This window comes from uncultured Maribacter sp. (assembly GCF_963977385.1).
Classification (GTDB): domain Bacteria; phylum Bacteroidota; class Bacteroidia; order Flavobacteriales; family Flavobacteriaceae; genus Maribacter.
The window spans coordinates 1-230,686 of sequence record NZ_CAXBOU010000003.1; the positions used below are offsets into that span (position 1 = coordinate 1).

Below are 230,686 nucleotides of genomic sequence, written 5' to 3' on the forward strand. Positions count from 1 at the left end.
CTTTACAGAATACAAAACTAGTACATCCCTTTGAGATTCTTTATTCAATTTTCATACTTCGGCAAAGCTTATCATGGTTGGCAAAATCAGCCGAATGCTATAACAGTTCAAGAAGTATTAGAAAATGCTTTGTCGAAACTTTTGAACCTTCCTATTTCTTTAATGGGAGCTGGTCGTACGGATACAGGAGTGCATGCTAAAGAAATGTTTGCTCATTTTGATGTTCATCAATTGGCAAAAATTCCGGAGTTGATTTTTAGACTAAATTCCTTTCTACCCAATGATATAGCTGTTCAGCAAATTTTTGAAGTGAAAGACGATGCACATGCACGTTTTAATGCCACGGCACGCACCTATGAGTATCGCATATCAAAAACTAAGGATCCATTTATAATGGATATGGTTCATTTTATATGGAAAGATTTAGACATAGTCCAAATGAACATTGCTACAAAATTTTTAATTGGTAAAAAGGATTTTGAGTGTTTTTCAAAATCAAATACCGATGTATATACTAATATTTGCGATTTACGAGAGGCTAAATGGATTCAAGAAAATGATACCTTAATTTTTACAATTACAGCAGATAGATTTCTAAGAAATATGGTGAGAGCAATTGTTGGAACGCTATTAAATGTGGGTGTTGGTAAATATTCAGCAGACTATGTTAATACCATATTAAAAAGTAAGGATAGGGCTTTGGCAGGAGCATCTGTTCCTGCAAAAGGATTATATTTGACCTCTATTGTTTACCCCAATACTATTTTAAAAAATGGATAAGGATTCTGGCAAAGCATTTGACACTCGTCTTTTTAAACGCTTAATGGCCTACACCAAACCGTATAAACTTACTTTTTATGTGGTAGCGCTTGCGGCTATTTTATTATCCGGTTTTGCTGTTCTAACTCCGCTTATCGTTAAGGAAATCATTGATGTCGCTATTAAGCAGAGCAATGAAGAAATGTTGTTATATCTAACGATTGCCATGTTAGTGGTTTTAATTGGGCAAGTGGTTAGTCAATTAGCATTTAATTATTATGCTAATTGGTTGGGTGAATCTGTGATAAAGGATATACGGATAGATTTATTTGAAAAGATGCTTTCTTTTAAAATGAAGTATTTTGATAATTCTTCTTTGGGTGTTTTAGTTACAAGAGCAGTTGCCGATATGCAACGTATCGGAGAAATATTCAGTCAGGGCTTTTTTGTGATAGTAGCAGATTTGTTGAAAATGGTGGTTGCTGCTATAGTAATGTTATTTATCAACTGGAAACTTTCATTAATTGTCTTTTCGCTACTACCTATAATCATTTACGCTACTAGGTTATTTCAGAAGGCTATGAAAATTGCCTTTACCGAGGTTAGGGCAGAAGTGTCTAATTTAAATTCCTTTGTGCAAGAACGTATTACGGGTATGAAAATAGTTCAGCTATTTACGCGTGAAAAAATTGAAAGTGACAAGTTTAGGGAAATTAATGAAAAGCATAAAAAAGCTTGGTTAAAAACGGTATGGTACAATTCAATTTTCTTTCCTATTGCTGAAATTGTTTCATCGATAACCGTAGGTTTAATTGTATGGTATGGAGGATTACAAAATGTTGCTAATATTACAACTGATATTGCAGGTACCATATTTGCGTTTATAATGTTAATCGATTTATTATTTAGACCTCTACGTCAAATTGCTGATAAATTTAACACCCTACAAATGGGTATGGTAGCGGCAAATAGAGTTTTTAAAATATTAGATACAGATAGTCATATACAAAATGTTGGCTCTTATGAAAATGACGCTATGCAGGGTGTCATTAAATTTGAGAATGTTCGTTTTGGGTATTTAGAAGATGAAGAAGTTTTACATGGTATTTCTTTTGAAGTTAAAGCTGGTGAAACGGTCGCTATAGTTGGGTCAACAGGCGCGGGTAAGAGTACTATAATAAATCTTTTGAATCGCTTTTACGAGATTAACTCCGGGCAAATAACCATTGATGGTGTTGATATTAAGGAATACAAATTAGCTTCGCTACGTTCGCATATTGCTGTTGTGCTACAAGATGTGTTTTTATTTGCAGATACTATTGCGAATAATATTTCATTAAAAAATTCATCCATTAGTGTTGATGATATAGAAAAGGCAGCTAAGGCTATTGGTGTTGATGCATTCATATCTAGTCTTCCTGGTGGTTATGAATATAATGTAAAAGAAAGAGGTACCATGCTATCAAGTGGTCAGCGACAGTTGATAGCCTTTCTTAGAGCTTATGTAAGTAATCCTAGTATATTGATTTTAGATGAGGCTACATCATCCGTAGATACCTATTCAGAACAATTAATACAATTGGCAACTGATAAAATAACGCAAGGAAGAACCTCTATTGTAATTGCCCATCGTTTGGCAACCATTAAAAAAGCAGATAAGATTATTGTGATGGATGCTGGAAAAATTGTTGAATCTGGGACGCATAAACAACTACTTAAAAAGGGAGGGTACTACAACAATCTTTATAATGCCCAATTCTTAGCCGAAGAGGTCGCTTAAGTTTTTAAATTAAATCTTGTTTCAACATACTGCCTAATTGTGTGATGGAATCATACAGAACAAATTCTCCATTTTTTATATAAGAGATTAAACCTGTTTCTTCACTAACCACAAGACTTAAAGCATCAGTTTTTTCGCTAATACCAACTGCAGCCCTATGTCGTAGCCCGAACCTTAGAGGAATATTACGCTCGTTCGATACAGGAAGTATAACTCTAGTTGCTACAATATAATTTCCAACGATAACTGCAGCACCATCATGAAGGGGACTGTTTTTGTAAAATATACTTTCTAGAATGGGTTGGTTGATTTCAATGTTCATGCGGTCACCTGTAGATTTTATGAAATCTAAAGAGTTGTTACGCTCAATAACCATAATAGCTCCTGTTTTGGTACTAGCCATTTTTTCACAAGCCTTAAGAATGGAATCTACATCCGTATCCGTAGAAATACCTTCCTGTTTTAAGAATTTAAAATGCTTTATAAAGTTTCTTTTATTGGCGAAATTGGTAGAACCAATCATCAATAAAAATTTACGGATTTCTTGTTGAAACACAATGATAAGAGCAATTAGTCCCACTTGCATAAATGCACCTACCATACTGCTAATCATCTGCATGTCTAGCAATTCGGTTAGTTTCCAAAATGCCCAAACGATTACTATTCCGATAAAAATATTGATAGCTACCGACCCACGAACCAACTTGTAGATATAGTATAGGAGCACGGCAACAAAAATGATGTCTAAAACATCTGTAATTCTAAAGTCAATAAAATTTAAAAAATCCAATCAATAATGTTTTAGTGAGATTAAGAAAATAGATAACAAGAAATAAGTATAAAATTAGGCATTTAATTGTTCATAAAGTTTCACACATTCCATGGCTTCTTTTACATCATGAGCCCTTAAAATTTTAGCACCTTTTTGTAGGCAGACCATGTGTAATGCGGTTGTGCCATTTAAAGCGTAGTCTGGGGTTGTTTCTATTACTTTATAAATCATAGACTTTCGGCTAATGCCCGCTAATAATGGATGCTCAATGAAGCTCATCATTTCTAATTGTCTTAAGAGTTCATAGTTCTGTTTTAGGTTTTTGGCAAAACCAAAACCAGGATCAATAATAATATCTTTGATTCCTAATGATTTGGCTGTTGAAAGTCTTTCAGAAAAGAAGGAAAGCAGCTCTTTAAAAACATCATTATAGTCTGTTTGCTGTTGCATATTTTGAGGAGTTCCTTTCATATGCATCATAATATAAGGCACATTCAATTTAGCAACGGTGTTCAACATTTCTTTGTCCTGCAGTCCAGCTGAAATATCATTTATAATTGAAGCACCACGACTTACACATTCTTTGGCTACATTACTTCTAAAAGTATCAATAGAGAGTAGTGCTTCAGGAAATTCTTTTAAAATTAGGGTAGCAATAGGCACTATTCGTTCTAATTCAGTGTGTTCGTTTACTTCTAGTGCACCTGGCCTAGTGCTATAAGCCCCTATGTCAATAAAAGTTGCTCCATTACTAAGCATTTTTTCAACTTGCTGTAAAATACTAGCATTGTCTTTGTATTTTCCGCCATCAAAAAATGAATCTGGCGTTACATTTAAAATACCCATTACCTTGGGTTTGATAAGTGAAATAAGTTTACCGTTACAATTTATGGTCATTATCAATAATTAAAAGGAATTTGTGGCATTTTCCAACTTTAAACCATCAATCTTGATGGTTACAATTTTTTAAGCGAAATTTACACAAAATAGATAGAATTACATGCTAGATACGGCACAGGAATACGATGAGGTGATTCAGGTTTGTTTGAATCTGTACCAAAAAAAAATGTCAGATTATGGTAGTGCATGGCGAATTTTAAGATTACCGTCACTGACCGACCAAATATTCATTAAAGCACAGCGAATTAGAAGTCTTCAAGAAAATGATGTTCGAAAAGTTGATGAAGATGAACGCTCAGAGTTTATAGGTATTATTAACTACTCTGTTATAGCACTAATTCAATTGGAACTTGGTGTTGTTGATCAACCGGACTTAAATACTGAAAAAGCCGTACAATTATATTCCAAACATATTAAGATAACTAAAGAACTCATGCTAAATAAAAACCATGATTATGGTGAAGCATGGCGTGAAATGCGGGTTAGTTCACTTACAGATTTAATATTGCAAAAATTACTTCGAGTTAAACAAATAGAGGATAACAAAGGCAAAACTTTAGTGAGTGAAGGAATTGATGCAAATTATCAAGATATGATTAATTATGCAGTTTTTGCATTGATACATTTAGGTACTGAATCAGAAAAATAAACTTAAAAATGAAGTATTTAGTAGGAGTCGTAAGAATATTTGTTGGAGTACTTTTTATAATAAGTGGTTTTATAAAACTGAATGACCCTGTTGGTTTTTCGTTTAAGTTAGAAGAATATTTTAGTCAAGGTGTTTTAGACCTTCCTTTTCTAACGCCTTATGCGTTGGCAATTTCAATTTTAGTTGTCGTGGTAGAAGTAATGGTTGGGGTAATGCTTATTCTTGGGTATAAGCGTAAGATTACCGTTTGGACTTTATTGGCCATGATTATTTTCTTTACGTTTCTTACTTTTTACTCAGCATATTTCAATAAGGTTACCGATTGTGGTTGTTTTGGAGATGCTATTAAATTGACACCTTGGGAATCATTTACTAAAGATGTAGTGCTTTTGGTGCTGATTTTAATCATATATGTTGGTAGAAAATATATTACACCGTTAGTTAATACTAAAGCTTTGATGCCAATTTTGTTAGCATCGTTGCTAGCTTGTATTGGTTATGTATATTATGTACTAAATCACTTGCCAGTAATTGATTTTAGGCCGTATGAGATTGGAAAAAACATTGAAGAGGGTATGAGTGTGCCTGAAGATGCCCCAAAGGCCATATTTGAATATAAATGGAAGTTCAACGTAAACGGAAATGAAGAAATTCATATTTCTAATGGAGATTACCCTACCGTAGATGGTGAATTTATAGATGTAGAAACTAGCGAAATACAAGAAGGCTATGAACCACCAGTACATGACTTTACAATTGAGCAAGATGGGGAAGATTTTGCTAGTTCATTACTGCAAGAGCCAAAGTTGGTAATGATAATTGCTTATGATTTAAGAAAGTCTAATCTAGAAGTATTTAAAGAAATTAAAACTGTTGCAGAAAAAGCATTGAAAGCAGGGTATAAAGTAATTGGTATGTCTGCTTCTGGTCCAGACCAAACCAAATTATTAAAAGAAGAAAATGGATTGCCGTTTGAATTTTATTTTACAGACGAAACGACTTTGAAAACCATTGTTCGTTCTAATCCAGGAGTATTGGTTTTAGAAAAAGGAACGATTAAACAAAAAGTGCATTATAACGATTTGAAGAATTTAAAATTCGAATAAGAGATTACATTGAAATAAGAATAATTAGAAATACAGATTACATGAGAGCAAAAATAGTAGCAGGAAATTGGAAGATGAACAAGAATTTGGCAGAAACAGAAACACTTCTAGCAGAGTTGTCGGCAAAATTGCCTGATACCAATGCAGAGGTAATGGTAGCGCCAACATATGTAAATTTAGCTAGCGCAGTTCGTACATTAGATAGTTCTAAGATAGAGGTAATTGCACAGAATATGCATTATGCCGAAAGTGGAGCTTTTACAGGTGAAATTTCTGCGGATATGCTTTTAAATATTGGTGTCGATACAGTTATTATTGGACATTCTGAGAGAAGAGCATATTTCGGTGAAGGTGATGAAATTCTTTCTAAGAAAGTAACTACTGCTTTGCAAAAAAATATGCGAGTAATGTTCTGTTTCGGAGAAGAATTAGAAGACCGTAAATCGGGTAATCATTTTAAATTAGTTGAAAGCCAGTTGAAGAATGTTCTTTTCAATTTAGAACCATCAGCTTGGTCAAAAATAGTACTAGCATACGAACCTGTATGGGCAATTGGAACTGGAGAGACTGCTTCACCGGAACAAGCGCAAGAAATGCATGCTTTTATACGTAAAACTATTTCAGATGCTTTTGACGCGACAATAGCGAACAATGTTACCATTTTGTATGGTGGTAGTGTTAAGCCAGGTAATGCTGTAGAAATTTTCTCTAAACCAGATGTTGATGGTGGTTTAATCGGAGGGGCTGCACTGGTTGCAGACGATTTTATTGCAATCGTTAAAGCTATATAGTCTAGATACAAACTCAGCATATAAAAATGAGTAATAATATTTATATAGAGTACCGTTTTACGGTAAAACCTAAAGAACCGGCTTCCGATATTCTAATCGCGGAATTGGGAGAAGCTGGTTTTGAAAGTTTTGTTGAAGAAGATGATGCCGTTTTAGCATATATTCAAAAAAATGATTGGTCTAAAAATATCTTAACTGATATTCAAATTCTTTCAAATACCAATTTTGAAATCGAATTTGACTATAAAGAGATTGAGCAAGAAAATTGGAATGCGACTTGGGAACAGAATTTTCAACCTATAATTGTAGATGATGTTTGTATGATAAGGGCTCCTTTTCATAATCCAATAGCGGTGGAATATGATATTGTTATAGAACCTAAAATGAGTTTTGGTACTGGACATCATGAAACTACACATATGATGTTGCAACATATTTTGAAATTAGATGTGAAGAATAAAACAGTGCTAGATATGGGCAGCGGCACAGGGGTTTTGGCTATTTTAACGGCTATGCGAGGTGCTACAAATATTGATGCTATTGATATTGATAATTGGTGCTATTTGAATGCAAAAGAGAATGTAGAGCGTAACAAAATGGATTTTATTTCGGTATACGAGGGTGATGTTGCGTTATTAAAAAATAAAAAGTACGACTTAATAATAGCGAATATTAATAGAAATATACTGTTAGCAGATATTCCTGCTTATGTTCAATCTTTGAATAAAGATGGAGTTTTATTGTTAAGTGGTTTTTATACTGAAGACTTAGAAATGATTACTCAGAAATGTGTTGAGTTAGAGTTAAAGTTTGAAAAAAATCTTGAACGGAATAATTGGGTTGCTGCAAAATATGTAAATTAGTTAGTATTAATTGGAAGAGAATGAGCACAAGAGAAGAAATTTCCGAAGAACTACTGTTAGAAGAAGAAACGATTCAACAAAACGAAATCGTTCTTTTTAATGATGAGGTTAACACATTCGATCATGTGATAAATACATTAATGTCTGTATGTGAACATTCGCCAGAACAGGCAGAACAATGTTCTTTAATTGTTCATTATAAAGGTAAGTGTACGGTTAAAACAGGGGAGTTTGAAGAGTTGAAACCACAATGTTCTAAATTATTGCAAGCAGGCCTCAGTGCTGAAATTGTTTAAATACGCTAAATTATTTTGTCTGATTGTGAGTATATAATAGAGATGAAATAAAAAAATCCCTTGAATATTCAAGGGATTTTTTTATTTCAATTAAACTCTTAATAGAATTTTCAATAAGTCTTTAAATATATCAATCTATACTAAAGGCACACCATTTAATCTTTTTTCGATCTTCTTCTTTTTTACTGTAACATCTTTCATTACATCCATTAAGTTAGGATCTTTGGTTTCCTTATATATTTCATTAATGCTTAAAATAAGAGCTTTCGCCTCTCTTGACGCTTCTACTCGGTCACTAGTAGACATATTACTCATTTTTCGACCTATAAATTCTTGAGCTTTTTCAAGTAACTCCATGTGCTTCTTTTTTTTCAAAGTTAACATAATATTCAAATTACGCAATTCTTTGTCAATTGTATATGCCTATAGGGCAATTAGATAATAGTATTTGTGAACAATTTAACTAAAAATACTTAAAACAAGGTAATAAATGAAATAATTAAGTAAGAATTTAACTACGCAAAATAATTTTGAGAGTATGAGTTTTAATTATTACTTAATTATTTCATCTTAATGTAGGTTGTTTTGAATCAATTTTATAATAAACTTAAAAAGAATAGTATAAAATAACTTTTGCCTTATTTTAAGGTATGTTTGCTTGTGGATTCTGTAATTTATTTTATATTCGTGTAATCGATTACATAATATTGTACTGTTACAAATTGAGAGTTTAGGTCCGCTGTTTTTCCAGTAGATAGTAGAACTTTCTGTACAGAAGATATCATAAAAGAGATTTTAACACAAAATCTCTTCGTTGAAAATAGTGTGCAACTCACCTAATCAATGTATGATCGCTATATTGTTGACGGTGATATGCAGTTAAGTAGTCTGTATAATTAGAAACAGTACCTAATTTGAATCAGATAATTTTCTTGATGAAAAAGAACTAGATATGGAAATCCTGAAAATTTGGCAGGTGCTGCAATTTTTCTTGCTTCAAAGGCAAGTGATTATATAAATGTTCAAGTTGTGTATCTAGATGGCTGAATTTTGGCTATTATTGGAGAACCAGCAAACGAAATTTAATGAGTAATTCTTTAACAATGAATACGTTTATAAAAAAGAACTTTTTATTGGAGAATAAGTTCTCGGAAAGACTTTTTCATGATTATGCATCTCAGATGCCCATCATAGATTATCATTGCCATTTACCTCCAAAAGAAATAGCAAGTAATCACACTTTCGAAAACTTAACGAAAATATGGATTGATGGCGACCATTATAAATGGCGAGCTATGCGGACTTTTGGTATTGACGAAAGATTTATAACTGGTGATGCACCAGATAAGGATAAGTTTATTCAATGGGCTAAAACAGTACCTTATACATTAAGAAATCCTTTGTATCATTGGACACATTTAGAGTTGCAAAGATATTTTGATATCGATATTCTATTGAATCAAGATTCAGCAAGTCAAATTTATGAAGATGCAACTGCTAAGCTTCAAACCGCAAACTTTAGTTGCCAAAATCTTATAAAGAATATGAATGTTGAGGTCGTTTGTACGACCGAAGATCCGATTGATAGCCTAAATTATCATGTTGAAATTAAGAATAGCGACTTTGGTGTAAAAGTAAGTACTGCATTTAGGCCAGATAAGGCTATTTTAATTACTAGTGATACCTACCTAGATTATCTAGGGAAATTATCTCAGGTAAGTAACGTTACAATCGATTCTTATAAGGCCTTGTGTGATGCTTTAAGTTTAAGATTAGATTATTTTGAGGAAAATGGATGTACACTTTCTGATCACGGATTAAGCTATGTTCCTTTTAGAACATTTACAGATGCTGAAATTGAAGCTATTTTTCAAAAAAGAAGAGTTAAAAAACGTTTGTCATTAGAGGAAGACGAGAAATTTCAAACTTCTCTATTATTGTTTCTATGTGAACAATACCATAGTCGTAACTGGATACAACAGTTTCATTTAGGGGCTTTACGTAACAATAATGCGAGAATGAATAGTATTCTGGGGCCAGATACAGGTTGGGATTCTATTGGAGATTATTCTCAAGCTACGACATTGTCTAGTTTTTTGAACGCATTAGATTCTAGAGATAAATTAACCAAAACTATATTATATAACCTTAACCCCGCAGACAATGAGGTTCTGGCGACTATGATTGGTAATTACAATGACGGAAAAGTAAAAGGAAAAATGCAATTTGGTTCTGGTTGGTGGTTTTTAGATCAAAAAGATGGTATGAACAAACAGATGAATGCACTGTCTAATATGGGGCTCATAAGTTGCTTTATCGGAATGCTGACAGATTCAAGAAGCTTTCTTTCATACCCTAGGCATGAGTATTTCAGAAGAATATTATGTAACCTTTTTGGTCAAGAAATGCAGCGGGGCGAATTGCCAGAAGACTTTGATTTAGTCGGTAAAATAATACAAGATATTTGTTATAATAATGCTAAAGAATATTTTAGATTTTAAGGAATTTACAGTGTTATTAAACATAATGATGCAACTAGGATTACAAAGCTATTCATGAAGTTTTAGCTGGATTATAATTGAATAAAGAAGATCAAACCAAGAGTATGAAAAGTAAGAACATTCTATTTTTATTCATTTTAGCTATAACTCTTTTTAGTTGTGGTGTAGAAAACGATACTAAGACAATCAGGTTGGGGCATGGGTTAGATATTAGTCATTCTGTACATAAGGCTATGGTTAAAATGGGAGAAGATTTACTTGAGCGTTCAGGTGGAAAACTTAAATTAGAAATATACCCTAGTCAGCAATTAGGAACGGAGCGTGAATGTCTAGAACTTCTTCAAATTGGGAGTTTAGATATGACGAAAGTTTCTGTTGGGGTTTTGGAAAATTTCGCACCAAAAATGAAAGTACTTGGTTTACCATTTTTATTTAGGGATAGGCAACATTCGTTCGATGTTTTAGATGGTCCTATTGGACAAATGTTATTGAACGATGGTGAAAAATATTGGTTGAAGGGACTCGGTTATTACGATGCTGGTAGCCGTAGTTTTTATACGATGAACAAACCCATAAACAAGCCTTCAGATCTTGAAGGTGAGAAAATACGGGTTATGGAAAGTGTTACAGCCGTGAATATGGTAAGGGCATTAGGTGGCTCGCCAACACCAATTTCATGGGGAGAATTATATACATCTTTGCAGCAAGGTGTGGTAGATGGTGCTGAGAATAACCCACCTAGTTTTTATCTTTCTAGGCATTATGAAGTTTGTAAATTCTATTCCTTGGATGAGCATACCGTTCTACCTGATGTACTTTTAATTGGTACTTATGTTTGGAATAAACTTAGTGAACAGGAGCAAAAATGGTTGAGCGATTCGGTAAAGGAGTCTGTTAAATATCAGCGAGTTCTGTGGGCAGAGGCTGAGGAAGAAGCATTACGTGAGGTTCAAAAAGCTGGTGTTGTCATATCTAGACCAGACAAAACACTTTTTGCAGAAAAAGTAAAGGGTATTTATGAAGGTTATAAGGATGATGCGGATATATATCCATTAATCAAACAAATACAAGAAACTAATTAATTACTATGCGAGATAAAATAGATGGGGTTTTAAGCAAAACGTTGGTGGTTATTATGTCTATCATGGTAATCAATGTGCTGTGGCAGGTATTTACGAGATACGTCACTGGAGATCCTAGTTCTTTTACAGACGAATTAGCTCGATACCTAATGATTTGGATCGGTGTTTTGGGAGCTGCATATGTCTCTGGACGTAATTTGCATGTAGCCATTGATATATTGCCCCAAAGACAAAACAAACGAATTCAGAAAAAACTAAAGGTTATTGTAACCCTATTAATTATCCTTTTTGTTTTTTTCGCTTTTGTAATCGGTGGTTCTAGATTGGTTTATATATCCTATGTTTTAGGCCAGCAATCACCAGCTTTAAGATTACCATTGGCAGTAGTGTACGTCATTATCCCAATAAGCGGATTATTAATTATGTATTATAAAATATCAGACCTAAATACTAAAGAATCATGATGGAACATATACCAATTCTGGTTTTAGTCATAAGTTTTGTTTGTTTATTGGCAATTGGTACGCCGGTAGCTTGGAGTATTGCAATATCCTCGCTACTGACTATGTTGGTTAGTATCCCTGCGATACCTGCTTTTACAACAATATCACAACGTATGGCTACAGGTCTTGATAGTTTTGCGCTACTCGCCATACCTTTTTTCATTTTATCGGGAGAACTCATGAACAAGGGCGGTATAGCCCATAGACTTATTGCTTTTGCAAAAACAATGGTGGGCTCATTGCCTGGCGGCTTAGCTTTAATTAATGTAATTGCTGCTATGTTAATGGGCGCTATAGCAGGTTCAGCAATGGCATCTGCTTCAGCCATGGGAAGTATTTTAGGGCCAGAGATGGAGAAAGAGGGCTATTCAAAAGAGTTTGGTGCTGCAGTGAATATTACTTCAGCGACAACAGGACTAATTATACCTCCTAGTAATGTATTGATCGTATATTCTTTAGCGAGTGGTGGAGCGTCTATCGCTGCACTTTTTCTAGCTGGCTATATTCCTGGTATTATGACAGGATTGTTTTTAATGATTGTAGCTTCTTTCTGGGCAAAGAAGAAAAAATATAAGGTTGGTAAAAGAAGTACTTTAAGTCAAGTAATGAAAACTTTTGTAGATGCTTTGCCAAGCTTATTCATGCTGGTAGTGGTAATAGGCGGTATTGTTACGGGGGTTTTTACAGCGACAGAGGCATCGGCGATAGCAGTATTATATAGTCTAATTCTTGGTTTCATATATAAGGAAATAACACTTCCTAAGCTTCCACAAATATTGTTAGATTCATCAGCTACCACAGCAATAGTTATGTTATTGATAGGTTCTTCTATGTGTATGTCATGGGCATTATCTTATGAGAATATTCCACAAGATATTAGTACAGGTCTATTGAGTTTAAGCGATAATAAAATTGTCATCCTTTTAATTATTAATTTGCTTTTATTGTTCGTAGGTATATTTATGGATATGACCCCTGCGGTGCTTATTTTTACACCTATATTTCTACCGGTAGTGACCAAATTAGGTCTTGACCCAGTACATTTTGGTATTATCATGGTGCTTAACCTTTGCATAGGTCTATGTACTCCGCCAGTTGGGTCAGTGTTATTTGTAGGAGTGGGAGTAGCCAAAACTACTATTGAGAAGGTCTTTAAACCTTTACTCCCTTTGTTTATTGCAATGATTATTGCTCTTTTCCTAGTTACTTATATTCCACAATTAAGTTTGTGGCTTCCTAGTTTATTCGATTTATAAAATTTTATTATTATTGAAAATAACCATGCAAAAATTAAACAGAAAAAATATTGCGGTTTCTAGTACATTACCTATTAAAGTTGTCCAATTTGGAGAGGGTAATTTTTTACGAGCTTTTGTAGAGTATGCATTTCAAACCTTGAATAATGAAGTTGGTTTCAATGCTGGTATAGCTGTTGTACAGCCTATTTCCAACGGCATGGTGTCTATGTTGAATGATCAAGATGGTTTATATACGTTGTTTACAAAAGGTATTAAGAATGGTGAAGAGGTTGAGGAGAAAGAACTGATAACTAATATTGTGAAAAGTATTGATCCTTATCTAAACTTTGATGCATATTTAGATTTGGCCAAGGAGGAAAAGTTAGAGTTTATTATATCAAATACAACCGAAGCCGGAATTTCTTATGTTGCTTCTGATATTTTCGATATGGCTCCGCCAAGCTCATTTCCAGCCAAATTGACAAGGCTATTATTTGAACGATTCGCGCATTTTAATGGTGCTGTGGATAAAGGTTTAACTATAATTCCCTGTGAACTAATTAATCATAATTCAGACACGTTAAAACAAATTATCATGGATTATGTTTCACTATGGAACTTATCCGAAGACTTTAAAAATTGGGTGTTGAATACATGTACGTTTCATAACACCTTAGTTGATAGAATTGTACCAGGTTATCCTCGTGATCAAATTGAAGAATACAATAAGCAATTGAATTATAAGGATAATCTTATTGTTAGTGCAGAAACCTTTTTTTTATGGGTAATTGAAGGTGGTGAAATGCTGAAGAAAAAACTACCATTCCATAAGACGAAGTTAGATGTCAAGATTGTTGCTGATATGCAACCTTTTCGAACTAGAAAGGTTAGAATTTTAAACGGAGCTCATACAGCAATGGTTCCATTTTCTATACTATATGGTAATGAAACAGTGAAACAGACCGTAGACGAAAGTTTTACAGGTCCATTTATACGATCACTTGTTTTTGAAGAAATTATTCCGACCATGGATATGGATAAGGCAGAATTGGAAGACTTTGCAGATGCAGTCTTTGACCGATTTAGAAATCCATTTATAAAACATCAATTAGCAAGTATAGCATTAAATTCTATTTCTAAATTCAAGGTAAGAGTGTTACCAAGTCTATTAGATTTTGTAAAAAGAAAAGATAGTCTACCTTCTCGTACGGTATTCGCTTTTGCTTGCTTAATTCGCTTTTATAAAGGGAGTTACAAACTTCAAGAATTGCCTATTAATGATGATAAGGAGATAGTTTCTGAAATGGCAGAAATATGGAAATCTGATTCAATGTATGACATAGCCACACAGGTTTTAGGTAAAGTTGAGTATTGGGGTCAAAATTTAAATGATGTTGAGGGATTAACGAATGCTATTACAACATCATTACAATTAATCGAAGAAAAGGGTATTGAAGTCGGTTTTTCTGAATTAAGTTAGTTTTAAATACAAGTCATGCAGAAAAAATTAATCAAAGTACAAGATGGGGATAATGTAGCCATTGCTTTAGTAGATTTGGTACAAGGTGATCGAATACAATATGAAGGCGAAGAAGTTATCATATTATCCAATACGAAAGCAAAACATAAAATTGCATTTGTTGATTTGGATAAAGAAGACCAAATTTTCATGTATGGTGTTTTGGTCGGCAAGGCAATGTTCCCAATTAAAAGAGGAGACGTATTAACTACTGAAAACATAAAGCACCAAAGTGATTTGGTGAAAGGGAGAACGAAGACGGTAATATGGATACCACCAGATGTTTCTAAATGGAAGAATAGAACATTTATGGGGTATCACAGGCCAGATGGTCAAGTAGGTACGCAAAATGTTTGGTTATTCTTTCCTTTAGTCTTCTGTGAAAATAGAAATATTGAAGTACTTAAAGAGGTTTTTGAAAAAGAATTTTCTATGGGTAAAGAACGAAATCAAAGACAATTGTTACGTAATCTTATCAACGGTAATGATGTTGATTTTAAAGATGGAAAACAAGAAACCAATAATCAGACCTTTAGTAATATAGATGTTAAATTTATAACTCATCAAGGTGGTTGCGGTGGTATACGCCAAGATTCTCAGACCTTAGCAAAATTATTAGCGGGGTATGTTAAAAACCCAAATGTTGCAGGTGCTACTGTGTTAAGTTTAGGATGTCAGAATTTACAGATCAACTTGTTTAAAGATGCTCTGAATGCTATAGATTCAAATCTTAATAAACCTGTATTAATTTATGAGCAGCAACAAATGGGTACGGTTGATGAAATGCTGAACACCATTATTAAAGATTCTTTTGAAGGAATAAAGGCTGCAAACTCGATAGAACGTAAACCAGCTTCCATATCTAAATTAAAAATGGGATTAGAGTGTGGTGGTTCTGATGGTTTTTCTGGAATATCGGCAAACCCGGCTTTGGGCTACGCTTCAGATATTCTTGCCGCAGTTGGTGGATCACCTATACTTTCTGAATTTCCAGAATTATGTGGCGTAGAGCAAGAGCTTGTAAATAGATGTACAAATGATGAAGATGCCGCTAGATTTATGAAATTAATGAAGGCATATGAGGCTTCGGCCGAGGCTGCGGGCTCTGGCTTTGATATGAATCCTTCACCTGGTAATATAAAAGATGGGTTAATAACTGATGCAATGAAATCTGCAGGTGCTGCAAAAAAAGGAGGTACTTCACCCATCGAAGCTATTTTAGACTATGGCGAATATGTAACTAAACCAGGTTTAAACTTACTATGTACTCCTGGTAATGATGTTGAAAGTACCACTGGTATGGTTGGTTCTGGAGCGAATATTGTTGTGTTTACGACAGGTTTGGGAACACCAACAGGTAATCCTATAGCTCCTGTTCTAAAGGTTTCTTCTAATACGATACTTGCTGAACGTATGCCGGATATTATTGATATTGACACTGGTGCGGTAATACGAGGCGAAAAATCAATTCAACAAATGGGTGAGGAAATTTTGGAATATGTGGTTCGCGTTGCCAGTGGTGAAATTGAGGCAAAAGCAGATCAATTGGGCCAAGATGATTTTATTCCGTGGAAAAGAGGTGTTTCACTCTAAGTATTTGACATGAAAGTTAAAACTATTTTATTTTACTAGATGATTTTCTAATAATCAGTTTAGATGGTAAAATCAACTGTTTATGAATTTTTACCGATTGTTCACTATCCATTTGTTCTAAGAATACTTTTGCAGCCATTTTTCCCATTTCTACGGGTGATTGATCAACAGAACTTATAGAAGGTTCTAAAAACTGTGTGAAGGGCTCATTACTAAAACCAACAACACAAAAATCTTCTGGGATTTTAATAGATAATTGTTGCAAGTATTTAACAGCACCTAATAATCCGTTGTCTGTAGATGAGAAAATAGCATCTGGAGGAAGAGGCAGCTTCATTAGTCTTTCTGCAGCTTCCATACCTGCTTCCATATCATTTTTTAAAGGCACCATATATTCAGGGATAATTTCAAATCCGTTCTGTGTCAAGGCATCCTTGTAACCAAGTAACCGGTTTTTATAAAGTTCAATTTCATGGTTTACATAAAAGTGAGCTATTCTTTTACAGCCTTGATCAATTAAATGTTTTGTAGCATCGAACCCTCCTTGATAATCATCTACGGTTACTGAACTTATATCTGGGAAATCTAATTTTCTATCAAAGAAGATAAAGGGAGTAGTTTTTTTTAGAATATGCTCAAATTTATCTTTCTCCTCATTTGAATGTGATGTAGATATTAATATTCCATCAACTTGGGCATTTAATAAGTTTTGGACAATTTTAAGTTCTCGATCTTTCTCTTCATGTGTTTGAGAAATAATTACATGATAACCTTTTGGATATAATTCATCTTCTATACCTCTAATTACGGAGGAGAAAAAATTTCTATTTATGAATGGTATAACTACACCAACACTTTTGCTTTTTCCGCTTTTTAAGGCCAAAGCTAATCTGTTCTGCTTGTAGTTCATTTTAACTGCTGTGGCAAGTACAAGTTCTCTTGTATTCTTGCTTATTCTAGGATTTTCATTTAGGGCTCTTGAAACAGTAGCAGCCGTAATATCTAACTCCTTGGCAATATCATAAATTGTAGTTTTTTTGCTCATGGGAAATACATCGCTAAATATACGATAAACCCATTAAATCAAAATACTTTAAGCATTCTATAAAATAAGCAAATCTATATTTTAAAACTAAATCCTTCCTCTAATTTTTTATGATATTTTTCTTGATCAAACTGAAATAGGTACGCGCCTTTTTTGGAACAGCTCATATCTTTTTCATCTAATCTTTTTAAGATATCCTGAGAATTGAATTTGTTGATGAAATTTCTTTTATCAAGTTTTGTGTCTAAAATAGCTTCATGTAATTTTTGCAGCTGACGCATTGTAAATTTATCTGGTAGAAGTTCAAAACCAATGGGTTTGGTCATTGCCCTTCTTCTTAAGATTAACAAGGCTTTTTCTACCATTGCATTATGGTCAAAAATTAATTGAGGAGCATCTTTTAAATCAAACCATTTAATAGGGTTTTGTTTTAAGAGATCTTTACAGTGGTGGGCAATATCGATAAGAGCGAAATAGGCTACTGATATGGTTCTTTCTGTTGGGTCACGGTCTACCTTTGAAAAGGTGGACACTTGTTCCATATAAATATTGTTTAGACCAGTTAGGTGATTTAGAACTCTAGTGGCCGCCATGTCTAAATCTTCTTTCTTTTTAAGGAATCCACCTATGAGTGACCATTTGTCTTTTTCTGGTTCAAAGTCTCTTTTAGCTAGAAGTATTTTTAATTCCTCTTGATAGAATCCGAATATAATACAATCGACTGCTACTAGAACTTTATCCTCTTTGAGGTAATTACTTAAAACCATGTTAAATTCTTTGCGGCGTAATTTAATAAGAATCAATGGATTTGAAATAATAATGGGAAAAATTGTCAAAAACTATTTTAATGGAATATGGTAATTTAAGATTTAGAATATTATAAATATTGTCAATTTAAAGTAAATTACTAAATCGTTTTCGAAGTATTTCTCCTTAAAAATTTATAACTAAAAATTAAGATAGTTATTACATCAAATTTTTAACTAAATTACTATTTCCCCAAGTATTTAAAGGTGTTGTTAGAATTTGATGATATTTTTCGGCATTCTTGATTAAGCGCATAATTATTTACTAATTACAAATTTGAGGAATGATATAAAATGAATATAATTAAAATGATTTGCCAGCTAATTTTAATTTTTACTATTTTGACATTGAATTTTAGTTGTAAGATAATTAGCAAAAATTCTGAAAAAATAGCTATTCAAAAAATGAACAAATCAGTGAGCATTATAGAAAGTGATTTTGGTACAACTGTCGGTGATGAAGTAGTAAAGAAGTATATTTTAAAAAATGAAGGGGGTATTGAAGTTGGTATAATTACTTTTGGTGGTAGAATTATAACAGTAAATACTGCTGATAAAAAGGGGAAAATTCAAAATGTAGTTCTAGGTTTTGATAACTTAAAACAATATGAGATTAAAAATCCATTTTTTGGTGCATTGGTCGGTCGTTATGGCAACAGAATTGCAAAAGGTAAATTTAATTTAAATGATACTGAATACACCTTAGCGAAAAATAATGGCGAAAACAATTTGCATGGTGGTGAAAAAGGATTTGATAAGGTTGTTTGGAAGGTTGAGGGTATAGAAGAAACTGATTCTAAAGCATCTCTAAAACTTAGCTATTTAAGTAAGGATATGGAAGAAGGTTTTCCGGGTAATCTGGCTACTACTGTTACCTACACCTTAAACCAAGATAATAGTTTAGACGTATTGTATGAAGCAACAACCGACAAAACTACGGTTGTAAATCTTACCCAGCATTCTTACTTTAATTTGTCAGGTGATTTTTCACAACCAATAGTAGATCATGAAGTGGAAATAGATGCAGATGAATTTGTACCTGTTGATGGCTCTTTAATCCCGACAGGAGAATTAGCTAACGTAGAGGGTACACCTTTTGATTTTAGAAAAGCAAAACTAGTTGGTGCAGAAATTAATGCAGAAAATAAGCAAATTGAATTAGGCGGTGGTTACGATCATTGTTGGGTACTTAATGACCAAAAAGCCGGGTACCGTTCAGTCGCAAAGGCCTATCATTCACGAACAGGTAGAACTTTAGAAGTACTAACCGATCAACCAGGGATGCAATTTTATACGGGTAATTTTTTAGATGCAACACTACCTACACGAAATGGTGGTTTTTATGCTAAAAGAAGTGGATTTTGTTTTGAGACTCAACATTATCCAGATTCACCCAACCAATCAGAATTTCCTTCTGTACGTCTAGAACCTGGTGAAAAATATTCAACCAAAACAACTTTTAAATTTTCGACTAAATAAACCAAACTTGTGCAACAATTAGACAATTTAGATTGGATCAGTATTTCGTTATATTTCTTATTGCTTGTAGGTATAGCAGTTTGGGTTATTCGAAAAAAAGAGGATAATACCGAAGATTACTTTTTGGCAGGTAGAAATGTCGGTTGGTTCGTAGTAGGTGCCTCTATATTTGCATCGAATATAGGTTCTGAACATGTGGTAGGTTTAGCGGGCACAGGTGCTAGCAATAAACTACCCTTACTTATATATGAAATACATGCTTGGGTAGTATTAATGTTAGGATGGGTCTTTTTACCATTTTATGCCCGTAGTGGAGTATTTACAATGCCAGAGTTTTTAGAGAAACGTTTTGACGCAAGGTCGAGATGGGTATTGTCTATCTTCTCAATTGTTGCCTATGTATTGACCAAAATTTCGGTAACCATTTATGCCGGTGGTGTAGTGGTTTCAGCATTATTAGGAATAGATTTTTGGACAGGAGCAATTGCAACGGTAGTTTTAACTGGTATATACACGGTTTTAGGGGGAATGCGTGCCGTAGTTTATACAGAAACTCTTCAAGCTATTTTATTGGTTATTGGGGCAGCCGTATTAACTTTTATGGGCTTAGATAAAGTAGGTGGATGGGGTAGTATGGTCGATACCTTAGGTCCAGAATATTTTAATATGTGGCGTCCGGCAACGGATCCTGACTTTCCTTGGCCATCGCTTTTTATAACAAGTACAATAGTAGGTATTTGGTATTGGTGTACGGATCAATATATTGTACAAAGAACACTAACAGCCAGAAATATTAAAGAGGGTAGACGAGGTACTATTTTTGGAGCGTTATTAAAACTTTTACCAGTTTTTTTGTTTTTAATACCAGGGGTGATTGCGTTGACATTAAAAATGCGAGGCGAATTAGAGTGGGAAAGCGCAGATCAAGCATTTCCTGTATTAATGAGTAATTTATTGCCATCTGGTTTAAGAGGCCTTGTAGCTGCAGGCTTATTGGCAGCTTTAATGAGCTCATTAGCTTCTGTGTTTAATTCATGTTCAACTCTTTTTACCGTTGATGTTTATAAAAAACTAAGACCAAATACGCCAGAAAAGAAATTGGTGCGTACAGGTCAGATTGCAACTGTATTCGTGGTAATTATTGGGATTATTTGGATTCCGATTATGGCCAATATTTCAGGGGTATTGTATGAATATTTACAGAGCGTACAATCATATATCGCGCCTCCTATAACAGCGGTATTTTTATTAGGTATATTTTATAAACGTATTAATGCTACGGGTGCCTTTGCAACATTGGTAATGGGTATTGTAGTGGCATTTTTAAGAATAACATTAGAACTTATAAAAGACAACCTGAATCCTGATGGTGTTTTGTTTTATTTGGGTGATATGAATTTCTTGAGCTTTGGAGCATGGTTCTTCTTATTCTGCTTAATTTTTATGGTCACAGTAAGCTTATTAACGAAAGCACCGGATCAAGAGCAAATTGTAAATCTTACTTTTGGCACCATAACAGAAGAAGAAAAGAATAAAAATAAGAGTAGTTATACTTGGGTTGATGTTACGGTATCAATCATAATTGTTCTTATTGTAATAGGTATTATGGTATTCTTCAATGGGAAGTAAAATGTTTAAGCAGCTTTGCTTTTAGCGATTACATGTTACAAATTTTAGTTATTGCATTAATCAATCTTAGTAATGTGAATTAATTTTATTAACTAAAAAAATAAGCATGCAAAAACCTAATAAAAGATTAGAAGGACAGACGTGTATCGTTACTGGTTCTAGTGATGGTATCGGTGAAGCCGTTGCTAAGGCAATGGGGATGGAAGGCGCAAATATTGTTGTTAATTACCATAGTAGTAAAGAAGAAGCAGAAGAAGTTGCACATTGGATAAGTGAAATTTCAGACTCAGGTAATGCCATTGTGGTTAAGTGTGATGTAAGTAAAGAAGATGATGTAAAAACATTGTTCAAAAAAAGTATTGCTGAATTTGGAACAGTAGATGTTTGTGTTGCTAATGCTGGTCTGCAGTTAGATTACCCATTACATGAAATGCCATTGAAAGATTGGCAACGAGTTATAGATGTAAATTTAACTGGTCAATTTCTTTGTGCCAAAGAAGCAATTATAGAATTCAAAAGAAGAGGAATGCGACCAGAGATTTCTAAATCTTTGGGTAAGATTATACATATGAGCTCTGTTCATGAAGTAATTCCTTGGGCAGGCCATGCTAATTATGCAGCATCTAAAGGAGGTCTGGTTATGCTAATGCAAACAATTTGCCAAGAATATGGGCCAGAAAAAATAAGGTGTAATTCTATCGCACCGGGTGCCATTAAAACAGATATTAACAAAGATGTATGGAGCACAAAAGAGGGTAGAGAAGATATGTTGAAATTGATTCCCTATAAACAAATTGGTGTTCCAGATGATATAGGAAGTGTTGCTAGTTGGCTGGCTTCAGATGAATCTGAATATATTAATGGTACAACGATTTTTGTTGATGGTGGCATGACTTGCTATCCTGGTTTTACAGCTAATGGGTAATACTAAAAATAAAGAAAGCCGCCTTAATGGGCGGCTTTCTTACTTCAATGCGATATGAATTATTTGATTATCGGCTTATAATCGAACTTTTGACCACCAACCGATGCATCGGCCATTAATCCTGCTTTTGGTAATGCGAATACAGCGACACCATCTCTATATTTAGCATTTACCGAAACACCAGATTTTAATGCTACTGCTGAAGCTTCTGCCGAAAATTCAAAATCTCCTTCCTTAAACTTTGCTAAATCAGCTTCAGTTTCAAAGAAAATAACTTCAGTAATTGCTTGGCCACCTGCCTGTAAGCCTACGCTTAATTTTTTTAAATCAGCCATACCTACCATGGTTCCATTTTCATATACTACTCCGTTCCCTGATGCTCCACCAATAATGAATCCACCTTTTCCGACGTTAGGAAAGACAACATAACCTGCTGAATTTGTAAAAAAATGGTCAAGACCTATATCCATTTTCATTATTTTGTCTTTTGCTTTTGTAGCATCTTTAATAATTTTTTGATCTTTGTTGTTCTGAGCATTAAGACCAATTGCTAAGAATAGCAGTGTAGTGAAAGTGAATGATTTTAAGATTTTCATATGTTCTATTTTTGAATTATTACTTAATTAAAGTGTTACCACAAAATTAGAGTTTACCTAGTACCTTAATTATCTTATATGCTATAAAATTTAATTCAATTAAATTTTAAATAACTGTTAATCAGTTAACTATAAGTTAAAATTTAATTTGTTATTTAATAATTCTGCATTTTTTTAAGATTTAATCAATTTATTTTTTCTTAAAAATTTGTTAATTTAAATTATTGTCTTTATATTTCTACTGTTAACCAGTCACTTAGTAATATGAGAAACACAGATAAATTTTTCGATTCTAAGATGATTGTGAATTTGGTGCTGGCATTATCATTAATGCTATCTGCTATATATTATCTAAACTATTCTGATGAAATTGAAGATGAGGTTACAACGGTTATTGTAAACTCAGTGAAAGATGCTAACAATAGTTTAGCCGAGCAGGAATCTGTTCGAAAATGATTGAAATTTCTGACCATAACTATATACTACCGATGCTTTGTAATCGGTAGTATTTTTTTTGACCAATAGTCTGTAAAAATTAAAATTATCGCCTGCCTACAATTACATTGGCTGCCAAGGCAGCAATAATCATTAAAATTCCCATTAGGCTCCAAAGAGAGTATACATCTCCAAACCAGCTTACACCGATTAATATTGTAAAGATAACTTCGATATATTTTAAGGGTGCTACCAAATTAGTTTTGGCTATTTGAAAAGCTTTAGTCATGAACACTTGTCCGAAGAATCCAAATATTCCTAGACTTAGTAGTTGTATCCAATCAATTCCTTTTGGCGGTATCCATCCATTAATACTTAGAATACCACCAATTATGGTTCCAATGAACATGAAATAATTGACTATGACCAAGGGATGATCACTATTTCCTATTTTACGAATGAGAACATAAACTAATCCACTAAAAACTGAAGCGGCTAAAACTAAAAGTAATCCCGTAGTATTTAATTCTTGGTCAAAGCCTTTTAACACTAAGACTCCACCAAAGGCCAATAAAAAGAGAAACCATTGAATAGTTTTTAATTTTTCTTTAAGTAAGAATACAGCAAAAATGGCAGCATATATAGGTGCTAAATATCTTAGAGAAACTGCTGTGCCTACTGGCAAGTATTGTAAGGACATAAAAAAAAGACTCATCGCGGTTAAGCCCGCAAGAGCTCTAAAAATCATTAATCTTCTACTGTTACCTAAGATAGGTATGCCTTTAACTAAAATATAAGTCGTTCCTAGAAGTAATGAGCCAGCCGTTCTGAAAAAAACTATTTCAAAGGTTGGGAAATGACTAAGGTATTTTACGAATGAATTCATTAAACTAAATGAAAACGTACTAATAATCATGTAAAGAATTGCTTTCTTCAATTGGTAGCTTAAGATGGAAGATATTTCTTAGATGGAAACAAAGCTATGTTTAAAACTACAAACAGGTGAAACTATTTTGTGTTGTTTTAAACTTTAGCGGCATAAACTCCATATTAATAGAAACTATTATATGAAGTTTATAAAATGAGATTAAATATTTATTTAACACCATACTTCTGCAAAAGAATCAGGTTTTTAAGATATCTGCTTCGAACTTTGGGGCCGAAAAATAAAAGCATGTACCTTCATTCAATGTACTATCGCACCAAATAGCACCGTCATTATTTTCTACCATTTCTTTACAGAGAACAAGACCTAAGCCTGTTCCTTTTTCATTGTTGGTACCATAAGTGGTGAATGTCTCGTTTTTACTGAAAATCTTTTCTCGTGCATCTTTAGATAGACCTATTCCAGTATCCTTAACCCATATTTCCCAAAATTTTTCCTTTTCACTTGCGCCTATAGTTATTGAACCATTCTCTGGGGTAAATTTTAAGGCATTACTAATCAAATTCCTAATTACAATACCTATTTGATTTTTGTCAGACCAAGTATTAATATTATTGTCAACTTCAGAAACTATAAGAATTGATTTTTGTGTTCCAGTTTTTGAGAGTAAAGCAATGTTTTCATTTACTAACGAGTGTATGTTGGTAACTTCTAATTTCGTAACCATACCATCCATTTGTGTTTGTCCCCAAGAGAGAAGATTATTGAGTGTAAAAGATATGCTATCTATGTCTTCTCCCATTTCAGGAGTAAAATTCATAAAGTCTTTTGTACTAATTTCCCCCGAGTTTACTAAGTTGAACAACGATTTAAATGAATTTATAGGTCCTTTCAAATCATGTGCTATAATAGAAAATAATTTACTTTTAGTATTATCTGAATTTATAAGGTGTTTCTCTTTTTTCTTTAATTCAGTAGTTTTTATAGTTAGTTTTTGGTATAGTTCTTCTTGTATTTTACTATTTCTTTTGAGTATAAAAATGATAACTAGAAAAGCCAAAATGATTAAAAGCGCACCATAGAAATAATACTTCTGTTGGGTAATTTTTTTATCATTTTCAATTAAATAAAGTTCTTTTTCTTGGTCAAATTCAAGGTTGGATTTTAATATTCTTAATTCTAGCTCATTCTTATTTTTATAAATGGAGTCAGACACATTTTTAAACGCTTCTAAATAGGTTAGTGCTTCTATTGGGTTATTTGTAATCTTTTTTAATGTATAAAGAAGTTTTAAATTTTCTTCCTGACCATCAAGAATATTCAAGTCTTTACCTAATTCTAATGATTTTAGCCCATACTTTTCTGCTAGCACATTATTTTTAAGACCCATATATGCTTTGGAGATACCGGTATATAAAGGTATTTTGTATCGCGTTTGTTCTATTTCATCATGAATTCTTTTACTTTTTAGAAACCAAGAAAGGGCTTTGGTATATTGTTCTTCTTTAAGGTAAATTGAACCTTTTAATTCGTAGGAAAACTTTTTCCATTCAGGTAGATCAAGATTTTCTAAAATAGAAATGCACTGTTCTATATTGATTGAGGCATTTTTTAAGTCACCAGTTTCTATGTAGGTAGAAGTTAAATAGGCTAGGGTTACGGCGGTTGTCCTATCATCTACTCCTTTTTTACTTAATTCTTTGGCTTTTGTTAAATAAAGGATGGCAGGTTTATATTCTTGTTGAATTTTATATAGATTGGAAGTGTTTACATAAAAGGTAGATAACCAATTATACTCTTTATTTTTTTTTGCAAGTTCAATTCCTTTCAAGTTTTCATTCAGGGCTTTAGCATAGTCTTGCTTATATTCGTACTCCATGGCCAGCAAGTTTTTTGCAATTAGAATTAACTCTAAATCTTCTATTTGCAATGCTTTTTCATGAGCATTTAAAAAACTCTCTAATGCTTGATCTTGTTTTCCAGTTTCTAAATAGAAACTACCTTGATTAATAAGACCTTTTATTTCACCATGGGGATAATTAATTGCTTTGCTTAAGCTTATAGTTTTGTTTGAAATCAATAAAAGACTATCGAGATTATAAAACCTAATTTCTCTTCCCAACTCATATAATAAATCTATGTAATCCTTATTTTTTTCAAAATTTGAAGTTGATTTTATTAGTTTTATTTGTTGGGTCAAACTATCCTTTTTTATAGTTTGTGCACCAGCAATATTTGAAGACAGCATACTGATGGTACATAATAGTACTAATGAATTAGAATAGAATGTTATTCTTACTTTTAAATATTTGAACATGTACTAGTGTTAGATTGATAATCTTTCACAAATTAGTTCAGGATAAAAGAATAAAGTAATTAATGTTGTTGGATGAACATATTTGTAGGTAAAAACCTACAAATATGTAGAAAGAAAGAATTGTACAAATAGAAAATGCTTAAATTTTCAACAATATTCTACAAGTCTTAAGAAAAAAACAATAATCTAATTCATAAAATTTAAGTTGAAAATTATTTTTCTATTACTTTTTTCATTTTACTCTTTACAGATTAAAAATTACTAGCTAGATTTAAAATGTAATATTCATTTAGACATTTAGACATTTAGACATTTTTTATTCAATAATTATGTATCGAAATTTAATATAGAATTGAAATGCGGAATATGTTTTTAGAAATCTATTAACTTCACCAAATCAAAAAGTGATAGTTAATATGCTTCAATTTTTATTGTTTCCTGATATTCAGTATTTCATTAAATAAAAGAGTAATAAGCCAAAGCCAAGTAAAAATTAAATAGAGTTAAATGAACGAGTTACTATCTTTAAAAAATAAGAATTACGCGCTATCGGGAGGTACTGGTACCTTAGGTGGGTCAATCGCTGAATATCTAGTAAGAAATGGGGCAAATGTTCTATTACTTGGTAGATCAGAAGATAAGCTAAAGGCTAAGCAAGATGAATTGAATACTATCGTTGCAAATAGCACATATATTTTCAAGGTAGATGTTATGAACGAAGATGAGCTAATCGCTCTAAAGAATAAGATAAAAAAGAATTTTAAACATTTAGACGGACTTGTAAATCTTGCTGGGGGTAATATACCTGGGGCTACTTTGAAACCGGAACAGACAATTCAGGATATTGCCATGGGTGATACTCAAAAAGTGGTAGATATTAATTTATTCGGTACCGTAACACCAACAGTTATATTGAGTGAATTAATGATAGAACAGGGTTATGGTTCCATAATTAATATTTCATCAATGGCCGCCAAACAAAGCATTTCTAGAGTGTTGGGCTATTCAATGGCTAAAGGGGCAATAGATATATTTACAAAATGGATGGCAAATGAATTGGCATCTAAACATGGCGATAAAATAAGGGTAAATGCAATTGCACCTGGCTTTTTTATTGGTAATCAAAACAGACGATTATTGACAAATGAAGATGGTTCTTTTACTGAAAGAGGTAATAGTATCATTAAAAATACACCAATGGGGCGATTTGGTGACGCTTCTGAACTTAATGGTATGGTGCACTATCTATTAAGTGATGCTTCTAGTTTTGTTACGGGTAGTATTTTCGATGTTGATGGAGGTTTTAGTTCATTTTCTGGGGTGTAATCAATTATTTTCTGAATAAATAATATGCAATATTAAAGGTTGAAATTTCGCTCTTAGTCTTAATATTGTAATCGATTACCCTATGTTAATATAATCAGAATACATCATAGAAAAATTTATTTATGAATTAAGAAAATGGATTATTTAAAGAAAACTTTTCGCTGGTTTGGCCCTGATTTTGGTGTTACACTATCAGATATAAAACAATTGGGTGTTGAAGGTATTGTAGCCGCATGTCAAGAAGTGGCTATTGGACAGGTTTGGCCGATTGAAACCATTGCTTCCTTAAAAGCAGAAATTGAGAGGCATGGTATGGAATGGTCAGTGGTGGAAAGCGTAAATATTCATGCGGCCATAAAATATGGCTATCCTGAAAGAGACCTATATATAACAAACTATATTCAAACACTGAAAAATTTAGCTGAAAATGGTATATATGATGTTTGCTATAATTTCATGCAGCTAATTGATTGGACACGAACCGATTTAGATTTTATTCTCCCTTCAGGTGTATCTGCATTAAAATACAATCCAATTTCAGCAGCGGCTTTCGATTTATTCATCTTAAATCGCGATAATGCAAAAATCTCATATTCCAATGAGCAATATAAAGAAGCAAAAGTATATTTTAAGGGGTTGAACAGTGAACAAAAAAAGGAGCTAGAACGGGCTATACTGGCGGGTATGCCTGGTTCGCGAAAATTGATAGCGTTAGATGATTTTAAAGCCAACCATGCTACCGTATTAAAAATTAGTAAACAACAATTACAGGAAAATCTATCCTATTTTTTAAATGCCGTGATACCCGAAGCTGAAAAAATTGGTATTCGAATGGCTATTCATCCAGATGACCCACCATTTTCAGTCTTTGGTGTGCCAAGAATTGTATCGAATTATAAAGAGATTAAATTCTTGTTAGATTGTTGTCCTTCTCCAAGTAATGGATTAACATTTTGCTCAGGCTCATTGGGAGCATCCGAAAGCAATGATCTAGTTAAAATCATAGAAGATTTTGGAGACAAAATTCATTTTATCCATTTACGAAATGTAGCCCGATCAAAAGACGGTAGTTTTTATGAGGCTGACCATTTGAATGGCTCAGTACCCATGGAAAAAGTGATGAAAGCCATTGTAAAGCAACAACAAGAAAGACATATGAAGAAAAATGGAGCAGTTAATATACCTATGAGGCCAGACCATGGTCATGTTTTATTAAATGACAAACAGCGTCAAAATGATTTTTATTCTGGATACTCATTAATTGGTAGAGCCATTGGCCTTGCGCAATTATCCGGTTTAGAAAAAGGTATAAGGGAAGGTCTTGAACTTTGAATTTAAATTAGCTTTTTATAAGAACAGCATCTTATCTTTTTATCTTTTACTCATTATTATTTCGAAAATTAATATTACTTCATGCCAAAAAAGATTATTCTACTTTTTATCGTTATTTGTATTTTATCTTCCTGTCAACCTACTACTAAGGAAAGTCATGTTTCACTAGATTCTTATAAAATTGAGGAGGGTTTTGAATTAGCAGTTATTGCGTCAGAACCACTTTTAAAAGCACCAGTTGCTATTGATTTTGATGCAAAAGGTAGAATTTGGGTCGCCCAAATGCCTGGGTACATGAATGATTTACAAGGTTCGGGTGAAGAGAATCCTACTGGTAGTATCCTCATTCTTGAGGATCTGGACCAAGATGGAGTGGCAGAACATGCTAAAGTCTTTTTGGATAGTTTAATAATGCCACGTGCATTGGCACACGTTTACGGAGGATTACTCTATGCTGAACCACCGAATTTATGGTTTGTTGAAATTGAAGATGATAAACCTGTAAATAGAGTTTTAGTAGATTCAATTTATGCAGTAGAAGGTAATCCTGAACATCAACCGAACGGGTTAGAATTAAATATTGATAATTGGATTTACAACGCAAAATCGAACTTTAGATACAGACGTAACAAAGGTGTTTGGCAAAAAGAACCAACAACCTTTAGAGGGCAATGGGGTATTTCTCACGATAATTTTGGACGTTTATATTACAATAATAATTCAAGAATATTATTGGGCGATTATGTTTTGCCAAATACCTTAATAAATAACAAATACTTCACACCTAAATCTAGTTTAGATAAGCTTTTAACTGCAGATCAACGGGTTTATCCTTTGCATTCTGCTTCTGTAAACAGGGGTTACGCCAAAGGAGTGTTAAATGCTGATAGCATATTGGTAAATGCAACGGCAGCCTGTAGTCCTTTAGTATATAGGGGAGGTACGTTTACAGAATCTTATGATCAAAATGTTTTTGTATGCATACCAGAAGGTAATTTAGTAAAAAGAGCGCTTTTGACTTTTACGGGTGATTCTGTAATTGCAGAACAAGCTTGGCAGAATAAGGAATTTTTAACATCTACCGATGAAGGTTTCCGTCCGGTAAGTTTAAAGAACGGTCCAAGTGGCAGTATGTATATAGTGGATATGCATCGTGGTATGATAGGTCATCATGCTTATATGAGTCCTTATCTACGGGAAAAAGCCAAAACTTTCCGGTTAGATACAATTGTCAATTTTGGAAGAATATTAAAAGTAAGTCATGAGGATGTTGTAGCCGATGTCATTCCTGATTTAGATACTTTGGACGGACTTGAACTGGTTTCTTTATTATCCCACAAAAATGGATGGATACGTGACCGAGCGCAGCATTATCTTATTTTCAAGAAGCTAACAGAAGTTGTTGATGAAGTAAAAGAATTAACGCTCACATCTAAGAATCCTTGGAGTCAGATTCATGCTTTATATGTTTTGGTAGGTTGGGATGCCTTGTCATTTGATTTCTTAGTTGAGGTTATGAAGTTGGATAATCCAGAAGTTATTGCGCATGCCCTTGTACTTTCAAAACATTTCGCATCCGAAGAAAATATAGAGAAAGCAAAGAGTGTGTTCAATAAAATTTTGGAACGTAATCAACTTGGATTAGATCTTTATCTAGGAAATTCATTGGGTAGTTGGATTTCTCTTAATGAAGAGAATTTTACACCTATTATGATGGAAATTTTAAAAAGGAGAAAGAACAACGCTTCAGTTACGGAAGCTATACTCAGTGGTTTAGCTGATATTGATTCACTAATTTTCGGGAATGTAACAATAATAGATACATTAAAGCATACCGAATTTGTAAGTAAACTTGAGAGAAGTATTTCAGATAAGAAGCAGGGTAAGATGAATTCTATTTACACTAGAAAAATAATTAATGAAGATAATAGAACTAGTGGCTCTAAAATGTTCTTCCAGATTTGTGCATCTTGTCACGGTGCTGATGGAAAAGGAATTGACGGACTTGCGCCTCCTTTAATGAATTCTGAGCATGTGAAAAATACTGAACGTTTAGCGCTTATTATACTTCATGGTTTAGAAGGTCCCGTTCATGTTAACGGTGAAGAGTACAACTTCAATTTAGCGATGCCAGGGCTCATTAGAAATGAATCTATTTCAGATAAGGATATAGCCGACATTATATCATACATTACAAATGCCTTTTCTGATGTGCCGAAGAGTTTAAGTAAAAAGCGAATTAAAGAGCTTAGAAGCATAAAATCTATGTCAGGTATGGAATTTACAGAAGAGGAGCTAAAAGCGCTTGATTAGCGAGTTGCTGTGTTTGAATTATAAACTACTTCAAACCTTTTCTAATCCCCATTTCTAATCCTCTTAATTCCGCTAAACCTCTAAGCCTACCTATACCTGAATACCCAGGATTTGTTTTCTTTCTTAAGTCATCTAACATTTTATGGCCATGATCAGGTCGCATAGGCATTCTAGTATCTAGTCTACCTGCTGCTTTTCTTTTTTCTTGTTCATTCACTAATGCCTTCATAACAGCGTACATATCAACATCACCTTCTAAGTGATTAGCCTCATGAAAATTACCATGAGTATCTCTTTGTGTACTTCTTAAATGAATAAAATGAATGCGGTCACCCAAACGTTCTACCATACTAGCTAAATCGTTATCGGGCCGAACGCCAAAAGAACCAGTACAAAAGGTTAAACCGTTGTTTGGGCTATCAACAGCTTTGTAAAGGTCAATAATATCTTGCTCGGTACTTACAACTCGTGGTAGACCTAAGATTGGAAAAGGTGGATCATCAGGATGTATACACATTCGTATTCCGGCTTCTTCTGCCACAGGAACTATTTCTGAAAGAAATTCGAATAAGTGTTTCTTTAGTTCTTTGGGGCCAATAGTATCATATGATGCTAAAATTGTATTGAATTCTTTCAATGAATAACCTTCCTCTGCACCAGGTAAACCAGCAATAATATTACTTATTAATTTCTTTTTCTCGTTTTCTGATAGTTTGTCGAAAAAGTCTTTGGCAACAGATTTCTGTTCTTGGGTGTACGATTCTTCGGAACCTGGTCTTTTTAATAAATACAATTCAAATGCCGCAAAAGCAGCTGCCTCAAAACGAAGTGCAGTAGAGCCGTCTTCCATTTCGTAATCTAAATTAGTTCTTGTCCAATCTAAAACAGGCATAAAGTTATAACAGACAGTGTCTATACCACATGCACCTAAATTAGAAAGGGTCTGTTTATAATTATCATAATAGATTTTATAATTTCCTTTTTGAGTTTTTATCTGTTCATGAATAGGAACACTTTCTACTACTGACCAAGTTAAGCCCGCTGCCTCGATTATTTTTTTGCGCTCAATAATTTCATCAACCGGCCATATAACACCATTAGAAATATGGTGTAACGCACTCACTACACCTGTTGCACCTGCCTGTCTTATATCTTGCAATGAAACTGGGTCGTTTGGCCCATACCATCTCCATGTGTTTTCTAAATTCAAATCTTAATTTTTTAAAATTAACTCTAAACAAAACTCCTTACTATCAGTAAAAACTGCATTAACGAGAGTAGTGGTATCTATATTTTTTGAAGGATACAAATACCATTGTAAATTGGGTGTTCAAGATACTATATCATTTTGTACCTACCATGTCTTTTTGATAGACTTATTCAGGTAAAATGTTTGAAAAAAGGGATTATGATGGAAAGTGTTTTTAAATGGTGCTTGGTCGTATAAAGTGAAAGTAGTTATTAGTATTACTATTTTTTAATAATAAAATTTTTACTAAACAATAGCATCATAGCATTGAAATAAGTTTTAGATGCATTTCCAAAAGCATTCAGTTAGAAATCTATCCTTATCTTGTTGAGGCTTAATTTGAAATTATAGTAAACAATTATTTTATGAAAAGAATAGCCATTTTTATTGCCTCGGTTTTTATTTCTGCGTCCTTTTCTTGTAAGGGTAAAAGTGAAAAAGTTGAGGGAACCCAAACCGTGTCAACCGATTCACTTTTAAATATTCGTTTTCAAAAATTGTCTGATTATCCTGTTGATTCATTATCATTTCCAAGAAGCTACAATGAAAAGTCCGATGAGTTATTAAAAGTATCATCAAAAGATTGGACAAGTGGATTTTTCCCTGGTAACCTATGGCAAATATATAAGTTGACAGGAAAAGAAGTATTTAAAACCAAGGCTATTGAATGGACGAAATTGATGGAGAAAGAAAAATATAATGCAGGCACTCATGATATGGGTTTTAAGATGTATTCTAGTTTTGGTGAAGGTTATGAAGTAACAAATGACCCCTATTATAAAGATGTTATCATTGAAAGTGCTACAACTTTAATTACTCGTTTTAATAGTAAAGTTGGGAGTCTTCGTTCTTGGGATTTTAACAACGATATATGGGAATTTCCCGTAATTATAGATAATATGATGAATCTTGAGCTTTTGTTTGAGGCTACAAGAATTTCTGGGGATAGTGTATATCATAAAATTGCCGTTTGTCATGCTAATACAACTCTAAAGAATCATTTTAGAGATGATGATAGTAGTTATCATGTAGTTGTCTATGACACTTTAAACGGCAAGGTAAAAGATAAGGTGACCCATCAAGGGTATAATGCAGAATCTGCATGGGCTAGGGGTCAAGCTTGGGGTATTTATGGCTTTACTATGTGCTATCGATATACCAAGAACCCTCTTTATTTAGAACGCGCAGAAAAGTCTGCTACATTCTATTTGAATCACCCAAAATTACCGAAAGACGGTATCCCTTACTGGGATTTCAATGATCCTAAAATTCCAAACTCGGTTAAAGACGTTTCGGCGGCTACAGTAGTTGCCTCGGCATTGGTAGAATTAGCATCGTATTCCGACAATGCTAAGTATATTGAATATTCCAATAAGGTGATGAATACCTTGAAAAGTGATGAATACTTGATTCCTCCAGAAATCAATGTTCCATTTATTTTAAATCATAGTACGGGTAATTGGCCGAAAAATGATGAAATGGATGTGCCAATCGTCTATGGTGATTATTATTTCCTAGAATTGATGCTTAGAAATAAAAAGTGAAGTGAAAACCTTTTGATACTACAAAACCCATAATATATAGGTTTTGTAGTAGTGGCCTCTATTGTATTCAAATCTTTTATAAGAAATGCCTGAATACAATGGCTTTTGCGAAAATTTATATTTTCTGTTGTCGATTTGTTGTCGACAAAATTTTAAAAGAGGATGAACAACTAATCTCTTAAATCAACTAAAGAGAATAAAAAGTAGGACGTAGACAAGATTCAATTTGTCTTAAAAGCTGTCTTAATTAAGGTTGACATAATACTTTGCCTCAAAATTTATTTCTACAGTTCATTTAGAGTCAACCCCTTGCTGAAATTTGTTCGAATTGTAGATGATTTGTGAGCTTAATATTTTAATAAATATGGTCAGAGTAGCTTTCTTATAAAAAATATATACCTTTTCAAATCTCAATAGTTTTAGATGTAAATTAATGTTGATTTAACGAACTTGATTAATGGAGTTTTAGTAGCAATATATTTATTTGTAATAAGGCATCTATTTATTTTTTAATGAATGAAACAAATTAGTTTGCTATGGAGTTTCTGGTCACCTTTTTATTTTTTATCAAATTGTAAAGTAGTAATGTAGGTACAGTAGTTTTTGTAGATTAATCGATCTAATTGAAAATAGTTGTAAGTCTTTATTTTTATGGCTCCTGTCGTAGTCGATTGTTATAGTATTTGATATCAATGATATAATTTAGTTATAAATCTTACTCTATGAAATACTATCTATAACGGGCTCTTCATGATATTTTTTGCTAAGCTTAATATGCATTATTTCTTCAGCCGATTTAATTTTGTAAGGGTCGATATCATTATATATATATATTACATTCTTGCAGAACATTATTTTTTCAAATGACTTTTGGAATGTTAATTGGGTTTGTTGGTAAGTGACAGTGGTCATAATAGTTCTTATATGTTACCTCATTACATGAAGTATTCACATTTGATCAGACAAGAAGAAAAAGCAAAGCAATACCCAAGGATAACAATGCCAATATATTGATTCTTCTTATTTGGTAAAGTTTTCTTTTTTGGGTCATATCATTAAAATTTGATTTCTGGATAATCTTTTATTAATACTATTTTTTTAGTTGAATATGATTTCCTAAAAAAAAGCTTACAACCTCTTTATGCATTAATTCAAAATAGACTCAACTTATTTTAACATTCGATAGATATATTTAACAATTTAATTTCAATATTAAATATTGGAAATTCACCTTTTCAAATTTTTATTCATAATAAAAAAGCCTTTGATATCATAGTTAGGGAATTTAAAATTGTCTGTACAAAATCATATATAATTTTTAATATTCTATAATCTGAAAATAAACTAGAATAATACAATCATTTTAAAATAGTCGCAAACCGTTGTCTATTTAAAGTGGAATTATTTTCTAATCTCAGAAAAATATTGGTAAAAAATTGAGTTAAAACATTGATATTCTGATTTTTTTAGGTTTACATGCAAAAAAAGTATCATTTTTCGCCAAAAAACTATTCAACATGTATTCTCTCATTGTGTAGATTTACCAACAGGCAACGGTTGAAAATAATATAATCCTATTTTTTTAACTTTAAATTGAGATGTTGACAACAGCTATCTAGCCTTAAATCATACTTAATAACCTTTATAAACCAAACTAAAAATCTAAAAATTATGGAGAAAAACAAAAAACTCTTTTTGCTGAGAAAAGTTTTCTTTAGCCTAGAGGCTAAAAAAAAGATTCTATTTCTACCATTTGTTTTTGTGGTTATCTGTATTAACACATATAGTGTCCACTCAAAAGACAAAGATGAACCTAAGATTAATAACGGGTTATTGGACGAACTCGTCTCAAAATATGAAATGTCCAATTTGTCTTATTTTCAAACTTCGATTTCTGGTCAGGTTTTAGATCAGAATAAGCAACCGCTTCCTGGGGCCAGTGTTGTTGTGAAGGGTACTGTAAACGGAACACAAACTGATTTTGATGGTAACTTTTTGTTAGATGTTGCTAGCGGAGAAGTTTTGTTAGTTTCATATATTGGGTATGCATCGCAAGAAATCACTATAGGAACACAGACCAATTTCAATATTGTTATGGAAGAAAGTGCCTCTGGCTTGGATGAAGTAGTGGTCATTGGTTATGGTAGCCAAAAGGAAGCTTTGCTGACTGGTTCGGTTGGTCTCGTAAAAAAAGAGGAGATTACTAAAGTAACCTATGCGAACAGTGCCTCAGTACTTCAGGGTAGAGTTCCTGGTGTTCGAGTAGAGTCAAATGGAGGTGCTCCTGGCGCTGGTGTTAATGTTGTCATTCGAGGAACGGGTTCATTTGGAAATGACCAACCACTATATGTGGTCGACGGTAATATCGTTGGATCTATGTCGTTTCTAAATCCAAATGATATTGAATCGGTAAGTGTATTAAAAGACGCATCTTCGGCTGCCATTTATGGAAGTAGGGCATCTAACGGCGTTGTTTTGATTACTACTAAAAAGGGTAGTGTAGGTGATGTGATAATTAATTTCGAATCAAAAATAGGGTTTCAATCCCCTACTAATGAATTGGATTTACTCAACGCTAGGGAATTTGCCGATTGGCATAATATGGCTAGGGATAATGATGGTGATGCGAGAGCAGTACCCAATGACACAGGTTTTAATCCTAGTATAGATACGGACTGGCAAGATGTACAGGTAAGCCCAGCTTTGTATAAAGAATACAGCGTTAATGTTTCTGGGGGGTCTGATCAGGCAAAATTTTATGTATCTAGTCAACTTCTCGATCAAAAGGGTGTTGTTGTAGACTCCGATTTTAAGCGGTATAATTTTACGGTAAATACAAGTTTAAAGAAAGGTATTTTTTCTATGGACCAGAGTCTATTGCTTTCTCGCGAAGAAAATAATCCTAATAATTTTTTCTCAAGAGAAGGCGAGGTACCGTCAACCATACCCATATATGATGAGAATAATGAAGGGGGTTTTGCTGGTTTAGATCCTAATTTATATGGCATGGCCAGAGGAATCAATTGGTATGGAAGGGCAATTTTACATGATAATCTATATACGACAGACCGTGTAGTAGGTTCTATTCAGCCAAAACTTCAATTGAGTAAAAACCTTACCTATAAATTAAACTTGGGTATCGATTATAGTATTCAACATAACTATGCATTTCAACCCACCTTTTTTCAAAGTACCTCGCAAGAGGCCTCGGAGGTTATCGCTTCATTGAATGAGAATTTTGTAAGGTCATTAAGTTCATTAATGGAGAATACGTTACAATATTCGAATACATTTGGTAAGCATGGTTTGACCCTTTTGGCAGGGTTTACTACACAGGCTATTAAGGCTCGCTCTGCTGGGGGTGTTGGTACTAATTTTATTTTTAATGACTTTAGAGTTCTTGATGCCGCTGATGATAATACTGATAATACTACAGGATATTTACAGGAGAATGCGTTGACCTCTTATTTGGGGCGTATTGACTATGATTACGATGGTAAATATATTTTAAGTGGAACTATTCGTCGTGATGGATCTTCAAGGTTTAAGGAAGAAAATCGATTTGGAGTTTTTCCTTCGGGATCTTTGGGCTGGCGGATTAGTAAAGAAGGTTTTTTCCCTCAAGAGGGCTTTGTTAGTAATTTGAAGCTCCGCGGTAGTTATGGTTTGTTGGGTTCACAGAACGTAGGGAATTATGTAACCTCAAGTGTTTTAAATGTTAGTAATTTCTATAATTTGGGCGGTATTGTTCAAGGAGGGTCTACGGTAGCACAATTGGCTAACCCTAATCTAAAATGGGAAACGACGACTATTCAAAATTATGGATTGGACGCAGAATTTTTGGGCGGGAAAATTAGTTTTTCTGCGGAATATTACAAAAAAAGATCGGAAGATATATTAGTCAATGTTCCCATTCCGCTTAGTGGTGGATTTGGAGGTACATTGTCTAACAATGCCGCTACAATTGACAACTCAGGTTTTGAGTTTGGAGGGTCATATCGACATTTATCGCTGAATGATGGTCTAAATTTTGATGTAACTGCAAATTTTAACACTGTTAATAACGAAGTTATCGCCCTAGGTGAGGGTGTTAATCCTATAGTAGGAGGTGGTTACACACAAGGGGGGTATAATGCTACAAGAACGGATGTCGGCCAGCCAGTGGCTAGTTTTTATGGCATGAAGACCGAGGGTGTTTACCAGACCCAAGCAGAAATTGATGCTGATGGGAGAACTAATGCGGTATTGGGCGATATGAACTTTGTCGATCTAAATGGTGACGGACTTATTAATGACGATGACCAAACCTATTTAGGGAGTGCTATTCCTGATTTTGAATATAGTCTTGCGATTAATATGGATTATAGAAATTTCGACCTTTCAATTTTCATACAGGGGGTAGAAGGGAATGAGTTGTGGAACGGTAAAAGATACCATCAAGTATTGGATGGTACTAGAGGATTGAAAAGAAAGGAAGCCCTTGATGCATGGACACCACAAAATACCAATACAATTGTGCCAAGAGCTACGATTCGAGATTTGGCCTTAAACAAAAGACCCTCTGACTATTTGGTTGAAGATGGTTCTTATTTAAGATTGAAGGCAGTTCAGCTTGGTTATACCCTGCCTAGCGATATTGTCAAAAAGTTCTATATGTCAAAATTAAGAATCTATATTGCAGGTCAAAATTTGTTAACATTTACAGATTATCAGGGGTATGATCCAGAATTAGGTAGACCCTTAGATGGTAGTGGAAGTCTTTTTGACAGCGGGGTTAACCGAAGAGCATACCCGAATAACAAAAATTTGCTGTTAGGAGTCCAAGTTGGTTTTTAAAAGAAAATTTAAAAAATTATAAAAATGAAAAGTAAAATAAAGATTTTCATCGTTTTAGCTTTCAGTACCTTTTTTACGTTTATTAATTGTACTGATGAATTGGAATTAACGAATCCAAATAGTCCTACGCCCGAAAGTTTTTGGCAAACTGAAGAGCATGCAGAAGGCGGATTAACTGCAGTTTATGCACCACTTCCTACCATTCCTATGTTTGGAAGAATATTGGTGGGTATACATTTGATCCATAGATCTGATATTGCAAACCCTTTTCCGCAATCTAATGTTAACGATGCAGGTGCTTTGCAAGTTAGACCTGAAAACCCAAGAGTTAGCGAAATATATCAAGAGTGGTATAAAATGGTAGCGCGTGCGAATCAAGTCATTAGTAGAGTACCCGCTATTGACATGGATGCTACAAGAAAACAAGAAATTTTAGGGGAAGCTCATTTTTTAAGAGGCTTTGCCTATTTCTATATAGTAAATTTATGGGGTACTTCACCTTTGAGCTTAGAAGAAGCAGTGAGTCTGGAAGAACTTTTTCTGCCAAATTCTACTATTGAGCAAACATACGCTGCTATAATCAATGATTTTACAATTGCCCAAGCCAGCTTACCACAAGACGGTAGGCCACCAAAAGGTGAAGTTGGGCGAGCCACTTGGGGTGCTGCCACTGCCTTTCTTGGACGTTCATATCTATATACGGGAGATTTTTCAAAAGCCGCGATAGAGCTCAAGAAAGTTAAGGACTCAGGAATATATGATTTGAACGCAAACTACAATGACAATTTTATAGAAGAGATTTCCAATACTCCGGAGTCGATTTTTGAAATCCAATACGATGGCAACGAGACCGGAGGTTGGGGCGGAGCAGGTGGCAACGTATATAGGGCGCAAGCTTGGGAGGCCGATGTTGCACCACGTAACTATAGTAGTCAACAGAGTATGAGCGTCAATCAATGGGTGTTGGATTTGTTTCTAAGCGAACAAACAACAGAAGGAACAGAGGACCCTAGAGCCAAAGCTACTTTATTATGGAATTATCCTGGGGCAATGATTTATCAAGATGCATTTGAAGAAACTATGCTTGGAGATGATTTGAATAGGGTCTGGGTTCGAAAATACCTCAATTTTAGAAAAGAAAATGCACTTACGCCTGGTTCTTGGCAAGGCGCAACCAATAATTGGAAAATATTCAGGTATTCGGATTTACTGTTGATGTACGCCGAAGCGGAAAATGAAGTCAATGGAGGGTCACAAAACGCAATTGATGCCTTGAACGAAGTTCGAGATCGTGTAAGTATGCCGAATGCTTCAGGTTTGAATCAATCACAATTAAGACAGGCTATAAGAGATGAACGTGTTAAAGAGCTTGCCATCGAGGGTAACCGATTCTTTGATTTGAATAGATGGGGCATTGCTGCTGAACGGTTTGGGCAAAATCCTGATTTTAGGTCGAATAGCCAAGGAGTATTTGTTGAAGGTCGAGATGAATATCTTCCTATTCCTGCTCAAGATGTACAGTCGAACTCCAATTTGAATCAAAATCCAGGATATTAGATAATAATTTTTGTTGAGTTAGTTTAAATTGAAAGATAGTCCCTAGTTTTTACTGGGGATTATCTTATTCTATAAAATATTGAATGGTTGAATTTGTTCAAATATTTGTAAAATAGATAATATTATTTAATGACAATTGTTCATGATATGAGAATTATACTTAGAACTTTACTATTCTTTTTTTTAATAATGGTTATCGGCTGCATTGCGGAAAACAATGATGATAATTCCACAAATCAAGGGTTTAGTGCAATAATTGCCAAAAAGTCTTCAATATCGTTTAGTAATACAATTACTGTTTCTGATACTTTTAACTACAATACATTCCCATATATCTATATGGGCGGTGGGGTAGCTCTAGGCGACATAAACAACGATAATCTTACCGATGTATTTCTTACGGGTAATATGGTTTCTAATAAACTTTATCTGAACAAAGGGAATATGGAATTTGAAGATATAAGCATTGACGCCAATATTACAGGTGATTCAAGATGGTATACCGGGGTTACCATGGTCGATATCAATACTGATGGATGGTTAGATATTTACGTCAGTGTTTCCGGTCTTGGGGATAATACCCAAAACCAATTGTTTATCAATAATGGTCCTTCGACCAATAGTGGGCAAGTTACTTTTACAGAAATGGCAGAGGAATATGGCTTAGCCGACAAAAGTAATTCCATACAATCTACTTTTTTTGATGCAGACAACGATGGTGATTTGGATCTATATATCGGTAATTATTCTATCATACCATTGACCATGCCCAACACATTTTATTTTGATAAAATGCAGCAAAGAAATCTTGTTGATTCTGGTCATCTCTTCAGAAATGAAGGAAATGGAAAGTTCACAGATGTTACTGAACAATCCGGAGTATTAAATTTTGGACTTTCTTTAGGTGTAGTCGCTAGTGATTTTAACAATGATGGATGGAAGGATCTATATGTATCCAACGATTTCAATGTGCCTGATTACTTATACATAAACAACGGTGATGGCACGTTTAGTGAAAGAATAAAGGAAACTAGTAGACAAACTTCGATGTTCGGAATGGGGGTTGATGCTGCTGATTTTAACAATGATGGCTTAATGGATCTTATGCAGGTTGATATGACGCCTAATGACTACTACCGATCGAAAACGAATATGGCTAGTATGAATCCCCAATCGTTTTACGGTATGGTCTCCATGGGCTTTCATTATCAGTACATGCAGAATAGCCTTCAGGTAAATAACGGTATAACTTATGACGGTAGACCTATTTTTAGTAATGTGGCTAGACTAACGGGAATCGCAACTACTGATTGGAGTTGGGCCCCTCTTTTCGCAGACTTTGATAATGATGGTTTGAAAGATATTATTATTACCAATGGTATGCGACTTGATGTAAACAATAATGATTTGTTGACTAGAGAAAAAAGCACCAGTATAGTTCCTGAAAAAATAGATATGAATCGGGCCCCTTCTACGCCTATTGAAAATTTTGTATTCAGGAATAAAGGGAATTATGAATTTGAGGATGTTTCGAAAAAATGGAATGTCAACACTAAAGGTTTTTCAAACGGTATTGCTTATGGAGATTTGGATAATGACGGTGATTTAGATATCGTTATCAATAATATTGACGAAGAAGCAAGTCTTCTCCAAAACAATAATCTTGGGGCAAACTTTCTTAGACTTAAGTTGTACGGGAATGAACAAAACCCCATGGGTCTTGGAAGTAAAATTAAACTTGTTTCAGGTACTAATGTACAGTGGATCGAACATACGTTATCCCGCGGTTTTCAATCAAGTATAGAACCTATAGTTCACTTCGGAGTGGGAAAAGAAAATATTGTAGACCGTATTGAAGTTTTTTGGCCAGATGGTAAGACAGAGGTTTTAAATAATATAAAAGTAAATCAAACTTTGGACCTTCATTATTTGAATGCCGAAGATAAAAAGGCTGAACAAGATAAAGGAACATTGGCATTTACAGATATTACAAAAAGATCAGGATTACTTTTTGCCCATACGGAAGACCTGTATAATGATTTTTTGATAGAGCCCCTTCTTCCACACAAAAATTCAGAACTAGGTCCGGCCTTAGCGGTTAAGGATATCAACAAAGATGGCCTTGATGATTTTTTTGTTGGTAATGCCAAAAATGGAAAAGGAAGGCTATTCCTTCAGGATAAATCGGGAAGATTCAAAGAGATGGATGGCCCTTGGACTGAAGACCAGACTTTTGAGGATACAGGTGCCGTATTCTTTGACGCCGATGCTGATGGAGACCAAGATTTATATGTGATAAGTGGTGGCAATGATGTCATGTCCAAGGATGGTTTTTATCAAGATCGACTTTATGTAAATACCCAATCCGGTTTCATAAAATCAAAGGAATCTCTGCCTGAAATAAATGCAAGTGGACTCAAAGTCGCACCTGTAGATTATGATGGCGATGGTGATATGGATATTTTTATTGGAGGAAGAATTCAACCCGGGCGCTATCTTCAACCTCCTAGAAGTTATCTTTTGGAAAATAAAGGAGGTTCTGATACATCTTTGCGCTTTGCCGATGTTACGTCAAAAGTAGCTCCGGAACTTCAAAATATTGGGCTAGTAACCGATGCCTTATGGCAAGATTTTAATGCTGATGGAAAACAAGATTTAATTATGACTGGTGAATGGATGCCAATTACATTTTTTGAAAATGACGGTATTCATTTAAATGACGTTACCGAAAAAATGGATTTCCAGAATACGGTAGGGTGGTGGTACAGCCTTGAAACGGTAGATTTAGACAACGATGGTGATATGGATATTGTTGCAGGTAACCTTGGATTAAATAGTAAGCATAAAAGTACTGAAGAATCTCCTTTTGAGATTTACGTTAATGATTTTGATGAAAATAATAGACAGGATATCGTGTTAAGCGTAACAAAAAAAGGCGTCAAACTTCCCGTTAGGGGAAGGCAATGTTCTTCAGAACAGATTCCAATGATAAAAAGAAATTTCGAAACATATGCTTCATTTGCATCAGCAAATTTAACAGATATTTATGGAGAAAAAATGCTCGAAACTTCTATACATAAAAAAGTAGACACTTTTGCCCATTATTGGTTTGAAAATAATGGTGATGGCACATATGAAAAACATCAACTACCTATAGAAGCACAGTTTTCATCAATTAATGACATTGTCATTTTTGATTATAATAATGATGATTTCCCTGATTTACTGGTCGCTGGTAACTTGTATGATACCGAAGTCGAAACTCCGAGAGTCGACGCGGGTTTAGGCCTTGTGCTTCAAAATGACGGTAAAAAGGGTTTTGATGCCGTTTTAATGAATGAAAGCGGACTTCTAATAGATAATGAAGTAAAGGCTATGGCCGCCATCAAGATCGGGGAGTTGCAGAAACCAGGCTTTGTTTTTGCTATTAATAATGATACACTTAAATTAATTTCTTTTGAAAAAAATATTTTAAAGAATTAGTTAATTCACTTAAAAAAGGTCAATAGAAGTTAAAAACAGAATCTATGCAAAAAACAATAAAATTGGCTGCTTTAATTTTCTTGATTGATTGTCTTGGACTAAATGCCCAAGACAAAAAAGAAAAGGGGATGGATGAAATGTGGGGAGATCAAACCAAAATTGACCGATCTTATATTGGAGATCGAGCATCACTATTTGATGATGGTAATTATTCGATGTTTATACACTGGGGTTTGTATTCGAACATCGCCAATAAATGGAAAGACACTACCTATTATGGTATAAGTGAATGGATTATGAACCCCAGAAGGGCTGGGATTCCTGTGACGGATTATATAGCGGAGGCCAAAAATTTTAACCCAGTCAATTTTAATGCAAGAGCAATAGCTAAATTAGCGAAGGCTGCCGGTATGAAATACATTGTGATAACAAGTAAACATCATGATGGTTTTGCGATGTACAATTCTAAAAGTAATGATTTCAATATTGTAAAAGGAACTCCATTTTCTCGAGATCCAATGAAAGAATTAGCGCAAGCCTGTAAAGAAGAAGGACTTGGTTTTGGCTTCTATTACTCACATAATCAAGACTGGACCTTCCCGGGTGGTAATGGAGGACCAAAGACTAATGAAAAAGGTAAGGAAGTAGGATTTGATTATTACTTTAAAGAAAAGTGCCTACCTCAGGTAAAGGAGATTACGACACAATATGGAGATATTGCCATGGTATGGTTTGACACTCCTGGGGATATGGAAAAAAAATATGTAGAAGAGTTAGTCGCCATCGTTAGAAAGAACCAACCAAATGCCATGATTTCTGGGCGTGCGGGGCATGGTCTAGGTGATTACCTTTCGTTAGGAGACATGAATATTCCTATCAAAAATGTGGAAGGGTTATGGGAAACTGTTGACGTAACTAATGATTCTTGGGGCTACGCATGGTATGACGAAAATTGGAAAAGTCCAAAAGTTATTTTGAAAAATATAATTTCAACTGTAGCTAGAGGCGGTACTTATATGCTCAACGTAGGGCCGAAACCAGATGGAACCATTCCCTATCAGGCTGAAACTTTTCTAAGAACCGCAGGTAGTTGGATCAAGGAGTATCCGCAGGTCATATATAAGGCTAAATCTTCACCTTGGGGACATGTACTGCCTTGGGGCGATATCACTGTCTCAGACAATACATTGAATTTATGTATATACAATTGGCCGCTAGATGGTGAAATTTCCCTGCCAGGTCTAAACAACGAAATTGAGTCTGCTAACTTATGGGTTGATGGTGAAAAACTAAAAATAGCTACAAACAAAAAAAATGGATGGGTGTCTTTCAAGCTCCCATCTGTAAGGCCTGAAAAGCTTATTTCGGTTATTGAGGTAACGCTAAAAGGTGAGCCTGTAGTAAATCAAACTATGGGGATAGATCCAGTTTTTCCTACAATAATTCCTGTCGATATTGCTGTTGCAAAAGGGTGTAGTATTCAACAAAAAAAATGGATGGAAAAGTTTGGTGAGTGGAAACATATTGAACAGGCACAAGATTGGACACCATCGGCTAGAGTGACTTGGGAAGTTGATATTATGGAAGCTGGTTATTATCAGATAGACCTCAATTATGCCGGACAAGACCGAATGGTGTGGCGTGTGGAATCAGATGAAGGTTATTTGGTGCAGAACCAGCAGAATTCTTCTCATATCTACAGCTTTTTTCAAATGGGTCTTTTGAAGTTCGACAAGCCAGGAAAACATAAAATTGATGTCTCATTTGTAGAAGGAGAATTCGAAAAGGCAAGCCTAAAACAAATCAGGTTTACACCTGTCGGAAGTTTGAATTGAACCTAATCAATAAATCATTATAATGAGTTGGATAAAACATAGCATCTCTTTTTTATTGTTAATCATTATGAGTGCTTGTGGTAATCTTAAAGAGAAGGGAAAGGTACTTCAAGAACGTCGCCCCAATATCCTTTTTATTTTTGCAGATGATTTGGGCTATGGTGATTTAGGCTGCTATGGAAGTACTGAGGTGGCAACTCCCAATATTGACAAATTGGCCAGCCAAGGAACCATGTACACACAATTTCATACCACTAGTGGCGTATGTTCTCCAAGCAGGACTTCAGTAATTACTGGGCACTTTCCCGCAAGGCACAGCGTGCATGGTCATTTTGCAGGTAATGAAGTCAATTCAAGACGTAACATGCCAAACTGGCTCAATGATTCGCTACCCGTCTATATGCCACGAATAATGCAGGAGGCGGGTTATACTACGGCCCATTTTGGTAAATGGCATTTGGGAGGTGGTGGCTTACCGAATGGCGATCTGTCCGCTCCAGAACCTAAAGTTTATGGATATGATGAAACGCGTGTTTGGAACGGGAATGGACCGACTTGGAAAGGAGATAAGCTTTGGCCTACAACGCGGTATATGGATAGCGACACACTTTGGGTACAGAGCTCTAGTCGTATAGTTGTGGATGAAACCATTGATTTTTTAAAAAGAAATCAAGGTAAAAAACCTGTCTTCATTAATCTATGGTTGAAAGATCCGCACACGCCTTTATGGCCAAATGAACAGCAAAAATTACCTTATAAGGGACTCGAGCCTGATAAGGAAACTTATTTTGCAGTATTGACTGATGTTGATCGGCATATTGGACGTTTAATGAAAGCCTTGAATGAAATGGGTCTAGACAAGAATACTCTTGTTATTTTTAGTAGTGATAATGGCCCGGCACATGTTCCTCCTGCATTGAATGTTGGCTCAACTGGGGGGTTAAAAGGACGTAAAGTGGATGTTTTTCAGGGAGGTGTAAATGTACCTTTCATTGTGCGCTGGCCAGGGAAGGTCGAGGCAAATAAAATTGATACTACAAGTGTACTATCTGCAGTTGATTTATTGCCCACTTTTGCTGAATTGGCACAAAAAGAACTTCCCATAGAGTACAGACCAGATGGGGAAAGTTTTGCCGCTATTTTTGATAATGTTCCGTTTATACGAAACAAACCTCTCTATTGGGATTGGCGCTTTGAAACACAAGACCCGAATCGACCTAATGGTTGGGTCTCGGGCGCGGTGCGCTATGGTGATTGGAAACTGCTGACTGACAGTAAACTAGAACGTGTTGAGCTTTACAATATTTCTGCTGATCCGTTTGAAAGTAAAGATCTTTCAGACGAAAATATGGCTAAAACCTCGGAGATGTTGGTACAATTAGAACAATGGCAGAGAGAGTTACCCCCTCGACTTGAAAAAAAGTAAAATAAAGATAGGGTTCAACATAATGTTAGTTTTTTAGTATTGAGTTTCTTTGCTTGCCAAAAACAAACTATTGAAATTTATGTTGCCAAAAATGGTGATGATATGGTCTCTGGGACTAAAAATTCACCAGTGAGATCAATGCAAAAAGCCAGAAATCTTTCAATTGCATTGAAGAAAAAGGGTTCGGTCGATATTATTTTTGAAGATGGTACTTATTATCTATCAGGGCTGGTAATTTTTGAGGAAAAACAATCTGGCTCTAAAGAAAATCACATTAGATATCGGGCTGCCAATGAAGGGAAGGCAGAAATCAGTGGCGGAACCCTTTTAGATTTGAACTGGGAACTTTACAAAGCCAAAATCCCAGAAAGCTTATCGAACATAGATCAGCGCTATGTAAATAGTCTTAATCAACGAATGGCCAGATTCTAAAATGCTGTAGAAGGAAAAAACGTGTTTGATACTTGGGATTTAATCCACACCAAGGAACCTGATCTCGAGAATGACCCTTTAAGTAAGCAACGTATCGCATCTTATGATAACCCGGAAGGGGCTTATGTTCATGCTATGCATGCTGCACTTTAGTGCGATATGCATTGGTTGGTGAAAGGTAAGACTGAAAATGATAGTCTTATTCTTGAAGGAGGTTGGCAGAATAACAGACCATCAGAAATGCATCCCCGATATCGATTCATTGAAAATGTTTATGAAGAATTAGATACTCCGCAAGAATGGTATTTCAATAAGGCGGAAAGAATCTTATACTACTATCCCGAAGGAAATATTGATATTAAAAAAGCAAAGATTAAAGTCGTTCGTCTAAAAAAATCTTGTTGAATTTAAGGGGTCAAAGAGAAACCCTGTGCAGTACATAACTTTTGAAGGTTTAGTTTTTCGTCATGCATCATGTAGTTTCATGGAAAACAAAGAACCCTTGTTACGTAGTGATTGCACTACCTATCGAGGGGGTGCCATAAAATTCACGGGAGCCGAAGATTGTGCTATAACCAATTGCGAATTTGACCCATTAATGGGCAACAGTATTTTTGTAAATAACTATAATAGAAGACTTGCGTTCAAGGGTTGCTGCATTCATCATTCCGGCGCCAGTGGTATCGCTTTTGTGGGAGATCCAAAAATGATACGGAACCCTATTTTCAGGTACGGACCTCAAGATTATGAAGCAATGGATAGAGTTCCCGGTCCAAAAGGGGATAACTATCCTCTAGATTGATTAGTAGAAGATTGCTTAATTACGATGACGGGGCGTTTTGAAAAACAGACTGCTCTTGTTCAAATACCAATGTCATCGCATATAACTGTAAATCATTGTTTTATATATGATGTGCCACGTGCCGGGATCAATATAAGTGAAGGCACTTTCAGCGGGCATACTATTGAAAATTGTGACCTATTCAATACGGTTTTGGAAACGGGAGATAATGGTAGTTTCAACTCGTGGGGACGTGATTGTTTTTGGACTCCTGATATCAAGGAAACTGTTAAACAGGTTGCAAAGGATACCCTCTTGCCCTATCTCGATATAATAGAACCTTATATCATCCGAAATAGTAGATGGCGCTGTGACCACGGTTGGGATATCGATTTTGATGATGGCTCTTCGCAGTATCTTATCTACAACAATGTACTCTTAAATGGAGGTTTAAAAATGAGGGAAGGTTATAATAGAAAAGCATATAATAATGTTATTTTAAACAATAGTCTTCACCCTCATGTTTGGTACCCGAAAAGTGGTGATGTTTTTAAGAAAAATATTGTATCTGGAGCATATCGACCGGCCATAATGAATAGGGGTATGCCGAAAAATGGTCAATGGGGCAAGCAATTAGATTCAAATCTGTTTATCACGAATGAGGTGGATAGGGCAAAATTCTCACGTAATCATGCCGATACAAATTCATTGGTAGGAGACCCCCTATTTTTAGATCGAAAAAATGGGGACTTCAGGGTTACAAGTGAATCACCTGCGCTCAAAATCGGTTTCAAAAACTTTCCTATGGATCAATTCGGGGTCGTCTCCAAGAAATTAAGAGGTATGGTGAAGAAACCCAAAACTCCTAGAATCGATGCTTTATCTTTGGAAAAAGAGGGCAAAACATATGAATGGGACACTGCCAAGGTAAAAGATGTAGAGACCATGGATGAACGTTCCGTAGCTGGTCTATCTGCCACAGAGGGAGTCATGCTAATAAATGTACCGAGATATTCCGCCCTGGGACGATCAGGTTTTCAAACAGGAGATGTTATCATTTCATATGAAGATATGCCTGTTCGTGATTTTGAGCATTTACAGTATATCATCAAAGATAATCCAACATTGAAAGAGTTCATTTTTGGTGTGATGCACAATCAAGAGCAAATAAATATTAGGTTTGAATTATAAATTTTATAAATAAAGCATCTATAGTTTTGTATTTCTATCTGCTAATTCTAGTCCATGGGTTTAGTCAGGGTTTGGAATTTACGGAAGCGCCGGAAAACTATCGGAATATGCTCGTTATTAAGTTGATAGTGCGTTTGTTTCTATTTCTGGAAATTTAAAAAAAATTTTGATTTTGATGCACTTTCCTTCAAGGTTTACAAAGATGGATAGCTGTATGACAATCTATTTTTAAAAAACCTTATACTGTTCGCTTTCCTCCAATGAGGATCGCTATTGTAGGCTTTCCACGGTCAATTGTTTATTTAGCCAATATTCATCTGTCTTAAAACCATAGGCAGAAGGGTCAAATTTCCCTATTAAATCAACATTAGCTTTTTCAGGAACAGTCTCTTCCATTGCCCAAAAAACACCGTTGACCAATAATCTTCGAACACCTTCATTTAACATATCGGAGGCTGCACCAATCGTTGAAGTAAAGGCCTTTCCTTTTTTACCTCCCGGTATTTGATAACTTTTTGTCCAAGCAATGGGCATTAGCACATCGTTTACTATCAAATTTTCATTGTTCTTGGTAGCGAGTTCATCATCTGATGGTTTCATGCCGAAGAACAAATCATTTTTATCAAAATCACCTTTTCTATTGATAACTTGGCCTAATATGATAGGTTCACTATCTCCAGGTAGAGGTAACCGAACCCCATAAACATCAGTAGGGCCCCAAACTTCTCCACTAATTATCCCATTGGTAATTGAATGTGATGTAGCACTGTTAGCAATGATTCCCCTAGTGCTTTGATTTTTGTGATGACCATGGTGGGTATGCCATTTTTCTCCAAGCACTAATCGACCAAAGCCATCAATCCATTCGGTTTGGTCACCTTTATATCCATTGCTATAACGAGCAAAATTAGTGATGTCATCTTTACTGAAATTAAAAGCGTGGGTCGAAGTTCGCATACCCATCAGAGGCTTGCCTGCCATCAAGTAATCCTCGAAATGTTGCATTTGCTCATCTGGTAAAGCCCTAAAACGTGTAAAAAGAATCAACATGTCAGCAGAATCTAGAGCTTCAAGACCTGGGATATTTTTTACATAATTTGGATTTACTATTCCCGGTTTATCAGGATTTTGGGCAAAGAGGACAGTACACTTGAATCCGTGTAGCTTCGATAATATTTTGGCGAGCTGCGGCAGCGCCTCTTCCGAGCGATATTCTTCATCCCCTGAAACTAAGACAATATGTTTGGCACTATCTTCAGAACCTTCATAAACAAGCCACTGTTTCTGGGTTTCCACCACTGGAACTTCAGCACTTTTATCAGATTTATTTTCCTTACAGGCAACTACTATTAATAGTATGAACAGACAGTATATATTTTTCATAAATTATGTGATATTTTTATTTTTAAAAGGTTAAGCCTCCATTCCTTCCTTAATAAATTGTAATCCTTTGGTGTAAATTTCTTTTGGGGGAGAATAATCGCGCCACACGTTAATTGCATTTGCGAATTCGGGAATTATAGTGCTGAACGCTTCAATAGTTAGCCAGCCATCATAACCAATTTCTTTAAGCGTCGAAAAAACTTGACTCCATGCCACCTGTCCGCTTCCAGGCGTACCGCGATCGTTCTCACTAATATGAACATGCTTTAAATAGGGGGCTATGGTTTTAAGTGCTTGAGATTGACTTTTTTCTTCAATATTGCTGTGGTGGGTATCATACATGGCACCCAAATTAGGATGGTCAACCGCTTCAACTAAAGTTTTTAAATCAGCCATGGTATTGTATAGGTAACATTCGAAACGATTTAGGGCCTCAGGACATAACATGATATTGGCTTCAGCTGCATACTCCGCTGCTTTTCGCAGCATTTCTGCACTTCGTTTTCTTTCGTCTTGTGTTGGTGGTTGTCTGCTGAAAAACGCAAATGGAGAATGTATTGGACCACAAATAATATCAGCTTTTAAAGCTTGGGCATTGTCAATGGCCCATTTTAAACGGTCAAGACCTACTTGACGAATGTTGGGGTCTTTACTTGATATATTCTCATCGGGAGAAAGACCAGTAACAACGTTAACGCCCATTTCAAGTTCAGATAAATGTTTGCCAAGCTTTTTGTAATGTGTTAAATTACCATCTCCCATATATAGTTCAATACCATCATATCCGGTTTCCTTAAGTGTGTCTATTATGGGATAGTGTTCCTCGGTAACGTGATTCGTCCAAAGGAGCATGTTCATTCCTATTTTCATAAATTATACTATTTATATTTATTTCCTCAAAAGCAGGAATCTTGTCGTTAACTTTAATTTATGCCTTTCTGGTATTCAAATAATCATCATTTCAAATGTTTGAATAACATTTGGTATATATGCAATAATCCCTCGGCTCAGTAAATAATTTTAAATCTCTCAGGCACGTGTTGCCCCGAAATATATTAATGAACCGGTTGTTATTAGTATTATCTTATAAGTTTAATTTCATTATTTTTTTTATTGTAAATTGAAACTAAATAAACAAAAGCGATTTGGAATTGTTAAAACCACTGTATTGGCTATTCTAAATAAACGCATTCCATAAAATAAGGTATGATACCCCAATTAATAATCTAAAAAAACACTACCATCAATATAATGTGAGACATCTTCGGAAAAAACGATTTTAGCATTTGAAATCTCCATATCCATTATTTGCGGATGCAAACACAACATATTAATGAACTAACAAAAAAGTAACTTTAAGAATAGTATTGAAATTAACTGTTTAAAGTTATTGCTAATTAGAAAAATAAAATTCCTATATTTTAGTAAATAGTAGTACTTTTTTATCTCAAAATTTCACAAGTATTCTATTTCTTAATAGGATCTAGCAAATTTTAGTCACTTGTACATTAAATCAAACTTATGTTATTGAAGTTTTAATCTTCAAAAACAACTTACGATATTCGTAAGGTGGCATATCAGCTATGGATTTAAATTGTTTATTAAAGTTGGATAAAGTACTAAATCCACATTCATAGGCTATCTCCGAAATATTTAAATTGTCTTGAAGAAGTAATTTTCGGGCATGTCCGATACGAATTTCATTTACAAACCGAGTAAATGTTTTGTTTGCCCGGGGTTTAAAGTATTTACAAAAAGAAGTTGTAGTCATATTCAACATATCTGAAATATCTTCAAGAGCTATCTTACTTTTGAAATTAGTCATGACATATTCATAAACTAGACTCATTTTTTTTGTATCATCAGCTTTTAATACATTGGTATACGCCGGGCTGGCCAATAATTTATAATTTTTACTATTGGCGAGCACATTAATGATTTCCAATAAAAGAATAATTCTTTTAAATCCTTTTGCCTTTTCCATTTTTAACAACAGCGCTTTAATTTCTTTTTTTGTTTCGCCATAGAACTCTATACCCCTAGCCGAATTTTTAATAAGCTTGTTGATATGATAGAAGTCATTTTTTTGTAAAAGACCATCATTTATAAGTTCTTGATTAAAATATATTACCAAACCTCTGGTAGATAAGTTACTGTCCTGATTAAAATAGGCTTCGTCACTTCTCCAAAGATGAGGAACGTTCGTGCCAGTTAAGACTAAATCTTCTTCTTCAAAAGTTTCTACATGATCAGCAATAAATCGTGTTCCCTTGCCGCTTACAATAAACGAGATTTGAAGATCAGGATGAAAATGCCAGTTAGGATTAAAATGAGGGCTAATTAAATCTTTAAACAAAAAAAGTTCATTTGGGTTTAGTGTTTTTTCTATATTCGGAACAGCCATTACTTCTCTTTAATATTTTGAATATTAACTAAATATTTCTATAAATTTTGAATATTTACTAAATTAAGGCAAAAAAGTACTACTATTTAATAAAATACAGGAAAATCAAAATCCCTCCAAAGCTTATATTTGTTAGTATACGAATTTGTTTCATGAGACTTTTCCGATGTTATCGGATTACCTGTAATAAAACAAATTGATAAAATTTTAGTTATGAAAAAAAATAACTTTCCAAAATTACATAATGCCTCGTGGCCTGGAGTGGTAGGAAAAGGTCCTGATTCTGAACCACCGATAGATATCGATACGATGATTGAGCTTACTGCCAATGCAGAGGTAGGCGGCATTAAATTTGATGGATTTGATCTTTTTGTTGCTGATCCCCATTTAGATATCGATGCCAGTGATGACGGAATCAAAGCGATTGCCGATAAGGCTCGCGCTAAAAACTTAGAAATAGGGAGCTTGGTCGCGCCTATTTGGACAGGTACAGGCGGTGGTTCTGCCATGGGTTCTATTGAAGAGCGAAAACAATTTGTTTCACAAGTTCGCAAGGCCTGTGAAATTGGAAAAAAATTGCGTGATTTGGGAATTAGGCCCAACGGCGTTATACGAATAGACTCTTCCGTCGACCCTGAAAGTTGGGCGAAGGACGAGGTTGGAAATACAAAATTAATTGCTCAAACCTTTCGTGAAGCCTGTGATGTCGCTGCTGATTATGGGGAGTCACTAGCTGCTGAAGGCGAAATCTGTTGGGGCGGTATGCATGGTTGGAAAACAATGCTTAGAACATTAGAGGCTGTTGATAGACCAAATATCGGATTTCAGGCAGATATGGCACATACCTTATTATATCTTCTTGGATATAATAAAGAAGATGAACGGATTCTTCCTCAAGATTTTGATTGGAACGATAGGGCCACCTTAATAGAAGGGCTTAAAACCTTAACAGCTGCACTGCGACCTTGGACATTAGATTTCCACGTTGCGCAAAATGACGGTACTGTCTTTGGAGCAGGTTCTCATGATAAAACCGGTAGACATTGTCAAGCATCTGACCCTAACGGTAAATTGGATATTGCGGTCGATGCAGGTCATTGGCTTAGAGATGAAAACGGATTATTAACTAAGAAGTTGAAACACATCTGTTGGGATGGTTGTATGTTCCCTAATGAAGTAATGATGAAACCCAAGACATGGAATGACATACTGGCTGCCATGATAAAAGTACGTGAGTTACACGGATGGTACGAAGCAGAATGAAACTGTAAGTATTTTATGAGTAGTTAAGTCAAAAATTTGATTGTAAAATAAAATGAGCAATAAAAAGGAAATTAGAGTAGGATTGGTTGGTTATGGACTTATGGCGCGCGCGCATTCTAACGCTTATAAAAGAGTTGGAGATTTTTTTCCAGAACTAAAATTTAAACCAGTTTTAAAAGCGGTTTGCGCACGTAATAAGGAACGGGTCACAGCTTTTGCGGAACAATGGGGTTACGAATCTGTTGAAACTGATTGGCGTAAATTGATTAAACGAGATGATATCGATGCTATTGATATATGTACGCCAAATAATATGCATGCCGAGATTGCCATTGCAGCCGCCGAAGCGGGGAAGATGGTACTTTGTGAAAAGCCATTGGCGAGAACAGTAGCCGAGGCTCAACCTATGGTCGATGCCATTGAAAAAGCGGGTGTTCCAAACACTGTTTATTTTAATTATAGGCGAATTCCGGCGGTTACCCTAGCAAAACAATTAATTGATTCTGGTAAACTGGGCAAGATATTTCATTTTAGGTCTAATTTTTTACAAGATTGGACTATTAGTCCTGAACTTCCTCAAGGAGGGGAGGGGCTTTGGCGTTTAGATAATAAAGTGGCGGGTTCAGGAGTAACAGGCGATTTATTAGCACATTGTATAGATACTGCCATGTGGTTGAACGGGGGTATCAAAGACGTTTCCGCGATGACAGAAACCTTTATCAAGGAAAGGGTTCATACCGGCACGGGAGAAATACAAAAAGTAGATATCGATGATGCCTGCATTTTCCATTGCCATTTTGATAATGGATCATTAGGCCTTTTCGAATCCACTCGATATGCAAGAGGTCACAAGGCATTTTTTACTTTTGAAATCAATGGGGAGCATGCATCCATAAAATGGAATTTACACGATTTATCGCGTTTGGAATATTTTGACCATAGAGATGAATCTATCGAACGGGGTTGGCGTTCTATACATGTAACGGATGGTGATCATCCTTATATGGACAAGTGGTGGGTGCCAGGATTATCCATCGGATATGAACATAGTTTTGTGCATCAAGTAGCCGATTTCTTGAAGAGTCTAGAGGAAGGAAAGCCTTGTTCACCAACTTTCAGTGAAGCACAGGAAACCCAAAAAGTCTGCGAAGCTGTACTAGAATCAGCAAAGTCTAAAAGTTGGAAAGATACAGGGGTTCATTGGCGTTAAAGAATTGGCCGTAGCCAAAAACATTTTTTGAACTTGGACTTATGGTCCTATTACCTTCTACTAATAACGAACAAATAAATGATGAGTGAAACAATAAAGGGCTTCTGTTTAGAAGGAAGAGAAAAAATTTATCCTAATGCCGAGAACGTTACTGCCAATACTGCTATAGTAGATATGGATATTCCTAAATTGAAGGAAGGTGAGATTCTTGCCAAGACATTATATACGGGAATATGTGGTTCTGATAATAGTGCCTCCATTGGGAAGGCAAATTTTGACTGGGTAGAACGTCCGCGTATCATCGGGCATGAATTTAGTGCAGAGGTTATCGAACTTGGGCCTGGAAATCATGGAGATGTTAAAGTAGGAGATGTATTTACGCCACTTGCAATGTTAGGCTGCCAAGATGAAAATTGTCCTGCATGCAGTGTGTCAAAATGGAATCTATGTCCCCAAAAACAAATTATTGGTTTTCATAGAAATGGGGGGTTTGGTCAACGTGTTATTTTAGAATCTGACCGTGTAGTTCCGTTGATGAAGGGGTTAACCCCTGTACAAGGTGCTTTGGTAGAACCCCTATCGATTATCACAAATGCGCTTTATAACAAATGTGATATAAAACCAGGGCAAGATGTTGTGGTTACAGGTTGTGGAATCATAGGATTGATGTCAGCTGAAGTGGCACGTGCTGCGGGAGCAAGAGTTGCTGTGACCGGTATAGCACATGACCGAGATATTCGTTTGAAAAAAGCGAAAGAAAGAGGCTTCATTACTTTGGAAGTTTCGCCGGAAAATTCCTTGACTAACCAATTGCAAAATGGAATTACTGATGAAAAAGGCATTCCTTTTGGGACCAATGGAAAAATAGATTTATTGATTGAATGTTCGGGAGTTCCTGCCGTACTATCTGAAGCAATTGACGTGGTTCGTCCCGAAGGTGATATTTGTGTGATTGCCACTTACGGGAAAGATGTACCTATAAATGCTACGCATTTGACAAGAACATCGTTAAACATTAAGGGTTCTATGGGGTCGTGCCGAGCGGATTATATGTCAGCAATGAAATTAATGGTCACAGGTGTTTTTCCTACTGAACATTACACAGACCTATATGATTTTGAAAATGTGACCCAAGCTTTTGAAGATTCTATCAAGGCTAAAAATATGAAAGCAGTGATTAAAATGAATTAAATGGGAGGTTTCCCAGTAATAAAAAATAATGCATAAAATTTTCATAACAGGCGGAACAGGATGTATAGGTTCCGTTACAATTTTTAAACTATTACAGTCGCAGGAAGTAGGTAAAATAGTTATAGCTACTCGTTCTAACAATGCAGACCCATTAAAATTATGGTTAGGTGAAGACTTAGATCCTAGGTTAGAGTTTGTAACTCTAGATGTTTCTAACTATGCTGAGATTGAGCGTGTTTTGCTAGAGGTCAATCCAACACATATAATTCACTTGGGTGCCTATCAGAGTCCCGATTGTTCTCGTGACCATATCGGTGGTATGGAAATCAATACTGGTGGAACGATGGCGCTTTTTGATGCTGCTGAAAAACTTACTGATTTGCAACGTTTCGTTTTTGCGAGTTCTGCTGCGGTATATGGTATGCGGTCATTGTATTCGCAAGATATCATTCCAGAAGATGTCCCACTAGCTCCACCTAACCACTATGGAATCTGGAAATTGGCTGGTGAACATTTGGCACGCTTGTTTTATGGCAATACCAAGGTACCCACAATTTGCCTTCGAATCAATACAACCTATGGTAAAGGAAGGGATAAAGGAAAAACGTCGGCACCGACCAATGCTTTGAAAGCAATCGCCATGGGGGCTGTTAAAGGTGAGTTAATGACTTTCGAAATGCCTTATCAAGGCAAGGAAAACTACCATTTTGTTGAAGACGTTGGTGCGCAATTCGCAGCCGTTACCTTACAACCTTATAAAGGTTTTGGGGCGTTTAATATTCAGGGCGAAACTATTCCAATAAGGTCATTTCTAGAATTGGTAAAACAAGAGGCAATAGCCTTGGATATGGGTGATTATGTCGATTTTTCTATTGTTGAAAATGCACCGCCCAATCTTTTTATTTGCGATTTAGACCATAAAAAAATAGCGAGCACCTTCAAAAATCTTCCGCTTACCGATATTTCTGAAGGAATTCGAAAGTCAATTTTAGAATTCAAAAAGATGGCCGAAAATGGAACACTTGAATATTCAACACCAGCATCATGAATACCATCGGAATCGGATTTATTGGTGCAGGCGATATCGCCAATCTGCATGCAGAAGCGATTAATGATTTAACAGGAGCCAAGTTGATTGGACTATGGAATCGCACTCCTGAAAAGGCAAAAGCTAAGGCTGAACAATTCGGTTGTAAGACCTATGATTCTGTTGAAGAATTACTCGCTGATGCTGAAATAGATGCTGTTTTCATTTTAACAAATATGGAAACCCATTGTGAGTATACAATACAGGCTGCGCAAGCGGGAAAACATGTTTTAGTAGAAAAGCCAGCCGCCTCGAACTGTACAGAATTGAAGGAAATGCAAGCAGCTATTCAAAAAGCGGGAGTGCAATGTATGCCTGTACACAATTATATCTATGAACCAGGAATTGAGCGTGCAAAATCTATGATAGAAGATGGCAAGCTGGGTGATATTGTACAGTTTTATATGATGTATAACATTCATCATACCGATGAAATACGTGCACGTTATCCAGGAGTTATTCGCCAAATATTGACCCATCACAGCTATACGATGCTGTATCTAGCCGGAGAACCGAAAACGGTCAGTTGTTTTAAAAACACGGTAGATGATAGGATCGCCCCACAGGAAAATGTGGCCATGGCAAATATTCAAATGCAAAATGGCACGCTAAGTCATCTTTGTGCAAGTTTTGCGAACGATGACCATGCAGGTGATCCCTGGACCTGTATTATAAAGGTGATAGGTACCAAAGGTAGTACGCGATACAGTTATCGTGATTTTGTGATTAACGACAGAAACGGAGCGCATTCTCAAACGTATCAGAATTATTCTGAATCTATTAAAAATACGGCTAAACATTTTATAGATCGTGTGGTACGGTTAGGTGAAAAGCCACTTTCTAGCTTACAAGATGCAATTACCTGTCAAAAAATAATAGAAGCTTGTGAACTATCAGTAGAAAAGGGGATTCACGTTACTTTAAAGAAATAACAATCATGGATAAAATTGATAAAGAAATGAAAGTAGTTATCGGAGCATTACTATTGTTGACCATACTGTTTACAGGATGTAGCGAAAAGAAAAAGGGTGTAATTGAACTGAATAAAAATGACCATATCGTTCTCATAGGGAATAATTTAGCATCTCGAATGTTAAATTTTGGGCATTTTGAGACCGAAATGCATTTGCGTTATCCTGACAGTTCTTTGTTCATTAGAAATATGGCCGACCCGGGTAATACGCCTGGGTTTAGACCACATTCCTCAAGAAAGTTACCTTGGGCCTTTCCAGGTGCGGAAAAATTCCATCAAGATGAGTTAGGAAATGAATCGGGAAGTATCGGTTTTTTTCCAACGGAAGATGAATGGTTGTCTAATTTGGATGCGGATGTCATTCTCGCGTTCTTCGGATATAATGAATCTTTTGAAGGTGAAAAGGGATTGCAAAATTTTAAGGAAGAACTTGAGGCATTTATAATACATTCTCAGAAACAAAAGTATAATGGAACTGGATCTGCTGAATTAGTTTTAGTGTCGCCCATAGCTTTTGAAGATCTCTCCGCGAAAATGGATTTGCCGAACGGTATCGAAGAAAATAAAAATCTGAAATTGTATGCAGAAGCTATGCGAGAGGTTGCGGGTCGAAATAAAGTTCCATTTATAGATGCTTTTACCCCAAGTAAAACATGGATGAATTCTGAAAGCGCAATTACCGCAGATGGGTTTCAATTAAATGATTCGGGGTATCGGAAATTCGCCAACTTACTGGCTGATGAGGTTTTCGGAAAAGTAGCTGTTTCGAACGAAGTGTCCCGCGAATTAGTTCACGAAGCCGTTATGGAAAAAAACTGGTTTTGGCACAATGAAATTAAACTTCCCAACGGGGTTCATGCTTGGGGTCGTCGTTACGATCCTTTTGGTCCTGACAACTATCCTTTTGAAAAAGAGAAAATCAACCAAATGATAGCTATTCGAGATACGGCTATATGGGAAACAGCTCAAGGTAGAAGCTTTGATTTGGCCGCTGCAGATGCGAAAACAAGAACGCTTCCTCCTGTAAAATCAAATTATGACGATGGTATGGGTAATGTTGAAGATGGATATAAATATGGACAAGATGCTTTAGATAGAATTAAGGTTGCTCCCGGATATAAAATAGAACTTTTCGCTTCGGAAGAAGATTTTCCAGATTTAGCGAATCCGGTTCAGCTATCCTTTGATAATAAAGGTAGGCTTTGGGTGGGAGTTATGCCATCTTATCCCCATTATAAACCTGGAGATAGCAAACCCCAAGACAAACTGATTATATTGGAGGATACGGACAACGATGGTAAGGCAGACAAGCAAACTACTTTTGTTGACGATTTAAATTTAACGATTGGATTTGAATTTGCACCTGAGGGGGTCTATGTTTCTCAAGGAACCAATCTTGTTTTGTTAAAGGATACCGATGGTGACGACAAAGCTGATGAGAAGGAAATTATCTTAAGTGGATTCGATGACCACGATACCCATCATACTGCGGGGGCTTTTGCTTCCGATCCTTCCGGGGCAATTTACATGGGTGAAGGGGTGTTTTTACACACTAATATAGAGACCGCTTATGGGCCCGTTCGTGCAACCAACGGAGGCTTTTACCGCTATAGTCCGCAACGTCATTATTTAGAACGTACAGCGCAACTTCCTATTCCCAATCCATGGGGTATTGCCTTCGATGATTGGGGGCAACCATTTTTCGCTCATACGTCTGGGCCTGACATGACTTGGATGACACCAGGTACGATTAAACCGCGTTATGGGCAAGCTAGCCCGTTACCTGAAAATTTGATACAGGACGAACATCGTGTAAGACCTACTTCGGGACTTGAGTTTATTTCAAGCCGTCATTTTCCCGATGAAGTTCAAGGAGATTTAATTATAAATAATACAATTGGTTTCTTGGGTACCAAACAACATACAATGGTCGATGACCCGAATAGTTCTGGCTATGTGAGTAAGCATCGGCAAGATTTGGTTACTTCTACAGATACCAACTTTAGACCTGTGGATATGGAATTTGCTCCTGACGGTTCGTTGTATTTAATTGATTGGCATAATGTTTTGGTTGGCCATATGCAGCACAATGCCAGAGATCCGTTACGAGACCATGTTCATGGGCGAATTTATAGGATCACGTATCCATCACGACCTTTGGTTGAGCCAGCTAAAGTAGCTGATGCAAATATCGAAGAATTGCTGGATAATTTAAAACTTCCTGAATTTAGAACACGGTATCGAACTAAAAGGGAATTACGAGCTAGAGATTTTGAAACTGTATTATCTAAGCTTGGGGAATGGGTCGATACTTTGGATAAAAAGGACCCACAATATGAGCACCACCTATTGGAAGCCTTATGGGTTACTTGGGGGTTAGACCGAGTCGATGCTGATTTGTTGAATCAAGTTTTAAAAGCTATGGACTTTAGGGCACGTGCCGCTGCAGTCAAAGTATTACGGTATTCTGGTCATCAAATCGATAACCAAGTAGATTTGTTAATGGCTGCCGCAAAGGATGAAAATCCGCGTGTGCGTTTAGAAGCGCTTGTGGCCGCGTCGTGGCTAGATAAAGAAAAGGGCTTAAGCATCTTAGAAGTGGCAGGAAAAATGCCACTAGATAGTTGGATGGAAAAACCATTTGAAGCCGCACTAGCCCATATTCAAGGTGTAAATGTTGGGCAAGATCCTGAGGGTGGTACAAAAACCGATTTAGAAGGTGCATCGAAAAAATTGTTCGTTAAAGGTGAACAAATCTATAACCGTGAAGGCTTCTGTGTAACCTGCCATCAACCTGACGGTAAGGGATTAAGTGCTTCTCAATTTCCTCCTTTGGCAAAATCACCATGGGTAACAGGTAGTGAAGAAAGACTTATTAAACTAACCTTACATGGCCTTTTAGGTCCTTTAGAAATGTTAGGTAAAACTTATCCTGGTCAAGTACCCATGACACCCTTTGGCGGCATGCTAAACGATGATGAGGTCGCATCGGTCTTAACTTATGTACGTAATACTTTTGGCAATAAGGCTACCGTAATAACTCCGCAAATGGTCAAAAAAGTTAGAGAGAGTACAAAAGATAAAGAAGGGTTTTATAAGCCGGCTGAATTATTGCTCCAACATCCTATGGAATAAGGCTGACGATGTTAAAATTGTGCATTTTTCATACGAAAGGGTAAGTTGCCAACATTGTAGAAGATAAATAAGTAACCCTTATTCAACCAGAATATATGAAAGACCTATGGATTCGTTGTGGGATGTTTATGACTATATGATCAAGAAGGTTTTAAACTAAATATAATAAAATTTAAAAAAAAGACCAATGAAAAGGCATTGCTTAACACTCGATTTAAAAGACGATCCCGCTTTAATTGCTAAATATGAGGTGTACCACAAAAATGTTTGGCCCGAAGTTTTAAAGAGCCTTAGGGATTCTGGAATTATGAATATGGAAATATACCGGATTGAAAATAGACTATTTATGATCATCGAAGTAAATGAAGATTTCTCCTTTGAAAAGAAAAGTGAAATGGACGTGAATAATTCTCGGGTTCAAGATTGGGAGGTGTTAATGTGGAATTATCAAAAAGCGCTACCATTTGCTAAACCAGGAGAAAAATGGATGCTAATGGATAAAATTTTTAATTTCAGCGCTTAAATTGATTTTGTAAAGAATTAATATGCTGTTTGAATATTATTGTTTAAACGGAGCTTTCTAAATCTAGAGCGATGTATCTTGAAGATAAGCTTAAAGTAAACGATATAATTTATAAATGTCCAGTCCCTTATATCTAATTTGATATAGAAGACAGTTGTTAATTTTGTTCAGTTGTACGTGAAAATCGATTTTGCTTTTCTGTCATGTTTTTGACCTTTCTTGAACATCCATAATACAAGAGCTAATTGCGAGAATAGAATCAAATAGCTTAAAGACTAGATGTTTAAAAAGTAATTATCGCAGATTAATAAAAATATGTAGGAAATGATTTTAATGCTATTGATAAGAAAAAAATTTGATTTAAAAATTGGGATTGATTACCTCTTATATACTCGAAATTCTCTAATATATGGTTTGGGGTATTGGCTACTCTTTGTATCTCCAATGGTTTTAAATGCGCAAAGTACGTCAAAGAATAAACCAAATGTGATAATCGTAATTACAGATGATCAAGGAATGGGTGATTTAGGCTGCTATAGTAATCCTTATATTAAAACACCCAATATCGATGCATTTTATAAGGAGTCCGTCCGATTTAACAATTTTCATGTGTCTACTACATGTGCTCCTACACGTGGAGCTATTATGACGGGGAGGCATACCAATAGAATAAATGTTTTTCACACGATAGCGGGTCGGTCTTTACTTTTTGAAGATGAGGTGATTTTACCACAAATAATGGCTCAAAACGGATACACTAATGGGATGTTCGGAAAATGGCATTTAGGAGATAATTATCCATACCGACCTTCAGATAGGGGATTTCATGAAGTTGTTCGCCATGGTGGTGGTGGAATAACACAAAGCCCTGATTATTGGGGTAACGATTATTTTGATGATACTTATTGGCACAATGAACAAACTCAAAAATACAAAGGTTACTGTACCGACGTCTTCTTTACCGAAGCAATGGACTTTATAGAAGAAAATAAAAACGAACCCTTTTTCTGTTATATCGCCACAAATGCGCCTCATGGTCCTTTAAATCTGCCAAAGGAATATTTGGATATGTATAAGGATGTTAAAGGCATTCCTGAGCAGCAACAACGTTTTTACGGCATGATAACCAATATCGACGATAATTTTAAATTGTTACAAAATAAATTGGATGAATTAAAGATAGCAGACAATACGATTCTGATTTTTATGACGGACAATGGTACTGCTGGAGGAAATAAGGTTTATGATGCTGGACTACGGGGGCAGAAAGGAAGTGAGTACGAAGGTGGACACCGGGTACCTCTTTTTATTCGATGGCCCAATGGACAACTTACCGGAGGAAAGGATATTAATAAGTTGACAGCGGCTTACGATCTTTTACCAACATTTGTAGATCTTTTAGGCCTCGATTTTAATCCGGTGAAACCTTTAGATGGTAAAAGTTTGAAGCCTTTGCTTTATGACCAGGTAGCGGATTGGCCCAATCGTATTCTGTACATAGATACCCAAAGACTCCAAAACTTGGTGAAATACAGGAAATATTCCGTTATGGATGATAATTGGCGTTTTGTGAACGGGACTGAACTTTACAATATGAACAGTGATCGAAGTCAGGTTAAAAATGTTTTTGACCAGCACCCCGAGGTGGTTGAAAAACTGGCCGAGGGATATGAAAAATGGTGGCAGTCATTTATGGATGAAGGTGTCAACGAACGTTATGCTTATATTAAAGTAGGGACGACCCAGGAAAACCCTAGCCGAATTTCCACTCATGATATGTTGACTGGTAAATTTGAGAGTATGTGGCATCAATATGGAGCTGTAAGCGCTACTCAAGTTTCCGGAAAGTGGAAAATAGAATTTGTGGAGAACGGAGAATATAAAATTAGTCTACGCCGATTTCCAAGGGAAAGTGGACTGGCCATAAATGAAACTTTTCCAGCACATGAAGAAATTGTGGAGTTGGAGAGTTCTATGCCTGCTAGTGTAAAGTCTGATTTTGAAAAGGCCTATTTATATGTTGCGGATGTGGAAAAAGAGGACAAAATTGAAATTGGACAAAAGGAAGTGTCCTTTACTGCCAAGATTTCCGCCGGTAAATATGATATGGAGGCTCAACTTATAGATAAAGATGGTAGAGTGTACCCTGCGTATTATGTTTATGTAGAGAAATTATAAAAGTCATCTTTTATCAAATGTTCGGTGTGTTATTAAATAAGGTAAATCACTCTTGAAGAGTTTGAAAACCTGGGGAGTCTAATTCAATAAACATCCTTTTGATGGTGTGTTTATGCACTAAAATATAATTGGCGAGGTAGAGAAAATAAAAGAACCTTGGACGTTGATTTTCAGGGAGAAGCCCCCCATTAATAGATTAATATGTATGAGTAATACATTGATGAATAGAACAACATTTTGGGTATTCCAAAACCTAGAACGATGTTGATGAAAATATTGAAAGGAAGAATTAAATTTTTATAACAAATCTAAATTCATATTTATGAGAATACTTCAATTTATGCCACTTCTTGCAATCCTATTGCTTGGGTCATGTAAATCTAAGGGACCGGAAAAGGACGATAAGGTTTTAGATAAGCCCAATTTTGTTTTCTTGTTTGCAGATGATCAGACTTTTGAAAGTGTTAGGGCTTTAGGATTTGATGAAGTTTATACTCCTAATTTAGATCGCTTGGTAAATGAAGGCACTTCTTTTACCCATGCGTACAATATGGGCGGATGGAACGGGGCCATATGCGTGGCATCCCGAGCCATGATCATTTCGGGTTCCTATATTTGGAATGCCCAGGATAAAAGCGAATTATGGTCTAAGGGAGATTCAACTGCATTGAATCAAACTTGGAGTAGATTACTCCAAAAGAAGGGATATGACACCTATATGACAGGTAAATGGCATGTACAGGCACCAGCCGAAACTATTTTTAATGTGGCAAAGCACATACGTCCGGGTATGCCCGGGGATCACGCAAACGAATTAGATGCTGCTATAAAAAAATGGAAAGAGGAATCTGGAAATATGAAAAACTGGAACGATTATATGCCTTTGGGCTATGGTCGCCCCACTGGTCCGGATGATACTGAGTGGTCTCCTACGGATACATTACAAGGTGGGTTTTGGGAAGGAGGAAAACATTGGAGCGAAGTGGTGCGTGACGATGCCTTGTCATTTTTAAAAAATGCAAATAATAAAGAAACTCCATTCTTTATGTACCTGGCCTTTAACGCCACCCATGACCCTAGACAGGCACCACAAAGGTTTTTGGATATGTATCCACTGGAAAAGATAAAGGTTCCCGATAATTTTTTGTCAGAATATCCATGGAAGGACGATATGGGTAATCCTCCAAGTCTTAGGGACGAGGCACTTGCCCCATTTCCTAGAACGGAATATGCTGTAAAAGTACACCGTCAAGAATATTATGCCCTTTTGAGCCATATGGATGAGCAGATCGGTATTGTTCTGGACTCTTTAGAAGCTTCAGGGAAAATGGATAATACTTATATCTTTTTTGGAGCGGATCATGGACTTTCTGTTGGTCATCACGGATTGATTGGAAAACAAAGTATGTTCGACCATAGCGTTCGAATACCAATGATGGTAGTAGGTCCAGGTATACCAAAAGGCAAACTTTTACATCAAGATGTATACTTACAGGATATTATGGCAACTACCCTAGAGTTGGCATCGGTTGAGAAACCTGATTATGTTCAGTTTAACAGTTTTATGGATATCATTAAGGGAGTAAGGAAGGTAAGTCATTATAATGGGGTGTACGGTGCCTATATGGATGTACAGCGTATGTTGCGTAAAGATGGGTTTAAACTTTTAATTTATCCAAAAATTGATAAAGTGCTTCTCTTCGATATGGAGAGGGATCCCAAGGAAATGAATGATCTGGCCAATAATCCTGAATATTCAAAAAAAGTTGAAACGCTATTTGCAGACTTACTGGAACTTCAAAAAACAATGGACGATAAGTTGGAACTTGAAAATCTATATAATAAAATGTTCAAATAATTGAAAAGTTTTATTTAAGTCATAAAGGCAAAACACTAATTCTTTAGGACTCGAATGAGGTTGTAAAATTAAATTATATAATGGGTCTGTAATTATGCAATATTATTATTATTTTAATCGATTGCTAATCGATAACTAAATTCAAATATTTTCTCTTTAGGGAAGAACTTTCTGATAACACCTATCTTGTATTTCATGGTACTTTTTTTCTGAGATGTATATTGTCATGCAAGTAAATCTTTCCTTTTCATTCGAGGCGAAGTAGATTAGATTAAAACGATGCAAACGTGCAAGAATTGAAAAATCTGATATAGAATTATCAATATGCTTTACCAGTTTCAAAGCCTGTTGAAATATTATCATTGTTGTAGTGGATTTTTAAAAAGGATTAAAGAACTTTTTAGGTTGAACTCAAAAAGAAAATAAAAATAAATAAGAAAAAATCATCGGACTACGAATAAAGGCGAAAAGGCGAAAAGAAGAAAAGGAAACTACCACGTTTTTCTTTTGAGTATTTTGAGGGCTGTTGTAAGGAGAGTGTCAACCTAAATACTAGGAAAACATAATTTTATAATTTACGAACCTACAGCTATTATCTTCTCAGAATAGGCCATCTTTAAACTTTCCAATATTTCGGTATTGATGTGTGTATTGCAACGGTTCATTTATTCTTTTTTACACCATTAAATTTTGGGAACTATGATAATACGGTAGTGCTACCCAAAACGATTAAAAGGTAAGATGCTGTATAGGTATAAACCATTGAAAATCAGGTATATTTTTAATGGTTTAAACCATTAGTTAAATGATTAAAGGTGCGGGTTTTTGTTCGATTTTTTTGGCAGCTATCAACGCTAAGAAAGTCAGTATTATTGCCTCCTGAATTCTGTTAAGGCGGCTAAAACATTTTCTTTAGTGTGTATTTGTAAAAACTGTTTTGAAATAAAACCATATCACTTAATTGATATTCTACTAACTTCATACCATTGTCTGTGAAATTTAGGTATATGTCTATTTTTCTATACCCGCAATGTAATTTTTCACAAGCACAAAACCTTTTTTAGAAGAAGTAGTGTAATTTAAAAATCTACAGTGGCCTTGATGACTCTGTTTGCTGGGTCTAACCATTTATCAAAATTTGCTATCATTTGTTGATACCCAACATTATGGGTAATAAAGGAATCGATAGGGAATTTCCCTTTTTCCAATACAGAGATAACATGCTCAAAATCTTCTAAAGTGGCATTTCGACTGCACATGATGGTTGTTTCTTTTGCATGAATTTTTGGATGGATAAAAACTAATTCTCCTTTTGAGAGTCCGACCAAAATATACCTTCCTCCATGAGACATATAATCAGGACCAGTTTCTAAGGCTCCTTTATGCCCTGTTGCATCAAATACAGCGGTGGCCATATCACCATTGGTAATTGTCGTTATTTTTTTAGCGGCGTTAGCATCACCCAAAACAATATGATTTACACCTATTTTTTCCTTTGCATATTCTAAGCGTTGTTGGTTTACATCTATTGCAATTACCCTAGCGCCTGCTAATTGTGCCAATTTCATAATTCCAATTCCTATTGGACCACAACCGATAACCACAATAAATTCCCCTTGAACTAATTGAGCCCTTCTAATGGCATGTGCACCAATAGCAAGAGGTTCAACAACAGCCATTTGATTATCGCTCAATTCGATTGCAGGAATCAAGAGATCTATAGGAACGCTGATTTGTTCTTGCATTCCGCCATCGGTATGAACGCCTAAGACCTTAATGTCAGTGCAGCAATTTGTTTTTCCATTTCTACAGGCAATACACTTGCCGCAGCTTATATATGGCATAACCACCACATTGTCTCTAGGCTTCAGATTCCGATTGTTTTCTTCGATTTCTAAAATTTCTGTCGCTAATTCATGACCCAGTATTCTAGGGTATGTGAAAAAGGCTTGATTTCCAGCATATGCATGTAGGTCAGTCCCGCAGATTCCTACTTTTTTGACTTTTAATATTGCTTCTCCGGCCTTTATTTTTAGGTTTTCCTTTTCTTTGAGAATAAACTCTCCTGGCTTTTCACATACTATATACTTCATTATTTCCTTTGTGTTTAAGATTTAAAAATGTTTACCAAAAGCATGAGCCTCTCAATTATATAAAACTAACTTGATTTTAGAATCACAAAAGGGTATGAGCAAACGAATAAAAGTATTTATATTTTAAACTTATTCAAAAATATTATTTTTCTCAAAGCAAAGTAGTTAAAAATTAAGTTGTAAAAGAGCCTATAGTTTTTTGTTTTGAATTTTATTTATTTGGAGATAAGAAAATGAATTAAAGGCAAATAGTTTGTTACTGTCGGCTCTCAATAAAATTAAAAGATTGAAATAAAAATTTATAAAATGGTTTTGGTGAAAAGGTGATGAAACAAATTTTTTAGACCTATTTTTTACAGGTGGTAGTAAATATTTCTTTCACTTCTCTTCCATGAAATTATGAATGTTCTGATGTATATGTTTTTCGTTCCTAACTGTATCGGCTAAAACGTTCTTAAATAAAACATTCTCAACGGGTAATTCTTCTTGACCTAAAACTCTTGAAATAAACTTAACATCCGTTGATTTAATATTATCTAGATAAATATCCTTTATAGGGGTTAATTTTTTTTCATATGTTGGTACCAAATCTCGCCATTGATATAATACATCTGTCTCAACGCCAAGAATACCTTCATCTATTTTACCTGCTTTAATATTATTTACGTAAATATTCTTAACATATCCCCCTCTACGTTCATTAGTTTTAATATAAACTAGATGGTTTAGTTTTGCATCATCCGCTACTTCACAATTAGTCATAAAAACATTCTCTACTCCACCAGATAGTTCGCTTCCGATGGCTAATAACTGGTGTCCATTTTTTACCATACAGTTTTTGATCACCAAGTTTTTGGTCGGAGTATTTAAACGCTATGTATCTTGATTACGTCCTGATTTTATTGCAATGGCATCGTCACCTTGGTCAAAAATACAGTCTTCAATTAGCATATTCTGACTCATTTCAGGGTCTACACCATCATTATTATGTCCATGTGCCCTAACTTTTACATTCCTTATAACAACATCTTTAGATAAACAAGGATGAATGACCCAAAATGGGCTATTGGTAATAGTTATCCCCTCTAATAATATATTTTCACTTCTGTTGAATTGAATAAATTGAGGTCTCATATGCGAACTACCATTTACCATTTGTCTTTCTTCCACAGGAACACCTTTAGAAGCCAAATGATATAAACGTTTTAGGTTGTTCATATGACCCGGGGGACGTAAAAACCAGGTCTCCCAAACATCCATTTTAGCCTTTATTTCTCCCTTTCCGGTTATTGCAATATTTTTGCATTTGTAGGCATAAATTAATGGAGAATAATTGTAGCACTCCATTCCTTCCCATGTTGTATGAACAGGAGGTAAATAATCGGCAGGATCCTCTGAGAAAACAAGAATAGCTCCTTTATTTAAGTGGAGATTAACATTACTCTTCAGGTGAACTTTTCCTGTAATCCATTCTCCTTCCGGTATGATAACCACTCCACCACCAATACTGTTAGCATTATTAATTGCCAGTTCTATAGCTTTAGATGTTTTTTCTTTATCTCCTTGTTTTGCACCAAAATCTAAAATTGACATTCTCTTAGAAGTACTAAAGTCTGGTATTTTAATATTTGGCATATCAAAAGGTGCCTCCATACTTATTTCATGGACACTAATTGAGGGATTTTCTGTTCTGCAAGAGTTTAAGAATGTAAAACAAATTACGATTAAAATTATACTTGTTTTATTCATTATTATTTAGATTTTAGCTTGATAATTGATTTGATAACCATTAAACCAGCTAAGGTTGATATGACTTTTAGGGAGACTCTACTTTTGCTGCACATAGGTTAGCTCGAATTTTTAAGTAGGTTAATAATTCAAGACGGTTAATTAGTCTCAATAGCTTAACGTTATTTTTTTACAAGAAATGTCTTGTATAGTTAGCTTCTTTTACTTTTTTATTTATGGTGAGTTATAAATAAATTGCTATTCGCGCCATCGTTTTTGACAATACAAAAGAAAACTTAATATTTGGTGAAATAGGGTAAACGACTCAGTGAAACTTCAATCTCGATGGTGCGGCCTCCTTTAAAATTTTCACCGTCCTCCGCTTTCCATTTCCCTTTTGGTAATACTACACTTCGTTTGCGTACCCCCTGTTTAACTACTGGAGCAACTAATATGTTATCTCCTAAAATGAATTGATCTTTAATAGTTTCATATCCACTATTTGGATATGCTAAGGCCATAGGTTTTACTATAGGTTCTCCGGTTAGGGAAGCTTCCTCGGCTAAATTTAAAAACAGGTTACCCATTTTAGCATGTAATAAGGCAGCTTCAAGACATAACTGATTATTTTTTTCGGAAAGAACCCGCCAAGGTGCTACGGAGAATTGCATCATTGGCATTAAAGCGTGAACCTGAGCCGAACGTACCACCAACTCCTCATCAATTGTTGTTGAATTTTCAAAAGACTGGTGTTCTCCACCACCGATCATATCAGGACAGGTATATGCATACCCCATTATACTTTGAGACATCAAATCTGGAATAAGTTTTTCAAGATCATCCCAATTGTGGTTTTTGTCTCGCAGTCGCTGTGCCAAAGGTAAACCGGCCATTTTCCACGATGCTCGATATTCATTCAGAGGAAACTTCAATCCAAGTTTTGCAAAGTAAGTGGTGTGGTCATTTGGCGTGATGTCGGGTACAAAAGAAACAATATCACCAGTATAAAAATCAGCGTCGCCAGCATCAAATTTAAAACCATCCACCCCATATTCATCCATCAAAAATTTAAGTCTTGTTTCAAACCATTCTTGGGTTTTCGGATTGCTCAAATCTAGGCAAGCACTGGCACCGTTCCACCATCTAATTATTGCAGCCTTATTTTTCGTATTGGCCCATAGTACATCTTGTGTTTTATCAGCATCTAGTAACAACATTCCTTCCTTGGCTAAATGTCTGAAAATTTCTGTGTCTGCACTTACAAAAGGGCACACCCACAGCATAACCTTGAAACCTAGGTTATGTAATTTTTTTATCATTCCTTTTGGATCTTTAAATCTACGTGGCGAAAACTCCCAAGTGCCATAATTTTCCTGCCAATTATCATCTATCATTAACACCCCTGGTGGATATCCTTTATCAATTATTGATTGCGCATATTTTAAAATATCGTCTTCGTTTTGATTATAAGTCAGCTCTATCCAAGTATTGTATTGCGGTTTTGTAAACAATAGTTTCTCTGGAATTTTTCCATTTGGAGGAAAGAAATTTGTGACGGCATAATCATAGGAATCACGCAAATTTTTACCTGCAGTTCCAAATTCAATTTTACCATCTCTTGTGGTAACTGTAATATGGCCATTTTCAAAAGAATACTCTATTGGAGATTCACTCCAAACGTATCTGCCTTTGCTAGATAATAACAATGGTTGCGCTTGATTACCTTTGTTGTCACCCCAAAGGTCATGCTTTTCAATTGTTTTTGAATCGTAAGGGGTATTATGACCAATAGCACTTAGTCCGCCCCACCAATATTCGTTTTCCAATATTGTTATCTCTACCTGGTCTTTGTTTTGAGAATAAACGTTAAAAACAGTTGTTAATATGAATGAAATTAATAGTGATATTTTCATTTTTTTAATGGATTTATGTAAAAGTGGACAATGAAAATTCTGTCTTAAAATCTGAAATTATATATTTAAAAATACCCTTAATACGTAAGTTACGTTCACCTCTATAAATGGATGTTCCAATTAAGCCTACGAACTCACATCAATTAAACGAGTTTAACATTTTATTAATATTTTAAAATTGAAATTACTGGCTTTATTCCGTCTGGGGAAAATCAAATAGTTATCTAAATTTTAGAAGTAAGACCAAATTATTGGTTTAATAATGAACAAATATTAATAAGCTTAATTAAATAAACGTAGGTTCAAGCTTTTCTTGAATATTAAGTTATTGTCAAATTTACTTTCATCTCTATCGATTATATGGATTGAATTTTAATACTGAAGTTGAAATAATTTAAACCTGTTGTTAATTTATTTTGTTATTGTTTTTTGTTTTACAATGTCTTGTGAAACATCAATTTAGCATTGTCCTATATAAATATTATTGCTAATAATGGTAATGTAACATTACAGTTTTACGATATTTTTAGTACATTTTTTTACTTTTATTTAGCTCAATTCATTGTTGATTGTTGGGTTTTACAACCTTTTTATTTTCATATTCAAAATTTTCAAAAGGCTGTTTAATGTATTTTTTTATACATTTATAATCTATCATGGCTCATAATTGAATTGTCGATTACAATGTCTAAAGAAAAAGCTTACACTAACGAATTGCTTCTTTCTCAGTTTAGAAACGGTAACCAAAAAGCGTTTCATAAATTGTTTGAGCTGTATTGGGAATCCATGTTTTTGAAAGCTCAAAGCATACTTGGAGATGGAGATCTTGCTAAAGATATTGTGCAAGACATTTGGGTAGAACTTTGGAAAACTAGGGAAAGTAGAGTGATTGTAAATTTTGAAGCTTATATATTTAAGTCGGTCAGTTATGGTTGTTTTAAATACTTTAGAGATAACAAATTCAATACAGTTCAGCTCAATATTATCGATTCATTACGGTTCTCTAGCCCCGAAGTCGAAAATCAGTATGATTTAGAGGAAACTAATATTGTTATAACCAATTCTTTAAAGGATCTTTCTCCAAGATGTCAACAAGTTTTTCAATTAAGTAGAATTGAAAATAATAGTAATGAAGAAATTGCTTCACAATTAGGTATATCTAAACGGTCAGTTGAAAATCAGGTATCCTTGGCACTTAAGTTAATCAGACAAAACTTGGGGGTCCTACATAAATTACCATTAATTATTTTCTTCTTTTTTAATTAACTTTTTAAGAAAAGTTTCCAATTTGTACGCATTATATTTTGAAAATAAATGAGACTTGTCTTATTGTTAAATATTAAAAAAATGTTAAACTCATTTAATTAATGTGAGTTCGTAGGCTTAATTGGTTCATATATTTATAGAGATATAAATATGCGTGAACACGAATTCCGTGAATTATTGGAAAAACATTTAAATGGCTCAATTTCTGAGGAAGAGAAGAGTATTCTCGAAGAATTCAGTAATAAGGTTTCTTCAGTGAATAAAGATTTGCCTTTTAAGAATGAATCCGACAAGAAAGATGTTCAGGATTCTTTATGGGAAGAAATCAAAGTTCAGAGTAACTTGAAAAAAGGTAAAACTAGTACATGGAGATTAATAGCTGCGAGTGCTGCTATATTTATTGGAATGGCCCTAGGGTATAATTATATTAATACTACACCAGCGCCTTCATATATAATACCGGATAACGCAATTACTTTAGAGCTTGAGGATGGAAGCTTACAAATCATTGAAGAAAATGGTACTGTTAAAGTAACAGATAAGACAGGTGCCATACTAGGTCGGCAAAATGGAAATCAATTGGTTTATTCAGAAAATAGCGGTGTTGAGAAAATTGTATTTAATACCCTAACTGTGCCTTTCGGTAGAAAATTTGAATTAAAACTATCTGATGGTACCATGGCCACTCTCAATTCAGGCTCGTCACTAAAGTATCCAGTTAAGTTTTTAGAGGGTCAGGATAGGACTGTTTTTATTTCAGGTGAAGCTTATTTAAACGTAGCAAAAGATTCAGCACACCCATTTATAGTAAATGCTGGTAAATTAAATGTTCAAGTATTGGGAACACAATTTAATATTTCTTCTTATCCAGAAGATGCAACAACAGAAGTAGTACTTGTTGAGGGGTCTGTCAGTATGTCAAGTAGTTTAAGCGATAATGACGGCCAAAATAAAATTTTATTAGAACCGGGGTTTAAGGGTAGCTTTGATAGGATTGACGGAGAAATGGACAAAAATCAAGTCGTTACTGATATGTACACTTCTTGGATGAACGGTGAACTAATATTTCGTGACATGACTTTTGAAAACATAATCAAAAGGCTTGAAAGGCATTATAATGTTTCTATTGTCAACAAAAACAAAGTTCTGTCTTTAAAGAAATTCAATGCTAATTTTGGGAATCAACCAATTGAAAAAGTACTTGAAGAATTAAAATTTAACTACGGTCTTGATTTTGAAATCATTGATGATAATCAGATTGTAATTGAGTGATAAATAAAAGTTGTAAACTATCAAAAATAGATGCTAATGAAGTGAAATTAAAATCTAAAAAGAATACCAAAAAAAAAGATTACTGACTGCAACTTGTTGTAATAGACAAAAAAAATCGGAAAATGCTCGAACATCTCCCGATTTAGTACTAGTGATTATAATATTAATAACCACATTTTAACACCTTAAAAGTATGAAAAAACTTCTTAACTACTCAAGAAGCCGATATCCTTTATCTTCTTATAATTTAAAAATGAAATTAAGTACGCTGCTTATATTGGTTACTTTTTTTAGTCTACAAGCCAATGATAGCTATGCACAACGCACGAAAATTACTTTAGAATTAAACAATATTTCTATTGGTCAACTCTTAGATGAGATTGAAGGCACCACTGAATTTCAATTTGTCTATAAAATTGAAGACGTAGATTTAAATAGGACTGTTTCGGTCAATGTAAAAAATGAAGGAATCGATACTATTTTAAATAACATATTTAAGGATACTAAGTCAACCTTTAATATAAATAAACGTCGTATTTATTTGGTTAGAAGAATTCCAAAATCATCAGCTAAAAGTTTGAAGCTAAGCACTGTTATTTCTATTCAACAAACTTTAGTTGAAGGTGTAATTCTAGATTCTAAAGGACAACCTTTGCCTGGCGCAAGTATTGTAGAAAAAGGGACTACCAATGGAACACAAACTGATTTTGATGGTAATTTTTCTTTAGAAGTCGAGGATGGTAATGGAGTTTTAGTAATTTCTTATTTAGGTTTTGCTACCCGTGAATTATCTCTTAATGGACAAACAAATATTTCCATAAATTTAGAGGAGGATGCTGCTGGATTAGATGAAGTTGTTGTTGTAGGATATGGAAGTGTTAAAAAAAGTGACTTGACTGGCTCTGTTTCTTCCGTTAGTGCTGAAGATTTAGTTGCTTTTCCAGTTGTGGATGCAACTCAAGCATTACAGGGTAGGGCAGCCGGAGTTACTGTTCAATCTACAAATGGAGCACCTGGTTCAGGGTATAGTATCCAAATTCGTGGTAATACTTCTATTAATGCTGGTAATGATCCTTTAATTGTTGTTGATGGGTTTATTGGCGGGACTATGCCTCCATCTGAGGATATTAAGTCTATGGAGATTCTTAAAGATGCTTCTTCTACTGCAATTTATGGAGCTAGAGGGGCTAATGGGGTTGTGATTGTAACCACAAAAAGAGGTACTGAAGGTAAAGCACAATTTAGTTTTTCATCATCATATTCTTCTCAAAAAGAGATAAATACGCTAGATCTACTTGATGCAGATCAATTTACAGGTTATATTCAAGAACTTTATCCTGATTTTGTTCCAGAATTAACAGGAAAAGGAACAGATTGGCAAGATAAAATATACAGACCTGGAGGGGTTCAAAATTATCAGCTTTCAGTTGCTGGTGGTTCAGATAAATTAACTTATTATTTATCCGGAGCAATTTTTGATCAGAAGGGTGTTATTCAAGATTCGGATTATAAAAGGTATTCTATTACTTCCAATTTAGATTTAAAGGTGTCAGAGTCTGTGAATATTGGGTCAAGTATTTTTGCACGACGAACCAATCGAAATGGGGTAAGAACACAAGAAGGCGGTGATGCTTCGCAAACTGGTGTAGTATCAGGAGCTTATAAATTTTCGCCTACCCAGGGGGTTAAAGATGAAAATGGCGATAATTCATTAAGTGTTGTAGGTTATCCTATTGATAACCCTTATGCTATGGCAACCGAATACCAAAACGAAGTTGAAAGTGATTTATTTCAAGGAAATGTATATGCGGAAATCGGTATTGCCGAAGGTTTAAAGTTTAAGTCTACATTAGGTGTAAAGGTGAGTGGTTCCAGAACTGGTCAGTACTATCCAACAACCTTAGAGCGCGGTAGTAGTGCTGGGGGTGAGGCTACTCTTACAAATGTTAAGTATACTAGTTTAATCAATGAAAATTATTTAAATTATTCCAAAATATTTGGTGATATTCATGATGTATCATTGATGGCCGGTTATTCTTATCAAAAAGATAGAACGGAGTTTTCTACAACGATAGCTTCCGGTTTTATTTCTGATTCTTTTTCATATTGGAACTTAGGTGCGGGTACAAACACACCTTCTGTTGATTCGCAATTGACAAATTCAACATTTGAAGCTTTCTTCGGAAGGTTGAACTATACATTGAACGATAAGTATTTATTTACGTTCACTGGTCGTTACGAAGGGGCTTCTGTATTTGCAGAGAATAATAAGTATGGCTTTTTTCCTTCTGCCGCTTTTGGTTGGAAAATTTCTGATGAGAATTTTCTAGTCGATTCAAATACTATTAGTTTACTAAAACTTCGTACTAGTTACGGTCAAGTAGGTAATCAGGCGATAAGCCCTTACCAATCTTTGGCTACATTCTCTGATGTTTTCACAACGGTTCAGGGTAACGCAGTTACAGCGTTAAGACCTTCAACCATTTCTAATAATGATTTAACATGGGAAACGACTACACAGACTAATATTGGTTTGGACTTTGGAGTTTTGGGGAATAGATTCGGCTTTACTGCAGATTATTATATAATGAAAACAAATGATCTTTTGTTTAACGTTCCTACGCCAAATTATACTGGGTTCGAAACTCAGCTGCAAAATATTGGGACTGTAGAAAATAAAGGATTTGAGTTTGCACTAAATGCAACTATTTTTCAGAGTGAATTTAAATGGAAAACTTTTGCGAATATTTCATTTAATAAAAATGAGATTATCAAACTTGTTGATAACGATACAGAAGGCAATGATATTTACTATTCTTCGGCACCGTTAGCTGGAGCAGGGAATACACAAATATTAAGAGAAGGCCTGTCTGTAGGTCAATTCTGGGGTTATGTTTATGATGGAGTTGTACAATCTGCCGATGAGGTACTTGTAGGTGGTGAAGACGTTGGTGGTGAAAAATTCAAGGACCTGAATGGGGATGGTGAACTAACAGATGACGATCGTAGTGTTATGGGGAACCCTCATCCTGATTTTACGTGGGGTTGGAATAATGATTTTAGTTATAAGAACTTAAGTCTTAATATTTTTATTCAAGGATCAGAAGGTGGTGAAATGCTAAATTACTCCCTTATGGAGTTAGGAGCCTTAAACGGAAGAACTAATGTAACTACTGAAGCGCTTAATCGATGGACTCCTACAAATACGGATACGGATATACCTGAGGCTAGAATCAGCAGAAGTTTTGTGACTTCGGATCGATGGGTAGATGATGCTAGTTATGTTAGGTTGAAAAATGTTTCTTTAGGTTTCAATTTTCCACAATCACTACTATCTAAAATCAATATGTCGTCGGCCCGTCTTTATATAAGTGGTCAAAATTTATTGACATTAACCGATTATAAAGGTGTTGATCCTGAGGTTGGATATAGTAGTTCTAGTAGTAATCTTGGACTTGACTATGGTAGTTATCCAAATGTAAAATCATACACATTGGGTCTAAATATTGGATTCTAGTATATAACAATAAATAAAGATATAATTATGAAGAATATAATAAAATTTTCTGCACTAGCTATTTTGACATTTGTTGTTGGCTGCGCAGAATTAGATGAAGAACCGGTAGGTACATTGAGTCCAGAAGGTTTTTTTAATACTATAGATGATGTCAATGCAATGACAGATGGTACATACGGCTTAATGGCATCCGGAAATTTTTACGGAAGTGGACTTACCACGCCTTTGCAACTGTCAAGTGATATGGTTGATAATGGACTTGAATTTAGCGATTATACCGAGTTTAGCCCATTCTTGGTTACCCCAACAAATTCTTTTGTAAGTGGTTTTTGGGCTTCGGCATATCAAGCTATTGCCACTGCGAACACTGCTATTGATGGTATAGGTCTTTTAGGTGATGATATTGATGAGGAAGACAAAAATTTGGCAGAAGGCGAGGCAAGGTTTGTTAGAGGGTTTTTGTATTACCATTTAGTTAGAATATATGGTAATGTACCTTATATCGATAGTCCTGATATATCTGACCCATTAAGCATAGAACAATCTTCATCAGAAGAAGTGTATGCGAAAATTATAGAAGATATGACCTTTGCTTTCGAAAATTTAGAGATGGATTCACGGGGTAGTGTTCGATCTAGACCTTCAAAAGGGACAGCGGCTTCATATTTAGCTTCTATATATATGACTAGAGAAGATTGGCAAAATTCGTATGATAATGCAAAATGGGTGATAGATAATGCAGGGGCATTAAACTACGGATTGGCAGATGATTTTCAAGATGTTTTTAGAGAAAGTGAACAATGGGCTTCCCAAGAGTATATTTTTTCTATAGATTTTACGGGTAATCAAACAGGGCAAAGCCCAAACCCAATTACCTATGAAAATGATAATAAAATTGGTCCATTTAACGGAGTTGAAGGTGGCGTAAAACCTATTAGGGGATGGAGTATGCTGGTTCCCCATATTAATGTGTATAATAATTGGGATTCCAATGATTATCGACTTAAAGTGAGTATGGCCGATTCGTTGATATTGGCTGATGATACAGATATTGTCAGACCATTTTCTGAATTCGAGGTAGCTAGACCTCATATAGCAAAGTTTAATAGATTTGTTGGTGAAGGAAGGACCACTGCTGGATGGAGATCTGATTTTGATCATGCAGCTTTTAGATATGCCGAGGTATTGCTTATTGCCGCGGAATCTGCTAATGAATTAGCTCTTACGGCTGAAGCTATAGGTTATGTAAATCAAATTAGAGGTCGTGCTAGAAATTCGGGAACGATTGATTTTTATGGAAGTGGTTATGATAGTTACGCTCCTTCCATTTATCCTGAAGATGTTATGGCAACCGGTAAAGATGATTTACGAACTATAATTTTGGAAGAAAGACGTATAGAATTAGCTTTTGAATTTAAAAGATGGTACGATATAGTCCGTAAGGATTTAGGAAGTGAAGTCTTTGGACCTGCTGGACTGGAGCCTCAATCAAATTTTAGCGAGTTTAGATACTTGTGGCCTATACCACAAGGTGAAATTGACAAGAATCAGAATTTTGTCCAGAATCCAGGATATTAAGAATTTGTTGTTTGAGTTTTTTAAAGGCATTCACTCTTAGGAAGAATGCCTTTATTTTAATAAAAAAATAATGAATTAGAGACACTGATTTTGTAACATAAAATAAAGCTAAAATGAAGAAATATAGCCTGTTATATCTATCGATTTTATTTGTGCTTTTCTCTTGTAAAGAAGATTTGCAAGAACAAGGTTCTACTCAGAAAATTGAATTTCACCCTGTAGAGGTAAACCATGACGAGATTCCTATTGGGGTCAACGTAATTGCTATTGTTGGAGTGTCACTTTTTGATGGATTAGGAGTGTCCTCAATTGATAATTCTACAGTTATAGTTCGTAATGGGCTAATTGATGAAGTGGGTCTCATAGATGACATCGAAATTCCTGAGAATGCTGAAATTATTGAAGGTGATGGTTTTACTCTAATGCCTGGTTTGGTAGATGCGCATTTTCATTATGATCATGTTAAACACTTCCCTACAAAATTTGTTCGTAACGGTGTAACATCGGTAAGAGACCCTGGGCAATGGATAGAAGCTTTTGATTTTGAACGTCAAACAGGAGACCCTCTCCCTAGATTATTTTTGACTGGGCCACATATAGATATGCCACCACCATCATGGCCTAAAGATTCTTATATGGTTAGAGATAAAGCTGAAGTTAAGGAAGCAATGGATTATCTAATCAGTCAGAATGTTTCAGCTATTAAAATTTATCAAAATCTGCCTCTTGGTTTAATTAAAGAGGTGAGTGATATAGCTCATGCTAAGGGGCTACCAGTAACCGCTCATTTAGAAATTACAGATGTAAGGCAAGCAGTTTTGGCTGGCTTAGACGGGGTAGAACATGTAACATCTCTTGGTACTGCACTAGTCTCAAAAAGAAAAGCTGAAGAGTTTCGACAAAAAATGATGGCGAACAATAAAGCAAGGTTGTCTGGTCGATTAGAAATGTGGAAAGACATTGATGTAAATGGTAAGAGGGCTGATTCCTTAATAAAATTTTTAGAAGTAAATCAGACTTTTTTAACTCCAACTTTAGGGCCTTACGAGTATATAATTGAAGGTGAAAAGAATGATAGTACCGCATTGATTGCATTTCAACACATGAGTGAGTTTATTGGAAGATGTGCTAAGGCAAATGTCAGAATTGCAGTTGGTTCTCATGGTCCATGGGTACCTTATGCGAAAATGGGCTGGTCATATCAACATGAAATGGATTTACTGGCAAAGACGGGAATGGGTAATGGTGCAATTATGAAGGCATCTACCAGTGAAAATGCTAAGTTTTTAAAGATAGACGATCGCCTTGGAAGTATCGAAATTGGAAAACAAGCAGACCTTCTTTTAATTAAAGGTGACCCGGTGACCGATATCAAAGATATGTACAACATTGAAAAAGTAATGCTAAACGGTATCTGGCTAGAATAACCTTACTACAAAATTAATTTTGTTAGGATTGATTATTAAGATTGAAATAATTATCCATAAAAACTGCTTACATGATTTTTAAAAAAGAATCGATTTTTACATCACTATTTTCTTTTTATATACTTCTTGGTTCGGCATTATTGCTGTTTACTTCTTGTACAAAAAATGAGGCCGTTGGCGATTTACAAATTACAGAACCTGTTGGTATTTCTCGTGATTTGGAGTATGTAGAGGTCAATATTACAATAGATCCGCGACGACTTGTGAACAAGGCTCTTTTCTTAAGAAATAGAAATGATGGAGACTTAATTATAGGTCAGATCTTAGACCGCTCAAAAATTTTGTTAGATTCTAATGTTGTTCAATGCTTGTTTCCAATTAGCATTAAAGCTCATGAGACTAACGAATATGAAATTGTTATTGGAGATAATAAGAAGACAATTACAGATCTTGAATTGAAAGGGGAAAGGTTGGATCTTTTTATTGAAAATGAATATTTTAAGGCAGACTTAACGTCTAAAAAGACTTCAGACAATAAAGAACTCAGTGCTGGACAACTTAGTTCAATTTCACTAAAACAACACAATGACATTAACCTAGAGCGTAATAATATTAAAATGCATTGGGCGCCTAGTTTTCAAAAGAAGAATGTAGACTATAAAACAATGGCGCATATTCAAGAATTTGATTCAATTCATATTGAAAAAGGTCCATATGTAATTTCGGTTTATCGTTCAGGAAAAGTTAATGACTATGAAGAAATTCAATTAGAAGGTGAATATAAGTTTTATGCAGGTAAACCCTATTTCAGTTTTTCTTCGGAAATGAAAATGGTTGATAGCTTAACGGTTACTATGTTGAGGAACGATGAAATGACCATGAATAGATTTTTTACTCATGCAATATTTCCAATAGCAAATGGAAAAATAAAGACTATACCCTTATATGATAAAGCTCCTTTAATTTCACATCACTCCATTAAAGAACTTAGAAAGCATCCTGTTGATGCAAATGCTAGATGGTTTGCTTTTTATAATGATAGTACTAAATATGGATTCGGAAGTTTAAGGCTCCATTTTGATTATAAAAATCTTAGCGGTGGCCTATCTCCTATGATTGATGCACAAACGAAAATTACGTATGCACATCATGAAGGTCGATACTGGGACAGAAGATTTGTAGATAGTGGTGAGTTAAGAGTACCCAAAGGAAGTAAATATTTTGAGGAAAATGTGTATGCCATATTTGATGTAGATAATGAACACCCATCTAAAGAAATAGAGAAGCTTTATGAACAATTATCAAATCCTGTTATTATGAAATACACCCCAATACAATGAATTTTAAAATTAAGAATTTTTTCAAGTCATTAGGGCCTGGTTTTATCATAGCGGCTGTGGTTTTAGGACCCGGCAGTATAACAGTTTCTTCTAAGATAGGCTCTACATATGGTTATTCTTTTCTATGGGTAATATTGGTTGGCGCAATCTCCATGAGTGTTTACACCACAATGAGCGTTCGTTTTGGTGTGTTGCATGAAAAATCATTACTAAAGGTAATAGCCGAAAAGTATGGGAAGTGGTTTTCCATTGCTATTGGGGTATGTTCATTTTTAGCAGCCCTAAGCTTTCAATTTGGAAATAATCTAGGGGTAGGTATGGGTATGAAGACCTTAACCGGAATTAATGAAACTATTTGGCCTTTTATATTTACACCGTTAGCTATGGTATTAGTTTTTTTTTCGAAAAACTTATACAAAGCACTCGAGCAACTAATGATGATAATGGTTGTAATCTTAATTCTTGCATTTATTTTAAACTTGGTTTTTATAAAACCAGATTTAGAAGCTGTAGCTATGGGGTTTATTCCACGTGCTGTTTCAGGTGATGATTTTAATGAAATAGCAGCACTTGTGGGGACTACTTTCGTATTACATAATGCATTTTACCAATCCTACCTTGTACAGGGAAAAGGATGGAAACTAGCCGATTTGCCGAGAAGTATACGGGATACTAAAATAGGAGTATCTCTACTCGCCTTAATATCAATTTTGGTTATTGTTACAGCAGCGGCAACTTTAAAACCAAGGGGAATATCTGTAAACTCAGCAGCTGATATGGCAATTCAATTGGAAATGTTATTAGGCAGTTTTGCTAAATACATATTTGGTTTTGGTTTTATGGCAGCTGCATTTTCGTCTCTTTTGGTTAATTCTGTTACAGGCGGCGGATTATTGGCCGATAGTATGGGAATGGGGAGTTCTATGAATGAGAAAATGCCCAAAGTATTCACGGCTGTAATTTTACTTGCCGGTATGGTGATTGCCGTATTTTTCAAAGTCAATGTAATATATGCCCTAATAATGGCTCAGGCATCTTCCATACTTAGTGTACCACTTATTGCCATCGGACTGTTTTTAGTTCTTAATAACAAATCTATAATGGGTAATTATAGAAATAATATTGTGCAGAATTTCATGGCCATCGTAGGTTTTGTTCTCATATGTGTTTTGGTCTATTTTATGTACGGAAAACTTATTGGGTATTTAGCAGTATAATTTTTTTGAAGTTTTGATAGAATAATTAATAATTAAGAATAATGATAAAGACATATCCTGAATTTTTTAAGAATGAAGAAGAACTAGAAGAAGCGATATCAAGACCAACATCGGAATTGGTTAAGATGATGGAGAAACTTAAAGGAGATATTATTTTTTTAGGTGTTTCCGGGAAAATGGGTATTTCAATGGCCCATATGGCTAAAAGAGCCTGCGATCTAGCGGGTGTAACAAAACGAATTATAGGAGTTTCTAGATTTAGTCAACCAAAGAATAAAGACTATTTAGAGTCGCTCGGTATAGAAACAATATCTGGTGATCTTATTGATCAAGAATTTATAAAAAGCCTGCCCAACGTTGAAAATGTAATTTACTTAGCGGGTACTAAATTTGGAACACAAGGTAATGAACCTTACACCTGGATTATGAATTCCTTTATTCCTGGTTTGGTCGTTGAACAATACAAAAAGTCACGTATTGTAGCTCTTTCTACGGGTTGTGTTTATCCTTTAGTGAATGTTGATTCAGGTGGTTCGTTAGAATCGGATCCAGCAATGCCAGTCGGAGAATATGCACAATCATGCTTAGGCAGAGAACGTCTTTTTCAATATGGAAGTATGGAAAACAAAACACCGGTTTCATTAATCAGGCTTAATTATGCGGTTGAAATGCGATATGGCGTTTTAGTTGATATAGCATTGAAAGTTAAGAACAATGAACCAGTAGATGTTACTATGGGTTATGCCAACGTAATTTGGCAAGGGGATGCCAACGCCTTCATATTACGTTCATTAATGACGTGTGAAAATCCAGCTCGAATACTGAACATTACAGGATTGGAAAGAATTTCAATAAAAGAGGTCGCCCTGAAATTCGGAGAATTAATGGGGAAGAAAGTAGTAATTACAGGGAAAGAAGATAATGTAGCCCTACTTTCAAATTCTGCACAAATAGTTAAAGAAATGGGTAACCCCGATGAATCTGTTGATAATGTGATAAAATGGACTGCGAACTGGGTTAATTCGGAGCAACAAGTTCATGGGAAGCCAACACATTTTGAAGTTAAAGACGGAAAGTATTAATCAATGTTGATTGACTTTGATTATTGCTCAAAACAATAATGAATTAAATTTTTAAAAGAATACCTCAATGGCTCATATACGTAAGCCAAAAATCAGGGTAATTAATCTTAATCAGTATATATGAACAATAATAAATTATCCCCAAAAGCAAAGCAATTGCTTCAAGAGGGTACGGTTATTCCAGCACATCCTTTGGCTTTAAATAAAGATAGAAAGTTAGATGAAAAAAGACAAAGGGCATTGTCAAGATATTATCTGGATGCTGGAGTCGGTGGTTTAGCGGTAGGAGTTCATACAACCCAATTCGAAATTAGAAAGCCAGATGTAAACTTATTTAAGCCTGTATTAGAACTGGCTAAAGAGGAAATTGACAATTATACATTAAAATCGGACAGAACTATCCTTCGAATTGCAGGAGTCATAGGAAATACAAATCAAGCGTTAAAAGAAGCTCAAATGACTGCTGATCTTGGTTACCAAGCAGTTCTATTAAGTCTTGCCTCGTTGCCCGATGCCTCTAATAAAGAATTATTGGATCACTGTAGAGAAGTGTCTCAAGTAATGCCTTTAATTGGCTTCTATATGCAGACTGCTGTTGGTGGTCGCTATTTAGATTTTGATTTTTGGTTAGAGTTTGCTCAGATTGAAAATGTAGTAGCAATTAAAATGGCTCCTTTTAATAGGTATCAAACTTTCGACGTTGTACGTGCTGTTGTAGAATCAGGTCGTGCAGAACAAATAGCTTTATATACAGGAAATGATGATAACATATTAGTTGATCTAATGACAGAATTTCAGATTCAGTCAAATGGTATAATCATTAAGAAGAGAATTGTTGGTGGCCTATTAGGTCATTGGTCTGTATGGGCAAAGGAGGCGGTTACTCTTTTAGAAGATATTAAAAAAGGGGTGTATTCCACAGATTCTGGAAAACTACTGACCATGGCTGCTAAAATTACCGACAGTAATGCTGCATTCTTTGACGCTGCTCATAATTTTTCGGGTTGTATTGTTGGTCTGCATGAGGTTTTAAGAAGACAGGGTCTTTTAGAGGGAACATGGACCTTGAATGAGAAGGACTGTTTAAGCTCAGTTCAAAAAGCAGAAATCGATAGGGTTTATGAAGCATACCCTGAATTAAATGATGATGATTTTATAGCTAGAAATTTAGAGGGCTGGCTTAAATAATAAATGAATATGAATATTGATCTAAAAAGTATTATTGTCAGGCAAATGGTTGAGGCTGATATCTCTGGAGCAATGCAATTAGTGCTTGCAGAGAATTGGAATCAAACAAAGAAAGATTGGCAAATGCTTTTGGACCTTAATTCCAATTTATGTCTTGTGGCAACCTACAATAATGAGATAATAGGTACGGTAACAGCCATGAATTATAGGGATCAGGTTGCTTGGATAGGAATGATGTTGGTATCTAAGCGTTTTCGAGGATTGGGGATTAGTAAGAATCTATTGAATACCATAATTGAAAAATTGGGAGGTTGTAAATCCATAAAATTAGATGCTACAGTTGCAGGTATTCCGGTCTACAGTAAACTGGGTTTCCATGAAGAATTGGAAATTGATCGTATGGTAATAACTACGTTTAATGAAATTATAAACAATAAGTGTAAAGATGTTATTAGACCTATATGCCAGAGTGATATGGCAGAATTATCTAGGCTTGATTTTAAGATTTTTGGAGCAAACAGAGCTGGATTGATTGATTTTCTAAGGAATAAAAATAAGGGATGGTGTATAGTAAGAAATAATCGTATCGTAGGATATGTTTTCGGACGCCCTGGTCTTAATTTTTTTCAATTAGGTCCGCTTATGGCAGAAACTGTAGAGGATGCAATAAACCTTACTGAGGTTATTCTTGAAAAACATATTGGCCAGGCTATAGTAATTGATGTTTTACGCCATCAGACGAAATTTATACAACGATTAGCTTCATTGGGTTTTTCTTGTCAAAGGTCCTTTGTAAGAATGTATTTGAAAGACAATTCTTTTGCGGGATTAGTAAGTAAACAGTTTTTAATTGCAGGCCCTGAATTGGGGTAGTCCATTTAACAGGAATGGGAAGAAGAAAAAATGTATTAGAATTATTCAGAGGTAGTAACATTTAAACTGCTTTTGTTATCCGAAATTTTATGTTGGGTAGCTTGATGTGTTCTTAGGTTTAGGGTAGATGCTTGATATTAATAAAAAAATAGGATGAATTTAAAACGAAATATAGTTGCAGTAGGTATCAGTGCTTGTTTTTTAGTACTAATGGTATTTAATTCTTCCTGCAATGAACAAATTAAAAAGACCAAGGAGGATACGTCCTATCAAGAACATTTATTCAAAAAAACTTTGGAGACTTCGCAATTAGCAGTTTCTGTTGTTGCTTCAAATTTAGAATATCCTTGGGACCTTTGCTGGGGAGGTAAAGAGAGCAATATTTTGTGGTTTACAGAAATAAAAGGAACAGTTAATCAGTTAAATACTGATACGGGAAAAATAAAAACACTTTTAAAGCTAGATGATGTTCTAGTTAAAAAATCCTATGGATTATTAGGTTTTGCTGTACACCCGAATATGGAACTTCATCCTTATGTTTTTTTACATTATACCTATTTGAAGAATGATGAAATACGCTCTAAGTTAGTTAGGTATACTTATAGTAATGGGGGGTTAGAAAACGCAAAAATATTATTAGAAGACATTCCTGGAACTAGCTATCATAACGGAAGTAGGATTGTAATTTCTACAGACAACAAACTTTTCTTAAGCCTTGGTGATGCAGGAAAGAAAAGATTGGCCCAGAATGTGAATGTAATTAATGGAAAAATTTTAAGGCTAAATATTGATGGGACTATCCCAAGTGACAATCCAATTAAAGATAGTCCTGTATATTCTCGAGGCCACCGAAATGTGCAAGGCTTGGTGATGGCCAATAATAAATTATATAGTTCAGAGCATGGTGAGGCCAACGATGATGAATTAAATATAATTAAGGCTGGTGCTAATTATGGCTGGCCAGATGTAACGGGATTTTGTAATGAGCCATATGAGGTAGGATATTGTCAAGATTCTATAATTGTTGAGCCTATAAAAGTGTGGACTCCAACTATAGCGCCATCAGGTATCGCATATTACGGTTCAAAAGCAATTCCGGAATGGAATAATAGCATAATAGTAGGTTCTCTAAAAGGTACAAGTTTAAGAGTTTTAAAACTTTCTTTGGATGGTACAGCTGTTGAAGAAGAAGTTGTTGCTTTTAACCGACAGTTTGGACGGATTAGGGATGTAATAGCTGCGCCAAATGGTGATATTTATTTATGTACAAGTAATAAAGACTGGCATCCGATTTCCAATCCGGAGTTTTATAGTCCTGAGAAATTACCATTTAAGGGTGACGACAAAATTATACGAATTCATCAAGCAAGTGACGATTTAAGAAATGCACTCGTAGAGATGATTGAAAAGAAATCACCTGTGGATAAAGATGCTATCGCATTGCAGGAAGGGACTGTAGGTATGGCCATATATCAGAAATATTGTGCTTCATGTCATAAAGACAATGGCTCCGGGAGCGAGGGCTTTTTTCCGCCAATATCCAAAACCGAAGGTGTTGCTGATAAAGAAATGTTGATAGAAACGGTTGTAAATGGTTTGTCTGGACCATTAGAAGTTCAGGGTAAATTATATGACCAAGATATGCCAAGCTTTAAATTTTTAACGGATAAAGAATTAGCCGATGTGCTTACCTATGTTAGAGCTTCATTTGGGAATGGACATCCAAGTGTTACTGAAAAAGAAATAAGCGATTATAGGGGCTTACTTCAAAATTGATTATGTGCTTATATATAAAAATAATAAAATAAAATATAGACAATGAATTCGAAAAGAAGAGATTTTCTAAGAAAAACAACAATTGCAGGAATGGGATTGGCAATGACCCCGTCATGGTCAAATTCAATAATTGATAATGGTATATATAGTAAACCAGGAGCTACTTATATGGGAGGCTTTTCGGCGCCTAAGTTAGATATTGTTAAGTGTGCGTTTATAGGCGTAGGTTCACGTGGATCAGGACATGTACAACAAATCTCAACTATTGAAGGTACAGAAGTAGTGGCGATCAGTGATCTATATGAAGACTTGGCCGAAAAATCTGCAAAAGTATGTAAAGAGAACGGAGCAGGAACCCGACATAAGGATATCAAATTATACACCGATGGAGAAAACGATTGGAAAAAAATGCTGAAAAAGGAGAAACCGGATGCGGTCTTCGTTTGCACACCTTGGGGATTACATGCACCCATGGCCATTGAAGCCATGAAAAGTGGAGCCCATGTTTTTGTGGAAGTACCGTTAGCCCTTACCATTGAAGAAATGTGGGAGATAGTCGATACTTCCGAGAAGACCCAGAAGCATTGTATGATGATGGAGAATGTTAATTACAACAGGGAAGAACTACTTTACCTGAACATGTGCCGAAAAGGGGTTATTGGTGAATTACTCCATGGCGAAGCAGCCTATATACATGAATTAAGGTCACAAATGGACGATATAGAACGTGGTACAGGTTCGTGGCGAACCTACGAATATGCTAAACGCGATGGTAATCTGTATCCAACCCATGGTTTGGGACCGGTCGCCCAATACATGAATTTGGCAAGAGGAGAGGACAACTTTAAATTTATAAACTCATTTTCTTCTCCGGGCAAAGGACGAAATCTATATGCCGAGAAAAACTTTCCGCCTGATCATAAATGGAATAAGCTAGATTTTAAGGGAGGTGATATAAATACATCCATCGTTAAAACATACATGGGTAGAACTATTATGGTACAGTGGGACGAAACCAGCCCTAGACCGTACACTAGACATAACCTGATTCAAGGTACAAAAGGAACCTTGACAGGATTCCCGACCCGAATCGCCTTGGAAGGTGGTGTTGAAGGGGGACCTGATAGCCATCATGAATATGCCGAAGGGGAACAATTACAAAAGATTTTCGAAAAATATGAGCATCCGTTATATCTACGCTTAGGCGAATTGGCCAATAAAATGGGCGGTCATGGTGGAATGGACTTTATAATGAGATTCCGCATTATTGAGTGTTTAAGAAATGGAGAACCTTTGGATCAAAACGTATATGAAGGTTGCTATTGGAGTGCTGTAGGAGCCTTGAGCGAAGCTTCCGTAGCCCAAAACGGTGCGCCACAAGAGTTTCCTGATTTTACAAGAGGAAACTGGAAAACAACAAAGCCTTTAGGAATCGTTAGCTAGGGTATTATTTCCCCGGAATAAATATCTGGTGATTGCCTTTCTGTATGTACATTATTACTTGATGAGAAAGAAGGTAAAGAATTAAAAAAAGCAGAATATAAAAGATAAAACTGATGAATATGAGTATTAACAAATTGGGTGTAGGTAAATTTTTAACAACAAAAACCATTTTCAAGCTGTGTCTTATGTTTCTATTTTGTTTTTCATCAAATGGACAGTCATATAAAACAACTGAAGCAGCCAAATATGATGTTGTTATATATGGAGGAACTTCTGCAGGAGTAGCTGCTGCCCTGCAAAGCAGTAGGTTGGGGAAATCTGTAGTGCTTATAGAACCCACCAATCGAATAGGCGGATTAACCACTGGAGGTCTGGGCCAGACCGATATAGGAAATAAGCAGGCCATTGGTGGAATTTCTAGGGAGTTCTACGAAAACATCAAAAAATATTACGATGATCCGGATAATTGGAAATGGGAGAAGAGTTCAGATTATATGGATAGTGGGCAAACCCGTACAAAAGAAGGAGAAGCTTCTATGTGGACATTTGAACCTTCCGCGGCCCTTTCTGTGTATAAGGCCATGATGGATAAGGAGAATATTAAGGTGGTTTATAGCGAAAGGCTAAACAGAAGTTCAGGTGTTAAAAAGGTAAATGGCAGAATTGAGTCGATTACCATGGAAAGTGACAAAATTTTTATCGGAAAAGTTTATCTGGACGCAACATATGAGGGAGACTTAATGGCTACAGCAGGAATTTCCTATGCCATTGGTCGGGAAGTAACAATGAATATGGGGAAACCTTAAATGGAGTACAGGCGAATAGTATAAATAGATCTTTGACCGGCATTGTTTCTATAAATGCATATAATCATAACCTTATTCCGGGCGTTGATCCATACATTCAAAAGGGAAATTCAATGAGTGGTCTTTTACCAAATGTTAATGACAAACCGGGACTAGAGGGAGAAGCAGATAAAAAGATACAGGCCTATTGTTTTAGGATGTGCCTAACGGATCACCCAGAAAACCGTATTCCATTCCAAAAACCTCATGATTATGATGAGATTAATTATGAATTGCTTTTTCGTAATTATGAAGCTAGGAAGGGCCTTGTGACAGAAATGTACGGTAAAAGCAAATCATTGTTGCCTTGGATTAATAGTAGCATGCCCAATCGGAAAACGGATACAAACAATAAATATGGATTTTCTACCGACTATATCGGCAAGAATTATGAGTATCCCGAGGCCACTTATGCAGAACGCGAAAAGATTATCGAGAATCACAGGAGTTATCAAATGGGGTTGATGTGGACCTTGGCGAATCACCCGAGAGTTCCTGAGGTTGTTCGTGAGGAAGCCTCAAAATGGGGAACTTCTAAAGATGAATTTGAAAGACCTGACGGTTGGCAACAACAACTCTATATTAGGGAAGCAAGAAGAATGATGAGTGATTATGTAATGACTCAACAAAATTGTGAGGCATTAGTAGTAGCCGAGGATGCTATTGGTTTGGCCGCTTATGGCATGGATTCGCATAATGTACAGCGTTATATCGACGCCAATGGATATGTGCAAAACGAGGGTAATGTGGAGGCGCATGGCTTTGAACCCTACCCCATTAGCTTTAGATCTATAGTGCCTAAAAAAGAGGAATGTACCAATCTTATTGTCCCTGTATGTGTTAGTTCTACGCACATTGCCTTTGGGTCAATACGAATGGAACCGGTTTTTATGGTCCTGGGGCAATCAGCTGCCACAGCAGCTGTGCTTGCCATAGATGGGAATTTAGATGTTCAAGAGGTGCCTTATTCTAATTTAAGAGAGAAATTACTGAAAGACGGTCAAAGGTTAGAATAAATAAAAATTTGCCATTGTAAATATGTCAAACACAAAATAAATAGTAGTAAAAAAGAAATCATTAATTGAAATCTTTACTATTTATAGGTGGTTACGGGTAATTATTAACATCACTTGTCATTAGAAGATAAGTATTCCTATGTAGTAGTTGATTGTTGAAGTTTACTGGACCAAACAAGATATAGACTGTGTTTTATTAAGGACAATATAAAATATAAATAATTTAAAAGAAATCTATTTATGATCGACGTACTGGATTTTACAAAAAGGCTTATTGCCATGGATACTATAAACCCTCCTGGGAACGAGTATTATGCAGCTAAATTTGTGGGTGAATTATTGGAAGAAAATGGATTTGATGTCGAATATGTGCCTTTTGAAGGTAACCGAATTCATGTTATTGCGGGAAAAGGATATTCTGAGATTGTTTCACCAATCGTTTTTACAGGGCATTTCGATACCGTTCCTTTAGGTGCAGGAAAATGGTCAGAGAATCCCTTTGGAGGAGAGGTAAAGAATGGAAAATTATATGGAAGAGGATCTAGTGATATGAAAGGCGGGGTCGCTGCTATGGTTATAGCAGCTATAAACGCTTTTTCTTTAGGGTCTCCGGAAGGAGGGGTGAGGTTGGTACTAACTGCAGGAGAAGAATTGGGATGCCAAGGTGCTAAGGATTTAATAAAAACATACCCAAGACTTGGTGAAGCCTGTGGTATTGTGGTAGGGGAACCAACAGCTAATATTCCAGCAATTGGTCATAAAGGAGGGCTATATCTCAATCTATCATTTTCTGGTGTTACAGCCCATTCTTCTATGCCACATTTAGGAGAAAATGCAATTTATAAAGCAGCTAAGGCCATTTCAAAAATTGAACAATTTGACTTTGAAGTCGAAGAAGATCCATTGCTCGGTTTCCCTACGGTGAATGTGGGAAAGGTTTTTGGCGGACAAAATATCAATTCGGTTCCCGATTATGCTGAATTTACTATAGACGCTCGAACTACAACTAAGGTAGACCATGATAAGTTATTGGCTAAGATTCAAAGCGAGCTAGGAAAGGAAGTGTCCATTGAAACGCTAACCGATTTGATTGCTGTTTCCACAGAAGAAAAAGACCCTTTTGTGCAAAGGGTATATAATGCTTGTGGTATTTCAGAGAGCTCACCTGGCTATCCAAAGGCATTGCCTTATCTCACGGACGGGTCCGTGCTACAAAGTGCATATGGTGGTATTCCAACGGTTATTTTGGGTCCGGGACAACCAGAAATGGCACATCAAACGGATGAATTTTGTTATGTTGACAAGCTTGAAAAGGCAGTTGAAATTTATACGAATATACTTTTGAAAAAGAGCGACTTTATTCAATGAAAAGCCTGATTGTTTCTTTCGAATTAGTATAAGGTAGTTGTATCCTATTATAAGACTTAAGTCAGAATATATATGATTCATAATTTTTATTTAAATCAATTATTTTTTAAACTATGAAAAACCCATATTTACTAATACTGTTTTTTTTGTTGTTAAACAGTTTTCAATCGTATGCTCAGGTAATTTATGTTGACCCACAACTACAGGCTGATTGTAAGGGTAATTATTCTATTTTGAACCACGATTGTAATGGTTCTGATGGTGATGCTTATAAAACATTAGAATCAGCTGCAAATGCTGCCATTGCAGGAACTGAGGTATTGATTAGAGGAGGTGTGTATAACGAACAGCTTAGTCCTAAAAACTCAGGAGAGGAAAATAATTACATTACATTTAAAAATCACGGTAACGAAGTAGTTGAATTTACAGGCGATTCGCTAGCCCCTGCTATCTGGATTGACAAAAAGGACTACATAGTAATTAAAGGCTTGAAATTTTTGGACTGTCCTCAATTTATGTCTATTAAATCATCAGCACATATTACTGTTGAAAATTGCCATTTCGAAAACAGCACAATGTGGGAATCCTGTCAGTTAAAGAACATGGGTGATTATTTTCTTTTTAAGAATAATTTTGTTAAAAATGGCACAGACCTACTTTCTATACAAGGGGGCAGCTTTCATCTAATTGAGGGCAACACCTTTCATACTGCATCTCATACCTGCCTAGTCTTTATGGGTGTTCATGATTCAGCCATTCGAAACAATATACTGATTAATCCAAATCAAAAGTTACTCGAGATATTTGCTACTCGTGACAGAGAATGGTCTGCTCCTTACAGAAAGAGCGAACATATTCTTATTGAAAACAACATGTTTGGACCCAACTCACACAGAGAAGGGCTTTATAATGGCAAAGAGCCACCGGCAAGTTGGGGCGTACAATTTGCAGGTGTAAAGTGTATTATGCGTAATAACATATTTGCCGGATGTGAAGGGGGCATGGATATTTGTGGATATGGTGAGGTTGGGGGTGGTGAAGACTCTCCCGAAGCGGCATTTAATTTTAGTAACCGCATTTATAATAATACGGTGTATTCTAATGGTGGAAGAGGTCGATACGGTAGTGGTCCTGGGGTTAAAATCACACACAATTCACATACTGAATTTTATGATAATATCTTTATGAACAACATATTCTATGCAAACAGAATATTTAAAGATGTGAATACGAAAAGGGATATACCAAGTGTTCAGGTCGCTTTTGGTACTTCTACCAATCCTTCAGAAGCACGGTTCTACAATAATAATATCACAGCACAAAGTGATAAGAATGAAGATGTTTTTTTTATTGGGAAAGAAGATAAAGCCTACACTTTAAATGCTTTTGAGCAAGCCTATCCTGATTATATCGGTAAAAATATTCAGGGGAATCCGCGGTTAATAGCTGAACAGCCCAACCTAAAAAATCTTGTCCGAAGTGAATATCAATTAACAGAAGATAGTCCTTGTGTTGATGCGGGAGCATTTTTGACGTATTCAATCGGTACAGGTGAGGATAGCGTTGTTTTGAAAGTAGAGGATCCTTATTTCTTTACCGATGGATTTAGTATTGTTGAAGGAGATATAATCCGTATTGGGTCTAATGAAGTTCAGATAAAAAGTATTGATTATGATACCGGTTATATGATTTTAAAAAAGCAGATGCAATGGAAAGATAAAGCTCCAGTAAGTTTAATGTATAAAGGGAATGCACCAGATATAGGGGCAGTCGAAAGTTATTAATTTTTCTGTTACTGGGAAAACATGCTATTCTAATTTGATCAGCTTTAAAAACAAAAATATGGAACGACGTAATTTTATAAGAAACTCAGCACTTGGTCTAGGGGCAGGGATTGCAATTACTCCTTCGGCAGTACTTGCGTCTAATGTTAAAGGAGAGCCGTTGCCTTCTAAGTTGCCAAGAGAAGTCTGGATAGCTACACTGACATTAACAAAGATTGATGCTATTAATCACGAGGAGATGGTTGAAGAAGTATTAGGCCATATGGCAGATATTGTAAACTATAAGCCTGATGTAATATGCCTTCCTGAAATTTTTCCATTTTTTCATATTTCTGAGAAGATAGCTATTGAAGAAGTTGCTGAGCAACCATTGGGAAAAATCACAAGTAGGTTTGCCGAGTTTGCCAAAAAGCACAAAACGTATATCATTTGCCCATTGTATACTGTTGAAAATGGAATGTATTATAATGCTGCTGTAGTTATCGACAGAGAAGGTAAAGTATTGGGGGAATACAGAAAAACCCACACTACCGAAGGAGAGATGGGAAAAGGAGTTTCCCCTGGGCCACTTGAACCACCAGTATTTAAAACTGATTTTGGTACTATAGGAGTTCAAATTTGTTTTGATCTTGAATGGAATGATGGTTGGGAGAAATTAAAAGAAAAAGGGGCTGAGATTGTATTTTTCTGTTCTGCCTATTCTGGTGGGAAGGCAATAAATACAAGAGCCTGGCAAAACAAATATTGCGTTGTTTCAAGTACACTAAACGGTACAGCCAAAATATGTGATGTAACCGGTGATGAAATTGCAAAAACTGGATTTTGGGACAAGTATTGGGCAATAGCCCCTTTAAACCTCGATAAAGCATTTCTACATACTTGGCCATATATCCAGAAATTCAAAGACATACATGCTAAGTATGGAAGAAAGGTAAAGATTACCAATTTCGACGAAGAAGAATGGTCGATTATCGAAAGCCTTTCTCCCGATATAAAAATCGCAGATATTCTTGAAGAATTCGAACTTAAAACGCATAAAGAGCACATTAAAAGTGCTACTGATATGCAAGAGAAATTAAGGAAAGGATAACTCGCCAAAATAGAGATAATCAAGGGTATTCGAAATAAATATTATTGATGAATAAAAATGGCTAATCTGTTTAAAAAAATGGTATCAAATTCAGGAACTATTACTGTACTTAATAGAACATTATTTATAATCGCGTTTCTTCTGCTATCTGTGCAAGTATTTGCTCATGGCGATTTAACTAAACGGATAAATGAAAAAACAAAAGAGATTTTAAAAAGCCCAAACAACTTTAAACTTTACTACGAGAGAGGTTTTTTATATCAACAACACGTTGAATTCAATAAAGCTCTGGAAGATTATATCAAATCTACATCTTTAGGAAATACAGATAAAGTCTTACTGTATAGAATTGCTGAGGTTAATTATTTAACTGAAGATTATAGCGATGCTTTAGAAAGTATAACAAAGTATTTAGAAGTAGATAGTATTGACGTAAAAGCTAAAAAACTAGAGGCTCAAATACTGTTTAAATTAAAAGTATATAAAGAATCTTTAGAAGCCTACCATTATGTTTGCAATAACATGATCGATATACGACCTGAAGATATCTTGGAGCATTGTGACATCATACTTGCCGAAAACGATAAAAACTATACCGATGCTTTAAATATCATTGAATTTGGCTTAGAAAAACTTGGCTCTAATATATTTTCGCTTCAAGTTAGAAAATTAGAGTATTTAAAAGATTCTGACCAAATTAAAAAAGCAATAGAGCAATACAATTATTTTATTCTTGAATATAATAGAAGAGAGTTTTGGTATTATAAAAAAGCGAAGTATTTGACAGAAGTAAATAAGAAAAAAGAAGCGATCATATCCTTAAAACTAGCTACAATTACTATTGAACAATTGGACACTAAGTTTAAAAACATGAGTTCAATTACCAAATTAAAAAACCAAATTAAAAGTTTAGAAATCTCAATTAACAATCAGAAATTATGATTAAAAAAATCACACCAATATTAATGATGTTTCTTACGGTGTATTCATTTTCACAAACATCAGTAGCAAGTATTCCTATAGTTAGTTCTAACACAAATTCTAATTCTGTTGGAGTTTTAAATAATTTTCCTTCTGTTGTTGTTGAAAGAGGTCCTTATTTACAAAGTGGCACACCGACTAGTGTGGTTGTAAAATGGAGAACAGGTGTAGCAACTGAATCTGTAGTTCAATATGGTACAATATTAGGATCCTTATCCTTGAATGTAACAAATGCTAATTTAACAACTGAACATGAAGTTACCTTATCTGGGTTAACTCCTAATACCAAATACTATTTCAATATTGGTAACCAGACAGAAGTTCTTTCCGAAAGTGTTACTGGCGATATGTATGTAATAACAGGACCCACAACAGGTACTAAACAATTTGTTCGAGCATGGATTTTAGGTGACCCTGGTACAGCAAACAATAATCAAAGATATGTACGAGATGCATATTATAATTATGTTGCTACTACACCAACAAACACAGGCAAAACAGATATGATGTTATTTTTAGGAGATAATGCCTATAATACGGGGAAAGATTCAGAATATCAAAATGCCTTTTTTGATGTTTATGATGATATGTTCAAAAAATCTGTCGCATGGTCTTGCCTAGGTAACCATGATGGACAATCTGCTGATTCTGCTACCCAGTCTGGTCCATATTATGATATATTTACTTTTCCGACCACTGGAGAAGCTGGAGGAACAGCTTCTGGAACAGAAGCGTATTATTCTTTTGATTATGCCAACATTCATTTTATAATACTAGACTCTCACCATACAAGTCGTGCAGTAGGGGGCGCCATGTATAACTGGGCTCTAACCGATATTCAAAACACAACACAAGATTGGATTGTAACTTTGTTTCATCATCCAGCATACTCTAAAGGATCACATGATTCTGATGAAGATCATCGGCCTATTGAAATGAGAGAAAATTTCATGCCTATGTTAGAGGCTAACGGAATTGACCTTGTTTTAAGTGGGCATAGCCACTCTTATGAGCGTTCTTATTTTTTAAACGGACACCAAGGTTTTGCGAATACTTTTAACCCAGATGAAATTTCGAAAGGCGGTCATACCGTTGGACCAACAGGGAATGGAGACGGTAAAGCAGATAGCGATGGTGCATATAAAAAAGCTAGTGTAGCTACAGAAGGTGCTGTTTATATAACTACGGGATCTGCCGGTCAAATATCGGGTGGAGATTTAAACCATCAAGCCATGTCTGTGTCGTTAAATGAGCTTGGTTCTTGTGTTTTGGAAATTGAAGATGATGGATTGGGCGGACAAAACCTGACCGTAAAATTTATAAGGGAAACCGATGGTATTGATGATTATTTCACCATCAATAAAACAGGAATAACTAATAAAGCTGGTGGAAAGGAACCATTAGAAAAGGGTGTACAACTTTTTTATGTTGCCAACAATGATTTGGTTAATATAAAAGTAAACCCAAATGAACGACTAAAGAAAATTAAATTTTATAACAACATTGGTAAATTGGTTAAGAAGAGCAGAAAAAAAACGATTAATGTAAGCAATTTGGAAAAAGGCCTTTATATGGTTGAAATAATCACAAATAAAAAAACGTTTAGCAAATCTGTTACGATAGAATAGTTTTAAATAGGCTGTTTTTATAATTTCCTAAAGTATAAAGGAAATCTAGAGGTGTGAAAAAAGCTTTAATTATAAATGAAAAAGGCAAGTATTTTAATAGGGTTAATTTTTATATGTTTTTTTATCTGGTCAGGGAAAAATACGGTAACCCAATACGAGTCAGATAATATTCCAGAAAGAGTAGCGGCGTTATATGAGGCCAATTTTCACAACTTTCAAAATGAAGTTGAGTTATTAGCAGATCTAGCTAATAATTCAACTTTTTTAGATGAACTTAAGTTGAAAGAGCAAGTCAAAAAAACTAGATTGGCCTATAAGGGCGTCGAGTTTATTTTTGATTATTACCAAACGTCCTATAATGGAACTTATATCAATGGCGCACCTTTGCCTAAAGTAAAAGATCATTTTGAAGCAGGAAAGGTTATTGAGCCTTGCGGCTTACAAGCATTAGATGAAGCTGTTTATAATGAAGCTTCCAAAGAAAATTTCCAGCATATAAAAGTTTTAGCAAACGAACTTAGAGTACGTGTTGATTTTATTTCAATAATACATTTACCAATTCATTTAAAGTCTAGTCAGATTATTGAGTGTATTCGGTCGGGAATGGTTAGAATTTTCACTTTGGGTGTTACAGGTTTTGATACACCAGGTTCTGTTAACGCTATGCAAGAGAGTTATGTTAGTTTGCAAAGTATGAAAACTACATTCTTGCATTTTGAAAAAGGAATTTATTCAGAAGCCAAAGACGAATTCAATACTATCAAGAAGCTCTTTGAAAAGGGCGGAAAATTATTAAACTCCAATATCGAGTTTAATGACTTTGATAGAATGTTGTTTTTAAAAGAAGTAGTTAACCCTTTATATGCAGGATTGTTAGAATTTCAAAATTTAAATAATATCAAGATAGAGCTTTATAAAAAGCATGCGCAGGACTATAAAACAAAAAATATATTTGACATCAATTTTCTAAAGACTAATTTTTATTCAGAATTAGTTTATCTGCCATTAGACAACCCCAAAACAATTCAATTAGGTAAGTTGTTGTTTGAGGATCCTCAACTTTCAAATGCCAATAAAATTTCTTGTTTAACTTGTCATGACCCTAACAAAGGTTTTACTGATGGCTTGCCTAAAAGTGAATCAAATCGAGAAGGCTTTTTTACAGCAAGAAATTCCCCAACTGTAATAAATGCTGGGTACTCTACACGATATTTTTGGGACATGCGTGAGTTCAATTTAGAAAAACAAGTAACACATGTTATTGACGATAATTTAGAGTTTAATACAAATTTCAATACGATAATTGAAAAATTGAAGAGAAATTCTAACTATATAAAGTTGTTTGAAGAAGCTTACGGGGATATCAGGAGAGAGGATATTAATGAGCGCTCAATAAGCAACGCTATAGCCGCTTATGTGAATTCCTTGAAATCTTTCAATAGTGAGTTTGATAAATATGTGCGAAACGAAATCAATGAATACCCAGAGAATGCTAAACGAGGGTTTAATTTATTTATGGGAAAAGGCGCTTGTGGTAGTTGTCATTTTGCACCTGTTTTTAATGGTACCATTCCTCCATTTTATCTAGAATCTGAATCAGAAGTTTTAGGTATTACACAAGGTTTTGATTCGATTAATCCAAAATTGGATAAAGATTTAGGACGTATAGCCAATGGACTAAAAGCTGATGAGCATCCTTTTTTTAAAAACTCTTTTAAAACAGTTTCTGTCAGAAATATAGGCTTAACAGCGCCTTATATGCATAACGGTTTATTTGACACCTTAGATGATGTTTTAGAGTTTTATAACCTAGGTGGAGGCGCAGGAATGGGACTAGAGGTTGAAAACCAAACATTGTCAGATGTGCCATTGAATTTGTCGAAGCAAGAAATTAAAGATATTATTGCTTTTATGGAGTCCCTAACGGATATTGAAGCGTTTATGCCTTTAATGAATTAATTGAATAATAGAAAAATGAAATGGTCTTTACTTATGGACAAATCATAATAATCATAATATGAAAAAACCGATACTCTTATTGCTATTTATACTCGTAGTGAATATTTCTTTTTCCCAAGAGAAAAAGAAAATCAAATGGTGGAATCCGATTAATAGTGAGGTTCCTGTAATTGCAGGTCAAGCTTGGCCCAATGAGGTAAAATCTGTTTATCATCGATTTCCAGAAAAAGCGAAGGAAACTGTAAGAGAAGACGTTTGGGAATTATCAAAGCAATCAGCGGGCTTATCTATACGATTTTGGTCCAATGCTGACAGTATTCTTGTTAAATACCAGCTTAATGGAGCTATTGATATGGCGCACATGCCTGCTACAGGCGTTAGCGGTTTAGACCTATACAGTAAAACATATGATGGTGAATGGCTTCGTTGTTGGGGTTCATATTCAATTGAAGAAAAAAGTAATTATTCTTTTAGAATTGATGATAATTCTGAATCATATAAAAAATACGGTAGGGAGTATCAGCTATTTTTACCGTTATACAATGAAATTGATTCATTAGAGGTTGGAGTTGGAGAGGAATCCTTTTTTAAAGTGTTACCAATGCGAAATGAGAAGCCTATTGTAGCTTATGGAACTTCTATTTGTCAAGGAGCTTGTGCTTCACGCCCAGGAATGGCCTGGACAAATATACTAGAGAGAAAACTAGAAAGGCCTGTTATTAATCTTGGTTTTTCGGGAAATGGAGAATTAGAGCCTGAACTAATAGATTTAATGACTGAAATTGATGCGAAATTGTACATTTTGGATTGCTTGCCAAATTTAAATCCTAATAAAGACGATACATATTCGCTTACGGTCGATGCTGTGAAAAAACTAAGGGTAAAAAGACCTGATGTACCTATAATCCTTACTTCTCACATTGGCTATGCAGATGAATGGACCAATAAGAAAAGTACTGAAGAGGTTATAGCGCTTAACAAAGAACTAGAAAAAGCTTTTAAAGACTTAAAATCAGAAGGTTTTGAAAATATTTTTCTGTTGCGAAAAAATGATTTAGCCTTTGGTTTTGATATGTACGTTGATCATATACACCCTAATGATCATGGTATGGTGCAGTATGCAGATGTTTATGAAAATCTAATTAGAGAGGCCCTAAATGAGCCAATCGGAAATTTAGTTACAACTATTCCCAAAACTCAGAGTAGGGATATTTCTGTTTATAAATGGGAGGAAAGGCATCAAGAAGTACTTGAATTGAATAAAGTAAATGAGCCAAAAATATGTCTGTTTGGAGATTCTATAATTAATTTTTGGGGAGGAGAACCAGGATCTTTAATTACTACAGGGCAAGATTCGTGGGAGAATTTTTTAAAACCAATGGGGGTACGTAATTTCGGATTTGGTTGGGACCGAATAGAGAATGTACTTTGGCGAGTTTATCATGATGAACTTGATGGTTTCGAAGCTGAACAGATTATATTAATGATTGGTACAAATAACGTAAACCTTAATAGTGAGATTGAAATAACTAAAGGATTAGAAATGTTGATAAAAGCTATTAAAGTTCGTCAACCTAAAAGTAATATTCTGATGATAGGAATATTACCTAGATCTGGCAAAGAAAAACTGATTAGGAGCTTAAATCTTAAACTAGCACAATTAGCAGATTCAGAAGCAATTGATTTCAGTATTATTAATGACCAATTATTGCTTAAAGATGGCGCAATAGACGAATCATTATTTACAGATGGGTTGCATCCCAATCGCAAAGGTTATTTGATACTAGCTAAAAGATTACAAGAAATTATTGTAGGCAAATAATTAAGTTATTTTGGTTTAGATTGGCAATCGAGTAGAAGGCGTAATTGCTATAACGAACGATTAATGAGAAATTATAATTAATGTATTAGTTGAAATTCAAAAATGAAAAAAATAGTATATATATTAATTTGTTTAAGTTTTTTTAGCTCTTGTAAAATCCAACAAGAGAAATCAATCAATTTAAAAATCATGTCTTATAATATCCGACATGGAGAAGGATTAGATACAATTTTGGATTTATCCCGTTCAGCAAAAATTATAAAATCACAACTACCAGACTTATGTGGATTGCAGGAAGTCGATAATTTCTGTATGCGGTCAGATAGTACTGGACAAATTGACTATTTGGCCCATAATACAAATATGACAGGAACTTTTGGTAAGTTTATGAACTTTCAGGGAGGTGAATACGGTATGGCAACCTTGTCACGAAAACCATTACTTACAACAAAGGTGTTACAATTGCCTAATAGTAAATTTGAACCTCGCGCATCAATTGTTCATGAGGTACAAATAGCCGAAGACTGTGATATTGTTTTTGCCAACGTTCATTTTGAATGGAATATAGGAAAGGAAGCTAGCTATATACGTCTTAGTCAGGCAAAAGTATTGATAGACTACATAGACACATTAAAAAAAGCAACTATTATCACTGGCGATTTTAACTGTACACCTGAGTCACCAACAATGCAATATTTTACTGAACAAGGTTTTGTATTTGTTCAAAAAGGCGAGAATAATTTAAGTTATCAAGGGGGGTATAAGGCTGAAATTGACCATGTGATTTATCGGAATGCTGATAATGTAAAGTTTAAAAAGAAAAGCGTTCAGTTATTAAAAGAACCTATTGCGTCTGATCATTTTCCACTAATTGTAGAATTGGAAGTAATTTATTAATTACTAGAAAAGGAACTAAATAAGACCTTGTCTTGGGTTGTCGATTATGTCAGTACTATTTTCATTGATAACAATGGATTGGGGTAAGCAACCTAAACAACATTTGTGGTCTATTATCCAATTCAAATAGATGCCACTTAGATTCGAGAGAAAGGCAGCACCGCCGAAAATATTTGAATAAATTCCCAAATTAACACACCACTTTTACAATTCTATTTGGTTTTACTTTTGTACCAAAAATCATTAGTTAATATTCAGAGTGCAAATACAGAACCTATATTATCTTATTATAACAAGGCTTTCGATGCCCTTTTGATATTGCTAAGTTTGGCGTTGTATTTGGTTCCTTCTACGTAACAATCATTTGTATATTTTCGAATTTATAGTGCTTTAACAGTATCCAAAATATTATAAATTCAATGGCAATTAATACCTTAATATTAAACACAAACCGTTGTTTTTATTGACCTAAGTTTTAGTAACGGGACTATAATCGAATTAGGGACCTTCAATTCTGGATCCGAACTTGGAATAACTTCATCTGATATTTGGTGTAAGCGTTTAATGCTTAAAAACAAGAGTTTTTTTAATTGTAAGAAAGTTCTTTTAAATCCTCACTTATAAAAAATATAATAACAATAAGCTGTATTAAAAATTGGTTTTTCTGCAAATGATAAAAAAAACAAAGCTTCCAATCTCTTGGAAGCTTTGTTTTTAGTAGTGACCTCGACTGGATTCAAACCAGTAACCTCTTGAGCCGTAATCAAGTGCGCTATTCAGTTGCGCCACGAGGCCATTTAATATTTCCCTTAACGGGCTGCAAATATATTTCTTTTTACATTTACCACAAAATTAAGAGCACTATATTAAATGGATTTAAGAAGCTTAATTAGAGATGTACCCGATTTTCCTAAGGAAGGAGTGATTTTTAAGGATATAACTTTATTGTTACAAGACCCAGAAGCATTAAAAGAAACCACTAATGCGCTAATAAAATTATTAGATGGACAAAAAATTGATAAGGTTGTTGGTATGGAGAGTAGAGGATTTATTTTTGGGCCTATACTTGCAAACAAGCTTAATGCAGGTTTTGTGCCCATACGTAAACCAGGAAAATTACCATCAACTAGGCTGAGTGAAACCTATGACCTTGAATATGGTACTGATACGCTTGAAATTCATATAGACGGAATAGAAAAAGGAGATAAGGTGCTCATACATGATGATGTTTTGGCAACCGGCGGTACAGCGAATGCAGCTTGTAAATTAATAGAGCGTTTAGGTGGTGAAATTGTTCAATGTAATTTTTTAATTGAACTTACTTTTCTAGAGGGCTTGTCCAAGATTAACAACTACTCAGTACAGTCTCTTTTAAAATATTAATCAAGAGCTCGTGTGGTTACAAAATAACGCCAACCTATTAGGGCCATTTGTAATTTACTTGTTTTAGATAAGTCTAAGTGTTGCTTGCTATATGAAGGTAAAAGAGCTTTATTAAGCTTAGCAAGTAGTTTGTAAATTGCTTTTTTCAAGGTTGATATTTATTGTAAAAATACGTAAATAAGAAAGCGATTGATTAAATCGCTATAAGTATTATCTAATGCAAAACTATCGTAATTATAATACTTAAAATTAATAAGACTAAAAGTTTAATAAGAGCAATCATGAAGTTTAATTTTAGTGGTTGAACGTTTTATAATTGATTGTTCTTGTAAGATATAATGGTATGGTGCTTAGAACAAATAAAGCCTGTTAAATTAATGTAATCAATTACAAATCTGTAAGTTAAATATTGATACTTATTTTAATATAAAGGTACTTGTCTACAATTATGTTTTATATTAAAAGGTAATTTTATTATTTGATTACATTTTGTAATAATTAAAGAGGTGTATTTGATTGATTTTGCTTTTTCAAGGGACAAATCATTCTTGAAATAGATTAAAAAGGCCATTTCATTTTTAGATTAAAAAAATCCGATGCTATAGAAACACCGGATTTGTAATTAATCAATCCAATATATAATTATAGCTTATTTCTCTTTCGTAATTATTTCTATAACACCATTCACAGCATCTTTACCATATTTCATAATTGCAAATTCTCCTTTTAAAACGTTCATAGATTCAATGTTTTTTTTGTCTAAATTTTTAATGTCAGTTTCATTACTTTTCTTTCCATTGATAAAAAATAAAGGATCTTTGGTGTAATCAGAAAATAAGAACGTATTTCCCTCTTCTTCAACTATTTCAATATCATGCTCACTTTTTGGTGTAGTGTTGATGTTTACTTGCTTGTTATTGTCTGTTTCGACTTTTAGCATTTTATTGCTTGAATCGGCAGTTCTAATTGTAATTTTATTATTTGACAAGTCGATACTTATTAAAGTAGGGTCAATTGTATCATTGTCAGATGCAGAGTTGAACCGGCTGCTTACTTCACTATTTTTCTTATTTCCTCCAGATATATGTAAAGAAATATTTTTTATCTCTCCATCATTATTTCTCACAGTCGTATACGAGAAATCAAATTTTTCTTTGGCTAATTCTGATTTTATTTTTATTAATTGAGCATCTGAAGTGTTTTTATCTATCAAAAACTCAATAATGTTTTGTGCAGTACCATATTGGTCTTTGACTTGTAATGTATAAACTTCCTTGACATTAAAACTTAATAAGAAGAGGGCCAATAAAGGCAAAACAATTAGGCTTTTTAAGGCTTTTAATCTGTGTGATTTTTGTTGATTGATCATAACGATTCGTTTTTTGATTAATGAATTAAAAAATGGATTGACGATTGATAATTGTTGATTTCCGAATGCTTGTTGAAGTAAGATATATTGATATGCTTTTTTATTCTTTTTAATTTGATGGTTTTCAGTATCAGCAAGAAATTCTAAATTTTGTTTTATTGCTATTTGGTAAAACCATGCAAATGGATTAAACCATTGTAGAATGAGGAAAATTTCCATCAGCAAAATATCTAATGAGTGAAACTGCTTAGCGTGTACTTCTTCATGTGCTAGTATCGCTTCTAACTCTTTCTCTGAGTGTAGTGAAGGATTGTAAACAATACTCTTGAAAAATGAAAATGGCTGAATTGTGTCCTTAGTTTTAATGTGAGCTGTTCTAGAATATTCTATTCGATTACCATTATTCAAAACTTTTTTTAAATCGAAACCTTGTTTGAATAACCTAAATAATAAAAAGAGCGCGCCAATTATATATACTATTATTAAAATGGGGAAAGGATTCAATTCGTTAATAGATGAGGGGTCTGATAATATAGAAACGGTATCATTAGCATTGCTCAATTTTAAAAATGGTATTTCTATAGAATTGTTTATATATAATAATGGGAGTAGTGTAGAAAATATGAGCCCAATAAGAAGAAAGAATCTATTGAATTGAAAAAAGGTTTCTTTCCTTAATAATACTTGGTAACAACTAAAGAATAGAAATAGTACAAAACTAACTTTTAATATATAGTAAAATAGTGTTCCCATCTATTTGTTGTTTTCGATAAGATTGATGATTTCCTTTAATTCTTTCACAGATATCTTTTCTTCTTTGGCGAAAAATGAAACTAGATTTTTATAAGAATTATCAAAATACCCCACCATGTCTTCATTGACATAAGCTTTGTAATAACTCTCTTTGCTCACAATTGGGTGATATTGATGTGTTTTACCATAGGCTATAAACCCTACAAATTTCTTTTCTTCTAAATTTCGTACAATAGTAGATAAGGTATTATAATGAGGTTTATTTACACTGATCTCTTCCATTATCTCTTTGACGAAAGCTTTTTTAAGTCGCCAAAGGATTTTCATTATTTCTTCTTCCTTATTGGTTAATTTCTCCATTGAAATGTGTTTGTCTAGCTAATGTAAACTATTTTTATAGTTATAAAACTAAAAATACAGTTATTTAACTATTTTTTTAGTTTTTATATACTTTCAATAGTTGCCGATCAACAGATTTCTTCTATTTATATTTGTGAAAATTCTTTTGATGCAGAACTTTCTATTTATACTTGGCGGACTTTTTTTATTGATAGCCGGTGGTAATTGGCTTTTAAAAGCTGCAGTAGATTTATCCCTAAAATTAAAAATTCCGAAGATTGTCATAGGTATGACGGTCGTTTCTTTCGCTACCTCGGCACCAGAATTAATTGTTAGTATAAATGCTGCATTAGATGGTTTTCCAGATTTAGCCTTGGGTAATGTAGTAGGGTCTAATATTGCCAATTTAGGATTGGTATTGGCGATTACAATTTTGTTAAGCCCAATTGATGTAAGTAAAAGTTTTTATACAACAGATTGGCCAGTAATGATGTTAGCCTCATTACTCTTTTTCTTTTTTATATATTTTGATGGAGTTTTAGAGCAATACGAAGGTATTGTTATGGTGGTATGCCTTTTTCTATTCTTAGTGTATTTGCTCCGTTTTCAGAAGCCTGCAGTTATAGATGAAGAAGATGAACCCGATGTAATGTTGCCTACATATAAAACGGCATTGTTTTTAGGTTTGGGAGGTGGTGCTCTTTGGGGCGGATCTGAATTATTGATTAACGGTGCAGTTGGTATGGCTACTGTGTTTGGTGTAAGCGAACGTGTAATTGCAATCACCATTGTTTCAATTGGTACAAGTATTCCTGAATTAGCGGCATCTATAATTGCTGTGATTAAGAAAGAAAAAGCAATTTCATTAGGAAACTTAATAGGTTCCAACATCTTTAATTTGCTGGCTGTACTAGGAATTACCTCTATAATTACCCCTATAACTGTTATGGATCAGGGGCTCTTGACAAATGATATCTTTTGGATGCTGGGGATCTCCTTTCTTATTCTTCCTTTAGTGTTTATACCTAAAGGGTTAAGATTGGGGTGGAGAGATGGACTTGTTTTGATAAGTGTTTACCTATCCTTCATTTATGTTACTATCGGATAAAAAACAAAGAAATTTTATAATACTAAAGTTGTTAGCAAAAAAAAACGCCTTGGAGTAATCCAAGGCGTTTTGAGTATAATCAACAATTAATTTGGTATTAAATCTTAGCCGATTTAACTGTTTTAATAATTCTACCAGCAATTTTATAAGGATCTCCGTTTGAAGCTGGTCTTCTGTCTTCTAAATAGCCTTTCCATCCTTTTTGAACGGTAATGATAGGAATTCTAATTGAAGCACCCCTATCAGAAATACCATAACTGAAATCTGTAATTGAAGCAGTTTCGTGAAGGCCTGTTAAACGTTGGTCATTAAACTCACCGTAAACAGAGATGTGTTCTTTAACAACTGGTCTGAAAGCTTCACAAATTTTTTCATAAATTTCTTTAGAACCACAAGTTCTTAAAGTAGTGTTAGAGAAGTTTGCGTGCATACCAGAACCGTTCCAGTCCAATTCCTTACCTAATGGTTTTGGGTGGTATTCAATATAATAACCATATTGTTCTGTTAAACGATCTAGTAAATAACGTGCAACCCACATTTCGTCACCAGCTAATTTAGCGCCTTTAGCGAACAATTGAAATTCCCATTGTCCTGAAGCTACCTCTTGGTTAATCCCTTCAAAGTTAAGTCCGGCAGCAATACAAAGATCAGCGTGCTCTTCAACTAAATCTCTTCCGTGCGTATGTAATCCTCCAACAGAACAGTAGTACATTCCTTGTGGAGCAGGATAACCACCAATAGGGAAACCTAAAGGTAATTGTGTTTTGGTATCCATGATAAAGTATTCTTGCTCAAAACCGAACCAAAAATCATTGTCTTCATCCTCTATGGTAGCTCTTCCGTTAGATACGTGCGGAGTACCATCTGCATTTAAAACTTCGGTCATTACTAAGAATCCGTCCTTTCTTGCAGGATCTGGAAAAATAGCAACCGGCTTAAGCAAACAGTCAGAAGAACCACCTTCAGCTTGTCGTGTTGAACTTCCGTCAAAAGACCACATTTCGCAATCTTCTAATTTACCACCAAAGTCATTAACCACTTTGGTCTTACTTCTCATGTTTTGGGTTGGAAAATATCCATCTAACCAGATGTATTCTAATTTTGTTTTGCTCATAATATAATTATTATATTTTTTTTGAATAAAAGACAAGCAAAAATATGTTTTTTATGATTTGGTTTGAATTTTTAAGGGGGCAAATCTTTAAAAATTAAATAAACTGTTATCTACCCCTGTTTTTTATCGGGTATTTTGCCATATTTATATTTATAGAACGTAATTTTGGCAAATTAATAATGCATATACCTATGAAATCACCAAGATTCGCTGCAATAATTGAAAGTCAGAAAAGAAAAAGTATCGCTATTGAGGAAAAAGGAAGACGTTCTGAGCTATTCGGAATTAATGTTTTCAATGAGAAAAAGATGTTACAGTATCTTACCAAAGATGCTTTAGAAAGCTTAAAAGGAGCGATGGTATCTGGTTCTAAAATAGACCGAAAAATAGCAGACCAAGTTGCTGAAGCTATAAAAGGTTGGGCTATAACCATGGGAGCAACTCATTATACCCATTGGTTTCAGCCATTAACTGGGGCAACAGCCGAAAAACACGATGCCTTTTTTGATTTATTACCAGACGGTACTGCATTAGAGAAATTTGGTGGTGGTCAGTTAGTTCAGCAAGAACCAGATGCCTCTAGTTTTCCAAGTGGGGGAATTAGAAATACATTTGAAGCCCGTGGTTATACGGCATGGGATCCTTCATCACCTGCTTTTATTTATGGCACTACATTATGTATACCTACCATTTTTGTGTCATATACGGGTGAAGCATTAGATAATAAGGCCCCATTATTAAGGGCATTAAGCGCAGTTGATGATGCAGCTACAGCGGTGGCAAAATATTTTGATAAAAATGTTTCAAAAGTAAATGCAACTTTAGGCTGGGAGCAAGAATATTTCTTAATAGATAAGGCTCTCGCACAATCTAGACCAGATATTATGATGACCGGACGCACTTTGGTGGGTGAAACACCTGCAAAGGGTCAGCAGTTAGATGATCATTATTTCGGAGTGATACCAAGTCGTGTGCTTAGTTTTATGAGCGATTTGGAAAAAGAATGTACCAAATTGGGTATACCAGTTAAGACAAGGCATAATGAAGTAGCTCCAAATCAGTTTGAGTTAGCACCTGTTTTTGAAGAGGCGAACCTCGCGATTGACCATAATCTATTATTAATGGATGTTATGGACAAAATTGCAGATAAACATCATTTTATGGTGTTGTTTCATGAAAAACCATTTGCAGGTATCAATGGTTCGGGAAAACACAATAACTGGTCTTTGGCAACTGATACGGGTGTTAATCTACTTAGTCCGGGTTCTACACCCATGAAAAATTTACAGTTCTTAACTTTTTTTATCAATACAATTAAAGCGGTGGATACGTATGAGGAGCTTTTGCGCTCTTCAATTGCATCACCGGGGAATGATTATCGATTAGGTGCGAATGAGGCGCCACCGGCCATTTTTTCAATTTTTGTCGGTTCGCAATTAAGTAGTGTGTTAGATGAGCTTGAAGGAGTATCGAAAGGAAAATTATCACCAGAGGAGAAAACCGAATTGAAGTTAAATGTTGTCGGTAAAATTCCTGAGATTTTGATGGATAATACCGATCGTAATAGAACATCACCTTTTGCATTTACCGGTAATAAATTTGAAATGCGTGGGGTAGGGGCGAAAACGAACTGTGCAAAACCAATGACGATTTTGAATACCATAGTTGCCAAACAGCTAAAAGATTTTAAAAAGGAGGTTGATGTATTGATAGATAAGAAAAGCTTGAAAAAAGATGAAGCAGTTTTCAACGTACTACGAGAATATATTAAATCATCAAAGCGAATACGTTTTGATGGTGATGGTTATAGTTCAGAATGGGAAAGTGAGGCCAAACGACGAAAATTGAGTAACAATAAAAATACGCCTGAAGCTCTTAACATATTAACATCAAAGGAAAGTTTAGCGCTTTTTCAAGCTATGAAAGTGATGAGCGAGATTGAGGTACGTGCACGCCAAGAAGTAGATTTAGAAAATTATATTATGCATGTGCAAATAGAAGGTAGAGTTTATAATGAACTGGTATATGGTTATATTATGCCTGCCGCTATAGCATATCAAAATACATTGATTAAAAATGTCGCTGGATTAAAGGAAATTTACGGTGCTGCACATAAAAAATTCTCTGAGGGTCAATTAACGATGATTGAGGAAATTGCTGAACATATTGTTGGTATAAAGAAGATGGTCGATGCGATGGTCGATGCCCGTAAAAAAGCGAATGCTTTAAAAGACACTAAAAAGAAAGCGGAAGCCTATTGTAATAATGTGAAGCCATATTTCTCAGAAATAAGGCTGCATAGCGATAAGCTTGAAAAATTAATGGATAATCAATTATGGCCATTGACCAAATACAGAGAATTGTTATTCATAAAGTAAACACATTTTTTATTCTAGAAAATTAAGGGAATATTAATCGATTGAGAGGGCGCAGTTTTAATGATTCTCTTATTTTTGCCACAAATATTAAGTTATGTCCACATCGAGCAGTGAAAGATATCAGCAACGAGGGGTTTCTGCCTCAAAGGAAGACGTGCACAATGCAATTAAGAATATCGATAAAGGTCTTTTTCCAAAGGCTTTTTGTAAAATAGTTCCTGATTACCTTACAGGAGATGAAGAATATTGCTTAATCATGCATGCGGATGGTGCAGGTACAAAATCTTCTTTAGCTTATATGTATTGGAAAGAAACTGGAGATATTTCGGTGTGGAAAGGGATTGCCCAAGATGCATTGATTATGAATATCGATGATTTAATATGTGTTGGCGCTACAGATAATATTATGCTTTCTTCTACTATCGGGAGAAATAAAAATAAAATACCTGGTGAAGTATTATCTGCCATTATAAATGGAACCGAAGAATTAATAAAAGATTTAGGTGAATTCGGAATAACGATTCATTCAACTGGTGGGGAAACTGCTGATGTTGGTGATTTAGTAAGAACTATAATCGTTGATTCAACAGTGACAGCAAGATTGAAAAGGTCTGATGTTATTGATAATGCAAATATAAAAGCTGGTGATGTTATCGTTGGTTTGGCTTCCTTTGGTCAGGCTAACTACGAAAAGGAATATAATGGAGGTATGGGAAGTAACGGACTTACTTCTGCTCGCCATGATGTGTTTTCGAATTATTTGGCCGACAAATTTCCAGAGAGTTTCGATGCAGAAGTCCCGAAAGATTTGGTTTATTCAGGTAATGTGAGGTTGACCGATAAGATTGAGGATTCTCCAATAAATGCAGGTAAGTTGGTGCTTTCTCCAACAAGAACTTACGCGCCAATTGTTAAAAAAATATTGTCAAAATATAATGCTGATGATATTCACGGGATGATTCATTGCAGCGGAGGAGCGCAAACTAAAATTTTACATTTTATAGATGAATTACATGTGGTGAAAGATAATTTATTCGAAGTGCCGCCACTTTTTAAATTGATACAAGAACAATCTGGTACCGATTGGAAAGAAATGTATAAAGTGTTTAATTGCGGTCATCGATTAGAATTTTATCTGCCAGAAGAAATTGCGGACGATATCATTGAAATAGCTAATAGTTTTGGTGTAGATGCCCAAATTGTTGGTAGAGTGGAAGCATCAGATTCAAAAAAACTAACAATTTCAGGTAACTACGGAACCTTTGTGTATTAATACATACGAATAGCGTAAATATATCGTTCTTGATTATATACCTATTTTGCTATGGAAAGAAAGAAATTTTTACGAACTCTGGGTGCTGGTGCAGCTTTTGCAATAACATTTCCTTGTTTAGGAAGCTGTTCAAAAGATAGTGAAGTCGAAGGGGATATAGTTACACCACCTACCGATGTAGATTTTACCATTGACCTTACTTCTTCTGAAGCAGCAAAATTGGCTAACAATGGCGGATTCATTTTAAAGAATCTTGTTGTAGTAGTTAAGAATTTAGAAGGTGAGTTTGTTGCAGCTACTCAAATTTGTAGCCATGAGCAATACGATCAAGTTCGTTTTGTAAATCAAGATGGTGGTATTTTTTACTGTGATGTACATGGTTCTAGATTTTCACAAAATGGCACACCTTTAAATGAGATTCCGAATAGTACTTCAAAAGCTTTAAAAATATATAATACCTCTCTTGAAGGTTCTATATTAAGAGTTTACGAATAAATTTTCCGCCTCAATTACATTAACACCAACCTAACTTATTATTCTTTATATCAATGTTTATCTCTAAATAGAGAAAGTAAGTGAAAAAAATTATTGCCTTAATTTTCTGCCTCATGACCTGCATTGTGTTCGGTCAAGAAGAGAAGTACGTGACAGTTCAAAAAACATTTGAGGTCATGGGGGGTAGCTTTGATATTACTGTAATCTCTGTCGATGAGGAGTTGGGTTATATTTATATACACGAGGCTTTAGCTGAAGTTCAAAGAATTGAAAAATTAATATCCTCTTGGGATGATGCCTCTGAAACCAGTCTTATAAATAAAAATGCAGGAATAAAGCCTGTTCCTGTTAGTTGGGAACTTTATCGACTTATAGAAAGGTGTATAAAAATTTCAGAAATAACAGATGGTGCTTTTGATATTACGTACACAGCCTTAGAGGATATTTGGAAGTTCGATGGTTCTATGACTACATTACCTAATAAAGTTAAGGTTAAAGATGCTGTTTCTAAAACTGGGTTTGGTAATATTATTCTGAATAGTAAAGATCAAACTGTTTATTTGAATAAGAAAGGTATGCGTATATCTTTTGGTGGTATAGGTAAGGGCTTTGCGGCAGATAAAGCAAAGGCTTTGTTGGTGTCAAAAGAAGTTAAGGCAGGGATTATAAATATTGGAGGAGATATAACAACTTGGGGTACAAAGGCTACTGGCGAAAAGTGGCTTATTGGGGTTGTCAATCCTGAACGGCAAGGAGGTCTATTTTCTTGGATTCCTATTTTAGAATCCTCAGTTGCAACTTCTGGTGGCGATGCTGATTTTATGATAGTGAATGACAAGAAATATACTCATGTTTTAAACCCTAAAACTGGTTATCCATCCACAGGTATAAATAGTGTGTCGGTTTTTGCTAAAAGTGCTGAAATTTCAGATGCCTTAGCGACATCAATCTTTGTGATGGGTTTAGATGCTGGCTTAGCATTGATAAATCAATTGGGCGATACAGAAGTAATTATCGTTAATAATGCCAATAAAATGTATAAAAGTAATGGCATTATATTTAATTAGTAGGTTGTCTTAAAACCTTTTTACTAGAAATTATATTTTAAGTGTTACCCATATAAACTCTTTATGGCGTCTGTAAATTTATCGTAAATTTGCTTTACAAGTGAAGTAAGCATATGATAGACAAGTTAAACATCGTAAAACAACGTTTTGATGAGGTTTCAGACCTTATAATTCAGCCAGATATAATTACTGACCAAGAGCGTTATGTAAAACTCACAAAAGAGTATAAGGATCTGAAGGATTTAATGGGAAAGCGTGAGGAATACTTGGAACTTACTAATAATATGGCCGAGGCAGAGGAAATTATTTCCGATGGTAGTGATGCGGAAATGCTAGAAATGGCAAAAATGCAGATGGAAGAAGCTAAATCAGGTCTACCTAAATTAGAAGAGGAAATAAAACTAATGTTGATTCCGAAAGATCCTGAAGATGCCAAGAATGTTGTAGTTGAAATACGCGCAGGAACAGGTGGTGACGAAGCGAGTATTTTTGCAGGGGATCTCTTTAGAATGTATACAAAATATTGTGAATCTAAAGGATGGAAAACTAATGTCATTGACCTTAGTGAAGGTACTAGTGGTGGGTATAAGGAAATTCAATTTGAAGTTACAGGTACCGATGTTTATGGCACCTTAAAATTTGAAGCGGGTGTTCACCGTGTGCAGCGTGTACCCCAAACAGAGACACAAGGTAGAGTGCATACAAGTGCCGCGACAGTAATGGTACTGCCTGAAGCTGAGGATTTTGATGTTCAAATTGATCCTAAAGATGTGAGAATCGATTTCTTTTGTTCATCTGGACCAGGTGGGCAATCTGTGAATACAACGTACTCTGCAGTACGTTTAACACACATACCGACAGGTTTAGTGGCGCAATGTCAAGATCAGAAATCGCAACACAAGAATAAGGATAAGGCTTTTAAGGTTTTGCGATCTAGGTTGTATGATATGGAGTTGGCCAAAAAACAGGAGGCAGATGCCGCAAAGAGAAATTCTCAGGTAAGTAGTGGTGACCGTTCAGCTAAAATTAGAACTTACAATTACCCACAAGGTAGGGTTACCGATCACCGAATTGGACTTACGTTGTATGACTTGTCGAATATAATAGATGGAGATGTTCAAAAAATAATCGATGAATTGAGTCTTGTTGAAAATACTGAGAAACTGAGGGAAGCCTCTGAGATTTTTTAAATTATGACGACTCAAGATTTAGTAGCGGAAATTCATAAAAAAAAATCATTTCTATGTATTGGTCTTGATACCGATTTAGAGAAAATTCCACAGTTCTTATTAGAAGAGGAAGATCCAATTTTTGCTTTTAATAAGGCGATAATTGATGCTACACATAATTTGTGTGTAGCTTATAAGCCCAATATTGCATTTTATGAGGCTTATGGAGTGAAAGGTTGGTCTTCGCTTAGAAAAACGATAGAATACTTAAATAAAGATTATCCCGAAATTTTTACGATTGCTGATGCTAAAAGAGGTGATATAGGGAATACATCAACAAGATATGCGAAAGCATTTTTTGAAGACCTTAATTTTGATTCGATTACAATAGCTCCCTATATGGGAAGAGATTCTGTTGAACCTTTTTTAGAGTTCAAGGACAAACATACCATTTTATTAGCACTGACTTCAAATGAAGGGGCATTCGATTTTCAAACAAAAATGATAGATGGTCAAGAGCTTTATAAAGAGGTGTTGTCAATTTCCACAACCTACAAGGGTTCTGAGAAATTAATGTATGTTGTAGGTGCTACAAAGGCTGAATATCTTAAGGAAATTCGAGAAATTGTACCTAATAGCTTCTTGTTAGTGCCTGGTGTAGGTGCCCAGGGCGGAAGCTTAAAAGATGTTTGTACGTATGGAATGACTAAAGATATTGGACTATTAGTCAATTCTTCTCGTGGAATTATTTACGCCTCCAATCAACAAGATTATGCAGAAGCTGCTAACCTTAAAGCTAAGGAGCTACAAGTAGAAATGGAAAAAGAAATGTCTAGACTATACTAAATTCTCTAGTATTTTTTTAATCTTTTGAGCCTTTTGTTCAAAAAATTCACCTAAATGTGTATTAGATTGCATGTTAGAAGCTTTATCAATAAAATTTTCATATTGATATTCTAATAAGGTTATAATATCAGCATTTGCTGCTATCGGTTTCACTGTTCCTACTTTACAATACTGCTTTTCCATAATACTTTTATTTAGTTCTTACAAATATACGTTGAGATTCAGGTTTTGGATGTTTCTATTATGAGCTATACATCTAATTATTAGGTAATATGTCTTTATTTTAACAATAACGTAGTGGAAACTTTAAAAACACGTACATTTTTGGCAATTTTTTATTATGCTAATTAGAATGTAAAAAAGAATCGATACATTGTAAATTAACTAACTAAAAAGGAACCTAAAATTGCTTCATTATATTACATATAAACATAGCGTTTCTACAGTCTGGGTCACTTTTGTACACGGTGCAGGTGGCAGTTCTTCTATATGGTTTAAACAGATTCGTGAGTTTAAAAAGCATTTTAATGTGTTGCTCTTAGATTTACGGGGGCATGGCAATTCGAAGCCTAACCTCAAAAACGTATTTGATGAAAAATATACATTTGATGTCATTACAAATGATATCGTTGAGGTTATTGATTTTGAAAATATAAAGAAATCTCATTTTGTAGGTATTTCTCTAGGTACTATTTTGATACGTAATTTAGCTGAAATGTATCCAGAAAGGGTAGAGAGTATGGTAATGGGCGGTGCTATTATGAAATTAAACTTGCGGTCTCAAATTCTCATGAAGCTTGGTATCATTTTCAAAACTGTTATTCCTTATTTATGGTTGTATAAATTTTTTGCATTCATAATAATGCCTAATAAAAACCATAAGGAATCTCGTTCTCTTTTTGTGAGAGAGGCTAAAAAGCTTTATCAAAAAGAATTCATTCGATGGTTTAAACTTACTTCAGAGATAAACCCGTTACTTCGGTTTTTTAGGGCTGCGGATATTAAAATCCCTACGCTTTACGTAATGGGTGAAGAAGATTATTTATTTCTGCCGAGTATTCGAAAGATTGTAAAGCTTCATCAAAATTCAGAATTATTGGTTGTAGAAGATTGCGGTCATGTGGTGAATGTGGAGCAGCCAAAATTCTTTAATAAGGAAGTTATAGAATATTTAAAGGGTTAATAAAACATCAGTCTTAAAATCTTTTGGTTAAATATTTGCTTAGAATATATTAAATTTATATAAGATATAAAATAGTAAAAGGCCGGTGAAGACCGGCCTTTTACAATCAACTCAACTATGATTATACTATTAGTTTACGTCCCAAAATAGCTTGCTGGTAATTAAATCACCGTTAGGTAATTTAGCTGCTGCTGCGCTACGGTTTGTTCCGTTTAAAGTTTGTAGAATTTGAGGATACCTTAATCTGAAAGGTATTTCAGTAACAGAAGGATCAACAGGTCCTGCTTCGAATACATACGATTCAACTCTGTTGTCTGGTGCTAAACCAGCAATCTGCTCTGCAGGTAATTGAATAGTTTCACCTGGTAATACTACAGTGTTTGGGAAACCGGTTCTTCTATAATCTGCATATGCTTGATGTGCTTGCATGTACGAGGCCACATATTTCTGATTTAAAACAGTTTCTTGAGATGCTGCTGGAAGGTTAGCTACAAAACTAGTAATGTCAGCCGATGCAACTCCCCATCTTTCCATAGATGCCGTAACTCCATTTATATAGTTCTCTTGAGAGAAACCATTACGTTCTGAAATTATGAACTGTACTTCCGCGTACTCCATCAATACTTCTTTGTAATCTGGTTTAAGTACTGTACTACTCATAAATGAGTAAGTTGTACGGTCTAAGAAGTTTGTATTTCTGAATGCATAAGGTATACCTATGTAATCATCATAATCTTCACTTCTTGTATACGTACCCGTCTTAACTTCATCGATAGAAGCACTTATTGGTGCGGCCATTTCAAATAATCTAGGATCCGGACCAAAATTGCCTTTTTCACCTTTCAATAATTGTACAAACGGAGCTGCAACAGCAAAATCAGTTCTAGTGATATGTGCAATCCATAAAGGAGAAGCATTATCATCTGCAGTAGCATAAGTTTGTGCAGCATTATCATCATTAGATAACATTACACCATCAGAAATCGCGTCATCTATTTCTGCATTGGCTGAAGCTAAATCAACTCCTCTAAGATTATTAGCAACTCTCATTCTTAAAGAATTAGCAAACCTTCTCCATTTTTCGGCATCACCATTAAAGATGTTGTCACCACTAATGAAAGCAGGTTCATCAGGATTGATCATGTCAGCTGATTCTCTTAATTCCTTCAAGATGTCAGCATATATATCTTCTTGAGATGCAAATACTGGAGAGGAACTATTGTTTACAGATAATGCTTGAAAACTTTCATTTTCAGAACCATATGAGTAATAAGGAACATCACCAAAGAAATTGGTTAGTTCATAAAACATGTATGATAACATGATTCTCGACGCTGCAATTTGATTATCGTTGTTACCGTAAGCAGCTGCGCCATCTCTAGTTTCAGGATCTGTATTCTGATCTAAAATCGCTTTTAAATCGGTCGCTACTAAATACGTATTTTGGTAAATACTTTGAGCAGCCGTTTCTCTGTATAGGTAACGATCTTCATCTGCATAGGCAGTTTGTCCCCAATACTGCATCCATGGTAAGGTTAACCTACCTGTATTAAATGCATCTCTACTGAAATCTGTAAATCTCTTTGTAGAGTATGCAAAAATATTATTGGTAGGTACAACCTCAGGTTCATTTGGATTGTTGTTTAATTCCTCTAAGCCATCATCGCAGGAATAGAATCCTGAAACCAATAATGACATGCATAATATGATTAATTTATTTTTCATTTTTTTTAGAATTTTAATTGAACATTCAATCCGTAGCTTTTAGTAGATGGTAAAGAACCACCTTCAGAACCTTGGATGTTACCACTACCAGAGGTTGCAACCTCAGGGTCAAAATTTTCGTTATCCAAGCCCCAAACACCTAAGTTTCTACCAAATGCAGATATTGTTATTGCTGCGAAGTTTTCGAACCAATCAGATGGTAATGTATATGCTAATGTTACTTCTCTAAGTTTAATATAATCAGCATCAAAAACGTTTTGGGCATCATTACCAAAATAGAAATCAGTACCATATTGTTGTGCAGGTATAACCTGAGTATTCGCTGCTGTGTTTGTTACAGAGTAATCACCGTTTTCATCGTAAGTAACTGTACCGGTAACACCTTCTAGAATAATACCTTCTTCACGAATGTTATTCGCTGCAGTAGCCTCTAAGATACCAGAGTACATACCCCACATATTAGTTAATGATCTGTATTTTCCACCTTGTTGAACATCAATCAAGAATCCGAAACTCAAATTTTTATATTTGAAATTGTTTCTGAATCCCATTGTGTAATCAGGTAATACACTGCCTAAGTTCTCAACATTTTGAGTTTCAGCATAACTACCGTTAGAGTTAACTACTTTATTACCTTGATCATCAAAAACATAGTTAGTACCTCTAATGATACCATAAGGCTGTCCGACAACTGCATTAACGGTTACTGAGTTGAAAGGGAAAGCGCCAATTTGAAGTGTTTCAACACCATCTAGAATCTCTAAAAGTTCATTGTCATTTTTGGCAAAATTCCAAATTACATCCCAAGAGAAATCTTCAGTTTGTACTGGTGATACCGTCACCAATGCCTCAATACCTTTGTTTTGAAGTTTACCTGCATTTGTAAACGTAGCAGTAAACCCTGTTGCAGGATCAATTTGTACCGGAGTAATTAAATCGCTAGTTTCTTCGTTATAGTAAGTTACATCAAAACTTAATCTATTTTTAAAGAAAGCCATTTCTAAACCTACTTCATAGGTCTTTTTTTGCTCAGGTAATAATGCTGGGTTTCTGTTGGTGTTTCCTAAATCGAAAGGAACATTTCCTAAAAATGGAATAGAACCAGTAAAGGTATTAGCTAATTGGTAAGGATCAGTATCACTACCTACTTCTGCATAACCACCTCTAATTTTACCAAAAGACAACCAGTTTGCCTCTACAAGTGATGAAAATACTATACTACCACTTACAGAAGGGTAGAAGTAAGAGTTACTATCTGCAGGTAATGTTGAAGACCAATCATTACGACCGGTTACAGTTAAATAAGCAAAGTTATTGTATCCGAAAGAAGCAGAACCATAAAGGCTATTTACTCTTTTTCTTGAATCGAATTCAGTTACTTGTGCAGGATCTGCAGAGTTACTTAGGTTGTATAAACCTGGTACTACTAATCCACCTGATGTTTCACCAGTTATTCTGTGTAGTTCATTGTCTCTTCTATTTAAACCAACAAATGTATTAATGCTTAACTTATCATTAAATACATTCTTATCGAAGTGTAAACGACCTTCATAATTAATTTCTTGAAAATCTCTGTCGATTTCTGTGTAGAATGGTTGTGCTTGAGAACCTACAGCAACTTGAGAATTGATTCTGAAATCATAAGTATCACCGTATATTTTACCTACAACATATAAGTTATCTGTAAGATTGTACTGAAGACCTACGTTACCGTACCATCTAGTCCTTTTATCTTCTGCTGTATTTTCATTCAAAGTCCAATAAGGGTTATCAGAATATCTAACGCTACCATCTTGAGCCGATACCCTGTTCCATGAGCGTTGAGCACCATCTGCCAACTTATACTTTTTAAGTCTTTCGTAATCTAATTGAGTTTGACCAAATTGATAAAACTGTTGAATTACACCTTCACCTGTATACCCTACTGCTGGTCTATTGAAACCATCAGTAATAGTCAAGTTTACAGAAGCATCCATTTTCAATCTATCGGTTAATTGAGAAGTACCATTAAAGTTAACGGTAGTTTTGCTTAACTCTGAATTTGGTACGATACCTGTAGTTTGCGTATTGTTCAAAGACATTCTCATGGTAGATTTCTCTGTTCCTTGAGAAAAAGCTACACCATTGTTATACGAAATACCTGTGTTGAAAAAATCATCTTTATCATTTTCAGGATATATCCAAGCACGTGGTTGTAAGTAATCTTCTGCAAATTCTGGGTCAAAAGCATCCCAGTGAAGAACTCTACTGTTAGTGTTATATCTTGGTCCCCATGATTCATCTGTACCATAATCTGCTACATCATATGTAGTTCCATTAATTGTAGCTTGGCCAAAACCAGATTGCCCAATAGTAGTAGCATCACCTGCACCACCACCATACAATTTCTGTACTTTAGGTAAAATGTTTACTTGGTCGAAAGTAATACCAGAATTGAAAACAACTTCAGCTTTACCTTTCTTTCCAGATTTTGTTGTGATTAAAATAACACCGTTACTTGCTCTTGAACCATAAAGTGCAGAGGCTGCTCCACCTTTTAATACGTTCATTGCAGCGATATCATCAGGGTTAATATCAAAACCTGCATCACCATAATCTCTACCGCCACCACCTGTTTGTGCATCGGTAGTGTTGTAATTTGAGTTGTCTAAAGGAATACCATCTACAACTATTAAAGGTCTGTTCTCTTGTGTAATAGAACCAGCCCCTCTAATTAATATACGTGATGAACCACCAAGGCTACCAGAAGAATTCGAAACCTGAACACCAGCTACCTTACCGCTTAAAGCGTTTAAAGCGTTGCTGTTTCTTGTTTCTGAAAGTTGGTCTCCCGAAACTTCTTGTGTGGCATACCCTAGCGATTTCTTTTCACGGGTAATGCCTAATGCTGCAGTAACTACAACTTCATCTAATGCTTGTGCATCCTCTTCTAAGGTTACATTAATAGTAGAAGAAGCACCAACTTCTTTTGTAACTGTTTTTTGTCCGATATAACTATATCTTAAACGTTGCCCTACGTTGGCCTCGATTGAATAGTTGCCATCAAAATCTGTTTGAACACCATTAGTGGTGCCTGTAATCAATACGGATACGCCTGGTAAGGGAAGCCCGTTTTGATCTGTTACCGAACCTGTAATCTTCTTTTCTTGTGCAAAACCAATGTGCACTACAAAAGCAAGTACAAGCATAAAAAAACTTCTCGCGTTTGTTCTCATAAAATTAATTTGAGTGTTAGTTAATAAATTAGAAAGTTTATAAACGGTAAAGAAGAGTCGGTTTTTTTATTGATAGCTAATTCAAAAAATGAAATCAAAAACCATATTTTTTTTGATTGTATCCGACTCTTTAAACCAATGGGTAAAAATATGAGGAGAAGGGTGTTAAATTGGTAGAAGCCGACCTAAGTTAATAGTAAACCGATGTAGATTTACATTTACTATTTTTATAAATAACTGAAATACAGGTATTAGTGATTTTTGTGAAGTGTTGTGATAACTTTAATCTTTTTAGCGAAATATTGTGATTTCGTCAAAACTAATATTGTTTTTCAATATAATCTTTAGGAGTCATGTGCATTCTTTTCTTAAAAGCTTTGTAGAATGAAACTTTGTTATTGAACCCGCATTCGTAAATTAAATCTATAACTTGTTTATTACTATTAGTTTCAATAATTCTTACGGCTTCTTCAATTCTATAATCATTGATGAGCTCATAAAAGTTTTTATTCAGTTCTTGATTAATAACCTGTGAAACACTGTAACGGTCTACATTTATTAGTTTAGCTAGTTTAGCTAGGGTAAGTGTATTATCTAAATAAATCTTGTCATTATTTAGTAGGTCGAGTAATTGAGACTTTACTCGTTCGCGCATATTATCTGTTAATCCAGAATTTTTGTATTTAGCAGTAAAGACTTTTATCTGCTCTGTATTTATGGTGCCGGTTATAATATCGGGTTGTACAATAAGTAATATTTCAAGAATAGTAAGAAATAGAATAAGATATACTGCAATGAAATATTTTGAGATATAGTCGAAAGCGTAAATATGCTCATAACCAGCTCTTGCGCTTAAAAACAAAATTAAAATAGTTATAAATACTATTAATGTCTTAATCCAATTTTTAGTGGCTGTTTGTATTTGATTTTTATAAATTTTAAAATTTTTAATAATTAAAAACAGATAGAGTAAAAGCTGTAACGTTTTAATCCAATTATTGTTCATTAAAAAATCTATTCCTTTAAGTATAAAGTTTGTTTTCTCTTTGGCTACACCGCTAAAATTCCCAAATATGATTAAACAAATAAGTACTACGATAAAAAGGCTGTAGTGTGCTATTAATTCGCTTCGCTTGATTTCAGTACATACAAATTTTGTTTTGATGTAAAGGTACAATGAGGGTGCCCATAGAAAGAATAAGACTCTATACATAGAAACAGCAGGAGTATAGGTGTAAAACTCTTGCCAGTATAGAACAAGCTCGAATAGGGCAAGGGAAATTGCTGTAACAAATAGCGAAAGAAAAATATTACTTCTTATTTTTCGGTATTTGTATAACAGGAATAAAGCTGTTATGATACCTGTAAGTGCTATTAGAAGAAATATTAAATTAAGAAGTTGAACTTGAATCTTATGTCTATAGCTATTTAGTACTAATTCATTCTTTTCGGTAAAAGGGAAATTTAAGTTGCTGTCAAGATTGTCAGTGTTGTATTGGATTTGAATAGAACACAATTTTAGAAATTTCTCTAATGACTCTCTATTTCCAAAATTTTGAGACTTTGCAGAGATTAAATAACCATATGCTTTTTCGTAATTTGAATTTTTATACTCACATACTCCCAAAATATAATAATCTTCAGCCGTTAAAGATTTTCTATCTTTTTTCGCTAAAAAAATATTCGCCTCTTTACAATCAATAGCTATTTCTTCAATTTGTTGGGGTAAGACAAATTGAGGTATTAGAAATAGAAATAGAATAATATATGTTGAAAAATTTTTCAGTACAGGCGATTTTACATCTAAGAAAGGAATTATTTTGATTTAACCTTAATGCTAATGATGAAATTGTTACAGCAAAAAAAGTTACTGAATTATCAAAATTATGTCTTTTAAATAGATATAAAACAAAAAACCGGTGCTCCCACCGGTTTTTAACTAACTAACTCAAAAAATAACTAACTCAAAAAATTGAAAATGAATGCGTTGACTTAATGTTCTCTTTAATTTTTAACGCGTTATTTTTTAAGTTATTGTAATAAATGTTAAAAAACTATTTTTTATCCTGCAGAGCAAATACTTTTTTAAGTACATCAGTTGTTCTTGATGAGAATTTAGTCCTTATTTCTTCTTCTTCTACTGCAATCATCGTGTAAACACCTGAAAGGGCTTCACTGGTTACGTAATCAGTTAAATCAGGATTAACATTGGTCGTTAAAGGTATTGCGTTGTACTTTGTTATAATTGTACCCCATATTTCATCGGCACCTACTTTTTTAAATGATGATTTGATAATAGGATTGAATTTGTTATAAAGCGCAATATTGGTCTTTGTTTCTAAATAAGTAGTAGCTGCATTGTTTTCCCCTAAAAGTATATTCTTAGCATCTGCAAATGACATTTCCTTTACTGCATTAACAAAAATTGGTGTAGCTTCAGAAACGGCATCTTCTGCGGCACGATTCAAGACTTTTAATCCTTCATCGGCTAAATTTCCTAATCCTATATCTCGTAGAGTTTTATCTACTTTCTGTAATTCTTCTGGCATAAGAATTTTGACCAAATCATTTTTATAAAAACCATCAGTCTTAGTTAACTTGCTCACTTGTTTTTCTATTCCTAAATCTAGCGCTTCTTTTAATCCGTTTGCAATAGCCTCATTACTTAAACCTGTACTGGTAGATCCTGGTAATTGGTTTACTACTTGTTGAAGTTCGTTACAAGATATAACGAGAAACATGCAAAAAATTAAGCTTATCTTTTTGGTCATAATTATAATATTAAATGTCTTAACTAGGTTACGAGAAAATAACAGTTTTATTGTTGTAGACCATAGTTTTTCGAGCTATATGAAGTTTTACGCCCCTAGAAAGTACAATTTTCTCTAAGTCTCTACCTTTAGTTATAAAATCTTCGATAGAGTGGGAGTGGGTTACTGTGGTAACATCTTGTTCAATAATTGGGCCTGCATCTAATTCTTCGGTCACGTAATGACTTGTAGCACCAATAATCTTCACGCCTCTTTTAAAAGCTGCATGATAAGGTTTTGCACCTGCAAAGGCTGGTAAAAAGGAGTGATGAATGTTTATTATTCTATTCGGAAATTCATTAATAAGATTACCACTTACGATTTGCATATATCTGGCTAATACGATAAAGTTGATCTCATATCTTTCGAGTAAGGCCAATTGTTCTTTTTCTGCCTCAATTCTATTTGACTTATTAAAAGGAATATGAAAAAATGGAATATCGAATTGCTCTGCAATAGGTTTTAAATCAGTATGGTTGCTAAGTATAAAAGGTATTTGAACCGCTAACTCACCTGAACGGTACCTGCTGAGTAAATCGTATAAACAATGGTTATATTTAGAAACGAAAATGGCCATTTTAGGCAACTTATCGTCGGTATGTAGACTCCATTCCATATTATAGACAGAAGCCAGTTCATCTTGAAATAAAGATTTAAAATGGTCTAAATTAGAGAAGGTTTCAACGAATTCAATAACCATACGCATGAAAAATACATCGGCAGGCTTATCGACATGTTGATCGAGATAAACAATGTTACCGTTGTTTTTGTGAATAAATGCAGTTACGGTACTGATTATGCCAGATTGATCTGGGCAATGAATTAGAATAGTGGTTTTCAATTGAATAGTAATTAAGCGGCCAAAAATAGGCCATAATTCTTAAAATGGTAACTATTCAACGCAAATAACAGTGGTAACTATGGAATCTATAAATGTTCAGATTTCCATTTTTTATAAGATTTTCTAAAACTTTTTATTTCTGCACGAAGTAAATTAATATATTCCGTTTCTTTTACACCGTCTTTTTCTAAACCCATGCAATATGAATTTATATTTCGAATAATTATATTGATGTAAGAAATTGTTTCTAAACGTTCAGAATTACAATTTGAATATTCAACTTGTGCTATTTTTTGAGGTATAAGAATCGCATCGGTTAAAATAGAATTGGCTATTATGTCTCTAAGGCTTTTAGATTCATAAAGTCGCATAAGATCTTTGTTCAAAGAAACATATGAAGCAATCTCTCTACTCATGGTGCAAAGCTCCAATGCTTTTCGATATATGGGTAAATTTTTTAAACTTCGATATGCCATGTTGTGTGATGATAATAGGACTATATAAAAATACGTTAGTTATTCTATAATTTTCTATCGATTGTAAATGTATTTCGTAAATTTACTTTGCTTACGTTAATTTTAAATAAATATACTTTTGAATCCAAAGATAGACGAGCTTAACTGGAAAATACTCAAACAGTTGCAAAACAATGCTAGAGAATCTTTCGCCAATATTGGTCGTACAGTTGGGCTTACAGCACCTGCTGTTGCGGAGCGAGTTAAAAAAATGGAAGACCTAGGTGTAATCTTAGGTTATAAAGCTTCGGTCTCACACGCACTTACGGGGCATCAGCTAAAGGCTATAATAACATTAAGGGCTTTCATGGGTAAATTAAAGCCTTTCTTGGCAGTGGTGCCAACTTTGGCCGAGGTGATTAATTGTTATAGGATAACCGGAAACGAAAACATTGTAATGGAAGTGGTGCTGAAGGATCAATTTCACCTAGAAAAGTTTATTGATCAACTTATTCAATATGGTGAAACAAGAACGCATATCGTATTATCCCAAGTAATTTCAAATGCTCCAATGCATAAAATAAAATAGATTTGAAGTTATTCAGTATTTAATTATTTTTAGATAGTCTTATGAAATCCAATTCTAATGGTACAGTTTTGAAAAAGTTAAGTGATTATTTAAAAAAATATTTTTTTGGCTAGATTTTTGATGCAAAATAGATGATGAAAAAAATAATATTCTTTGCTTTGGTTTTGATAACAAGTGCTAGTTTTTCTCAAGAGCTACGATTGTTGAGGGGTGCTATTACTGAGGGTTTGGTAGTCAATGATTCTTTAAATGAAACATATTCACTTTATTTGCCTACGGCTTTTGAAGTAAAAAAAACTTGGCCGGTAATTTTTGTTTTCGATTTGAAAGGCAAAGGCAAGGCCTCCGTTTCTATGTTAATGTCTGCAGCGGAAGAAGAAGGGTATATTTTGGCAAGTTCAGACAATGTAAATGATTCTTTATCTATTTCAGAAAACGTTTTAATTGCCAATAGAATGTTCAATGCGGTTATTAATACGGTGCTAATCGCTAAGAATCGTACCTATACGGCTGGTTTTAGAAGTGGTGCTATGTTTGCCTCTATTCTTCCAACATTTATTAAAGAAATTAAAGGTGTGGTTTCCATAGGTGCATCTATAGGTAATGTCGAGATTCTAAATTCTAAACAGACATTTCAGTTTATTGGAATAGTAAACAGATCAGATTATAGTTTTAGGGATATGCTCGATACTCGAACCATACTAAATAAATTGAAATTCCCAAATGAATTATTAGTCTTTGATGATATTCGAACTTTACCCGATGCGAACACAATCGCTAGTGCATTTAGAATGTTAACCTTAGCGAGTATGGCGAAAGGGGATGTTGAGCGGAACGATAGTTTAGTTGCAGACTCATATAAGCAATTTATGGCAAAAGCAAATTCATTTTTATCGAACGAAAAACCGATTTTGGCTACTTACCTATTGTCAGATATAGAAAAGATTTTCAACCCATTAATAGATTTGGATTCCCTTAAAAATTCTCAAAAATCTTTGCGGCGAAGTACTTCTTATAAAAAAGCAAATAGAAGCCAGAATAGTTATTTTTTGAAAGAATCATTTTTAAGGGAAGATTATAGCTATTATTTAGAGGAAGATATCTTGTCATATAATTACGCTAACCTTGGTTGGTGGAATTATCAAATGGAAAATTTAACTAAGTTAGACAAAAGTGCTGTGCTTTTTGAAAATCAGATGTCTAGCCGATTAAGAGGATATATTAATGCATTGATTTCAGATAATATCGATTTTATTTCTTCTGATGAAGAGGTTGATTTGGAAGCATTGAACTTATTGTACATGATTAAAACCATAACAGCACCAGATGAATATGCTCCTTATTTAAAGGTTATTTCTACAAGTGCTAAAATGGAAGATTATGGAACTGCCTTATTTTATTTAGAAGAGCTTTTGAAGAACGGTTATACAGATAAAGAGGAGCTATATGAATTGGAGCACACCGCTTTGTTTCGTATTACACCAGAATTTAATGTGCTTGTTGAGAAGTACTTAAAAGAAGCTCGTTACGATATTATTGAACAGTAAGGTGTGGTACTTGTTCTAAATTCCAATCTATCACCAAGCCCTTAGCGAGCGATGCTGCAATATCTTTTCCATAGAGTATCTCACATAAGTATAATGCAGCCTCAAAGCTTTTAGCGCCGCCTGCAGAGGTAATATACTTTCCGTCGTGAACAAAGAGAACACTATCTTTAATGTTAAGATTAGGAAACATTTTTTTATAATTTTCAACATCACTGGGAAAAGTGGTTGATGCCACAGCGTCTAATATCCCAGATTTTGCTAATAGAAATGCTCCATCACAATGGCTGGTCATATATAGGGCTGATTTATCTATTTTTTTAATAAAATTCAACATGGTAGTGTCCTTTAAATCTTTTTTCATAGAATGTTCAGCGCTGGGTACGACAAGAATATCTATGTTAGGTAATTCATCTTTAGTATAGTCAAAGTCTGGTAGAATGCGAACGCCTTCGAAAGTAGTAATTGGTTTTAACGTATTTGCCACCGTAAAGGTGTTCATCGCTTTTATGCCTTCTCTAAACTTGGTATGTTGAAATATATCGAAAGGAGCAGTGAATTCGGTGTTAAATGTACCGTCCATTATTAAAAATGCAACATTATATCGCTCAGGATTAATCTCGGGTAAAACTCTTAGGTCTTCAACTGAAGATTTTATTGTTGGGTTTTGTTGTTCGCAACTTATTGATATAAATGATAAAAGAATAAAAAGGTATTTAATTTTCATATGAATAGTATCAGTTTGTAAAGTACGATTATATATAAAAAAGTTACAATGAATAAATTGTATTTTTGAAACGTAAAAGAAGTATGATGAAGGTATTTGTAATTATTACGGTAATGTGTATGTTGTTTTCTTGTAAGCAGGAAAAGAAATATCATGATAAAAAACATGAAGAAAAGTCGTTAGTGACATCGGATAAGTTAGCAGATATTTTAAAGTTTCAAGAGAAGTTAAATGCCGAATTTAAAGATCCGGAAACGTCACCTTTAGCAGATAGATTTCGGATAGATTTTGAAACATTAGACTTTTTTGAACCTGATACAAATTATGTGATTGTGGCGGAGTTTATTAGAACGCCAGAAGCTTTGCCGTTTTCTATGCCAACCACGACCGAAAGAGAATCAACGGAAGTACTGTACGGTATAGTGAAATTTACATTAAATGGAAAAAAACAGGAGTTAGAAGTTTATCAAACCCCAGAATTAATCACTCAAGAAAAATATAAAGATTACTTGTTTCTGCCTTTTACCGATGCTACCAATGGCGAAGAAACTTATGGTGGTGGTCGTTATCTTGATCTAAGGATTCCTGCAGAAAATCGTATTGTTTTAGATTTTAATAAAGCGTATAATCCATATTGCGCCTACAACAAAAAATATAGTTGTCCGTTAGTGCCCGCTGTAAATAATATAGATGCTAAAATACAAGTAGGGGTAAAGGCATTTGAGCATTAACTTGTAGAAATAAAAACCTCGGCAACAAATGCCGAGGTTTTAAACTTAAACTATAAAATCAATCAATTAATAAATCTATTCAAATTAGAACGAGTAAATAGCGGCAATTACAAAAGAAGAAAGGCTTTTTTGTGCCATTAAATCGCTATCAACAAAATATCCTGATTCATCAGATGCAGAATCTAAACGTAGTTCTGGTTTAATCGTTAAATTATCAACTGAGTAACTTCCAGTTAATGTTACAGCAAATACACTAGACTCATCAAGACCAGTACCAATAGCTCCGAAACTATCTGTTTCAGAAAAATACTCACCTCTAAGTCCGATTGTGAAATCCTCAGAGGTCGCTAATTGAGGGTATACAGCAACACCAGCAAAACTTCCGGCACCGTCGCCATCAAAGTAAGCGGCATTTAATCCTAGAAAGAAATCATCAGATAAATCAAAACCACCTGTATAATCTATTTCATACGCACCATTGTCCATTAATAGGTTAAGGTATTGTCCACTATAACCTAGTTGTGCACCGTAGGCGTATTTACCATCAAGGTTTAACTCTGTAATATCAGTACGGTTCATAACTGCCAACATTAAACTAAAGTCATCAGACAAAGCAAAATCTGCTTTAAGACCTGTATGTGAAAATGGTCCGTAAGAGAACAAATATGAGGTACTATAGTTGAAATTGGCTGTCGGAGAAATTACTTCGTACCCTAAAAAGGTATTGAAGTTACCAAAGGTCAATTTTACATCATCACTAACATTCCAGTAAGCATATAGTTGGTTTACAATATTACCTGTTGCAGAATAGATAGGAGAAGCAAAAATAGCGTCAGTTCCTCTAGGTCCGAAAACCAAATCAGCAACAAAACCTACTTTTTCACCTTCGTAACCAGCAATTATGTTGGCCATACCTAGTGAAAAACCAGGAAGATTTGCAAATGAAGAACCAGGCGCTGCATTTGGTACGCCCCCCGGAGCAGAATTATCACCATTTAAATTAGCTCTATAATAGGCATCAATAGAACCGCTTAATGTAAAGCTGGGTGTCGTTTCTTCTTCCTCTTGAGCCACTACTCCTGAAGCTGCAAGTAACATAAGACCCGATGCAAAGATATTTTTTACGTATTTTGTATTTATAATCGTTTTCATAAGTTTTGTTTTTAAATCCTGTACTGGATTATTTAGTTTGAGAATTTTAATTTGATGAAAGGTTATGTAACGGAGCGCTCTGCAAAGCGCTCCGTATTTGTTTATTTAGTGATCATTCATTCTAAAGTCTGGATAAGCATCCATACCGTGCTCATGAATATCTAAGCCTTCTTCTTCTTCTTCTTTAGATACTCTTAGGCCTAAGGTTGCTTTAAGTACACCTAATATTATTCCAGATGTTACGACACAGAAACCACCTACGATTAAGACACCATATAGTTGTGTCATAAATTGAGCACCACTTGCCAAGTTTCCAAAAATACCTACAGCTAAAGTTCCCCAGATACCACAGATTAAGTGTACCGCTACTGCACCAACAGGATCATCTAATTTTAGTTTATCAACTAAGGCAACACCAGCTACGATAATAATACCTGCTAAGAAGCCAATAATAACTGCTTCATTAGGAGACATTAAATCTGCACCGGCCGTAATACCAACTAGACCACCAAGAATACCGTTAAGGAACATGGTTAAATCTAAATTCTTATAAAGTATAGTAGAGGTTATCATTGCTCCGAATCCACCTGCAGCGGCAGCTAAACTTGTAGTAACCAATACTAATGAAGTTAATTCTGGGTCTGCAGATAATACTGATCCGCCGTTGAAACCGAACCAACCTAACCATAGTATCAAAACACCGGCAGTTGCCATTGGTATGCTGTGACCTGGTATGGCGTTTGGTTTACCGTCTTTACCGAATTTTCCAATTCTTGCACCTAACAAGGTAATGGCAACTAAAGCTGCCCATCCACCTACTGAGTGTACTAATGTAGAGCCTGCGAAATCATAGAAACCCCATGAATCCAAGAATCCTCCACCCCATTTCCAAGCACCTACTATAGGGTAAACTAGTCCTACATAGATTACTGTGAAAATCATGAAAGAACCTATTTTAATACGCTCAGCAACGGCTCCAGATACGATTGTAGCTGCAGTTGCTGCGAACATTCCTTGAAAAAGAAAATCTGTCCACCATGTGTAACCACCATCTGCATATTCAACTGTCATTCCACCTTCAGGGGCAGCAATTCCAAATCCTGCAAATTTTAAAAGACCCATGTCTCCATCTTCGAAGCCTGGGTACATTAAATTGAAGCCCCATGCGTAATAAAGAAGTAGACCTCCCGTAATAATAAATATATTTTTAAATAAAATGTTTATTGTATTTTTTTGTCTAGTTAAGCCGATTTCTAAAAAGGCAAAACCTGTATGCATGAAGAATACCAATGCGGTAGCTAACATCATCCATATATTATTTGCTGTAAATAATCCTGCGTCCATTTTTATTAATTTTAGTTAGTTGTATTATGTTTTAGTTGATACCTGCCAAACCACTTTCTTTGGTTCTGATACGATAGGCTTCCAGTACGTCGGATACAAATATTTTACCATCACCTACATTTCCTGAATATGCAGCATCTAGAATTGCATTCACTGTTTTTTCTAGAAAGTCATCTGATACTACTATACATAAGTGTCTACGCTGTATGTCAGTTGTACTGTATGAAATGCCCCGATAAACATGACCTTGTTTTTCATTTCCAACTCCCGTAACGTCCCAGTAACTAAAGAAGTTAACCTCAATTTGATGCAATGCCTCTTTGACATCGTCAAATCTTGATTTTCTGATAATTGCCTCGATTTTTTTCATTTGATTAAGTTTTTAATATTGCCAAATATATGTTAATTAAAATCACCCCCTAGTAAATTTAGGGTGTGATTGATGATTTTTGTGAGTATGATAATTTATACCCTATAAATTTTAGGGTATATATATTTAAAATGAAATATATTGCAGATAAGTGTAATAAGGAATAGTCTATTTGTGGAGATTATGATAAAATCGTCAGGAAAGGACATGAATAGCTGACGATTGTGTAATAAAATCGCAAATACCTAAAAAAATGAATAAAAATAAAAAAGTGAATGGTTAATGTTAATTTTATAACACTTTACAAATCCATAGTCCTAGCGAGATAGCTAGAATGCCTATACCAACACTTAAGCCCATGTAGAGTGAAGTTGAAAGTATTGATGCTTCTTTTAATAACAAATTACCTTCTAATGCGAATGTAGAGAAAGTTGTAAAGCCCCCGCAGAAACCGGTGGCTAATAATAGAGTTTGATTTTGGGTAAGGTAATTGTGCTTTAAAGTTAGGCCAACAAGAATTCCGATTAAAAGACAGCCTATAATATTTACTAAGAAAGTACCTAGATAGAAATTTGAATAATAAGAATTGAGGTTTTTTGAAATCCAGTATCTTAAGATACTACCTAAACCTCCTCCTAAGAAAACTAGCAAAAATTGTTTCATACCTTATAAAGGTAAAAACTAAACAGCTTTCTTGTAGCTAGATGTAAGTAAATCTAAAGGATAGATTACTGAAGTAGGTTGATTTGATAATTTTTGAGAAGATTGTTTCGATTTTTGAGAAACACTTAACAAACTTACTACCACCATTGCGATATTAATACCTATTAAAACTAAAAATATTGTAAGAAATGTCATCATAATTAATTGCCATGTATAGATGAATAACGCAAAATTACGTCATTTGGTATATTATACGTGCAAAAAGGCGGTTTTGTTGTGAAAATGTTAATTTTTGTGGTGTAAGTAAAAAATTAACTATTCCTTTAGTAAAAACTTGAAGAAAAGAAGGGAAGCTAAGAATAATATAAAGAATATACCTATCCATTTAACACCCTTGAAATTCTTTTGGTGTAATTTGAAATCTTTTTTATAAGAAATTACAATTATGACGGCAAAAACCACTGCAAAACCTATAGCAAAAATCATTTGTCCTGTGCTGAACATATTTCTTATTTTTACGCAAAGCTAACGGAAAACAGTATAATAAAGATGAAAAATAAAATCAAAGCGGTTAAAGAATTTCATAATTCTTTTGGTCTAGGTGTTTCAGAAGATATGATTGCAGATTTAGGGAAGGCAAAGAATAATCTGCGTTTTAACCTTATGGATGAAGAAAATAAAGAATATTTAGAAGCTGCACAGAATAATGATCTTATTGAAGTGGCTGATGCGCTTGGCGATATGTTATATATCTTATGCGGTACCATTTTAGAACATGGTATGCAATATAAAATAGAGGAAGTATTTAATGAGATACAACGAAGTAATATGAGCAAGTTGGGTGCTGATGGTAAACCTATTTATAGGGAAGACGGTAAAGTGCTAAAAGGGCCTAATTATTTTAAACCAAACATCGAAACAATTCTAGATAAATAAAAAAAGGGGCCATTAGCCCCTTTTTTTATGCTTCAACTTTAAATCGCCAGCCAAATTTGTCTTCCGATTTATTGTATTGAATATCTGTAATTATCTTTTTTAATCTTTGCCCAAAACTGTTTTCTAATTCTGGTAATTCATAATCGGTATCTCTAAATCCGAATCCAGAAATTGGTGAAATAACCGCAGCAGTTCCTGCTCCGAACATTTCTTTTAATGATCCATCTTTAGCAGCTTCAACTACTTCTTCAACTTTTATTTTTCGAACCTCTGTTTTTATACCTTGATCCTTTGCGATATCTAAAATACTTTTCCGTGTTATACCATCAAGTATACGGTCACTTGTTGGTCCAGTTAATAACGTGTCATTAATTCTAATGAAAATATTCATGGCACCTGCCTCTTCAATAAACTCATGGTTGGTGTCATCAGTCCATATAACTTGGTTGTATCCTTTTTTAACTGCCAATTGTGTTGGGTAAAATTGACCAGCATAATTACCACCGGTTTTAGCATAACCGACTCCACCATTTGCAGACCTAGAATATTTTTCTTCAATTAGAACTTTCACCTTTCCAGAGAAATAAGCTCCAGATGGCGCACAAGCAATAATGAATTTATACTCATTAGCTGGTGATGCATGAAAGCCGTTACCAGAAGCGAACATAAATGGTCTTATATATAATGAACTACCATCTTTAGTTGGTATAAAGTCTTTATCAAGATTAAGAAGTGTAGTAAGCCCGGTCATAAAATGTTCTTGCGGAAGCTGAGGTATACACATTCTTTCCGCAGAAATATTGAAACGTTTAAAGTTCTCTAGAGGTCTAAATAAATAGACGTCTTCTTTGTCATCTTTATAAGCCTTCATTCCTTCAAATATAGATTGCCCATAGTGGAAAATTTTTGAAGATGGGTCTAATGTAATTGGTTGATAAGGAACAATTTTTGGAGTCTCCCACGCACCATTTTTATATGTACAGACTAACATGTGGTCTGTGAATACTGAGCCAAAAGCTAGATTATCAAAATCTACTTGGTCAATTTTAGAAGTTTTTACCTTTTCTACAATGATATCTTTAGTCTCAATACTCATGAAATTAGTAACTTTAGTTGATTAAAATTAAACAAATATCGGTACTAGCACTTCTTTTTTAGATATAAATTGACCAGTTTTGTAGGTAATTCATCATTTTTAAGATTTATGAAAGGATTTAACATTTTACTTGTGTTTTTATTTGGATTATTTTCATGTCAAAGTCAACAAGAAACAAAGACATTGTCTTTGAAGGATACAAATTCAGGAGTTTATTATGGTGAAGCGTTTAACTTGGATACTGTTTTTAATGAAAAAATGGTTTGGCAGAAATATACCTCTATGGCCATTTCAGATTCTTTAAATGTGCAATTTGAAACAAAGGTCAAAGAAGTGTGTAAAGTAAAAGGGTGTTGGATGATTGTTGAATTACCTGAAGGTGAACAAGCAATGGTTCGTTTTAAAGACTACGGGTTTTTTATGCCTTCTGATATTTCTGAGAAACAAGTGGTGTTAAATGGATTTGCATTTGTAGAAGAGATGAGTGTTGAAGACCAAATACATTATGCAAAAGATGCAGGGAAGTCTGCTGATGAAATTTCGAAAATCATAGCTCCAAAAAGAACATTTAGTTTTGAAGCCTCAGGAGTGCTAGTTCCAAATTAATTTGAAAAGAGAAATAATTACTACAGGCGATGGTTCTAAGACCATTCAGATATTGGATTGGCAAGAGCAATACCACTCTAAACATGGTGCCATTCAAGAGGCATATCATGTATTTATCGATTCAGGATTAGATTTATTTAAGAATGCGGCTTTGCATATACTTGAAATTGGTTTCGGTACCGGTCTAAATGCTTTTATCACTTTGATGGAATCTGAAAAGCGTAATTTAAATATCACTTATACTGGTGTAGAGGCTTACCCTGTTTCTGTAGAAGAGCTAAGACAGCTTAATTATTTAGAGGAATTAGATGCTGTTTCGCGTAAAAATGAATTTGATTTAATGCATGAATCTCCATGGCAAGAAGATGTTGAAATCAGTTCTGAATTCATTCTGAGAAAAGAACAAAAAGATTTTAAGGATATAAAGATTATTGAAACCGTTGACCTTATTTATTTTGATGCATTCGGTGCACGAGTTCAACCAGAATTGTGGACAGTTGAGATTTTTGAAATTATGCATAAGGCAATGAAATCTGAGGCATATTTAGTAACATATGCAGCTAAAGGCAGTGTTAGGCGTGCAATGTTAGAAGTTGGTTTTCTTGTAGAACGATTACCAGGCCCACCAGGTAAACGAGAAATGTTGCGGGCTAGAAAAAAATAAAGATGTTATTTTACTTTACATATATATGGTGCTTTAAAGTTCTAAGGATCAATACATTTGATTACAATGTTAAATCGGAATTAAATAGTATATCAAGAATTACCAAAAGCAATACCTTTAAGCTATGAAAGTATTGATAACAGGTGCGACAGGTTTAGTAGGTAGCGAGTTGGTATCTCAATGCCATGAAAGAGGATATGCCGTTAACTACCTAACAACGAGTAAAAGCAAGATTGTTTCTGAGAATAATTATCAAGGTTATTTTTGGAATCCAACCACAGGAGAAATTGACCATAATTGTCTCAATGGTGTTTCTGTCATTATTAATTTGGCAGGTTCAAGTATATCTAAACGTTGGACAAAGGAGTATAGGAAAGAAATAGTAAGCAGTAGAGTTGATTCTTTAGAATTACTTAAATCTACGCTTCTTAAAAGCAAAAATCACTCGGTAAGTTCAATAGTTTCAGCCTCTGCAATTGGTATATATCCTGATTCTTTAAGTAATTACTATACAGAAGAGGAAGTTCAAGTCGATGATAGTTTTTTAGGTGAAGTAGTAACTGCCTGGGAGCAAAAGGTCGATGAATTTGAAAATTTGGATTTAAAAGTTGCAAAGGTGCGTATTGGTTTGGTTATGTCTAATGACGGTGGAGCATTACCCGAAATGGCAAAACCTGTCAATTATTATGTTGGTTCAGCTTTTGGTACTGGTGAACAATGGCAATCTTGGATTCATATTTCTGATTTGGCAGGTATATTTTTGCACATCGCTTCTTTTGAACTTGAAGGTATTTATAATGGTGTAGCTCCAAATCCTGTGACTAATACTAAATTGGTAAAGGAGATTGCTAAAGTTTTGAATAAGCCTTTGTTCTTACCTAACATCCCTAAATTTATTATGCACACTATTCTTGGTGATATGGCATATGTTTTATTTGCTAGTCAACGAGTCAGTAGTAAAAAGATAGAAGAAGAAGGTTTTATTTTTCAATATGCCAATATTTGCCAAGCACTTGGGGCTATTTATGATAGGGATAGCGAATGTGTAGATTCAAAAACAAAAATTTCAAAGGAATTCGTGTCTTAGACTAGATAATATTTTAAATGATTATTATAAATCCGCTATATGGCGGATTTTTTTTTAAACTTTTGTGACATTTTGACATTTTTGAAGAATTGGCAGTACTTTTGCCTGCTTTTAATCAGCGATTAAATTACAATAAGTTATGAGTGATAAAGAAAACACATTCGATGATGAATTCTTGGAAGATGAGCTTTTACAAGGCGAAACTCAAGAACAAAAGCTAGATAATGAAATTGAAGGTGAAGAGCTATCTGAAGAGGAAAAGCTAAGAGAAGAATTAGCAAAAGAAAAGGATAAATTTTTAAGGTTATTTGCAGAATTTGAAAATTATAAGAGACGTACTTCTAAAGAACGCATGGAGTTATTTAAAACTGCAGGTCAAGAGGTAATTGTTTCGTTATTGCCTGTTTTGGATGATTTTGACAGGGCTATTAAAGAATTGGCAAAGTCTGATGATAAAGAAGTTTTTAAGGGTATTGAATTGATTAATGTGAAGTTGAGAGAAACTTTGAAATCAAAAGGGTTAGAGGTTTTAGAGGTTAGGGCCGGTGATGTTTTCGATGCAGAAATTCACGAAGCAATTACACAAATACCTGCTCCAGATAAAAAGATGAAAGGTAAGATTATAGATGTCATCGAAAAGGGATTTAAGTTAGGTGATCGTATTATTAGACATCCGAAAGTTGTAGTAGGAAATTAAAAAGTTGGAATGAAGGAAGATTATTATGAGGTTTTAGGCATCAGTAAAAGTGCATCTGCTGCAGAGATAAAGAAAGCGTACCGAAAAAAGGCATTACAATACCATCCTGATAAAAATCCAGGGGATAGTTCTGCAGAGGAGTTATTCAAAAAATCTGCTGAGGCATATGAAGTATTGAGCGATGCTGACAAGAAAGCTCGTTACGATCAATTTGGGCATTCTGCTTTTGAAGGTGGCGGAGGCGGCTTTGGCGGAGGCGGTATGAATATGGATGATATCTTCAGCCAATTTGGTGACATTTTTGGTGGCGGAGGTTTCGGTGGCTTTAGTGGTTTTGGCGGCGGCGGTGGTCAAAGAAGAGTTAAAGGAAGTAATCTGCGTATTCGCGTTACATTGACTTTAGAGGAGATAGCTAACGGTGTAGAGAAAAAAGTCAAAGTAAGAAGAAAAGTTCAAGCCGAAGGAGTTACTTATAAAACTTGTAGCACTTGTGGTGGTAGAGGTCAGGTGACAAAAATTCAGAATACCATTTTAGGTAGAATGCAAACAGCCGCAGTTTGTAGTGCTTGTGGTGGTAGCGGACAGATTTTAGATGGCAAGCCAATTGATGCAGATGAGCAAGGACTTAAGGTTGTTGAAGAAACTGTATCGATAAATATACCTGCAGGTGTTGAAGAAGGTATGCAATTAAAAGTGCCAAATAAAGGTAACGATGCTCCTGGTAATGGAGTGCCGGGTGATTTATTGGTTGCAATTGAAACTCAAGAACACAGTACTCTAAAGAGAGAAGGCGATAATTTGCATTATGATCTTTACGTAAGTATATCAGAAGCGGTATTAGGTACATCTAAAGAAATTGATTCAGTTGGTGGTAAAGTGCGTATAAAGTTAGAGCCTGGTATTCAATCGGGTAAAATATTAAGATTACGTGGAAAAGGAATTACAAGTTTAAATGGTTATGGTGCTGGTGATATACTGGTACATGTTAATGTTTGGACACCAAAAGAGTTGAATAAAGAACAGCGAGAGTTTTTTGAAAGAATGCAGGGTAATGAAAATTTTGAACCTAAGCCTGAGAAATCAGATAAGTCATTTTTTGAAAAAGTTAAAGATATGTTCTCTTAAGTTCGAAATCTTTTGTTTTTAAATAAAAAACGTATATTTGAGATAATATTGGGTAACCAATATTAATTTTCTTTTTCATAGCAATTTTTTTCCCATCCTTGATTTATTAAGGGTGGGTTTTGCTTTTTATGACAATGCTGTACGTTATGTTTATTGATTATATTTAGTATTATATAAAGGAATCATAAAGAATGTAGCTAGTCAAAACAATTCAATATCTTTGAATAAATTGAGTACATGAATCATATTTTGGTAGCTAATGAGGTCACCAAACAATTTGGAAACCATACTGCTTTAAAGAACGTTTCCCTCGAAATTCCAAAAAACAGTATTTATGGTTTACTAGGTCCGAATGGGGCTGGTAAAACAACATTAATCCGTATTATAAATCAAATTACTTTTCCTGATAAAGGTTCCGTTTATTTTGACGGCGAACTTTTAAAGCCCGAGCATATTTCACAAATTGGTTATTTGCCTGAAGAACGTGGGTTGTATAAAAGTATGAAGGTCGGGGAGCAGGCACTGTATCTTGCACAGCTTAAAGGACTTTCAAAAGCTGAGGCTAAAATACGATTGAAATATTGGTTCGAAAAGTTAGAAATAGGAGATTGGTGGAACAAGAAAATTCAGGAACTTTCGAAAGGTATGGCACAAAAAATACAGTTTGTGGTTACCGTTCTGCATGAACCTAAACTTTTAATTTTCGATGAACCTTTTAGTGGTTTCGACCCTATAAATGCAAATCTTATAAAAGAACAGATATTGAGTTTAAAAGATAATGGTACTTCCATAATATTTTCTACTCACAGAATGGAATCAGTTGAAGAGCTTTGTGAGTATATCGCATTGATTCATAAATCTGAGAAAATATTGGATGGAAAATTATCCGATATAAAGAAAGCCTACAAGAATAACATTTTCAAAATAGGTTTAGAAACAGATAATCAAAATGTGTTGATTAATGAAATACAAGACAAATTTCAACTGATGTCTCATGATTATGATATCACTGAAAAGCAGTTGAATTTAACGGTACAACTTCCCTCAAACGAATCGAGAGAAGTTTTAAATTTTTTAAGTAGTAGAGCTAATGTAAATGGCTTTGTAGAAACGATACCCTCTGCAAATGATATTTTTATTAAGACCATTGAAGATAAGAATATAGCCAATGAATAAGTTACCGCTAATTATCAAAAGAGAGTACTTGGCAAAGGTGCGAAACAAGTCATTTGTTATTATGACTTTTTTGAGCCCAATTCTAATGGTAGGTATGATTTTATTAATAGCCTACTTGACACAGCTTAATGACAATGAAAAAAGAGTAATCGCAGTATTGAATGATAGTGGTTACTTTTCAAACGAGTTTGTGGCTTCAGAAGCAACATCATATGTCAATTTTAAAGATTTGACCTTGGCAGAGGCTAAAGATTCTACTGTAAATTTAGGGTATTATGGCCTTTTATATTTGCCGAGTGAACAAAACTTAGAGCAGGTAGCTCAACGGGCTTTTTTTTATAGTAAGGATGCTCCTAGTTCAATAATTTTAGATAAACTTGAAAATACTATTACTAGTAGATTACGGCAAGAACGATTGCGAGAACTAGGTTTGTCACCTAAGGAATATGCTGAAATGGATCGTAGTTATAATATGAATATCGAAACTTTTGATGGGCTTCAAAACATAAAAGGTATTAATGAGATAAAAGCTATAATTGGGGGAGCGTTTGGTTACCTCATTATGATGTTTATTATTATTTATGGCGGCTTCGTAATGCGGAGTGTTATAGAAGAAAAAACCAGTAGAATAATAGAAGTGATTATTTCATCTGTAAAACCTTTTCATTTAATGATGGGTAAGATTATTGGCACCTCGTTAGCAGGAATTACCCAATTCGGAATATGGATTATATCTGGAGCTATTCTACTATTTATTGGTTTGGCTATTTTTGATATTGACCCAGCAAGTTTGACAAAAGGAGGTATGGCACCAGGAATGGCTGGTAATGCAAATGTAGATGTAGATGCCGTTACACAGAACATACAATTATATGCTCAGGAAATTTTTGAAATACCCATTTTTGCGATGTTGATTTTCTTTATTATCTATTTTGTTTTAGGGTATTTGATTTATAGTTCCATTTATGCAGCAATCGGTGCTGCTGTTGATAATGAAACTGATACACAACAGTTTATTTTTCCGGTGATTTTACCATTAATGTTAGCCATTTATGTGGGCTTCTTTTCTGTATTTAGTAATCCAAATGGTCCTATTGCTGTGGCTTTTTCACTGTTTCCATTAACATCGCCCATTGTAATGTTAATGCGTTTACCTTGGGGTATAGGCGAAGGTGGTGTACCTGTTTGGCAATTGATTAGTTCTATTTTGATATTAATAGCTACTTTTATTGGTATAGTTTGGGTAGCGGCTAAAATTTATCGTGTCGGTATTCTTATGTACGGTAAAAAACCTAGCTATAAAGAATTGTACAAGTGGCTGAAATATTCATCATGATACAAGAGAATACTGAAACGATTAAGCACATAATTGAAGATGATGTCTGGGGAACTATCAAGAAATTTTTAGAGCTTGGTATTCATTTTGGTGACGGTAATAACAGAATTGAAATAACAATTGGTCTGTTACTGTTGATTACAGTAGCCTTTTTACTTACAAGTACTATTCTTCAAGGTATAAGAAGATTTTTTACCAGGAAAATGGAGACGGATGATAAACTGAAGTTTATCAGTATTTTCAAATTCATAAAATATTTAGTTTACGTGGTAGTAATTTTATTTACCATGAGTGCTGCTGGTATTAATATAACAATACTTATAACAGCTTCTGCTGCTTTATTTGTTGGACTTGGACTTGCATTACAAGAAATTTTTCAAGATATAATCGGCGGTATATTTATAATCGTAGATAAGTCTTTGCGTGTTGGTGATATCATTGAAATTGATAGTAGAGTAGGTAAGATTTTCGAAATTAAATTACGTACAACGAGAGCCATTACAAGAGATGATAAAGTTATTATAATTCCTAATCATAAGTTTATAAGTGATATTGTTTATAATTACACGCAAAATCATAAAACGACAAGAGAATCTATAAAAATAGGGGTGGCTTATGGTAGTGATATTCAATTGGTTACTAAGGTGTTGTTAGATATTATTAAGACCCATAAGAGTGTATTAAAAAGTCCAAAACCATTTGTCATTTTTGAAGATTTTGGAGATTCGGCTTTATTATTCTCTTTGAATTTTTATATTACTGATAGTTTTTCTGATCCGCGAATAAAAAGTGAATTAAGATACAAAATTGATGAAGAGTTTAGGAAAAATGAGGTCACAATACCTTTTCCCCAAAGAGACATACATTTATTTCAGCAAGGTCCTTTTCAACATAGCAATGTTTCAAATACAGGGAATAATGAAAAAGGTTAACGGAATATTTCTGTGGATTTTCTTGCTCATTGTAACTGTCAATCCAATTTTTGCTCAAACTCCAGATGTATTTCGAATAGAGTATATGCTGATGCCAGATAATAGTGGTGATGTTGAAACTTCTCGAATAAAACTGGTTTTAAATGTGCCAATAGCCATACGTGAAAAACAAGACTATATAATTCTTGGCGCAGAATATAACCGGTATAATTTTGAAGTGCCCGATGATCTATTTCTTGATTCGAATGATTTAAGTAAGTTTCATGTGGTAGATGTTAATATGGCTTACATGTATAAATTAAGTGAGAAATGGCGATTAATAGGGGTGGTTACACCACGTTGGTCTTCAAATTTTGTTGAAGAGTTGCAGCAAGATGATTTTAATATGAATTATACGGTAGGTGCCTATAAGAATATAAAAGATGTAGAAAAACCCTTTATATTAGTACTAGGAATTTCATATAACGGCACTTCACCGATAGATGTTCCCTTGCCTTTTTTATATTATGAAAAACGGTTTCATCCCAATTGGTCTTACGTTTTAGGGGCACCAAAATCTGGAATGAAATATTTCACGAAGAAGGGGCATTTCTTTCAAACAGAATTATTTTTAGATGGGTATTATGTAAATATTCAGAACAATATATTGCTCCCTGGTAATAATTTATCTACCGATGTTTCCTCTACGGCATTATTATTGACTTTAGGATATCAATATAAGATAACTAAAGATATGTCCGTTTACCTAATAGGTGGTCACTCCTTATTTCAGAATGGGGTATTAAGGGATGAAGAACGAAATGATATTTTCACCTTGAACGACGAAGCAGGCCTTTATTTTAGAACAGGAATTAGAATAGGAATTTAAAAAGTAATTATGTCAAAAATATTAGTAATAGAAGATGAAGCGGCCATTAGAAGAGTATTAGTCAAAATCTTATCTGAAGAGAATGACTCATATTCTGTTGAAGAAGCTGAAGATGGATTAAAGGGAATCGAAACAATTAAGAATAATGATTACGATTTGGTTCTTTGTGACATAAAAATGCCTAAAATGGATGGTGTAGAAGTATTGGAGGCTGCACGTAAAATAAAACCTGAAATACCTTTTATCATGATCTCTGGTCATGGAGATTTAGATACTGCCGTAAATACAATGCGCTTAGGTGCCTTCGATTATATATCAAAACCACCAGATTTGAACAGATTATTGACGACCGTAAGAAATGCTTTAGATAGAAAGGTATTGGTTGTTGAGAATAAAAATTTAAAAAAGAAAGTTAGCAAGAACTATGAGATGATTGGGGAAAGCAGCGAAATAGGTACTATCAAAGACATGATAGAAAAAGTTGCGCCAACCGATGCTCGTGTACTGATTACAGGGTCTAATGGTACTGGAAAAGAATTAGTTGCTCATTGGCTTCATGAAAAAAGTGCAAGAAGTGCAGAATCTTTTATTGAAGTTAACTGTGCTGCAATACCTTCTGAATTAATTGAGAGTGAATTGTTTGGCCATGTAAAAGGTGCTTTTACATCTGCGGTAAAAGATAGAGCTGGTAAATTTGAAGCTGCCAATAAGGGAACTATATTTTTAGATGAGATTGGCGATATGAGCCTTTCCGCGCAAGCCAAGGTTTTACGTGCACTACAGGAAAGTAAAATATCAAGAGTTGGTAGCGATAGGGACATTAAGGTAGATGTTCGTGTGATTGCTGCAACCAACAAAGATTTGAAAAAGGAAATTGAGGATGGAAATTTTAGAGAAGATTTATATCATCGACTAGCTGTAATTCTTATTCAAGTACCTAGTTTAAATGATAGAAGAAATGATATACCATTATTAATTGAACACTTTTCGAAGAAAATTACAGAAGAACAAGGTATGGCTGCTAAGACTTTTTCAGATACTGCAATTAAGCTTTTAAGGGCATATGATTGGACAGGGAATATTAGAGAACTTAGAAACGTAGTTGAGCGTCTTATAATTCTTGGTGGTCAAGATGTTTCAGAAGATGATGTGAAATTATTTGCTAGTAAATAATTAAAATAGATTGCATTAATTATTCGGTTGCACAGCTGCCTATTCTATTTAATGCTTTTTGGGTGATTTCCTTAGTACGTAAATTGTAATACTTACTACCCTCAGATAAATTCGGTTTTAGAAGTTGGTTTTCGCAATCATCAAATATACGTTGCGCAAAGGCTTTTGCTTCTTTACAATTAACAGTTTCAACTACCTTTTCTAGTGAAATTTTATATTGTGCTAACGAAAGGTCAATTGTTTCAGTTAAACTTAGAGATTTACTGACCTTAGTGCTGCTGACTGTTTTTGTTGTAGTATTTGAGTTCATCGATAACTCGTCATTAGAGTATACACTATTATGACTCTCATGAGAATCAAGTACGAAGATGGTATTATTAATTAGTTCTATAGATTTGTCTAAATAGGTCTTAGTGCCATGTAAAGTTGTAGATTTTGTTGCTAGAACTAGTGCATCTAAATTTTCATTCATACTTGCTTTTGCATAGGTACATCCACAAATTTCCAATTGACTTTTAGATTTTTCTAATGCATTTACAGCTTTGTATGCAAAGAATCTAGCTTGGTTAATATCATCCGTAAGAAGTGCAGCATTTATTTGAGACTTTGCAAATCCCATATTCGAGTTCGCATATTCACAATCTAAATTAGCCCGATAAGATGATAATAATAATATAGCAATAGCGCAGAAAATATAGGTCGTTTTCTTCATTTGTAGGTTATTTGAATTGTAAAATTTGGGATTCTACAATTATAAATTTAAGGGCTTTACTTAATGTAAAATATTATTTTCGTTACAATACGTATGAATTTCGATGAACGGAAATTTATAGGTTATGCAGTACCTTCTGTTAATTACAGAATTAAAATTTTATATTTCAACATGGATAAGATAGATATACAACAATACAGGGCTAATAAAGATTTTAAAATGGCCGAAACGAAAACATTTGAAGATTTCGGTAAATCAGATAAGATTCTGAAAAAAGGATTGTCGGTAATTAGAAGAGAACTTGGAGAGTTTCAAGATATCATATATGCACATGGTAAGTATAGTATCTTGGTTTGTTTACAGGGTATGGACACTGCCGGGAAGGATAGTTTAATTCGTGAGATATTTAAAGATTTTAATGTTAGTGGAGTGGAGGTGCATAGTTTTAAAGTGCCTACCGAATTAGAATTAAGTCATAATTATTTATGGCGTCATTATTTGGTGTTACCTGCAAAAGGTAAGTTCGGAGTTTTTAATAGAACCCATTATGAAAATGTGTTAGTTACCAGAGTGCATCCAGAATATATATTAAATGAACATATTCCTGGTATTCACGAGGTAGAAGATATAGACCAAAATTTTTGGGATAAAAGATTTGACCAAATCAATGATTTTGAACGCCATCTTGCAGAAAATGGAACCTTGATTTTTAAGTTTTTCTTAAACCTATCCAAAGAAGAACAACGTCAACGTCTTTTAAGACGATTAGATCTTAAAAAAAAACATTGGAAATTTTCTCCAGCAGATTTGAAAGAACGTAAATTATGGCAAACCTATGAGGATTGTTATGAAGAGGCAATTTCAAAAACGACAAATGATCACGCGCCTTGGTTCGTCGTACCTGCGGATAATAAAAAAGCAACACGAATAATAGTTGCTTCAATCTTACTTCAATCGTTAAAAAAATACAAAGATATTAAGGAGCCTATGTTAAGCGATGAAATATTAGCTAATTTAGGCAGCTATGAACAACAGTTACAAGGTGAAAAGTAAGCTTGCACTATTAGTCGTTATTTTCTTTACGTATTTAGGGTTCTCTCAGAACACCGATAAAGAGCAAATTAAAAACTTATATGATGCTGCATTAACCCAAGGTAAAGGGTATGATTGGTTAAATTACCTTTCAAATCAAATAGGTGGTCGGCTTTCGGGGTCTATACAAGCTCAGCAAGCTGTAAATTATACGAAATCTCAATTAGATTCTTTAGGTCTTGATAAAGTTTGGTTGCAGCCTGTAATGGTACCGAAATGGGTAAGGGGTACACCTGAATTCGCGTATTTTGAAACCAGCCCTGGTGTAACTACCAATGTGGCAATTTGTGCCTTAGGTGGCTCTGTAGCAACTCCTCCTAAAGGAATAAAGGCGAACATTATCGAGGTTAGTGGTATTGATGATTTAGCTGCTTTGGGAAAGAATAAGATTCAAGGTAAAATTGTTTTCTTCAACAGACCGATGGATCCTACTCAAATAAATACATTTAATGCATATTCAAATTGTGTTGATCAGCGTTATTCAGGTGCATTAGAGGCTTCGAAATATGGGGCTTTAGGTGTCATCGTAAGGTCTATGAATTTGCGATTAGACGATTTTCCACATACTGGTTCTATGGGGTATGGTGAACAAACGGTTAATGATAGAATACCTGCTGCGGCAATAAGTACGAACGCTGCAGATTTACTTAGTATATCTTTAAGGTTGAATCCAGAAATCAATTTTTATTTTAAGCAGAATTGTAAGCAATTTCAAGATGTTGAATCTTATAACGTTATAGGTGAGATTATAGGAAGCTCTAAGCCAGAAGAAATTATTGTGGTTGGTGGACATTTAGATTCTTGGGATTTAGGTGATGGTTCTCATGATGATGGTGCAGGTTGTGTACAAAGTATGGAAGTTCTTAATCTTTTTAAGAAAACTGGATATAAACCTAAGCGTACCATAAGAGTAGTCCTTTTTATGAATGAGGAAAACGGTTTAAGAGGTGGTACAAAATATGCAGAAATAGCCGATGCTAATAATGAGAAGCACATTTTTGCATTAGAGAGTGATTCAGGAGGCTTTACACCACGAGGTTTTACTTTCGACAGCTCTGATAAAGATTTTGAAAAAGTTAAAGGTTGGAAACCGTTATTTGAACCTTACCTAGTACATTATTTTGAAAAAGGTGAAGGTGGAGCTGATATTGGTCCGTTGAAAAAAGATGGTTTGGTTTTAGCAGGTTTACGACCAGATTCGCAACGGTACTTCGATTATCACCATGCTGAAAATGATACCTTCGAACATGTCAACAAACGTGAGCTCGAATTGGGGTCAGCTTCTATGGCAAGTTTAATTTATTTGGTAGATAAATATGGATTCTAGTAAATAGCTGGTGATATTATAATGAAACATATAAGTAGCTCTTACTATTTATTAGTCACGCTACTGCGAATATTTTCAATCTCTTTAGCCGTAATTGAGGCTGGCTTATATCTTAGATTCTTGAAATAATTTATAATTATACCAAGATATTTTTAAAAATACATCTTCTACTCCTTAAAAGTGCTAATAAAAAGATTCATCTGCTTTTAGCCTGTAACTTACGAGGTTATTGAAATAGCTAAAACAACCAAATCGTTAAAATTCTTTACCTTTGTCCTATATCTAAAAATAGTATAATGGAAGAAGGAATTTATGCCAAGTTCAATACAAACAAAGGTGAAATATTAGTGAAATTAACCCATGAGAAAACTCCTGGTACAGTAGGTAATTTTGTTGCTCTTGCAGAAGGAAATAAAGAGAATAGTGCAAAAAGTAAAGGAGAACCTTTTTATAATGGTTTGAAATTTCATAGAGTTATTCCAGATTTTATGATTCAAGGCGGTTGTCCACAAGGTAAAGGAACTGGCGACGCTGGTTACAAATTTGATGATGAATTTCATCCAGATTTGAAACACGATGCACCAGGTGTACTTTCAATGGCAAATTCTGGTCCCGGTACTAATGGGAGTCAGTTTTTTATAACACACGTGCCAACTCCTTGGTTAGATAATAAGCATACTGTTTTTGGTAAAGTAGAAGCTGGCCAAGATGTAATTGATGCAATAGAACAAGACGATAAAATTGAATCTTTAGAGATAGTTAGAGTAGGCGAGGAAGCTAAAAAATGGGATGCAGTAAAAGCATACGAGAATTTTAATTCTTCTGGTGAAGTACGTGTAGCTGCTGAAAAAGCAAAGCAAGATGCTGAATTAGATAAAGTTGCTGCTGGTTTTGAATCTACCGCATCTGGACTTCGTTATAAGATGATTCAAAAAGGTGATGGTGCAAAAGCTGAAAAAGGAAAACAAGTATCTGTTCATTATGAAGGTTCGCTTTTGTCTGGTGAAGTTTTTGACTCCTCTTATAAGCGCAATTCACCTATTGATTTTCAATTAGGTATTGGTCAGGTTATTCCAGGTTGGGATGAAGGAATTTTACTTTTACAAGTTGGTGATAAAGCCCGTTTTGTAATTCCATCAGATTTAGCATATGGTTCAGCAGGTGCTGGCGGAGTAATTCCCCCAAATGCAACATTAATTTTTGATGTGGAGTTAATGAAAGTAGGATAAATAATAATTTATCCTTAAAATATTATAACACCTTTATCGTAATGATAAGGGTGTTTTTTTTTAATGCGACTTAAGCTTTGTGTACTTTACTTTTTTCGGGCAGTAAAGCTACCTAACAATAAGGCGATATTAATAATCAGCAAAACTAGAAAAACGGTAAAAAATGTGGTCATAAATACATGAATAAGGTCGGGGAACTTTAATATGTTTAATCAATAGATAGACAATCACTTAAATGGTTGCGTAATGTTTATATAAATTTTGAAAATATTTTAAAAAGAAGCATAAAAAAACCCGAACCATTGGTTCGGGTTTAATACTATAAAAAAGTTAAATCGTTACCTAGTCAATTACCTTCACATTAACGGCGTTTAATCCTTTTTTACCTTGTTGTAGTTCAAATTCCACAACATCACCTTCTCGAACTTCATCGATTAAGCCAGAAATGTGTACAAAATGATCTTCGTTTGAACCATCTTCAGTGATAAAACCATAACCTTTGGAATCATTGAAGAATTTTACTGTCCCTTTACTCATAATAGAAAAATTAAATATTAATTAAAGCGCAAATATAACTTTTTTTTATTTAATAAATTAAATTTTTATACGTTATCTTAAGGTTAAGAATTGTTCTCTAATGTATTGAGAATGAACTCATTTTTGAACCTAGGCAGTAGGGTCTGGTGTCATTCTTAAGTACGGTTTTATCTCAGTAACTCCCTTAGTAAACATTTCTTTAGCATCAACAGTAGATATCGCTGGGCTAACCACTACATCTTTACCGTGTTCCCAGTTAGCTGGTGTTGCAACTTTATGGTTTGCAGTTAACTGCAAAGAATCAATAACTCTTAATAATTCATAAAAGTTTCTACCTGTTGACGCAGGGTATGTTAAGGTAAGTTTTACACTTTTATCAGGCGCAATTATAAAAACCGAACGTACGGTAAGGTTGTTATCGGCATTTGGATGTATCATATCATACAAATGAGAAACTTTTTTATCTTCATCGGCTATAATTGGAAAATTAACTGTGGTATTCTGCACTTCGTTTATATCCTTGATCCACTCGGCATGAGACGCTGCGCCATCTACACTAAGAGCAATCATTTTTACATTTCTTTTATCGAATTCATCTTTGAATTTAGCCGCTGTTCCTAACTCTGTTGTGCATACAGGTGTGAAATCAGCAGGATGTGAGAATAAAATTCCCCAACTATCTCCTAAATAATCATATAAGTTAATGGTGCCCATTGAACTATCTGCGGTAAAATCTGGAGCTTTATCTCCTAATCGTATTGTTGCCATCTGTATGGTTTTTTAGTTAAACTGTTATATCCTATAAAATTACTAGAATATTAAACTACGCCTAAAAGTTTTTGGTTAAAAGTCTATTAAAATTTCTACTTTTAAATCATGGAAGATTTAGAAAAGTTAAGATATCCAATTGGTCATTTCAATTGTCCGGCTGAGATTTCAGAAGATGATATAAATTTATGGATTAATGTACTTGATAAGCTTCCCGAAAAGTTAACAAATCTCGTTGGTGAGTTCTCTGAAGTTCAATTAGATACTCCTTACAGAGAAGGAGGTTGGACGGTAAGACAGGTAATTCACCATTTGGCTGATAGCCATCATCATAGCTATACTCGTTTTAAATGGGCGCTGACCGAAAACAGACCTTTAATTAAAGCGTATTTTGAAAAAGAATGGAGCGAACTGTTTGATGCTAAAACAGCTCCGATAGAATTATCATTAAATTACCTAACCGCATTACATGCAAAATTAGTTTATCTGGTAAAAGGTATTTCGTCAGAGGATTTTAAAAAATATTATATTCATCCCGTGGGAAATGTCAATGTATCAGTAGCCGAAAATTTAGGTAAATACGCATGGCATAGTAATCACCATTTTGCACATATAAAGAATTTGGCTGTAAGAAACAATTGGTAATATTTCTACTGATTAAATTTTCTTCAATAATACAAACATTGGTTTTTCTTCCTCAATGACATTTTCAAAAGGAACTTTGGTGGTGTTAATTATTGAAAAATTATTGGCTAAATAGAAAGGTAGGGCGGGTCCGTTTTGCATAGATTCTAAAAATATTGCCTTTTTCGAAAGTTCTTTCGCCTTGTTTTCAATAAATTTTAGTGTTTCTCTGCCAATTCCTAAGCCAGTAAATTCTTTTAGAATATAAATTTTGTCTAAATATAGTGCTTGAGATTTACTCAATTCGGCAACGGCCATGTCTAAATTTATTTTTAAAAGTCCAACATAAATACCATCCAATTTTAGTAAATAGAGTACAGTATTTTTATCTTGTTCTTCTTTTAAAAGCACCTCTTTCGTGAAACTATTTTGAATATAAGTCGATGTGTCGCCATTTGGCCAAAGATGCCTGTAATGTTGATTATATGCCTTAGTGCCAATGGTAATATAGTTGTTATAGAGAGATGGAATTAATTGCTCAAATTGAACGTTATTCTTCATTTTAAATGCTAAATATAATTTAATACAAAATGGATATAGGAATCTATAAAATCTAAACTTTTGGTTTCCATTTAATATTGCAACCGATACTGGGCTTTTGATTTGAATCGATTTTCTTTCCAGACAATAAATTATCTATAGCGTTTCTAAGGTCTTTTCCATTTAAAGGGAGTTTATTACCTGGTCTAGAATCGTCTAATTGCCCCCTGTATACAAGCTTTAATTTACCGTTAAAAAGATAGAAATCTGGCGTGCAAGCAGCATTATAATCTTTCGCAACTTCTTGATGTTCATCATACAAATATGGAAATGTATAATTTTCGGCTTTTGCCTTTAGTCTCATAAAATGTGGCGCATCTTCCGGATAATTTTCAACATCATTACTAGAAATGGCAATAAACCTTATTCCCATGTTTTCATAATCTTTGGCTAATCTTGTAATTTCAGGATTTACATGTATAACAAAAGGGCAATGATTACAGATGAACATAATCACAGTGCCTTTCGACCCATTTAGGGCATGAAGATTCATCGTTTTTTGACTAACTGTGTCTAATAAACTAAACTCTGGTGCTACCGTGCCCAAAGCCAACATATTGCTTTCGGTTCTTGCCATACAATTATAAATTTTATGTTACTAAGTTAAGGAATAAAAAATCTTGTAATTGGTCTATACAATTGCTAAATTCAATAGACATTTAAAATTAATATTATGAAGAATTCATATCCATCCCTTTCAGTTGCGATTCAAGATTTACAAAAGGAGGGATACACGGCAGATTTTAACCTATGCAATGCAGGTGATGAACATAAACATAAAAAAAGTATTCATAAGGCAACTGAATTAGATGTCATTAAGTTTTATCGATTTGAGGGTATGAGCGACCCAGGCGATAATACTATTTTGTATGTTATAGAAACTACGACTGGAGAAAAAGGTTTATTAGTTGACGCTTACGGCATGTATGCAGGGAATGTTCCGCAAGATTTAATTAAAAAACTTAAAATCATTCAATGAGCGATACTATTAATTGGAACGATTTCAGTAAAATTGATATGAGAGTAGGAACTGTAGTTGCTGTTTTTAATTTTCCAGAAGCGCGAAATCCTTCTTATAAACTACATGTTGATTTTGGAGAAGAAATAGGCTTAAAGAAAACTTCTGCTCAGATTACCGATAAATATAAAAAAGAGGAGTTGATAGGACAGCAGGTTATTGCTGTTATCAATTTTCCAAAGAAACAAATAGCTAATTTTATGAGTGAATGTCTTATATTGGGTGCTGTTGAAAGTAGTTCAGTGGTTTTAATTCAGCCACAAATGGAAGTGCCAAACGGATTAAAAATTTCTTAGTTTATTGACTGAAAACCTTTTAGATAACGTTCATATTAATTTTGATACAGGTTCCCTATGGGTTATGAATCTTGTATTGGGTTTGGTTATGTTCGGTGTCGCTTTAGAAATTTCAATTAATGATTTTAAGCCATTATGGGTAAAGCCAAAAGCACTAATACTTGGCCTATTTAGTCAATTTATTTTACTTCCGGCGGTAACTTATCTTTTGATCGTTTTTATAGAACCCTTACCAAGCATTGCCTTGGGTATGTTTATGGTAGCTGCCTGCCCAGGTGGTAATATTTCTAATTTCATCTCTTATCTTTCTAAAGCAAATACAGCCTTATCTGTTAGCCTAACCGCTATAGCAACACTTTTGGCGATAGTAATGACCCCATTAAATTTTCATTTCTGGTCAATGCTCTATGCGCCAAGCTCGAGTTTAATACAAGATATTTCAATTTCACCTTTCGAAATGATTAAACTCGTATCGCTACTTTTGGGTTTGCCTTTGGTTTTAGGTATGTACGTGAATTACTATAGACCAACTCTAGCTAAAAGACTGGCTAAGAATTTAAAAGTGGTTTCATTGCTCTTCTTTATATTTTTGGTATTTATTGCATTGTATAATAATCGTGTAATTTTTATGGATTATATTATTTATGTTTTTTGGATTGTTTTAATTCATAATCTTATTGCTTTTTCAACAGGATATAGTGTTGGTAAATTATTTCGATTACAGGAAGATAGTGTTAAGTCTATCACCATTGAAACGGGAATACAGAATTCTGGCTTAGGCTTATTATTGATTTTCACTTTTTTTGATGGATTAGGTGGTATGGCACTACTTGCTGCTTTCTGGGGAATATGGCATATAGTATCTGGACTCATTTTGGCAGCGTTTTGGACTGGTAAACTTAGCACTAAAGAAACAATAGCTTGAGCGGTTTTGTATATACCATAGTTAAACTTATTGTAAAGACGGGACTCTATACCTATCACAAAAAAATAGAAATTACAGGACTTGAGAATATTTCTGAGGATAAACCTGTTATTTTTCTCCCCAATCATCAAAGTGCATTGATTGATGTTTTATTAATTGCAACTGATTGTCGACGAAAACCATATTTTTTAACTCGTTCAGATGTATTTTCTAGCTCTTTGTTAAATCGTGTATTTTCCTATTTTAGAATGTTACCCATCTACAGAATGAGAGATGGTAGAGAAACGCTGGTTAATAATAATTTCATTTTTGATACCTGTTCTGAAATATTAAATAGGGGAGAGGCACTAGTTATTTTTCCAGAAGCGAATCATAATCTTCAACGTAGGGTTAGAACACTTAGTAAGGGGTTTACAAGAATAATTTTGAGAAGTTTTGAGCTTAATCCTAATTTGGATATTCAATTGATTCCTGTGGGGTTAAATTATAAGAATGCAGTTAATTTCCCCGATGAAGTCTCAGTCCATTTTGGAAAGCCTATATCCGCCAAAAGCTTATATGATGCGGAAGATGTCAATAAATCAAGCCGAACAATAAAAAACAAAGTTTCTTCAAGTTTAAAAAAGCTTACCACTCATATTCCAAAGAAAATAGATTATGATGCTACAATTAATAGGCTGGCGTATGAGAAAATTAGTTTTTTAAATCCTGAGTTAGTAAATGATAAGATTCAATCATACATCAACGAAAATGTTGTTGATACAGTTGAGTCATTGCCGAAAGTGGAAGCAAAGGAGTATAACTTTCTAAAAATAATCTTTGTCGGATTAAATTTTCCTATCGTTCTTCTATGGCGATTATGGTTGAAACCAAAAGTGCCTGAAGATGAATTTATGGGTACTTTTAGATTCGCATTTGGTTTAATCTTCTTTCCAGTTTACTTACTGCTTATTTTTATTACCATATCGTTATCTCTGAATATGGGAATAGCACTTTTTGCGGTATGTTTACTTTTGGTTCTAAATTTACTATTAGCTAAATTCGGTTTATGATAGAAAATCAATGGTAAAAGTATCTCCATTTTGTTTTACTTAAAATTATCACTTTTTTTAAATAAATAGTCTTCAGCGATAGTTTGCTGTTTGTATGTTGATTTGTCTTTAGAATTGTATTTAATATATGAAGGCTATGTTGGGAAATAAAAAACGATCCTTAATATTAAGGATCGTTTTTTATTTTAAAATATTCTTAGATTAGATGTCCTCAAAGCTTACATCTGTAAAACTTGAGGTTCCTGTAGAAGTTTTCTCAACTTCTGGTTCGATTTCTGTTTCTTCTTTTTTGAAATCTTTTTGATGTCTTTCAGATATTACTTCAGAACCTTTTTCATTAATGATGAAATCCATCATTTCTTCCACATTCTCCTTAAAGGCTTCAAAATCTTCTTTGTATAGATAAATTTTGTGTTTTTTATAATGGAAAGATCCATCATCGTGCGTGAATTTCTTGCTTTCAGTTATCGTTAGATAATAATCACCTGCTTTGGTACTTCTTACATCAAAAAAATAAGTCCTTCTGCCAGCGCGTAAAACTTTGGAGTGAATTTCTTCCTGATCTGATAAATCTCTTTCGCTCATTTCTTATGTTTAGTGTCGTTATACTATCAAAAATGGAAAAAAAAACGCTATCTGACAACAATTTTCTAATTTTCTTTCTCTGAAAGCTGTTTACGGTAAAGCTCTTTATAATAGCCATCCTTACTATTTAATTCCTCATGTGTTCCTTCTTGAATTAGTCTTCCATCTTGTAAAACAAGTATTTTGTCAGCATTTTTAGCAGATGAAACTCGGTGACTTACAATAAGCGTAGTTCTATTCTTAGAAGCTTTTTTAAGATTATTCAAGATTTCTTCTTCTGTTTCTGTATCAACAGCAGAAAGACAATCATCGAACAAATATATTTTAGGATTTTTAATTAGTGCACGAGCAATCGAGACTCGTTGTTTTTGTCCACCACTCAAAGTAATTCCCCTTTCTCCTAATACAGTGTCATATTTTTTAGAAAAGCCCATGATATTTTCATGAACTACGGCATCCTTAGCAATGTCAATTATCTCTTGATCAGTTGCATTTTCTTTGCCAAATTTTATATTGTTCTTAATACTATCGGAAAACAAAAAGGCATCTTGTGGTACTGCACCTATAGATTCCCTTAAATTAGTAAGGTCAAAATCTTTTATTGGTTCGTCATCAATCAATATTTCACCAGAGGTGGTGTCATATAATCGAGCAACTAAATCTAAAATAGTCGATTTGCCTGATCCAGTTTTACCCAGAATAGCTATTGTTTCACCCTCATTTATAGTAAAAGAAAGATTAGTCAGTGCCGTAATTTCTGTATCTTCATAAGTAAAGCCAACATTTTTGAACTCTATTTTGCCTTTAATCTTATGATCATGGGTCGGGGTATTTTTTAATTCAGGTGCAACGTTTAAAAATTCATTAATTCTTTCTTGGCTCGCGGCGGCCCGTTGAACAATAGATGTTAACCAACCTACAATAGCAACTGGCCAAGTAAGCATATTCACATATAGAATGAATTCTGCAATAAGGCCAACACTTATTTCACCCGCAAGATATTGTTTGCCGCCAATGTAAATGACCAGAATATTACTAATCCCAATCAACAAAATCATAAGAGGAAAGAACCAAGCATTTATTTTTGCGAGACTAACACTCTTTTCTTTTCCGTCAATGGCAAGAGTTCTTAATTCATCATTCGTCTGTGGTTCTAAAGCATACGCTTTAATAACGGTAACCCCTGAAAATACTTCTTGTGTAAAAGTTGATAAGGTGGATAAATATTGCTGAACGATTGTACTTCTTTTATGAATGACTTTACTGATTTGATAAATCAATACAGATAAAATAGGTAATGGTAATAAGGTATATGCAGCTAAAGTTGGAGCTTTAATAAACATTAAAGGAATTAAACATGCGAATAAAGTAAGTGTTTGTATGCCATACATTATTGCAGGGCCAGCATACATTCGAACCTCATTTACATCTTCACTTATTCTATTCATTAAATCGCCTGTTCTATTCTTTTTATAGAAGTTCAGACTTAATTTCTGATAGTGATCAAAAATTTCATTTTTAAGATCATATTCAATATATCTTGAAATATTGATAATAGTCTGCCGCATTAAAAAAGTGAAAAAGCCAGATAATAAAGCAGCACCCACTATAATTAAGATGTAGTTTAATAGTAGTTCTTGTGCTGTTGATTTTGCTATTTCAGCAGCAATAAACTTTTCAACAACAGAAATAGATTTATTGACATAAGAAGGCATTACCAATTGAAAAAGTCTGGCCACAATGGTAATAATGATTCCTAGAAAAAGTTTAAGCCGATATTTCTTGAAGTATTTATTTAGGTGCTTAAGTTCTTTCATAGGTTGTTCAAAAAAAAGAAGATTATATATATTCTTTGTTCAAAGATAGTTTTTTGCCCTAAAACCATATGTTATAAATAAGCTAAGATAAATACGATTGCTATTGTGACCCTTTAAATAGATACTTACCTTTGCGGCTTTAATTAATAATTTATTAAAAAAGTTCTTTAAAATGCTTACAAGAAGGCACATTAGGGTTAAAGTAATGCAAAGCATTTACGCACTAATTCAATCCAAGGATGATTCCTTGCAAAAACAAGAGAAGTTTTTAAAGGTAAGCATAGAGAATACCTATACGCTTTATTTGTTGTGGTTAAGTCTTTTTGTCGAAATTCAGAAAAAGGCTGCAGAACAAATTTCTCTTTCGGCTAATAAATATATTTCCGATAAAAAGCAAGAATTCCCAAATCCTAACAAATTTATTCAAAACAGATTATTGTTACAGATTGTAGACAATAAAATGTTAGCTGAAGAAATTACCCATAGAAAATTGGACAATTGGTATTTAAATGAGGAGTATGTGAAACTTATCTATAAAGAAATTATAGCTAGTGAAGTATATGAATCTTACATGTCTAAACCAGAAAGTGATTATGCTGCTGACAAAGAATTGGTGATGACACTGTTTAAGACAATTATTGCCCCCAATGAAAAAATTTACGACTATTTCGAAGACGATAAATTAACGTGGGTAGACGATTTTCCTATTGTAAATACCTTTGTGCTAAAGCATTTGAAAAAAGCTAAACAAGTACATCCAGAATCTTATTTTCTACCAAATTTATTGAAAGATGATGATGATATGCAATATGCATTGAAACTTCTTTCAAGAACTTTATTGAAAAATGAAGAATTAGAAAAAGAAATTGAGGGTAAAACACCAAATTGGGACAAAGACCGTATTGCAGAGATAGATAGTATTCTATTGAAAATGGCCATCTGCGAGTTGCTACACTTCCCTTCAATACCAGAAAGAGTAACTATCAATGAGTATTTAGAGATAGCTAAGGAGTATTCAACCCCAAAGAGTAGCATATTTATAAATGGTATTTTAGATAAACTTACCAAAGAATATAAAGCAGAAGGAAAGCTTAACAAAATGGGTAGGGGTCTATTATAAAAATATTTTATAATTTTACATTTAATTGATTAAATAATAATAGTATGAAAAAAATAGTTCTAATTGTTGGTTTAGTATCAATGGTAGCCTTTACTTCTTGCAAGGATAATGCATCAAGTAAAATTAAAACGGATAACGTAACTGAAGCTGCTGTAAGAGATGAAGCTGCAAAAGCAGTACCGGTAATGTCTTTTGAGAAGGCAGAACACGATTTTGGAACAATAGAGCAAGGAACGCCTCAGGAAACGGTTTTTCTGTTTACCAATACAGGTAACGCTCCACTTATTATTACAGATGCAAAAAGTAGTTGTGGTTGTACAGTACCTAATCCACCAAAAGACCCTATTGCTCCTGGTGAAACTGGTGAGTTGAAAGTGAATTTTAATGGTTCAGGTCAAAATCAAGTAACTAAAACAATTACAGTTACAGCGAATACTGAAAAAGGTTCAGAACTTTTGAGAATCAAAGCTTTTGTTAATCCAAAAGGCGCAGCTCCACTAGGACCTGTTAAATAATTATAAATTACAGATATACCAAAAATGGGTGATATAGGGCAGTTTCTTCCGATGATTTTGATTTTTGTGGTCGCATATTTTTTTATGATTCGACCTCAAATGAAAAGACAAAAGGATGAAAAGAAATTTTCAGCAGAATTAAAACGTGGTGATCGTGTTATTACTAAAAGTGGTCTGCACGGTAAGGTCGTAGATTTAAATGAGAAAGATTTTTCTTGTATATTGGAAACAATGGCAGGAAAATTAAAATTTGATAGATCTGCCATATCCATGGAAATGAGCACTAAGTTAAACGCTCCAGAAAAATAAATTTTTCAAATCTTATATAATAGAACACCGATGGAAACATCGGTGTTTTCTTTTGACTAAAATCGGTATATTTAGTAAAACTAAATAATCGCCATGCTACAAAATAGAAGAAGTTTTATTAGAAAAGGAACAGCAGGATTAGTAATGACTGGAGCTTCATTTATGTTTCCGATGGAACTATTATCTATGATGCGGAAAAAAGTAGGACCGAATGATACAATTAATGTTGGTTTGGTTGGATGTAACGGAATGGGTTTTTCCGATTTATCTTCCTTTCTTAAAATGAGTGAAATCAATGTAATTGCGCTTTGTGACGTTGATGAAAATGTTTTACAAGCTAGAACTGCCGACTTAGAAAAAGCAGGTATAAAGAAGCCAAAATGGTATGGTGATTATAGAAAGTTATTAGAGAATAAAGACATTGATGTAATTATAATAGGTACGCCGGATCATTGGCATTGTTTACAACTCACAGATTCTTTACAGGCCGGTAAAGATGTTTATTGTGAGAAGCCAATCGCGAATTCTGTGCAAGAGGCAAATATAATGTTAGATTTTGTACAATCGAGAGATAGGATGGTTCAGATAGGGCAATGGCAACGTAGCCAGCCCCATTTTGTAGATGCCATTAAATTTGTACACTCCGGTGCTCTTGGTGAAATAAGACTGGCAAAAGCTTGGGCGTATCAAGGTTGGATGAAACCAGTGCCAATAGTCCCAGATTCACAGACACCAAACGGTGTTGATTATAAAATGTGGTTAGGTCCGGCACCAGATAGACAATTTAATTCAAATAGATTTCATTTTGATTTTAGATGGTTTTGGGATTATGCTGGCGGATTAATGACAGACTGGGGAGTACATTTAATGGATTATGCCCTTTATGGTATGAAAGCTGAAACTCCGAAATCTGTTATGGCATTAGGGGGTAAATTTGCTTACCCTAATGATGCCTCTGAAACTCCAGATACTTTACAAACCGTTTACGAATATGACGGATTCTCTATTCTTTGGGAACATGCAACAGGTATTGATGGAGGTAATTACGGTAGAAACCATGGTATAGCTTTTATCGGTAATAATGGAACTTTAGTATTAGATAGAGGTGGATGGGAGGTGATACCCGAAAAGGAATTTCAAGGTTGGGGTAAAGATGGCATCCCTAAAATGGAAGCCGTATCTTATGATAACGGAGGTTTAAGCGGTTTAGATTTACATACCAAAAATTTTATTGAGGCCGTTAAAAACAGAGATAATTCTTTATTGAATGCACCCATAAAAGTGGGGTATGATGCCGCATTGGTTTCACATATGGGTAACGTAGCATTCAAAACAGGGAATAGAATTTATTGGGATGAAAAATCAGGTAAATTTAAGAATGAAGAGGCTAATCAATTTTTAAAAGCCAATTACCATAATGGCTGGAAACTTCCTACCTTATAAATTCAGATAAAATTTATTTTCGGTAAAGATCATTAAGACCGTAACCGTTTAATATTAAAGGTACTATTTTATTTAGTCGAGTTAATTTCGTTTTCTCTTGTTTTGCAGAATTTATGTATTCAGTATACTCTTTTTGTTCTGAGTATGTGAGTTTTTGAAAGGCATTTTCAAGTGATTCATTCTGTTTAAATTCTAACGATAAGTGCGGTGGTATAATTATTATTTCTTTCGGTTTTTTTGAAATAGAAATTTGTAATCCTTTCTTTTGATTCTCGATAGCCTCTAAGATATAGGCACATACTTCTGTATTGTTTATTTCCGCTAGCGATTTAAATCTCCAATGCCGCATTGCTTTGGTTTTGCCTTCTTGGGAATTTTCTAGAACTTTTTTTGGATCACTTAAAAAGACGCCATTAAAAAACCAAATGCCAAAATGGGATTTGAATTTACAAATGGCAATAATATTTTTATTTTGGAAAGTGTATGTCGGAAAGCTCCATTTAAAGGTTTCTGATAATTTACATTTTAAGGCCAACTGCCTTAATAGAACAACTTCATTTTTAAATGTGTGTTCTTCATTAAAAAAATTTTTTATTTTCTCGTCTTTGTCCAAAACTTTATTGGTGTGCGGTTAATTCACAAATTCGAACAATAACCTCTATTGCTTTCTGCATACTTTCTACTGGTACATATTCATATTTACCATGAAAATTGTGGCCCCCAGCAAATATATTAGGGCACGGCAGTCCCATATAACTCAATTGTGAGCCGTCTGTTCCTCCTCTAATGGGTTTAATTATCGGTTTTACTCCAATATCTTCCATAGCTTTTTTGGCTATTTCTACAATGTGGTATACCGGTTCTATTTTTTCTTTCATGTTAAAATATTGGTCCTTTAACTCTATGGAAATACAATCATCATATTGATGGTTGAACTTTTTAACTAATACTTTTAATAATTCTTTTCGTTCATTAAATCGTTGCAAGTCGTGATCCCTTACAATTAATTCAATCGTCGCGTTTTCGATTTCACCATTTATAGTATGTACATGAAAAAAGCCATCTCTACCATCTGTTTCTTCTGGTATTTCGTGTTGTGGTAATTCACCAATAAATTTATTGGCAATAAGTATTGCATTGACCATTTTACCTTTTGCATATCCAGGGTGTACGCTTTTACCCTGTATAGTTATTTTAGCACCAGCAGCGTTGAAATTTTCATATTCCAATTCTCCAATCTGACTTCCATCCATAGTATATGCCCATTCAGCTCCGAATTTTTCTACATCGAATTTGTGGGCACCTCTACCAATTTCTTCATCTGGGGTAAAACCAATGCGTATAGTACCGTGTTTTATTTCTGGATGATTCACCAAATACTCCATTGCGGTTACAATTTCAGTAATTCCTGCTTTATCATCAGCTCCTAGTAGGGTAGTCCCATCCGTGGTAATTAATGTTTGTCCTATGTATTGTAATAGGTCGTGAAAATAGGAAGAAGATAGAATAATGTTTTTTTCCTTATTCAGTACGATATCCTTGCCATCATAATTTTTAATAATGTTCGGCTTTACATTTGTACCAGAAAAATCGGGAGAAGTATCAAAATGAGAAATAAATCCGATAGTAGGTACTTCGTATGCTACGTTAGATGGTAACGTTGCCATTATATACGCATTATCATCTATAGATACATCTATTAAACCTATTGAACGAAGTTCTTCTGCCAATTTATTAGCTAGATTCCATTGTTTTTCGGTGCTTGGGGTGGTCTCTGATGATGGATCACTTTGTGTGTCAATAGTAACATAACTTATAAAACGATCAATGATATGCTGCATAGTAAAACGATTTTATCAAAAATAGGGTTATAAATCGTAATTTAGTAAATGTAAGATTCTATAAATTTGATGATGAAGATATTTAGATTGTTGGCAGTGTTTAGTTCCTTTTTATTTTTTAATGGCGTGTTTGCACAAGCAGATTGTATTCTTGGTGTAGGTCTTACCAATGATTCAATAATTTCTGATGTCTTTCAGTTGAATGAGATGCAACATGAAAAATTAGTCAGTTTTAGTGCTGAATTAAAATATCGAAACGATTTATTGAATAATGAATTGCAAAATGTGAAAAATCGACACCCACAGAGCAACGTTAAAGAGTTAAGTCAATTAGCGGATAAATATAAAAGTGTGATGGATAGTATGGCTAGAGTTCAAACCATGATTGACAAAAGAATGTTGACTTTGTTTAATTTAAAACAATATGAATTATATCGGAATCTATGCAAAGAAGCTTCTCGTTCTCCTTTTATCATAATCCCAACTGTATACGCCGATAGTACTAGTATCGAAAACAGATAGAGTATTGCGCACCATTTTCAATTACACTTTTGTATTTTTGCGCATCTAAAATATATAAATGTACAGGCTTCTTATTAGACCTATTTTGTTTCTTTTCGACCCAGAAAGAGTTCATCACATAAGTTTTTCTTCTATCAAATTTTTATCTAAGATTGGACTATCTGGACTTTTGAAATCTATGTTTCTAATAGAGGATAAACGCTTGGAACGTGAGTTATTTGGATTGAAATTCAAAAATCCAGTTGGGTTGGCAGCAGGGTTCGATAAGAATGCGGTGCTTTATAACGAATTGTCAGATTTCGGATTTGGTTTTGTAGAGATAGGTACATTAACTCCAAAACCACAAGATGGAAATCCGAAGAAAAGACTATTTCGTTTAAAAGCAGATCACGCTATTATTAATCGAATGGGTTTCAATAACCATGGTGTTTTTGAGGCAGCTGAAAAATTAAAAAAAGAACATAAAGTTTTAATAGGTGGAAATATTGGGAAGAATAAGTTAACTCCGAATAATGAAGCTATTAAAGATTACTTAATTTGTTTTGATGCCCTATTTGACCATGTAGATTATTTTGTGGTTAATGTAAGTTCGCCAAATACACCGGGTTTACGTGAGTTACAAGATAAAGAGCCGTTAATGGCGTTATTAAATGAGTTACAATTAGAAAATTCTAAACTTAGTGTAAGAAAGAAAACTATTCGCAAACCAATTCTGCTGAAAATAGCACCGGATTTAACTGATAGTCAATTATTAGATATTATTGAAATTGTTGATACTACTAAAATTGATGGGGTTATTGCTACAAACACAACTATATCAAGGGAAAATTTAAAATCTCATGCGCTTTTAATTGAAGAAGCAGGTGGACTAAGTGGTGCGCCTTTAAAGAACAGAAGTACTGAGGTGATAAGGTTCTTAGCAGAGAAAAGTAATAAATCCTTTCCTATTATAGGGGTAGGCGGTATTCATTCTGCAGAAGATGCTATTGAAAAATTAGAAGCAGGTGCTGATTTAATTCAGTTATGGACAGGCTTTGTGTACAAAGGACCTGTATTGGTAAAGAAAATTAATAAGGCAATATTAGAAAAATATAGTAGTTAAAAATAAGCTAGAGTAGAAAGTACTCTTTACAAGTGTAGAGTTATACTAGTAAATTAACCTCAGTTGTAATTAAAATATAAGCCTTTGTACGTATTAGTTGTACAAAGGCTTTTGAATTTTTAGGTGTAAAATGCTACTGGTTTTTACTTTGTCCAATAATCAATTACTAAAACATCATCTAAATATGGAGTTAAGACTGCACCAAAAGCTTTATGGTCTGGGTGAGGTAAATAAATTGCACGGTCTTCTTCACTTTCAAAAGTGAGAAAAAATGCATGAGTAAAACCTTTTTCTAATCCTTCTGGGCTATTGTTTAGTCCCCATTCATATCCTTTTATTTGTTCAATTTTAGAAGGTAATGCGCTAAAGGCGTCTTCGACTTCTTTTATTTGTGCTTTTGTGGTTCCTTCTTTAAATTTAAAAAGAACTACGTGCCTTAAAAGGCTATCGGTCTGTATCATTACTGGTGAATTTGTTATTTCATTTGATGAGGCAAAAGCATTTGCCATGAACGAAATACTGATTAAAAGAACGAGTGCTTTAATTTTCATGATTTTATTAATTTTAAACAAGATATTAAAAATAGGTGTAAATACAGGTAATTTGTACTTTACATCCTAAACCAACCAATTAGCCAATTGAATTACGAAATCTTGCTGGCATTTTCAATAGCAACGTTTGCTTTGGCACTTTCGCCAGGGCCCGATAATATTTTTGTTCTCATACAGAGTATCAGTAATGGAAGAAAATTTGGACTTGCGGTAGTAGTAGGTCTAATGACCGGGTGTTTGGTTCATACAACTTTATTGGCTTTTGGTGTTTCGGCGGTTATAAAAGATAATCCCATCATATTTACTGTCATTAAAATTTTTGGTGCGGTTTACCTCTTATATTTAGCAATTTCGGTTTATAGAGCTGATGATTCTATTTCTATTGAAACTGAAAATAAACAGGTTAATAGTTTAAGTACATTATTTCGGCAGGGCTTTATTATGAATGTTTTAAACCCAAAGGTGACAATTTTCTTTCTTGCCTTTTTTCCGGGTTTTTTATTCTCTGATAGTATAAGTACAATTATTCAATTCTATGTTTTAGGCCTATTATTTATCATTATCTCTTCTATAGTATTTGGCAGTATAGCACTTCTATCTGGTAGTATTTCAGATTTTTTAGTAGGTAATAAAAGAACAGGATTCGTTCTTAAATGGGTTCAAATAATTGTCTTTATAGGGATAGCTATTTTTTTGCTTTTCGGATAGCTTATTTGTTGTTTAATTAAGTCTTACTTAATTTGAGTTCGTATTTTTACATAATGTCCGATTCCAAAATAAAAATAATAGAATGTCCTAGAGATGCTATGCAAGGCATAAAGGATTTTATACCTACAGATGAAAAAGTAAGGTATATACAGTCATTATTGGGTTGTGGCTTTAATACCTTAGATTTTGGAAGTTTTGTATCTCCTAAAGCAATCCCGCAAATGGTCGATACGGCAGAGGTTCTTTCTAATCTAGACCTATCGAAGACGAAAACGAAATTATTAGCTATTGTTGCGAATGTAAGAGGGGCAGAAGATGCGGTTTCACATTCAGAAATAGAGTATTTAGGATTTCCTTTTTCTATTTCTGAAAATTTTCAAATGCGAAACACCCATAAAACGATAGCTCAATCTGTAGAAACGTTACAAGAAATTTTTAATTTGGCAGATGCAGCCAATAAAGAAGTAGTAACGTATATTTCGATGGGGTTTGGTAACCCGTACGGTGATCCTTGGAATGTTGAAATTGTAGGGGAATGGACAGAAAGATTGGCGAAAATGGGTGCTAAAATATTGTCATTGTCAGATACAGTAGGTTCTTCGGATCCAGAAACCATTTCCTATCTATTTTCAAATCTGATTCCGAAATATCCAAATATAGAGTTTGGCGCTCACTTACATACTACACCAACGAAATGGCATGAAAAAATTGCTGCTGCGTATACTTCTGGTTGTCGACGATTTGATGGAGCTATTCAAGGTTTCGGTGGCTGTCCTATGGCTAAAGATGATTTAACAGGTAATATGCCTACAGAGAAAATGTTATCTTATTTTACATCTGAAAAAATAGAAACTGGTGTTAATTGGATGGCTTTTGAAGCATCTTACAACAAGGCTACCGAACTATTTTCTAAATACCATTAGGGGTACTGTCTTGATAGTTTTATTAATATTATTATCGAATAATTAAGTTTATTTAGATTTAGTACAAATAAAATTTGCTCATGTTCATATTGATTTTAAATTTGCATTCCGTTAACAAATTCATCTATAACGAGTCCAAATAAAATTAATAGTATCATGAAGTACGCTTTTCTTTTAGTATTTATACTAACAATAGGTTTTGTAAATGCACAAACAAAAACAGATTCTATAACCTTAGTTCCACAAACTCAACTTAATGCGGCTCAGCGTTTAATGTCTGGTAATTATGCATCTGCGGTAACGGTAGGGGCATATGCCGAAATGCTATACAATCAACCTGAAGGAGATAATGGCGAGTTAGATGTTCAACGAATGGTTCTTCTTTTTGGATACCGATTTAATGATAAAACCCAATTTGTTACAGAAGTAGAGCTTGAACACGTGAATGAAATATTTGTCGAGCAAGCATTTATTAATTATTCAGTTGGAAACAATATAAGTTTACGTGGTGGTTTAATGTTAGTGCCTATGGGTATTGTTAATGAATTTCATGAGCCTACAACGTTTAATGGTACTGAACGACCTGGTATGGATAATGCTGTTGTACCGACTACATGGCGTGAAATCGGTATTGGAGTTGCGGGTCGATTTAATAATTTAAATTTAGGATATCAAGCTTATGTTTTTAACGGTTTTAAATCAACTGAAGCAGATGGTTCGGGTGGTTTATCTGGGTTTTTAGGAGGCTCTAGTGGTTTGCGTGGTGGTCGTCAAAAGGCAATTCAGTCAACAATTGACAGTCCTACTTTATCTACAAAACTTGATTATTATGGTATACCCGGTCTGCGTGTGGGGCTTTCGACTTATTTTGGAAAAACTCAAGCAGAAGATGATATCGAAACTATTGACGGTGCAAATATTGGTATTGCGATGATTGGTCTCGATGCACGTTATGCGTATCAGCGTTTTACGGCAAGAGGTCAATTTATAAATGCTTCATTATCTGATACGGAAGATTATAATAATGCTACAGGAAGAGATTTAGGTAGTGCCTTGCGTGGTTTTTATGTTGAAGGGGCCTATAATTTGCTTCCAGTTGAAAAGGAACAAAAATTATTCATCTTCACTAGATATGAACAATATGATACTCATGCCAGTACAGATGGTAATTTGGTAAGAAATGAAGCATACGATAGAACTGATGTAACTAGTGGTTTAACATATCATATTGCGCCAGGGGTAGTATTAAAAGGAGATTATCAATTTAGAAGTAATGCGTTAGATGGTGATGATGTAAAAGATAGACTTAATTTTGGTATCGGAGTTTGGTTTTAATTGATTGAAAAAGATTGTGTTTTATGAAGTGCACATTAGGGATATACATATTGGGTTTAGTAACATTTTTTCTATTGTTGGGTTTTGGTCTTCCAAAGAATATTCAAAAGAAGGTTGATAAAGAAGTATCATCTTATTTTGGTATCGACTCTTTTACCATGGAGGGTATTTCAATATCAAATAATAATCAATTAGAATTGCCAAGTAAAATTAATGAAGACAATCTATTTAGAGTATTTGATGGTAAAAGCTCCATTGGTTATATTTTTGTAGAACAGGCACCAAGTAAAACTGCTAATTTTGATTACATGATTTTGTTAGATAATAATTTTAAGATATTGCACTCTAAGGTTTTAATCTATCGTGAGGAATATGGGGGGGAAATTGGTAGTAAGCGTTGGCTAAGACAATTTAATGGCAAAATACCAGGTGACCGTGTAAATCATGAAAGTAATATAGATGGTATTGCTGGAGCTACTATTTCTGTGCGATCAATGACCAATGCCATAGACGACCTTTTACAATCCATCTCCATATTGAAAGAACATAAAGCACTATAATGGAAATTAACGGTCTTTTATCGAAACTTCCAAAACCCGTTAGAGTTTTTATTGGCGCTTTTGTAATTATACTTTCCATAGGGTATTATACCGGTTTATTATTTGTCTCTGAAACCAGTACCACATCAGCTAATGGTATTGAAGAAAATTATTTAGGAAATGAATTAGATGAGAATGCTGAAGTCATGAAGTTTAAGAAAAGTAAAAGACAAATGTTGACTATTATTCATACCCACATACTGTCTATGTCTTTCATCTTTTTCTTGCTAGGTGTTTTAGTTTGGTTTACCAAACTACCTGTAAAACTTAAACTCTTCTTGACAGTAGAACCATTTTTATCTGTTTTGCTCACCTTTGGGGGAATTTATTTCCTATGGTTGGGCGTAAATTGGTTTAAATATGTAGTAATAGTATCTGGTATTTTAATGACATTTACGTATACTACTTCTGCGTTAATCGTACTGTACCAATTAACATTTTCGAATCAACATCCGAATAATTTTAACCAATAAAATTCACTATATTTGCACGCAATTAAATCCTTAATTGCTATGCAAGCCCACCAAAATAAAATTCTAGGAGAAGGTCTAACGTACGACGATGTATTATTGGTACCTGCCTTTTCAGATGTGCTTCCTAGAGAAGTGAACATCCAAACTAAATTCACAAGAAATATTACCATCAATGTTCCGATTATATCCGCAGCTATGGATACGGTTACAGAATCGAGAATGGCTATTGCCATGGCGCAAGAAGGTGGTATTGGTGTGTTGCATAAAAACATGTCAATAGAGCAACAAGCCTTAAAGGTTAGAAAAGTAAAAAGAGCTGAAAGCGGAATGATTTTAGATCCAGTTACATTACCTCTAAATTCTAAAGTGAAAGATGCTAAGGCCTACATGAAGGAGTATAGCATTGGAGGAATTCCTATCGTAGACGATAAAGGTAAGTTGTTGGGTATAGTAACGAATAGAGATTTACGTTTCGAAAAAAATAACGAACGACCAATTGCTGAAGTTATGACCTCAGAGAATTTGGTAACAGCTGCAGAAGGTACTTCTTTATCTGAAGCTGAAGATATTCTACAAGAACATAAAATTGAAAAGCTACCCGTAGTTGATAAGAATTATAAGTTGGTAGGTTTAATAACTTTTAGAGATATTACAAAACTAACTCAAAAACCTAGTGCCAATAAGGATCAATACGGACGATTACGTGTAGCTGCAGCATTAGGTGTTACTGCAGATGCAGTTGATAGGGCAACCGCCCTTGTAAATGCGGGTGTTGACGCTGTGGTAATTGATACTGCCCATGGACATACAAAAGGAGTAGTTGCAGTATTGAAAGCTGTTAAAAGTAAATTTCCGGATTTAGATGTTATCGTTGGTAATATAGCAACAGGTGAGGCGGCTAAATATTTGGTAGAAGCTGGTGCCGATGCAGTAAAGGTTGGTATCGGACCAGGTTCAATATGTACGACAAGAGTAGTTGCAGGAGTAGGTTTTCCACAATTTTCTGCGGTACTAGAAGTAGCTGCTGCCATAAAAGGTAGTGGAGTTCCTGTTATTGCCGATGGTGGAATTCGTTATACAGGTGATATACCTAAGGCGATTGCTGCTGGTGCAGATACCGTAATGTTAGGATCCCTTTTGGCAGGCACAAAAGAATCTCCAGGAGAAACTATTATATATGAAGGAAGAAAGTTTAAATCATATAGAGGTATGGGCTCTGTAGAAGCCATGAAACAAGGTAGTAAGGATCGTTACTTTCAAGATGTTGAGGATGATATTAAAAAATTAGTTCCGGAAGGAATTGTTGGTCGTGTACCTTATAAAGGAGATTTATTCGAAAGTATTCATCAATTTGTAGGTGGTTTAAGAGCAGGTATGGGATATTGTGGTGCTAAGGATATAGCAACATTACAAGATACTGGTAGATTTGTGAAAATTACCGCAAGTGGCATTAATGAAAGCCACCCGCATGATGTGACTATTACTAAGGAGAGTCCTAATTATAGTCGCTAAACAGAAAAAATAAGTGGTAGTTATAGTAACTACTCTGTGTTAGAAACAATTGTATTTTGTATTTGTTTTTAAATTATATTTGATGGATTTTGTGGATTTCTCTAATGAAATTCTCCATTGAATATGATGACAAATAATTCTGTCGTTGTTCGCTTTTTTCTTCTCTTTTTTATTTTTCTAATTCCATTAAGTTGTACCACTGAGGACGATAGTTCTGAGGTTCAATTGCAAATTTCAGAGAATAGTATTGTCTTGAATGAAAATGGGCATGGATCAATAGTGATTTCTTTATCGGGTAAAGGAGAATATACTATTGATTTTATTGAAATACCCGATTGGTTTAGCTTAGGCTTTAATGATAGTGAAGCTAAAGTATCTGAAGGTCATAGTCTAGAGTTAGAGGTTATAGCTGTTTCTAACCTTGTTCCAGGTGAGTATACGGGCACTTTAGTTATATCGGCTGTAGGTGCTAATTCTGTATCTCTACTTGTTACCTATGAAGTTTTGGCCGCCAACATGAATATATCAAAAAATACTCTTGATTTTGGCTATTTTGATAATGAATTAGAATTTGAGATATCAAACAATAACGGTCCTTCACTCAATTGGGAAATTCAGAATACTAATTCTTTCATAACATATGAACCTTCTTCTGGTAATTTAACTAATGGAGCATTTGTTTTGGTTAAAGCAAGTTTAAATAGGCAAGTTTTAACTTCAGATATTTCTGATTTTATTATAAATGTAAAGAGTGATTTAGAACAGACTATAGAGCAGAATATTAATATTGATTATTTCAAAGAAGAAAAACTTTTAATAGATGGCTCTATAGTCGATGCCGAGTACGATCGTGTAAATGATATTTTGATATTCGTTTCTACTTCCCCAAATGAAATTAAAAAGTATGACCCGAAAAATGGCGAGATAAGTAGTCTTAGTCTCAACATGGTACCTAATTGTGTGGCTATTGCTCAAGATGGTAAATATGCTGCTGTTGGCCACAACGGCCGTATTTCTTATATCGATATTCAAAATATGCAGCTTGCTCAATTTTATGAAGTTACTTGCGATGCAAATGACATTGTATTGGCTTCAAATAATTGGGTCTATGTTTTTCAAAAAGATTATCAAGGTTCAGAGTTTCGTTGTGTTTCTTTAGAAACTGGAATGGAAACACTAAGTGAAGGCTGGGGGTATTATAATTCTAAAGCGAAATTACATCCATCTGGTGATTACCTATATGTGGCCAATAATGGATTATCTCCTTCAGATTTTATGAAATATGATATTACCAATGGGGTAGGCGTCTTTTTATATGATTCCCCATACCACGGAGATTTTGATTTCGCCGGTAATATTTGGATTAATGAAAGTGGAGATAAACTGTTCGCAAAAAGTAGAAACGTATTCGACGCAACTAATGACCAGAATACTGATATGAAATATGATGGGGTATTAGATGGTAATCAAATGATTGCAACTATGGATGTGCATACGGAAAAAGATAAATTGTATGCAATTTTAGAAACTGGAGATGGCTGGCCTAAAATACCTGGTAATGTTGTTAATGTATATGATTCGGAGTTTTTAACGTTTCGATCTCAAATTGTTTTACCCGGTTTTTTGAAGAATGATGATGAGGAACATTCAGATTTTTATGATTCTGAAGGTCATTTTGGGTTTTTTAATACTAGTGGTAGCGAATTTTATGTTTTAGTTAAAACTAAGTCTAATTACAACGCATATGATGGTAGTAATCAATATTTTCCTGATGACTGGGCTATTGTGACTTTAGAAGTTGATTAATTTAGCTTAAATAGTTTCTATTTAGTTTGACCTTGAATGTTGGAATTAAAAAAAAGCCGATAAATAATAGATAGAATAATCTAAGACATAAAAAAAGAGGTCTATCATAGACCTCTTTTTTTATGTCTTAAAATATCAGTTCACAGAAGTGTCCAGTTGTTTTTGCAAAATTTGGACTCTTCTTAAATCGTCTGATGCTTGTAACACTTTTGATTTTAAGGATGGGTTTAAATCTGGATTTTCACTAAGGAACGTTTGTAATATTTCATTCGCTTCCTGTGCGGTGTAATTTCCTATGGTGCTACTTAACCATCGTTTTGGGAAAAAGATATCACCTGTTTTTTGAATTTCATCCAATAAATCAAGACTTGTTCTTAAATATTCAATTGATTCTTGTTGATTCAAATTATTCATAGCATTCGCTACCCATGATTCTTTAGCCCTGTTTTCTTCTTTACTAAGAGATTTAAAAAAGTTGGTTCTCGTTTGTAAGTCATTCGAAAGTGACGGAAGTAAAAACTTAAAACGTTTTAATTTATCCTGATTTGATATTGACTTTTCAGCTGTAACTAAAATGTTTTCGCTATCAGGGTGTCCATACAATGCCAAATCCATTGCTAATTCGATATAGTCATCATCATTTAGTTTTAAATCCTCAATCTTTATATTCTTTGTACATATGTCGTATAATCGTTGAAGAGATTTATCTGTATAACCAATAGATGAAAAAGTAGAGAACAAGGTCTTTTTAATATTGGCAGGAATTTTTTCTTGCAATTTAGTCCAGACTTGATTGGTAATTTCTTTTTGATAAAATAGGCGTTGTTCATCAGTTAGATATTTCCAATATAGGGTAGTGGTGTATCTAGAAATAAGCCCAATCAATAATTCATTCCTTTCATTGTTTAGTCCCTTTAAAAATAATTTTAAAGCAGATGAAGGTGCAACCTCTCCGTTTAGCATATTTTCAAATACATTTATATACGTATAGCCACGTGCAACTTGGTCACTGAGGTTAGTAATTATGTCTAAAGGTTCTGCTTGAATTGGAAATACCCCATAACCTTCTGCATTTGAATTATAGATAATAGCTTTAGGTTTAGGTAAACCAATAGTTTCTTTTAAATGAAACTTATTATCAAGCATATTTACGGTAAACGTTTTGGTTTCTTTAGGGTAAACGAATAGAATTTCGAAAGTCTGTGGCCAAATATTTTCACTGCCATCTTCGGCTTTCTGAAATAATTCAAATGAACTTATCTTATTATTTGCATCATATTTTATGGAGTCTTTAAAAATAGGTCTACTAGAATTATTGACCCAAACATTGCTCCAAGCTGCAATATCAGTCGATGATTTTTTGTCAAGAATTTCTATGAGTTCATCCCAAACAGCATTTTTATAGGCAAAAGAAGTTATATACTCTTGTATGCCACTTTTAAATGCTTCCTTTCCTAAAACGGTCTCAAGCTGTCGCATCATTATAGGTGCTTTATTATAAATGATACTTCCGTACAATGAACCTGCATTGTTGAGGTTTTCTAAGTCCTGTCTTATGGGATTCGTACCAAGAGTTCTGTCTTCACCATAGGCATTGGGGTAGTGGGTAATCATAAAAGCTAATTGATGGTCTATGTTAGGAAAGGCGGGATTCATGATTTTATCTGCCATGAAATTTGCAAATACTTCTTTCATCCATACATCATTAAACCAATTCATGGTTACTAAATCGCCAAACCACATATGAGATGTTTCATGAGCAATCAATTTTGCACGGCTTAATTTTTGATTTGCAGTAGCGCTCTCATCTAAAAAAAGAGAGCTTTCTCTATATTGAATGGCACCAACATGTTCCATGCCTCCATATTGAAAACCCGGTATTGCAGCAAAATCCATTTTTTGAAAAGGAAAAGGATATGCGGTGTAATTTTCTAGAAAGGATAATGATTGCTGATGTAGGTTAAAAATGGAATCGGTACTGTAGTTAATTTTTGTAGAATCGGTTTCTCGGTACAACATCGTCATTTCCAAATTTGACGGTTTTTGGGTTGCCGATTCAAATTTGCCTGCGACAAATGAAAAAAGATATGTGCTCATTTGATCAGATTCGCCAAAGTCGTGTTTTGTATATTCTTCTTGTTGTATTTTATTAACCTCTATAGTACCGCATAGCACTTTCCAGTCGTTAGGGGCTGTTATACTTAACGTATAAACTCCTTTTATGTTAGGTTGGTCAAAACAGGGGAATAATGTTCTAGCACGGTCTGGTACTAGTAAAGTGTAGAGGTAATCCTTATTTCTATTCAAGGAAAGTTCCCCAGCAATAAATTCTATGGTAACTGAATTTTGTCCCTTTTTTAAATGCTCTTTTGATAAAACAATGTGCTCATTAATATGCTTAATGCCAACAGAATTATCATTGATGGCTACCGATTTTATTTTATCAGTTTCTTCCTTGAAATCTAAATAAATAGCTTCGTTGGACTGGTCTAAATTGAAATCTAAAATTAATTTAGAATGTATGGGGTTTTTCTGTTCTTCGGGAATCTGAAAACTAAGATTGTAATGTACGTTAGAAATTCGAGAGCTCCTATTGGTTGCCATTCCTAAAGAAACGCCAGACTTTATGTCTTTGGTAGCTTGTGGGTTATTGTTACAAGAGATAATTACGGAAATCCAGAAAAAAAAGTAAAATACCTTCTTCATATGTTGGTGATTATATGTTGAAGTGAAAGTACTTTAATGGAAATTTCTTTCCAATTTAAAGTTTGAATTAACTCTAAATAAAAAAAATTGGTTACTCAAGAGAAGAGTAACCAAAATGTATTGTTTTATTTTGTAAGTGAAGTACGTGTGAAGTTAATGATAAACTTGTGGTTTATTTACCAGCTTCGCCAGCATACGCTTTCCAATCTTTTTCTTTGTAGATGTTATCTCCAAAATAACGAGCTATTTCCATGAACGGTTCTGGTTTTTGATATCCCGGTACCGGTGAAAGCATATTTAATTCTTCATCCAAGAAAATTGTAGTAGGGTAGCTTAAACGACCTTGCATTAAGGCAGCCGCAAATTCATGATATCCTTTTCTTCCAGAAGGGATGAATTTATATATCTTTCCTTTATACTCAATAGGTTCTTTACCTTCGCCATCAAACTTAACCATATAATAGTTTTCTGCCATGTAGGCAGCAACTTCTGGATTTTGAAAGGTATCCTTGTCCATTTTCTTACACCATCCACACCAATCGGTATAGACATCTATAAAAACTTTTTTTGGATTTTTATCTGATGCTACCAATTCGGTAGCTTCATTCCAAGAAAGCCAATTTACCTCTTGAGCAAATATAATGCTCGAAAAAAGTATGAAGGCAATAGATAAAACTGTTTTTAAAATATAAAGCGAATGCGATTTCATATATTTTTTTGAGATATTAGTCCAATAATAATATCAAAACTAACGCATTTTTACTTTCTTTATTTCACTTTGGCAATTTCTTTAACAGCGAACAAATCTTTAATATCCACTTGATTGCGTATTAAATCATCAAAAGTTTCACGCTCACGAATTAGAATTGCCTTTCCTTTATGCCAAAGAACTTCAGGGGGTCTAAATCTAGAGTTGTAGTTACTTGCCATGGTAAAGCAATACGCTCCTGCATTTTTAAAGCAAAGAATATCACCTTCGGTAATTTCATTTATTCTTTTATTACTAGCAAATGTATCTGTCTCACAGATGTAGCCAACAATAGAATAGTAGCGTTCTCTACCAGCTGAGTTAGATATGTTACTTATACTATGTGTAGCTCCATAAAGCATTGGTCTTATCAAATGATTGAAACCAGAATCTACACTTGCGAATACTGTTGAGGTTGTCTGTTTAACAACATTTACTTTAGCAAGAAAAACTCCTGCTTCACTTACCAAAAATTTACCAGGCTCAAATGCCAAAGTCAAATCTTTGCCATATTCTTTACAAAACTCATTGAAACGAGTGCTCAATTTTTTACCCAACTCTTCAACGTTGGTTTCAATATCGCCTTCTTTATAAGGAACTTTAAAGCCACTACCGAAATCGATAAAATCAAGATTTTTAAAATTTCGGGCCGTATCAAATAAGATTTCAGAAGCATAAAGGAATACATCGATATCTAAAATATCACTTCCAGTATGCATATGAATACCATTAATATTCATTTTGGTTAATTCTACAATACGAAGCAAATGTGGAATCTGATGAATACTGATTCCGAATTTTGAATCGATATGACCTACTGAAATATTAGAATTACCACCAGCCATTACATGTGGGTTAATTCGTATACAAACGGGTATATTAGGGTGCTTGCTACCAAACTGTTCTAATATAGATAAATTATCAATGTTGATGCGCACACCTAGTTTAGATGCTTCCTCAATTTCTTCAAGAGAAACGCCATTAGGTGTAAATATGATAGATTCTGGCTTAAAGCCTGCCAATAGACCTAATTGTACTTCTTGTATAGAAACGGTATCTAAACCACTACCAAGACTGTTCATTAATCTAAGAATAGTAATATTAGAAAGTGCTTTTGCGGCATAGTTTAGTTTTAATTTTTTCACCGAACCAAATGCTTTTGTCAATCTATTGAATTGAGAAATTATTTTTTCAGAGTCATAAACATAAACTGGATCACCAAAGGTTTTTGCTATTTGCAATAAATCCTCATTTTTCATACTATACAATTTTGGTCAAAGTTACTTTTCTAATTGGACAGGAACAAAAATAATCACATAAAAACAATAAAAATAACAAAATGTGATATTTGAAACAAATTCATATTTTATTTGTTTTGGCACAATGTAAAGTCCTTTGTAATTTTATAAAATGAAAATACCTTTATTTCCACTGCAGTCGATATTTTTTCCTGGTGAAACAGTACCACTTCATGTTTTTGAGGATCGTTATAAGCAATTGATAAATGATTGCAGAGAGGAAGCTATTACCTTTGGTATTCCGGTCTTTATAAACAATAAAATGGATTATGGTGTTGAAGTACAGTTGGTAGAAGTAGTAAGTACTTATGATAGTGGTGAAATGGATGTGGTATGTGTTGCACGGCAAGTCTTCAAACTTTTGGCTTTCGAGAATATTATTCCTGGTAAACTATATGCTGGTGGAATTGTAAAGTTGATTGATTATGATTATGAGGCACCCATAGAAAAAAAGCAAATTATTATAAATGGTATTCATCAGTTGTATACTTTAATGGAAATTCCTCTTAAAGAAATCAATGTAGACGAATTCAATAGTTTTACATTGGCGCACAAAATAGGACTATCATTCGAACAAGAATATCAACTTCTTCAGATACCTACAGAAAATGATCGTCTTAATTTCTTGAGCTTACATTTAACGTCAACAATTACGGTTTTGGCGGAGGTAGAAAGAACAAAGAAAACGATAGAGCTAAATGGACATTTTAAGAATTTTGACCCTCTAGATTTTAAAAATCTTAAAATGTAAGTATTAAATGCACCCAAAAAATGTTCATTTTATGAAATTTTGGTTGCGTTATTCAATTAATACAGATAGATATTTCAATTAATCACTTGTATTTTTAGATTATAACTTCCTGTTTCCTATTTTTGTCTAACAATTAAAATCACCATATATATGAACCTTCACGAATATCAAGGAAAAGAGATATTAGCAAGTTTTGGGGTGCGCATCCAAAGAGGAATAGTTGCCCATAATGCGAAAGAGGCTGTTGAAGCTGCAAAGCAATTAACTGCTGAAACCGGAACAGGATGGCATGTTATTAAAGCTCAGGTTCACGCAGGTGGTCGTGGTAAAGGTGGTGGTGTTAAATTGGCCAAAAACCTTAAAGAAGTTGAAGAAATAGCGAACCAGATTATCGGTATGAACTTAATTACGCCACAAACTTCTGCAGAAGGTAAGAAAGTTCATCAAATATTGGTAGCTGAGGATGTATACTACCCAGGAGATAGTGAAACTAAAGAGTTTTATATGTCTGTCCTATTAAATAGGGCTACGGGTAAGAATATGATTATGTATTCTACAGAAGGTGGTATGGACATTGAAGAAGTTGCTGAAAACACTCCTCATTTAATTTTTACTGAAGAAATTGATCCTGCAACAGGAATTTTGGGTTTTCAGGCTAGAAAAATAGCTTTTAACTTAGGACTTTCAGGTACAGCATTTAAGGAGATGACGAAATTCGTTTCTTCTTTATATAAAGCATATGTTGAAAGTGATTCAAGTATGTTTGAAATCAATCCTGTATTGAAAACTTCTGATGATAAGATTATGGCGGTAGATGCAAAAGTATCTATTGACGATAACGCACTTTTCCGCAGAAAGAAATATGCGGAAATGCGCGATTTAAGAGAAGAAAATCCGATTGAAGTCGAAGCGAGAGAAGTTGGACTTAACTATGTAGATTTAGACGGTAACGTTGGTTGTATGGTTAACGGAGCAGGTCTTGCTATGGCAACAATGGATTTAATTAAAATGGCAGGCGGTGAACCAGCTAATTTCTTAGATGTTGGTGGTACCGCAGATGCTAAAAGAGTTGAGGAAGCTTTTAGAATCATATTAAAAGATCCAAACGTAAAAGCAATTCTAATCAATATATTTGGTGGTATCGTTCGTTGTGACCGTGTAGCACAGGGTGTTGTTGATGCTTATAAGAATATGGGCGATTCAATGAAAGTGCCGATTATTGTAAGATTACAAGGAACTAATGCTGAATTGGCAAAAGAGATAATTGATAATTCTGGATTAGCGGTTCAATCGGCTGTTCTGTTTCAAGAAGCTGCAGATAAAGTTAAAGCTGTATTGGCTTAAACAAGTTTGCTTAACATATTATATAAAAGACCATTCTAATGAATGGTCTTTTTTTTATCTTAAAATTTCTCAATATGGCGACTTGTGTTCATATAATTTAAATTTAGTGTAATTGAAAACATGCTTAATCTGTGGTTAATGTTAACCGAATGAAATAATGGTTAAGACTTTTAAAATAGAAATTATCTGTTCTTTTGATGTTTATTTTTACTGGAAGTAATTGATGAATTTTAATTAAAAAGATGTTAAAATTGAAATAATCGGTAACATTATCAATTTTCAAGCGTCTTTTTAATAATTCATCATCAATCAATTATTAATCAATCTTCAGAATTTCTGGAGGAAAAACAAAAAGTCATGAGAAAATTAAGTTTAGTAGTCGTAGCTGCAATGCTATTTGCAACAGGTAATGTATTGGCAAACGATACAAAAAGTGAAAACCCAACAAAGAGTCTTTCTTCACAGATATCAGCAATGTTATCAGAAAATAATTTTTCTGGGGAGCAAGCTGATTTAACGGCTCAAGTTCGTTTTACGTTAAATACAGATGGCGAAATCGTAGTCTTATCTGTAAGTACTGATTTTGAGAAAATGGAAAGCTTTGTTAAGAATAAATTAAACTACCAGAAAGTAAATTTGAATGCGGTAAAAGAAGGTAAAATTTATACTATACCAGTTCGTGTAAAAGCCTAATTTTATTAAATGCCCACAAAGAAAAATCCTGCTGCACTAAAGTGTATCAGGATTTTTTCTTGTTTTTATATTTAACTGGAGTAATAGCTTTGTCGACTTTTTTCAGCTGTTTGCTTTTAAAATCTTCCCTAACATTAAATTTTTTAGCAGGCTTATCAGCAACTTTGGTTTTTTCTGAAAGAACGTCACCCGGGTTTTTCGGATTCTCCTTAGTTCCCCTAAGGTGAATTACCAATCCGTTCAAGAAATTACGTAACACTTGGTCACCACATTCCATATAATTAGGGTGTTCTTCATTTCTAAAAAAAGCACCTAGTTCACTTTTGGAAATTTTAAAATCTACTAGTTGAAGTATTTCAACAATTTCATCATCCCTGAATTTTAAGGCTACTCTTAATTTTTTAAATATATCGTTATTGGTCATACTAATAATTTAAGCACTGCAAGTTATTATAAAATTATGTACTCATTGAGTTGTGTACTGTGTTTTTTAATTGGAAACGGTTGTTTGTATAGTCTGAGAATTCTGATTTTAGCTTTATTCTTAAGAAGTGAATTCATTTGAATATGAAATAAATAAGGTTTTTGTCACTTCTTGGGATTTAAAGAAATTGAAGTAAACATTCTATAAAAAATACGATTGATTAAAATTTTGAGTTAGTATTATGAATGTCAATATACTTGATTGATTTATGCAAACGGAAAAAGAGAAGCTTAGTATTTTGTCAGAAATGATTGCGTTTGCCAAAGTCAATAATAAGATAAAGGAAACAGAATATGACTTTTTGTTTTCTGTAGCCCAGCAGTTAGAGGTGAGTAAGAAAACGTTCGATAGTTTGTTTACACAGAATGTTGAGCACATAATACTTAAATCTCAATCTGAACGTATTGTACAGTTCCATAGATTGTTATTATTGATGAATGTTGATGATCAACAAGAAATGATTGAAATAAAACGAATACATGATATCGGTTTAAAAATGGGTTTGCCACCTGGTGCAATTCAACAAGTGTTAGCGATAATGCATAAGTATCCAAATAAAATAGTTCCTCCAGATTTATTAATAGCAATTTTTAAGGCACACTACAATTAGGACCAAGAAATAAATTCAGCATCAATCTTAGATAAATCTCTTTTATTCTTAATGTTCAGTTTTGCATCTTCTCTCAATTCATTAATTTCAATTTCAATATCTGTTAATTGATTAGAATTAATAACATGAGATGAGAGTGTTTTTAGCATGTGCATCAATTTTCTCATAACCGTTATATCATGTTTGCAATATTGACGATAAGTAGCCATTACATTGTAAAGTATTTCTGAAAATTTAGAGCATTTTGTATACACCCAATTATTTCCATCTGCATCATTTACATATTCATATTCCTGTTTTTTCATTAAGGATATAAATAATGAGGCTAGGTAATCAATGGTATTTAAAGCAGTGCCTGGGTCGTTTATTCCGGGTGACATAGCTTTAACTCCAATCTCTGATATTTGTCTAAAACCATAAATATAATTTTCACCTATAAGCTCTTCGTGGCTAAAAAGTAGGGTGTCCATTATTTTGCGTTTTAATTCCTCATCAATAGGTTTTTTAGTTAAAAGTCCGATGGTGCCGTCAATGATAAATTGACCTTTAAATAGTTGTATTGTAGCCTGTGTATTGTTTTCCTTACATAATTTCATTAGGTCATCTTTAAGTAATCCATAAAAATAACCTGACTTCGTAATTTCATATTTTTCCCAATATTCGGTTTCAGGAAAATCAAATGACTTCCCTTTCTCATTGTCAAGAATATGTTCAATTTCAGACTTTGTTCTTTTATGAATATCTATTAAAATATTACCGACCTGTATGGCTTGTGAAATATGATGAATGAAGTAAATGAATGCCGCTAAACAAAATACGGTTAAAATAATACCTATTAGAACAGAAAACCCCGGTGTTTGATAAGAGTTGTCAGTAGGTTCTATAGAAATTAGAATAAAGATGTTGTAAAGTATAGTAGCTATATATAGCCCTAATACAAATTGGTGCTTTTCGTCTGAAATTATACCAGGTAATACTCGGGGTGAGAAATTACTTGATGCTTGGTTCAATAAAACCATGACCATAGAAAAACTAAAGACCGTTAAAGAAAATAACCCTCCGATTAAAGTGCTCAAGATTGTTTTAGCTGTATCGGTATCATCAATAACCAAACCTGGTGCTACATCAATTAAATAGGTAGAGATGTCTAACTGCTCTAAATAAATCATTAAGAATGCAAGTACTAACCCGGCAAGCGAAATTATAGTTGGGAAGAAGGCGATTTTAGTACGAATTTGCTGTAGGAAGTTAGTAAGTCTGTTCATGAATTAATTTCTATGATAAAACTAATAAAAGAAATACCTATTAAATGGCTGATTTAATCAAATTAAAGACTCAAAAACAAATCATACAGACAAAATGTCATAGTTATTATCACATTTAGTGACACAATGACATTAAAAATTAAATGGTATATAGTTTGTTCTAACACTAACAATTAATAAAACAATTTATTTAAAATATACTATTATGAGTTTAACAAAAAGAAATGAAATGATGTTCCCGGCATTAATGAACGAATTATTGAGACCAGATTGGTTCGGTGGAACACAAAATGTAAGAGCTGCGGTACCGGCAGTAAATATTAAAGAGAACGAAGAGAACTTTGAATTGGAACTTTTTGTACCGGGTAGGAGTAAGGATGAGCTTATTATTGAAATTGATGATTCTGTTTTAACTATTTCATCTGAAACTAAGGAGGAGAAAGAAGAAACTAAAGAAAATTTTACAAGAAGAGAATTTACGCTTTCATCTTTTAAAAGAACTTTTTCGCTTCCTGAGACGGTGGCTACAGATAAAATTGAAGCCTCTTATAATGATGGAATTCTAAAATTCAATCTTCCGAAGAAAGAAGAGGCGTTACCAAAACCAAAACGTAAAATTGAGTTATCTTAAATATAAAATTTTTTAGGTTGGTTTGAGTTGTTTGTTAAAAGTGCTTTGAGAAATCAAAGCACTTTTTTTATGGTAACGGTTCTGTTAATATTGCTAAACAAGATACTATACCTTCTCTATAATTCCCTATCCGTAAATTCTCGTCAGGCCCATGTATATTGTTATCTGGATTAGGTATTCTAATGGATACTGCGGGAATGTTCAAGGTTTGTATAAATGGAGCCATAGGTTGAGAACCGCCTGTAGTTCTCATATTAACAATCTTGTCTCCAAATACTCTTTGAAGAGCTGAGTTTAAAAATTTTCCGATATCAGTGTCCATGTCTGTTCTAAAGGGCTTTGAACCTATTCGGTATTCAAAGACGCAAGTTTCTTAAAAGTGGCTCTATCTTCACTACTGGGTACAGAATCGACTAAATGATAGCCTTGCTCCATGATATGATTTCGTAGTAATTCTAATTGCCTTTCTGCAGGTGTTTCGGGTACTAATCTCATATCTATTTCGATAATAACATCTTCAGGTATTAAGGTGCGTACTTCTATACCCGTGTAGGCAGCTTTCAGTCCTCTTATGTTTAAGCTAGGATACTGTAATGCTTCTTGGTAGGTGGGTGCTACCTCTTCAGACTTTGATATTCCAAGTCTGATAATTAGACTATCGTTGTTTTCAGGTATTGTGGCTAGTAATTGCTTGTCACGAGCGGTTAAAATGACACCATCATAAAACCCTGGTATCTGCACAATACCACGTTCATCTTTTAAACTGCTTATTAATCGTGCAGCTTCAAAAACCGGATTAGGTGCATAATTTCCATATTGACCACTATGAAGTGCATATTTTGGTCCGAATACTTTTATAGTTGCAGTTGTGATTCCTCGAGCACCATAAGTTAATGTTGGTAAATTTGAAAGGTGTCTTGTGCCATCCATAATAAAAAGCATTTCAGCACTCAATAAATCTTTGTTTTCTAAAACTGCTTTAGGTAAATCTGGGGAACCTAACTCTTCTTGGAAATCCATAATCACTTTTATGTTGTATTGCGGATTTATGTTTTGCTTTTGAAGAATTTGTAAAGCGGAAATTAATGACATCGCCGGACCTTTTGAATCGGATGCGGATCGTGCAAAAATTCTCCAGTTATCATCATAAATATTTTGGTTCGAATCAATTTTTATTGGACTCCAAATTCCATTTTTTAATTCTTTAATTATAGGTGTGAATGGGTCGGGTTGTGACCAAGCGGAACTGTCAACAGGTTGCCCATCAATCTGTAAATAGAAGAGAATGCTTTTGAAATTTTTTTTATATATTTTTTCCGCCAAAAGGAGGGGAGCACCATCGGTTTTTATGGTCTGGGTTTTGAAGTTTAATTTTGTAAAAACACTATCACACCAGTGTTTATTCTGGTCAATTTGTTTTCGGTAATTACCGTCATTTTGTAGTTTCAAAAAATGGTGTAAATTCGTAAAAGCTACATTGAATTTTTCATTAGTAAGTGATTTTAATTCTTCGCTTTTTAAGTTTTGACAATGGCTACTATAGCTGCTTAAAACACCTAAGAAGAATACCACTAAAACTTTCCGTTTTTCCATTTTTGTATAGGTGTAAATCGATTTAGTCTTATCTAAAAATTATATATAAAATACTTTTTACCAGATAGTTATGTGATTTTAATTAATATTTTTATTTATATTTTTTAGAAATTGTAAAATTTCACTGAAATCGGACTTATTCTTGTTCTTGCAACGATTTTATTTCATCTCTCAACTTTGCAGCTTGCATAAAATCAAGTTCTTTTGCAGCCTTTTCCATAGCCTTTCTTTTTTCTTTTATCATCTTCTCAACTTGCTCTTTGGTCATGTATTCTAAGTCAGGTTCAGCGGCACGTAATTCCTCTTTTATAAAGTGATAAGTTGAGACTGAATTTTTGGATAAAACATTGTCCAAACTTTTGTTCAAAGCTTTTGGAATTTGATTATTATCGGTGTTGTATTTTATCTGTTTTTCACGTCTATAATTTGTTTCGTCAATCGTTTTTTGCATGCTATTTGTTATCTTATCCGCATACATAATTGCCTTGCCATTTAGGTGTCTTGCAGCTCTACCAACGGTCTGGGTAAGTGATCTATTGCTACGTAGAAATCCTTCTTTATCCGCATCTAAAATTGCGACTAAAGATACCTCTGGCAGGTCCAATCCTTCACGTAATAAATTTACTCCAATGAGCACATCAAAGATTCCTTTTCGTAAATCTTGCATGATTTCAACTCGTTCTAAGGTGTCTACATCACTATGGATATATCTACATCTCACGTTAATTCTATCCAGATATTTTGCCAATTCTTCGGCCATTCTTTTGGTTAATGTTGTAACTAAAGTCCGTTCATCTTTTTCAACCCGCTGATGAATTTCTTCCACCAAATCATCTATTTGATTTAGACTTGGTCTAACTTCTATAATAGGGTCTAATAAGCCAGTTGGTCTAATTACTTGTTCAACATATACACCTTGACTTAGTTGTAGTTCATAATCTGCTGGTGTAGCACTGACATATAAAACTTGATTTTGTAGCGCTTCGAACTCTTCGAATTTAAGTGGTCTGTTATCCATTGCGGCAGGCAATCGAAACCCGTAGTCTACTAAATTTACTTTTCGCGATCGGTCACCACCATACATCGCGTGTACTTGTGGTATGGTCACATGACTTTCATCAATAACCATTAAATAATCATCGGGAAAATAATCTAAAAGACAGAATGGTCTTGTGCCTGGTTCTCGACCATCTAAATATCTTGAGTAATTTTCAATACCTGAGCAATAACCAAGCTCACGTATCATCTCTAAATCGAAATTTGTACGCTCTTCTAAACGTTTTGCCTCGAGAGGTTTGGCTATATCTTTGAAGTAATTGATTTGTTTAACTAAATCGTCTTGAATGCTATGAATAGCATTCTGTAAGACATCTTTGGAGGTAACGAACATATTAGCCGGATAAATAGTAAGTGTCTCGTAAACTTCTATTATACTATTGTTAAACGGGTCAAAAGCTTCTATTTCTTCTATTTCATCACCAAAGAAATGAATTCTATAAGCATGGTCGGCATAACTAGGGAAGACATCTACAACATCACCTTTTACTCGAAAGTTTCCATTCTTAAATTCGGCCATTGTTCTCGAATACAGCGATTGAACCAATTGATGCATTAGCTTGGTTCTAGCAATAACTTGGTCTTTTTTAATGGAGATTACATTTTTTTGAAATTCTACTGGGTTTCCAATACCATACAAGCAAGAGACCGAAGCAATAACGATTACATCTCTTCTGCCCGAAAGTAGAGAAGAAGTAGTGCTAAGTCGTAATTTTTCAATATCCTCATTAATAGAAAGATCTTTCTCAATATATACACCACTCGTAGGTATAAATGCCTCAGGTTGATAGTAATCGTAATATGATACAAAATACTCAACCGCATTATCTGGAAAAAACTGTTTAAACTCAGAGTAAAGTTGAGCTGCCAACGTTTTGTTGTGTGCCAGTATTAAGGTTGGTTTTTGAACTTCTTCAATAACATTAGCCACTGTAAATGTTTTCCCAGAGCCAGTTACCCCTAATAAAGTTTGATATTTTTCATTTTCATTCAATCCTTTTACCAATTCTTTAATGGCATTCGGCTGATCTCCTGTTGGCTTAAATTCTGATACTACTTTGAATTTCATGTATTGTAATTCTCTTTTTGAAGTCTAAACTGACTTGCTTAAAAATTCATCTTGCATCGGTATTTGTAAGTGGAAGCTAATTAAAAATCCATTATGCTGATACTTAGTATAAAAATACGAAAGACGAATTTTATATTAGACGTATGCCCGTACGATTTCTATCACCTTTTTAAAGAAAAATGACCAATAATTTCTTGTCTATTTAGAAAGCTTGCTTTGAACCAGTAATCTGACTCTGGTAAAGCTTTATTGTTGAAAGTTCGGTCCCAACCTTTTTCTTTCGGATTAATTTGTTTTAGTAAACCACCATACTGGTTGAATATAAAAATTATATCGAATACAGATTCGAAGTTTTCTGGCGGAGGAACAAATTGCCAATAGTCATTTATGCCATCTCCATTTGGGGTGAAAAATACAGGAAAATCAGTGGACGTTATATCTCTATCTACAGACCTTTCTATGATTCCACAACCATTTTTATCGCGTACATATGCGATATGTGGACCTTGCGGTATGTTGTTGAAGATTGGAATATCTTGATATGGGCCGTCTCGGTTGTCTAAAGCATATTCATATTGACCGCCGCCTGTGGCAGAAATGGTAATTGTTTTACCATTTAAAAAGTTAACAACATCAATTGCTGTAATAGTAGCTGATTCCGAGGCTACAATATCAAATAGTTTAGAACTAGAACATTCTATAACTCCATTTTCGATGGTGATGGTATTGTAAGCTTCAAATCGATATCTGCCAGGTGTCGAAATGTTTACACTTCGTGATTGTGACATTAAAGATTCTTCACTACCACTATTGGTGAGATACCATCTGAATCCGTCTGCATCATCATCAGTAGTTATTGAATATGGCAGTTCATCACTACAAATGCCTACAATGTTTGGTAGGTTGATTTGTGGAGCGAGGTATACTAGCTCGCCAGTAATATCATTAATATAAGGGTCACAAACGTATAAGGCAAAGCTTGTAGTGAAGAATTCTTCTGAGCAGGACATCGCTGTTCCAATATCGTTATACGGAACAATGCGTACATAAATTGAAGAGTTTTGCGGTAAGTCCTCTGGTGGGTCGTAGCTTAAAACATTCTGTACATCTAAGTTATCGACAAGGTCGGTTCCATTTGGCGTGGTACCCATAGTTAGTCTATAGCCGTTAGCTCCAGGAACATAAGCCCATTCTAAATCAGTTATTATAGTAACGCTACCAGCGTTATTGTCTGGTGCTATTAAAATAGAGCATGATGGTTCAGAAGTTGTTGCAGTAGTTGTAAAGGAAATTTCTTGACATGCAATAGGTGGGCCATCAAAAGGTACTAAACTCAAAGTTGCATAAAGGCTAGTATTGTCGGGAAAGCCTAAAGACGGAGTGTAAGATATGTCGGTGCCAATAGGTTTTCTGTCAAGTATATCATTTCCCATAGGTGTTGTACCAATAGATAATAAATAACCATTATAACCTAAAACTTCTGGCCAAGTTAACGTAGCGTCTAAGGGTATCTCTGTAGCTCCATTAATTGGATAACTGAATTTCGGACAGTCCTGAGCTGATAAAAATGAGCAGGTTAAAAAAATGCCCAAGTACTTCAGAACAAGAAACATTTCTTTTAAATTCATTTATTTCAAATTTTTCATTTATCGCTTTAAGCTAAAATGACCTTTAATTACCCTATTATTATTTGATATTGCCTTAAACCAATAATTAGATTCGGGCAGTGCGCTTCCATTAAAATTTCCGTTCCATCCTTTTGAATTGGGGAGTATCTGTGCTAAGAGCGCTCCAAACTTATCAAAAATCCATATGTTCAATACATTATTTTCACCGGTTGCGATATGTGGTATAAATTGCCAATAGTCATTTACACCATCTCCATTAGGAGTGAAAAAATTGGGAAATCCTTCAACCGTTAAATCTTGTTCAATAAGTTGATTCACAATGCCACATCCGCCTTTATCACGAACATAAATGGTATGATTTTCAAGGGTTATTCCATTAAACCTATTGCTGTCTTGGTATGGACCATTTTCATTGTCTAACGCATATTCAAAGATTCCAGACTTTGTGGTCAGCACTTCATAATTACTTGTATTGGCTAGGTTGGTAACCAATATATTTTTAATCACAGGTAATTGGGAGGCTTCGACTCTAAAGGACTTTGAGGACGAACACTCAAATGATCTGCCTGAGTCTTCGAATACTGAATAGACTTCGTAAACATAGTCACCAACTTCTGAAATAGAGACTTCTGCAGATGATGATAGTAATGTTTCATTTCCTGTGCCATTGACCTTGAACCATCTATAACCATCAGCTTGATCGGTTGCAGAAACTATATTTGATTCATTATCTATACAAATGGTAACAGTATCGGGGAAAGTTATTTTGGGATTTAAGACTTGTAATTCACCAGTTAAAGGGTCAAAATATGGACCACAGCCAAGTAGGGTAGAAAAGGTTTCTTGTGAACACCCTATAGCATCACCCGCATCGTTAAATGGAATTATGGTTATGAAGAAAGTGCGGTTAGGTTCAAAATCAATAACTATGGTAGATGTTTTAAAGAATAGCGCATCTTCTAGTATATTGGACTCAAAGGGAGATGTGCCTATAGTAACTCTATAACCTATTGCGTTGGGTACTTCGTTCCATTCTAAAACAGGACTTAAAGGAATGTTTGTTTCCCCATCGATTGGTGTAATCATGGTGGTACAGAATGGTAAATCGGCCGTAGTAGCCGTGGTGAATATAGAAGCGCTACAGCCTACTGATAACCCGATTCTATTATAAGGTATGATGGTAATATAAATAATTGTTTCTTGTGGCAAATCTGTGGTCGAATTATAGATTAAGGTATTGCCTACATCAACATTATCAATTATTTCGCCTCCATTTGTTGAAGTGCCAATTGTTAGATAATAACCTGTAGCGTCTGAGGCGGCATTCCAAATAATGTTAGTTGCTGTGTTTACTTCTAATGCATTTTCTTTTGGAATATTGAATGTGGTGCATTTTGGCGCTTCACTCAGTATGGCTGTTGTGAAACTTTGACTGTCGCAAACAATATTTGGTTGATTAAAGAAGAAAAGAGTAATCGTTACAAATATTTCTGTGTTCTCTGGTAAACCTGTTGAGGGTGTGTAACTGTTCAATCCACCTACATTTTGCTCGTTTAAAATATCGACTCCACCTTCGGTTGTGCCTAAAGATAAAATATACCCGGGCACACCAGTAACAGGTTCCCATTGAATAGTTGAATTCAGTGGTGCTAAGTCAGAACCGTTTAATGGATTTAAAAGTTCGGGGCAATCTTGGGCTACAACTTGTGAAATAGCTATGAAAAAGGCTATGAAAGTTAATGGCATAGCCAAAACCTTTGATAAACATATGTCCCAATTCTTTTTCATAGTAGGTTCGTAAACATTACAATATACTACAAAATGAAAATTAACCCTTTCGAAAGCGTATTAAATAGGATTAAAGACGAATCTATTAGGCGTATTAGAGGTCTCGTTTTTTTAAGATAGCATATGAACCATAAATAAAAATTGCTGTCCAAGCCATTACAATTAGAATTTCATACCAATGAACAGCATAATCAAGACTTAATTCCTCTCCCATTTGGTTTACTACAGATTGTACTGCACCTAATCTTGAAAAAGGTTCTTTGATAAGGTTGAACATAGATTGTAGGGGAAAAAAGCCCATGATGATATCAGTTGTTTCACCATCAAATAATTTCCATCGGATAATACCTCTAAAAATACCTTCAAAAACTTGCCAAAGAATTAAAAATCCTAGAGCGAAAGCTGAACGCTTAACTAGAACCCCTAAAAACAGACAAAAGGAGAAGAAACCTGTTAGTTTGACGAAAAATGCTACTAAAAATTCTAAGTCGGTTAGGATAATAGATATTTCATTATAATCCGAATAAACTAAGCCTAAAATAAGGGATACAATAAAAACAAAGACTGTTGATATAAGCGAAAATGAGATAACTGTCAAGAATTTTGAAAGTATAAATTCCTTTTTAGAAAGGCCGTCAATTAAGTTCTGTTTTATGGTCTTGTTGCTGTATTCATTAGACATCATTGAAACTATCACAATTGCTAAGAATAATTTAAAGAATGCTGTAATAAAAGTGTTGAAGTGCCATATGTATGGGAAATTAAAAATTCCCTGATCTGCCATATGAAATTGAATAGGACCAATATCAAACTTAATAGCTGCAACTAATGCAATGGAAGTTAAAAGAGTGAAGTATGAAATAATCAACACTTTACTGGCTCTATTATTCCAAAGTTTTATAAATTCTATTTGTAGTAATCGTATCATTATCGGGTGGTTTTAGGCTTTTGCGTTTTTAGTCAATTCTAAAAACTGTTCTTCTAGACTTTCTTTTCTTTTGACCAAATGAGAAACTACAAAACCGTTTTCAAACAGTATTTTGTTCAATTTTTGGGCATCTAATTCTGTGGTTAGAAAGGCTGTGAGTAAACCGTTTTCTGATTTTATCTCACCGAAATGTTCATTTGTTTTCAAAAAAGATTGCAAACCATCCATATCGGAGGTTTTAAGTTCAAAAAAGCCGAAACTTGTTTTTAGACTATCTACCCTACCTGAATATAATTTTTCTCCTTTTCTCAGAATGACCACATGAGTACATACTTTTTCAACTTCATCCAATAAATGAGATGCCAATAATATTGTAGTTCCCTTTGCGGCAATGGTTTTAATTATTTCACGTATTTGGTGAATACCTTGTGGGTCAAGACCATTGGTAGGTTCATCTAGAATCAATATTTCTGGGTCATTTAACAAAGCGGAGGCAATGGCCAAGCGTTGCTTCATACCTAGAGAAAAAGTTTTGAATTTGCTATTCTTTCTTTCTAGCAAACCAACTAACTCTAATTTCTCCTCTATTTTATTTTTTTCTACATCCTTGATTTTGCAAACTAACTTCAAATTTTGAAGAGCAGTCATGTATGGGTAAAAGTTTGGACGCTCAATAATGGCACCCACTTTTTTTAATGCTTGATGGGTAGTTTCTTGTCCGTTAAACCATGAGAATTCGCCACTTGTTTTATTGACCACGTTTAATACAATGCCGAGAGTAGTTGATTTACCACTACCGTTTGGGCCAAGAATGCCATAAACATTTCCTTTTTCAATTGAAAACGATAAATCTTTTACTGCTGTTAGGTAACCGAATTTTTTAGTAAGGTGATCGACTGTTAGAATTGTGCTCACGTCAAGTGTTTTTTTGATAGGTTATATCTACTTGACGAAAAACTTTACCTATTGTTACATTTTAATATGAATATCTCTTTGCACTAAAGGCGAATTTGTTTTTTACACGTAACTATTTCAAATTTCTTTACTGCTATTATCTCTACTTAATGGCCGTTTTAAGTAGTTTATGTATCAATTTGGTCTTGATTAGTACTCTAAGTATAACCACTATTTTTAATTCTAGTAAAGCAATCGCTAAAAAAAACAATCATTAATGAATTGCCTTTTTTAAATGTATTTATCTGTATAAGGTAAAATGCCCAATAAATTCCCTTGTATCAGCTTCACCATTTAATTTGATGACATACCAATAATCCCCAGATGGTAGTTCGGTAGTTTGATAGATACCATCCCATCCGTCTTTATTGTCTTGAAACCTGTAAACGCTACGACCATACCTGTCGAATATGCTGATAAAAATGTTTGGATAAACCTCAATGTTTTCTGGTTTCCATAAATCGTTACCGCCATCACCATTAGGGGTAAAGAAATTAGGTATTTCGATATCAATAAATTCAATAAAAATACTGGCTGTTATCTCACATCCATTTTCATCTATAACGGTAACCAAATACGTATCGGTTTCAGTGATGTAAAATACCTTTTCAGAGCCATTGTTGGTATCACCAAAGTAGAAAGTATAATTTTCCTTACCTCCGGTAACTGTTGCTGTAATTTGATTAATATTTGTCTCGGCCACAGTAAGTGTAAGTGGGTCATAAGATTCAATTTCAATATCATAAGTAGCAATACAGCCATTTGCATGAGAAATACTGATAAAATGATTTCCAGGAGTCAACTCGCGGAAAATAGGATTTAACTGCATTTCCATTGGGTCTACAGTGTCTAAGCCAAAAAGAACATCATTTTCTATGCTTGGATCATTTAGTACAATGTTTACATAATTGCTTGGAAAAACGCCATTACAACCATAAATAGGTTCAACGATAGCTCCAAGATCGACACCGGCATCTATAGTTACAATTATGGTTTCTTCACAACCTTGCGCATCCTCAATAAAGATAATGTAATCGCCTGCAGCCAAGTTTGTAAAGCTTGTTCTACCTTGAACATAATCTGTTTCATCTGCTAAACGCGTGCTGTATGGTGCAGTACCACCTATTATAGATAAATCAATAGTTCCGTCTTCTTCGCCTACGCAAATTTCTGGAGTACTTGCTGTGGTTATTTCTAAAACATCTGGTTCTACTATGGTAGCTTCAATAAGTTCAAAACAACCGTTAGAATCTTGTGCTATAATAATATAATCACCAGGAGCCAATTCATCGAATGTATTGTCATCACTAAAGCGATCTAAATTTGGTGAAATTGCATATTGATAAGTACCTGATCCGCCAAGCATGTTTACAGTAATACTACCATCTTCTTGTCCATTGCAAGTAACATCATTGAAAACAGTATTAGAAGTATCGATTAGAAGTGGGTCTGGTTGCGTAATTGTTATAGCTGTAGTTGCAACTTCACAATCATCACTCTGTACTCTTACGTAATAAGGACCTGCCAATAAATCTGTAAACAGACCTGTTGGTTGATTTGGACTTACTTCGTTTGTTAAACCTGCATCAGAGAATAAGGCATATTGGTAATTACCTAATCCGCCTTGAGCTTCAGCATTTATAACTCCCGTATTATCGCCGTTACAATTAATTGTCGGATTATCATTATCCAAAGTTACTGTCAATGGAATAATTGGGTTAATGGTAACGCTGTTCGTTAAAACCGAAATACAACCTTCGCTATCTTGAACATAATATTGATATGTATTTGGTGAAACACCTGTAAATAAATGGGTGTTTGGGCCATTAATTTCGTTCATTGCATTGAATGTTGATGTACCATCAATATTCCACATATAAGGACCTGTACCACCTGAAGCTGTTAATAATAACTCGGCATCAGATAAACAAGTAGCTCTTTGTGCGGTTACCAACTGACCTTTAACTTCAATAGGTTCTAAAATTTCTACAACTGCTGTTTCATCTGAACAGTTTAAGTCATCTAAAACAGTAATGCTGTAATATCCTGATCTTAAATTGCTAAAAGTCGCGGATGTTTGTGCACTTGATGTTTGTAATAAATTGGCTCCAGGAGCATCAATATCATAAGTTTTAAGAATGTATCTATAATTGGTAGTAACCGTTCTAGGTGTAAAGCCACCTGTTAGCTCAGCAATGGTATCGCCCTCACAAACCAAACCTTGAATAGATTGAATATTTGCAACTATTGGTTCTGGTGGAGATAATACAAAAGCATTTGTAAAGGTTTGAGTACATCCTAAGTTATCAGTTACTTCTACTGTATATTGACCATCACTTAAACCTCTAAATAGATTACTATTTACTTGATTAACTGTGTATGTTGTACTAGTACTAACATGTGTTAGAACAATTTTAAAAGGTGCTTCACCACCATTAGGGATAATATTCGCACTACCCATATCATTGCTACAACCAACATCATTGGTTTCTATCGTAGCTAACGTAACAGGAGCACTTGGCGAGGTAATGGTAAAAGATCGTTCTTGAATACATTGTGGTGTACCAACTTGTGAAGCTCTTAATATGTAGCTACCAGCTGCAACTGGAATTAAAGCTGTTGTACCTGTACCATTGAAAGTGCCAGCATCATCTGTACGAGTGGTAGCTGTTGCATCTGCATTTAAAACTGTCCAATTATAATCTCCCGAATAAGTAGCATCGGTAAACGTTACTTCAATACCTCCATCAGTTCCGTAGCATACTACGTCTGCAAGTTTATTAACATCTACTTCGAAGGTGTTAGGGTTTTCTACGATATGCGTTCTTGTAATTTCGCACCCTGTAGTTATGTTTCTAATTCCAATGGTATAGGTGCCAATTGCCATATTGGTAAATACATTGTCACCGGTTTGATACGTTGTCGATGGCAATATTCTAAACTCATAATTAGCAAGGTCAGCTGTTGTATTGGTAACTGTGCTAGTCACATTTACTCTAATATCTTCAGCATTATTACTACAATCCAGTTCTGTAAGAACAGTAATTGTTGCGTCAACAAAAGTATCATAAGGGTCTATAGGGACTATGTGTTCAACAGAACAACCTTCATCATCATAAACTCTTACAATAATATCTCCACCAGCGGCATCGGTATGTGTATACACTAAACTGCTGCTATTTTGAAGAACACTTGAAGTAGCGTCATCAATGAATTCAAAACGATCATATGTTCCACTACCACCATTTATTAAACTTGCTTCAATTGTTATAGTTGCATTATTACCGTCATTACCGTTTGCACAACCGTATTGATCAGGAATAGGAGCAGTAAATGTGATTAATGTATTTTCATCAACAACCACTGTTTTTACTGTCGGACAGTTATTCGGTCCTCTACCGGTAACATCATATGAACCACCAGGAAGTCCAATGAAAGATTGTGTCGCAGCATCCCAAGATGCACCTGCTGGCATTGGATCTAAAACATAAGTCAATGGATTATTTCCGTTATTAACCTGAACCAACTCAATACTACCATCATTAGCGCCAGAACAACTAACCTCAATTGGAGTTGCCGTGAAATCTGGACGAATAGCCGCAGGTATGGTTACATCAAAAGTTCTAAAACAATTTGGTGAGGCAGTACCAATATCATAAACATTGACCGTATAAATTGTATCTACAGTATTGTCAGGTACGCTAACTGGTACGTTCATGGCTCCGCCAGTAAGAGTCTGTCTTGTTTCAACATCTGCTGATGAACTGTCAAGTATTTCGAACTCATAATTCCCAGAACCTGAAATACCTTCAATAGCTATTTCAGCCTCATAACCGGTACCACAGCCTAATTGCTTGGCTAAACTTGCTGAAGCCTGTAGGGTAGGGTGAACATCTATATTAATTGTATCTGTACAACCACTTTCATCTTTAATGTATACATCATAATTACCGGCAGGTACTGAGTTGTATATGCCGCCGTTGTTTTGATAGGTACTACCGCCATCTATAGAATAAAGAGTACCTGTGCCAGTAGCAATTATAGTAACTGAAGCGTTAGTATTACAATTAGTAATTACTACATCATCAATAGTTGGTGCTGCAGTAAAGTTCATAATTACATCATCAAGCGGATAAGTACACCCATATTGATCTTCTACAGTTACAGTATATGTTCCTGCAGGTGAATTTGCCGCTATTTCTATTGGATTGTCATCTGTTGTGGTAATCGTAGTAAATGGGCTAGGTCCTGTAATAGTGTAGAAGTAAGTACCTCCACCACCTTGTACATTGTCAATTAATATTAATCCAGGATTTTCACAAGAAATATCTTGAATAGACTGTGTGTCTCCTGTAATTTCTTCTAACATTTCCAATTCCTCGTTTTCACTAGCACTGATACATTGTGGAGTTCCACCATTATATTGTTGTACTTCAATATAGTATTCATCTTCTGGTAAGCTTGTGACATTTATAGTACTGGAGTAGCTAACAATGCCGCCACTATCTCTTATTACATTGCCATCTATATCATATAAGAACCATTCCATATCAGGTTCTATGGAACCATCTGTATCTGTAATAGTATACGCTATCGAACCATTGCTTGAACCTTCACATGCAGGAGTAACAACAGAAGTAATGTCCATTGGGTTAACGACCTCGTCATTAACATTTACGCTACTTTCTCTAACACAACCAACTGCATCTCTTACATAAAAAACATAGGTTCTACCTGGAATTAAATTAGGGAAAGTATGTGTTGAACTAGCAGCATACGGAGTTGTCCAACCATTAACTGGGGTAATAATATTAAAATTAGCAGGATCATCTGTATATGTATATTCATATGGTGCAGTACCATTTTGACCACGTACACTTACCTGTAATTCATCACAATTAACGATAATAGGTAGTATTGTAATGTCTAAATCATCTAAAGGATATGGAATTAATAAATTTGGTAAATCAGTTTGACAAATTGTATTTCCACTACCGTCAACTGTTCTAATTGATGGTTCTACTTCAAATCCTGATAAGTAACCTCTAAACTGGTCAGATGTCTGCCAAGTTGCACCACCATCATCACTAAATTCAAGTGTACCAATTGTTGTTGTATAGTTTACAAAGTCAAAACCGAAATCATTAATGTCACCTGTACAAAGAAGTGGAGTTCTTCCCTCAACTGTTGAGGTAAGCTCTGCTGGCGCTGTAATGGTTACCGTTTCTGTCTCAGAACAGCCACCGTCATCTGTAATAATTACATCATAAGTTCCTGCTGCTAGATTGTAATAAGTTTTAGTGGAACCTACTACATTAGTTTGTACTTGATCAGGTGTACCATTGGTTACATCTACCAGTCTGTAATCGAAAGGAGAAAGTCCATCATTAATAGTCACGGCAATATTACCGGTGCCATCATGACAATCTGGGTCTGTAGCTACTGCGCTAATGTCAAGTACAGGGCTAGCGGTAATGGTTTCTGTAACCATGGTTTGGCAAGCATCTGTAGCATTTGCTTTATCTCTTACATAAATATCAAAATCTCCAATATCGGCTAAAAGAATATTAGTAGTATTACTAGCAGAGAAATCGGTATCAGTTACAGTACTCCCAGAGGGAATAAAAGCATATACAAAATTGTTGTCGCCGCCTGAAGCTGTTGCCGTCAAGCTACCGTCGGCACATAAACTTGCATTTACAGGCACTACACTTAATGAAATAGTCGGAGCTATAATTATCGATTGAATAGAGGTAGCACAACCATATTGGTCATTTACTTCTACATCATAAGTGCCTTCAGATAGGGCATTGAACGTATATGTTAGGTCGGTTATTGGAGAAGGTGTTTGCCATGCCCCATTGTTAATTCTAAATGAATAATTACCATTACCATCTGTTACCGTTGCTGTTACCGTACCGTTATTTTGACCATCATAACATTGTGTGGCGGTTAAGCCAAAAGCAATAGTATCTGGTTCAACTATATTTACAGTTGCAGTTGATACTACTTCACAATTGTTTTGATCTTTAACTCTTACATGGTAATCGCCAGCTGGTACATTTAAGAATTGTGATGATGTACTAAAAGTTCTTACAATAGTATTGTCTGTTCTTTCTAATTGATACTCATAACCGGGAGTACCCTCTGTTGCAGATGCTTGCAAAGTAGCTCCTGTATTAAAACATGTAAATTCTGCGGTTTGTTTAATATCTACTGTTAATGCATTTGGTGATGTTAACGTCGCCGTTGTCGCTGAGGTTGCAGCACATGTATTATCGTCTATTTTTTCGACCCTAATAGTATACGTGCCATCTGCGAGGGTTGAAGGTGTAGTAATCGGAGAGGTTGTTTCGGTTACCCAAGTTGTACCTCCGTCCAAAGAATACTGATATCCAAAAGCAGGATCAAAGTTAGAAACCTCAAAACGTATACTACCATTATCACTAGTATTACATGTAGGGTCTGTGCTTCCTAAAATAGCTACTTCAAAAGTTTTTCCAGTTTCTATAATAACCGATATATCTTGTGTTTTTTCACATATCTCAGGAGTTTGAGAAGCCTGTATATCATCTAATACCAAGAAGTTACCGTTGTCACTATCAAGATTAGTACGTAATACAAGACCAACTGCAGTATTAGCACCTGGGTTAAACGTAACCGTTCTTAAGTGCCAATCGTCTGCATTATTATTCTGGGGAATAGCTGCTGTTGCCTGGCTACTAATTACTGTACCCGAACCATCAACCAATTCTACCAGTACTTCTGGGTCGTTACCTGAAGCATTGTCTATTAATATATTGTATGCATAAAGTGATATAGTGATATCTTGATTGGCAAGTGCTTCCAACCCTGTTCTTGACCATAAAATATTATTATTACCTGCTGAGGTACTTACCCCAATTGCCATAAATCTACCATCGGTCAACCCTGTATGGTCATTTGGACTTCTCCAAGATGCATTAGGATTGGTAATTCTATTGGTAACTGCATATTCAGCATTTACAAGAATTCCGGCAGGTCCTAAATTACAATCCGTATCGGTACCATCTTGTGGTTCATAACAATACCCAGCACCAATTTCTGCAATCTGGGTTGTTACTCCAGCTCCAAAATCTTCAAGGAATAATATGCTTTGTTCTGCAGCTACAGTACTTGTGTAACCAACCGTTACCGTTTGAGTTCCAGCAGTTACATTGTTGAAAATATTACTATTTAAGGGTGAGTTATCTGTACCGTTTAATTTGTAAGTATAGGTAAAGTCCGTTGTGTTAGAAGGGGTAATTGTAACTACTCCCTCCCCATCACATTCATACGTAATGGCATTAGTGAATGTAGGGTCAATAGCTGCACTAGGTACCGTAATTTCTAAATCTGTAGAACAACCTAATGCATCTTTTACTGCCAATTGATAATTACCCGGAGTTAAGCGTCTTTCATCAACTGTAGAGAAAGTATTTCCGCCATCAAAACTGTATTCATAAGGAGCTTGACCACCGCTAGCATTTAAAATCTTAACTAGTGCAGTTGGTATTGTAGCGCCAGATGTGTCACAAGAAGCATCTTCTAATATTGAAGGTGATGCTGTTAATATAAACGGTTGAGTAACCTCATAATCAATAGACTCTTCACATCCATTGCCAGTTGTGCCACTAGAATCCATAACAGTAATAGTATAATTTCCAGCTGAAATATTGTTGAAGAAGTTTTCTGTTTGATAAGTTGTACCACCATCATGACTATATTGATACGGTGCGTTACCGCCAGTAGCGTTTATAGTCATTACAGATGTAGAGGAATCCGCACAAGTAATTTCTGTGTTGGTGGCTGATATGGTAATAGTTCCCAAATCTTCCATGGTTACTATATTAGAGAAACCATAGCATCCATTATCATCTCTTATTACAAAAACGTAATCTCCTTCTTCATTAGGAATATACGTTGATGGAGTACCTTCATAACCAAATAAGAAAGTCGTATTCGGGGAAAAATCTGAATCAGGTATTGTAGTCTCGTCAGTATATGGTGCTAAACTATCTTTACTATAAATAGCAAATTCGTAACCTGTTGTTCCACCTGACGGAGTTAAATTAATAACACCTGCGGTACACGTTATGTTTTCTTGATTTGTAGCTGTTAATCGTAACTCTGGAATTTCGTCAACTGTAATAGTTCGCTCATCTAAACAACCATCTGTAGTAGAGGTGACAATTACATAGTCGTCTGCCGCAAGGCCCGTAAATGTATGTGTGTTATCTGATGAAATTAAGTTGTTTGTAACCAATGATCCTTTACCACCGCTACCATTATCCAAATAGAGTTCGTAGCTATATTCTGGGGATACATTTAAAGCTTGTATTGTAATAGTACCAGCATCGGTACAATCAAATGGTGTAGTGCTAGGTATTACTTCAAATATTCTTTCTGAGATTCCTATCTCCTCTGTTTCAAAAATACAGCTATTAGCAATTGGTGCTCCAGTTGAAGGATTAAGCTGTGTAATTTGAACTTTATACGTACCAGCACTAGTGATGTTAAAGTTAGGACCCTGACCAGCACTAAATGGAGTTGCGATAGTGTTGTTCTCTACATCATATAACTGGTAACCATATCCAGAACCTAGGTCAATTACTCTTATTAAACCATCTGTATCACAAATAATATCTGAAGAATCTGGTTCAGGAATATCTAACGTGTTTTGGTATGAATTGAAATAGAATCTACTAAAACATCCACCTTCATAGCCAATAACAACTCTGTATTTTCCACTTTCGGTAACAGTAAAGTTATCTGCATCGGTCTGTTCGTTCCAAGTCCAATTGCCATTGGTATTTGCGCAATTGTCACTAGCATCGCCACAAGTTGCAACATCACAACTTGTTTCATCTAGTTTTTCCCATTTTATGCTTAATGCATCGGTAATACCTAATTGTATAAAAGCACTATCTGTATCTCCACATAAGAAAATATGAGGCATTGAGCTATTATCATTTGAACATGTAACGGTTTCCCCTTGAATATCGTTATCAGGATTGGTATCTGAATTTACCTGGTTCAAATAACTGATAATTGGGTTCGTTTGAGTTTCTCCGTACCGCTCAACAGTAATTAATTCTGTATGGTTAGCACAACCTGATGTTGCTGTCTTTTCAACTATATAATTACCTACTGTGGTTACTACTAAAGTATTAGAAGTTCCGTCATTTAAAATAGTATCGCCAGAATCTATTGATCCATTATTATTAGTGTCTATTGCCCAAGTATACGTGTCAAATCCCAAACCAGCTGAAAGAGTGCCACTGGCACCACAAAGCTGAACCGTACGTGCTACGTTACAATTTGCTAATGCATCTGATACATTGTTTGTAGCTACTTCTAGGGTAGTGGTACAAGCACCTGCAGGATTACTGCCGTCTTCATCTGAAAATATATTAGTGTTTAGGGAGCCAGTATATGTTGCATAGGCATGATTCTCTAATTGAGAAGCACAGGCTGCAACAAATTCAGAACAGTCACCAGAAATTGATACCGTTATTTTGATTTTATATTCTGGATCTCCAATTTGAACTAAATCATTTGGAACAGTAAATATTATGGTTTGCGTATTTGCATCATAAGAACTGGTTACGCCCGGGGCATCATCAATATTTATGTTATCTAGTGTAACATTGGTAGGTAAAACATTTTTTATAGTGAAACTTGTAGCATGGTCATCTCCGGTATTTTGAAAACGCAATACATAATTGTAAGTGTCGCCTAAGTTTAGATCTTGACCATTAATATCTGTGCCTCCCAATAATTCTGATGTATTACCAAGAACAATTACCGGTGCAAAAACTTGATTGTAAGATGCAGCATTTACAGTACCATCAGTTGGGTCAACAACAGGTGTGCCTGTTCCATATTCACCACTATCACCACCGTCTGCAGTATCATCTTTATAAAATTCATTGGCATCACTACATCCATCATCATCGCTATCTAAATCTAAAGAATCTGGATATCCATCTCCATCGGTATCGCAACCTGCGGTTAAAAGTGTACCTCTCAATACTGTAGGTCCTCTTAGCACTTGACCAATAGTTACTGAATTAGCACCAGATGAATTCCAAGATGTTGTATTTGCAGGTGTATCTAATTGCATTGCTTCTAAAGCACTGCCTGTAGTTCTTTTTGCAAATAATTCGAATTTTCCGTTTTGATCAATAATGATTCGTAACACTGGATCACCAATAGAACCGCTAATGGTCCAGACACTTGGGTTGCCGTTTGTTCCATGCATTGTACCATCTAAATAACGCGCAACGTTACCTGGTACACTATTTTCAAACTGTACTTCTCCTGCAACGTCATTACCATTAATGTCCAGGGTAAATGAATTGTCTAACTCATAAATGTCAAGAATTAGATAATTGTTGACGCTCATTAATTCACTCGTTACCGAGTTGCCATTACTAATATTTACTGATAAAGTATCACATTCATCTTCGTCATAAATTCCGTCATTATCATCATCTAAATCAACAATATCAATAATACCGTCGTTGTCAAAATCATTATGAACAAGAATATGTGCAGATGTACTATCACCTGTAACATTAGCGTCTACTTGATCTTGTGTGTTTATTGCAGTATTTGTTAAACTTAATAAGGGTAAGGTGTCAATTTCATCGGCAGTTACTTCTAACGTTAGAAATGCTACCTCACCTGGTGCCAATGTTCCAATGTTCCAAACACTTCCGTTCCAAGATCCTGTAATTGTAGAGGCTTCCTTTAAGGTTAACCCTGCAGGAATATTATCTGTGATTTGAAGATTGGTAATAGGTAAATAATATAGATTTTCTGCTCTAATAGTAAATGTGGCAGTTTCTCCTTCTATTATTTCTGGTTTATCAACAGTTTTTTCAATCTGAACATCTGGCTCACAATAGAAAATTTTAATTGTTTGTGAGTCGTAGGTACAAGGTCCTTTTGTTCCTCTTACATAATAATCACCGGCAATAGTTGCGGCGTAGTCGTAAGAGTTTGCTCCAGGAATGGCTACACCATCAAAATACCATTGATAAGCATCAAAGTTATCATCAGAAGCCTCAAAAATACTTGACCCCGAAAAGCATTCCCCCTCGGTACCTCCATTAATTTTTAAAACTACTTCTGGCACGGTGTCAAATCCTGAAAAATAACCAGCAACACCTTGTGCACCATTAAATCCAAAAAAACCAATAGCCATTGGTCCGGTTGAGGTTACACTAACATCCCCATCTAAATTTGGTATGTAGAATGTTTTCCAATCGTCTGATCCGGCAACTGGGTCAGAAGCAGGTTTTGATATTTCAACTCCATCTTCATATACCTTAACATTAGCATCAATTGTGTTTACAGAAGCGATAATTGTTAATCCGCCAGTTACAGTACTACCAGCAATGTTACGAATGTCTGGTATGTTGTCCATTACATCTGGTAACAAACAGTTTACTGGCGCTACAAAGTTCAACCCTTGTGTATATAATGCACTTGAACCTGCAATAGATTGATAAGCATATACATCTTTAGAGGTTTGAACGAACATATTCGCACCTGCTGAATTATTAGAATAATTAGAACTCGGTATTTTATAATATTCACCATTATTTATTGTAGCAATTGCTGTAGTACTACCGTTTACAAATATTTGGGTGTTATCTGCCGTAGCAATAACCAAAGGGAATTCTGTAAGTCCGTTAGTGTTACCGTTACCTCTTATAAATACGTAATCTTTACCTAGTTTATTAATAGGTACTGGTTGATCTATACCGGCATCTCTATGGCTTTGACCATCTTGACTACCAAAATTGATAGAACCATTACTAATTACAATATCTTTTGTAGAAACAATTGAAGCCCCGATCCAACCATCTTCATGGGCTTGGGTAGGTGACGTACCAATGTAAGTTTCGTACACAAATGATTCATTTGCGTTTAAGGTTATTGTATGTGAATTGGCAGTAATGCCAGCTCTATTTCCTGCAACTCTAAACTCACAACCAGGATCGTAACCAGATAGTACCACAGTAGTGTTATCTTCGGTTGCCATTATACCAAGGGTGTTAGATTTTGATGAGTGACTTCCTTTATTTGGAACACCACCCCATTTAAAATTAGTACCCATAGCTTGTCGACCCTTAGCTGTTAGCGATGCAGCTTGTGATCCAGATTTACCTCGGTAATTGACGTAAAATTTTTGTCCACCTGCAGAAATAAACCGCAAACCGCTATTGGTAAGTACTTTACCGGTATTGTTGTTATCTACCAGGGTAATGTTATTATCACCGTTACCTAAAGTCCAAACACCAGGATTAAGATTGTTTATGTTGATTGTTCTTACGATTGTATTCGATGTACCTCTGTACACGTAAACATCAAAAGAAGTAGTTTCTGGAGTTGATAGGTGAATAGCTTGGTTCTGAATACCTGCGTTGTTTTGACCTTGCTTCATTGGTGGTAAATAATGAAGGTCACTTAATTGCGCAAACCCTAAAAATGAGTTGAATGCAATTAGAAAAAACAGTATACCCTTAATATATGATTTAATCAGATAATTCATTGGCTTGGTTTCATATAGAACAACCAACAAATTAAATAAGGTTTAAACATCTGTAAAAATAAATGTTGTCAATGCATACTATTATGTTGTTGTACCTGTTAATTCTATTTATTTTCAAGAGATTATTAGATTGAAATGTTTATTTTGTTAAGAAATTTGTAGTATGTCAGAAGAACGATTAATGTCTAAAAAGAAACCAGCCTATCCTGTAAGTGAGGCTTTAGATGGCTATTTGGATCATTATAGTCGTAAAATAGAGATACCTATATTTTATGATGATTTACTTCGGTTTTCTGGTTCAGTAGTTGTTTATGATCAAAATGACGAGGATACTTTATGGGTAAGAGCTTATTATTCTGAATTCGATAGAAAGGAAATTGATGATAGTTTAAAAAAGGTCTATTCTATTTTGCACTCTGATGGAAGTAATAATATTAATCAATATTTGAATGTCGATGCGGTAGATTTCTGTACGTTCGGAAATTCTAAACCTTTTAGAATAAAGATTCGTAATATTCTGAATGATAACTTCACGTATTTCTATATCAAAAAAACGGATGCTTCACGAATTTATGGGTTGGAATTAGAGCACATGCTTTCACCTTATAATTTAAATTTTTTGGTTTATAAGGATACTTTAATTGAGGAGCATATAGCCGGTATACCTGGCGATGAGTTTATTAAGAATATGTTGCCGAAATGTACAGAACCTGAAAAGGCACAATTAGCCAAAGAATTTGTAAAGTTTAATGAACGTTGTATGATTCGGTTATTGGGAGATATGCGTTCATATAACTATGTAATTGTACCTACCCATGATTTTGACCATGTGGTATATAAGATTCGTGCAATAGATTTTGATCAACAATGTTTTGAAGGTAAATTAAAGGTATATAGGCCTCAATTTTTTAAGGAAAACTATAAAATGGTTGAGTTGGTTCGTAATAAATTGAAGAGAGACTCTGTAGATCAATATAAATTGGAAGAGCGCTCTATGGTGGCAAAACGTATTTTAAGTTCTGGAAATAGAATTAAAAAATTGCGAGCCATTTGTAAGACCGATGAAATTTCAACACCAGAGAATATAGCCCTGCTTAGAGAGCAGATAGAAGTTCTTACGATGGATATGGATTTTCAAAATTGTACAACTATGGGTGAAGTACTTGATTTAGCGCTAAACTTTGTACGTCGTAATTATGAAGATGTTAGTATGAAACAGATTATCGAGAATAATATAAAAATATAATACAAAGTAATGTCTATTTGAAAAAGTCAAATTGTTCATAAAAAAAGAGGATGAATATTTTATTCATCCTCTTTTTTATATCTAGTTACTATCGAAATAGCTACTCTTAACTCTTCTGTTCTTTGTTGAAGTAAACAAGGTAATAATACATTTGTCTTTCTTCGTCCCAACCTTTTTCTACGAATTTCTCTGCCGATTCCGGATTTATAAAATCTAGTTTTATTTGTATGTTGGTATCCAGATTAATCACATTTTTAATTTTCTTTCGTGCGTCGGATACCGCTTTATTGGCAATGTCAAAATTAGAAACATCTTGAATACTATACTTGGGCCCTTTCTCAGTTTTATAATTTTTAAACTCTGGTATGAGTTCAGGGTTTTCCATGACCTCATTCAAAAATGTAGATTCTTCAAAAGAATCATTTTTTGCAAAATGGTTAACTGCACGGTTCATGAACAATACCTCTTGCTGTTTGTCTTCAGCAGGCAAAACAACATCCTTTGCAAAGTTTTGACAGAATTTTAAATAATTTTTGGTCTTAAAGTTGTCATCTGAAAGTGGGTCAACACCTAAGAAGTTTTCTATCCAATATTTAGTGTCGTATTTATTACTATCTACGGAAAGAACTTTATACCCTTCTTCTTTATCTACATTAAAAATTAAACAACCCTTATCTAATTTATTGATGTTGATACCTTGTTGAATAACAATGTCAAGATTACTGTCCTTTTCTTCGAATTGAATAAAATCGTGCTTTAATTCGCTTTTAAAGATGCCTATTGCATCAACTTTTTTGTTGTCTAATAATAAACCGGTCAAGTAAGCAACATATACTTCTCCACTTTTAATATGCGGGTGATTGGATTGCTCAAATAGTAAAGAAGCTATTTTTTTAGAATTCAAATGAGCCTTAGAAGTGTCATCGAAAACTTCGCTTACAATTTTAAAAAGTTCGTTGAATTCAACATCGACTTCATTAGCCAATTTGTAATAGTTTTCTTCCTTCTCCCTAAAAGGTTTAAAAAAGTATTCTTTTAATAAACCTGTAGTTTCATCATTTAACCTGAAAGGTTCTTCTGAAAGAAAAACGCCTTCATTTTTATTTTTATTGCCAACTCTATGTATAGAAATACTTTCAATTTGGGTTGCATATAAGTTGATCATAGAATGTTCTTATTTATAGGATTGTTCTTAAAAAAGGAGATTGAATTTCATTAACAACTAACTAATTCCAATTTTCATCAAAATCAAGGTCGTCATAATTTTCAAAGGTATCGTCAAAGTCAAAAGCACTATTTTCTGCTTTGAAGTTTTTTTCGGGTGGTGTTTCAGGTAATTCTCCAAATGAAAAAAGTACATTTGGGTATGAATGCCCATCTTCTTTTTCTTCAATATCGGCAAGTTCAACAAAGAACGTCCACATATTCATGAAGTCATAAACGTAAATTAATTTAGGATTGTCTTGAGTAATTACATCTTCTAAATAAGATTCGTTCATTAATCGAACATCAGAACCAGACTCACTCATATCAAAAAGTGCAATCTCTTCTTCTTGTTGCCACTCATCATTGCACGTATAAAAAGAGGCCATTTCATTTCCTAAGAATCCAAATGCTTGTGTTATAGCATTGTGAAAGTCTTCTAATGAATTATGCGCTTCAATTTCTAAATCTCTGAAAATATCTTCCTCAGCGTCTAAAATTATACGAATTTTATAGATCATACCTTATTTTTTGCGGGAGGGCAAAGTTACGAAGTTTTGGCGTTTTTTCTAGGCTTTAATGCATCTAAAACTATGTAGAACTGTACACCGAAAAGAATCGAAGCCAATACAAGGTGTAAAGGTTGACTGGCAAACGGAAAATTCAGATAATTCATTGCAATACCTGTGAATACTTCAACTATTAATAAGAAGAGAACCCAATAGATTTTAATGTGTCCTAAATTTAATTTAGTTATTCTAAAAGCTAAAAAGGCATTTAGCAACAAGACTAAAATTGAAAATGACCTGTGAATATAAAATAAAAAAAGTGGGTCTTTAAGCCAAACACTCTTTGCTTCATATCCATATATATCTATTTGTTCATCAACAAATTGTCGTACTTGGGTGCCCATAATAATTTGAACTAGGGTAAGGCCTATTGCCAGAATACTTAGGTTAAGCGTAAGTTTATCAAAACGAATAAGCTTGTTCTCGGAATTGGCTAAATAAATAATATAAAGAAGCATAGCTACAATGACCAAGGCCATAAACATATGTAGTGTAATCTTAGCTGGTTCTAAAACAGAATATACTACGGTAGCTCCTAACCATGCTTGAAAGACCATGGCGAAAACCACCAACCACGACAGTATGGGTATGCGTTTTTTCTTTTTCCAAAACTTAATAGAGGTAATGGCAAGTAATAATGTGGCAAGACCTGCTAAAGCTCCGCATAATCTATTGATATATTCTATCCAAGTATGCCAAGGGTTAAATATGGCATAGTCATGTTTGGTATAAAGTTCCCAATTATCTGAATTGAAAGAACTGTTGGTGGTGAATGTTTCTTTAGATATCTGTAAAGATTTATTTTTTATAATAACTTGACCTTTTTCGAATAATCTATCTGGTTGCCATTTCAGCTCGACTTCATCGGTGGGTGGAATATAATATCCAAAACATTTAGGCCAGTCAGGACAACCCATTCCACTGCCGGTCATACGAACAACAGCCCCAGCTATAATTACTAAATAAACTAAAAATAAAGATAGTTTGGCAATTTTTCTAAACTTAATTTCCATACTAATTCGTTGTTACTAGCCCTAATTTCTCTCCTTTAGCAAGCATAAATTCTTTTGCTGCTTCGTACTCATTCGGTATTTCCCCTTCTAAGATAGCTTCTTTTATAGCTTCTTTAATTATCCCAATTTCTTTGGAAGGTTTTAAAGAAAAAGTTTCCATTATTTCTTCTCCACTTATAGGAGGTTGAAAATTACGAACATGATCACGTGCCTCTACTTCTTCGATTTTTTGACGAACCAATTTAAAGTTTTGATGATATTTACGCTGTTTTTTAGGGTTTTTTGTGGTGATATCGGCCTCGCACAACGTCATAAGGTCTTCTACATTATCACCGGCATCAAATATTAGTCTACGTACTGCAGAGTCAGTTACGAAATCTTCGGCTAATACGATAGGCCTAGAGCTCATCAGTACCAATTTTTGAACAAACTTCATCTTTTCGTTTAACGGCATACGTAAACGTTTAAAAAGCTTGTATACCATTTTAGAACCTACAAATTCATGACCATGAAATGTCCAACCAATTTTTTTATGGAATCTTTTAGTTGGTGCCTTACCAATATCATGCAATAAAGCTGCCCAACGTAACCATAGGTCATCTGTAGCTTCAGATATATTATCAACTACTTCTAAGGTGTGCCAGAAATTATCTTTATGTTTTTGCCCTTCAATTTCTTCAATGCCCTGAAGCGCTGTAAGCTCAGGAAGTATTAATTCTAGTAGTCCGGTTTTATGCAAAAGCGAAAAACCTAATGAAGGTTTTTTGCACAACATTATTTTATGAAGCTCATCTAAAATACGTTCGTTCGAAACAATTTTTAAACGATCCTTATTTTCGGTGATAGCTTGTAAAGAGGGTAGGGCTATCTGAAAATCTAACTGTGTGGCAAAACGAATTGCTCTCATCATCCTTAAAGGGTCATCAGAGTACGTGATGCCAGGCTCTAGAGGAGTTTTGATGATTTTGTAATCTAGATCTTGTATTCCATTAAATGGGTCAAGAAGTTTCCCGTAGTTTACCTTGTTTAATGAAATTGCTAAGGCGTTAATGGTAAAATCTCTTCTTTTTTGGTCATCATCTAACGTACCATCTTCTACAATGGGTTTTCTGCTATCTCGCTGATAGCTTTCTTTTCGCGCACCAACGAATTCAAGTTCAATGCCCTCACTTTTGATCATGGCAGTACCAAAATTTTTGAAAACAGATACTTGAGGTTTGTTATCTAATTTTGAAGCTACTTTTTCGGCAAGTTTAATACCACTGCCAATGGCAACGACATCTATATCTTTCGGTATACTTCTACCTAAAAAGTAATCTCGTACAAAACCACCTATAACATAACAATCTACAGAAAGTTCTTCTGCAGCTTCTGAAATAATTTTGAAAATAGGGTTGTTTAAAGCGTTTATATGGCTCTCTTGCATGTTCTTATTCTCGAATAATCTTCACAGTATTATCATTAGATAATCTAATAATAGATGATGCGGAATCATTCTGTTTCTCTCGGTGCAAATTTACCACATAGTCTACACCTGATAAAATGGCTTTGTCTATATTTTGGAAACTTTTCGGAGTATTTTCTCCAGAAATATTAGCTGAGGTCGATACTATTGGTTTTTTGAATTTACCAATTAGGTACTGGCAGAATTTATCTGAAGCTACTCTTATGGCCAATGTATTATCAGATGCAATCAGATTTTTGGCTACACCACGAGGTTTGTCATAAATTATGGTAGTGGGTTTTGTAGCTAGGTCGATGAGGTCATAAGCTAGATCCGGAACTTTTTCAACATGTTTCTCTAGCATGGCATCATTTGCAACAAGACATATTAATACTTTACTGTCTTTACGTTGCTTCAGCTTAAAAACCTTTTCTACGGCAGTTTCATTAGTTGCATCACAACCAATACCCCAAACAGTATCAGTAGGGTAGAGTATGAGTCCACCATTTTCAAGAACCTCTATACACTTATTAATTTCTTCTGTCATAGCTTTTCTGAAATTGTTTAAAGAAATGTTTCGGGTTTAATATTAAAATACTGGGTTAATGCTAGCCATTGAGTCCTGTTTTTGTCACCACCTATATTCGATTTTTTAAGGGAGTGCTTTTGAGATCCTGTAATAGGTATAGGTGTTTCGGCTCTATTTTTAGCTAATATAGAATTCGTCCCATTTAATAATGCCATTGCTTTAAACCAAAGGTCATCTGCTTTAGGAGCCAATGCTAAGAATAATTCAGAATTAGTAGTATTATCTGAGAGTTTTTTAGGAGGGTATAAAACACCTTCTGCTCCTATAGGGATTACAGCAGATTTATTAAAGGAGTTGTTCTGGTCATAAACCCAATTCTTGTATGTTTGAAGCTCTCCGTTTTTAGTATAACGAATATACCTAGTTTGATTTCCGATAATACTATTAGGATGCGCTTTATGTTCTTCATAAAGTAAACGAAGCCAATTAGAACGGTACATCATATCATCATCACAAGTAATAATAATATCTTTTGGAAAAAGATCAAGGCTATGAATTAATTTTCTGTGAGAACAAGTTAATTTGGAATACATGATATGAAATAAATCACTTTCTAATATTTTTAATTTACTTGGTATTTCATCTTTTAAAGATTCATGTAGCCAAAGAATTATTTTTTTTGGTTTAGAATCTTGGTTCAAGATACTTCGTATGGTTAAATGCAAAGTATGTAACCTTTCTGGTATAGAGGTTAAAGAAACAATAACAGGTATTTCTTCTTTTGTTTTAGAAACTATACTTTTAACCGAAAGCGATGAAAGTTTAATTGAAGTGTAAATAGATACAGGTATTTCTTTCAACTTCATTTTACAATGCTGTTATTTGTCGTTTATTAATGTAGCCAGTCTTTTCAAGTTCAAAGATAGATAAGACTTTTATATTTTTGTGGTAATTTGAAACGCAGTATGGAGATTCCTAAAATAAGTATCATAGTTAGTACATATAATGCCGAAGAGTGGTTAAAGAAAGTACTGTGGGGTTTTGAGCAACAAATTTTTAAATATTTCGAAGTTGTCATAGCTGACGATGGTTCAAAAGAACCAACGAAAGAATTGATTGCAGAAATGTCTAAACAAGTTCATTATCCAATAGTACATGTGTGGCAAGAGGATGATGGATTTCAAAAATCAAAAATTTTGAACAAGGCTGTTACTGCTTGCTCTGCCGATTATATCATAATGACCGATGGTGATTGTATACCTAGAGAAGATTTCGTTCAGGTACATTATATAAATAAAGAACAAGGATATTTTATTTCTGGTGGATACTACATGCTGCCTATGAATATATCTAAACTGATTACGCTAGAGGATATTGAAAAGCAACGGTGTTTTAATATTCAGTGGCTTAAAGAAAAAGGTATTCCTCAAACTTTTAAGAATAATAAACTTACTGCCCAAGGATTTATTTCTAAGATTTTAAATTGGATTACACCTACCAATGCCAGTTGGAACGGTCATAATTCATCTGGCTGGAAAAAGGATATTGAGAATGTAAACGGCTTCGACGAACGTATGCAGTACGGTGGTCAAGATAGAGAATTAGGAGAACGACTTTTTAACTTCGGGTTAAAATCTAAACAACTACGTTACAGTGCTGTGTGTGTACATTTAGACCACAAAAGAGGGTATAAAACACCGGAGTCAATTGCAAAAAATGTAGGAATTAGAAATGTGACAAAGAAAGAAAAAAGGGTATGGACTTTTTATGGCATTACTAAGTAATACGCAAGCTCATTCTTTTGTTCAAGAGTTTTAAGTTCTCTGTAACGTTCTAAAACGCCAAGAGCGTTTAAATGACAAATAATGAATCCTTTTTTACCATCAAGAATACCAAGACGTAAGATGTAATGGTTGAAAAATTTCCAACTAGTCTTTAAAATCATCTTTACATAGCTATATTTCTTTTCTTTGTAAAAGGACTCAATGGCCTTCAATCTGCCATATTTCAACATTTTATTCTTGTAGTCTTCATGGTCCTTATAACAGAAGTGAATAAGCTTCTCATTTAAAATACCAGAAGTTCCATCAACATCTAAAGTTTCATGAACGATTTTACAATCAGAGAATTTCGCATGGCTTTTTCTGAAAAGGCGATAATTTTTATCGGTTTGCCAACCACTATAATTCAATTTTTCATTCTTGAACATGAATTGGCGATAAAACCAAAAAGCTGAAATATCGGTACCGCTAGAAACCGTATCTACTATTTCTTGTTGTAATGCATTGGAAACAATTTCATCGGCATCTAAAAACAAAACCCAGTCATTTGTGGCTTGTTTTAAAGTAAATGATTTTTGAGCTGTGAAATTTTCAAAAGGATTTTGAATGACTTTTACCTTTGGGTGACTTTTTAAAAATTCAAAAGTGCCGTCTGTACTAAAAGAATCTACCACAATAATTTCGTCGGCAAAGGAAACAGAATCAATACATTTTTCAATGTATCCCATTTCGTTGTATGTGATGATTAAAGCGGTAAGTTTCTCTTTTTTGGTAATCATAATATCCAATTTGATTGGTTGGCTCTAATTGGAGCGAACAAAGTTATAACAAAAAATGAATTAAAAAATTGTATAGTGAAGTAAAATTCTTACATATTTAAAATATATTCTTTGAGTTATTGACTTGTTAACTAGAGTTGTTTTTATCAAATGGTTGCGTTTAATTACCAAGAATATTTTTAATTTTTGCTAACGCTGCACCTATAACTTGATGCATGTCATAATACTTGTATTCTGCTAACCTTCCGCCAAAAATAACGGTATCGCTTTCACCCTTTTTTTTGTACTTAGAATACATAGTATTATTCTTTTCGTCATTAATTGGATAATAGGGTTCTAGGTTTGTTGAAGCTTCTAAGGGATATTCTTTTGTAATAACTGTTTTTTTCTGTTGGCCGAATTCAAAATGTTTGTGTTCTAAAATTCGGGTATAGGGTATTTGTGCTTCTGTATAATTTATAACGGCATTACCTTGATAATTTTCTATATCTAAAATTTCATGATCAAAACGTAAACTACGATACTCGAGTTTACCAAATTCATAGTTATAGTACTCATCAATTTTTCCTGTAAAAACTGTATTTGTAGCTAATTTTTGTAAAGATTCTTTATCCTTAAAATAATTCACACCCAATTGCACTTCAATACCTTCTAGAAGCCCCCCACTAAGTTCATTATAACCACCTATTGGTATTCCTTGATAGTTATCATTAAAATAATTGTTGTCGAAAGTGTACCGTAGCGGTAGTCTCTTAATAATGAATGCGGGTAATTCAGTAGCTTTTCGTCCCCATTGCTTTTCACTGTAGCCTTTTATTAACTTGTTATAAATATCTTCCCCTACTAAAGAAAGCGCTTGTTCTTCTAAATTTTGAGGTCTGTTTTTTTGATGTTCTTTGCTTTGCTCTTCAATAATGCTTTTTGCCTCTGTTGGGGTCTTAACTCCCCAAAGTTGATAGAAGGTGTTCATATTAAAAGGCAGATTATATAATGAGCCTTTATAGTTTGCTACAGGTGAATTGGTATATCTATTGAAGGGAACGAAGTCATTTACATAATCCCAGATCTTTTTATCATTCGTATGAAAAATGTGGGCTCCATAAGCATGAACATTAATATCTTCAATTTTTTTACAATAGGTATTTCCTCCAATATGTTCTCTTTTATCAATTACTAAGCTTGTTTTTCCTCTTTTTTTTGCTTCATGTGCAAAAACAGCGCCATAAAGTCCTGCGCCTACGATAAGAAAATCATACTTTTTGTTTGACATAAAATTCAGTTATTTATCACTCAAAGATAAGGTTTGGGTAACGCAATTTTAATAAAATAGATTTCCAAATATCTTTTTGTGCTTAAAGAATATTAAACTTGCATTTCTTAATTATAAATTACCCATTTATGAGTTCTGAAAATTATTACTACATATCTAGAAACTATAAGTTCTCAAAAAATGCTGCCTCTAAACCGAAGATGGATTGTGAGACGGTTTTAGAAAAGAATGGTTTTAAGAATTTAGGATTTAAACAAACTAATCATCCGAGTTCTGCACTGGGTGCGATTATTAGTTTTTTCGGAATTACAAAAGGGCTTTTTTTGCTACCAAGAAAATCAGTTTTCTGTATGCAATATCCGCTTAGTAAGTTTTTTGGGTACATCACAGGTATAGTATCAATGAAAAAATGTAAGCTTATCATTATTATACATGACGTTAAGTATTTGATGGGTAAGTCTACCGACTTGAAAGGTGAAATGGCCAAATTCAACCGAGCTAATACCTTAATTGTTCATAACGAATCTATGAAAAATTGGTTTCTAGAAAATGGCTGCACAGCACAGTTAGTAAGCTTAGAATTATTCGATTATATTCATTCAAGTGATAAACATGCAACCACTAACAAGCCATATGATGTAGTATTTGCAGGTGGGTTGGGGAAAGAGAAAAGTGAATTTTTATATAGCATGGATAAGCTTAATCCGTCAAACTATGCCTTAAAATTATATGGCAACGGATTTAATGTAGCAGATGTTGAACAGACTGATTCGATTTTAGATTACCAGGGTGTATTCTCACCTGATGAGGTTATCGATAAAATAGAAGGTTCTTTTGGATTAATATGGAACGGGAACGCTCTAAATGAGTGTTCTGGCGATTTTGGAAAATATCTATTATATAATAATCCGCACAAGACATCTTTATATCTCTTGTGCGGATTACCCGTTATTGTTTGGAAAAAAGCTGCCATTGCTAAATTCATAGAAAAAGAACAAATAGGTATTACCCTAAATTCTTTAAATGAATTAGATGAAGTTTTAAAAAACTTGGATGCTAATTCATATTCCGATATGATTACCAATGTGGAAAAAATAAAAGCAAAAGTAGCTTCTGGTTTTTATTTATCCCAAGCAATAAAAAAAGTAAAAGAAATAGTTTAAAGATTAAACCGCTACATCATACTCTCTAAGAGCATCGTTCAATGATGTCTTTTTATTGGTGCTTTCCTTTCTTTGACCAATGATTAAGGCACAGGGCACTTGAAATTCACCCGCAGGGAATTTTTTAGTGTAACTACCGGGTATAACCACTGAGCGTGCAGGTACTAATCCTTTTCTCTCTACTGGTGTTTCACCTGTAACATCGATAATTTTTGTACTCATTGTTAAAACTACATTCGCTCCTAACACAGCTTCTTTCTCTATTCTAACGCCTTCTACAACAATACATCGAGAACCAATAAAAGCACCATCCTCAATAATTACTGGAGCAGCCTGTAATGGCTCTAGAACACCACCAATACCAACACCACCACTTAGATGAACGTTTTTACCGATTTGTGCGCAACTACCAACAGTGGCCCAAGTATCTACCATTGTACCTTCATCAACATAGGCTCCTATATTCACGTAACTAGGCATTAATATAGTGCCAGCGGAAATATATGCCCCATGTCGAGCAACAGCATTAGGCACTACTCTTATTCCTTTTTCGGCATATCCTCTTTTTAGCGGAATTTTATCGTGGTATTCAAAAATACCGGCCTCTAATGTTTCCATTTTTTGAATAGGGAAATACATAACAACCGCTTTTTTTACCCATTCATTAATTTGCCACCCGGTGGATGTTGGTTCTGCGCATCTTAATTTACCAACATCTAAAAGGTCGATAACTTGTCTAATACAATCTTGGGTTGAAGATTCTTTCAAAAGATCTCTATTATCCCAAGCTTTTTCTATTTGTGCTCTCAGTTCTGTCATTTTCATCAAAATTTTCTCAAATATAAGTTGAAGTGGAGTAATTCACCATTCGCGAAAGCACATATAACAAATTATCCTTTATTTTTGCCAAAAATTAAGTTTGGGAAGGATTCTTGCAATTGACTATGGAATAAAAAGGATTGGTTTGGCGGTTACTGATGAAATGCAAATGATTGCTTTCGGGTTGACCACTATTCCTGAATCTGAAATATTTGACTATTTGACCGAATATTTAAAAAAGGAAAAGGTTGATACTATTGTCGTTGGTGAACCAAAACAAATGGATAATACTGCTTCTGAATCAGAAGTTCATATTAAACCATTTTTAGTGAAGCTTGGAGAAAAATTTCCATCGATAGCTATTAAAAGGCATGATGAGCGCTTTACCTCTAAAATGGCATTTCAAACCATGTTAGATAGCGGTCTAAAAAAGAAACAACGAAAGAATAAAGCATTAATAGATGAGATTAGTGCAACTATTATATTACAAGATTTTTTAAAGACATTATAAATGATTTTACCGATTATAGCATACGGAGACCCCGTATTGAGAAAAGTTGCCGATGATATTGATAAAGATTATCCTAAACTGAATGAGTTGCTTACCAATATGTGGGAAACTATGTATAATGCAAGCGGTGTTGGTCTTGCGGCACCTCAAATAGGTCTGCCTATTAGAATATTCTTAGTAGATACCACGCCTTTCTCGGATGATGAAGAGCTAACTAAAGATGAGCAAAAACAGCTAAATGGTTTTAAGCAGGTATTTGTAAATGCCTATATTGAAGAAGAAACCGGCGAAGAGTGGGCTTTTAACGAAGGTTGTTTAAGTATACCAGATATACGCGAAGATGTTAATAGAAAGGATACTATTAAAATCACTTATTTGGATGAGAATTTTAAAAAACATTCAAAAACGTTCGACGGATTATTAGCCCGTGTTATTCAGCACGAGTATGATCATATTGAAGGTATTTTGTTTACCGATAAATTATCTGCTTTAAAAAAGAGAATGTTAAAAGGTAGATTGACCAATATATCTAAAGGAAAGATCAGTGTAGACTATCGCATGAAATTTCCTGCAATGAAAAAAGGACGTTAAAATCATCTTATAATTAATAGAAAAGTGTAATCTTTGTCGACTTAAATTTTAAAATAGTTTATGGGTTTAGAGAAAATTTTATCCGTTGCAGGAAAGCCAGGTTTATATAAGTTAATCACCCAAACAAGAACTGGATTTGTGGCGGAGTCTTTGTTAGATGGTAAACGAATAACAGTTAGCTTACGTAGTAGTGTAAGTGTATTGTCTGAAATAGCGATTTATACGTTAGAAGAAGAAGTGCCATTAAGAGAGGTTTTTGAAAAAATACAAACTAAAGAAGATGGGGGCAAAACCTCTATTAGTCATAAGGATGAAAAAATAAAATTAGAAGAATACTTTTTTGAAGTATTACCTAATTACGATGAAGATCGTGTTTATGTGAGTGATATTAAAAAAGTTATTCAATGGTATAACATATTGACCGATAATAAAATTACTGATTTCTCAAGTGAAAAAGAAGAAGCAAGTGATGCTTCTGAAGAGGAATAAAAGAGTTTTAGTGAGAATAAAAAAAGCCTTGATTTAAAAAAATCAAGGCTTTTTTTATGTAACAGTTTATTTAATCTTTATTGATGGTCTCATAAGTGAAATCACTTTTTTTCCAGTCTATTAATGGTGATGGATAATACTTTACATCCATTCTATCTAAAAAGGGAGCTTGGTCTGCTAAACGTACTTTATAATCTTCCCAGTTTCTATTTTCTTTAATACTCCAACTAAGTTCAGAATATCCGATAATTCTTGGGAATGCTAAGTATTCTAGCTCATCTATATTACTAATTGTTTCAGACCAAAGTGGCGCTTCTACACCTAATATGTTTTCTATGGGTATACCATATTCTTCTGGTGTCCATATATACGCAGTATCAACAGGTATGTAAGCGGCCCAGTGTAATCCGAATTTAGATAATGTATCATACTCCATATCTAAATACGCTTTCTTTGCAGGTGAAACGATTATTTTCATTCCTTTATCTACTGCTTTTTTCGCATTTTCTTCGCTTGCCCACCATTGTGAAATTGATGTGGAATCAATATTTGCTATCGCAACTTCATCCCAACCGATCATTCTTTTACCATGTTTTTGAACAATCTTCTCTACTTTATTAATGAAATAGATATAATCACTCTTTTTTGTAACATGACTTTCATCACCACCAACATGAAAATAAGGCCCTGGTGTTATTGCAGAAATTTCCCGAACTACATCATCGATAAAAGCATAAATAGTATCCTTATGGGTGTCGAACGTGCTGAAACCAACATGCGTTCCTTCGTAAGGTTTTGGAGTTTTACCATTTCCATTTAAGAACGGATAAGATACTGATGCCGCATTGGTATGGCCAGGCATATCTATTTCGGGTATAATAGTCATATAACGATCAGCGGCATAACGAACGATTTCTTTGTAGTCTTCTTGGGTGTAAAATCCGCCAGATTCGCCACCAACTTCAGTAATACCGCCGACTTCTGTAAGTTTAGGCCATGATTTAATTTCGATTCTCCAACCTTGGTCATCGCTTAAATGTAAATGAAGTACATTGATTTTATAGTAAGATAGTAGGTCGATATATTTTTTAACATCATCAACACTAAAGAAATGCCGTGCGACATCTAACATAGAACCTCTGTAGGCGAAATTAGGATTGTCGATAATTTTACCCGACGGTACTGGCCAAATTTTCTGTAAAGCCAAAGTATCGTTACTTTCAATAGGCACCAATTGTCTTAAAGTCTGTATACCTCTAAAAGCTCCTTCGGCGGTATTCGCGTTAATGATGATTGAATCTTGATTTATGTAAAGTTGATATGCTTCAGGCGAATTTAAGTCTATGCTATCACTTTGGTTGATATATATTACTCTTTCAATTGTATTGGCACCTTCAGAATTTACGGGTATAGTTAAGTTTGTTTTGCTCTTTAACTTATCTGCTAAAAATGTACCTACTTCCTCAAAACCAGTTGCGTTTTTAGAAGTATAAATGGCAGTAAACTGGTCTAAAGCAAAAGCCGAATTTGTTGGCGTTGTCTTTAAAGGCTTGGGAATTAAACTGACTTTTGCTAGGTCGGTTACTGGCATTGCAATACGTTCTTTCTTCTTTTCGCTACAAGCAATAAATGCTAAAGTTATAGAAGCAAAAAACAGGCTTCGAATACAAATGGTTTTAAACATGGTTTGTAATTAAGGTTGATTAACTAAATTTTTCATGGTTTCATACCAAATATCATAACCTTTTTGGTTCATATGCAGACCATCTTCAATAAAAATATCGGTTCTTAATTTCTTTTTATTGAGCATGGGATTCCAAACATCAACAAAATCTAATTGAACATCTTTTTTGGCAAGGCGTTCCATTTTTCTATTTAACCGTTTATATTTTCCTCGAATCTTCCATCTACTGATACTCGGCTTTGCAGCTATTAATATAATTTGAGTAGATGGGTTGTTTGCTTTTATTCGACGGATGATCTCTTCTGTCGTATCAAGAACATGAACGGGTCTTTTTTTTGCCCATAAATCATTGTCACCTTCGTATATAAACACCTTTTTAGGATTGTAGGAAAGAACCAATTCATCGATAAAAAGCAGTAGGTCTGACGCTTGTGACCCTCCAAATCCGCTATTTATAATTTGATGGTTTGGAAATTCTTTCTCTAATTTTTTCCATAAGCGTACGCTAGAGCTTCCAGTAAAAAGAATGGTCTCTTTTTGAGAATTCCAAATAGTATCATATTTAGCTGTAATTTTTTTTACCTCGTCAGAAAAGACGTTTTCTGTTTGTGAAATACAAACATTACCTATTAAAAAAAATAAAAAGGTAATATATGAGATTTTAAGCTCTTTTATTGGACGGTATCTAGTAATTTTAATCATATTTTTAGTTAAGTGTTGGCTTTGTTAAGTTTTCGGTAAGTGCCCAAGCATGAAATTGAGTTATCCAATCATCAGAAGCTAATTGTTGCTTTTTCATTCCGAAACCATGGCCACCTTTAGAATACATGTGCATTCCAGCATTTTTGCCGCTTGTTACCCAGTCTGTATATAGAGTTGCGCTAGGTCTAGCAAGTCCAAGTGGGTCATCAGAGGCGCAAATTACTAACATTGGTGGGGCATCTTCAGGAATGGTATAATTGCCAATAACGGTCATCCATGGATAAACAGGCACGATAAAATCTGGCCTGGTGCTTTTTGAATAATTAAATGTAACACCCATGGTTACAGCGCCACCAGCAGAGAAACCCATAAAGCCAATTTTGTTTGGGTCTAGCTTCATTTCTTTTGCATTGGTTCTTACATAGGTAATCGCGGCTAAACCATCTGTAATCGAAAGTGGTAAGACAGGGGATACCCTTTCCCCAATTTTAGCAGGATTGGTATTTCCCTCATCTGTAATTTCTTTAATGCCATCAATACCCGTAGGTACCAGGCGATATTTTAAAACAAAAGCGGTAATTCCTCTATTGTTCAACCATTTGGCTACATCTCGTCCTTCACTGTTTATACTTAAACCGTAGAGTCCGCCACCTGGCGCAATTATTACACTAGTTCCGTTTGGTTGGTCAGCCTCATATACTTCTAATCGTGGTACAGATACATTTGTTATTACTTGAGTATCCCATATTTCTGAGAAGTACTCTTTTTCACCGGTCGACCATTTTACATCTGGGTTAGGGGTGAACGGTAAATCAATAACACGTTGTGATATTATATTCATAGAAACAAGTAAACAGGATAGAAGTAGTATATTTTTCATTTTCTTTTTTATTATATAAATGATTCAATTAGTAAATATAAAAGTGCTGCCAATACGCTACCAATAATGGGGCCAACTATAGGAACCCATGCATAGCTCCAATCACTTTTACCCTTGTTTCTGATAGGTAAAATCGAATGTAATAAACGAGGACCGAAATCTCTCGCTGGGTTAATAGCATAGCCTGTCGGCCCTCCAAGTCCGAAGCCAATTCCCATAACTAATAAAGCAACGGGTAAAGCATCGAGTGAACCTAAAGAAACCGCATTCTCACCCATTGCACCACCTGCAATATAAAAAACACCGAAAACAAGAGTGAAAGTTCCGATAATTTCAGTTACTAAATTCCAAAATGGACTGCGAATAGCTGGTTGAGTTGAGAATGTTGCTAATATGGCACCGGTATCTTCAGTTGCTTCATAATGTTTTTTATAAGTTAACCAGACTAATAAATTACCCATCATAGCACCCAATATTTGAGCAACAATATAGCCAGGTACTAATGACCATGAAAACTTACCTGCAACTGCAAGACCTATTGAAACCGCGGGATTAAGATGAGCGCCACTAACATCAGCAGAAATATAAACTCCAATAAAAACAGCGATACCCCAAGCAAGTGAAATCCCTACCCAGCCAGAAGAACCACCTTTGGTATCCTTTAAAACTAGGTTTGCTACGATACCATTCCCTATAAGAATTAACATGGCAGTCCCAATAAATTCGAAAATATATACAATCATAGTTTGGTAGGTTTTAAGTGGATTAAGATAAAAAAAAACAAGGAATAATTAAGGTTTAAATCAGTTTGTTGCATTATTGATAATAAAGCTTGGGTAGATATATAAAGTTGATTGGTTTTTGAATAGATGTTCTGATCTTTGAAAAGTATTTTAATCTAATGGAATGAAAAATTATTTGACTTACTTTCAAAATGGTTGATGTTAAAATATAAATGTGCAATGAAGAATTGTAAATACTTCTTTTTATTTTTTTGGTGATAATGATAGAAGGTTGCTCTTCAGTTAATAATGATGATGAAGTTGATGAATGTCTTATGGTAAAAGGGTCATATAATTTATCTGAGATAAATGTTTATATAGCTCAAGATGGTAATGAAGATGGTGTCGCGTCAAGTAATATATGAGATGAAGTAAATTGTTTAAATCGCGCGCTCGTTATTAATGCTGACGTCATTTGGAAAATGGATTTTATAGAATTGGATATTACACGTGTAACGAGTGACTTTTATGCCATTCGATGTGGTCTAACAATTAGTAAATCAGGAAATTGGTTTTTTCAAAGTAATATTCTAAATTTCAATGGTTTCGATACTATGATACTTAATTCATAAGAATTAACCGAGAGTATAAACGATGATTTGTCTGATATTTTAAATCGAAAATTCACTAAACTATAATTCTAGTATCTAACACCATTAACATTCATTTTCAGAGTGTAAACAGAACCTTTAGCTGTTATAAATAAAATATCTTGGTTTTTGCCACCAAAGGTTATATTAGCTGTCCATTCTTCATTTACAGGTATATGATGTATTTTTTCTCCCTTCGAATTAAAGACAGTTACACCTTCACCCGTAAGATATAAATTGCCCTTGTTGTCAATGGTCATTCCGTCAGAGCCCATGTCTGTAAATAATTTTCGGTCTTTTAGGGCGCCGTTTTCTGCAATAGAGTAGGAGTATGTTTTCTTATCACCGATATCCGCAACATAAAGTGTTTTGCCATCTGGTGTACCGATAATACCATTTGGACGTATAAAATCACCAGCAATTATGCTAACATCTTTTAAATCAGGTGAAATGTAATAAACATTATTCTCTTCAATTTCTGCGGTAGTTCTTTCCCAGTAAGGTCTTTGGTAGTAAGGGTCGGTAAAATAAATACCACCTTTTAAATCTACCCAAAGATCATTGGGTCCGTTTAATTTCTTACCCTTAAAATTAGTAATGAGCGTGTCTACTTCTCCATTTGTATCTATTCTCCATAGCTCATTTTTATCATCGGCTGCAGCTAACAAATAACCCTCATGGTCAAAATATAAGCCATTGGCTCTACCCGAAGGCTCTTTAAAAATACTTAAAGAGTTATCTTCAGCTTTCCATTTTATAATCTTATTATTTGGTTGATCCGTAAAAAATACATTTCCGTTTTTATCAGATGCAGGGCCTTCGGTAAAACTATACTCATTAGAAATTCGAATTAGTTCTGCACCTTCGGTGACTAATGACTCTGATTGAGAAGTGCAAGAAATAACGAAGAAGGAGCATATGATTGCAAATATGAATTGAAATTTTGTTCCCATAATTTATCCTATATACTTTTAAGATAATTCATATTATATTTCATACTCTCAAAAGGTGTACTGGCATATTCTTCTTGTTCAATATATATGTGTTGTACGCCAGAAAGTTCTTTGTTTTTAAGCATTAAAGCTATGTCAAGAACTCCTTTGCCAAATTCTGTACTTTCCTTTTTAGACATATCCATATCCTTTAAGTGCCATAGCGGAAATCTACCTGGGTATTTTTTAAAGTACGAAATAGGATCTTTGCCAGCAACAACAACCCAGCCAAGGTCTAATTCCATAAATACCAAATCATTCTGAGTGTTGTCCATTAACACATCGTAGAGAACATGTCCATTTTCAGAATCAAATTCATATTCATGATTATGATACCCGAATTTTAAACCTAGTTTTTTACATGCCTCACCAGCAACATTAAATTGCTCGGCCACCTTTTTATAATTATCAACAGTTTGTCCATCCGAAGGCATTGAAGAACAAATGAGATACTCTTGGCCAGAGGCAACAGCATCTTCCATAGTTTGTTCAAATTTATCATCGAGGCGTACATGGCCACTTGTAATCTTCATCCCTAAATCTATACAAGTTTTCCCCATTTCTGAAGGTGTTAAACCGTAATAATATCCCTTAGAAGAACCGGCACTTTCTATTTCTTTGAAACCTAAACTTGCAATCTCTTCTAACGCTTTCTTTGGGTTTTTTAGCATTTCATCTCTAAAGGAATAAAGTTGAACACCGTAGGAGAAATTTTTAGGTGCAGCGCAACTAAATTGTGGCATTATCAGTGTTGCAGCACCGAATAGACTTGATTGTTTAAGGAAGTTTCTTCGCGTCTTCATTAGTTTAGATTGTTAAATTTAAGTGATTGTAGATTTAATGATTTTAAATGTACGAAAACTAAACAGAAATTTTAGTCGGTCATACACGTGATACGTATTTTTGTAAAAACATCATTCATGAATAGTAGGAAAGATCAATTAAATGCCCTTGATAGATTATTAACCATAATGGACGAATTGCGTGAGCAATGTCCTTGGGATAAAAAGCAAACAATGCAGTCACTTAGGCATTTAACTATAGAGGAAACCTACGAGTTGGGTGATGCTATTTTAGATAATGATCTGAATGAAGTGAAGATGGAATTAGGTGATGTACTGCTTCATATTATCTTTTATTCTAAAATAGGCTCAGAAACCAATGACTTTGATATTGCAGATGTAGCGAATGCTATTTGTGATAAATTAATTAATAGACATCCTCATATTTATGGCGATGTAAAAGTTGCAGATGCCGAAGAAGTGAAACGTAATTGGGAACAGATTAAATTAAAGGAAGGTAAAACGAGTGTTTTGGAGGGAGTGCCAAGCAGTTTGCCAGCTTTGGTTAAGGCAAATAGAATACAAGATAAAGTAGCCGGGGTAGGTTTTGATTGGGAAAAACCAGAACAGGTATTTGAAAAAGTACAAGAAGAACTTGGTGAATTACAAGTAGAGGTTACTTCTGGTGAAATCGATAAAATAGAATCGGAGTTCGGAGATGTGCTTTTTTCTATGATAAATTATGCTAGGTTCTTGGGCGTTAATCCAGAAAATGCCCTTGAGCGCACCAATAAAAAGTTCATTAAGCGTTTTCAATATTTAGAGAAAAACGCAAAACAAATGGGTAAAAATTTACAAGATATGACATTAAAAGAAATGGATGTTTTTTGGAATGAAGCAAAGACCAAGGAGTAAATTTATTTTAATCTTGTAACACCCGATCAACAATCCGCGATAATTTTCTTAGCTGAATAGGTTTAATGATATATTCTGAAATTTCAGGAAATAATTTTGAACGGTCTATATCATCTGAGCTTAAAGAAGAAGTCAACATATAGATTTGAATATCTTTCTTTATATTTTTGTTTGCAACCTTAAATTCCTCCATAAATTGAAACCCATTAAGAATAGGCATATTCAAGTCTAAAAGAATAATGTCTGGCAACTCATCTGTAGCATCAAAATTGTCAGTTAAAATTTTTAAAGGCTGAACAGAATCTGGAAATCCAATAACATTAGTTACCGATAATTGCTTAAGGTTCCTTTTCATGACATATTTAGAAATATCGTCATCGTCGATAATCCAAACTAATGGTTTGTCGCTCATACTAATATTGGTTAATGGTTTTGTAGTATTATACCTATTAATAACGCTGTGTTCTATACAAATAGTGCCCTGCTTTGAAATATTTTTTACCTAAAGTAATGAAGAATTTGGTTATCACTAATTAGAAATAATCTTATAAGTCTGCTTATTTATGGCTTTATGGGCTATTTAATAACGTAATTTTCTCTCATATATATAATACAGAAGTGATAAATAGGGGTAGTAATTATGGTAGATTTTGGCAAAAACAGATTATTTAATTAGAATTTCAAGAATTTAAGAGCGTTTTCTATAAATAAAAATTAGCTAATTAGAATTACCTTTGCCAAAATTTCATTCAAAAGTTTGTTACAGAAATATACCAAAGAATTTAGATATAACATTAAGCTTTCCGTTCCCGTAATTTTGGGAATGTTGGGTCATACGTTCGTACAATTGGCAGATAATATAATGGTTGGTCAGTTAGGTACGGCTGAACTTGCTGCTGTTTCTTTAGGTAATAGTTTTGTTTTTATAGCAATGTCATTAGGTATAGGTTTTTCAACCGCTATTACACCTTTGGTTGCAGAGGCAGATGGAGCGGGTAATAAAAAGAATGCTAAAAGTGCATTAAAACATGGTTTGGTGCTGTGTACTGTTTTGGGTTTGACTTTATTCGGATTGATTTTACTTGCCAAACCTATTATGTACGCTATGAAACAATCTGTTGAGGTTGTTGAATTGGCATTACCTTATTTAGATTTGGTCGCTTTCTCATTAGTTCCGTTAATTATTTTTCAGGCCTTTAAGCAATTTTCGGAAGGTTTGTCACAAACGAAATACCCAATGTATGCAACAATTGTTGCCAACGTTATCAATATCACTTTAAACTATCTATTAATTTTCGGAAATTTTGGTTTTCCAGAAATGGGTATTGTTGGTGCGGCAATAGGTACGCTGGTATCTAGAGTTTTTATGGTAATTTATTTATGGTTTATATTAAAAACTAAAGAGAAATTCAAGTACTATGTAACCGGATTCAATTTTGCAAAAATCGAGAAAACGGTGATGAAGAAAATTATTGAATTAGGCTTCCCGTCCTCATTGCAAATGTTTTTTGAGGTTGCAATATTTACGGCTGCGGTATGGTTAAGCGGTGTTTTGGGTAAAAATGCACAAGCAGCTAATCAGATTGCTTTGAATTTAAGTAGTATGACTTTTATGTTCGGTATGGGGCTAGGTATAGCTGCCATGATAAGAGTGGGTAATCAAAAAGGATTGACGAATTTTAAAGAGTTAAGACGTGTAGCACAGTCAATATTTTTATTAACCTTTATATTGGAAATATTCTTTGCGGCTTTATTTCTTTTGGGTAGACATTGGTTTCCTTCTTTATATTTAGATATTAATGATGCAGCTAATATTACTGATAATACAGAGGTTTTAGTTATTGCAGCTCAGTTATTATTCGTGGCTGCATTTTTTCAGATTTCAGACGGAATTCAAGTTGTGGTACTAGGTGCCCTGCGTGGTTTACAAGATGTGAAAATACCAACTGTAATTACTTTTATAGCATATTGGTTAATTGGTTTTCCTATAAGTTTTTACTTGTGTCTATACACAGATTTGAAAAGTACCGGTATCTGGATTGGTTTACTTACCGGTTTAACCGCATCGGCCATTATGTTGTATCTTCGATTTAATTATTTAACTAAAAAACTAATTGCTGGCTAACTGTTGTTGAACGGTAAGAGGCAATTATATTTCAACTTATATAGTATATTTTTTATGGAATTTCCGAAATTTTTACTGGGTGACAATACTGATTATCCAACAGCAATTTTTGTTGTGCATACCGAGTTTCCTAGGTTTATTATAAATCTTGAAAATGACGAAGTAGAATGGCTTGAAGAATTTTCTAAGGAAGATGAAAAAGAATTAGAAGAGGAAGCGGAAAATTTAATAGTAGCTGCTACTGCTTTTTACGATAGAGAGGTTTCGAGATATGAAGATTAAGTAATATGCTTCAAGAGTTATTACAATTAGACAAAGATTTTTTTATATACCTCAATGGTTTGGGTACGCCCCAATGGGATAATTTTTTTCAATTTCTATCCCATAAATTGAGTGCTATACCACTATACATTTTTCTACTCATACTTACGTATCAAAAATTCGGATTTAAAAGAACTTTGGTATTGTTGGTTTCAATTGCTTTGTTAATTACAGTTACAGACCAATTGAGTAACTTTTTTAAATATGGCGTAGCCAGATTAAGACCTTGTCATGATCCTGAAATAGAACCAATAATGCGTTTAGTTAAAAGCTATTGTGGCGGGCAGTTCGGTTATTTCTCAGCTCATGCCGCCAATGCGTTTGCTATAGCCGTATTCTTTGGTAGTATATTAAAATCTACCCTTAAATTTATAGGTGTCTTTTTAGTACTTTGGGCTGCTCTGGTGGCTTATAGTCGTATTTATCTAGGTGTTCATTTCCCTTTAGATATAATTACTGGCGCGGTAATAGGCTCGTTGTTCGGCTGGTTGTTTGTAAAGCTATTTATATTTTCACTTAGAAAATTATCTCTATGATTACTAATCTAAGGTATTGGTTTTTAATCACTTTGGTAATCATGATTTACGTGGCAGGTATGTTTGTTACGTTGTTTGAGAATGATTCTGCACAGTTCTCGGTCATGGCTATGCGTATGGTGCAAGAGAATGATTTTTTTAGTCTATTTAAGGGTCCTGAAGAATATTTAGATAAGCCACATATGCATTATTGGCTTGCAGCACTGTCGTATAAAGTTTTTGGAATACATGATTGGGCCTACAGAATACCAGGTATATTATCTACACTACTTGCCGCATATAGTTGTTACGGTTTAGGAAGTCTTCTTTATAACAAACACGTAGGTAAATTAGCGGCTTTAGTCTTTATGACCGCGCAAACTATTGTTTTAGGAGCTATAGATGTACGTACGGATGCTGTATTAACAGGCTTTAGTATTTTGGCTATTTGGCAACTTACCAAGTATATAGAAAAAGGCTCTTTAAAGAGAATAATAATTGGTGCTTTTGCAGCTGGCATTGCATTCTCCACTAAAGGGCAAATAGCTTTATTGGTTATTGGGTTACCTATTTTGTGTCATCTTTTGTACTCTGGTAAATGGAAGGCATTTTTAAGTTGGAAGGTAGTGGTGGCACTTTTAGTTTTTGCTATTACGATTACCCCTATGTTATATGCCTATTACCTTCAATTTGATTTGCATCCTGAAAAGGTGATTCGTGGAACGGATAATCGTAGTGGTATATTTTTTATTTTTTGGGAACAAAGTTTTGAGCGACTAAGTGGTGAGGGTATAGGAAAGAATAGTAGTGACTTTTTCTTCTTTTTTCATACCTTTTTATGGGTATTTCTACCTTGGACAATTCTTGGGATTACCGCATATTATGTTAAAGCGAAACAACTCATTAAGCTTAAATTTAAATATAATAACAAGATTGAAGTATTAACCTTAGGGGGTATAACTTTAATATTTGCAGTAATTAGTTTTGCGCAATTTAAATTACCACACTACTTAAATATTACCATTCCATTGTTTGCAGTTTTAACGGCATCTTATCTCTATGATTTATATCGATTTGATAAAGAGAAAGCAACACGGTT

At 34.4% G+C, this 230,686-nt stretch carries 196 protein-coding genes, 1 tRNA gene and 1 pseudogene (1 of these 198 cut by a window edge); 124 read left to right on the top strand and 74 right to left on the bottom strand.

Annotation, left to right across the window (positions count from 1 at the left end):
• Positions 1-30 precede the first annotated feature (30 nt).
• Both truA and AAC084_RS05430 read left to right on the top strand, forming a co-directional pair.
• On the top strand, positions 31-780 hold the full coding sequence (truA, locus tag AAC084_RS05425; RefSeq protein WP_339837966.1) for a tRNA pseudouridine(38-40) synthase TruA: 750 nt from the start codon (positions 31-33) through the stop codon (positions 778-780).
• On the top strand, positions 773-2,539 hold the full coding sequence (locus AAC084_RS05430) for an ABC transporter ATP-binding protein (RefSeq protein WP_339837969.1): 1,767 nt from the start codon (positions 773-775) through the stop codon (positions 2,537-2,539). Before truA ends, AAC084_RS05430 begins: the two co-directional genes overlap by 8 nt.
• Before the next feature lie 4 nt (positions 2,540-2,543).
• Here the strand turns inward: AAC084_RS05430 and AAC084_RS05435 are convergent, their stop codons facing one another.
• Complete coding sequence (locus AAC084_RS05435) at positions 2,544-3,329, bottom strand: diadenylate cyclase (RefSeq protein WP_339837971.1); 786 nt, start codon at positions 3,327-3,329, stop codon at positions 2,544-2,546.
• Between the two features lie 54 nt (positions 3,330-3,383).
• A complete protein-coding gene (folP, locus tag AAC084_RS05440) occupies positions 3,384-4,208 on the bottom strand; it encodes a dihydropteroate synthase (RefSeq protein ID WP_339837974.1) in 825 nt (274 codons plus the stop codon).
• A gap of 103 nt (positions 4,209-4,311) precedes the next feature.
• Here folP and AAC084_RS05445 point away from each other — a divergent pair, with 103 nt between their 5' ends.
• From AAC084_RS05445 to AAC084_RS05465, 5 genes are read left to right on the top strand one after another with little or no spacing between them, the layout of a single operon-like run.
• Positions 4,312-4,860 (top strand): DUF1599 domain-containing protein, encoded by a 549-nt coding sequence (locus AAC084_RS05445; protein WP_339837977.1) that lies wholly within the window; start codon positions 4,312-4,314, stop codon positions 4,858-4,860.
• A gap of 8 nt (positions 4,861-4,868) precedes the next feature.
• Positions 4,869-5,966, top strand: a complete 1,098-nt coding sequence (locus tag AAC084_RS05450; RefSeq protein WP_339837980.1) for a BT_3928 family protein — start codon at positions 4,869-4,871, stop codon at positions 5,964-5,966.
• A 41-nt stretch (positions 5,967-6,007) separates the two neighbouring features.
• A complete protein-coding gene (tpiA, locus tag AAC084_RS05455) occupies positions 6,008-6,757 on the top strand; it encodes a triose-phosphate isomerase (protein ID WP_339837983.1) in 750 nt (249 codons plus the stop codon).
• A 26-nt stretch (positions 6,758-6,783) separates the two neighbouring features.
• Complete coding sequence (gene prmA / locus AAC084_RS05460) at positions 6,784-7,620, top strand: 50S ribosomal protein L11 methyltransferase (protein WP_339837985.1); 837 nt, start codon at positions 6,784-6,786, stop codon at positions 7,618-7,620.
• 20 nt (positions 7,621-7,640) lie between these two features.
• Positions 7,641-7,916, top strand: coding sequence for an ATP-dependent Clp protease adaptor ClpS (locus AAC084_RS05465; RefSeq protein ID WP_339837987.1), 276 nt, complete (start codon positions 7,641-7,643; stop codon positions 7,914-7,916).
• Positions 7,917-8,051: 135 nt separating this feature from the next.
• Here the strand turns inward: AAC084_RS05465 and AAC084_RS05470 are convergent, their stop codons facing one another.
• Positions 8,052-8,273, bottom strand: coding sequence for a hypothetical protein (locus AAC084_RS05470; RefSeq protein WP_339837989.1), 222 nt, complete (start codon positions 8,271-8,273; stop codon positions 8,052-8,054).
• A gap of 591 nt (positions 8,274-8,864) precedes the next feature.
• Between AAC084_RS05470 and AAC084_RS05475 the strand changes: the two are divergent.
• The 7 genes and pseudogenes from AAC084_RS05475 to AAC084_RS05505 all read left to right on the top strand — a co-directional run.
• A pseudogene (locus tag AAC084_RS05475) lies at positions 8,865-8,963 on the top strand (gluconate 5-dehydrogenase); the annotation flags it as partial.
• A 38-nt stretch (positions 8,964-9,001) separates the two neighbouring features.
• Positions 9,002-10,417, top strand: a complete 1,416-nt coding sequence (gene uxaC, locus AAC084_RS05480; RefSeq protein WP_339837990.1) for a glucuronate isomerase — start codon at positions 9,002-9,004, stop codon at positions 10,415-10,417.
• Positions 10,418-10,521: 104 nt separating this feature from the next.
• Entirely contained in the window at positions 10,522-11,499 is a 978-nt protein-coding gene (locus AAC084_RS05485) for a TRAP transporter substrate-binding protein (protein WP_339837993.1), read from the top strand.
• Between the two features lie 5 nt (positions 11,500-11,504).
• Complete coding sequence (locus AAC084_RS05490) at positions 11,505-11,963, top strand: TRAP transporter small permease (RefSeq protein ID WP_339837995.1); 459 nt, start codon at positions 11,505-11,507, stop codon at positions 11,961-11,963.
• Positions 11,963-13,258 (top strand): TRAP transporter large permease subunit, encoded by a 1,296-nt coding sequence (locus tag AAC084_RS05495; protein WP_339838500.1) that lies wholly within the window; start codon positions 11,963-11,965, stop codon positions 13,256-13,258. The genes AAC084_RS05490 and AAC084_RS05495 overlap by 1 nt, the downstream gene beginning before the upstream one ends.
• Before the next feature lie 25 nt (positions 13,259-13,283).
• Positions 13,284-14,720 (top strand): tagaturonate reductase, encoded by a 1,437-nt coding sequence (locus AAC084_RS05500; protein ID WP_339837998.1) that lies wholly within the window; start codon positions 13,284-13,286, stop codon positions 14,718-14,720.
• Between the two features lie 15 nt (positions 14,721-14,735).
• Positions 14,736-16,352, top strand: coding sequence for an altronate dehydratase family protein (locus AAC084_RS05505; protein WP_339838000.1), 1,617 nt, complete (start codon positions 14,736-14,738; stop codon positions 16,350-16,352).
• Positions 16,353-16,374: 22 nt separating this feature from the next.
• Here the strand turns inward: AAC084_RS05505 and AAC084_RS05510 are convergent, their stop codons facing one another.
• Complete coding sequence (locus AAC084_RS05510; RefSeq protein ID WP_339838002.1) at positions 16,375-17,397, bottom strand: LacI family DNA-binding transcriptional regulator; 1,023 nt, start codon at positions 17,395-17,397, stop codon at positions 16,375-16,377.
• A gap of 74 nt (positions 17,398-17,471) precedes the next feature.
• Positions 17,472-18,164 (bottom strand): NUDIX domain-containing protein, encoded by a 693-nt coding sequence (locus AAC084_RS05515; RefSeq protein ID WP_339838004.1) that lies wholly within the window; start codon positions 18,162-18,164, stop codon positions 17,472-17,474.
• A 444-nt stretch (positions 18,165-18,608) separates the two neighbouring features.
• Between AAC084_RS05515 and AAC084_RS05520 the strand changes: the two genes are divergently transcribed.
• From AAC084_RS05520 to AAC084_RS05530, 3 genes are all read left to right on the top strand, one after another.
• Entirely contained in the window at positions 18,609-19,682 is a 1,074-nt protein-coding gene (locus tag AAC084_RS05520; protein WP_339838007.1) for an aldose epimerase family protein, read from the top strand.
• Positions 19,683-19,691: 9 nt separating this feature from the next.
• Positions 19,692-21,311: a sodium:solute symporter gene (locus tag AAC084_RS05525; protein ID WP_339838009.1), complete on the top strand. Its 1,620-nt coding sequence runs from the start codon at positions 19,692-19,694 to the stop codon at positions 21,309-21,311.
• Positions 21,312-21,417: 106 nt separating this feature from the next.
• Positions 21,418-22,236 (top strand): SDR family oxidoreductase, encoded by an 819-nt coding sequence (locus AAC084_RS05530; RefSeq protein ID WP_339838011.1) that lies wholly within the window; start codon positions 21,418-21,420, stop codon positions 22,234-22,236.
• 59 nt (positions 22,237-22,295) lie between these two features.
• Here AAC084_RS05530 and AAC084_RS05535 read toward each other — a convergent pair whose 3' ends face one another.
• Positions 22,296-22,832: a lipid-binding SYLF domain-containing protein gene (locus tag AAC084_RS05535; RefSeq protein WP_339838013.1), complete on the bottom strand. Its 537-nt coding sequence runs from the start codon at positions 22,830-22,832 to the stop codon at positions 22,296-22,298.
• Between the two features lie 264 nt (positions 22,833-23,096).
• Here AAC084_RS05535 and AAC084_RS05540 point away from each other — a divergent pair, with 264 nt between their 5' ends.
• Positions 23,097-23,288, top strand: a complete 192-nt coding sequence (locus AAC084_RS05540; protein WP_339838015.1) for a hypothetical protein — start codon at positions 23,097-23,099, stop codon at positions 23,286-23,288.
• An 85-nt stretch (positions 23,289-23,373) separates the two neighbouring features.
• On the opposite strand, the gene AAC084_RS05545 is transcribed toward AAC084_RS05540, so the two are convergent.
• Together AAC084_RS05545 and AAC084_RS05550 are read right to left on the bottom strand one after the other, a co-directional pair.
• Positions 23,374-24,204 (bottom strand): DMT family transporter, encoded by an 831-nt coding sequence (locus AAC084_RS05545; RefSeq protein WP_339838017.1) that lies wholly within the window; start codon positions 24,202-24,204, stop codon positions 23,374-23,376.
• Positions 24,205-24,391: 187 nt separating this feature from the next.
• Positions 24,392-26,470: an ATP-binding protein gene (locus AAC084_RS05550; protein WP_339838020.1), complete on the bottom strand. Its 2,079-nt coding sequence runs from the start codon at positions 26,468-26,470 to the stop codon at positions 24,392-24,394.
• Between the two features lie 507 nt (positions 26,471-26,977).
• On the opposite strand from AAC084_RS05550, the gene AAC084_RS05555 reads away from it, so the two are divergent.
• The 3 genes from AAC084_RS05555 to AAC084_RS05565 all read left to right on the top strand — a co-directional run bounded on the left by AAC084_RS05555 (position 26,978) and on the right by AAC084_RS05565 (position 31,441).
• Positions 26,978-27,796, top strand: a complete 819-nt coding sequence (locus AAC084_RS05555) for an SDR family oxidoreductase (RefSeq protein ID WP_339838023.1) — start codon at positions 26,978-26,980, stop codon at positions 27,794-27,796.
• Positions 27,797-27,931: 135 nt separating this feature from the next.
• Positions 27,932-29,128 carry a mannonate dehydratase gene (uxuA, locus tag AAC084_RS05560; protein ID WP_339838025.1) on the top strand — a complete coding sequence of 399 codons (1,197 nt, stop codon included), beginning with the start codon at positions 27,932-27,934 and terminating at the stop codon, positions 29,126-29,128.
• 81 nt (positions 29,129-29,209) lie between these two features.
• Positions 29,210-31,441, top strand: coding sequence for a c-type cytochrome (locus AAC084_RS05565; RefSeq protein ID WP_339838027.1), 2,232 nt, complete (start codon positions 29,210-29,212; stop codon positions 31,439-31,441).
• Positions 31,442-31,466: 25 nt separating this feature from the next.
• Here AAC084_RS05565 and uxuA (AAC084_RS05570) read toward each other — a convergent pair whose 3' ends face one another.
• A complete protein-coding gene (gene uxuA / locus AAC084_RS05570) occupies positions 31,467-32,651 on the bottom strand; it encodes a mannonate dehydratase (RefSeq protein ID WP_339838029.1) in 1,185 nt (394 codons plus the stop codon).
• 404 nt (positions 32,652-33,055) lie between these two features.
• Here uxuA (AAC084_RS05570) and AAC084_RS05575 point away from each other — a divergent pair, with 404 nt between their 5' ends.
• The 11 genes from AAC084_RS05575 to AAC084_RS05625 all read left to right on the top strand — a co-directional run bounded on the left by AAC084_RS05575 (position 33,056) and on the right by AAC084_RS05625 (position 49,775).
• Positions 33,056-34,234 carry a glycoside hydrolase family 88 protein gene (locus tag AAC084_RS05575; protein ID WP_339838032.1) on the top strand — a complete coding sequence of 393 codons (1,179 nt, stop codon included), beginning with the start codon at positions 33,056-33,058 and terminating at the stop codon, positions 34,232-34,234.
• Between the two features lie 1,671 nt (positions 34,235-35,905).
• Complete coding sequence (locus AAC084_RS05580; RefSeq protein WP_339838034.1) at positions 35,906-39,070, top strand: TonB-dependent receptor; 3,165 nt, start codon at positions 35,906-35,908, stop codon at positions 39,068-39,070.
• A 24-nt stretch (positions 39,071-39,094) separates the two neighbouring features.
• Positions 39,095-40,627: a RagB/SusD family nutrient uptake outer membrane protein gene (locus AAC084_RS05585; RefSeq protein WP_339838036.1), complete on the top strand. Its 1,533-nt coding sequence runs from the start codon at positions 39,095-39,097 to the stop codon at positions 40,625-40,627.
• A 147-nt stretch (positions 40,628-40,774) separates the two neighbouring features.
• Positions 40,775-44,110 (top strand): VCBS repeat-containing protein, encoded by a 3,336-nt coding sequence (locus AAC084_RS05590; protein ID WP_339838039.1) that lies wholly within the window; start codon positions 40,775-40,777, stop codon positions 44,108-44,110.
• Positions 44,111-44,154: 44 nt separating this feature from the next.
• Complete coding sequence (locus AAC084_RS05595) at positions 44,155-45,945, top strand: alpha-L-fucosidase (RefSeq protein ID WP_339838042.1); 1,791 nt, start codon at positions 44,155-44,157, stop codon at positions 45,943-45,945.
• 67 nt (positions 45,946-46,012) lie between these two features.
• On the top strand, positions 46,013-47,371 hold the full coding sequence (locus AAC084_RS05600) for a sulfatase-like hydrolase/transferase (RefSeq protein WP_339838045.1): 1,359 nt from the start codon (positions 46,013-46,015) through the stop codon (positions 47,369-47,371).
• Positions 47,372-47,410: 39 nt separating this feature from the next.
• The gene (locus tag AAC084_RS05605) at positions 47,411-47,803 is read left to right on the top strand and encodes a hypothetical protein (protein ID WP_339838047.1); all 393 of its coding nucleotides are present in this window, start codon (positions 47,411-47,413) and stop codon (positions 47,801-47,803) included.
• A 21-nt stretch (positions 47,804-47,824) separates the two neighbouring features.
• Positions 47,825-47,956 (top strand): hypothetical protein, encoded by a 132-nt coding sequence (locus AAC084_RS05610; RefSeq protein WP_339838050.1) that lies wholly within the window; start codon positions 47,825-47,827, stop codon positions 47,954-47,956.
• An 18-nt stretch (positions 47,957-47,974) separates the two neighbouring features.
• Positions 47,975-48,208, top strand: a complete 234-nt coding sequence (locus AAC084_RS05615; protein WP_339838054.1) for a hypothetical protein — start codon at positions 47,975-47,977, stop codon at positions 48,206-48,208.
• A 79-nt stretch (positions 48,209-48,287) separates the two neighbouring features.
• Positions 48,288-48,605 carry a hypothetical protein gene (locus AAC084_RS05620; protein ID WP_339838056.1) on the top strand — a complete coding sequence of 106 codons (318 nt, stop codon included), beginning with the start codon at positions 48,288-48,290 and terminating at the stop codon, positions 48,603-48,605.
• A gap of 69 nt (positions 48,606-48,674) precedes the next feature.
• The gene (locus AAC084_RS05625; RefSeq protein ID WP_339838058.1) at positions 48,675-49,775 is read left to right on the top strand and encodes a hypothetical protein; all 1,101 of its coding nucleotides are present in this window, start codon (positions 48,675-48,677) and stop codon (positions 49,773-49,775) included.
• Positions 49,776-50,045: 270 nt separating this feature from the next.
• Here the strand turns inward: AAC084_RS05625 and AAC084_RS05630 are convergent, their stop codons facing one another.
• The 3 genes from AAC084_RS05630 to AAC084_RS05640 all read right to left on the bottom strand — a co-directional run bounded on the left by AAC084_RS05630 (position 50,046) and on the right by AAC084_RS05640 (position 53,562).
• Positions 50,046-51,158: a ThuA domain-containing protein gene (locus AAC084_RS05630; RefSeq protein ID WP_339838060.1), complete on the bottom strand. Its 1,113-nt coding sequence runs from the start codon at positions 51,156-51,158 to the stop codon at positions 50,046-50,048.
• Positions 51,159-51,188: 30 nt separating this feature from the next.
• A complete protein-coding gene (locus tag AAC084_RS05635) occupies positions 51,189-52,028 on the bottom strand; it encodes a sugar phosphate isomerase/epimerase family protein (protein WP_339838062.1) in 840 nt (279 codons plus the stop codon).
• Between the two features lie 649 nt (positions 52,029-52,677).
• Positions 52,678-53,562 carry an AraC family transcriptional regulator gene (locus AAC084_RS05640; protein WP_339838064.1) on the bottom strand — a complete coding sequence of 295 codons (885 nt, stop codon included), beginning with the start codon at positions 53,560-53,562 and terminating at the stop codon, positions 52,678-52,680.
• A 213-nt stretch (positions 53,563-53,775) separates the two neighbouring features.
• Between AAC084_RS05640 and AAC084_RS05645 the strand changes: the two genes are divergently transcribed.
• The 9 genes from AAC084_RS05645 to AAC084_RS05685 all read left to right on the top strand — a co-directional run bounded on the left by AAC084_RS05645 (position 53,776) and on the right by AAC084_RS05685 (position 66,980).
• The gene (locus AAC084_RS05645; RefSeq protein ID WP_339838066.1) at positions 53,776-54,825 is read left to right on the top strand and encodes a TIM barrel protein; all 1,050 of its coding nucleotides are present in this window, start codon (positions 53,776-53,778) and stop codon (positions 54,823-54,825) included.
• Positions 54,826-54,877: 52 nt separating this feature from the next.
• The gene (locus tag AAC084_RS05650; RefSeq protein WP_339838069.1) at positions 54,878-56,035 is read left to right on the top strand and encodes a Gfo/Idh/MocA family oxidoreductase; all 1,158 of its coding nucleotides are present in this window, start codon (positions 54,878-54,880) and stop codon (positions 56,033-56,035) included.
• A 78-nt stretch (positions 56,036-56,113) separates the two neighbouring features.
• On the top strand, positions 56,114-57,226 hold the full coding sequence (locus AAC084_RS05655; RefSeq protein ID WP_339838071.1) for an alcohol dehydrogenase catalytic domain-containing protein: 1,113 nt from the start codon (positions 56,114-56,116) through the stop codon (positions 57,224-57,226).
• 28 nt (positions 57,227-57,254) lie between these two features.
• Positions 57,255-58,274, top strand: coding sequence for an NAD(P)-dependent oxidoreductase (locus AAC084_RS05660; protein WP_339838073.1), 1,020 nt, complete (start codon positions 57,255-57,257; stop codon positions 58,272-58,274).
• Complete coding sequence (locus AAC084_RS05665; protein WP_339838075.1) at positions 58,271-59,245, top strand: Gfo/Idh/MocA family oxidoreductase; 975 nt, start codon at positions 58,271-58,273, stop codon at positions 59,243-59,245. The genes AAC084_RS05660 and AAC084_RS05665 overlap by 4 nt, the downstream gene beginning before the upstream one ends.
• 5 nt (positions 59,246-59,250) lie before the next feature.
• Entirely contained in the window at positions 59,251-62,421 is a 3,171-nt protein-coding gene (locus AAC084_RS05670; protein WP_339838079.1) for a PVC-type heme-binding CxxCH protein, read from the top strand.
• A 187-nt stretch (positions 62,422-62,608) separates the two neighbouring features.
• Positions 62,609-62,944, top strand: coding sequence for an L-rhamnose mutarotase (locus AAC084_RS05675; protein WP_339838082.1), 336 nt, complete (start codon positions 62,609-62,611; stop codon positions 62,942-62,944).
• A 324-nt stretch (positions 62,945-63,268) separates the two neighbouring features.
• Positions 63,269-65,122: an arylsulfatase gene (locus AAC084_RS05680; protein ID WP_339838084.1), complete on the top strand. Its 1,854-nt coding sequence runs from the start codon at positions 63,269-63,271 to the stop codon at positions 65,120-65,122.
• A 322-nt stretch (positions 65,123-65,444) separates the two neighbouring features.
• Positions 65,445-66,980 (top strand): sulfatase-like hydrolase/transferase, encoded by a 1,536-nt coding sequence (locus AAC084_RS05685; RefSeq protein ID WP_339838086.1) that lies wholly within the window; start codon positions 65,445-65,447, stop codon positions 66,978-66,980.
• A 1,079-nt stretch (positions 66,981-68,059) separates the two neighbouring features.
• On the opposite strand, the gene AAC084_RS05690 is transcribed toward AAC084_RS05685, so the two are convergent.
• The 4 genes from AAC084_RS05690 to AAC084_RS05705 all read right to left on the bottom strand — a co-directional run bounded on the left by AAC084_RS05690 (position 68,060) and on the right by AAC084_RS05705 (position 72,714).
• A complete protein-coding gene (locus AAC084_RS05690; protein WP_339838089.1) occupies positions 68,060-69,073 on the bottom strand; it encodes a zinc-binding alcohol dehydrogenase family protein in 1,014 nt (337 codons plus the stop codon).
• Positions 69,074-69,451: 378 nt separating this feature from the next.
• Positions 69,452-69,919 (bottom strand): glycosyl hydrolase family 28 protein, encoded by a 468-nt coding sequence (locus AAC084_RS05695; protein WP_339838091.1) that lies wholly within the window; start codon positions 69,917-69,919, stop codon positions 69,452-69,454.
• Positions 69,920-69,946: 27 nt separating this feature from the next.
• On the bottom strand, positions 69,947-70,822 hold the full coding sequence (locus AAC084_RS05700) for a glycosyl hydrolase family 28 protein (protein ID WP_339838093.1): 876 nt from the start codon (positions 70,820-70,822) through the stop codon (positions 69,947-69,949).
• Positions 70,823-71,097: 275 nt separating this feature from the next.
• Positions 71,098-72,714 (bottom strand): glycoside hydrolase family 31 protein, encoded by a 1,617-nt coding sequence (locus AAC084_RS05705; protein ID WP_339838096.1) that lies wholly within the window; start codon positions 72,712-72,714, stop codon positions 71,098-71,100.
• 684 nt (positions 72,715-73,398) lie between these two features.
• Between AAC084_RS05705 and AAC084_RS05710 the strand changes: the two genes are divergently transcribed.
• The 22 genes from AAC084_RS05710 to AAC084_RS05815 all read left to right on the top strand — a co-directional run bounded on the left by AAC084_RS05710 (position 73,399) and on the right by AAC084_RS05815 (position 104,083).
• Positions 73,399-73,980, top strand: coding sequence for a sigma-70 family RNA polymerase sigma factor (locus AAC084_RS05710; RefSeq protein ID WP_339838098.1), 582 nt, complete (start codon positions 73,399-73,401; stop codon positions 73,978-73,980).
• Between the two features lie 150 nt (positions 73,981-74,130).
• Positions 74,131-75,252 (top strand): FecR family protein, encoded by a 1,122-nt coding sequence (locus AAC084_RS05715; protein WP_339838100.1) that lies wholly within the window; start codon positions 74,131-74,133, stop codon positions 75,250-75,252.
• Between the two features lie 193 nt (positions 75,253-75,445).
• Complete coding sequence (locus AAC084_RS05720; RefSeq protein WP_339838103.1) at positions 75,446-78,769, top strand: TonB-dependent receptor; 3,324 nt, start codon at positions 75,446-75,448, stop codon at positions 78,767-78,769.
• A gap of 27 nt (positions 78,770-78,796) precedes the next feature.
• Complete coding sequence (locus AAC084_RS05725) at positions 78,797-80,347, top strand: RagB/SusD family nutrient uptake outer membrane protein (RefSeq protein WP_339838105.1); 1,551 nt, start codon at positions 78,797-78,799, stop codon at positions 80,345-80,347.
• A 113-nt stretch (positions 80,348-80,460) separates the two neighbouring features.
• Positions 80,461-81,774, top strand: a complete 1,314-nt coding sequence (locus AAC084_RS05730) for an amidohydrolase family protein (protein ID WP_339838107.1) — start codon at positions 80,461-80,463, stop codon at positions 81,772-81,774.
• Positions 81,775-81,845: 71 nt separating this feature from the next.
• The gene (locus AAC084_RS05735; protein ID WP_339838109.1) at positions 81,846-83,114 is read left to right on the top strand and encodes a hypothetical protein; all 1,269 of its coding nucleotides are present in this window, start codon (positions 81,846-81,848) and stop codon (positions 83,112-83,114) included.
• Entirely contained in the window at positions 83,111-84,331 is a 1,221-nt protein-coding gene (locus tag AAC084_RS05740; protein WP_339838112.1) for an Nramp family divalent metal transporter, read from the top strand. Before AAC084_RS05735 ends, AAC084_RS05740 begins: the two co-directional genes overlap by 4 nt.
• A 41-nt stretch (positions 84,332-84,372) precedes the next feature.
• Positions 84,373-85,413 (top strand): NAD-dependent epimerase/dehydratase family protein, encoded by a 1,041-nt coding sequence (locus AAC084_RS05745; RefSeq protein ID WP_339838114.1) that lies wholly within the window; start codon positions 84,373-84,375, stop codon positions 85,411-85,413.
• A 120-nt stretch (positions 85,414-85,533) separates the two neighbouring features.
• Positions 85,534-86,601 carry a dihydrodipicolinate synthase family protein gene (locus tag AAC084_RS05750; RefSeq protein WP_339838117.1) on the top strand — a complete coding sequence of 356 codons (1,068 nt, stop codon included), beginning with the start codon at positions 85,534-85,536 and terminating at the stop codon, positions 86,599-86,601.
• Between the two features lie 9 nt (positions 86,602-86,610).
• Positions 86,611-87,474, top strand: coding sequence for a GNAT family N-acetyltransferase (locus AAC084_RS05755; protein ID WP_339838120.1), 864 nt, complete (start codon positions 86,611-86,613; stop codon positions 87,472-87,474).
• Between the two features lie 153 nt (positions 87,475-87,627).
• Positions 87,628-89,250: a PQQ-dependent sugar dehydrogenase gene (locus tag AAC084_RS05760; RefSeq protein WP_339838123.1), complete on the top strand. Its 1,623-nt coding sequence runs from the start codon at positions 87,628-87,630 to the stop codon at positions 89,248-89,250.
• Positions 89,251-89,292: 42 nt separating this feature from the next.
• A complete protein-coding gene (locus AAC084_RS05765; protein ID WP_339838125.1) occupies positions 89,293-90,693 on the top strand; it encodes a Gfo/Idh/MocA family oxidoreductase in 1,401 nt (466 codons plus the stop codon).
• Between the two features lie 119 nt (positions 90,694-90,812).
• On the top strand, positions 90,813-91,499 hold the full coding sequence (locus AAC084_RS05770) for an FAD-dependent oxidoreductase (RefSeq protein WP_339838128.1): 687 nt from the start codon (positions 90,813-90,815) through the stop codon (positions 91,497-91,499).
• A 32-nt stretch (positions 91,500-91,531) separates the two neighbouring features.
• Complete coding sequence (locus tag AAC084_RS05775; protein ID WP_339838131.1) at positions 91,532-92,554, top strand: FAD-dependent oxidoreductase; 1,023 nt, start codon at positions 91,532-91,534, stop codon at positions 92,552-92,554.
• A gap of 240 nt (positions 92,555-92,794) precedes the next feature.
• Positions 92,795-93,922: a M20 family metallopeptidase gene (locus tag AAC084_RS05780; RefSeq protein WP_339838133.1), complete on the top strand. Its 1,128-nt coding sequence runs from the start codon at positions 92,795-92,797 to the stop codon at positions 93,920-93,922.
• Between the two features lie 113 nt (positions 93,923-94,035).
• Positions 94,036-95,706 (top strand): right-handed parallel beta-helix repeat-containing protein, encoded by a 1,671-nt coding sequence (locus AAC084_RS05785; RefSeq protein WP_339838135.1) that lies wholly within the window; start codon positions 94,036-94,038, stop codon positions 95,704-95,706.
• A 58-nt stretch (positions 95,707-95,764) separates the two neighbouring features.
• Positions 95,765-96,796 carry a carbon-nitrogen hydrolase family protein gene (locus AAC084_RS05790; protein ID WP_339838137.1) on the top strand — a complete coding sequence of 344 codons (1,032 nt, stop codon included), beginning with the start codon at positions 95,765-95,767 and terminating at the stop codon, positions 96,794-96,796.
• 78 nt (positions 96,797-96,874) lie between these two features.
• Entirely contained in the window at positions 96,875-97,738 is an 864-nt protein-coding gene (locus AAC084_RS05795; RefSeq protein WP_339838139.1) for a hypothetical protein, read from the top strand.
• A complete protein-coding gene (locus AAC084_RS05800) occupies positions 97,735-99,405 on the top strand; it encodes a metallophosphoesterase (RefSeq protein WP_339838141.1) in 1,671 nt (556 codons plus the stop codon). The genes AAC084_RS05795 and AAC084_RS05800 overlap by 4 nt, the downstream gene beginning before the upstream one ends.
• 75 nt (positions 99,406-99,480) lie before the next feature.
• Positions 99,481-101,364, top strand: coding sequence for a cytochrome c peroxidase (locus tag AAC084_RS05805; RefSeq protein WP_339838143.1), 1,884 nt, complete (start codon positions 99,481-99,483; stop codon positions 101,362-101,364).
• A 58-nt stretch (positions 101,365-101,422) separates the two neighbouring features.
• Positions 101,423-103,186 carry an SGNH/GDSL hydrolase family protein gene (locus AAC084_RS05810; RefSeq protein WP_339838146.1) on the top strand — a complete coding sequence of 588 codons (1,764 nt, stop codon included), beginning with the start codon at positions 101,423-101,425 and terminating at the stop codon, positions 103,184-103,186.
• Between the two features lie 189 nt (positions 103,187-103,375).
• A complete protein-coding gene (locus AAC084_RS05815; RefSeq protein WP_339838149.1) occupies positions 103,376-104,083 on the top strand; it encodes an endonuclease/exonuclease/phosphatase family protein in 708 nt (235 codons plus the stop codon).
• Positions 104,084-104,804: 721 nt separating this feature from the next.
• Here the strand turns inward: AAC084_RS05815 and AAC084_RS05820 are convergent.
• A tRNA-Arg gene (locus AAC084_RS05820) sits at positions 104,805-104,878 on the bottom strand.
• A 75-nt stretch (positions 104,879-104,953) separates the two neighbouring features.
• Here AAC084_RS05820 and AAC084_RS05825 point away from each other — a divergent pair.
• The gene (locus tag AAC084_RS05825; RefSeq protein ID WP_339838152.1) at positions 104,954-105,466 is read left to right on the top strand and encodes an adenine phosphoribosyltransferase; all 513 of its coding nucleotides are present in this window, start codon (positions 104,954-104,956) and stop codon (positions 105,464-105,466) included.
• Here AAC084_RS05825 and AAC084_RS05830 read toward each other — a convergent pair.
• The 3 genes from AAC084_RS05830 to AAC084_RS05840 all read right to left on the bottom strand — a co-directional run bounded on the left by AAC084_RS05830 (position 105,463) and on the right by AAC084_RS05840 (position 107,948).
• Complete coding sequence (locus tag AAC084_RS05830) at positions 105,463-105,615, bottom strand: SsrA-binding protein (RefSeq protein WP_339838154.1); 153 nt, start codon at positions 105,613-105,615, stop codon at positions 105,463-105,465. The genes AAC084_RS05825 and AAC084_RS05830 overlap by 4 nt on opposite strands.
• Before the next feature lie 500 nt (positions 105,616-106,115).
• Entirely contained in the window at positions 106,116-107,396 is a 1,281-nt protein-coding gene (locus AAC084_RS05835; RefSeq protein ID WP_339838157.1) for a M56 family metallopeptidase, read from the bottom strand.
• 192 nt (positions 107,397-107,588) lie between these two features.
• Positions 107,589-107,948 carry a BlaI/MecI/CopY family transcriptional regulator gene (locus AAC084_RS05840; protein WP_339838160.1) on the bottom strand — a complete coding sequence of 120 codons (360 nt, stop codon included), beginning with the start codon at positions 107,946-107,948 and terminating at the stop codon, positions 107,589-107,591.
• Between the two features lie 148 nt (positions 107,949-108,096).
• Here AAC084_RS05840 and AAC084_RS05845 point away from each other — a divergent pair, with 148 nt between their 5' ends.
• Positions 108,097-109,035 (top strand): calcium/sodium antiporter, encoded by a 939-nt coding sequence (locus tag AAC084_RS05845; RefSeq protein WP_339838163.1) that lies wholly within the window; start codon positions 108,097-108,099, stop codon positions 109,033-109,035.
• Between the two features lie 97 nt (positions 109,036-109,132).
• On the opposite strand, the gene AAC084_RS05850 is transcribed toward AAC084_RS05845, so the two are convergent.
• The gene (locus AAC084_RS05850; RefSeq protein ID WP_339838166.1) at positions 109,133-110,149 is read right to left on the bottom strand and encodes a glutamine synthetase beta-grasp domain-containing protein; all 1,017 of its coding nucleotides are present in this window, start codon (positions 110,147-110,149) and stop codon (positions 109,133-109,135) included.
• 191 nt (positions 110,150-110,340) lie between these two features.
• Between AAC084_RS05850 and AAC084_RS05855 the strand changes: the two genes are divergently transcribed.
• From AAC084_RS05855 to pyrF, 6 genes are all read left to right on the top strand, one after another.
• The gene (locus AAC084_RS05855; RefSeq protein WP_339838169.1) at positions 110,341-112,527 is read left to right on the top strand and encodes a glutamine synthetase III; all 2,187 of its coding nucleotides are present in this window, start codon (positions 110,341-110,343) and stop codon (positions 112,525-112,527) included.
• A gap of 94 nt (positions 112,528-112,621) precedes the next feature.
• A complete protein-coding gene (locus AAC084_RS05860; RefSeq protein WP_339838172.1) occupies positions 112,622-113,800 on the top strand; it encodes an AIR synthase related protein in 1,179 nt (392 codons plus the stop codon).
• A gap of 51 nt (positions 113,801-113,851) precedes the next feature.
• Complete coding sequence (locus tag AAC084_RS05865; protein ID WP_339838175.1) at positions 113,852-114,295, top strand: Rieske 2Fe-2S domain-containing protein; 444 nt, start codon at positions 113,852-113,854, stop codon at positions 114,293-114,295.
• A gap of 113 nt (positions 114,296-114,408) precedes the next feature.
• Positions 114,409-115,362 (top strand): FAD:protein FMN transferase, encoded by a 954-nt coding sequence (locus tag AAC084_RS05870; protein WP_339838178.1) that lies wholly within the window; start codon positions 114,409-114,411, stop codon positions 115,360-115,362.
• A gap of 113 nt (positions 115,363-115,475) precedes the next feature.
• Positions 115,476-116,552 carry a peptide chain release factor 1 gene (gene prfA / locus AAC084_RS05875; RefSeq protein ID WP_339838181.1) on the top strand — a complete coding sequence of 359 codons (1,077 nt, stop codon included), beginning with the start codon at positions 115,476-115,478 and terminating at the stop codon, positions 116,550-116,552.
• 3 nt (positions 116,553-116,555) lie between these two features.
• Positions 116,556-117,377 (top strand): orotidine-5'-phosphate decarboxylase, encoded by an 822-nt coding sequence (gene pyrF, locus AAC084_RS05880; RefSeq protein ID WP_339838183.1) that lies wholly within the window; start codon positions 116,556-116,558, stop codon positions 117,375-117,377.
• On the opposite strand, the gene AAC084_RS05885 is transcribed toward pyrF, so the two are convergent.
• Positions 117,369-117,560, bottom strand: a complete 192-nt coding sequence (locus tag AAC084_RS05885) for a hypothetical protein (protein ID WP_339838186.1) — start codon at positions 117,558-117,560, stop codon at positions 117,369-117,371. The genes pyrF and AAC084_RS05885 overlap by 9 nt on opposite strands.
• Positions 117,561-117,783: 223 nt before the next feature.
• On the opposite strand from AAC084_RS05885, the gene AAC084_RS05890 reads away from it, so the two are divergent.
• Positions 117,784-118,560 (top strand): alpha/beta hydrolase, encoded by a 777-nt coding sequence (locus tag AAC084_RS05890; RefSeq protein ID WP_339838189.1) that lies wholly within the window; start codon positions 117,784-117,786, stop codon positions 118,558-118,560.
• A 129-nt stretch (positions 118,561-118,689) separates the two neighbouring features.
• On the opposite strand, the gene AAC084_RS05895 is transcribed toward AAC084_RS05890, so the two are convergent.
• The 6 genes from AAC084_RS05895 to AAC084_RS05920 all read right to left on the bottom strand — a co-directional run bounded on the left by AAC084_RS05895 (position 118,690) and on the right by AAC084_RS05920 (position 127,627).
• Positions 118,690-120,285, bottom strand: coding sequence for a SusD/RagB family nutrient-binding outer membrane lipoprotein (locus AAC084_RS05895; RefSeq protein WP_339838192.1), 1,596 nt, complete (start codon positions 120,283-120,285; stop codon positions 118,690-118,692).
• 5 nt (positions 120,286-120,290) lie between these two features.
• Positions 120,291-123,500: a SusC/RagA family TonB-linked outer membrane protein gene (locus tag AAC084_RS05900; protein ID WP_339838195.1), complete on the bottom strand. Its 3,210-nt coding sequence runs from the start codon at positions 123,498-123,500 to the stop codon at positions 120,291-120,293.
• 319 nt (positions 123,501-123,819) lie between these two features.
• Complete coding sequence (locus tag AAC084_RS05905) at positions 123,820-125,127, bottom strand: helix-turn-helix domain-containing protein (protein WP_339838198.1); 1,308 nt, start codon at positions 125,125-125,127, stop codon at positions 123,820-123,822.
• Positions 125,128-125,554: 427 nt separating this feature from the next.
• Positions 125,555-126,271, bottom strand: a complete 717-nt coding sequence (locus tag AAC084_RS05910; RefSeq protein ID WP_339838201.1) for a DUF4197 domain-containing protein — start codon at positions 126,269-126,271, stop codon at positions 125,555-125,557.
• A 28-nt stretch (positions 126,272-126,299) separates the two neighbouring features.
• Positions 126,300-127,151 carry a formyltetrahydrofolate deformylase gene (purU, locus tag AAC084_RS05915; protein ID WP_339838204.1) on the bottom strand — a complete coding sequence of 284 codons (852 nt, stop codon included), beginning with the start codon at positions 127,149-127,151 and terminating at the stop codon, positions 126,300-126,302.
• A gap of 86 nt (positions 127,152-127,237) precedes the next feature.
• The gene (locus tag AAC084_RS05920) at positions 127,238-127,627 is read right to left on the bottom strand and encodes a hypothetical protein (RefSeq protein ID WP_339838207.1); all 390 of its coding nucleotides are present in this window, start codon (positions 127,625-127,627) and stop codon (positions 127,238-127,240) included.
• A gap of 118 nt (positions 127,628-127,745) precedes the next feature.
• Between AAC084_RS05920 and AAC084_RS05925 the strand changes: the two genes are divergently transcribed.
• Both AAC084_RS05925 and AAC084_RS05930 read left to right on the top strand, forming a co-directional pair.
• Complete coding sequence (locus AAC084_RS05925; RefSeq protein ID WP_339838211.1) at positions 127,746-128,195, top strand: Lrp/AsnC family transcriptional regulator; 450 nt, start codon at positions 127,746-127,748, stop codon at positions 128,193-128,195.
• A 131-nt stretch (positions 128,196-128,326) separates the two neighbouring features.
• Positions 128,327-129,742 carry an alpha/beta hydrolase gene (locus AAC084_RS05930; RefSeq protein ID WP_339838213.1) on the top strand — a complete coding sequence of 472 codons (1,416 nt, stop codon included), beginning with the start codon at positions 128,327-128,329 and terminating at the stop codon, positions 129,740-129,742.
• On the opposite strand, the gene AAC084_RS05935 is transcribed toward AAC084_RS05930, so the two are convergent.
• Complete coding sequence (locus tag AAC084_RS05935) at positions 129,729-130,466, bottom strand: DJ-1/PfpI family protein (RefSeq protein ID WP_339838215.1); 738 nt, start codon at positions 130,464-130,466, stop codon at positions 129,729-129,731. The genes AAC084_RS05930 and AAC084_RS05935 overlap by 14 nt on opposite strands.
• Before the next feature lie 65 nt (positions 130,467-130,531).
• Between AAC084_RS05935 and AAC084_RS05940 the strand changes: the two genes are divergently transcribed.
• Positions 130,532-131,197 carry a DUF1684 domain-containing protein gene (locus AAC084_RS05940; protein ID WP_339838216.1) on the top strand — a complete coding sequence of 222 codons (666 nt, stop codon included), beginning with the start codon at positions 130,532-130,534 and terminating at the stop codon, positions 131,195-131,197.
• Between the two features lie 84 nt (positions 131,198-131,281).
• On the opposite strand, the gene AAC084_RS05945 is transcribed toward AAC084_RS05940, so the two are convergent.
• From AAC084_RS05945 to AAC084_RS05965, 5 genes are all read right to left on the bottom strand, one after another.
• Positions 131,282-132,349 (bottom strand): outer membrane beta-barrel protein, encoded by a 1,068-nt coding sequence (locus AAC084_RS05945; RefSeq protein WP_339838219.1) that lies wholly within the window; start codon positions 132,347-132,349, stop codon positions 131,282-131,284.
• Positions 132,350-132,454: 105 nt separating this feature from the next.
• Positions 132,455-133,693 (bottom strand): ammonium transporter, encoded by a 1,239-nt coding sequence (amt, locus tag AAC084_RS05950; RefSeq protein ID WP_339838221.1) that lies wholly within the window; start codon positions 133,691-133,693, stop codon positions 132,455-132,457.
• Positions 133,694-133,724: 31 nt separating this feature from the next.
• Complete coding sequence (locus AAC084_RS05955; protein WP_339838224.1) at positions 133,725-134,063, bottom strand: P-II family nitrogen regulator; 339 nt, start codon at positions 134,061-134,063, stop codon at positions 133,725-133,727.
• Between the two features lie 291 nt (positions 134,064-134,354).
• Positions 134,355-134,726: a fluoride efflux transporter CrcB gene (gene crcB, locus AAC084_RS05960; RefSeq protein ID WP_339838226.1), complete on the bottom strand. Its 372-nt coding sequence runs from the start codon at positions 134,724-134,726 to the stop codon at positions 134,355-134,357.
• Between the two features lie 18 nt (positions 134,727-134,744).
• A complete protein-coding gene (locus AAC084_RS05965; RefSeq protein ID WP_339838229.1) occupies positions 134,745-134,924 on the bottom strand; it encodes a hypothetical protein in 180 nt (59 codons plus the stop codon).
• Positions 134,925-135,275: 351 nt separating this feature from the next.
• Here AAC084_RS05965 and AAC084_RS05970 point away from each other — a divergent pair, with 351 nt between their 5' ends.
• A complete protein-coding gene (locus tag AAC084_RS05970) occupies positions 135,276-135,662 on the top strand; it encodes a nucleoside triphosphate pyrophosphohydrolase family protein (protein ID WP_339838231.1) in 387 nt (128 codons plus the stop codon).
• Positions 135,663-135,687: 25 nt separating this feature from the next.
• On the opposite strand, the gene AAC084_RS05975 is transcribed toward AAC084_RS05970, so the two are convergent.
• Positions 135,688-136,758, bottom strand: coding sequence for a branched-chain amino acid aminotransferase (locus tag AAC084_RS05975; RefSeq protein WP_339838233.1), 1,071 nt, complete (start codon positions 136,756-136,758; stop codon positions 135,688-135,690).
• Between the two features lie 189 nt (positions 136,759-136,947).
• Here AAC084_RS05975 and AAC084_RS05980 point away from each other — a divergent pair, with 189 nt between their 5' ends.
• The 10 genes from AAC084_RS05980 to AAC084_RS06025 all read left to right on the top strand — a co-directional run bounded on the left by AAC084_RS05980 (position 136,948) and on the right by AAC084_RS06025 (position 146,422).
• Complete coding sequence (locus tag AAC084_RS05980; RefSeq protein WP_339838235.1) at positions 136,948-137,364, top strand: DUF4920 domain-containing protein; 417 nt, start codon at positions 136,948-136,950, stop codon at positions 137,362-137,364.
• A gap of 1 nt (position 137,365) precedes the next feature.
• The gene (mnmD, locus tag AAC084_RS05985; RefSeq protein WP_339838238.1) at positions 137,366-138,028 is read left to right on the top strand and encodes a tRNA (5-methylaminomethyl-2-thiouridine)(34)-methyltransferase MnmD; all 663 of its coding nucleotides are present in this window, start codon (positions 137,366-137,368) and stop codon (positions 138,026-138,028) included.
• Between the two features lie 124 nt (positions 138,029-138,152).
• Positions 138,153-139,115, top strand: a complete 963-nt coding sequence (locus AAC084_RS05990) for a TIGR01777 family oxidoreductase (protein ID WP_339838241.1) — start codon at positions 138,153-138,155, stop codon at positions 139,113-139,115.
• Between the two features lie 139 nt (positions 139,116-139,254).
• Positions 139,255-139,812: a nucleotide exchange factor GrpE gene (locus AAC084_RS05995; RefSeq protein WP_339838243.1), complete on the top strand. Its 558-nt coding sequence runs from the start codon at positions 139,255-139,257 to the stop codon at positions 139,810-139,812.
• A 9-nt stretch (positions 139,813-139,821) separates the two neighbouring features.
• Positions 139,822-140,937 (top strand): molecular chaperone DnaJ, encoded by a 1,116-nt coding sequence (gene dnaJ / locus AAC084_RS06000; RefSeq protein ID WP_339838246.1) that lies wholly within the window; start codon positions 139,822-139,824, stop codon positions 140,935-140,937.
• Between the two features lie 237 nt (positions 140,938-141,174).
• Complete coding sequence (locus AAC084_RS06005) at positions 141,175-142,113, top strand: ATP-binding cassette domain-containing protein (RefSeq protein ID WP_339838249.1); 939 nt, start codon at positions 141,175-141,177, stop codon at positions 142,111-142,113.
• The gene (locus AAC084_RS06010; protein WP_339838252.1) at positions 142,106-143,449 is read left to right on the top strand and encodes an ABC transporter permease; all 1,344 of its coding nucleotides are present in this window, start codon (positions 142,106-142,108) and stop codon (positions 143,447-143,449) included. The genes AAC084_RS06005 and AAC084_RS06010 overlap by 8 nt, the downstream gene beginning before the upstream one ends.
• A complete protein-coding gene (locus tag AAC084_RS06015; protein WP_339838255.1) occupies positions 143,446-144,381 on the top strand; it encodes a mechanosensitive ion channel domain-containing protein in 936 nt (311 codons plus the stop codon). Before AAC084_RS06010 ends, AAC084_RS06015 begins: the two co-directional genes overlap by 4 nt.
• Positions 144,368-145,249, top strand: a complete 882-nt coding sequence (locus tag AAC084_RS06020; protein WP_339838258.1) for a DUF6268 family outer membrane beta-barrel protein — start codon at positions 144,368-144,370, stop codon at positions 145,247-145,249. Before AAC084_RS06015 ends, AAC084_RS06020 begins: the two co-directional genes overlap by 14 nt.
• Before the next feature lie 9 nt (positions 145,250-145,258).
• Positions 145,259-146,422, top strand: coding sequence for a sigma-54 dependent transcriptional regulator (locus tag AAC084_RS06025; RefSeq protein ID WP_339838261.1), 1,164 nt, complete (start codon positions 145,259-145,261; stop codon positions 146,420-146,422).
• Between the two features lie 19 nt (positions 146,423-146,441).
• Here the strand turns inward: AAC084_RS06025 and AAC084_RS06030 are convergent, their stop codons facing one another.
• Positions 146,442-147,134, bottom strand: a complete 693-nt coding sequence (locus AAC084_RS06030) for a hypothetical protein (RefSeq protein ID WP_339838264.1) — start codon at positions 147,132-147,134, stop codon at positions 146,442-146,444.
• 171 nt (positions 147,135-147,305) lie between these two features.
• Here AAC084_RS06030 and AAC084_RS06035 point away from each other — a divergent pair, with 171 nt between their 5' ends.
• The 3 genes from AAC084_RS06035 (at position 147,306) to AAC084_RS06045 (ending at position 150,782) form a co-directional block, all read left to right on the top strand.
• Positions 147,306-148,187, top strand: coding sequence for a PPK2 family polyphosphate kinase (locus tag AAC084_RS06035; RefSeq protein ID WP_339838266.1), 882 nt, complete (start codon positions 147,306-147,308; stop codon positions 148,185-148,187).
• Complete coding sequence (locus AAC084_RS06040) at positions 148,159-149,553, top strand: M20/M25/M40 family metallo-hydrolase (protein ID WP_339838269.1); 1,395 nt, start codon at positions 148,159-148,161, stop codon at positions 149,551-149,553. The genes AAC084_RS06035 and AAC084_RS06040 overlap by 29 nt, the downstream gene beginning before the upstream one ends.
• 296 nt (positions 149,554-149,849) lie before the next feature.
• The gene (locus tag AAC084_RS06045) at positions 149,850-150,782 is read left to right on the top strand and encodes a peptidylprolyl isomerase (protein WP_339838272.1); all 933 of its coding nucleotides are present in this window, start codon (positions 149,850-149,852) and stop codon (positions 150,780-150,782) included.
• 342 nt (positions 150,783-151,124) lie between these two features.
• On the opposite strand, the gene AAC084_RS06050 is transcribed toward AAC084_RS06045, so the two are convergent.
• Together AAC084_RS06050 and AAC084_RS06055 are read right to left on the bottom strand one after the other, a co-directional pair.
• Positions 151,125-151,319: a cold-shock protein gene (locus AAC084_RS06050; RefSeq protein ID WP_027064347.1), complete on the bottom strand. Its 195-nt coding sequence runs from the start codon at positions 151,317-151,319 to the stop codon at positions 151,125-151,127.
• Between the two features lie 129 nt (positions 151,320-151,448).
• Entirely contained in the window at positions 151,449-152,087 is a 639-nt protein-coding gene (locus AAC084_RS06055; protein ID WP_339838274.1) for a peroxiredoxin, read from the bottom strand.
• Between the two features lie 108 nt (positions 152,088-152,195).
• Here AAC084_RS06055 and AAC084_RS06060 point away from each other — a divergent pair, with 108 nt between their 5' ends.
• Positions 152,196-152,732, top strand: coding sequence for a YfiT family bacillithiol transferase (locus AAC084_RS06060; protein WP_339838276.1), 537 nt, complete (start codon positions 152,196-152,198; stop codon positions 152,730-152,732).
• 12 nt (positions 152,733-152,744) lie between these two features.
• Here the strand turns inward: AAC084_RS06060 and AAC084_RS06065 are convergent, their stop codons facing one another.
• Positions 152,745-153,272 carry a GNAT family N-acetyltransferase gene (locus tag AAC084_RS06065; protein WP_339838279.1) on the bottom strand — a complete coding sequence of 176 codons (528 nt, stop codon included), beginning with the start codon at positions 153,270-153,272 and terminating at the stop codon, positions 152,745-152,747.
• 52 nt (positions 153,273-153,324) lie between these two features.
• Complete coding sequence (locus tag AAC084_RS06070; RefSeq protein WP_339838281.1) at positions 153,325-153,888, bottom strand: thioredoxin family protein; 564 nt, start codon at positions 153,886-153,888, stop codon at positions 153,325-153,327.
• 96 nt (positions 153,889-153,984) lie between these two features.
• Here AAC084_RS06070 and AAC084_RS06075 point away from each other — a divergent pair, with 96 nt between their 5' ends.
• Genes AAC084_RS06075 through AAC084_RS06090 form a run of 4 tightly spaced genes read left to right on the top strand, consistent with a single transcriptional unit; the run spans position 153,985 to position 156,602 of the window.
• Positions 153,985-154,290, top strand: coding sequence for a phosphoribosylpyrophosphate synthetase (locus AAC084_RS06075; RefSeq protein ID WP_339838283.1), 306 nt, complete (start codon positions 153,985-153,987; stop codon positions 154,288-154,290).
• Positions 154,287-154,625, top strand: a complete 339-nt coding sequence (locus tag AAC084_RS06080) for a tRNA-binding protein (RefSeq protein WP_339838286.1) — start codon at positions 154,287-154,289, stop codon at positions 154,623-154,625. Before AAC084_RS06075 ends, AAC084_RS06080 begins: the two co-directional genes overlap by 4 nt.
• A gap of 4 nt (positions 154,626-154,629) precedes the next feature.
• On the top strand, positions 154,630-155,550 hold the full coding sequence (locus AAC084_RS06085; RefSeq protein WP_339838289.1) for a bile acid:sodium symporter family protein: 921 nt from the start codon (positions 154,630-154,632) through the stop codon (positions 155,548-155,550).
• A complete protein-coding gene (locus AAC084_RS06090; RefSeq protein WP_339838292.1) occupies positions 155,547-156,602 on the top strand; it encodes a lysophospholipid acyltransferase family protein in 1,056 nt (351 codons plus the stop codon). The genes AAC084_RS06085 and AAC084_RS06090 overlap by 4 nt, the downstream gene beginning before the upstream one ends.
• Before the next feature lie 201 nt (positions 156,603-156,803).
• On the opposite strand, the gene AAC084_RS06095 is transcribed toward AAC084_RS06090, so the two are convergent.
• Both AAC084_RS06095 and AAC084_RS06100 read right to left on the bottom strand, forming a co-directional pair.
• Positions 156,804-157,187 (bottom strand): PUR family DNA/RNA-binding protein, encoded by a 384-nt coding sequence (locus AAC084_RS06095; protein ID WP_339838294.1) that lies wholly within the window; start codon positions 157,185-157,187, stop codon positions 156,804-156,806.
• A gap of 65 nt (positions 157,188-157,252) precedes the next feature.
• Complete coding sequence (locus AAC084_RS06100; RefSeq protein WP_339838297.1) at positions 157,253-159,004, bottom strand: ABC transporter ATP-binding protein; 1,752 nt, start codon at positions 159,002-159,004, stop codon at positions 157,253-157,255.
• Positions 159,005-159,209: 205 nt separating this feature from the next.
• Between AAC084_RS06100 and nusB the strand changes: the two genes are divergently transcribed.
• From nusB to AAC084_RS06120, 4 genes are all read left to right on the top strand, one after another.
• Entirely contained in the window at positions 159,210-160,124 is a 915-nt protein-coding gene (nusB, locus tag AAC084_RS06105; protein WP_339838299.1) for a transcription antitermination factor NusB, read from the top strand.
• A gap of 44 nt (positions 160,125-160,168) precedes the next feature.
• Positions 160,169-160,639 carry a DUF1573 domain-containing protein gene (locus tag AAC084_RS06110; protein WP_339838302.1) on the top strand — a complete coding sequence of 157 codons (471 nt, stop codon included), beginning with the start codon at positions 160,169-160,171 and terminating at the stop codon, positions 160,637-160,639.
• Positions 160,640-160,663: 24 nt separating this feature from the next.
• Positions 160,664-160,948, top strand: a complete 285-nt coding sequence (gene yajC / locus AAC084_RS06115; protein ID WP_339838305.1) for a preprotein translocase subunit YajC — start codon at positions 160,664-160,666, stop codon at positions 160,946-160,948.
• Between the two features lie 93 nt (positions 160,949-161,041).
• A complete protein-coding gene (locus AAC084_RS06120; protein WP_339838309.1) occupies positions 161,042-162,391 on the top strand; it encodes a Gfo/Idh/MocA family oxidoreductase in 1,350 nt (449 codons plus the stop codon).
• 13 nt (positions 162,392-162,404) lie between these two features.
• Here the strand turns inward: AAC084_RS06120 and AAC084_RS06125 are convergent, their stop codons facing one another.
• Complete coding sequence (locus AAC084_RS06125) at positions 162,405-163,004, bottom strand: DUF1801 domain-containing protein (protein WP_339838312.1); 600 nt, start codon at positions 163,002-163,004, stop codon at positions 162,405-162,407.
• 4 nt (positions 163,005-163,008) lie between these two features.
• Complete coding sequence (gene pepT, locus AAC084_RS06130; RefSeq protein WP_339838315.1) at positions 163,009-164,232, bottom strand: peptidase T; 1,224 nt, start codon at positions 164,230-164,232, stop codon at positions 163,009-163,011.
• 69 nt (positions 164,233-164,301) lie between these two features.
• On the opposite strand from pepT, the gene AAC084_RS06135 reads away from it, so the two are divergent.
• Positions 164,302-164,754 (top strand): hypothetical protein, encoded by a 453-nt coding sequence (locus AAC084_RS06135; RefSeq protein WP_339838318.1) that lies wholly within the window; start codon positions 164,302-164,304, stop codon positions 164,752-164,754.
• A gap of 58 nt (positions 164,755-164,812) precedes the next feature.
• Positions 164,813-165,856 carry a quinone-dependent dihydroorotate dehydrogenase gene (locus AAC084_RS06140; RefSeq protein ID WP_339838321.1) on the top strand — a complete coding sequence of 348 codons (1,044 nt, stop codon included), beginning with the start codon at positions 164,813-164,815 and terminating at the stop codon, positions 165,854-165,856.
• 143 nt (positions 165,857-165,999) lie between these two features.
• Here AAC084_RS06140 and AAC084_RS06145 read toward each other — a convergent pair whose 3' ends face one another.
• Positions 166,000-166,317 (bottom strand): Dabb family protein, encoded by a 318-nt coding sequence (locus AAC084_RS06145; RefSeq protein WP_339838503.1) that lies wholly within the window; start codon positions 166,315-166,317, stop codon positions 166,000-166,002.
• Positions 166,318-166,494: 177 nt separating this feature from the next.
• Between AAC084_RS06145 and AAC084_RS06150 the strand changes: the two genes are divergently transcribed.
• The 7 genes from AAC084_RS06150 (at position 166,495) to AAC084_RS06180 (ending at position 173,763) form a co-directional block, all read left to right on the top strand.
• Positions 166,495-167,115, top strand: a complete 621-nt coding sequence (locus AAC084_RS06150) for a LysE family translocator (RefSeq protein ID WP_339838323.1) — start codon at positions 166,495-166,497, stop codon at positions 167,113-167,115.
• Between the two features lie 53 nt (positions 167,116-167,168).
• Complete coding sequence (locus AAC084_RS06155) at positions 167,169-168,038, top strand: hydroxymethylglutaryl-CoA lyase (RefSeq protein ID WP_339838326.1); 870 nt, start codon at positions 167,169-167,171, stop codon at positions 168,036-168,038.
• 156 nt (positions 168,039-168,194) lie between these two features.
• Positions 168,195-169,373, top strand: coding sequence for a hypothetical protein (locus tag AAC084_RS06160; RefSeq protein ID WP_339838328.1), 1,179 nt, complete (start codon positions 168,195-168,197; stop codon positions 169,371-169,373).
• A gap of 23 nt (positions 169,374-169,396) precedes the next feature.
• Positions 169,397-169,933, top strand: coding sequence for an FMN-binding protein (locus AAC084_RS06165; protein WP_339838331.1), 537 nt, complete (start codon positions 169,397-169,399; stop codon positions 169,931-169,933).
• A complete protein-coding gene (locus tag AAC084_RS06170; protein WP_339838333.1) occupies positions 169,933-170,445 on the top strand; it encodes a hypothetical protein in 513 nt (170 codons plus the stop codon). The genes AAC084_RS06165 and AAC084_RS06170 overlap by 1 nt, the downstream gene beginning before the upstream one ends.
• Before the next feature lie 39 nt (positions 170,446-170,484).
• Positions 170,485-171,957: an IMP dehydrogenase gene (gene guaB / locus AAC084_RS06175; RefSeq protein ID WP_339838506.1), complete on the top strand. Its 1,473-nt coding sequence runs from the start codon at positions 170,485-170,487 to the stop codon at positions 171,955-171,957.
• A gap of 123 nt (positions 171,958-172,080) precedes the next feature.
• The gene (locus tag AAC084_RS06180) at positions 172,081-173,763 is read left to right on the top strand and encodes a hypothetical protein (protein WP_339838336.1); all 1,683 of its coding nucleotides are present in this window, start codon (positions 172,081-172,083) and stop codon (positions 173,761-173,763) included.
• A 135-nt stretch (positions 173,764-173,898) separates the two neighbouring features.
• On the opposite strand, the gene AAC084_RS06185 is transcribed toward AAC084_RS06180, so the two are convergent.
• The 3 genes from AAC084_RS06185 to lysA form a co-directional block, all read right to left on the bottom strand.
• Positions 173,899-176,469, bottom strand: coding sequence for a M1 family aminopeptidase (locus tag AAC084_RS06185; protein ID WP_339838338.1), 2,571 nt, complete (start codon positions 176,467-176,469; stop codon positions 173,899-173,901).
• A 172-nt stretch (positions 176,470-176,641) separates the two neighbouring features.
• Entirely contained in the window at positions 176,642-177,178 is a 537-nt protein-coding gene (locus AAC084_RS06190; protein ID WP_339838341.1) for a DUF255 domain-containing protein, read from the bottom strand.
• Positions 177,179-177,237: 59 nt separating this feature from the next.
• Positions 177,238-178,476 (bottom strand): diaminopimelate decarboxylase, encoded by a 1,239-nt coding sequence (lysA, locus tag AAC084_RS06195; RefSeq protein WP_339838343.1) that lies wholly within the window; start codon positions 178,474-178,476, stop codon positions 177,238-177,240.
• A 151-nt stretch (positions 178,477-178,627) separates the two neighbouring features.
• Here lysA and AAC084_RS06200 point away from each other — a divergent pair, with 151 nt between their 5' ends.
• The 3 genes from AAC084_RS06200 to AAC084_RS06210 all read left to right on the top strand — a co-directional run bounded on the left by AAC084_RS06200 (position 178,628) and on the right by AAC084_RS06210 (position 181,303).
• A complete protein-coding gene (locus AAC084_RS06200; RefSeq protein ID WP_339838346.1) occupies positions 178,628-179,266 on the top strand; it encodes an LON peptidase substrate-binding domain-containing protein in 639 nt (212 codons plus the stop codon).
• 150 nt (positions 179,267-179,416) lie between these two features.
• Entirely contained in the window at positions 179,417-180,610 is a 1,194-nt protein-coding gene (gene sucC / locus AAC084_RS06205) for an ADP-forming succinate--CoA ligase subunit beta (protein ID WP_339838349.1), read from the top strand.
• Positions 180,611-180,967: 357 nt separating this feature from the next.
• Positions 180,968-181,303 carry a hypothetical protein gene (locus AAC084_RS06210; RefSeq protein ID WP_339838352.1) on the top strand — a complete coding sequence of 112 codons (336 nt, stop codon included), beginning with the start codon at positions 180,968-180,970 and terminating at the stop codon, positions 181,301-181,303.
• A gap of 46 nt (positions 181,304-181,349) precedes the next feature.
• Here the strand turns inward: AAC084_RS06210 and AAC084_RS06215 are convergent, their stop codons facing one another.
• Positions 181,350-181,727 (bottom strand): DUF1456 family protein, encoded by a 378-nt coding sequence (locus tag AAC084_RS06215; protein ID WP_339838355.1) that lies wholly within the window; start codon positions 181,725-181,727, stop codon positions 181,350-181,352.
• Positions 181,728-181,995: 268 nt separating this feature from the next.
• On the opposite strand from AAC084_RS06215, the gene AAC084_RS06220 reads away from it, so the two are divergent.
• Positions 181,996-182,397, top strand: coding sequence for a TerB family tellurite resistance protein (locus AAC084_RS06220; protein WP_339838357.1), 402 nt, complete (start codon positions 181,996-181,998; stop codon positions 182,395-182,397).
• Here AAC084_RS06220 and AAC084_RS06225 read toward each other — a convergent pair.
• Positions 182,394-183,662, bottom strand: coding sequence for a DUF2254 domain-containing protein (locus tag AAC084_RS06225; RefSeq protein ID WP_339838360.1), 1,269 nt, complete (start codon positions 183,660-183,662; stop codon positions 182,394-182,396). The genes AAC084_RS06220 and AAC084_RS06225 overlap by 4 nt on opposite strands.
• A gap of 205 nt (positions 183,663-183,867) precedes the next feature.
• Here AAC084_RS06225 and AAC084_RS06230 point away from each other — a divergent pair, with 205 nt between their 5' ends.
• Positions 183,868-184,293 (top strand): Hsp20/alpha crystallin family protein, encoded by a 426-nt coding sequence (locus tag AAC084_RS06230; protein WP_339838363.1) that lies wholly within the window; start codon positions 183,868-183,870, stop codon positions 184,291-184,293.
• 67 nt (positions 184,294-184,360) lie between these two features.
• On the opposite strand, the gene AAC084_RS06235 is transcribed toward AAC084_RS06230, so the two are convergent.
• The 8 genes from AAC084_RS06235 to AAC084_RS06270 all read right to left on the bottom strand — a co-directional run bounded on the left by AAC084_RS06235 (position 184,361) and on the right by AAC084_RS06270 (position 205,892).
• The gene (locus AAC084_RS06235) at positions 184,361-184,615 is read right to left on the bottom strand and encodes a hypothetical protein (protein ID WP_339838366.1); all 255 of its coding nucleotides are present in this window, start codon (positions 184,613-184,615) and stop codon (positions 184,361-184,363) included.
• A gap of 23 nt (positions 184,616-184,638) precedes the next feature.
• Positions 184,639-185,886 (bottom strand): M20/M25/M40 family metallo-hydrolase, encoded by a 1,248-nt coding sequence (locus tag AAC084_RS06240; protein WP_339838369.1) that lies wholly within the window; start codon positions 185,884-185,886, stop codon positions 184,639-184,641.
• Between the two features lie 136 nt (positions 185,887-186,022).
• Positions 186,023-188,011, bottom strand: a complete 1,989-nt coding sequence (uvrB, locus tag AAC084_RS06245; RefSeq protein WP_339838371.1) for an excinuclease ABC subunit UvrB — start codon at positions 188,009-188,011, stop codon at positions 186,023-186,025.
• A 161-nt stretch (positions 188,012-188,172) separates the two neighbouring features.
• Positions 188,173-189,639, bottom strand: coding sequence for a T9SS type B sorting domain-containing protein (locus AAC084_RS06250; protein WP_339838374.1), 1,467 nt, complete (start codon positions 189,637-189,639; stop codon positions 188,173-188,175).
• Positions 189,640-189,657: 18 nt separating this feature from the next.
• A complete protein-coding gene (locus AAC084_RS06255; protein ID WP_339838377.1) occupies positions 189,658-191,427 on the bottom strand; it encodes a T9SS type B sorting domain-containing protein in 1,770 nt (589 codons plus the stop codon).
• Positions 191,428-191,521: 94 nt separating this feature from the next.
• Positions 191,522-192,355 (bottom strand): ABC transporter permease, encoded by an 834-nt coding sequence (locus AAC084_RS06260; RefSeq protein ID WP_339838380.1) that lies wholly within the window; start codon positions 192,353-192,355, stop codon positions 191,522-191,524.
• Positions 192,356-192,367: 12 nt separating this feature from the next.
• A complete protein-coding gene (locus tag AAC084_RS06265) occupies positions 192,368-193,270 on the bottom strand; it encodes an ABC transporter ATP-binding protein (protein WP_339838383.1) in 903 nt (300 codons plus the stop codon).
• 280 nt (positions 193,271-193,550) lie between these two features.
• Positions 193,551-205,892 (bottom strand): T9SS type B sorting domain-containing protein, encoded by a 12,342-nt coding sequence (locus tag AAC084_RS06270; protein WP_339838386.1) that lies wholly within the window; start codon positions 205,890-205,892, stop codon positions 193,551-193,553.
• Between the two features lie 163 nt (positions 205,893-206,055).
• Between AAC084_RS06270 and AAC084_RS06275 the strand changes: the two genes are divergently transcribed.
• Positions 206,056-207,138: a hypothetical protein gene (locus tag AAC084_RS06275; protein WP_339838389.1), complete on the top strand. Its 1,083-nt coding sequence runs from the start codon at positions 206,056-206,058 to the stop codon at positions 207,136-207,138.
• Between the two features lie 106 nt (positions 207,139-207,244).
• On the opposite strand, the gene AAC084_RS06280 is transcribed toward AAC084_RS06275, so the two are convergent.
• The 6 genes from AAC084_RS06280 to AAC084_RS06305 all read right to left on the bottom strand — a co-directional run bounded on the left by AAC084_RS06280 (position 207,245) and on the right by AAC084_RS06305 (position 212,762).
• Complete coding sequence (locus AAC084_RS06280) at positions 207,245-208,303, bottom strand: nucleoid-associated protein (RefSeq protein ID WP_339838393.1); 1,059 nt, start codon at positions 208,301-208,303, stop codon at positions 207,245-207,247.
• Positions 208,304-208,364: 61 nt separating this feature from the next.
• Entirely contained in the window at positions 208,365-208,862 is a 498-nt protein-coding gene (locus AAC084_RS06285; RefSeq protein ID WP_339838396.1) for a hypothetical protein, read from the bottom strand.
• A 26-nt stretch (positions 208,863-208,888) separates the two neighbouring features.
• The gene (locus AAC084_RS06290; RefSeq protein ID WP_339838398.1) at positions 208,889-209,923 is read right to left on the bottom strand and encodes a COX15/CtaA family protein; all 1,035 of its coding nucleotides are present in this window, start codon (positions 209,921-209,923) and stop codon (positions 208,889-208,891) included.
• Between the two features lies 1 nt (position 209,924).
• Entirely contained in the window at positions 209,925-211,349 is a 1,425-nt protein-coding gene (locus AAC084_RS06295) for an HD domain-containing protein (RefSeq protein WP_339838401.1), read from the bottom strand.
• Positions 211,350-211,353: 4 nt separating this feature from the next.
• The gene (locus tag AAC084_RS06300; protein ID WP_339838404.1) at positions 211,354-211,914 is read right to left on the bottom strand and encodes an L-threonylcarbamoyladenylate synthase; all 561 of its coding nucleotides are present in this window, start codon (positions 211,912-211,914) and stop codon (positions 211,354-211,356) included.
• Positions 211,915-211,931: 17 nt separating this feature from the next.
• The gene (locus AAC084_RS06305) at positions 211,932-212,762 is read right to left on the bottom strand and encodes a glycosyltransferase (RefSeq protein ID WP_339838406.1); all 831 of its coding nucleotides are present in this window, start codon (positions 212,760-212,762) and stop codon (positions 211,932-211,934) included.
• Positions 212,763-212,861: 99 nt separating this feature from the next.
• On the opposite strand from AAC084_RS06305, the gene AAC084_RS06310 reads away from it, so the two are divergent.
• Positions 212,862-213,680: a glycosyltransferase family 2 protein gene (locus tag AAC084_RS06310; RefSeq protein ID WP_339838408.1), complete on the top strand. Its 819-nt coding sequence runs from the start codon at positions 212,862-212,864 to the stop codon at positions 213,678-213,680.
• On the opposite strand, the gene AAC084_RS06315 is transcribed toward AAC084_RS06310, so the two are convergent.
• Together AAC084_RS06315 and glf are read right to left on the bottom strand one after the other, a co-directional pair.
• Positions 213,662-214,456, bottom strand: coding sequence for a glycosyltransferase family 2 protein (locus AAC084_RS06315; protein WP_339838410.1), 795 nt, complete (start codon positions 214,454-214,456; stop codon positions 213,662-213,664). The two genes, AAC084_RS06310 and AAC084_RS06315, sit on opposite strands and share 19 nt — an antisense overlap.
• Before the next feature lie 160 nt (positions 214,457-214,616).
• Positions 214,617-215,726 carry a UDP-galactopyranose mutase gene (gene glf / locus AAC084_RS06320; RefSeq protein WP_339838413.1) on the bottom strand — a complete coding sequence of 370 codons (1,110 nt, stop codon included), beginning with the start codon at positions 215,724-215,726 and terminating at the stop codon, positions 214,617-214,619.
• Positions 215,727-215,854: 128 nt separating this feature from the next.
• Between glf and AAC084_RS06325 the strand changes: the two genes are divergently transcribed.
• Positions 215,855-216,889, top strand: coding sequence for a beta-1,6-galactofuranosyltransferase (locus AAC084_RS06325; RefSeq protein ID WP_339838415.1), 1,035 nt, complete (start codon positions 215,855-215,857; stop codon positions 216,887-216,889).
• Positions 216,890-216,892: 3 nt separating this feature from the next.
• Here the strand turns inward: AAC084_RS06325 and AAC084_RS06330 are convergent, their stop codons facing one another.
• Positions 216,893-217,708 carry a 2,3,4,5-tetrahydropyridine-2,6-dicarboxylate N-succinyltransferase gene (locus tag AAC084_RS06330; protein WP_339838418.1) on the bottom strand — a complete coding sequence of 272 codons (816 nt, stop codon included), beginning with the start codon at positions 217,706-217,708 and terminating at the stop codon, positions 216,893-216,895.
• A 100-nt stretch (positions 217,709-217,808) separates the two neighbouring features.
• Here AAC084_RS06330 and ruvX point away from each other — a divergent pair, with 100 nt between their 5' ends.
• The 3 genes from ruvX to AAC084_RS06345 are packed head-to-tail and all read left to right on the top strand — an operon-like array spanning position 217,809 to position 219,299.
• Positions 217,809-218,219 (top strand): Holliday junction resolvase RuvX, encoded by a 411-nt coding sequence (ruvX, locus tag AAC084_RS06335; RefSeq protein ID WP_339838421.1) that lies wholly within the window; start codon positions 217,809-217,811, stop codon positions 218,217-218,219.
• The gene (gene def, locus AAC084_RS06340; RefSeq protein WP_339838424.1) at positions 218,220-218,810 is read left to right on the top strand and encodes a peptide deformylase; all 591 of its coding nucleotides are present in this window, start codon (positions 218,220-218,222) and stop codon (positions 218,808-218,810) included. It begins immediately after the preceding gene.
• Between the two features lie 60 nt (positions 218,811-218,870).
• On the top strand, positions 218,871-219,299 hold the full coding sequence (locus tag AAC084_RS06345) for a DUF5606 domain-containing protein (RefSeq protein ID WP_339838428.1): 429 nt from the start codon (positions 218,871-218,873) through the stop codon (positions 219,297-219,299).
• A 70-nt stretch (positions 219,300-219,369) separates the two neighbouring features.
• On the opposite strand, the gene AAC084_RS06350 is transcribed toward AAC084_RS06345, so the two are convergent.
• Genes AAC084_RS06350 through AAC084_RS06365 form a run of 4 tightly spaced genes read right to left on the bottom strand, consistent with a single transcriptional unit; the run spans position 219,370 to position 223,308 of the window.
• Positions 219,370-220,983, bottom strand: coding sequence for a family 20 glycosylhydrolase (locus AAC084_RS06350; protein ID WP_339838431.1), 1,614 nt, complete (start codon positions 220,981-220,983; stop codon positions 219,370-219,372).
• Between the two features lie 9 nt (positions 220,984-220,992).
• The gene (locus tag AAC084_RS06355; protein ID WP_339838433.1) at positions 220,993-221,685 is read right to left on the bottom strand and encodes an SGNH/GDSL hydrolase family protein; all 693 of its coding nucleotides are present in this window, start codon (positions 221,683-221,685) and stop codon (positions 220,993-220,995) included.
• Between the two features lie 4 nt (positions 221,686-221,689).
• A complete protein-coding gene (locus AAC084_RS06360; protein ID WP_339838436.1) occupies positions 221,690-222,565 on the bottom strand; it encodes an alpha/beta hydrolase in 876 nt (291 codons plus the stop codon).
• Positions 222,566-222,576: 11 nt separating this feature from the next.
• Positions 222,577-223,308: an MIP/aquaporin family protein gene (locus AAC084_RS06365; RefSeq protein WP_339838439.1), complete on the bottom strand. Its 732-nt coding sequence runs from the start codon at positions 223,306-223,308 to the stop codon at positions 222,577-222,579.
• Between the two features lie 260 nt (positions 223,309-223,568).
• On the opposite strand from AAC084_RS06365, the gene AAC084_RS06370 reads away from it, so the two are divergent.
• Positions 223,569-223,712 (top strand): hypothetical protein, encoded by a 144-nt coding sequence (locus AAC084_RS06370; RefSeq protein WP_339838442.1) that lies wholly within the window; start codon positions 223,569-223,571, stop codon positions 223,710-223,712.
• A gap of 275 nt (positions 223,713-223,987) precedes the next feature.
• On the opposite strand, the gene AAC084_RS06375 is transcribed toward AAC084_RS06370, so the two are convergent.
• Together AAC084_RS06375 and AAC084_RS06380 are read right to left on the bottom strand one after the other, a co-directional pair.
• Positions 223,988-224,890, bottom strand: a complete 903-nt coding sequence (locus AAC084_RS06375; protein WP_339838444.1) for an SMP-30/gluconolactonase/LRE family protein — start codon at positions 224,888-224,890, stop codon at positions 223,988-223,990.
• A gap of 8 nt (positions 224,891-224,898) precedes the next feature.
• Positions 224,899-225,732 carry a sugar phosphate isomerase/epimerase gene (locus AAC084_RS06380; RefSeq protein ID WP_339838446.1) on the bottom strand — a complete coding sequence of 278 codons (834 nt, stop codon included), beginning with the start codon at positions 225,730-225,732 and terminating at the stop codon, positions 224,899-224,901.
• A gap of 117 nt (positions 225,733-225,849) precedes the next feature.
• Here AAC084_RS06380 and mazG point away from each other — a divergent pair, with 117 nt between their 5' ends.
• The gene (gene mazG, locus AAC084_RS06385; RefSeq protein WP_339838448.1) at positions 225,850-226,626 is read left to right on the top strand and encodes a nucleoside triphosphate pyrophosphohydrolase; all 777 of its coding nucleotides are present in this window, start codon (positions 225,850-225,852) and stop codon (positions 226,624-226,626) included.
• A gap of 7 nt (positions 226,627-226,633) precedes the next feature.
• Here mazG and AAC084_RS06390 read toward each other — a convergent pair whose 3' ends face one another.
• Complete coding sequence (locus AAC084_RS06390) at positions 226,634-227,038, bottom strand: response regulator (protein ID WP_339838451.1); 405 nt, start codon at positions 227,036-227,038, stop codon at positions 226,634-226,636.
• Positions 227,039-227,383: 345 nt separating this feature from the next.
• Between AAC084_RS06390 and AAC084_RS06395 the strand changes: the two genes are divergently transcribed.
• The 4 genes in view from AAC084_RS06395 to AAC084_RS06410 are tightly spaced (at most 54 nt apart) and all read left to right on the top strand, a layout consistent with a single transcriptional unit that may run on beyond the window.
• Positions 227,384-228,751: an MATE family efflux transporter gene (locus AAC084_RS06395; RefSeq protein WP_339838453.1), complete on the top strand. Its 1,368-nt coding sequence runs from the start codon at positions 227,384-227,386 to the stop codon at positions 228,749-228,751.
• A gap of 54 nt (positions 228,752-228,805) precedes the next feature.
• Complete coding sequence (locus tag AAC084_RS06400) at positions 228,806-229,033, top strand: hypothetical protein (RefSeq protein ID WP_091622933.1); 228 nt, start codon at positions 228,806-228,808, stop codon at positions 229,031-229,033.
• A gap of 5 nt (positions 229,034-229,038) precedes the next feature.
• Positions 229,039-229,608 carry a phosphatase PAP2 family protein gene (locus AAC084_RS06405; RefSeq protein ID WP_339838455.1) on the top strand — a complete coding sequence of 190 codons (570 nt, stop codon included), beginning with the start codon at positions 229,039-229,041 and terminating at the stop codon, positions 229,606-229,608.
• Positions 229,605-230,686, top strand: partial view of a glycosyltransferase family 39 protein gene (locus tag AAC084_RS06410; protein WP_339838457.1) — the 5' portion only. The gene runs 577 nt beyond the window's last position; the window shows 1,082 of its 1,659 coding nt (coding positions 1-1,082); its start codon is at positions 229,605-229,607; the stop codon falls past the right edge of the window. The genes AAC084_RS06405 and AAC084_RS06410 overlap by 4 nt, the downstream gene beginning before the upstream one ends.

Bases quoted from the DNA above. Each gene is read 5' to 3' on its own strand.
- AAC084_RS06330 (WP_339838418.1), bottom strand. From the start codon at position 217,708: ATGACAGAACTGAGAGCACAAATAGAAAAAGCTTGGGATAATAGAGAT.
- AAC084_RS05920 (WP_339838207.1), bottom strand. From the start codon at position 127,627: ATGGCATATCGAAGTTTAAAAAATTTACCCATATATCGAAAAGCATTG.
- AAC084_RS05655 (WP_339838071.1), top strand. From the start codon at position 56,114: ATGATGAGTGAAACAATAAAGGGCTTCTGTTTAGAAGGAAGAGAAAAA.
- AAC084_RS05630 (WP_339838060.1), bottom strand. From the start codon at position 51,158: ATGAAAAATATATACTGTCTGTTCATACTATTAATAGTAGTTGCCTGT.
- AAC084_RS06185 (WP_339838338.1), bottom strand. From the start codon at position 176,469: ATGAAGAAGGTATTTTACTTTTTTTTCTGGATTTCCGTAATTATCTCT.
- crcB (WP_339838226.1), bottom strand. From the start codon at position 134,726: ATGAAACAATTTTTGCTAGTTTTCTTAGGAGGAGGTTTAGGTAGTATC.
- AAC084_RS05500 (WP_339837998.1), top strand. From the start codon at position 13,284: ATGCAAAAATTAAACAGAAAAAATATTGCGGTTTCTAGTACATTACCT.
- AAC084_RS06365 (WP_339838439.1), bottom strand. From the start codon at position 223,308: ATGATTGTATATATTTTCGAATTTATTGGGACTGCCATGTTAATTCTT.
- AAC084_RS05720 (WP_339838103.1), top strand. From the start codon at position 75,446: ATGAAAAAACTTCTTAACTACTCAAGAAGCCGATATCCTTTATCTTCT.
- AAC084_RS05725 (WP_339838105.1), top strand. From the start codon at position 78,797: ATGAAGAATATAATAAAATTTTCTGCACTAGCTATTTTGACATTTGTT.
- AAC084_RS05660 (WP_339838073.1), top strand. From the start codon at position 57,255: ATGCATAAAATTTTCATAACAGGCGGAACAGGATGTATAGGTTCCGTT.
- mazG (WP_339838448.1), top strand. From the start codon at position 225,850: ATGAATAGTAGGAAAGATCAATTAAATGCCCTTGATAGATTATTAACC.
- AAC084_RS05700 (WP_339838093.1), bottom strand. From the start codon at position 70,822: ATGAATAAAACAAGTATAATTTTAATCGTAATTTGTTTTACATTCTTA.
- AAC084_RS06190 (WP_339838341.1), bottom strand. From the start codon at position 177,178: ATGAAATCGCATTCGCTTTATATTTTAAAAACAGTTTTATCTATTGCC.
- AAC084_RS05710 (WP_339838098.1), top strand. From the start codon at position 73,399: ATGTCTAAAGAAAAAGCTTACACTAACGAATTGCTTCTTTCTCAGTTT.
- AAC084_RS05810 (WP_339838146.1), top strand. From the start codon at position 101,423: ATGAAAAAACCGATACTCTTATTGCTATTTATACTCGTAGTGAATATT.
- AAC084_RS05565 (WP_339838027.1), top strand. From the start codon at position 29,210: ATGCCAAAAAAGATTATTCTACTTTTTATCGTTATTTGTATTTTATCT.
- AAC084_RS05510 (WP_339838002.1), bottom strand. From the start codon at position 17,397: ATGAGCAAAAAAACTACAATTTATGATATTGCCAAGGAGTTAGATATT.
- AAC084_RS06010 (WP_339838252.1), top strand. From the start codon at position 142,106: ATGAATAAGTTACCGCTAATTATCAAAAGAGAGTACTTGGCAAAGGTG.
- AAC084_RS05840 (WP_339838160.1), bottom strand. From the start codon at position 107,948: ATGGAGAAATTAACCAATAAGGAAGAAGAAATAATGAAAATCCTTTGG.
- AAC084_RS05955 (WP_339838224.1), bottom strand. From the start codon at position 134,063: ATGAAAAAAATCGAGGCAATTATCAGAAAATCAAGATTTGACGATGTC.
- AAC084_RS05765 (WP_339838125.1), top strand. From the start codon at position 89,293: ATGAATTCGAAAAGAAGAGATTTTCTAAGAAAAACAACAATTGCAGGA.
- tpiA (WP_339837983.1), top strand. From the start codon at position 6,008: ATGAGAGCAAAAATAGTAGCAGGAAATTGGAAGATGAACAAGAATTTG.
- prfA (WP_339838181.1), top strand. From the start codon at position 115,476: ATGATAGACAAGTTAAACATCGTAAAACAACGTTTTGATGAGGTTTCA.
- AAC084_RS05645 (WP_339838066.1), top strand. From the start codon at position 53,776: ATGAAAAAAAATAACTTTCCAAAATTACATAATGCCTCGTGGCCTGGA.
- AAC084_RS05670 (WP_339838079.1), top strand. From the start codon at position 59,251: ATGGATAAAATTGATAAAGAAATGAAAGTAGTTATCGGAGCATTACTA.
- pepT (WP_339838315.1), bottom strand. From the start codon at position 164,232: ATGCAGCATATCATTGATCGTTTTATAAGTTATGTTACTATTGACACA.
- AAC084_RS06160 (WP_339838328.1), top strand. From the start codon at position 168,195: ATGAAGTACGCTTTTCTTTTAGTATTTATACTAACAATAGGTTTTGTA.
- AAC084_RS06220 (WP_339838357.1), top strand. From the start codon at position 181,996: ATGCAAACGGAAAAAGAGAAGCTTAGTATTTTGTCAGAAATGATTGCG.
- AAC084_RS05825 (WP_339838152.1), top strand. From the start codon at position 104,954: ATGGATTTAAGAAGCTTAATTAGAGATGTACCCGATTTTCCTAAGGAA.
- AAC084_RS05555 (WP_339838023.1), top strand. From the start codon at position 26,978: ATGAACGAGTTACTATCTTTAAAAAATAAGAATTACGCGCTATCGGGA.
- AAC084_RS06230 (WP_339838363.1), top strand. From the start codon at position 183,868: ATGAGTTTAACAAAAAGAAATGAAATGATGTTCCCGGCATTAATGAAC.
- AAC084_RS05785 (WP_339838135.1), top strand. From the start codon at position 94,036: ATGAAAAACCCATATTTACTAATACTGTTTTTTTTGTTGTTAAACAGT.
- AAC084_RS05680 (WP_339838084.1), top strand. From the start codon at position 63,269: ATGATTTTAATGCTATTGATAAGAAAAAAATTTGATTTAAAAATTGGG.
- AAC084_RS06280 (WP_339838393.1), bottom strand. From the start codon at position 208,303: ATGATCAACTTATATGCAACCCAAATTGAAAGTATTTCTATACATAGA.
- prmA (WP_339837985.1), top strand. From the start codon at position 6,784: ATGAGTAATAATATTTATATAGAGTACCGTTTTACGGTAAAACCTAAA.
- AAC084_RS05520 (WP_339838007.1), top strand. From the start codon at position 18,609: ATGAACAAATCAGTGAGCATTATAGAAAGTGATTTTGGTACAACTGTC.
- folP (WP_339837974.1), bottom strand. From the start codon at position 4,208: ATGACCATAAATTGTAACGGTAAACTTATTTCACTTATCAAACCCAAG.
- AAC084_RS06225 (WP_339838360.1), bottom strand. From the start codon at position 183,662: ATGAACAGACTTACTAACTTCCTACAGCAAATTCGTACTAAAATCGCC.
- AAC084_RS06210 (WP_339838352.1), top strand. From the start codon at position 180,968: ATGAGAAAATTAAGTTTAGTAGTCGTAGCTGCAATGCTATTTGCAACA.
- AAC084_RS06095 (WP_339838294.1), bottom strand. From the start codon at position 157,187: ATGAGCGAAAGAGATTTATCAGATCAGGAAGAAATTCACTCCAAAGTT.
- AAC084_RS05535 (WP_339838013.1), bottom strand. From the start codon at position 22,832: ATGAAAATCTTAAAATCATTCACTTTCACTACACTGCTATTCTTAGCA.
- AAC084_RS06270 (WP_339838386.1), bottom strand. From the start codon at position 205,892: ATGAATTATCTGATTAAATCATATATTAAGGGTATACTGTTTTTTCTA.
- AAC084_RS05770 (WP_339838128.1), top strand. From the start codon at position 90,813: ATGAGTATTAACAAATTGGGTGTAGGTAAATTTTTAACAACAAAAACC.
- AAC084_RS05705 (WP_339838096.1), bottom strand. From the start codon at position 72,714: ATGAAAATATCACTATTAATTTCATTCATATTAACAACTGTTTTTAAC.
- AAC084_RS05800 (WP_339838141.1), top strand. From the start codon at position 97,735: ATGATTAAAAAAATCACACCAATATTAATGATGTTTCTTACGGTGTAT.
- AAC084_RS06080 (WP_339838286.1), top strand. From the start codon at position 154,287: ATGAGCGATACTATTAATTGGAACGATTTCAGTAAAATTGATATGAGA.
- AAC084_RS06360 (WP_339838436.1), bottom strand. From the start codon at position 222,565: ATGAAAAATATACTACTTCTATCCTGTTTACTTGTTTCTATGAATATA.
- AAC084_RS05485 (WP_339837993.1), top strand. From the start codon at position 10,522: ATGAAAAGTAAGAACATTCTATTTTTATTCATTTTAGCTATAACTCTT.
- AAC084_RS05895 (WP_339838192.1), bottom strand. From the start codon at position 120,285: ATGAAAAATAAATTAATCATATTATGCATGTCATTATTGGTTTCAGGA.
- uxaC (WP_339837990.1), top strand. From the start codon at position 9,002: ATGAGTAATTCTTTAACAATGAATACGTTTATAAAAAAGAACTTTTTA.
- AAC084_RS05640 (WP_339838064.1), bottom strand. From the start codon at position 53,562: ATGGCTGTTCCGAATATAGAAAAAACACTAAACCCAAATGAACTTTTT.
- AAC084_RS06300 (WP_339838404.1), bottom strand. From the start codon at position 211,914: ATGACAGAAGAAATTAATAAGTGTATAGAGGTTCTTGAAAATGGTGGA.
- AAC084_RS06200 (WP_339838346.1), top strand. From the start codon at position 178,628: ATGAAAATACCTTTATTTCCACTGCAGTCGATATTTTTTCCTGGTGAA.
- AAC084_RS05550 (WP_339838020.1), bottom strand. From the start codon at position 26,470: ATGTTCAAATATTTAAAAGTAAGAATAACATTCTATTCTAATTCATTA.
- AAC084_RS06390 (WP_339838451.1), bottom strand. From the start codon at position 227,038: ATGAGCGACAAACCATTAGTTTGGATTATCGACGATGACGATATTTCT.
- AAC084_RS06050 (WP_027064347.1), bottom strand. From the start codon at position 151,319: ATGAGTAAAGGGACAGTAAAATTCTTCAATGATTCCAAAGGTTATGGT.
- AAC084_RS05740 (WP_339838112.1), top strand. From the start codon at position 83,111: ATGAATTTTAAAATTAAGAATTTTTTCAAGTCATTAGGGCCTGGTTTT.
- AAC084_RS05885 (WP_339838186.1), bottom strand. From the start codon at position 117,560: ATGGAAAAGCAGTATTGTAAAGTAGGAACAGTGAAACCGATAGCAGCA.
- yajC (WP_339838305.1), top strand. From the start codon at position 160,664: ATGGGTGATATAGGGCAGTTTCTTCCGATGATTTTGATTTTTGTGGTC.
- AAC084_RS05945 (WP_339838219.1), bottom strand. From the start codon at position 132,349: ATGAAAACGATTATAAATACAAAATACGTAAAAAATATCTTTGCATCG.
- AAC084_RS06120 (WP_339838309.1), top strand. From the start codon at position 161,042: ATGCTACAAAATAGAAGAAGTTTTATTAGAAAAGGAACAGCAGGATTA.
- AAC084_RS05665 (WP_339838075.1), top strand. From the start codon at position 58,271: ATGAATACCATCGGAATCGGATTTATTGGTGCAGGCGATATCGCCAAT.
- AAC084_RS06215 (WP_339838355.1), bottom strand. From the start codon at position 181,727: ATGACCAATAACGATATATTTAAAAAATTAAGAGTAGCCTTAAAATTC.
- AAC084_RS05600 (WP_339838045.1), top strand. From the start codon at position 46,013: ATGAGTGCTTGTGGTAATCTTAAAGAGAAGGGAAAGGTACTTCAAGAA.
- AAC084_RS06070 (WP_339838281.1), bottom strand. From the start codon at position 153,888: ATGGCAAGAACCGAAAGCAATATGTTGGCTTTGGGCACGGTAGCACCA.
- AAC084_RS05430 (WP_339837969.1), top strand. From the start codon at position 773: ATGGATAAGGATTCTGGCAAAGCATTTGACACTCGTCTTTTTAAACGC.
- AAC084_RS05590 (WP_339838039.1), top strand. From the start codon at position 40,775: ATGAGAATTATACTTAGAACTTTACTATTCTTTTTTTTAATAATGGTT.
- AAC084_RS05625 (WP_339838058.1), top strand. From the start codon at position 48,675: ATGTCATCGCATATAACTGTAAATCATTGTTTTATATATGATGTGCCA.
- AAC084_RS06405 (WP_339838455.1), top strand. From the start codon at position 229,039: ATGCTTCAAGAGTTATTACAATTAGACAAAGATTTTTTTATATACCTC.
- AAC084_RS06100 (WP_339838297.1), bottom strand. From the start codon at position 159,004: ATGAAAGAACTTAAGCACCTAAATAAATACTTCAAGAAATATCGGCTT.
- AAC084_RS06380 (WP_339838446.1), bottom strand. From the start codon at position 225,732: ATGAAGACGCGAAGAAACTTCCTTAAACAATCAAGTCTATTCGGTGCT.
- AAC084_RS06345 (WP_339838428.1), top strand. From the start codon at position 218,871: ATGGGTTTAGAGAAAATTTTATCCGTTGCAGGAAAGCCAGGTTTATAT.
- AAC084_RS05580 (WP_339838034.1), top strand. From the start codon at position 35,906: ATGGAGAAAAACAAAAAACTCTTTTTGCTGAGAAAAGTTTTCTTTAGC.
- AAC084_RS06400 (WP_091622933.1), top strand. From the start codon at position 228,806: ATGGAATTTCCGAAATTTTTACTGGGTGACAATACTGATTATCCAACA.
- AAC084_RS05445 (WP_339837977.1), top strand. From the start codon at position 4,312: ATGCTAGATACGGCACAGGAATACGATGAGGTGATTCAGGTTTGTTTG.
- AAC084_RS05530 (WP_339838011.1), top strand. From the start codon at position 21,418: ATGCAAAAACCTAATAAAAGATTAGAAGGACAGACGTGTATCGTTACT.
- AAC084_RS06295 (WP_339838401.1), bottom strand. From the start codon at position 211,349: ATGCAAGAGAGCCATATAAACGCTTTAAACAACCCTATTTTCAAAATT.
- glf (WP_339838413.1), bottom strand. From the start codon at position 215,726: ATGTCAAACAAAAAGTATGATTTTCTTATCGTAGGCGCAGGACTTTAT.
- AAC084_RS06315 (WP_339838410.1), bottom strand. From the start codon at position 214,456: ATGATTACCAAAAAAGAGAAACTTACCGCTTTAATCATCACATACAAC.
- AAC084_RS05865 (WP_339838175.1), top strand. From the start codon at position 113,852: ATGGAAAGAAAGAAATTTTTACGAACTCTGGGTGCTGGTGCAGCTTTT.
- AAC084_RS05690 (WP_339838089.1), bottom strand. From the start codon at position 69,073: ATGAAGTATATAGTATGTGAAAAGCCAGGAGAGTTTATTCTCAAAGAA.
- AAC084_RS06275 (WP_339838389.1), top strand. From the start codon at position 206,056: ATGTCAGAAGAACGATTAATGTCTAAAAAGAAACCAGCCTATCCTGTA.
- AAC084_RS05635 (WP_339838062.1), bottom strand. From the start codon at position 52,028: ATGAAAATAGGAATGAACATGCTCCTTTGGACGAATCACGTTACCGAG.
- AAC084_RS06075 (WP_339838283.1), top strand. From the start codon at position 153,985: ATGAAGAATTCATATCCATCCCTTTCAGTTGCGATTCAAGATTTACAA.
- AAC084_RS06285 (WP_339838396.1), bottom strand. From the start codon at position 208,862: ATGATCTATAAAATTCGTATAATTTTAGACGCTGAGGAAGATATTTTC.
- AAC084_RS06290 (WP_339838398.1), bottom strand. From the start codon at position 209,923: ATGGAAATTAAGTTTAGAAAAATTGCCAAACTATCTTTATTTTTAGTT.
- AAC084_RS05735 (WP_339838109.1), top strand. From the start codon at position 81,846: ATGATTTTTAAAAAAGAATCGATTTTTACATCACTATTTTCTTTTTAT.
- AAC084_RS05965 (WP_339838229.1), bottom strand. From the start codon at position 134,924: ATGATGACATTTCTTACAATATTTTTAGTTTTAATAGGTATTAATATC.
- AAC084_RS05470 (WP_339837989.1), bottom strand. From the start codon at position 8,273: ATGGAGTTACTTGAAAAAGCTCAAGAATTTATAGGTCGAAAAATGAGT.
- AAC084_RS05620 (WP_339838056.1), top strand. From the start codon at position 48,288: ATGGAAAACAAAGAACCCTTGTTACGTAGTGATTGCACTACCTATCGA.
- AAC084_RS05845 (WP_339838163.1), top strand. From the start codon at position 108,097: ATGCAGAACTTTCTATTTATACTTGGCGGACTTTTTTTATTGATAGCC.
- AAC084_RS06040 (WP_339838269.1), top strand. From the start codon at position 148,159: ATGAACAACAGTTACAAGGTGAAAAGTAAGCTTGCACTATTAGTCGTT.
- amt (WP_339838221.1), bottom strand. From the start codon at position 133,693: ATGGACGCAGGATTATTTACAGCAAATAATATATGGATGATGTTAGCT.
- AAC084_RS05900 (WP_339838195.1), bottom strand. From the start codon at position 123,500: ATGAGAACAAACGCGAGAAGTTTTTTTATGCTTGTACTTGCTTTTGTA.
- AAC084_RS05860 (WP_339838172.1), top strand. From the start codon at position 112,622: ATGTCCACATCGAGCAGTGAAAGATATCAGCAACGAGGGGTTTCTGCC.
- AAC084_RS05450 (WP_339837980.1), top strand. From the start codon at position 4,869: ATGAAGTATTTAGTAGGAGTCGTAAGAATATTTGTTGGAGTACTTTTT.
- AAC084_RS05505 (WP_339838000.1), top strand. From the start codon at position 14,736: ATGCAGAAAAAATTAATCAAAGTACAAGATGGGGATAATGTAGCCATT.
- AAC084_RS06165 (WP_339838331.1), top strand. From the start codon at position 169,397: ATGAAGTGCACATTAGGGATATACATATTGGGTTTAGTAACATTTTTT.
- AAC084_RS06325 (WP_339838415.1), top strand. From the start codon at position 215,855: ATGAGTTCTGAAAATTATTACTACATATCTAGAAACTATAAGTTCTCA.
- AAC084_RS05780 (WP_339838133.1), top strand. From the start codon at position 92,795: ATGATCGACGTACTGGATTTTACAAAAAGGCTTATTGCCATGGATACT.
- AAC084_RS05990 (WP_339838241.1), top strand. From the start codon at position 138,153: ATGAAAGTATTGATAACAGGTGCGACAGGTTTAGTAGGTAGCGAGTTG.
- AAC084_RS05805 (WP_339838143.1), top strand. From the start codon at position 99,481: ATGAAAAAGGCAAGTATTTTAATAGGGTTAATTTTTATATGTTTTTTT.
- AAC084_RS05995 (WP_339838243.1), top strand. From the start codon at position 139,255: ATGAGTGATAAAGAAAACACATTCGATGATGAATTCTTGGAAGATGAG.
- def (WP_339838424.1), top strand. From the start codon at position 218,220: ATGATTTTACCGATTATAGCATACGGAGACCCCGTATTGAGAAAAGTT.
- AAC084_RS05675 (WP_339838082.1), top strand. From the start codon at position 62,609: ATGAAAAGGCATTGCTTAACACTCGATTTAAAAGACGATCCCGCTTTA.
- AAC084_RS06375 (WP_339838444.1), bottom strand. From the start codon at position 224,890: ATGGGAACAAAATTTCAATTCATATTTGCAATCATATGCTCCTTCTTC.
- AAC084_RS06035 (WP_339838266.1), top strand. From the start codon at position 147,306: ATGGATAAGATAGATATACAACAATACAGGGCTAATAAAGATTTTAAA.
- AAC084_RS05790 (WP_339838137.1), top strand. From the start codon at position 95,765: ATGGAACGACGTAATTTTATAAGAAACTCAGCACTTGGTCTAGGGGCA.
- AAC084_RS05595 (WP_339838042.1), top strand. From the start codon at position 44,155: ATGCAAAAAACAATAAAATTGGCTGCTTTAATTTTCTTGATTGATTGT.
- AAC084_RS06020 (WP_339838258.1), top strand. From the start codon at position 144,368: ATGAAAAAGGTTAACGGAATATTTCTGTGGATTTTCTTGCTCATTGTA.
- AAC084_RS06025 (WP_339838261.1), top strand. From the start codon at position 145,259: ATGTCAAAAATATTAGTAATAGAAGATGAAGCGGCCATTAGAAGAGTA.
- AAC084_RS05970 (WP_339838231.1), top strand. From the start codon at position 135,276: ATGAAAAATAAAATCAAAGCGGTTAAAGAATTTCATAATTCTTTTGGT.
- AAC084_RS06005 (WP_339838249.1), top strand. From the start codon at position 141,175: ATGAATCATATTTTGGTAGCTAATGAGGTCACCAAACAATTTGGAAAC.
- AAC084_RS05870 (WP_339838178.1), top strand. From the start codon at position 114,409: ATGACCTGCATTGTGTTCGGTCAAGAAGAGAAGTACGTGACAGTTCAA.
- AAC084_RS05755 (WP_339838120.1), top strand. From the start codon at position 86,611: ATGAATATTGATCTAAAAAGTATTATTGTCAGGCAAATGGTTGAGGCT.
- AAC084_RS06255 (WP_339838377.1), bottom strand. From the start codon at position 191,427: ATGAAAAAGAATTGGGACATATGTTTATCAAAGGTTTTGGCTATGCCA.
- AAC084_RS06305 (WP_339838406.1), bottom strand. From the start codon at position 212,762: ATGAAGTTGAAAGAAATACCTGTATCTATTTACACTTCAATTAAACTT.
- AAC084_RS06030 (WP_339838264.1), bottom strand. From the start codon at position 147,134: ATGAAGAAAACGACCTATATTTTCTGCGCTATTGCTATATTATTATTA.
- AAC084_RS06155 (WP_339838326.1), top strand. From the start codon at position 167,169: ATGTCCGATTCCAAAATAAAAATAATAGAATGTCCTAGAGATGCTATG.
- AAC084_RS06370 (WP_339838442.1), top strand. From the start codon at position 223,569: ATGATAGAAGGTTGCTCTTCAGTTAATAATGATGATGAAGTTGATGAA.
- sucC (WP_339838349.1), top strand. From the start codon at position 179,417: ATGAACCTTCACGAATATCAAGGAAAAGAGATATTAGCAAGTTTTGGG.
- AAC084_RS06140 (WP_339838321.1), top strand. From the start codon at position 164,813: ATGTACAGGCTTCTTATTAGACCTATTTTGTTTCTTTTCGACCCAGAA.
- AAC084_RS06170 (WP_339838333.1), top strand. From the start codon at position 169,933: ATGGAAATTAACGGTCTTTTATCGAAACTTCCAAAACCCGTTAGAGTT.
- AAC084_RS05850 (WP_339838166.1), bottom strand. From the start codon at position 110,149: ATGAGCAAAACAAAATTAGAATACATCTGGTTAGATGGATATTTTCCA.
- AAC084_RS06180 (WP_339838336.1), top strand. From the start codon at position 172,081: ATGATGACAAATAATTCTGTCGTTGTTCGCTTTTTTCTTCTCTTTTTT.
- AAC084_RS05935 (WP_339838215.1), bottom strand. From the start codon at position 130,466: ATGAAAATTAAATACCTTTTTATTCTTTTATCATTTATATCAATAAGT.
- AAC084_RS06110 (WP_339838302.1), top strand. From the start codon at position 160,169: ATGAAAAAAATAGTTCTAATTGTTGGTTTAGTATCAATGGTAGCCTTT.
- AAC084_RS06055 (WP_339838274.1), bottom strand. From the start codon at position 152,087: ATGGCAACAATACGATTAGGAGATAAAGCTCCAGATTTTACCGCAGAT.
- AAC084_RS06350 (WP_339838431.1), bottom strand. From the start codon at position 220,983: ATGTTTAAAACCATTTGTATTCGAAGCCTGTTTTTTGCTTCTATAACT.
- AAC084_RS06240 (WP_339838369.1), bottom strand. From the start codon at position 185,886: ATGGAAAAACGGAAAGTTTTAGTGGTATTCTTCTTAGGTGTTTTAAGC.
- AAC084_RS05685 (WP_339838086.1), top strand. From the start codon at position 65,445: ATGAGAATACTTCAATTTATGCCACTTCTTGCAATCCTATTGCTTGGG.
- nusB (WP_339838299.1), top strand. From the start codon at position 159,210: ATGCAAAGCATTTACGCACTAATTCAATCCAAGGATGATTCCTTGCAA.
- AAC084_RS06135 (WP_339838318.1), top strand. From the start codon at position 164,302: ATGATGAAGATATTTAGATTGTTGGCAGTGTTTAGTTCCTTTTTATTT.
- AAC084_RS05495 (WP_339838500.1), top strand. From the start codon at position 11,963: ATGGAACATATACCAATTCTGGTTTTAGTCATAAGTTTTGTTTGTTTA.
- AAC084_RS05730 (WP_339838107.1), top strand. From the start codon at position 80,461: ATGAAGAAATATAGCCTGTTATATCTATCGATTTTATTTGTGCTTTTC.
- AAC084_RS06235 (WP_339838366.1), bottom strand. From the start codon at position 184,615: ATGGACACTGATATCGGAAAATTTTTAAACTCAGCTCTTCAAAGAGTA.
- AAC084_RS05515 (WP_339838004.1), bottom strand. From the start codon at position 18,164: ATGGTTTTAAGTAATTACCTCAAAGAGGATAAAGTTCTAGTAGCAGTC.
- AAC084_RS05540 (WP_339838015.1), top strand. From the start codon at position 23,097: ATGAGAAACACAGATAAATTTTTCGATTCTAAGATGATTGTGAATTTG.
- AAC084_RS05760 (WP_339838123.1), top strand. From the start codon at position 87,628: ATGAATTTAAAACGAAATATAGTTGCAGTAGGTATCAGTGCTTGTTTT.
- AAC084_RS06045 (WP_339838272.1), top strand. From the start codon at position 149,850: ATGGAAGAAGGAATTTATGCCAAGTTCAATACAAACAAAGGTGAAATA.
- AAC084_RS06145 (WP_339838503.1), bottom strand. From the start codon at position 166,317: ATGATACAGACCGATAGCCTTTTAAGGCACGTAGTTCTTTTTAAATTT.
- AAC084_RS05585 (WP_339838036.1), top strand. From the start codon at position 39,095: ATGAAAAGTAAAATAAAGATTTTCATCGTTTTAGCTTTCAGTACCTTT.
- uvrB (WP_339838371.1), bottom strand. From the start codon at position 188,011: ATGAAATTCAAAGTAGTATCAGAATTTAAGCCAACAGGAGATCAGCCG.
- AAC084_RS06015 (WP_339838255.1), top strand. From the start codon at position 143,446: ATGATACAAGAGAATACTGAAACGATTAAGCACATAATTGAAGATGAT.
- AAC084_RS06060 (WP_339838276.1), top strand. From the start codon at position 152,196: ATGGAAGATTTAGAAAAGTTAAGATATCCAATTGGTCATTTCAATTGT.
- AAC084_RS05910 (WP_339838201.1), bottom strand. From the start codon at position 126,271: ATGACCAAAAAGATAAGCTTAATTTTTTGCATGTTTCTCGTTATATCT.
- AAC084_RS06260 (WP_339838380.1), bottom strand. From the start codon at position 192,355: ATGATACGATTACTACAAATAGAATTTATAAAACTTTGGAATAATAGA.
- lysA (WP_339838343.1), bottom strand. From the start codon at position 178,476: ATGAAAAATGAGGATTTATTGCAAATAGCAAAAACCTTTGGTGATCCA.
- AAC084_RS06310 (WP_339838408.1), top strand. From the start codon at position 212,862: ATGGAGATTCCTAAAATAAGTATCATAGTTAGTACATATAATGCCGAA.
- AAC084_RS05715 (WP_339838100.1), top strand. From the start codon at position 74,131: ATGCGTGAACACGAATTCCGTGAATTATTGGAAAAACATTTAAATGGC.
- AAC084_RS05975 (WP_339838233.1), bottom strand. From the start codon at position 136,758: ATGAGTATTGAGACTAAAGATATCATTGTAGAAAAGGTAAAAACTTCT.
- AAC084_RS06355 (WP_339838433.1), bottom strand. From the start codon at position 221,685: ATGATTAAAATTACTAGATACCGTCCAATAAAAGAGCTTAAAATCTCA.
- AAC084_RS05575 (WP_339838032.1), top strand. From the start codon at position 33,056: ATGAAAAGAATAGCCATTTTTATTGCCTCGGTTTTTATTTCTGCGTCC.
- AAC084_RS05745 (WP_339838114.1), top strand. From the start codon at position 84,373: ATGATAAAGACATATCCTGAATTTTTTAAGAATGAAGAAGAACTAGAA.
- AAC084_RS05815 (WP_339838149.1), top strand. From the start codon at position 103,376: ATGTCTTATAATATCCGACATGGAGAAGGATTAGATACAATTTTGGAT.
- AAC084_RS05750 (WP_339838117.1), top strand. From the start codon at position 85,534: ATGAACAATAATAAATTATCCCCAAAAGCAAAGCAATTGCTTCAAGAG.
- dnaJ (WP_339838246.1), top strand. From the start codon at position 139,822: ATGAAGGAAGATTATTATGAGGTTTTAGGCATCAGTAAAAGTGCATCT.
- AAC084_RS06065 (WP_339838279.1), bottom strand. From the start codon at position 153,272: ATGAAGAATAACGTTCAATTTGAGCAATTAATTCCATCTCTCTATAAC.
- AAC084_RS05930 (WP_339838213.1), top strand. From the start codon at position 128,327: ATGATGAAAAAAATAATATTCTTTGCTTTGGTTTTGATAACAAGTGCT.
- AAC084_RS05855 (WP_339838169.1), top strand. From the start codon at position 110,341: ATGAAATCACCAAGATTCGCTGCAATAATTGAAAGTCAGAAAAGAAAA.
- AAC084_RS05650 (WP_339838069.1), top strand. From the start codon at position 54,878: ATGAGCAATAAAAAGGAAATTAGAGTAGGATTGGTTGGTTATGGACTT.
- AAC084_RS06250 (WP_339838374.1), bottom strand. From the start codon at position 189,639: ATGAATTTAAAAGAAATGTTTCTTGTTCTGAAGTACTTGGGCATTTTT.
- uxuA (WP_339838025.1), top strand. From the start codon at position 27,932: ATGGATTATTTAAAGAAAACTTTTCGCTGGTTTGGCCCTGATTTTGGT.
- AAC084_RS05490 (WP_339837995.1), top strand. From the start codon at position 11,505: ATGCGAGATAAAATAGATGGGGTTTTAAGCAAAACGTTGGTGGTTATT.
- AAC084_RS05465 (WP_339837987.1), top strand. From the start codon at position 7,641: ATGAGCACAAGAGAAGAAATTTCCGAAGAACTACTGTTAGAAGAAGAA.
- pyrF (WP_339838183.1), top strand. From the start codon at position 116,556: ATGACGACTCAAGATTTAGTAGCGGAAATTCATAAAAAAAAATCATTT.
- guaB (WP_339838506.1), top strand. From the start codon at position 170,485: ATGCAAGCCCACCAAAATAAAATTCTAGGAGAAGGTCTAACGTACGAC.
- AAC084_RS05795 (WP_339838139.1), top strand. From the start codon at position 96,875: ATGGTATCAAATTCAGGAACTATTACTGTACTTAATAGAACATTATTT.